Here is a 230686-nt window from a genome sequence, read left to right as displayed (position 1 = left end):
GCTTTAATACTTCTTACCTCCCCGTAAGAACAAGCATGAAAATGTACATCAGCTTTTTCTTGATGTAAATTTTTATAAAGAAAAAATCGAGATTTTAAACTAATTTTGTATTTGGATTTTAAAAAAGAAAGCAAAAGAATAAAGACGGCACAAAATAAAAATGCCGTCCAAGTTAAAAAATAATAAAAAAAGATCAATTTTGTTCTTCTTGCTCTTTATAAAGAATTCTTCCGCAATGAGGACAAGTTACAATCTCTTCACCTTTTACAACGGACAGATAAGTCTTATCGTAAATTTTCATAAAACATCCATAGCATGCTTGTTTTTTAACAGGAACTACAGCAGTATTCTTCGCCCATTTGCGAATTTTCTCATAAAAACTTAAAACTTTTTGATTCATCTCACTCACAAGTTTAGTTTTTTTATCATAAACACTCATTCTATCTTTTTCAAGAACTTCCATTTCAGATTTAATGCTTACTCTAATCTCGTTAATATTTTGCTCTTGTTTGATTTTTTCTTCTTCAAGTTCTTTTTTATAAGTTTCTTTATTCTCTAAAATTTTATCTAGTCTTACAATCTCATCATTTGCAGCGTCTAATTGTTCTTTTGCAATATCTTCTTCAATTTTTAAAGCATTAGCTTCTTTTTCTGTTTTTACCGCACCACTTTTTTTAGAAAGATCTTTAATTTTTGCTGAAAACTCGGAAATATGAGCATTATTTTGTATTTTTTGATTTTCTATATCTTTGATTTCTTCATCGATTTTTTCTAAATCTGCGTTGATTTTTTCTATTTTTAACTCAGCATCTTTTAAAGTCTTATTAATACTGTCTATTTTTGGTTCATAACTATCAATTTCTTGATCTATTTTTGATAAAAGCACTAATTGTTCGAGATATTTATTCATTTATTTTCCTTAAAAATATTGAAATGGATTTTTTGAAACTGTTATTATAACTTGTAGCGGCAAATTTTTCAAGTCTTTTGCTAAACATTGAGAAAAATATCTCTCACTTTCAAAATGACCCAAATCAATAAGACTGATTTGATTACTAAGCGCCTCTAAAGCTTGATGATATTTAAAATCTCCACTTAAAAAACAATCCGCATCTACTTTAGAAATTAAATCCCCGCCACTTCCAGTACATATAGCAATGCGCTTAATGTCTTTTTTGCCACAATCACTTACACGTAAAATTTGCAAATTTAACTTTTTTTTCACCCAGTCACACAAAGCTTCAAAAGACATAGAATTTTCCACATAAATTAAAAATTCATCTTTAAAAGAAATTTTAAAACCTAAAATTTCTTCCGTAAAATAAGTATTTAAATGACTTAAATCGTAATTTGTATGCATACTGATTAAAGAAATATTTTTATAAATCATTTCTTTGATAAAAGCCCTAGGATAAGTCTTGTCATATAAATCTTTTAAACCTTTAAATATCAAAGGATGGTGTGTGATAATTAAAGAATTTTCACTCGCTTCTTTAATGATATTTTCATCAATATCTAAGCTTAAATAAACAGTTGAAATTTCACTATCCCTATCTCCAAGCAAAATTCCACTATTATCCCATGATTCTTGGATATCAAAGGGACTTAATTGATCTAAAAAATTATAAATTTCACTCAGCTTCATTTAAATTTTTCTTATAAATTTCAGCACAATTTTTTGAAAGTTCACGAATTTTTAACATATAATCTTGTCTTTGTGCTACAGAAATTGCTCCTCTTGCATCTAAAAGATTAAAAGTATGTGCAGCAAGCATACAATAATCATAAGCAGGTAAAGCTAGTCCTTGTTCTAAAATATTTTTACATTCTTTGTAAGAATTTTCAAACTGCTCATTTAAGATTTTAACATCACTTACTTCAAAATTGTATTTACTAAATTCATATTCACTTTGCTTATGCACATCTGCGTATTTAATTTTTTCTCCATTAAATTCACTCCAAACTATATCATAAACATTATCAACATTTTGAAGATACATGGCTATTCTTTCAAGACCATAGGTAATTTCAACACTTACTAAATCTACTGCTATACCGCCAACTTGCTGAAAATAAGTAAATTGAGTAACTTCCATACCATCAAGCCATACTTCCCAGCCTAAACCCCAAGCACCCAAACTTGGACTCTCCCAATTATCTTCAACAAAACGAATATCATGACTTTTTAAATCAAAACCCAAATTTTCAAGACTTTTAAGATATAATTCTTGGATATTATCAGGACTAGGTTTAATCAAAACTTGAAATTGATAATAAGCACCTAAGCGATTAGGATTTTCACCATAACGTCCATCAGTAGGCCTTCTACTTGGAGCCACATAAGCAGCTGCCCAAGGTTTTTTTCCTAAACTTCTTAAAAAAGTTGCTGGATGAAAGGTTCCTGCACCTGCTGGCATATCATAAGGTTGCATAATCGCACAACCTTGCTCTTGCCAATAATTTTGTAAATTAAGTATCATTTGTGAAAAAGTCATTGTATCTCTCTTTATTGTTCCATATTTTCAATAGGTTTTTCTAAATTTTTATTCATTTCCAAATCAGGCTCTGTCTTAGCTCCAAAAATTTCTGCAGTTTTACTCCACATTAATTTATATTTACGCTTGAGAAATTCTATCTCTTCACGCGCATGTTTTAACTCATTGTTTAAGGTTTCTATAGTTTTTCTATCTTCATCATAAAGCTCTTGCATAGAATAAAGGGCATCTTTTAAAAATTTATTTTCATTTTTTAATGCTTCAAGTGTTTCATCTTTAGCATCTAAAACTTTTTCATGTAAATTTAAAATAGTTCCTATTGTTTTTTCAACAAAACTTTCTCCTGCTAAAGTCATTGAATTTACCATTGCAGTTTGAGATTTTGCAGAACTAGGCACTACACTAAAAGTACCTTGATGAGCTTCGATGTAAATTTTACCCTCTTCTTCTTTAAAATTTAAAGCCCCATTGGCCATCATACCCTTAACCACATCTTCATTTAAATGCACAAGTTTACAAAATTCTTCAAGTTCAAGATAGGTTTGCATTTTTATCCCTTATAATAAAACTTCTACTTCTTTTGAATCAGATACAAGTTTTTTTTCTTTTTCAAGACGATCTTCTTTAAGCTTTTGTGCTAAATCAACATCATAAATAGCTAAAATTTGCATAGCCAAATAAGCAGCATTGATTGCTCCAGCCTTACCAATAGCTAAAGTTCCTACAGGAATTCCACTAGGCATTTGCACCGTAGAAAACAAAGAATCCATACTTGCAAGATTACTTCCTGGCATAGGCACTCCTAAAACAGGTTTTGTTGTATAAGCTGCAACAGCTCCAGCTAAATGCGCTGCCATTCCAGCTGCTGCTATAAAAACCTTCACACCTTTTTCTTCAGCATTTGCAATATACTCTTTTGTTCTTTTTGGACTACGATGAGCTGATGAGATAATAAGTTCATACTTTACCCCAAAACTTTCTAAAGTTTTAGCAGCCTCTTTCATAGCCTCATAATCACTCTTGCTTCCCATTAAAATAGAAACAAAATTCATCTATATTTCCTTTCTTAAAAAACTTAATGCACTGATTTTATTTGGTAATTGGATTTCATGTTCATTGCCACTATGAATTTCGCTAAATTCCTTATTGTTTTTAGCAATGAGTTTTTTAAACTCTATAAAATATTTATCCTCTTTTTGATAAATTTTACCTAGTTCATTATCGCAAGTTTGAATCACATCGCCTAAAGGGGCTAAAATTTCATAAGGCGTGTTTAAAACGATTTTCCCTTTACATTTAAAAAAGCTTCCATCTTCGCTTATAGCATGCACTTGATGAGAACCTTCTTCTATGCTTGTATTATGATTTTGCGTGTCGGTTTTTTCCAAAGGACGCGAAACAAGATAGCCATCTGTAAAACCACGATTTTTAAGTGTAGCAATCTCTTTTTCATACTTACTTGACTCAAATTTACCCTCTAAAGCATCTTGTATGGCCATTTTATAAGTCCTTGTTGTAAGCGCAACATAATATTCGCTTTTAGTACGCCCTTCTATTTTAAAAGCACTGATACAATTTTCTTGCATGATTTTTTCTATATAAGAACAAAGATTTAAATCTTTAGAATTAAAAATATGAGTACCATTTTCATCTTCTTCTAAGCGAAATAAAGTGCCATTTTCTGGATTTTTAGCATAAAGCTCATAATTAAATCTACAATCATTTGCACAAGATCCACGATTGCTCATTCTTCCACTTTGCACAGAGCTTATTAAACAACGCCCTGAATAAGCAAAACACATCGAACCATGCACAAAAGCTTCAAGTTCAATATCGCAATTTTCCTTTAAAGCTTTAGCGTCTTTAAGCCCTAATTCTCTGGCAATTACAACCCTTTTAGCACCCATATCCTTATAAACTTGAGCATCTAAATAATTTAAAATATTTGCCTGAGTAGAAACATGTAAAGAAATTTCAGGTGCAAGTTCTTTAACAAGACGCATAGCTCCAACAGAAGCTACAATAAAAGCATCAGGTTTCATCTCACGCAATTTTAAAATATGTCTTTTTAAACCTTCAATTTGAGAACTCAAATGAAAACCATTTAAAGTAACATAAATTTTCTTACCACGCTCATGAGTATATTTGATAGCTTCTTCAAAACTTTCATAATTAAATTCTCTTGCAGTGCGTGATCTTAAAGAAAAATTATTCACACCCGCATAAACCGCATCTGCGCCATAAGCTAAAGCAATTTTTAATTTTGTGAAATTTCCTGCAGGAGTTACTATTTCAGGAATGATCATTTTTGCCCTAAACTTGCAATTAAAGCTTCTATATCATCATTACTTACAACATCAGCAGTACTATCACCTTCAATATGCACTGCAGAACTTACACGTTTTTTATCATCAATTTTACCTTCAAATAAGGAACTCATATAACGGCTTAAAGCACGCATTACATTAATAACACGTTCGATTTTTTGACGATGTATATCTTGATACTGCATTGCATCCATTGCCATCATCACTTCATCTTGTCCGCTTTGAAGATTTCCGACAATCTCCTTAGAACTTTTTTTAGCTTGATTGTTTAATTCTAAAGCTTCACTGAAACTTTCCACATTAGGAAATTTTTCATTAAGTTTAGAAAAAATATCAATATTTTTTTCTATTGCTTTATTTATCTCTTTGAGTAAACTTTCAGAATCCGCAAAAAAATTATTAATACTTTCAAGCTTATCCATCATTTCCGTTGCTTTAAGCTCGCTATCTTTTGTAACATCATCTAACTGATGTACAACTTTATGCTCCTGATTTGGTGGGGGTGGTGGCCATACCACGCTAGGATTAGGTTTGTAATCAGCTATTTTGACATCTTCTAACATCAAAGCATCTTCTTCGGTATTCGATTCTTCGGTTTTTACCTCTGCTTCTGTCTCTGAATCAAGATCAACATCACCATTCATCAAAGCATCAAGCTCTTCTTGAGTCATTTTTTTCCCTTTTTTAAATCTAGATTTTCAATAATTGCTCAAAATTATAATCAATTTTATCTAAAACAAAAATATAAATTTTTATTTTTTAATCTTTTTAAATTAAATTTTTAAATTTATTAAAAAAAATATATTAATTAAATCTTAATTAAAAATTTTATGATATAATTTTATAAATTTAATTACATAAAAGGAGTAAAAATATGGGAAAATTTGTTAATAATATAGATGATTTTTTCAAATTTTGCAAACAAAATGAAGTGCTTTTTGTTGATTTTCGTTTTACAGATATGATAGGAACTTGGCATCATATTACCTATAATCTTCATGCAATCAATGAAGAAACATTTCAAACTGGTATTCCATTTGATGGAAGCTCAATCCATGGATGGCAACCTATAGAAAAATCAGATATGATTTTAAAACCTGATGTACAAAGTGCTTTTTTAGATCCTTTTACGGCTGATCCTACTATCATAGTGTTTTGTGATGTATATGATATTTACAAAGGACAAATGTATGAAAAATGTCCAAGAAGCATAGCAAAAAAAGCAATGGAATACCTTAAAAATAGTGGCATAGCTGATACTGCTTACTTTGGACCAGAAAATGAATTCTTTGTTTTTGATAGTGTAAAAATAGTTGATACTACTCATTGTTCTAAGTATGAAGTTGATACCGAAGAAGGAGAGTGGAATGATGATAGAGAATTTACCGATAGCTACAATACTGGACACAGGCCAAGAAACAAAGGTGGATATTTTCCAGTTCAGCCAATTGATTCTTTAGTAGATATTCGTTCTGAAATGGTTCAAACCCTTGAAAAAGTAGGTCTTAAAACTTTTGTTCATCATCATGAAGTTGCACAAGGACAAGCTGAAATAGGAGTAAATTTTGGCACGCTTGTAGAAGCAGCTGACAATGTTCAAATTTATAAATATGTTGTAAAAATGGTAGCTCATTTAAATGGTAAAACTGCCACTTTTATGCCAAAACCTTTATACGGAGATAATGGCAATGGTATGCATGTTCATATGAGCTTATGGAAAGATGGGGTAAATTTATTTTACGATAAAGATGGATACAGTGGACTTAGTCAAACTGCTATAAATTATATAGGTGGAATTTTAAAAAATGCTAGAAGTGTCGCAGCTTTTACAAATCCAAGTTCCAACTCTTATAAAAGAATAGTTCCTGGCTTTGAAGCTCCTTGTATTTTAACTTATTCTTGTCAAAACAGATCAGCAAGTTGTCGCGTTCCTTATGGCATAGGTAAAAATTCAGCTCGTATAGAAATTCGCTTCCCTGATAGCACTGCTAATCCTTATTTAGCTTTTGTTAGTCTTTTAATGGCAGGTCTTGATGGAATCAAAAATAAAACCATTCCTGTGGGTCCTATGGATGAAAATTTATTTGATCTTACTTTGGATGAAATACGTGAAAAAGGGATAGAGCAATTACCACATACTCTAAGAGGAAGTTTGGAAGCTTTAATCCGACATAATTCTTATTTAAAACCTGTAATGAGCGATATTTTTATCGATGACTATCAGCATTTAAAATTTGAAACACAAGTTTGGCCAGTAGAAGCTCGTCCAACTGCTTATGAATTTAAAACTTGCTACTCTTGCTAAAAAATTTAATGGCGTTTAACACGCCATTAAACAAAAAAGAATTAAAAATTATTTATTTTATATCAACTATCGCTTAAGCTGATTTACAATTCCTAGCATATCATCACTTGTTGTAATGGCCTTAGAACCCGCTTCATAAGCTCTTTGTCCTGTGATAAGATCTGTCATTTCTTCAACAAGCTGAACATTACTAAGTTCTATAAATCCATGTCTTATTGTTCCAAGCCCATCTTGTCCTGCTATACCCGCAACAGGTGCACCACTTGCTCCTGTTTCAAGATAAAGATTATCACCCATAGAATGAAGACCCGCTGGATTTATAAACTGAACTAGCTCCACTTGGCCAATTTGAGTTTCTTGTTGCTCCCCTGGTAGCATTACAGAAACGGTTCCATCTGTAGCAACATTAATTGCTGTTGCGCCTTCAGGTATTGTCATTTCAGGTAAAAGTCTATAACCATCTGAATTTACAATATTACCTTCATTATCTTTTGTAAATTGCCCATTTCTAGTATATCCTATAGTGCCATCAGGAAGTTGTATTTGAAAAAACCCATTACCTGCAATAGCCATATCAAGACCATCAGTACTTGTTGATTTTAAATTTCCTTCAGTAAAAACTTTAGTTACCGCTGTTGGACGCACACCCACACCCACTTCTATACCCGAAGGAGAAAGAGTAGTAGCTGAAGTTGAAGTTCCTGCATACTTCATAACTTGATACATAAGATCAGCAAATTCTGCGCGACTTTTCTTAAAACCTGCTGTATTAACATTGGCGATGTTATTTGAAGTAACATCAATTTGTGTTTGCTGCGCTACCATTCCCGTAGCAGCAGTATGAAGTGATCTCATCATTTTTAATCCTTTTTTTTATTTTATTTTAAATTATTTAACAGCTGCAAGCTTATTGATAGCTTCTTGATTTAAGTCATCCATATGAGCTGTCATAACTTTTTGATACATTTCTACCATTCTGTTTGCTTCAATCAGTCCTACCATTTCAGTAACTGGATTAACATTTGATCCCTGAGAAAAACCTTGGCGAATAGCATTGGAGTTTTTCAAATCTCTAATACGGGTTAGATCATCTATTTTATAGACATTATCCCCATCTTTTTGCAAAGCTCTTATATCATCTACTTGTGCTACAAATAATCTTGCATTTTGAGCTCCATCAACTTCAATGCTTCCGTTTTTATCAACGCTAATTTGAACAGCACCATTAGGAATGCGTATGCCAGCATTCTGAGGATTATTAAAATAATCACTACTTAATACCTTGTATCCTTGCTTATTTACCAAATAACCCTCATCATCAAGTTGAAAATTTCCATCTTTGGCTAATCTTACTTCTCCATCTTTGGTTTGAACCAAATAAAAAGCATCTTCTCTAGTCATTGCCAAATCCAAAGGATTGTTTGTGGCCTTTAAAGAACCTAGGCTAAAATCCGTATATTCTTGAGAAACTTGTGGGATTCCATCTATTGTAGTATTTACAAAACGAGATGCATCTCTTGTGTGATTTTCTATAGGCAACTCATCCTGAGTTTCTTTAAAAATCCTTTTAAAATCTGCAATAACCACATCATCTCTTTTGTATCCACTTGTATTAATATTGGCAAGATTATTAGTAATCACATCAAGTTTATTAAACTGAGTTACCATTCCGCCAGTTGCTTGATAATATCCATTTTGCATATTTTCACCTATAAAATTAAGATTTTATAGCTATAAAAGCAAAGAGTGTTCCAACTTTTAAAAACAAAGAAAAATAAATATTTGAAAGATTATTAGGAGAGAATTTTAAACTATAAAAAGCAAGATTTGACCCAATCTTGCTTTAAAAATCAATTTTAATCCATTTGACGACGCAAGAAAGTTGGTGTTTCAATTTGCGCCATTATCTCTTCATCGTAACCACCGCTTACCTTTTTAAGACTTAAATAAGGATTTTTCTTAGAAGCTTGAGCTTCTTCGGTAGATTTTTTAGCTACTGTATCTTTATCTTCAAACCCTGTCGCAATAATAGTTACTTCAACTCTATCTTCCATGCTATCATCTGTGGTAGAACCAAAAATAATCTTAGCATTTTCATCAACAATTTCTTGTATACTATTTGCTGCTGCCGAAATTTCAAACAAAGAGCAATTAGAACTTGTTTTAAAATGCAAAATAACTCCCTTAGCACCTTTAATATCCATTCCATCAAGCAAAGGAGATTCTATAGCGTTTGAAAGAGCCTCTTCTATAGCATTTTCACCACTAGCACTACCAACACCCATAAGCGCGAGTCCGCGATGACTCATGATGGTTCTTACATCCGCAAAGTCAACATTAATATCTCCATTATCAAGCAAGATAGACACCATACCTTTTACAGCACGAGCTAAAATATCATCAACCAATCTAAAAGCATCTTTAATGCCTGCTTTTTTATCAATAATGCTCAATAATTTTTCATTTTGAATTACAAGAATAGAATCACTTTCTTTTTTAAGCTCAAGGAGACCGCTTTCAGCAAGTTTTTTTCTTTGTTTTCCTTCGAATGCAAAAGGCATAGTTACAACAGAAACAGTTAAAGCTCCAATCTCTTTAGCTGCTTGTGCAATAACTGGAGTGGCACCCGTTCCAGTACCTCCACCAAAACCTGAAGCAATAAATACAATATCACTTTGACTAAGACTTGCTTTTATTTCTTCAAAACTTTCTCTAGCACTTTCTGCACCTACTTCAGGAAGCATACCAGCGCCTAAACCTTTAGTTTTTTTCTCGCCAAGTTGAATTTTAGTTTTTGCTAATGAAATTGAAATAGCTTGTGCATCAGTATTTGCTGCAATTAAATCAAGATCATTTAATCCCATTTTAACCATATGGTTGATCATATTACCGCCACCGCCACCGCAGCCTATAACCTTAATTTTTGCACCTTTATTATGTTGCATTTCTTCTACTAAAAATTCACTCATAAAAATTTCTCCTTGTTAAAATTGATTCATAATTTTATGCCAGATATTTGAAAAAACGCTAGGTTTTTTTTCTTTTGGCTCTTTAAAATCTAATTGTTCTTGTATTGCAATTGTATCATTTTCTTGCAAATTTTCATCAAAAAAATCAAATTTTATTTCACTTTCTGCATCTTTTTGCAAAACAATATCTTGTTTAATTTGACGATTAAAATTTTCAATTTCCCCTTTATATCTTAATTTTTCATTAGAATCAAGTTCATAAGGCGTAAAATACCCCGCTCCATATAAACAAAGTCCTATAGCACAAGTATTTTCAGGATCATTAAAAATTTCACTAAAACCAGTAATCAAATCTTTTCTTGCAGTAGCCAGTCTAACTGAGCGATTATCAAATGTTGCAGGAGCTAGCTCATCAATACCTGCTAACTTAGTCATTCCACCTGTTAAAACAACTCCACCGCCTATAGCATTGGCATAACGATTATCACTTAAGATTTTTGCCAAAATCATCAAAGTTTCTTCTGCTCTTGCATAAATTACGTTTGAAATAATATCCAAAGAAACTTCATTAACCTTTCTTTCATCACCCATTGAAGGAATTTGTATAAGGGTATTAGGCTGTTGCGAAAGAGCTGCATAATTAAGCTTGATTTTTTCTGCTTCTTTTAAAGGTGTATGCAATGCCATTGATAAATCTTGGGTAATATTAATCGAGCCAATTTGCAAACAGTCATTATATCTAATTGAATTTCCAGTATGAACAACCATATCACAAATCGCTCCACCCATATCAATCAAAACAGCACCTAATTCCTTTTCACTATCATCTAAACAAGCTATAGCTGAAGCATATCCTGAAAGAACTATATTATCCACTCTTAAATCAGCTAATTCAACTGCTTTCTTAAGATTTTTAATATGAGATTCTTGTGAAATCACTATATGGGTTGAAACTTCCAAACGATTGCCACTCATTCCCAAAGGATCATCAACATGTTCAAGATCATTAACCTTAAAATTATAAGGCAAAACATGGATAATTTCATAACCACTTGGTAGATTGGCAGTATGCTTAGCTGTACTTACAGCACGATGAATTTCTTTAATGCCTATTTCATGATTTGGAATATTAACAACACCTATGCTATCAACGCTTTTAGTATAAGCACCTGATATAGACACCACAACCTTATCATAATGAACTCCACTCATCATCTCAGCACTTCTAACAGCCTCTTCAATAGATTTAGAAGCAAGCTCTATATTGGTAATGGCACCTTTTTTAACCCCGTTGGTTTTCGACTTGGAAAAACCAATAATTTTTAATCCATCTTCATCTTTTTGAGCAATAATGGCACAAGTCTGGGTTGAGCCTAAGTCAATTCCTAATATATTCAAAATCAATTCCCTTTATAATAAATTTTTATCGGATATATCTTTTTAAGTTCATCAACAAGTTCTTGCTTAAGCTCATTTGCTTTTAAATTTTGCAAATTTTGTTCAAGCATAGCTTTGTATTGTTCAAATTTATCGGAGTTCATATCTAATTTTTGTTTATTTATTTTATATAATATTGCTTTATTGTCATTAATGACCACATAAGAACTATTTTGATCAGTATTAAATACATTCATTAAAAAATAAGCAAATTCAGAATCGTTTAATATTTTATCGCTAACCTTTACACTCTCGCGAGAACTATCTCGACTTACAAAGCCTATATCATCGCCTTTAAAATTTACTAAACTATTTTTAGCTTTTTCTTCTAAATTTTTTCTAGCTTGTTCGCTTAAATACATAGGTAAAACTTCTTCTCTAGCTTCTTCAAAAGTTTTATTTCTTATAGGATCTACTTTATTTAGTTTAACTATGATATATCCGTTATTATAAGGTGCTGGCCGTAAAACATCTCCATTTTTAGCTTTATTCAAAAGATCAATTGGATAATAAACATCAGATTCACTAATATTTTGATCTTTTTGAAAATTATCTTTCCCATTTTTTAAATCTAAAAATTTAGCATTAGCCACATTCTTTAGTTGCATTAAGGCGTAATCTTTAGCAACTTCATTTTTAGCAGACTGAAAATCCATCACTTTACCTGCAAAATCTTTATATTTTAGTTTATTTTCATCTTGATTATAAAATTTTTCTAATTCTTTGTCGTCAATTTTCTCATTGCTAACTGGCAAAAAATAAGTTGAAATTTCATATATTTTTTTAGTTTTATAATCTTCTTTATGTTCATTCCAAAGCTTTTTTAAATCCTCTTCGTTAATCTTAATATTTTTTTTGTCATAATCAATTTTTACAATACTTAAAGCATCTTGCATGAAATAACTAGAAGCTAACATTTTTAATTCCTCATCTTTGCTAGGAATATTAAAAATTTGATTAAGTTTATCGGTAATTACTTCATTTGCAAGTTGTGTTTCATAATCTTTTGGAGCTAAATTATTGGCATTTAAAAGTTCATAATAAATTGTTTTGTTAAAATCCCCTGTAGGATCTTGAAATTCTCTAGTATTTGCAAGTTTTTGTAAAATTTCATTCTCGTTTGCGTCAATACCCAAATCTTTGGCAAAATTTAACAAAAGCTTATCTTCAACAAGAGAGCTTAAAGCTATATTTTTAATGCCTAGTTGCTCAGCATTTTCTGGAGTTAAAGCACCATTGCTAATTTGATTATAATAACTTAAAATTTGTCTATATCTAGTATCAAATTCACTAAAACCTATCTTTTCATTTCCTACAGTTGCAACACTCGAACTTCTATTGAGATTAAAATCATAAACACCCCAACCTAAAAAGCCAGCGCCAACAAAAGCTATAGTACTAACCCATATAGTAACAACAAGATATTTTTTGTGATGTTGCATCCAAGTAAGCATATCATTCCTTGATTAAATTTAAACTAGATATTGTATCGTAGAAGTGTTTAAGTGGAGTTTAATTATAAAATTTTTACCAAAAAATATTTGTTCTTTAAATTTTATGATTTTTACAATGAAATTTAGTTATAATTATAGTTTATAAAAATTTATTAGGATTGATTTTGGAAATTCCTCATATCCCAGTTTTGCTTAATGAAGTTCAAGAGATTTTTAAAAATCTTAAAACAGGTTATTTTTTAGACTGCACTTTAGGATTTGGCGGACATAGTGAAGCTTTGCTTAAAAATCATCCTGATCTTAAATTCATTGCTTGTGATCAAGATCAACAAGCTTTAGAATTTTCTAAAAAACGCCTTAAAGATTTTCGCAATAGGATAACTTTTATGCAAAGTAATTTTAGTGAAGTTTTAGAAAAAATTTCACATAAAGAAGAATTAAGAGGTATTTTAGCAGACATTGGAGTTTCTTCATTTCAGCTTGATAATAACGAAAGAGGTTTTAGTGTAAATTCTGACTTTTTGGATATGAGAATGAATCAAAACTCCAAAATATCGGCTTATGAGATTATTAATACTTATACAAAAGAGCAATTAACTTCCATTTTTAAAGATTATGGAGAATTATATGATGCACATTTTATTGCTAAAAAAATTTGCCTAGAAAGAAGTAAAAATCCAATCAAAGGTGCCAAAGAGCTTTATCAAATCATAGGAAAAGGTAAACAAAATCATAGAAAAATTTCCAAAGCTACTTTAGCATTTCAAGCCATTAGAATAGAAGTAAATCAAGAACTTAAAGTGCTTAAAGATTTTCTTGAACATTTAGAAAATTTAAAACCAAAAAATTGCATTTTAGCTATCATTAGCTTTCATTCTTTAGAAGATAGAATAGTAAAACAATTTTTCAAAAAATGGTCAAAAAACTGCATTTGTAATGAAAAAATAATGCGTTGCGAATGTGGAAATAACCATAGCCTAGGACAAATAATAACTAAAAAAGCTATAAGTGCGAGCAAGGAAGAACTTTTAAAAAATTCTCGCTCTAGTTGTGCTAAAATGCGGGCTTTTTATTTTAATAATTTGGATAATAAATAATGCTAGAAGATGATTTTATAAAAGAACGCCAAAACATACGCCAAAAAATGCTGAAATTTTCTCGCGCCATAAATCAAGGCAAACCGCTTGATGATGATTTAAGAGATGAAATTTCTAGCGATGATATTTTAAGACGTCGTTTTAAAAAAAAGACTCCTAATAAATTCTTAAAAGAACTCGATGAAGAGTATGAGTCAAAACATACTAAAAAATCAAATATATATTTAAAAGAAGATCTAATCAATGTTAAATTAGAAGAAAAGCAATCTCTTGCTAAAAAAATTTTTTCCAAAATGAAAGAAAGAAGAAAAGAAGAAAATAAAAAAACTAAAAAAAATTTTTTATTTAGCAGAAAAAAAGCAAACGAAATAAAAAATATCCAAACCAAAACACAAATTCAAACAAAAAGCAATCAAGCTACCACTCAAACAAAACAAGAAAAAAAGGGACTTACAAATTCTATAGAAAAAATTCAAAAAACAGAAAGTAAAATACAAAAACCTCTAATTATAGAAAAAAAACTAGATGTTAAAAATCAACCTAATATCAAGAAAAGTTTAGAAAATTTACAAAAAAAAATAACACCACAAGAAAATAAACAAGAACTTCCAAAACCATCTAATCAAGCTCAAGAAAAACAACAAAATGATGAAGATGCTCAAAAGGCAAAAAATATTTTACTAGAAGGCTTCTCTAATGCTACCAAAGAAGATAGAAACCTAAACTTCAATCATCTTCTTTTTGCAGCTTTACTTGTTAGTTTTGCATTATTTTTATTTGCCCCACAAATTTATATTAGAAATCAAATTTATTATCTTAGTAGAGAGATTGCTACATTAAGAACAGAAGAAAGTGTTTTAAACGAGGAAAATAAAGACTTAAAAAGAAGACTTGAAAATATGCGATTCCAAAATCAAATTTTAGATTATTTAGAATGAATAATCTTATCTAAAACATACTGCTCTAAATTTGCTTTTGGAATTTCTTCTTTTAAAGCTTCTTTATAAAATTCACCCGCCATTGTAGAGTACTTTTCATAAGCAAAATAAGGAAAGTGTAAAGCCCAGGCTTTTTGTATTATTTTTTTTGAGATTATTTTGCGAGTATAAACTTTAAAAATATCATATCCTATAAATACACAAGCAGTAACCATAACAGCGCTCACTATGCTTATATGAAAGTCAAGCTTTGTTAAAAAATAATGAGTAATCAAAAGCAATGGCAATAAAATCACAGCGCAAAAAACACCAAAATAAATATAAGAATTTAGAATTTTGAAATTAAAATTTAGCTTAGAAGGATCTACAAGCATTCCATCGTTAAAAAGTGCATTTGCCTCTAATAAATCTCTTATAAGAACAGGTTGCTCTGATACTTTAAATAAAAAACGAAGGCTAAATTCTTTAAATTTTTTCATAATCCACGCTTTATTTTTTAATTAAAATTTTATCCAAAGAAAATTAATTCCAACTAAAAAATCATTTTCATAAATAAGCACAAGTCTTTAAATTTTTTAGATATAATTTAAAATGTCAAATTTTTAAAAATACTTTAGAAAGAAAGCCATGAATTACTATCAAGAACTTAAAAAATACCTCAACAATAATCTTTTTACAAGCTATTCTTTAGAAATTGACTTTCCTAAGATTTATAATTTCAACGCAAATCAAAAAGCCTTTAGAGATATTTTAACTAAAATTACAAAAATTTACGACAAAAATAAATTTATAAAACAAAACGAACATCAATTTGAAGATGAATTTATATCAAAAGTATTAGAAATTTTAGGGTGGTGCTTTGTAAGACAAGATGAAAAAATCATACAAGGAAAATTGGAAAAACCTGATTTTCTACTTTTTAGCAATGACAAATTAAAATCAAAATACGAAAATTTAGACAAAGAAACAAAAAAATCAAGCAATGATTTCACAATCATTTTAGAGTCAAAAGCTTATAATATAGAAATAGACAATAAAAAAGTAAAAGACAACCCTCACTTTCAAATTCTAAGATATCTAGGCAATCTTAAGAAAAATTATGGTTTTTTAACCAATGGTAGATTTTGGCGTTTTTATGATAATTCTATACTGAATTCAAACAAAGTTTTTTACGAAATCAATCTAGAAAAAATCATTGAAGATCAAAATATTGAAGCTTTTGCGTATTTTTATAGTGTATTTAGCGCTTTTAATTTCACAGAAAAAGAAGATCATTTAGAAATAACTCTACAAAACAATAAACTTTCAAAAATCAAAATAGAAGATGATTTAAAATCTATCATTTACGGAACCAATGGAAATGAATCTTTATTTGAATTCATAGGCTCTAGAATTTACAATAAAACAAAGGCGGATTTAAAACTAATCTATGAAAATTCTTTATATTTTATCTTTAGGCTTTTATTTATTGCTTATTTTGAAGATAAATTTGAAATTATACTAGAAAAACATAAGTATTTTAAAAGTAAAATCAGTCTTAGAACCTTACTTGAAAATTTACAAGAAGATGAAAGCTCAAGTGGTGGCTTTGGAGAACTTGAAAATATTTTCAACATTTACAACAAAGGCAAAGGCAATTTTGACATGCCTGTTTTTAATGGCGGTTTGTTTGATGAGAGCAAAACCGCTCTTTTAAGCACGCCAAAAATCTTTAACGATAAAGATTTAAAATTCATTTTAAACCAATTATTAAATTTTAAAGATAAAAATCTAAGCTTTAAAAGAGATTACAAAACTTTAAGTGTAGAACATTTAGGCACGATTTATGAAGGCTTGCTTTCTTATTTTTTTGAAATAGCAAATGAAGATATTTACTATGTAAGCTATAAAGAAAAATCAAAAGAAATAGAATGTTATTTTGATAATTATGATTTCAAAATTTTAGAAAAATCAAAAAAAGTAGAAAAATACACCTTTTACAAAAAAGGACAAATTTACCTTAAAAATACTAGCAACTCAAGAAAAGCAAGCGCAAGCTTTTACACACCTCAATCCATAGCTAATTTTTTAATCCAAAGTGCTTTAAAAGACAAACTAAACAATGAAAATATTTTGAAATTTAAAATACTAGACAATGCTTGCGGTAGTGGACATTTTTTAGTTGGAGTTTTAAACGCTATTACACACATTGTTTTATCAGATTTTGATCATTTTACAAATTTAAAAGAACTTTACGAAGAAGAAAAAGAAAATATTTTAAATCATATAAAAGATTTTGTGCAAGACTATGAAGTAGATGAGAGTGATATTTTAAAACGACTTTTACTAAAACGCATTATTTATGGAGTGGATTTAAACCCTTTTAGCATAGAGCTTACTAAACTTAGCCTTTGGATAGATAGTTTTATCTTTACAACCCCACTTTCTTTTATAGAACACCACATAAAGTGCGGCAATGCTTTGATAAATTCTAACCTAAGTGATTTTAAAGATTTGATAAAACAAAACTCAAGCAACCTTTTTACAAATTCCATAACACAAGAATTTGAAATTTTACAAGAAGTATTTGAAAAACTTGACAATCTAAAAGATACCAACGAAGAACAAATCAAACAATCTAAACAAATCTATCAAAATGAAATCACACCAAAACTTAATAAACTAAATTTATATCTAAACTATATCAACACGCTTCATTTTGTCAACAAAGAAGAATTACAAATTCTAAAAGCCCTAAGTCAAGATGATATACAAAATTTAAGCCAAAATGAACAAGCAAAAGCTATCATTAGCAAATATCAAAAAGAATTTAATTTCTTTAACTATGAGTTAGAATTTCCTGAAATCGTAGAAAATCAAGTCTTTAAAGGCTTTGATATCATCATAGGTAATCCACCTTGGGATAAAACTAAATTTAGTGACGATGATTTCTTTCCGCAATATAAAAGCGATTATAGAAGCTTAATCGCTAGCAAGAAAAAAGAAATTCAAGACAATTTGCTAGCGAAAGATTATATAAAGCAAAATTATGAAAAACAAAAAGCATATATAAATGATTTAAGCGAGTATTATAAAAAAGCTTATCCTTTAAACAAAGGCAGTGGAGATGGAAATTTATTTCGTCTTTTTGTAGAAAAAAATCTTTCTCTTTTAAAACAAGATGGAAATTTAGCTTATGTACTTCCTAGTGCTTTGATGTTTGAAGATGGAAGCTTAACTTTAAGAAAAGAAATTTTAGAAAATAAAACTTTAGAATATTTTTATAGTTTTGAAAATAGACAAGCTATATTTGCTGATGTGCATAAAAGCTATAAATTTGCTCTTATGCAAGTAAAAAACACACAAGCAAATCACACTCACAAAATCAAAACGATGTTTTATAAAACAGATATGAACTCATTAAAAAACAAAGATGAAATTTTAACTCTAAGTTTAAAAGATATCAAAAAACTAAGCCCAACTCACCTAGCTTTAATGGAGTTAAAAGACAAACAGGCTTTAGAAATTCTAAGAAAATGCTACAATGCTTTTCAAAACTTGTCTTTTGATTATATAGATTTTGTAAATGAACTTCATATGACAAATGATAAAGATTTGTTTATAGAAGAGTTTAGGGAAGGACTTTTGCCTTTATTTGAAGGCAAAATGATACATCAGTTTGATACAAATTTTAGCCAAGCTACTTATTTTTTAGAAAAGGCTAAATTTGACGAGCGATTAAAAAGCAAAGAACTTTCAAGAGCTAAAAAAGCTACTGGGAAAGAATTAAATCCTAAATTGATAAAATACGATAGAGAATTTTTTAGACTTGGATATAGAACTATTGCAAGCGATACAAATGAAAGAACCTTGATAGCTTCTTTATTGCCAAAAAATTGCGGGTGCGGAAATAGTGTTTATTCTAATATTCCGAAACAATATATTGTAAAAGATGATGCAATTTGCATGGATATAGTGCCTTATGAAAGAATTTTATTTGTTTTGGCTTTGTTTAATTCTTTAGTGGTTGATTTTATCATAAGAAATATGGTGCAAATCAATGTAAGCAAAACCTATCTAGAAAGAATTCCTCTGCCTCAACCAAGTGATGAAGAAATTCAAAACAATGAAATTTATAAAACCCTCGCTAAAAATGCTTTGCTTTTACAGCTTTACAATGATAAAAATCATCATTTTGATGAGCTAAAACAAGAATTTAATATAAAAAATGAAGAAATTCCAAAAACTAAAAAAGCTTATGATATCTTAAGAGCAAAAAATGATTTATTGGTTAAAGAACTTTATGGTTTAAGTGATGATGAATTTTCTTACATGATAAGCACTTTTAAAGTTTTAAATGAAAAGCAAAGTGAATATACAACCTTGCTAAAAACTATATAAATGAAAGATTTATATAGTTTTTAAAATTTAATTTTTACCGATAAGTTCTTCTGTGATTCTAGCGATTTCTAATTCTTCATCTGTAGGAATAACAAGCACTTTAAGTTTAGAATTTGCATGATTTATCATTCTTTCGCCCGAAATCCTTTGTTTGTTAAGTTCAAAATCTAACTCGATACCAAGATGAGCTAATCTCTCGCATACTTTTTGTCGAACCAAACTATCATTTTCTCCTATACCACCTGTAAAAATAATAGCATCGGTTTTTGGTAATATAGCGAAATAAGCTCCTATGTATTTTACAAGACGATAACAAAACATATCAAGAGCCAAGCGTGCTTTATCATTACCTTGTTCTATCTCTCTTTCTATATCTCTAAAATCATTATAACCGCAAATTCCATATACTCCACTTTTTTTATTCATCAGTGTATCTATTTCTTCTATAGTTAAACCCTTAAGATGACTAACAAAAGGTAAAATAGCAGGGTCTAAATCTCCACAACGCGTTCCCATAATAAGTCCTTCAAGTGGAGTAAAGCCCATAGAAGTATCCATACTCTTACCTTTTTCTATAGCACATACACTTGCACCATTTCCAAGATGAGCAGAGATGACATTTAATTCATTTTGATCTTTTTGAAGAAATTTTGCCGCTCTAGAACTAACATAAGCATGAGAAGTCCCATGAAAACCATATCTTCTAATATTATGCTTATCATAAAAATCATAAGGCAAAGCATACATATAAGCAAAATCAGGCATAGTGCGATGAAAAGCTGTATCAAAAATAGCTGCATTAGCAACACTAGGTGCAGCTTTGATCATTGTTTTTATACCTGCTAAATGGGCAGGATTATGCAAAGGAGCAAAAATACTAACCCTATCTATCTCTTTAAGAACATAATCATCTACTAAACAATGCTCACTTAAATTTCTTCCCCCGTGAACTATACGATGACCACAGCCATCAAGAGCATTTAAATCTGCTAAAATTCCTGATTCTTTAAAAAGCTCGTTGACTATACTAAGTCCTTCTTCGTGATTATTTATTGTTAATTCTCTTTCAAAACTTTCGTTATTTAAAGTATTTTTTAATACAACCTTTGAATTTTGCTCTCCAATTTTTTCTACCAATCCACTGGCTTTAACGATTTTATTATCAAAAAATTTAAATTTAATCGATGAAGAACCTGAATTTAAAACTAAAATTTTCATTTATCATTCCTTTCTATTGAGCTTGTATTGCACTTAAAATTACGGTATCTACAATATCATCTACCAAACATCCACGACTTAAATCATTAACAGGTTTTTTAAGACCTTGCAAAATAGGACCGATTGCTAAAGCATTAGCAGTTCTTTGAACTGCTTTGTAACAAATATTTGCTGCGTTAAGATCAGGAAAAATATACACATTTGCATGACCTGCTATCTTAGAATTTGGCATTTTCTTTGCTGCAGTTTTTGGATCATAAGCGCAGTCAAACTGCATAGGACCATCTATATTCAACTCAGGATATTTTTCTTTAGCAATCTTTAATGCTTCTTTTACAAGATCTACGCTTTCTCCTTTACCGCTATCACCACTAGAATAAGAAAGCAAAGCTATTCTTGGTTCAAGTCCAAAAGATTTAGCAGTCATAGCACTTACATAAGCACTAGTTGCAAGCTGTTCGGCAGTTGGACTTGGATTTACAGCACAATCAGCAAAAGCTAAAACTTGATCTTCAAGCCCCATAAAGAAAATTCCTGAAACGGAACTAATACCTTCTTTGGTTTTAATAAGCTGTAATGCTGGGCGAATCGTTTCAGCTGTAGTAGTTGATGCTCCACTAACCATAGCATCAGCTTTTCCAGTATGTATAAGCAAAGTTCCAAAATAAGTTTTATCCTGAACTAGCATCTTAGCCTCTTCTAAACTCATGCCTTTAGATTTTCTTGCTTCATAAAGAATAGAAGTAAATTCTTGATTATATTCTGAATTAAGTGGATTCATAATTTGTATAGTACTTAAATCAAGACTTAATCTAGCGGCATCTTGTTTGATTTTTTCCTCATCACCTAATAAAATAAGATCAACAACTTTACTTTTTAATAAAATTTCAGCAGCTTTTAAAATTCTCTCATCATTACTTTCTGGCAAAACAACAGTTTTTTTATTTTTTACGCTTTGTTTAATCAATTCATATTTAAAACGATGCGGAGTTATAAAATCATACTCTTTAAGCTTTTGCACTTCTTCAAAATTAAATTTTTCATTAATCAAAACATAATTACGACCATCTAGGGCATGATCGAAATATTTTTGAGCTATAAGTTTATCTTCATCGTTAATAATAGCAGCGATAGGGGTATTAAGATTTTTAGCCAATTTTATACTAAGATCAAATCCATCAAGTATTCCAAATTCGCAAAAGCTATTTACAAGCACAAAATCGTATTTGCGTTTTAACTCTTCGTATTCTTCTAAAATAACATTAAAAAAATTATGAGGATCTTTGCTAAATTCCTCCATTGCCTCTCTAAAGGTAAAACCATAAGCGCTTTTTACAGTTTGATTGATATTAAATTCTTCCAACCAACCTTGCAAAACAGGGACGCGATGTATGTATATTACAGGGCAATAAATTGCGATATTTTTGTAAATTTTGCTATAATTTTTAAGCAAATTTGTACTAATAATAGTATTTAACTCATCACTTCTAGATCTCATCAAATAAAGATTTGCCATCATTTTCTCCTTGAATTTATAAATGTGGAACACTCTTTGCTTTTTCTAATTTTAACAAAGAAAAATAAAAATTCATATTTTAAAGGACGAAAATGAAAAAAGTTTTATTTTATGTGTTACCGTTTGCATTTTTTGGTTGTTCTGCAACGGTTGATCCGCAAATTTCAATGAAACCACCTGCTTATGTAGAAGAACTTGCACCAAAACAAAGTAATAATGTAGAAAGTGCACCAGGATCGCTTTTTGGCAAAGGGGATAATCCTTTATTTTCAGATAAAAAAGCTATGAATGTAAATGATTTAGTTACAGTTGTTATACAAGAAAGCACCACTCAAAGCACACAAGCTAATAAAGCAACAAGTAGAACTAATACCTCAAATTTAGGCGGAGGTGCTTTAACAGGAAGTTCAGGAGTGGTAGCTAATGCTCTTAATAAAGTCAATGCTTATTCTAATATAGGCTTTCAAACCAATAGTTCAAACAACTACACAGGAACAGGCTCACAAAGCAGAAATGAAAGTTTCAATACTACAATTTCAACGCGTGTAATTAAAATTTTATCAAATGGTAATTATTTTATCGAAGGTTCAAGAGAGCTTTTAATCAACGGGGAGAAGCAAATCATACAATTAAGCGGTGTTATTCGTCCTTATGACATCGGTCAAGACAATACTATAGATAGTAAATATATAGCAGATGCTAAAATTCTATATAAAACAGAAGGAGAAGTGGATAGAAGCACAAGAAAACCTTGGGGTAGTAAAGTTATAGAAGCGATATGGCCATTCTAAAAGCAAGGTTAAACCTTGCTTTTAGGCTTTTATTCTTTTACAGCCCTACTTTTAACCTCATCTTCAACTTCAGCTAAAAATCTATCTACAAGTTCACTTTCTTTTAATTTAGCTACAACTTCACCATGTCTTATGACAAGTCCTTGATTTTTCCCAAAGGCTATAGCCACATCAGCGCCCTTAGCTTCGCCTAAAGCATTTACCACACAACCCATGACACTGATGTTTAAAGGTTCTTTTATATGCTTGGTTTTTTCCTCTACGATTTTAATCGCACTTAACAAATCACTTTGAATCCTACCGCAAGTTGGACATGAAATAATATTTACTCCGCTTTTTTGTACTCCGCTATCTTGCAAAATTGCTCTCGCTACACGAATTTCTTCTTCAAGCTCACCCGTCATAGAAACACGCATAGTATCGCCTATACCTTTAAGAAGTAAATTTCCTAAAGCTATAGAACTTTTTACAGTGCTATGAAATTTAGTTCCTGCTTCAGTTACCCCTAAGTGAAAAGGATAATCACAAAGCGGTCTTAATCTCTCATAAGCTTCTATAGTTTTTTGAGCATCTGAAGTCTTCATGGAAATTTTAATATCAAAAAAGTCTAAATCCTCTAAAAGCTTGATATTATACATCGCACTTTCTAGCATGGCATCGACACCATAACCAAATTTATCACTAAATTGTTTTTCTATGGAGCCGTGATTTACACCGATGCGTATAGGGATACCCCGTTCTTTACATGCTTTTACCACTTCTTTAATATTTTCTTTAGAGCCTATATTGCCAGGATTTATACGCACGCCATCGATAAATTCAGCACAATATACAGCCAAATTATGATTAAAATGAATATCTACGATTAAAGGTAGAGGACTTTTAGCTTTAATCTCTTTTAAAGCCCTTGCATCAGCCATATCCAAGCACGCCAAACGCACTATGTTTGCTCCTGCAAAATAAAGACGATTGATTTGTTCTAAAGAACCTTCTATATCTCTTGTTTTAGTAAAAAGCATAGATTGAACTGAAATGGGTGCATCACCGCCTATTAAAACATTTCCTACTTTGATTTGTCTGGTTTTAAATCTTTTATACTCCATAACTTCACTCTTTGAAAAATTTTAATATCAAATTTTAACTTTTTATTGCTTTAATTAAAGTTTATTTTTGATAATATATTTAAATTTCATGACATTTAAATATTTATGAATTATATATAAATTAAATACAATTAAAAGAGGTTATATGCAAAATCTTTTACTCTATATAAAAAATAACCTAACTCCAACCCTAGCTCAAATTCTTTTACAAGCTTTAAAAAATTCGAATAATGAAAAATTTTTTACCTTTGTTTTGAAAAATATTGAAACAATTTGCACTTGGCTCAATTCTAACGAATTTAGGGATAGATATTTATCAACAAAACATCCTTATCCACCTTTAATCAATCCTAATTTTATAGAAATAGATTCTAGTCGACATTGCGCAGAATTAGCTTGGGATTTAAATTTACCCCTACCTAAACACTATAAATTTATCTATATTTCTCCACATGGCGTTGGAGCAGCAGCATTTTTAAGATACCTTAATCAATGTTGCGATGTAACTTGTTTTGCCTCCTGGGTTTTACCACCTGATAGCAAAGAGAGATATTGTATTAATTACATGTGTCTAAATGATAATACAATTGCTCAATATGCTATTAATATATCAGAAATTAATCTACCTTATTTTGATAAATATCTATCTTTATTAGATTTTAATTCTAAGATTATTTGCGGAGTTCGAGATCCAATAGGACTTTTAAAGCATAGCTGGGGAAGAGATTGGAGTAAAGTTTTAAGAAACTATCCCCCTGAATTTAATCTAACTTATGATTGGCGTTATTACATCAACTATCTTACTCATCAAAATCATAAAATTAAAATCGATATAAATGAACTACAACAAGGAGTTTTTATCATCTCTTATTTATTAAAATATTTTAACAAAGACAATGTATACTATCTTGATATGGAAGAAATCCGCCAATCAAAGGCCTTCGATACCATGAATTTACTTGCTATAAATTTTAATTTTACCCCCCCCATAAAGATAAATTAGATTTATTTAAAATTAAAGAATTTAGAGGTTATATTCGCTATCTTTTTCCTATTACACTTTATGCAAATTCTAAAGATATTAATAACACCTTTTATCTTAATACTCCTAAAAATAATAAAAATTTCAATATTGATAGAACTTCTAGCATTCCCATAATTTTAGACAGAAAACATATCAATCATGAAAAAATAGACATAATACAAGAAATTATAAAAAACGACCTATGTAATGATATGGGTGTATATATTGATAAAAATGATTTTAAGCAATTAGAACAAAACAATCTTTTATTTTCAACAATTAAACATTATTTGTATGATTTTTTATATCAAATTAAAATAACCATAGATGAAACAGAATCAAAAATGATGAAAGAAAAAGATGTAATAGATTATTTTATAAAAAATAAATCACTTATTTACACTTTTTTTAATATTTTTGAAAATGAACTAAATCATTTAAAACAAACACATCCTCATATTATTGATTCTTGGAAATATTATAAAGAATTTGAAAAAATATACAAAGATAAATAATCATATCACTTACACAAAATCAATAGGATCAATATCCGCACTTGCATTTTTAAATTGCAAAATATAATTTTCAATTGCCACTAAAGCTTTATGATTTTCACTTCTAAGCAACAAATAAAAACGATATTTTCCATACAGCATTTCAACTCCACAAATTCCATAGCCTACCAATTCTACCTGTTTGATATTTCTAAATTGAGAAGCAAATTTTTCACAAAGTTTTTGTGCACTTTTTTGATCTTTATCTTCTATAAGAACTCTTAAAAGGCGTTTAAATGGGGGGTAAAGATCTTTTCTATTTTCTAACTCATCTTTTAAAAAAGCATCATAATTCTCTATATACCTTTCAAAAAAAGCTCTATTTTTTGTTTGCAAAAGTACTCTTGCTTCGCCTTTACGCCCTGCCCTGCCTGCAACTTGCATAGCTAAAGCTAAAGTTTCTTCACTCGCTCTAAAACTAGGACGCAACAAATATTCATCAAGCCCTAAAATCACACTCAAATCCACACTATGATAATCATGTCCTTTAGCAAGCATAGAAGTGCCAATAAGTATATCGATCTTATTTTCATTAAAGTTTTTTAAAATAGTATTAAGCTTTTTAACGCTTGTGATTTCATCGCTATCAAATTTTGCTATTTTTGCTAAAGGCAAAGCATTTTGCAAAAGCTCTAAAAGTTCAGCAGTCCCAATTTTTCTAGCTTCTAACATTTCTCCTTTGCAACTTGGACAATTTTGCTCTATTAAAGAAGTATAATTACAATAATGACATTTTAAAATATTTTTCTTTTTATGCATACTCATAGCAATAGAACAAAAAGGACATTTTATCGTTTCTCCACAATCCTTGCAAATGATTTGCCTAAAATTAGCCCTTGTAGGTAAAAACACTATAGCTTGTTTTTGATGTTTTAAACTTTTTTCTAATTCGCTTAAAAGCATAGGTGTTATACCGAGCTCATTTTCATCATATAAAAAATGTTTTTTACTCTCAAAAAAAGTTCCTTTTAGTCTAAAACTTTTTTGTTTATAAAAGCTCGTTAAAGATGGGGTTGCAGAACCTAAAACCACTTTAATATTATTTTTTTGACCCAAAAAAAGTGCTAAATCTCTTGCATTGATAAAAGGCTGGTTAGAAGCCTTATAAGAATTATCGTGTTCTTCATCTACTACAATAAGTCCTAAATTTCTAAAAGGTAAAAACAAAGCCGATCTTGCACCCGCTACTAAAAGCACTTCTCCCTTGCAAAAACACTCTAAATATTCTTGCTTTTTTTTCTTTGAAATTTTAGAATGCCACAGGAAAAAATTATCCTTAAAATATACTTCTAAACGCTTTTGCATTTGTGGAGTAAGTGCGATTTCTGGCATCAAAAGTAAAGCTTGCTTACCCTGTTCTAAACACTCTTTTATTAAAGAAATATAAATTTCAGTCTTACCACTACCTGTATCAGCAAAAAGCAAAGAATTATTTTCTTTTTGAAGAAAACTTAAGGCATTTTGTTGTTGATTGCTTAGCTTAGGGGTATCTTTAAAAAACATTTTTTGACATTCATACTTAGGACTAGTTTCAAAAAAACCCAAAACAAAACCAAGTTTTGAAGCATAATAATAAACAATAAAATTTGCCAATTCAAGTTGCAAAGGAGTTAGAAAATACTTTGTAATTTCTTTAATTTCTATAGTTTTAAAATCAGGTTTTTGACATTCTTTAAGTACGATGGCTTTAAGATTTTTTTTAGATTTTAAATCCACTAATACTTGTGTTAAAGGTTTGATTTCATCAAAACTATGAAAAGTTAAATTATCCAAATACAAACCACAAATTGCAAGTTCATAATATCTTATATCAGATCTTTGCATCTAGAACTTCCTATACATTTTAACAAACCTTCTTTAGAATCATAAATAAATTCAACCATCTCTTTAGCATTTAATGCAAATCTATAGTGATTTTTACCTATTTTTATCCAAGATTTAAAATCAGAATAAATAGGTGTATCAAGCAAAGAATAATCACAATCATTTAAACAATAAAAGAGTTTTTCTTTGGCTTGATTGTTTTGCGCATTATCTAAAATTTCTGGAAAATTTAAATTTTTAAGTCTCATTTGACTACGCATTAAAGCAAGAGCTGAGCTTAGCATTTCATAGTCCATTTTTAATTTTAAAATTTTAACCTCATCTTTTGTAGTATTGATAAAAGATAAAGATAAGCTTGACAAAATTCCCAAAATCAAAATCACAAAAACAAGCTCAAGCAGAGTAAAAGCTTTGTTCATTTTGTCGGGAGTTCTTCATTGATTGCTTTTATTAGTTTCTTAAGTTCTCTTTCTAGAATATAATTTTCATAACTTTTTTTAACAAACGCATCTACAAAGCGTTTAAGTTCTATTTTTTTAGTACCCCCTGAAATCAAAGCGATATCATCTTCTAAAAAATTTGCAAATTCTTCACTGCACTTAACAATGAAATCTTTTGCATTAACATTAACAATGACTTGTTTTAGATTATCTGCCAAGAACAGCCTCTATTTTCTTATAAATATCTTCGCTTTCTATATTGCGAGATTTAAGTTCTTCTTCCAAACGCATAATTTGATTACTTTTTGCTTCATTTTGTGCTTTAACGCTTACAAGCTCATTTCTTAAAGCCTCATTGGCTTCGCAAACTTCGTTATACTTTTCAATTAATTCATTTACTTTATCTGTCATAGTATTGATTATTTTTTCATCAAACATATTTTTGCCTTCTTAAAAAATTTGTAATTTATGGAAAATATTATTTGATATTGTAGCAGAAAAAAATTTAAATTTAGGTTTTTATTGTCAATTAATTTTTAATTAAAGCATTTTCTTTTAAAATTTTTTCAAAAATAAAAATAAAGTAGAAAAATGTTAGAACTTACCAGCGAATTTAAACCTAGTCCTGATCAACAAGAAGCCATAAAAGGTATAGTAAAAAGTATAAAAAAAGGCAACAAATATCAAACCTTACTAGGCGTTACAGGAAGTGGAAAAACCTTTACCATGGCAAATGTCATTAAAGAACTTAATATGCCCACTCTTATCATGAGTCACAACAAAAGCCTTTGTGCACAACTTTATAGCGAATTTAAAGGCTTTTTTTCTAAAAATCATGTGGAATATTTTATATCTTATTATGATTATTATCAACCTGAAGCCTATATTCCACGCACTGATGTTTTCATAGAAAAAGACAGCTCCACTAATGAAGACTTAGAGCGTTTAAGACTGAGTGCTACTGCTTCTCTTTTAAGTTATGAAGATGTAGTTTGCATAGCTAGTGTTTCGGCAAATTATGGACTTGGTAATCCAAATGAATACATAGGCATGGTTTTAATCTTTGAACTAGGTATGCAAATTTCACAAAAAGAACTTTTAAAAAAACTTGTAGATATGGGTTATAAAAGAAATGATAATTTTTTTGATCGTGCAGATTTTAGAGTTCAAGGAGATATTATAGACATTTATCCAGCTTATTATGAAGATGAAGTAGTAAGACTTGAATTTTTTGGCGATGAGCTTGATGCTATGTATCATTACAATATTTTAGAAAATAAAAAAGGCAAAGATTTAAAACGCTTCATACTCTATCCTACAAGCCAGTTTAGTGTAGGTGAAACAAGGCTAAAACAAGCGATAAAAGACATAAAAGCAGAACTTAACGAACGCCTTGCTTATTTTGAACATGAAAATAAACTCGTAGAATATCAACGCCTTAAACAAAGGGTTGAATTTGATCTTGAAATGCTTACAAGCACAGGAATGTGTAAAGGCGTTGAAAATTATGCAAGACATTTAACAGGGCTTAAAGAAGGTGATATTCCTTATACGCTTTTTGATTATTTTGCGATTAAAGATAGAAAATTTCTTGTTATAGTCGATGAAAGCCATGTATCTTTACCACAATTTAGAGGTATGTTTGCAGGAGATAGAAGCAGAAAACAAACCTTGGTGGATTATGGTTTTCGTTTGCCTTCAGCCTTGGATAACCGTCCTTTAATGTTTGATGAATTTATCCATAAAAATTGTCAATTTCTTTTTGTTTCAGCCACACCTGCACCTTTAGAACTTGAACTGAGTAAAGAAAACATCTTTCATCAAATCATGCGTCCTACGGGACTGCTTGATCCTTTAATAGAGTTAAAAGATAGTGATAATCAGGTTGAAATTTTATTTGATGAGGCTAAAAAAGTCATACAAAGGAATGAACGTGTTTTAGTGACTGTGCTAACTAAAAAACTCGCTGAAGAACTTACAAGGTATTATTTAGAGCTTGGTATAAAAGTCAAATACATGCACTCAGACATCGATGCTATAGAACGTAATGAAATCATAAGAGGTTTAAGAAGCGGTGCTTTTGATATGCTAATTGGCATTAACTTACTTAGAGAAGGACTAGATCTACCTGAAGTTTCACTCATTGCCATTATGGATGCAGATAAGGAAGGATTTTTAAGAAGCACTACAAGTTTAATCCAAACCATGGGAAGAGCAGCTAGAAATGTCAATGGTAAGGTTTTGCTTTTTTGCAAAAAAATCACAAAATCCATGCAAGAAGCTATGGATACCACAAATGAACGCCGCAAACTTCAAATGGCTTATAATAAAAAATACAATATCACGCCAACTTCAGTTAAACGCCATATTGAAGAGAGTTTAAAAAATGAAGAGGATTTAGGCGAAATTTATCGCAAAGGTAAAAAACTAGAAAAAATGCCTGCTAGCGAAAGAGCTAAACTTGTCAAAGAGTTAAGAAAACAAATGCTTGAAGCAGCTAAAGCACTTGAGTTTGAAAAAGCTGCTGCTATTAGAGATGAGATTAATAAATTAAGGGATTTATAATAAAAATATATCCCTTGTTCTAACTCCTGCCTCATTAAGTAAAGCACTTAAAATTTCATACTGAAAGTCTTGCAAGGGACGTTTTTCTTTTAAAACTATACCTATAACCCCTTTAGTTTTTTCCCATCTTCTATAGGTAAATACATAGCATTAGCATTAGGCAGGGTATTTGTACAAACACCTGCTCTTTCTTTATTTGTTGCAACCCATTGAGCAATAGCAATCTCATCAGCACTAAAACAATTTTTTAACATTTGCTTATCATCGTTAAAAAACAACAAAGGTTTCGATAAAATATTGTTTTTATTTATAGGATAAATAATAATAGGCAAATTTAATAATTTTAAAGCTTGATTTCCAAGTTGTTCCCAAAGCTCTTGTTTGCTTTTCACTCTTGCTAAATTTTCACTATTTTCAAGCAAAATAGCTGTTCTATAAGCTCTTTTAGTGAGTTTTTAGATTGCAATTTTAATCTTCTAGTAAAAACAGCTGTTAAAAATCCAACTATAAACATGGTTGTAAAAGTAATAATATTTCCACTATCATGAACTTTAAGACTAAAAATAGGTTCTAAAAAAGAAAAAATTATAAATCAAAACACTTACCAAAGAAGAATAAAAGGCGAAAATTTTATTATCAGAAATAAAAGAAGAAGCAAAAACTGCTAAAATAAAAATCATAACCATATTACTTGGCTGAGTATTAAATTTATGAAATACAAAAGCTATAAAAGTTGCTAAAAGCAAAACTCCTGTGATTTTTAAAAAACCTAAAAAATCAAAACTTTTTTTACTTCGTATTTTAGGAGTAGAAATTTGATTTTCATTAACAATATATAAATCAATATTGGGTGCTTTTTTAGCAACAGCTTCAAAAATCTCTTCTTTAAACTTTTTTTATCTTTATTTTTACCTAAAACAATTTTAGAAACATTGCTAAGACTTGAATACTCTGCAATTTGTCTTGCTATATCATCATATACGCTAATGATTTCAGCATCAAAACTTTTAGCTAGTTCTATATTTTCTTCTAAGGCTTTTTCTTCTTTAATATTGGGATTTTTCATATAAAGCGCACTCAATTTAGCATGAAAAGCTAAAGCAAGTCTTGCAGCTGCACGAATAACCTTTGCATTTGAAGCATTAATACAAACTAAAATATGCTCTCCAGTATGATAAGCTAAATCATCATTAATAAGCCTTTGTTCACTTGCTCTTAAATTCACTCTTGAAGCAAGTCTTCTTAAGGCAATCTCACGCAAAGCTATAAGTCTTTCTTGGCGAAAGAAATTTTCAAGTGCTAGTTTAGCTTGTTTTTCCTTATAAATTTTACCATCTTGCATTCTTTTTAAAAGCTTATTAGGTTCAATATCAACAAGTTCAACCTGATCAGCCTCATCAAAAATACGATCAGGAATACGCTCTTTAACTTCTATCTTACTGATATTAGCGACTAAATCATTTAAGCTTTCTAAATGTTGTATATTTAAAGTAGTATAAACATCAATCCCTGCTTTTAGAAGTTCTTCTATATCTTGAAAACGCTTTTCATTACGCAAGCCTTTAGCATTAGTGTGCAAGCTCATCTACTAAAACCAAAGCAGGCTTTCTCTTAAGGGTAGCGTCTAAATCAAATTCTTTTAATACTATATTTTTATAAGGAATTTCAAGATTAGCTATACTTTCAAAACCTTGTGTTAAAGCCATTGTTTCAGGTCTATCGTGAGGCTCTATATAGCCTAAAACAACATCAACTCCATTATCCCTTAAAGTTCTGGCTTCACTTAACATAGCATAAGTTTTTCCAGAACCTGCAGCATAACCTAAGAAAATTTTTAATTTTGCAAGTTTGTTTTTTTCTTCTTCCTTAGCTTTAACCTCAAGTTTTTTAAGAATTTGTTCAGGACTTTGTCTTTGCATGTTTATTCTTTTTTCATGGCTTTAGCAATAGCTATATTAACAGCTAAAACATTAACCTTTTCTTCCCCAAAAATCCCTAAAAATTTAGACTCGGTATTTTCTTGAATGATTTTTTCTAGTTCTTCTTTGGTGATTTTTGAAGATTGACTTATCCTAGGAATTTGTACTAGGGCTGCTTGAAGACTGATATGAGGATCAAGACCTGATCCTGAAGCACTTAATAAATCCAAAGGAATTTGTTCTTTTGTAATTTGCGGATTTTCATCTAAAAATTTTTGCAAATCTTTTTGCACACGCTCTTTTAAAGAGGATAAAACACAAGCTTTAATCATTTCTTCTTTACTTATACCTTGAACTTCATAAAATTCATTTGCCAAACGGTTTCCAAAAGTAATCGTTCCTGTTTTATCTAAAATCATAGTATCAACATCACCACAACTTTCAACAGCCTTGCCTGAAAGTGCGATCACATTAAAACGCGTTACCCTGTCCATACCTGCTATTCCTATAGCTGATAAAAGCCCCCCCCCCTATAGTTGTAGGAATAAGACATACAAGCAATGCTACTAACCATGAAATAGGCAAACTCACGCCTAAAAATTGCATAAAAGGATATAAACTTACAACCACCACCAAAAAACTCAAACTAAGTACAATTAAAAGAGTATTAAGAGCAATTTCATTTGGAGTTTTTTGACGCGCAGCACCTTCTACAAGATTGATCATTTTATCTAAAAACTTTCCCCAGCTCCAACTAAAATTTTAATCTTTAAAAAATCAGTTAAAACCGTAGTCCCACCTGTAACAGAAGAAAAATCACCGCCCGCTTCACGCATAACAGGTGCACTTTCACCTGTAATAGCTGATTCATCAACACTTGCAGCACCTTCTATAATTTCTCCATCATTAGGTATAAGTTCACCTGCTTTAACTAAAACTATATCACCTATTTTTAACTCGCTAGAATTAAGCATTTCTTCACTGCCATCACTTTTTATGCGTCTAGCTTTAGAATCCTTTTTGCTTTGTCTTAAGGTAGCTGCTTGGGCTTTATCCCTTCCTTCTGCAATACTTTCTGCAAAACTTGCAAAAAGCAAGGTTACAAATAAAATAAAAGTGATTAAGATGTTATAAATTCTTTCATCAGAATTTCCATTAAACAAAGTAGGAAAAATACTTAAAATCAAAGTAAGAATCAATCCAACTTCCACCATAAACATAACAGGATTTTTTACCATAAAGCGTGGATCAAATTTTAAAAATGCTCCTTTTATGGCATTATTTAAAATTTTTTTATAATGAGTTTATTTTGTTTTTTAGACATTGACTCTCCTTAATGCCATAAAGATAAATATTCTGCAACGCTTGATAAAGTAAGCACTGGAAAAAAAGTAAGTGCAGCAAAAATATATATAATACAAACAAGCACAAACATAAAAGTTAAATTATCCGTTTTTAAAGAATTTGCAGTATTTTCTTGTGTATTTTTAGCCAAAAGCGATCCAGCTATAGCAAGCTGAGCTATTAAAACCAAATAACGCCCACAAAACATAGCAAAAGCTGTGCTTAAATTCCAAAATAAATTATCATCTTTTAAACCTTCAAGTCCTGAACCATTATTTGCTGCCGAAGAACTAAATTCATACAAAATTTGAGCCAAGCCATGAAAGCTAGGATTGCTTATACTATCTTTTGCAAAAACAAGAGCTAATGCACTTAAAACAAGGATTAATAAAGGATGGATAAGAATTACCAAAGCTATAAGCTTCATTTGTGCGCTTTCTATTTTTTTACCCAAGAATTCTGGAGTTCTACCTATCATTAATGCACAAATAAACACGGTTAAAAGCACATAAATAATCATATTCATAAGCCCTACTCCTTCGCCACCGAAAGCTACATTTAGCATCATATTTAGCAAAGTAGCACTGATACTTAATGGATTTAAACTATCGTGCATATTATTGACGCTTCCTGTAGTAAAAGCAGTAGTTACAGCACTAAATAAACTCGAACCATCTGTGCCAAATCTTATTTCTTTACCTTCCAAATTTCCCAAATTTGCATTTAAACCCAAAGAATCCAAATTTGGATTTGACATTTTTTCGCTAAAATAAATTAAAAGCAAAGAAATGATAAAAATAATCCCCATTGCACCAAAAATAACTCCCCTTCTTTTCCCATAAGAGCAAAACCTTGTCTTTCTTTTCTATGATAAACCATCAATCCAAAAGCTACAACACAGGCACTAGGAATAAGCATCATGGATAAAATTTGCAAAAAATTTGTAAGTAAAGCAGGATTTTCAAAAGGCATGCTTGAATTAGCACCAAAAAAACCACCCCCCCCATTTGTCCCTAAATGTTTTATAGACTCAAGAGCTGCAACAGGACCTGTGGCAATGCTTTGAAATTTATTTTCTAAAGTAAGCACGCTAAAATTTGCGTGATAATTTTACACCACGCCTTCAGAGATAAAAATTACAGCCAAAATAAAACTTAAAGGCAACATCAAACGCGTAATAATACGCGTAAAATCTTCATAAAAATTTCCCATTTGCATACTACATAAAGCACGACAAAAAGCCATACAAGCAGAATATCCACTCGCACTTGAAACAAACATAGCAAGTAAAATGCCTGTATTTTGCGAAAGCAAACTTAAAGCACTCTCTCCACTACAATGCTGAAGGTTTGTATTTGTAATAAAACTAATTACAGTATTTAAATTCAAATCCCCTTTCATAGAATTTATCGAATTAGGATTTAAAAAAGTTTATCTTGTAAATAAAAAATCACGAAAGAAAAAATAGCCACTAAGGCATTAAAAGCAATTAAATGCAAAGAATAATTTTTGCCAAGTCATATTTTTTCTATCAATTGCACAAATTTTATAAATTAAGTTATCAATTGGATTAAAAATAAAATCAAAAATAGTTTTTTTTACAGCTTGCAATTTTATAAAGATAATTTCCAAAAATTAAAGCCAATATAAAAGCTATAATCAGTGTTATTAAAATTTCTAGAATATTTTTCCTTTAAAATTTTTCAGGATATAATAGAGCATAAAATAAATAAAGAGCAAGTATTAAGCTTAAAACTAGTAAAAATATCATCCGCTTGTCCTAGTTTGAATTTCACAAAAACGGATAAACAACCATAAACTACCAAAAGCTAAAAGCAGAAGCAAAGCAAAGATAACATCCATAGGATAGCCCTTTCTCATTGATTCAAAATAGGATTTATCCTATCCTTGTTAAGCTTATATTTTGATTAATACTAATTTTATGATTTATTTATAATTTTTATCTATATTAAATAAAAAGACAAATGAAGAATTTAGCAGGAAAAATCCTACTAAAAATTTTTAAAGATAACCCGCTGCCATAGCGATAAAATATCCTGCTATACAAGAAGTGATTACACCTATAAGACCTGGTAAAATAAAACTATGATTGATAACAAATTTACCAATGTGAGTAGTACCTGATCTATCAAATTGTATAGTAGCCAAATCGCTTGGATAAGTTGGTAAAATATAATATCCATAACAAGCAGCCGCAAAGGCAACAATTACACCAGGTTCAACACCAATTCCTAAAGCCAAAGGAGCAAAAGCCGAAATAGCCGCTGCTTGAGAGTTTACAAATTTTGAAATTAAAAGAAGCATTACAGCATAAGTCCAAGGATGCTCTTTTACTATATCTCCAAGCGCTGCTTTCATCATAGGAGTGTGAACTGCAAACATAGTATCAGCCATCCAAGAAATTCCAAAAACTGCAACAAGAGCTATCATACCTGATTTAAAAATTTCATTAGAGCCGATTTTCTTTGCATCTGTTTTAGTAAAGATGATAATCAAAGAACCTGCTAAAAGCATAAACATCTGAATAACTGAAACCATGGATAAAACATCCATTTTAGGATTGCCTAAAGCGTCTACTTGAGGAATGCCATTTTTTACAACTTGTCCCCAGTTTGGACGCAAGAAATCAAATACACCTAATAAAGCCACTAAAGCAATAGCTCCTAAGAAAATCCACATTGCAACCCAATTGCTTTTTGGAAGTTTAACACCTAAAAGTGTTTTAGAATCCCCATAAACATATTTTTTAAATTCAGGATCTTTAAGTTTTTCTTGAAATACTTCATCTTTATCCAAATCTTTTCCTCTAAACCAAGAAAAAATTCCCACACATAAAACACCAAAAAGCGTACTAGGTATAGTAATTTGAAGAAGATTGATATAGCCATCAAAACCTGCTAATTTATGATTAGCATTTAAAAGCAAAGCAGTCAAACTCACAACAGCCACAGATACAGGAGATGCAATAATACCCATTTGTGATGATATAGAAGCTGCCGCCATTGGACGCTCAGGACGAATACCGTTTTTAATCGCTATATCATAAATAATAGGCATAATAGTATAAACCACATGTCCTGTTCCACAAAGTATAGTCAAAAAGCAGGTTACAAAAGGTGCTAATATTGTCAAAAACTTAGGATTGCGTCTTAAAATTCTTTCTGCTATTTGAAGCATAACATCCAAACCACCACTTGCTTGCAAAGTTGCACTCGCAACCACTACCGCTAAAATCGTAAGCATAACATCTATGGCTGGTTTTCCAGGCTTTATATGAAAAGCAAATACAAGCATTAAAATACCTATACCACCAAGTAAACCAAGCGCTATGCCGCCTTTTTTTGCACCGTAAAAAAGACAAATTAAAACGATAATGATTTGGATTGCAAATTGCCCTCCCTCACTAAGGCTTGTTAAAAAGTCCATTTTAACTCCTTTGAAAATTAATATTTAAAAACAGTTATTATTGTATCACATTTTTAAATTAAAGAATAATATTTCTAAAAATAAAACAATAATTTTTTATATTATTTAAATTAAATTTAAATATAAAACAAAAGTGTAATGGGTTTGATAGATTGATAGAATTTTATCCTTCAAGTTCATATAATTTTTTTCTATCTGTAGAGCTTGCTATATTAAGATGTTTGCGATATTTTGTAATAGTTCTTCGCCCTATATCGACTTTAAATTCTTCTTTGATTAATTCTAAAATTTTACTATCGCTTAAAGGTTTATTTCGATCTTCATTCTTTACTAAATTTGCCACAAATTCTTTAACACCTACATTTGAAGTCTCTCCCTCTTCATCAAGAGCAAAAGCAAAAAAATCACGCAAGGGAATAAGTCCTCTTTCACAACTTAAATATTTATTTGCCACAGCTCTTGATATAGTCGAAGCATTGCGTTCTAAATCAAGTGCTAAATCCTTAAAAGTCATAGGTTTTATCTCTTTTCCCATGAAAAAATCATATTGATATTCTACTATCATAAGCCCTATTTTATAAAGAGTAGCTTTTCTCATCGCTAAAGCATCAACTAAATTTTTTGCTTCTTTGATGTAATGACTTAAAAAATCATGCTCTAAACCATCAGTTTGGATTGAAATTTCAGGATAATAATCATCATTGATTTTTACTTTAATTTCACCATTTTCTTTATAAACAAAAATATCAGGAACAATTATACGAGAATCTTCAAAATATTCCAAAAAAGGGGGAGTGCTAAAGCGCTTAAGTACAGCTAATGCTTCTTTATATAAAGGCTCTTTGGTATAGTTTTGTATATTTTCAAAATCCATAATCAACATTCTACAAAACTCATCAATATCTTCATCTAACTCCATATTTTCAAGAGCAAATAAAAATGCTTCTTTATAATCTTTAGCTCCCACTCCTGTAGGATCTAAAAATTTAAATCTTGCTCTTACTCGCTCAATTTCTTCCAAAGAATACTCTTTTAAAAATTCTTCATCGTGTTCAAAATATCCTTCCTCATTTAAGCATTCTATAATTTTTTTTGCAAGTTCTTGAGATTTGCTTGTAGGAAACAAAGGAGGAAGAATCTGTTCATTTAAAAGCTCATAAACACTTTTTTTGGCAAGTCCTTTACTATCCACAAAAGCCGAATTTACATTATGTTTATAAAATGAATCAAAATAATTCTTACCCTTATCATGAGTTTGTATCGAATCTTGAACATTTAAGAAAGGATTATCCTCAGCAAATTTATCTAAATTTTCTTTTAAATCCTCTATATTTGCTTGTAAAATAGGCAACCAAGAGCGTAAAGTTTGAGAAATTTTAGTCTTGGGCGCTTGGGTGATTTTTTGCTTTAACATCAATCAAGGAGTTTAAACTCCGCTCCTAAATAATACTTTTTCACGTCTTTATTGGTTGCAATTTCATCAGCATTCCCACTAGCAAGTAAAGAACCTGATCTTATAACATAAGCTCTATCACAAATAGCCAAAGTCTCACGCACATTATGATCGGTAATTAAAACCCCAATTCCTAATCTTTTAAGCTCTTTAATTAAAGTTTGAATTTCAGCTACTGCTATAGGATCAACACCTGCAAAAGGCTCATCAAGAAGCAAAAACTTAGGTTCACACATCAAACTTCGAGCGATCTCACAACGCCTTCTTTCGCCTCCACTTAAACTTAAACCTTTCCTTAAACGAATAGGTTCTATACTTAAAAGTTCAAGCATTTGCTCAACTTTATCATGTAAAATTTTTTTATCTTTATAAAAAATCTGAGCCGCTAAAAGCAGGTTATCTTCTACACTTAAATCCTTAAAAATACTACTTTCTTGAGGTAAATAACCTATCCCTGATCGAGCTCTTTTATTTAAAGGATCTTTTGTCACATCTAAACCATCTAAAAGAACTTTTCCACTACTTGGAGAAATAAGTCCACATATCATATAAAAAGTTGTTGTTTTTCCTGCACCATTTGGCCCTAAAAGTCCTACAACTTCTCCGCTATTAACCTCCAAAGAAATTCCATGTATAATCTTAGTTTTTTTAATAATTTTTTCCAAATTTACAATTTCTAATTTACTCATAAATTTCATACTTTCTTTTGTCATCTTTAATGCTAATTTTAATCTGGATAGTAGAAATTCCAAATTTCATTAAAGTTTTTTTCAAATTTTCACCGCCCCATTCAACCAAATGCAAACCTTTTTCAAAAAAATTTTCAAATAAACCATTCGCTAAAAGTCCTTCTAAACCTTCTTGATAAATATCATAATGATAAATGCAAATATCATGATTTTCATATCTTTGCATAATGGAAAAAGTTGGAGAATCCACCCTTGCATCAAGACCAAGAAATTTAACCCAAGCTTGCACTAAGCTTGTTTTTCCGCTAGCCAAATCTCCTTGAAGCAAAACAACACCTTCTTTAGGCATTATTTGAAGCATCGTTTTGATCTCATTTTTTGCTAAAATAAATTCTTTCATAATTTTACCACATATTCATTTTGTGCGTTTTTAGGAATGCTTTTCGTACTAGGTAGAGCTAGCACTTTATATTTTTGAGTGTATTCAGTAAAATGTAAAGTGATAATATCACCTACCTTAACCTCTTTACTCGCCTTAACAATAACGCCATTAATCCCCACTACACCACTTTTACACATATCTTCAGAAATAGCTCTTCTTTTCGTGATATTAACTACATTTAAAAATTTATCTACTCTCATAAAAGCAATTTTAGCAAAAAAAATCAATTTTTGGAACAAAATTTGCTTACGCCTTTGCTTTATTTTTTTAAGAAAATAGCAAGTAAAAACTTTTCTTTAATGAAATTTGGATACAATTTTACAATTTTCAAATCTATTTTAACAAAGGATATCTTATGAAAAATGAAGTAAAAAAAGTAGTTTTAGCGTATTCTGGGGGGCTTGATACGAGCATTATTTTAAAATGGCTTCAAGATGAGTATAATTGTGAAGTTGTAACTTTTACAGCAGATATTGGTCAAGGTGAAGAACTCGAACCTGCAAGAAAAAAAGCCCTTTCTTTAGGCATAAAAGAAGAAAATATTTTCATTAAAGATTTAAGAGATGAATTTGTTAAAGATTATGTATTTCCTATGTTTAGAGCCAATGCGATTTATGAAGGAGAATATCTTTTAGGAACAAGTATAGCAAGACCACTTATAGCAAAAACTCAAGCACAAATCGCCCTGCAAACAGGTGCTGATGCAGTAAGTCATGGTGCCACAGGTAAAGGAAATGATCAAGTGCGTTTTGAACTTGGTTATCTTGCTTTTAATCCCGATTTAAAAATCATCGCTCCATGGCGTGAGTGGGATTTAAACAGTCGTGAAAAACTCCTTGCTTATGCACAAAAACACGGTATTGATATTTCTAAGAAAAAAGGAAAATCTCCTTATTCTATGGACGCAAATTTACTTCATATTTCTTACGAAGGACTTGTCTTAGAAGATCCTGCACACGCACCTGAAGAAGATATGTGGAGATGGAGTAAAAGCCCAAAAGATGCTCCAAATGAAAGTGAAATTATAGAACTTGATTTCCAAAAAGGAGATTTAGTAGCGATAAATGGAGAAAAACTAAGTCCTGCAGGACTTTTAACCAAACTTAACGAACTAGGCTGCAAACACGGTATAGGACGCCTTGATATAGTAGAAAATCGCTATGTAGGTATGAAAAGCCGTGGTTGTTACGAAACACCAGGTGGTACCATACTTTTAAAAGCACACAGAGCGCTTGAAAGCATCACGCTTGATAGAGAAGCAGCACACTTAAAAGATGAACTCATGCCAAAATACGCGAGTTTAATTTATAATGGCTATTGGTTCTCGCCTGAAAGAATGATGCTTCAAGCCTTAATCGATGAGTCTCAAATTCACGCCAATGGCAGAGTAAAACTCGAGCTTTATAAAGGCAATGTGATAGTTATAGGACGCGAAAGTTCGAACGATAGCTTGTTTAACGCAGCTTATTGTACTTTTGAAGAAGATGAAGTGTATAATCAAAAAGACGCAGCAGGCTTTATCAAGCTTAATGCTTTGCGTTTTATCATCGCAGGAAAAAATGGAAGAAAATTTTAATAAAGGAATAAAATGAAAGTATTATTAATCAAAGATGTAAAAGCACTTGGAAAAGCAGGAGAAATAAAAGAAGTAAAAGACGGCTACGGACAAAATTTCTTAATCGCTAAAGGCTTTGCTAAAGCAGCTACTAATGAAGTTTTAAGAAAATATGAAAGCGACAAGAAAAAAGAGGCTGAAAATTTACGCTTTGAAATCGCAAATTTAGAAAAACTCAAAGAAGAACTTAGCAAAATCACTCTTGAAATTTCAAAACCCGTAGGTGCAAATGGAAGTTTGTTTGGTGGCGTAACCAAAGATGAAATCGCTCACGCCCTAAAAGAACAAAGCCATATAGAAATCGATAAAAAAAGTTTAGAATGTGATACCTTAAAAAGCTTAGGAATCCACGAAGTAAGCGTAAAACTTGGACACGCAATCCATGCTAAATTTAACATAAATATAAAGGCAGAATAATGTTTCACGCAACAACGATTTTAGCTTACAAAGGTAAAAATAAATCCGTAATTGGCGGAGATGGACAAGTAAGCTTTGGAAATACGGTGCTAAAAGGCAATGCTGTAAAGATTAGAAAACTCAACAATGGCAAAGTTTTAGCAGGTTTTGCAGGATCAACAGCTGATGCTTTTAATCTTTTTGATATGTTTGAAAATCTCCTTCAAAGTTCTAAAGGCGATCTTTTAAAAGCAGCGATTGACTTTTCTAAAGAATGGAGAAAAGACAAATACCTAAGAAAACTTGAAGCCATGATGCTCGTACTTGATAGAAATCACATTTTTCTACTTTCTGGTACAGGCGATGTGGTCGAACCTGAAGATGGGCAAATCGCAGCTATAGGAAGTGGTGGAAACTATGCACTTTCAGCTGCTAGAGCCTTAGCAAAACATACCGATTTAGATGAAGAAGAACTTGTAAAATCAAGCCTTCAAATCGCAGGTGAAATTTGCATTTATACCAATACCAATATCAAAACTTATGTAATCGAGGATGAGAAATGAATCTAACTCCAAAAGAAATCGTTAAATTTTTAGATGATTATGTTATAGGACAAAAAAAAGCTAAAAAAATCATAGCTATAGCTTTAAGAAATCGCTACCGCAGAATGCAACTTAGCCCTGAGTTGCAAGATGATATAGTGCCAAAAAATATCTTGATGATAGGTTCTACAGGTGTAGGAAAAACAGAAATCGCTAGGCGTTTAGCTAAAATGATGGGCTTTCCTTTCATCAAAATCGAGGCGAGTAAATATACTGAAGTAGGTTTTGTAGGTCGTGATGTAGAAAGCATGGTAAGAGATCTTGCCAATGCAGCTTTAAATTTGGTAAAAAATGAGCAAAGAGAAAAAAACAAAGATAAAATCGATGAATTTATAGAAAATAAAATTTTAGAAAAACTTTTGCCACCTTTACCAAAGGGTATCAGCGATGAAAAACAAGAAGAATATAAAAACAGTCTTGAAAAAATGAGAACTAAACTAAGAAATGGCGATCTTGATGAAAGCACCATAGAGATAGAAATTTCACAAAATATGTTCGATACCAATCCTAACCTACCTCCTGAAATGGGTGCAATGCAAGATATAGTTAAGGTTATAGGCGTTGGCAGTAAAAAAGTCAAAAAAGAAATGAAAATCAAAGACGCTAAAAATGCTTTAAAAAATGAAGCAGGAGAAAAAATCCTAGACCAAGAAAGCATCAAAAGCGAAGCCTTAAAAAGAGCGGAAAATGAAGGTATTATTTTTATTGATGAAATCGATAAAATCGCTGTTTCAAGCGGAAATTCAAACCGCCAAGATCCAAGTAAAGAAGGGGTGCAAAGAGACTTACTTCCTATAGTCGAGGGATCAAATGTACAAACAAAAATAGGTACTTTAAAAACCGATCATATTCTTTTTATCGCTGCAGGGGCTTTTCATCTTAGCAAACCAAGTGATCTTATCCCTGAACTTCAGGGACGCTTTCCTTTAAGAGTGGAATTAGATAGTCTTGATGATAAAGCTCTTTATGAAATTTTAACACGCCCTAAAAATTCACTTTTAAAACAATACTCTCAGCTTTTAAAAACTGAAAATTTAGAACTTGAATTTAATGATGAAGCTATTAAAGAAATAGCAAAAATAGCTTCAAGAGCCAATGAAGAAATGCAAGATATAGGTGCTAGACGCTTACATACTGTAATAGAAAAATTACTTGAAGATCTAAGCTTTGAAGCTGATGAGTATGCGGGTAAAAAATTCGTAGTGGATAAAAAAATGGTAGAAGAAAAACTCGGAGATATCATAGAAAATAAAGATCTTGCAAGGTATATTTTGTGAAAAGTGGCTTTGTTAGTATCATAGGGCGTACTAATGCAGGAAAAAGTACTTTAATCAATTCCTTATTAGAAGAAAAAATCGCCCTAGTTTCTCACAAACAAAACGCCACAAGGCGTAAAATCAAAGCCATAGTGATGCATGAAAAAAATCAAATCATTTTCATCGATACCCCAGGACTTCACGAAAGCGGTGCTACGCTTAATCAACTGCTTGTCCAAAGTGCTATTAAATCCATGGGAGATTGTGATGTGATTTTATTTGTGGCAAGTGTTTTTGATAGTACAAAAGACTATGAAAATTTCCTTAGTCTAAACCCACAAGCATCACATATCATCGCTTTAAATAAAGTAGATTTAACCGACAATGCTACGCTTTTAAAAAAACTTAGCGAATATGCAAAATTTAGCCAACATTTTAAGGCTATCATTCCTTATTCTTCTAAGAAAAAAAGCTATAAAAAAGGCTTGTTAGATGAGATAGTAAAATACCTTGATGAACATGAGTATTTTTATGATCCTGAATTTTTAAGTGCGAGTAGCGAAAAAGAACTTTATAGAGATTTCATACTTGAAAGTATTTATGAAAATTTAAGCGATGAGCTTCCTTATAGTAGTGAAGTGCTTATCAATCGCACCAAAGACACACCTAATCTTTTAATCCTAGAAGCCAATATCATCACAGATACAAACTCTCACAAGGGTATGCTTATAGGAAAAGAAGGGGCAACTTTAAAAAGAATAGGCAAAGATGCACGCTTTAAAATTTCAAAACTTGCACAAAAAAAAGTACTTTTAAAGCTTTTCGTAACAGTGAAAAAAAACTGGCAAAAAGATGAAGAATTTTTAAAAAAACTTTTAAATGATGAAAATTAATTCATTAAATAAAATAAATTTTATAAAATCTACAGATTTGCTTTATGCTCAAAGAACAGGAATATCCAAAGAAGACGAACTTTTTAACAATTTAACCGCAGATTTTAAGCTAAGCAAACCCTTTGACTATCAAATAGCTTTTTTTAAACATAATGAAATTTATCATTGTTTTTTAGCGCCTGTTTACAAATTGAAAAAAAGTCGTTTTTGCTTTCCTGAGCCTTTAATTTTTCAAGCTTTGTTTGATGAAAGATTTATTGAGGAAAGTGATTATTGTGTTTTAAATTTATATGATCAAACTTTATATTTATATTTTTACCAAGAGGGAAAATTTATCAATCTTAAAAAAATCGAAAATTTCAACCCAAGCAATATGGATTTATTTTTTAAACAAAATCGATTTATAGAACTTTTAAAACACTATGAAAGCAAATTGCTACTTTATCAGGATTTGGATACAATCAAACATTACTTCTCATCTCAAATAAAATGTTTAAATCTAAATGATATTCTTGATAAAAATAGTTTATTGAAATTAAGTTCATATAGTATAAAAAATCTAGATCAAAATTGTAATTTTATCAAGCATAATAAAATAAAAATATCTATTTCTTTTAAAATTATATTAATATTTATTTTTAGCTTTAGTCTTAGCATGATGACTTTATTATTTAAAGATTTTATAGAGTACAAACAAAATAAGGAAATTCAAAATAAAAATTTTATCATACAAGAAGAAATTTCTAAACTAAAACAAGATAAGCAAAAATTATTAACAAACATACAAGATTTAAACTTTACTCTTTCCAATAAAATATCATCTACACAACAACAATTTCATATTTTATCCACCATAACAAAAGAAATCAATTTAGATAAAAATAAGGCAATCATTCTAAATCAAATCATATCATGGCTTAATTCCAATGAACTTAAAATCACAAATCTTGAATTTGAACAAACAAAAATCATTCTTTCTTTTATCGATGAAAACCACTTTAAAAGAGCATTAGAAAATCTAAATTCTACTTTTAAATTCCTTGATAAAAATGAAGAAACATTGAATATCATATTAGAAGTCATACATGAATAAAATAGAAGTATTTTTGCAAAATTTAAATCCTAGGGAAAAATTTCTTTTTATTTCTTTTATCTGCCTTTGTGCTTTGTTTTTAGCTTTTAAAATTCACGATCGCTTTTTGGAAGATATTTTTCAAAAAACATTAGTAGAACATAATTACCTTGCATTAAATGAAGCAAAAATAGAAAATTCACATCTTAAAGAAATAGAGACAAAGCTAACAAAACAGATAAAAACAGAGGAAGAAAAATTAAAATACTATAAAGAAAAATTGCATTTATTTTCTTATGATAAAGATTTTTTCAATAAAAAAATCAATAATTTATCCAAAAATTTAACCATTAATGAAATAAAATTTTCCCAAGAAAACAAAAATTTTATCCACTATAATTATGTTTCTCTAAGTTTAAATGGCAACTTTAAAGACTTACTCAATTTTATACAAAATTTAGAAAATCTTCCTATAGCTTTAAAAATTGATAAAATAAAACTATACAATACACAGGGTTTAAAATTAAAGCTTGATTTAATGTTTAAATTTGTTAATTTATAATAATATTAAAATATTATATTTTTAAATATTATTATAAAAAAAATATTTAAAAATATTGTAATTTAATTATTTTTCTATTACTATTAGTTCAAATATTTTAAGCATAAAAAAGAAAGGTATTGGGAAGTGACTAAACAAGAAATACAAAAACTCGATACAAATTTACTAGGTCATCCCAAGCCTTTATTCTCTCTATCAATGGTAGAACTTTGGGAAAGATTTGCTTTTTATGGCATACGATCTTTACTTGTGCTTTTCATGGCAACAACCATAAGCAAAGGTGGACTTGGAATAAGCACTGAATACGCCTCGGCAATTTATGGCATTTTTGCAGGATGCTTGTATTTAGCAGCACTTCCTGGAGGCTGGATTACTGATAATTATTTAGGGCAAAAAAAGGCTTTATTTTTAGGTTCTTTTATTATAGCTTTAGGACATATTAGCATAGCCTTATCTATTTTAAGCACACCTATATTTTTCCTAGGACTTCTTTTATCGTTATTGGTACTGGATTTTTTAAAACTAGCGCTTCTGTAACAGTTGGAATGTTGTATAAACAAAATGATACAAGATGTGATACTGGCTATACGATTTTTTATATAGGAATTAACATTGGAGCATTCATTGCTCCTCTTATATGTGGTTTTGTTCAAGCAAAATGGAATTATCATTTAGGATTTGGCTAGGAGGTTTAGGTATGCTAATCTCTTTGCTTATTTTATATTTTAAAGCTGCCCCTGAGCTTGAAGAATTTCATAAAAATTGCACCTTAAAGCAAAACTGGGAACAACCATTTAAAAAAGTAAAAAATTTAACTCTTATACTAAGTATAAGCTTGTTAAGTATTATTGGATTTTTTCTAATGTTTATTAATCTTGTAAATATTAATCCCATATAATACTATCAAAAAAACTTCTAATTGTAATTTTACTATGCTTGGTAATTTATTTCATATATCTTTTTGTTTTTAAAGCCTTAAATAAAAGAGAGAAACAACAATTAATAATTTTAATTGTTTTATTCTTTGCAGCCACTTTTTTTGGAGTACTTTTAAACAAAAACCCTACCGCTTATAATCTTTTTGCGCAAGATTTTACAAATAGAAATATTTTTGATTGGAAAATTCCAACAAACTGGTTTCAATCTTTTAATCCAATTTTTATCATCATACTTGCTCCTATAGCAAGTTATATTTGGATATTTTTAGAGAAAAAAATATATATTTTTCTTCCATTGGAAAATTTACTTTAGGAATATTATTTGCCGGTATTGGCTTTATGATGATGACCTTTGCTTCACAAAATCTAATAAACAACAATGGTTTACCAATATCCATGGCTTGGATTATCATAAGTATATTCTTTTTAACACTTGGGGAACTATGCGTGTCTCCTATTGGACTCTCTATAATGGCTAAGGTTGCCCCTGATTTAATCAAAAATCAAATCATAGGACTTTGGTTTGTAGCAAGTGCGCTTGGAAATTTTGTTGCAGGACTTATAAGAGGAAATGTCAATATTAAAAACATCGATCAACTTCCTAATATTTTTAGACAATGCATGTGGATGCTTTTTGTTGTAGCACTTTTGCTTTTTATTGCTAAAAAACCATCTTAACAAAAAAAATAAGCAATTATCTAACTAAACTTAAAATACAAAATACACCAAAGTTGAAAATTGATCTTAATATTTCTTTTTTTTATATTTGCAAAAAAGTAACATTATGATATAAATCATTTAAAAATATTACAAAGTTATACATATTTTTTAATTTCTTGTCTATAATTTATAAATAAAAATACACAAAGGATATAAATTGAGTAAAAATGTAAAAAATTTAGATACTTCATTTTTTGGACATCCAAAACCACTTTTATCTCTTTCACTTACTGAGCTTTGGGAAAGATTTTCTTTTTACGGAATTCGTCCCTTGCTTTACCTTTTTATGATAGCAAGTTTTGAAAAAAGTGGAATGAACTTAAAACCTGAAGAAGCAAGTGCAATTATGGGAATTTTTGCAAGTTGTTTATATCTTGCTGCTTTGCCAGGTGGATGGCTTGCGGACAATTACTTAGGACAAAAAAGAGCAATTTTACTAGGTGCTCTAACTATAGCATTTGGACATTTGTGCATAGCCTTTTCTTATTTTAACAATAAAATGATTTTTGTTGGTATGGTTTTTTTGGTTATAGGTACAGGACTTTTTAAAACTTGTGCTTCTGTAATGGTTGGAATGCTTTATAAAAAAAATGATGCAAGGCGTGACTCTGGTTTTACTCTTTTTTATATGTGCTTTAATTTTGGTGCTTTTGTAGCTCCTTTAATTTGCGGCTTTTTACAAAAAGAATACGGATGGCATTTTGGTTTTGGTGCAGGTGGGATTGGTATGCTTTTAGCGGTAATTATTTTCTACCTAAAAACTATGCCTGATTTAAAAGAATTTGATGAAAAAGTTGGCATAGACTCTACTTGGGATAGACCAAGCAAAAAAAGCAAAAACGCATTTTACATCATCATTGTATCAGGTATTGTTTTGCTTGGAGCAATATTTTTAATCCTTGGTGGTTTTATAAAATTAGATGCACAAGTTATTAATAAAAATATTATTCTAACTATCTTAGCTTGTGCTGGAATTTATTTTTTATATCTTTTCGCTTTTACTTCTTTAAAAATAGAAGAAAAAAGAAATTTAATTATTTTTATTGTTTTATTTTTAGCGGCTGCGTTATTTTGGTCAGTATATGAGCAACAATACACTTCTTTTAATTTTTTTGCAGAAAAATTAACAGATAAAACCATATTAAATTATGAAATTCCTACAATATGGTTTCAATCTCTTGGAGGTTTATTTGTTATACTTTTTGCACCTTTTAGTGCTTTTATATGGACTATATGTGCCAAAAATAATAAAGAAATTTCATCTATTATTAAATTTGCATTAGGACTTTTGGGTGCAGCTTTGGCATTTTTAATAATGGCTTTAGCTTCAAATCATGCAATTAGTTTAAATGGCGATGCTAATACATTAAGAGAAAATTTAGAAAATTCATCACAAATTATTTTAGTTTCACCTTGGTGGCTTGTCAGTAGCTTTTTGCTTATGGTTTTAGGAGAGCTTTGCCTTTCCCCTGTGGGACTTTCTATAATGACAAAAATTGCACCTAATTTAATTAAATCTCAAGTCATGGGACTTTGGTTTGTAGCAAGTGCATTAGGCAATGCTTTAGCTGGATTCATAGGTGGTAAAGCAAGTGAAGAAAATATAGCTTATTTGCCAAATTTATTTTACCAATGTATGTGGATATTACTTGGTGCTGTTATAATTTTACTTATACTCAAAAAACCTATCAATAAAATACTAAAAAATTAATATTAAGGAGAAAATATGAGTATTTACAAACAAAGAGTATTAGAACTTAGAAGATTAATGAAAGAAAATAATATTGACGCCTATCTCATCTTAAGCGCGGATCCGCATTTGAGCGAATATTTACCAGAATATTACAAAAACAGAGTCTTTATCAGTGGCTTTAAGGGTTCTGTTGGAACAGTTCTTATCACACAAGAAGAGGGCTTTTTGTGGGTAGATGGAAGATATTGGCTTCAAGCACAAAAGGAATTAGAAGGTAGTGGCATACTTTTACAAAAGCAAGATGCTAAAAATACTTTTACCAAATGGTTGGAAAAGAATTTAAGCGAAGATCAAATTTTAGGCATCGATTTTGCACTTTTACCTTTATCTTTGCAAAAAGATTTAAAGATTAATTGCAAGGCAAATTTAAAACATATAGATTTGATAAGTCCACTTTGGAAAGATCGTCCCACTTTACCACAAGAAAAAATTTATGAACACGAACTAGAATACTGCTCTTACTCAAGAAAAGAAAAATTAGCATTAGTGCGTCAAAAAATGAAAAATTTAAATGTTACCTCTCATTTAATCTCCAGCCTTGATGATATAGCTTGGCTTACAAATTTAAGAGGGAATGATGTAAATTATAATCCTGTATTTTTAAGTCATTTGCTAATCTTGGAAGACAAAGCCTTGCTTTTTGTTGATCAGAAAAAAGTAAATTCAGAACTTGAAAAAAAATTAAATTTAGATGGGTTTTGGCTTAAAAATTATGATGAAATCATCATGGAGCTTGAAAAACTTGCAAATACAAATTTGCTTATTGAACCTTCAAAAATGACCGCTTTACTCATAAATTCTTTAGATAAAAGCGTAAAAATCATTCAAGAAATTAATCCAAGCACTCACTTAAAAGCAGCTAAAAATACAAAAGAAATAGCGCATATACAAGATGCTATGATAGAAGATGGAGTGGCTTTATGTAAATTTTTTGCCTGGCTTGAAGAAGCGATAGAAAATAAAGAACTAATAAGCGAATTAGACATAGATGTTAAAGCAAGCGAATTTAGAGCACAAAGCAAGTACTACATAAGTGATAGTTTTACCACTATAGCAGGCTTTAACGAAAATGCAGCATATCCACATTATAAAGCCACAAAAGAGAGTTTTGCTTATCTTAAAAAAGATGGGCTTTTACTTATTGATTCTGGTGGACAATATAAAAACGGCACAACAGATATTACACGCGTTGTACCAATAGGAAAGGCTAATGCAGAACAAATTCATGACTATACCTTGGTTTTAAAAGCACATATTGCCATTTCCAGTGCAATTTTTCCAAAAGATATAGCTATGCCCTTACTTGATGCAATCACACGCGCACCTTTATGGAAAGAACAAATTGACTATATACACGGCACAGGACATGGCGTGGGATATTTTTTAAATGTCCATGAAGGTCCACAAGTTTTATCTTATCTATCCCCTGTGCTTGAAAAAACAAAAGCCAAAGAAGGTATGCTAACCTCCATAGAGCCAGGTATTTATAAAGTAGGTAAATGGGGCATAAGACTTGAAAATTTAGTTATTCATACCAAAGTAGAAAATCCTAAAAATAAAGATTTTGGAGAGTTTTTATACTTTAAACCTGTTACTCTTTGTCCTTTTGAAATATCTTGTATTGATACAAAAATGTTAGATGAAAAAGAAAAAGAATGGTTAAACAATTATCACAAAGAAGTATTTGAAAAACTTTCTCCTAAGCTAGGTGATTATCCAAAAGCTCTAGTTTGGCTTGAAAAAAGAACAAAAGCCATCTTTTAAGATACTTTTGTTAACATAGATAAATTTTCCTTGTATTAAACTTATAATTTGTTTAATACAAGATTTTTAAACCAATTGCTAAAAAAGTTTTTTTTGAAAAACTCAATTTACAACTAAAAATTATTTAAAATATCCAAGTTCAATCATTTTTTGATAAATTTTAGCTACAGTTGCCCCTGAAGTAATATTTCTCCCACCATGTTCCAAAAGAACGGTAACTACATATTTTGGCTTAGAATAAGGAGCATAAGAAGTAAGCCACGCATGAGATCTAGTATAATACTCAAATTGTTTTTCATCAACCCTATTTTTATCTGTTTGTGAAAATCCCACAACCTGAGCAGTTCCTGTTTTTGCTGCAACTTTCACATTAAGATTATGCAAATAACGATAAGAGGTTCCTCCTTGCTCATTAGCAACAGCATACATTGCATCTCTTATATAAGGCAATTGACTCTTTTCAAACAAAGTAAAAATTTCTTTTTTATTTTCATCCATTTGATTTTCTATAGTTGTATTATTATTTTCTATGCTTTTTAAAAAATGAGGTATAACCTCTCCACCTTTTGCGATTTGAGCCGTATATCTAGCAATTTGCATAGGTGTTGCAAGAAAATTACCTTGACCTATAGCTGTATTTAAAGTATCACCTTGAAACCAAGATTGTCTATATCTTTGCATCTTCCATTCTTTGCTTGGTAAAGTTCCTACAAATTCACTAGGTAAATCTACCCCTGTTTTCGCTCCAAAGCCAATGCGAGATAAAGTTTCACTTATTTGATCGATTCCAACTTGCAAACTGCCATTATAAAAATAAACATCACAACTATATTTTATCGCATGTTTTAAATCCACAGGTCCATGGCCTGATCGATTCCAACATCTAAAAAACCTGCCTCCAAGTTCAATGCTTCCATTGCAAACATATTGAGTCGACGGGCTAATATTTTTAGAATTTAAAAAAGAAAGCCCTACTCCCATTTTTACAACAGAACCTGGAGGATAATATCCATTTATAAGTTTATTTGTAAAAGGATGATCAAGACTATTTGAAAGCTCATCCCAATCCTTAAAAGAAATCCCTGTTACAAAAGGATTAAGATCATATTCAGGGAAACTCCCTGCAGCTAAAATAGATCCATCATTTACATTCATAATTATAGCAGCTCCAGCATTCCCTTCAAACAATGAAGTTAAATAAGACTGAAGCTCTATATCTATCGTAAGTTCTATATCATTAGACATAGCAGGAGTGTAAGAAAGCTGTTCTACTTCTTGATTTAAGGCATTAACCTTATAAACCCTAGTTCCTTTTTCTCCTTGTAAAATATCATTATAATAGCGTTCTATACCGCTTTTTCCCGTATAGTTAGAAAGTTTTGCTATTTCATTTTCTTGAACATCTTGCAAATTTGCCTTACCTACATACCCAATAATATGCGAAGCCAATTTTCCAAAAGGATATTTTCTTTTTACAACAGGATCTATTTTTATTGTTTTATTAAGATTTAACTCTGAATAATGCGGAATAATCTCATCGTAGGGTATAAAATCTACAACTTTAATAAAATCTTGATTATAGTAAGAATCATTTCTCTTATAAATTTCTGCTAATTTACTAGCATTTAAATCAGGAAATAAATTTGTAAGTTCAGATAATTCTTTATCTAAAATTCCTTTATTTGACTTTTTAATACTTAAATAAGGTTTAATAGAAATACTAAAACCCAAATCATTAATAGCCAATAAAGTTCCATTTCTATCTGTAATTTGACCCCTAACAGGTGGTAAAAATTCAGTTTTTATGGCATTTTGTTTAGCAAGCTCTTCATAATATACATTTGATTTTATACTCAAATAATACACACGACTTAATAAAAATATAAAAAACAATAGTATAAATCCAACAACTAGACGCATTCTCATTTAAATTTTACCTTTAAAAAACACATAAGCTAAACAACATTCTATAAAAACTGAAACAATATACGCCCATCCTAAAATTTTAATTTTTTCATCTCCAATATAAAACAATATCATATCCAAAAACAAAATAATGCCGTAAGCACAAAGCACAAAAACAACAGGGATAAATTTACCAATTTTTAAATTTGTCTTAATCCAATCTGCACAAAGATAATAAAAAATAAAAAATGCCAACCAAGATGAAAAAATAAAAAAATTATAAGTTATATCAGTAAAAAATAAAAAAAATAAAGAAAAATACCATCTAAAATCAAGCTTTGAAAAAGTTCTCTCTCTCTCTTCTAATAAGCAAAACATATAACAGAAAAAAATCCCATAAAGTAACGGGGTATATACAAAAGTCGAACCAAGAATCTGATAAATTAGAAAAAAAAATCCTAAAAAGACATAAGCTCCATTAAATTTTGCTTTATAAGCACTTAAATTTCTTCTCATTTATCAAGACCTAAAGTTTGATTGATAATAATATCTTCTAAAGAATCAAGGCCAAATTTATTCAAATTTGAAACTAAAATAGAGTCTTTAAATTCATTTTTTAACTTAGCTTTTTCACTTTGATTTAATTTATCGCATTTGGTAAAAACTTTTAAAATTTTTTGATCAGGTCGTAAAAATCTTTTCAAATAGTCATTTAAATTTACATCGATCTCTAAATGAGTATGTCTTGAGTCGATTAAATGTATAAATAACTTTATCGAGGTTCTTAATTTTAAAAATTCATCTAAGTTTTGATTCCATATTTCTTTTAAATTTTTAGAAACCTTTGCATAACCAAACCCTGGTAAATCGATAAAATTGATATTAAATTTTTCTTCATTTCTTTTGCAAGCTACTTCGAAAAAATTTATAAGCTGAGTTTTTCCAGGAGTTGCCGAACTTTTGGCTAAATTTTTTTGTTTACACAAAGAATTGATTAAAGAACTTTTTCCGACATTAGAACGCCCCAAAAATGCTACTTCACTAAAATTTGAGCTCAAATTCTCATCAAATTTCACTAAAGAAGTGATAAATTTAGCACTAATTATCATTTGTCTTTAAGATCAAACACAAAACGAGCAGGTTTTTGATCCTTACTCTCCACTCGATAAATATTAGCTTTTCTATCGACTATTATTTTATCACCAAAAAGTTTTTGATTGCTTCCAAGCTCATTTATATAAGCATGACCATTAATCTCGTAAGTATCTTTAATAACATTATAAATAAATTTATCTCCACTACCTTTATAAGTTTTACCTTTTAAAACAATCTTAAACCTAGCATTTTGCATTGCTTCATAACGAATAGGTTTGCGATTTTTATCCGTATAAATAATCAATTTTTCAGAATTTAAAATATCATCACCTCTAATTACTTCTACATTTCCACTAAGAATACTTTCACCCTTATTTTCATCTGAGTAAAAATTTAAAGCTTTTACTTCAATTTGAGTTGCCCAAGTTACACTTACACAAGCTAACAATAAAATTATTTGTCTTGCAACCACGCATTTACTCCTTGGATATTTAAAATTTTGTTTTTTACATCATAGTTTAAAGTATTTCCGTTAATAATACTTCCATTGATCAGAGCTTTAAAATTAGTATTTGTATGTAAAATTTTATCCTTAGGTTGGTATTCTACCTCTTGAGAAATAATTTTGACATTATTAGAACCTATATAAGTAACATTTCCTTCAAACAAAACCTTGCTCATATCTTTATTGAAAAACTCTAAACGATTCGCACTAAGATTAAAATCTAAATTTAAAGTAATAAAATCATTAAATTCATCTCTATCTGCATATCTCACCCAAGAATTTGCCTTATAATATGCCTTAATTGTACTAGCATTACTCTCATAAGCTTTCAAATTTTTAGCCTCAATATTTTTAAAATTTAAAGCATTAGTTTGCAAATTCAAAGAATATGGATCTTGCAAACTTAAAATCGTAAAAGTAATTGTAAAAAGAGCAATTAAAATTCCAAAAATTTTTATAGCCAAAGCTTATTCCATTCTTCCTCTAGATGATTTTTTTCTACTAAAATTTCTATCATCTGTGCTACAGCAGCCTTACCACCTTTTTTGCTAAGCATTATGTCTACATTTAAATCTTTATGACCATCTTTTGGCTTAAAACTAAGTCCTACACTTTCAAGCAAAGCCTTATCGTTAAAATAATCCCCAATAGCCGCACACTGAGAAAAATCTAAATTAAGTTTTTGTAAAATTTCTTTTGCGCAAGCTAACTTATCCTTAATACCTTGATATAAAATTTCTATTTTTAAATCTTTAGCTCTTTTTTCAACACAAGGACAATTTCTACCTGTAATAATAGCAATTTTTTTACCAAGCTTTAGCCAAGCCTCGATAGCCGCTCCATCTTTTACATCAAATTCTTTAATAAATTCTCCATTAGAAGTATAAATAATTTTTCCATCAGTTAAACAGCCATCTACATCCAAAAAAATCAATTCTGTCATAATTTCTACTCTCTTACAACAAATGCACCTACAAATGCACCACTTGCAGCAAAATCTCTTGCTTCATCTTCACTTCTAAAGCCTGTTAAGAAAACGCGATTTAAGCCATCTACTGAGCTTGTGCGTATAGTAGAGCTATAAGTTCTATAAGTTTTATATCTTGCTGCTATCGTTTGTGCTCCAGCTGGGTTTTTAAAGGCTCCAATTTGAACCATAAAATTTCCACCTTCATAAATTTGTCCATTATTTGCAATCTCTCCACTATTTCCATAGTTTACATTAGAATGCACAATATTATTACCCGAATTACTTGATCCAAACCCTATAACCTCAAGCCTTACTGGAGCTGTTCCTGAAGCAATCATATCAATTTGACTAGCAGCTCCTTTTGATAAATCTATAATACGATTATTTACAAAAGGACCTCTATCATTCACACGAACGGTAACTTGACGATTGTTATTTAGATTGGTTACTTTTAAGATGGTATTCATAGGTAAAGTTTTATGAGCCGCGGTTAAAGCATTTTGATTATAGGTTTCGCCATTAGAGGTTTTCTTGCCGTGAAAGCCTGGCCCGTACCAACTCGCAATACCATCAGCAGTTTCGCCTACTGCTACAACAGTAGGATAATAAGTTTTACCATTGATAGTATAAGGCTTCATCGTTCCTTTAGTCCCTGAAGAACTAGGACTGCTTTTAAAATCATTTGAAGGATAATACACTTGAGCATTATCCAAGCTAGAAAAAAAACTAGTGCCTAAACAACCACTAAAAAATAAAGCCCCTAGACTAACGGCTGACAACTTTAGTGTAATTGTTTTTATTTGCATTTTTATTCTCCTTGATTGGTATAATTAATTTTTGATTAATACTAAGATGATTTTTTGCTATTTTATTGAATTCTCGAATTTCATCAACACTTATATTATAATTTTTTGCTATTTTATATAAAGAGTCACCAGACTTAACGGTATAAGTTCTTGTCATAGGTATAGTTGTATCAACCTTCGCAAGTTTTTCTGCTTTAAAATTTTTATCAAAAAATGCTACTTTATTAAGTGGTATATACATATAATACCCTTTACCAGGAGGCGTAAAATTATGTTTAAATTGTGGATTATATTTCTTAAAAGTTGCAAGATCCATATTTAAATTTTTAGCTATTTCTTTTAAAGATGCAGAAGAAGGCACATCAACTTTTGCAAATTCATTGCTTAAAGCATAATTCATTAAAGACGCATCTTTATCTAGTAAAAAATCCCTATCATTAGCTAAAAAAGCAAGCGTTAAAATCTTTCTTATAAAATTTCTAGTTTCTAAAGAAAGATATTTCTTATCAGGGTTCAATAAAACACTTAAATCATCACTTCCTGCTTGCTTGATAGCTTGTCTTAGCTTGCCATTTCCGCAATTATAAGCTAAAAGTGCCAAATACCATTTGCCAAATTCTTCTTTTAACTCTTTTAAATAATTTGTAGCGGCATAAGTTGACTTGACTGGATCACGCCTTTCATCAACATAAGCATCGATTCTTAAACCCAAATTTCTAGCTGTTGGTTGCATAAATTGCCAAACCCCTACAGCCTTGGCATTAGAAACGCTATGAGTTTTCAAGCCTGATTCAACCATAGCTAGATACAAAATCTCATCAGGAACTTCCTGCTGGGCTAAAATTTTTCTTATCATAGGAGTAACTTTTGAAAAATTTTGCATGCTATCTATTAAAGTTTGAGCATGTTTTGATTTTATATCTTGTTGAGTTTGCACAAAAATCAAATCACTGATAAAACTTGGATTAATATCTAAATTTCTTAAAACATTCATTTGTCTTTCATAAAATTCAGGAGTATTAATTTGTGCAAAAAGAAAATTAAAACATATTAAAAAATACAATAAAATTTTTTTCATTAATAACCTTTAAAAAATAATTTTTCAGAATTGTTAAAACAAATTTCTAGAAGTTCTTTTCTTGATAAATTCAATACTTCACACATTTTGTTTGCTACAAATTGAGTTAACAAAGGTTCATTTCTTTTACCGCGATAAGGCTCTGGAGTAAGATATGGAGCATCAGTTTCAAGTAGTAGTCTATCTTTTGGAATTTTAGGTAAAATTTCAACTAATTTCTTAGCATTTTTAAAAGTTAAAACTCCCCCAATACCAAAATAAAATCCATCTTCAAAAAGAGTTAGTAAATGTTCGCTTGCATTAAAGCAGTGTAAAACTCCTCCTACAAGATCCTTAGAATACCCATGTAAAATCTCATAAGTATCATGATTTGCTTCTCTTGAGTGAATGATAACAGGTTTTTTAAATTCAATAGCAAGTTCAAGCTGTGCGATAAAAATCTTTTTTTGATTTTCTTTTTCTTTTTGAATTTCTTCAGCAAGATCACTTTTAAAACGGAAATAATCAAGCCCACATTCACCTACAGCTACACACTTTTCATCGCATAAATACTGCCTTAAAATTTTCTCATCATAATTATCAATTTCATAAGGATGCACCCCTGCTGCAAAAAAAATATTTTTATATTTATGAGCAATTGTAGCTGCATAAGGCAAGTCTTTTATATCAGCACCAGGTATGATGATTTTCTCTATACCATTTTTAAAAGCACGATTTAAAGTTTCATCTAAATCATCTTTAAATGCTTCACTGTCTAGATGGCAATGCGTATCAACAATCCTTAAACCATCTTGAAAATCAAGATTTAAGAACATACTTCAACTCTATCCTTGCCGTTATCTTTTGCTTGAGACAATATTTTACTTGCTTTATCAACCAAAGAATCAATCTTATCTCCACTTTTTCCAAAAACCACGCCTATAGAAGCTGTAAAAAAGACTTCATCTAAATTAACTAAAACACCAGCTTTTTTTATATTTACTCGTATACGAGAAAAGATTTTAATCGCTCTTTCTTGAGATATATTTTTAAGCAAAATACAAATTTTTTCTGCACTATATCTACCTACAAGATCTCTTCCTTTAGTTTCATTAACTATTTCATTGGCGCAGATTTTAATTACTTCATCACCAACTTCACGGCCGTATTCATCGTTAATCATTTGAAGATTATCTATATCTAAGAAAGCAAAAGCAAATTCCTCGTCTTTTGTTGCTATTTCGTTAAAATAATCATCTATTCCATCGATTAAAGCATTATAATTTTTAACCCCAGATACAAGATCTAAAACATTATAAGTGCTTAAAAATTTTTTATCATCCATGTAAGATAAACAACGATCTAAGCGACAATTAAAACTTTCTTTGCTTAAAGGCTTAAACAAATACTCATTAACTCCATTTTTAAAAGAATTCGCTTCAAATGAATCATTATGATCCCCCAAAAGAATCACACCTAATTCATCATCACTAAAACGTTCTCTTACTTGAGTCAAAAGCTCAAAACCGCTAATTACTGGCATATTGACATCTGCTATAATAAGCTTAACATCATTATTATCATTTAAATAACTCATTGCTTCTTCGCCATGAGCCGCAGCTAAAACATTAAATTGTCTTTGAGTAAGTATTTTTTTAATTTCATTACGTTCAGGTAGCTTGCTCATAGCTACAATCACTTTAGTTTTTGCATATTGATTAAGTTTTACAATAGAACTAATAATCTCATCAATGCAAGTTTCACTTTCTTTAAAAATATAATCTAATATATCTTTATCCATAAATTTTTCTTTAGTAGCCTTATCACCACTAGCCGTAAGAACAATAGCAGGAATTTTCTTTTCTATAACATAATCCACAACTTCACCATTTGGGGCATCTGGCAAGCATAAATCCACAAAAGCTAAAAAATAATCATTATTCATTAACTCCTTAGCTTCAGCAAAACCAAAAGCAATATCTACCTCATAATCTAAAGTCATTTGAATTTTTTTAGCCAAAAGTTTGCCGAGCATTTTATTGTCATCAATAATTAAAATTTTCTTATTCATAGTGTGTAAAATACCTTTATATCTAAAATTTTTTATTATATTTGTTTCAAAAGAAAGGAAATTTTTATAGTTATATATTTTAACATAGCAAAATAAAAAATCCGCTTAATTCTTAAATAAGGTCTTAGCAAATTCGATCGCTTCATCACTAACAAGCTCTCCACTTACCATCCTAGCAAGTTCTTTAATTCTTTCTTCTTGATCAAGCTTTTTTACCTTACTTTCTTCACCATTTTTTTCAACTAAAAAATGATTATGTGCCTTAGAGGAAAGTTGAGGCAAATGAGAAATAGCAAAAATTTGATAAAACTTAGAAAGTTCCTCTAAAACCTTAGCTATACTCATAGCCTCTTTTCCGCTTAAATTTGCATCAATTTCATCTAAAAATAATATCCCTTTGCCTGTATTTAAAATATTACATTCTGTGGCTATAAAAGCAAGTCTTAAGCGATTTAATTCACCCGAACTTAAATTTTTTAAATGAGCTAAATTAATATCTAGCATTATCTCATCTTTGCCTAAAATTGAAATTTTTTCATTTTCTTTAAGCGTCAAACTTGCATCTTTCATATAAAGATCTTTAAGATAATTATTTAAACATTTTTCTAATTTTTTAAGGTTTTTCTTTCTTGTTTGAGTTAAAATTTGTGCTTTTTCTTCTAATTTTTGTTTTAATTCTTGAAATTTTTTTTCAAGTTCTTTTTTTTCAAAACTTAAATTTTCATAATGCTCTAGCTCATATTTTTTTTGTTTTAAAACTTCTAAAGCATTTTCTATGCTTTCATAACGCTTGATAAGATAGGATAAATTTTCAATGCGATCTAAAAGCGCCTCCACATCAAAATCTAAATCTTCCATTTTTTGATTTTCGCAAATCACACGCAATTCATTTAAACATTCACTAAAAAAACTCGCATCAACTTCGCTTAAATTTAAAGCTTCAATAACAACTTTTTCAAGCTCAAAAATACGCTCTGCCTTACTCCAAGCTTCTTCTAATTTATCTTTTTTAGAAAGCTTTTTTTTAAGTATTAAAAGCTCTTCATACTCGCCTATTTGAGGATTAATGCTTGAAATTTTTTCAATTTGCGCTCTAGCTAGTTCTTTTAATTCTTCTACTTTTTTTTCTTCTTCTAAAATTGCATTAAGCTCATTAGAAATTTGACTATAAGCATTAAAATCTTTTTTAAAATCTTCTAAAAAGGAAACAAAATTTGTATTTTCTTGCATCTCCAAGGCATCTAAGAGATTTAAAAATTTTTCATTTCCAAATTCGTTATTTTCCTTTGTGCTTAAATACTTAATAAAAGTTTTACTTAAATTTTGCAAACTTTTTTTCGCTATGCTTTGATTGTTAATAAAATATTTTGTGTTTTTTTCTTTTAAGAGCTTAAAAACATTCTCCTCTTCACTTTCTATACCAAAACTTTCTAAATCCAACTTATCATCTACTTCTATTTCGACAATTTTAGCCTCACTTTCACTCAAAGAAAATGCGGATAAAATTCCTTTAAACAAGACCGATTTTCCAGCTCCACTTAGGCCTGTAAAAACGGTAAGCCCTTTAGAAATTTCAAGCTCAGCCTTTTTAAAACCAAGATTTTCTTTCATAAAAATTCTATTTATCATCAATTTCCCCAGTGTAATTTTTCTTTTAAAATTTGAAAATAATCCCTATTTTTTGGGTGAATTAAAGCCACATTTTTATCACTTAAACCCACTTTTATACTTTTAAAATCATTCATTTTATAATTTTCTTGCCCATCAATGCAAAGCATGCAATCCTTTGCCATAATCTCTATTTCAAAACCTTTTGGCAAGACAATAGGGCGTTGTGTTAAAGAATGAGAACAAACAGGAGTTAAGATAAAAGCTTGAGCTAAAGTATAAACTATGGGTCCATTTGCACTTAAATTATAAGCTGTTGAACCCGCAGGAGTTGCAACAATAAGCCCATCTCCAAAATATTCATTAAATTTCTTTTCTTTTCTAAAAACTTCTATATGAGCCATAGAAGCTTGATTGTTTTTACTGATAACCACATCGTTAAAAGCTAATTTTTCTAAAATTTTTCCTTGCTTATCTTCTAAAAAAACACTTAACAAATAAGGCTTTTCTATTCTAAATTCTCCTTGAAAAAAAGCTTGAAAAAAATTTTCAGCTTCATCAACTTTAAAATCTGTTAAAAAACCTAAATGTCCAGCATGAATTCCTAAAACTGCTTTATCATATTCACAAGCTTTACGACATAAAGAAATCAAAGTTCCATCTCCACCTAAAGAAATAACAAAATCAGATATTTTAAACAAATCATCCAATCCATACTTTGGCAAATCTAAAATTTCAGAACTTTCTTTAAACAATACAAGTTCAACTTTATATATAGATAAAATCGATTGAAGTTTTAAAATTTCCTTATCTAAACTCACATTGGGTCGCGTAACAAGTCCAATTTTTTTAATATTTTTATAATCTATTTTATTTTGCATAAAAAATTATATCAAATCTTAGCAAAGCAAAAGAATAAAAATACTATAATTTTGCTCATTATCTTAAAAAATCTTTTTCAAGGAATAAATTTGCGAAGTCATTATAATACAGACTTGGGAATTTCCCATGTTGGTCAAAGCGTTAAACTTTGCGGTTGGGTAAATAGCTACCGCGATCATGGTGGAGTTATTTTTATAGATTTAAGAGATAGAAGCGGTATTATCCAACTTGTTTGCGATCCAAATGATAGTAAAGAAGCTCATGAAATCGCTTCCAATGCAAGAAATGAATTTGTACTTATTACAGAAGGTACTATTCGTCCGCGTGGCGAAGGACTTGTAAATCCTAAGTTAAAAACAGGAGAAATCGAAGTAGTTGTTTCTAAACTTACCATAGAAAATGAAAGTGCCGTACCTCCTTTTGCTATCGCTGATGAAAGTGTAAATGAAGAATTACGCTTAAAATATCGCTTTTTAGATTTAAGAAATCCTAAACTTTATGAAAATTTTGCCTTGCGTTCTAAAGCTTGTATAGCAGCTAGAAATTCTTTGGCAAATATGGGATTTTTAGAAGTTGAAACCCCTATTCTTACCAAAGCTACTCCCGAAGGCGCAAGAGATTATCTCGTGCCTTCTCGTGTGCATCAGGGTGAATTTTATGCTCTTCCACAAAGCCCTCAGCTTTTCAAACAACTTTTAATGTGTAGCGGTTTTGATCGTTATTTTCAAATTGCAAAATGTTTTAGAGATGAAGATTTAAGAGCTGATCGCCAACCTGAATTCACACAAATTGATGTTGAAATGAGCTTTTGCGAACAAAAAGATGTGATCAAGGTAGCTGAAACTTTTTTAAAAGATATTTTCAAAGCTTGCGGCAAAGAAATTCAAACCCCTTTTAGACAAATGCAATACAAAGACGCTATGGAAAATTATGGCTCTGATAAGCCGGATTTAAGATTTGATCTTAAATTTATTGATGTGATTGATATTTTCACTAAGTCAAATAATGAAATTTTTGCAAATATTGCCAAAGATACAAAGAAAAATCGCATCAAAGCCATACGCGTTCCAAAAGGCGATACTATTTTTTCAAAAAGACAAATGCAAAGATTTGAAGAATTTGTGCGTAAATTTGGCGCCCAAGGCTTAGCTTTCATACAAGTTAAAAAAGATGGGCTTAAAGGTCCACTTTGTAAATTCTTTAGCGAAGAAGATTTAAATGAGCTAAGCAAACGCTGTGAGCTTGAAGTAGGAGATGTGGTATTTTTCGGTGCAGGAGCTAAAAAAACCGTGCTTGATTATATGGGAAGATTTAGAATTTTCTTAGCCAACGAGTTAAAACTTATAGATCCAAATACCTTGGAATTCTTATGGGTTGTTGATTTTCCTATGTTTGAGCAAAATGATGACGGAAGTTATTCTGCGATGCACCATCCTTTTACCATGCCAAAAAATATTAATGAGACTGATTTAGAAGAAATTTCATCTATTGCTTATGATGTAGTGTTAAATGGCGTTGAGCTAGGTGGAGGTAGTATAAGAATCCATAAAAATGATATTCAACAAAAAGTATTTAAACTTTTAAATATCGATGAAGAACAACAAAAAGAAAAATTTGGCTTCTTGCTTGATGCTTTAAGTTTTGGTGCTCCACCACATGGAGGTATCGCTATAGGACTTGATAGACTCATCATGCTAGTTACAGGAGCAAACAACATAAGAGAGGTTATAGCCTTTCCAAAAACCCAAAGAGCGCAATGCTTAATGACAGATGCACCATCGCCTGCTAGCAATGAAGCAATGAGAGAATTAGGAATCAAATTAAGGGAGAATATAAAATGAAAGAATTGTTTTTAATCATAGGTGCACCAGGTAGTGGAAAAACTACCGATGCTAGTTTAATCGCACAAGCAGATGCGACAAATATTACACACTATTCAACAGGAGATCTTTTAAGAGCTGAAGTAGCAAGTGGGAGCGAGCTTGGAAAAACTATAGATAGTTTTATCTCCAAAGGCAATCTTGTTCCTTTAGATGTTGTTATAAATACTATAGTTTGTGCTCTAAAAGCTGCTCCAACTAAAACTATCATCATCGATGGCTATCCAAGAAGCGTAGAGCAAATGATGGAATTTGATAAGGTTTTAAGTGAGCAAAATGAAATTTGTCTTAAAGGCGTCATAGAAGTAAGAGTAAGCGAAGAAGTTGCTAAAGAAAGAGTTTTAGGCAGAAATCGTGGCGCAGATGATAATGAAGAAGTGTTTTACAATAGAATGAAAGTTTATACAGAACCTTTAAATGAAATTTTAGATTTTTATCAAAAGAAAAAACTTCATTTTATTATCGATGGAGAGCGCGCTATCGAACCTATCGTTGCAGACATGAAAGAACTGATTAAAAAAATTCAAAGTATATAAGGAGAAAAAATGAATTTAAACAAAATCAAAATCGGAGATATTCCAAATAAAATCAATGCCGTAATTGAAATTCCATATGGCTCAAATATAAAATACGAAATCGATAAAGATAGCGGTGCTATCATGGTAGATCGCGTTATGGCTAGCGCGATGTTTTACCCAGCAAACTATGGTTTTATTGCTAATACTTTGGCTGATGATGGTGATCCTGTAGATATTTTAGTGCTTAATGAATATCCTATCCAAGCTGGAGCTGTGATTCCTTGCCGCTTAATCGGTGTTTTAATCATGGAAGATGAAAGTGGAATGGACGAAAAACTTCTTGCAGTTCCAAATTCAAAAATAGATGCGAGATATGATAATATAAAAACTTATACAGACTTACCACAGGCAACTTTGAATAAAATCAAAAACTTCTTTGAAACTTATAAAATTTTAGAACCAAATAAATGGGTTAAAGTGCAAGACTTCAAAGATGAAAAAGCCGCAATTGAAATTTTAGAAAAAGCAATCAAAAACTATAAATAAGCTTAGCCCTTTCAAAGGGCTAAGCTTAAGGAAAACTCGCAATGAAAAATATCATTTTAGGTGGTGGTTGTTTTTGGTGTATTGAAGCCGTATTTGAACGTCTAAAAGGTGTAATCAATACTGAAGTTGGATATAGCGGAGGAAAACCAAATCCTAGCTATGAAAGCGTGTGTAATGGTGATGGTAACATAGAAGTTGTCAAAATAAATTACGATGAAAAACAAATCTCTCTTCTTGAAATCCTAATACTCTTTTTTAAAATTCATGATCCAACAAGTATAGATAAACAAGGTGAAGATATTGGCATACAATATCGCTCAATAATATTTTACGAAAATGAAGAAGATAAAATTTTAGCTCAAAATTTCATTGAAGAACAGCAAAAAATATTTAGTAAAAAAATAGTTACTAAAATTTCAAGATTGCAAACTTACTATAAAGCTGAAAACTATCATCAACATTATTTTATAAATAATCCCGATCAAGGATATTGTCAAGCTGTAATAGCTCCAAAACTGCAAAAAATACAATCAGACTAATTTCATCTTTTTAAGGTTAAAAAAAATTCAACTTTATTCACAGCCTTTTCACGCTGTGATTTTCTTTTCAAAGTACTTAAAAATAGAACTTTAAGCTTTAAAATAAAGAAAAAATTATTTATTGTTTTTTAAGTTTTTTTATGAATTTGTATTTAAATGTGAATAATTTTATTAATTAACATAATTTCCTAAGTTTAGCTATGAAAAATCCATCATAGTCTAAGCTTGGTAAAATCCGTCTGCATTTTGAAATTTCAGCAAATTCTTCACTTTGCCCTGCTTTAGCCTCAACATTTTCCAAATCAATATCTAAAAGCTCTAATTTAAACTCACTTTTTAAAGCATTCTCTATCACTTCTTCATTTTCTTCTTTGGTAAAGGTGCAAGTACTATATACAAGCTCTCCACCTATTTTTAATGCCTTTAAAGCAGAATGTAGAAGTTTTTTTTGAGTTTTTGCAATATTTTTGATTTCTTTATAACTTTTTTCCAAATCAAAACCTATTTTAGCAAAAGTCGAACAAGGTGCATCAAGTAAGATTTTATCAAATTTTAAAGGACATAAATTGCCTATATTTTTACCATCTTTCATAAAAACTTTAGCATTCACGCCGTAATTTTTAAGATTTTTTTGCAAAATAAAAAATCTATCCCTACTCATCTCATTGCAAGCTAAATAACCTGTATTTTGCATAAAATTTGCAAGATTGATACTTTTACCACCCGGAGCTGCACACATATCAAGAACCCTTTGCCCTGCTTTGACTTCTAAATTTAAAGCACACAAATAAGAAGAATAATTTTGTATATAAAAGTGCGCCTCATTAAAAGCTTTCATAGAACTTAAGATAGCCTTATCTTTGGCATCAAACAAATAACAATAAGCATTGATCTTTTTAAATTTTAATTTTTGTTTTAAAAATTCTTTTTCTAATTCTTCAATGCTAATTTTTAAAGTATTTGCAAATACACAAACATTTTTTTCTTGAGTAAAAGAAGATAAAATATTTTGCATTTCATCTTTGGTATAAAGTTTTTCTATTCTAGAGAGCAAAATAATCCTTTATCATGATAAAAGCGGATAAGGAGTCTAATTTACCATCTTTTTTGCGTGTATTGGCTACGCCGTATCCTAAAGCTTCTTTGCTTGTTCCGCTTTCATCTACAAAGCAAATTTCTTTATCAAATTCAAGCAAAGAAACAAAATGCTTAATGCGTCTTGTCATTTCTTCTTCACTTGATCCACCCTTAGGAATGCCTACAATGAGTAAAGAAATCTCATGTATTTTAAGTAAATTTTTGATTTCATTAGCGGCTTGATTGCGATTTTTTCTTAAAACTGCATCTAAAGGCAAAGCGATCTTTTTATCTATGCAAAGCGCTACACCTATGCGTTTTAAACCTACATCTAAAGCCAAAGCTCTCATGCTAAAACCCTTATAAAAAGCCCTTCTATGGAAATTTTTCCCTCAAGTTCATATTCATAAACTTTTTGTCCATAAATTTTTAAAGCCTCATCAACACTCACACCTTTTTTACAAAACTCTAAAAACTCATCTTGATTTATATCTATACTTGCAAACTCACTTACAAATTCTTTAAAATCACAAATTAACTTTGCTTTATTTTCCTTTAAAAGAAAATTAGTTCCTGTGCTTTCTTCTAGTCTTTGTGGTAAAACATATAAAGGTTTATTGAGTTCTAAAGCAAGTTTTGCACTCTGCATAGAACCACTTTTTATATCTGCTTGTGCAACCACAACGGCCTTACTTAAAGCAATAACCAAACGATTTCTTAGTAAAAAATCATAATTTTTTGGCAAATAATCATCTTCGTATTCACTTAAAGCTAAAGCATTTTCATAAATTTGTTTAATGATTTTTTCATTAGTTCTTGGATAAATTTGATCTAAACCATTGGCAAAAATACCTATAGTATTTGGCATAGCTGCCATACTTGCGGTGATATCCACACCCAAAGCACCGCCACTTACCACGCAAAGATGAGCATTTTTAAGCATACTCGCTAAGGAAAAAACACAATTTTTCGTATAAACACTCATACGCCTTGAACCTATAATAGCGATTTTATCTTGTTTTAATAAAGATAAATTTCCTTTATAGTGTAATTTTTTAGGAGGCTTTTTTAAATCTTGAAAAAGCTCTAAAAATTCATCAGGCAAAATTTCACTTGCCATAAATTTCACTCAAATACACAAGATCAACGCTTTTTAACAAATCTTTACTTTGCTCTAAAGCTTTAAAAGTATTTTTTCTAGGATGTCCTATGGCTATAACAAAACCTTTTTTTTGTGTAAGTTTTACCGCACTTTCAAGTTGTTTTTTAACATAATTAACATCATCTTCATTATCCAAAAACACATCTCTTTGTATATAAGGAACATTTAACTCTTTGGCTATTTTATTTGCTTTAGAATTTCCTATAGTTTTAGAATCTACAAAAAATATATTTTGATTTTTTAAAACCTCATAAAGCTTTCTCATAGCTTCTTCATTGCTTGTAAATAAACTTCCCGTGTGATTATTGATGTATCTTAAATCCTTAAAATCTTTTTTAATTTGCTTGATTTTTTTAAAAATTCTTTCTTTGCTATCATTTGGATTTAAAGTATCAAGCTCAGGTTTATTGTAATTAATCGCTGCTAAAGGTAAATGCACCATATAAAAATCAAATTTTAAAGCAAGTTTTGGCGTTTCGCTATGGTTTTTATCTGGCGGAAAAAAAGAAGGATTTAACTTTAAATTTAAAGCTTTTAAACCTCTAACCTGACTTGCATTTGCCATATCATCGATAATAATAGCAAGTTTTGGTTTTTTAGAAATTTTATTTAAATGAATATCTTCATTAAAAGTTAAATTTTGATCTTGGGTTAAATTTGTATCTTTTAGAATAAAATTTTGTTCTAAACTCTGATTTTGCTCTAAACTTAAATTCTGCTCCACACTGCTTAAATTTTGCTCATTTAAACTTGTGTTTAAATCATCAATTTCTTGAATTTTTTGCTCTAAAATACTTACAGATTTATTATTATCAAACTCATTCTCTTGAAAAATACCAATTTCATAATGATCTTTATTTAATGAAATTAAATCTTCTTGCTTATCAATAAAATAATCCGGCTTAACAGAAGAAACATCTTGGGAATTTTGATATTTTACTAAAATTCCCAAAGCTAAAGCTATGCAAAGTAAAAAAAGTATAGCTATGATTAAATAACGCTGAATTTGAACTAATTTTTTCTTTGACAATGTTTAGTTCTTATCTTTATCTACTAATTTTTTAGCACTGATCCAAGGCATCATAGCACGCAAATTGCGTCCTGTTTTTTCTATCAAAGAATCATTCATATTTTTGCGTTCTGCATGCATTCTAGCAAAACCTGCACGGCGTTCTAAGATAAAATCTTTTGCAAAAACACCATTTTGTATATCTTTTAAAACACCTTTCATCGCTTTTTTAGTCTCTTCAGTGATAATCTTTGGCCCTGTGATGTAATCGCCGTATTCTGCAGTATTTGAAATAGAATAACGCATATCTGCAATACCACCTTGATAAATCAAATCCACAATGAGTTTCATTTCATGCAAACACTCAAAATAAGCCATTTCAGGTTCATAACCTGCTTCAACCAAAGTTTCAAAACCTGCTTGAATCAAAGCACTAAGTCCACCACAAAGCACAGCTTGCTCACCAAAAAGATCTGTTTCTGTTTCGGCTTTAAAGGTTGTTTCTATAATACCTGTACGTCCACCCCCAATCGCGCTTGCATAACTTAAAGCTAAATTTTTAGCATTTTTACTTTCATCTTGATGAATAGCTATCAAGCAAGGAGTTCCACCACCTAAAGTAAATTCATTTCTTACTGTATGTCCTGGTGCTTTAGGTGCTATCATGATAACATCTACACCTTTTGGAACAACAATTTGACCATAGTGGATATTAAAACCGTGTGCAAAAGCTATAGCCTTACCTTCACTTAAATTTGGTTTTATTTCGACATTAAAAATATCTGCTTGAATTTCATCAGGAGCTAAAATCATAATCACATCCGCTATCTTAGAAGCTTCACTTACACTCATTACTTCAAAACCAGCATTTTTTGCTTTAACAGCACTTACACTACCTTCGCGAAGTCCGATAGTTACATTTACGCCATTATCCCTTAAATTCATCGCATGAGCGTGTCCTTGAGAGCCAAAACCTATAATTGCTACTTTTTTTGATTTGATTAAATTTAAATCACAATCTTTATCATAATATACTGTAATAGCCATATTCACTCCTTAAAAATTCAAAAATTAAAGGTATTATTATAACAATTAAAGTATAAATTTCATATTTTTTTTATAAACTTTATGTAAGAATTTTACAAAAAATCATAAAGTATTAAAAGTGAAAGAATTTTTAAACAGTCTTAGTTATGGCATTAGCTCTCACGAAGTAAGCAATGAATTTAAACAAATTTTAAGAGAGCTTTTAGCCAATCATATCATTAAAGAACACAAAAACAAATACTATCTTAACAATGGTTTTGCCTTTGGGGTGCTTGATATTTCGAGCAAAGGTACAGGTTTTTTACAATGCTTTGATGAAAGTTTTAAAAAAGATCTTTTGATAGAAAACAAAAACCTAAAAGGTGCAAACTATAAAGATATAGTTGCAGTAAAACTTCTACCTTTAAAGAAAAAACGCCCCAGTGCAAAGGTGATTTTGGTTCTAAAAAGAGCCAATGAAACCTCTTTAGTGATCACCAAAAGGTATGGCGAAGCCGTACTTGGAATGAATATCAAAACAGGATTAAGCATCGCCTTAAAAGCTTCTCAAAAATCCTTAAAAGCACTACCTTTAGGAACAGTTTTAAAAATAGAAAATGAAAATAACAATATCATAGAAGTTTTAGGGCATATTGATGATGAAAGTATAGATGAAAAAATCTCTTTAGCCCTTTTCAATAAAAACAACGAATTTAGCGACGCTTGTATCAAAGAAGCCCTAGCAAACGGCGATAGTGTTGATGCGAGTATGTATGAAAATCGCATGGATTTAAGAGCCTTGCCTTTTTGCACTATAGATCCTATACATGCAAAAGATTTTGATGATGCGATTTATTTTGACACTCAAAAACGAGAAATTTATGTAGCTATTGCTGATGTTAGCGAATATGTTTATGCTTATAGTGCTATAGATAAAGAAGCAAGAAATCGTGGATTTTCTATTTATTTTCCGCACATTGCTATACCTATGTTACCGCATCCTTTAAGTGAAAATATCTGTTCTTTAAAACCTCATTTAGATCGCTTAGCGTATTGTTTTAAAATCACACTCGATCATGAAAATAAAGTCATCAAAGAAGAACTTTTTGAAGGTATTATCAACTCAAAACGCCGTTTTAATTACGATGAAGTTGATGAAATTTTGGTACAAAAACCTGATTTAAAAGAACTTTCATGGCTTTATGAGCTTTTTGAAATCACAAAAAATTTACGCAAAATGCGTCTTAAAAATGCCTTTGAATTTCGCACCGAAGAATTAAGAATGAATTTAGATGAAAATTTAAGTCTAAAAAGCACAGTTTTTGAAAAAGACACGCCTTCGCATAATTTGATCGAAGATTGTATGCTTTTAGCCAATAAAGCCGCAGCAAAACTCATAGATATAGGCGTTTTTAGAAATCACTTAAGTGCTGATACAAGAAAAATCGATAAGCTTTTAAATGAATTACGCGAACTCGGAATCGATGTAAATTTTAAACCCAATCTTCCTGAGCTCATACGCGACATACAAGCTTTAGCTGATGAATTAAATTTAAGAGCAGAAGTAGATAAACTCATCATCAAAGCACAAAAAAAAGCGGAATACTCTAGCGTAAATGCGGGGCATTTTGGCTTAGGTTTTGATAAATACTCACATTTTACAAGCCCTATAAGAAGGTATTCTGATCTTATTTTACACAGACTTTTAAAAGCCAAACAAAAAAACGATGAAAAACTTTTTAATTATCTACTTTTAAACATAGAAAGCACTTGCGAGAATCTTAGCACACTTGAAAGAGAGGCGGATAAGGTTGCTTTTGATTTTATGGATAGAAAATTTGCTAGATGGGCAGCTAAAAATATAGGCAAAAAATTTAAAGCTTTAGTTGTGCAAAATGACGGAGTTTGCATAGCTAAACTAGATGATGAAATCAAAGGAGCGGATATAATCCTTTATGATACGCATGCGAATTTACTAGAAAATGTTGAAGTGCAAATCATGGAAGCGGATATAGTTATGGCAAAAATTTATGCTAAAATCACCCAAAGACTTATAAAGGAAGAAAATGTATAGAAAAGAGCTCCAAACCCTGCTTTCTAAAGATTCAATACCTAATTTTTTCTTTCTTTATGGAGCAGATAATTTTCAAAGCGAACTTTATGCTGAATTTATAAAAGAAAAATATAAGCCCGATGAAACTTTAAAACTTTTTTTTGAAGAATACAACTTCACTCATGCAAGTGATTTTTTAAGCACAGGATCGCTTTTTAGCGAAAAAAAATTACTAGAAATTAAAACTTCTAAAAAAATTCCAATAAAAGATCTTAAAATTTTAGTCGAACTTTGTAAAAACAATGCGGACAATTTCTTTCTTTTAGAGCTTTATGATGAAAGTTCTAAACAAAGCGACATAGAAAAAATTTTCTCTCCTCATTTTGTAAGATTTTTTAAAGCTAACGGAGCTAAAGAAGGCGTGGAGCTTTTAAGCATAAAAGCAAAACAACTAAGGGTTGAAATCACTCAAAATGCTTTATTTACTCTTTTTACAAGTTTTGATGAAAACTTGTATCTTGCTGCGAGTGAGCTTAATAAATTTAGTGGTTTAAGAGTAGATGAAAAAACCATAGAACAATACTGCTATAGTTTAAATACAGGAAGTTTTGAAAGCTTTTTTGATAAAATTTTAAAAAAACAAGACTTTAAAAGCGAACTTGAAAAAATTTTAGATAATTTTAATGAAATTGCTTTAATCAACTCTTTATATAACTCTTTTTATCGTTTATTTAAAATTGCACTTTATGCTAAAATCAATGGTAAAATTGATTTTAAAGAGCTTTTAGGCTACACTCCACCCCCTCAAGTGGGACAAAATTTAAGCTCTCAAGCCTTTAGTTTAAAAATCGAACAATATAAAGAAATTTTCACTCTTTTGCTTAAAAGCGAATACGAACTTAAAACCAATCCTAAACTCGTAAAAAAAGAATTTTTGATTTCAAATTTACTTAAACTTGCAAGGATTTTAAAAAATTAATTTTTACTCTTCAATCCTCTTCACTTCTTTTTAATCGTATTAAAATAATTTAAAATGATTGTATTGTTATAATCTTTGTTGAGTTTTTAAAATACTTTAAAAGAATGATTGCAATCTAAAAAGAGTTTAATAACCTTAAAAACATCCATCCTAATAATTTTAAAATTATCAGGATGAAATTTTTAACAAGTAGGAGAGTAAACTAATTAAACTAAGTATTATCTTTTATAAGATTACCAAAGATAATTAAACTGAGCAAATCCTGTATGGGTATTGCCATCTTTATCAAACATTCCATTATAGTTTAAACTAAAATAGAAAGCTTCATTAACAGGAACGATAAAAGAAGTGCTTACAAATTTTTGTACTCTTGGTAAATCAAACTCATCACTTACTTTTATATTACCAAATCTAGCCTCAGCTTCTACTTTAGGATTGATATTAAACTTAGCTCCAAGTTCTACTGAAGTTTTTAAATTAGGCAACCAATCTCTAAACCAAGTAAGACTTGTTTTAGTAGAGAAAAGATTTAAATAGTTTGCATAGGTTCTTTCTCCACCTTTAACTGTTGCTTGTCCTATGGTGTCTTTCATAGAAAAAGCTTCAGTATAACCTCCTTCATAAGCAAGACCTATTTCAGGAGAGAATATATCTTTATTAGAAATAAAATTCATACCTAAGGCTGTATTGACTCCATAAGCATAAGAATTAGGTTCAGCTTTAGCTTCATTATTTCCTATTTTTTCAGTTAAATCATTTTTAATCAAAGCAGCTTTACCTTGAGCTTTGATATAAACTTCTTGACCTTTTTCTGTAGTAAATAAGGTATTAAAGTATTTTAAACCTGCATAATAGGTTCTATTATTAATATCAAAATAAGTTGAACCCATTTTTGTATCTTCATAACCTGCATACACACCATATATTCCACTGTCTTTTAAAGTAGAATAACCTATAATGGTTCCTTTAGTGTGTCCTTTACTTTCTTCATTTAAAGAAAGTTCAACATTCTGTGAAGAAGTATAAGGAAGGATGAATAAAGAATGTTCTTTATTAGAACCATAGCTTCCATTATTTAAATCACTCTTTATATAATCACTTGCATCTGCATATAAATTACCCTTTTCAGACATAGCGATGCTTTGAGATTTACTTGAAGAAGCTAAAGCAAAGCTTTGCATAGAATTACCCATAACATTATCTATAAAGGTTGATCTTCTTGAAGTAGTAGAGATTAAAGATCTAAAGGTTGCACCTGATATGGAAGCATTAAGATTAAAATCTGTAGTAAGCTTTCCTGTTATTGGATCATAGCTTAAAGATATTTCTCCACTTCCATTGGTTCCTATATTGCCAATATTGTTTTGATTAACACCTGAGATGATGTTGTTTATATCGTTTAGCTCTTCAAGATCAACATTGCTTTGATCTACGGTGATGTTTTCTACTTTTACATTAAAAGCTCTACTTCCACCTATAACCACAGTGTTTAATTTACCTGTGTTTTTATCTGTAGAAACAAGCCAATCTTTGATTCCAACACTACCACTACCATTGTTAGTTACTGTATTACCATTTTCATCTTTACCTACTGAGCCTTGATTGGAGATTTCAACTTGTGCTGATCCTGAAACAGTGATGCCGTTATTTATGGTTGAGCCTTGTGAATTGGAAATACTAGTGCTTCCACTTCCTGAAGAACTAATACCGCCACTAATAGTTCCACCATTACTATTGCTAATCACCATATCAGCACTACCTGTACTTTCAATCTTACCACCGATATTACCTGAATTAGAAATTTCAAGCTTATTATCACTATTGTTAGTAATAGAACCACTTATACCTGTAGATGATGTAGAAGTGTTAGTGATAGAATCAAGTTTACTATCTTTATCTACAGTAATTGAACCAGAAATAGCTCCATTACCCTCATTGGTAATGGAATCAATACTACTACCACCACTTACTTGAACACTTCCTGAGATACTTCCATTATCTTGATTAACAAGACCACCTTCTACCTTAGCTCCATCTTCTATCTTGATATCACTACCTATAGAAGCATTACCTATATTGATTATATTTCCTTGAAGTTTAGTGTTTTTCCCACTAACAGTAATACCACCTGTTATACTTCCTGAGCGAGAGTTAGCTATGGCTCGATTCGAAGTAGCCGTAACAGTTGCTCCATCTTTTATGGTTATAGAGCCTTCTATTTTTCCACTTCGATTCAATATACCAGCACCACTTCCACCTTCTACCCTAGAACCTTCGCCAGATAAAATCATTTCTCCACTTAAAGAGGCACCATTATCCAATCTTATACCATGGATCTTACCTTTTATAATGCCGCCATTTTTAAGTTCTATTTTTTGAGTTCGTGAGCCAGCATCTAATGAAATTCCACGTTGATCACTATAAATTCCACTTACTCTGCCATTATTTGAACTTCCATCTATATATAAATCTCCTAGAGTTTGCCATTGACCCACTCCTATTCCCACGTATTTGCCATAAACTATACCTCCATTTTTTATGGTAAGTGTTCCAAATTTACCATGAGTTACAGATATTCCAAAACCAGCAGAATTGACAGTTCCTGTGTTGATGATATTTTCTATGGTACCACCATTTTCGAGTTTTATACCAGCACCCCAACCTACCGAACTGTCTGTATGATTAATGGTACCTTTATTTATAAGAGTTTTAACACGACCTCCGCTCATGTAAATACCAGCACTTTTACCATCCATAATGCCTTCATTGGTCAATGTTTCTATAGTTCCACCTAATGATCTTATAGATGTAGCATGTCCTTTTATGGTTCCCTTATTTATTAATGTTTTTACATTAGCATTTATCTGTATTCCATCGTTCGTTGCAGCAATTAAACCGTTATTGACGAAGGTATTTATTGTTGAACGAACATTTACACCTATTCTCTTGCCTTCAATAGTTCCGGTATTGTTAAAATTCTCTATACTTGTTCCTTGAGATATATTTACTCCTGCATCTTGTTTACTCTTAATAGTCCCACTATTAACAAAACTTGATATATTGGCGTTACCAAAATAAATACTTTCACCAGCATTAGAGTGAATAGTTCCACTATTACTAAAATTATTGATTATAGATTTAGGGTTATCTTTACCCCCCCCCCAAACTGTTACTCCAAATTTAGAAGAACCATTGCCTATGATGCCTTGATTATTAAAGGTTTCTATGGTAACACCGTTATTTCCATTTGCTCCTAGTTGAACACTAGCAGTATTGTTTCCACCTATAAGAGTTCCTTGATTTAAAAAGGTAGAAGTTGAAGAATCTTGAGTGAAATTGACCGCTTGTTGCCCACCATTAGAAATAGTAATAGTTCCACCACTTTCTATAACTAGAGTATTGCCGGTGCTACTTATAGTTTTAGTTGAAGTTTGTAAATTATTTATAGTCTCATTAGTCGAACTTTTAGAACGAGAACCTGACCTAGCTTTAGCATGTCTATTTGCCTCTTCGTAAGTTTCTATTTCAGGAGTAAGTGTAGCATGAGTACAACTTGCCGAAAAAGAAATAGCAGCTAAAGATAAAACTATCTTTTTAGAATTTAAACAGGAATTTTGTATATCTTTTGTGTATGTTTTAGTTAATGCAGTTTTATTCATAAATATTCCCTTTCCTTTTATATTTATATTTTCTTGTTTATATTTAAAAATAATATAAAACTATAATAAGAAAATAGTGAAGACTATATAATAATTATACTTAAATTATTATTAAAATTTTGGTTTAAATTTTTAGTTTAAATTAAAATATCTTAAATAAGAATAAATTTGTATGAAATATTATCAATATTTTTATAATATTTTTAAATTTTATTTAAAATAAATTTAAAAATATATTTTTTTAGTTTTTGCATTTTTAGATAAAATTTCAAAATTTATGATTTTTTTAGCTTGGTTGTTAAATATTAAAATAATAATATCGATAAAATATTTACTATTGTAACAAAAACGCCAAATATATTATTTCATCACAAGTCGCATAAGATGTAAGTCCTCACCTTGTATGATTTTATATTCTATACTTTGACATTTAGGACACTTAAAAACATTTTCTTCTAAAATACTTGTTTGATCGCATTTTAAGCATAAAATTTCAAGCGGAGCAAGCTCTATAAAAAGTTTAGCATTTTTGCAAATATTTGAGTTTTCTTTAAAAGTTTCAAAACAACGCTTAAAAAGATCCACTTCTATACCGCTTAAACGCCCGATTTTTACATAAATTTCTTGCACATTACAAGCCTTATTGTTTAAGGCATTTTCTTCACAAAGTTCGATTAAAGATTCTACTATACTTAATTCGTGCATTAGCAAATTCTTGGTAAAAGTTCGCCTTTAGGGCTTTCTAAAAAGCGTTTTGCTCCATAAGCGTTTTGTAAGATCACGCGTGCTTTTTTCTCTTCTAAAACTTCTCCTATAATACTCGCATTTACATTGTATTTTTTTAGAATTTCCAAGGCTTTTAACCCATCTTCTTTTTCCACACAAAGTATAAAAGTGCCTTCATTTGCAAGCTCATAGGCTTCATAACCAAAAAGCTCGCAAAGTCCTAAAACCTCATCTTGAACGATGATTTTTTCTTCAAAGATCAAAAGATCATTTCCACTTTGCTTTGCCCACTCATTTAAAACCGCACTAAGCCCCCCGCGAGTAGCATCTCTCATTGCTACAACCTTTATATCTTTTTCTAAAAGCTCTAAAACCTCTTTATTCAAAGCCTTGCAATCACTTTTAATATCAGCTTCTAGCTCATTTCTTTTGATTAAAACACTAGCTCCATGCCTTCCTATATCGCCTGAAAGAAGTATGCTAAGCCCTGCTTTGATATTTTTACTTTCTTTTTTAGAAATAATTTCACCTAAGGCTGTAGTGTTGATATAAATTTCATCTGCTTTACCCTTAGGAACAACTTTAGTATCGCCACAAACTAACATAACTCCACATTTTTCACATTCTTCTTTAATGCTTTTTAAAATACGTTCTAATTTTTCTAGCTCAAAACCTTCTTCTAAGATAAGCCCTAAGCTTAGATATTTTGGCTTAGCACCCACCATCAAAACATCATTAATAGAACCACAAACACAAAGTTTACCTATATTAACCTCTTCATCTAAAAAAATCGGACTTAAAACAAAAGAATCCGTGCTTAAAGCCAAATTTCCCAAAATCGCTGCATCATTATTTGCGTTTAAAATTTCATTATCAAAGATCTTAAAAAGCTTAGTTAAAAGCTCATTCATCTCTTCTCCACCGCCTCCGTGGGCTAAGGAAATATTTTTCATGCATTCACCTTTGAGTATTTATAATACGCCGCACAAGCACCCTCGCCAGAAACCATACAACTTCCTATAGGACTTCTTGGCGTACAAGCCTTGCCAAAAACTTTACAATCATAAGGCTTGGCCAAACCTCTTAAAATTTGCCCACAAATACAGGCTTTGCTTTCATTTTTACTTTGCACCGTACAATCAAATTTTTTACTCGCATCGTAAGCGCTAAATTCTTCTTTTAACTCCAAGCCTCCATCTTTAATAAGTCCTAAGCCACGAAATTCAAAATCACACACCCTAAAGTATTTTTTTACTAAATTTTGTGCTTTAACATTGCCTTCTTTGCTTACGGCTCTTTTGTATTGATTATACACTTTAAAAGTGCCTTCATTGCTTTGTTTTATGATATTTAACACACTTTCTAAAATATCAACTGGCTCAAAACCACTCACCGCTATAGGGGTTTTAAATTTTGCTGCTAAAGGCTCATAAATACCATAACCTGTTATCACACTCACATGAGAAGGACCTAAAAAAGCATTGATTTTTACATTTTCATCATTCATGATCGCTTCTACAGGTGCTGGAACTGTGATATGATTGATATGAAAAAAGACATTATTTATTTTTTCTTCTATAACCTTTTGAAGAAGTAAAGCACTCATAGGCGTAGTAGTTTCAAAACCTATAGCAAAAAAGATGATATTTTTGTTTAAATTTTGCTTAGCAATTTCCAAAACCTCAAGCGGAGAATAAAGCGCTCTAACATCAGCCCCTTTAGCTCTTAAATCCAGTAAAGAAATTTCACTTCCAGGCACCCTTAAAAGATCCCCTAAAGTACAAAAAATCGTATCTTTCATGGAGGCTAACTTGATAGCTGTATCAATGCGAACTCTTGGCATAACACAAACAGGACATCCTGGCCCATGGATAAAGTTAATTTCCTTTGGCAAAATAGAAGGCAAAGCATATTTCATGATACTATGCGTATGCCCACCGCAAATTTCCATGATATTAATAGGATTTTTAAGTTCTTGTTCTATGAGTTTTTTTAAAGCTAAAATGCTTTCTTTATCTCTAAATTCATCGATGAAATTCATTTAAACCCAAATCTCCCTCATCACTTTTTATCTCTCCACTATTCATTTTTTCTACTATTTCTTGATAGGTTTTAATGCTTTCTAGTGCAGCTTCTTTGTCGATTTTTTCCATAGCAACGCCTACATGGATTAATACATAATCGCCTTGTTTTAAAGGTTCATCAATCAAATCCAAATTAACTTTTCTTTTCACGCCTAAAGTTTGTACTAAAGCATTGTTTAACTCATCGATTTCTAAAATTTCAGAAGGTATAGACAAACACATTAAAAAAGCTCCTTTTTAAGTTTAAGCACCTTATACCAAAGCTCCATATTGGTGCCATTTTTTGCATCAAGGGTGATAATATCTGCTCTAGGATTTAATTCTTTAATCAACCTAGTCGCCTCTTTAATATCGAAATCAAAATGATGGGCCAAATCTACCTTTGTGATTAAAACTATATCAGCCTTTTTAAACATCACAGGATATTTTTGCGGTTTATCGCTTCCTTCGGTAACAGAAAGCAAAACCACATTTAAATGCTCTCCTAAATCATAACTTGCAGGACAAACCAAATTTCCAACATTTTCTATAAAAAGCAAATCCACATCATCAATGGCTAAATGATGCAAAGCCTCATGCACCATAAAAGCGTCCAAATGACAGCTTTGTCCTGTAGTGATTTGATACGCCAAAGCTCCGGCATTTTTTACCCTTAGAGCGTCATTATTGGTTTCTAAATCCCCTTCAATCACAGCAATTTTAAGTTCATTTTTCAAAGCCTTAATCGTGCTTTCTAAAAGCGTGGTTTTTCCACTACCTGGAGAACTCATTAAATTAATACAAAGCGTGTTAGCTTCATTAAAATGCGCTCTATTGTGCTTAGCTTCTTCATCATTTTTGCTTAAAATTTTAGAAATCACTTCTATGGTTTTGCTTTCTTTTAAACTTGGATTTTCATGATGGTGGTCGTGATGATGACCATGCGTATGGCTTGAATTTATAGAGCAGCCGCAATCTTTACACATTTTCTTTCCTTCTATATTTTTTGTTTCATTTTAACCTTAAAAGCATTAAAAAATTATGAGTTTTTAGAATATTTGCTTTATTTTTCTAAATTTAAAAAATGCACCATTTGTCCTAAGGCTATGGAGCTATCATTACAAGGGTACTTTAAAGGTATAAAAAAATCAAAATTTTTAGCTTTTAAAATTTCAAGCAAGGTTTTGTTTTGAAAAACCCCTCCGCTTAAAAGCACTTTTAAATCATAATCTTTGCTAAAATCTATGATAAAATTTGCCAAGGCATTAAACATACCTGTAATCGCCTTAGTTTTTTCATCTTGCAAAGCCCCTAGGATTAAATTTTTAAAATTAACCTGCCCTTTTTCTACAAAAAGCTTATAAGAAAAATCAAGATTTTTATCATAAAAAGCTTCACACATTAAGCCAACTTGAGCTTCATAAGAACTTTTTTCTAAGTTAAAAACAATACTTCCAAAAGCATCGATAATGCGTCCTAAAGAACTTGTTTGTAAGTTAGAATGAGAATAAATTTTTTTAAGATTTTTAAGTTTAATTTTTGGAATTTTTGCTAAAAAATCCTTAGCCTTATCTTCTAAATCATAATGAAAAATAAGACTTAAGGCTAAATTTTGTATATTTTTAATATCACTATTTATAAGAGTGAAATTTTCAAAATGTGCAATTCTTTCATATTCTTTTAAATTTCCTACAAAAACTTCTCCACCCCAAATTTTACCATCTTCGCCATAACCTGTTCCATCACAAATAAAAGCTAAAGCCTTTTCATCTTTTGCAAAATTTTCTTCGTATTCAAAATAAGCCGCACAAAAATGCGCATAATGATGAGAAATTTTAATCCTTTCTTCAAATTCTTTTGCATAGCTAAAATGCGGGTGTTTATCGCACAAAATCGCATCAAATTTCAAATCATAATTTTGTTTAAAAAATTCTAAAAGTTTAAAAAATCTCTCATGCACATCAAGACTTTTCAAATCCCCTATATAAGGAGAAATTAAAAGTTTATTTTCATAAAAAATCACAAATTCATTTTTAAGTTCCGCACCCAAAGCTAAAAAAGTGCCTTTTTTGTTAAAATTTCTTTCCAAATAAAAAGGATTTAAACCCCTTGAAGTACGCAAAAACATAGTTTTGCCATTTACCACTTGAGCTATGCTGTCATCACTTGCATTGATAATTTCCCTATCATAATCCAAATAAAAATCAAAAACTTTATCAAGTTTTTTACACAAATTAAACTCATCTTTAATAATACTTTCTCCGCTTAAATTTGCACTCGTTGCTACAAGGCTTCCTTTAAAATACTCAAAAAGCAAAAGATGTAAAGGTGTATAAGCTAACATAATACCGATTTTATCAACATCAGGAGCGATTAAAGAAAAGGCTTTTTTTGCCTTTAAAATCACAATAGGAGCTAAAACCCCACCAAGCAAAGCTTCTTCTTTTTCATCTATAAAGGCAAGTTCTTTAGCACTTTGTAAATCTTTACACATCAAAGCAAAGGGTTTTTTGGGGCGATTTTTTCTAAGTCTTAGAGTTTTTAAAGCTTCTTCATTAAACGCATCACACATGAGATGAAAACCACCTATGCCTTTTATGGCTAAAATTTTACCTTCCTTTAAAAACTTCGCACTTTGTATAAAAGCTTCTTGATCTTTGGCTAAAATTTCACCCTTTGGATTTTTAAGAAAAACATTGATTTTACACTTAGGACAACTGATGGGCTGGGCATGAAAACGCCTATTTTTAGGATCTTCGTATTCGCTTTTACAAAACTCACACATCAATAATTCTTGCATGGAAGTATGGGCTCTATCATAAGGAAGACTTTTTATAATACTAAAGCGTGGCCCACAATGTGTGCAAGTGATAAAGGGATACAAAAAGCGTGGATTTTTTTCATCAAAAAATTCTTTTTTACACTCCTTACAAAGCGCAAAATCGCTTAACATAGGCGTGCTTTTTGTATTCTCTAAAGAAGGAGTAATGCTAAAATTTTCATAGTTTGAAATAGAAATTTGCGTGATTATAAGCTGATCTATTCTTGCTAAAGGCGGGAGATGATTTTTTAAATTTTCTATGAAATTTTCACATTCTTTTTGAGTGCAAGCAAGGATGATTTCTACCCCAAAACCATCATTTCTTACTTCTCCAAAAAGCTTTGATTTCAAAGCTAGTTCATAAACTAAGGGGCGAAAACCCACCCCTTGAACTAGACCTGAAATTTTGATCTTATATCCTAAGTGGCACATCGCTTAACTGACAATTTTTAAGATGTTTTAAAGTATTTTTAAGTAAAGATTTATGTTCAAACAAAGAGCCGCTTATAAGCGCTAAGTCGCTTTGCTTTTTCTCTCTTAATTCATCATAAGTATCACGCAAGAAATAAGCCAAACTCTCAACCGCTCCATAAGCGATATTAGCACTATCCACACCTGCTAACATAAAACTCATAGCAGATCTTAAAGTTCTTGTATAATCAAAACTTTTATCTTCTTTCAAACGATAATCAATCTTTACTCCACGAGGCATTTTTGACTCATCAGCGATTTTTAAAAGCTCGCTAACACTCTCTTGTAAATTTTTACCCAAATTTAGCACTCTTCCTACTAAGCCAAACAAGGAATAAAAATTGTTTTGAAGCTCAAAATTTTCATCTAAAAGAGGAAATTCCTTGCTAAAATTTTCTAAAAGCCTTGCACCAATTTCATCTTTTTTGATCTCTTCATAAAGCTCTTTGCTGTGTTTTGGTAAGCAAAGTTTAAGCAAATTAAGCTCTTTGTTGATAAGCAAAATATCTTCATCATCTTTACTTAGCTCTAAAATAAAAGCCTTTTCTTTATAACGGCTTACAAGATAAGAAATTCTTGCCATATTTTTATCTTCTTTAGAAAAAATAAGCTCTCTTGCCTTAGCATTGATAAATTCAAAGCCTTCCAAAACCACCACTTGCTCATCTAAAGCACTGATATAAAAATCTTTTTGATATTCTTCTATCTTTTTTACGCTTAAAAATTTATATTCATTTTCAAAAAGTTTTAAACCTAAAGCAAAACAAAACAAATCCCTAGCAAGTCTGATTTTAAAATCATTAAAATCAAGATTGTGATTTTTTCTAAATATGGCATTAAGCCTTAGCTTCATCAAAGGTTTTTCCAAACTTGCAAGAAGTTTTAAATTTTCATTTGAACAAACAAAAACTGAATTTATAGCTTTAATATCACAAGGAAGTAAAAAATCTCCTATAAATTCGTTCTTAAACAAAGAAAATTCATAAATGCCATTTTTATCTTTCAAATAAATCTTTTTTTCTTGACTTAACAAATCAAAAGCAAGATTTAAAAAAGTATTGAAATTTTCTTCATTGATTTTTTCAAATTCTGATAAATTGCTTGAAAATTCACACTCACAAAACACACCCCATTCATTTTTGTTTAAAAGTTTTTTTTCTTGATAAGCATTAGAATTTAAATAAGTAATATAAGAAAATTTCGAAAATTCTTTATCTTCTGGTATACAAGGGCTAAAACCCTGCCCCGCTTTTACATCAAATTTTTTCAAAAAAACGCTATGACTCATGAAATTCAAAGAATCACAAAAAGTCTTTAAATTTTCTTCATCTGCATCGATAGAAAAATGATAAGTATTTTCTTCTTTACTAAGGGTGTAGTTATAATTTTTCGCATAAAAACGCAATAAATATTCAAAAATATCATTATCTGCATTATAAATAAAATCAAAATCCAAAGTCATATTATGCCTTTTTTGAAAAATAAACTATAAATATAACATTTTTAACTTAAAAATTCTTTCTCTCTTTGCCTAAAATCACTCATAAAATGCTCTATAAAAGTATAAAATTCTTTGCTATGATTGGGAAATTTTAAATGGCTAATTTCATGCAAAATCACATATTCAATAGCTCTTAAACTCTTTTGAATGAGTTTTAAATTTAAATTAATATAAGCTTTATTGTGATTGCAAGAACCCCAACGTGTTTTCATATTTTTAATGCTTAAATGCGTGTAAAATAAGCCTGTTTTTTTACTCCATTTTTTAAGATAAAAAGTAAAAATCTTTTTAGCATTTTGTCTTAAAAATAAATCCAATTTTGCTTTATTTTGACAAATTATTTTATCTTTATCAAAATAAATTTTTTTGGCATTTTCATCAAAAATAATTTGATATTTTTTAGCTAAAAAGATTAACTCATCATCTTTTAAGGCTTTTTTTTCAAATCTTTTTTTTGCCTCATTCATCCAAGAACTTGATTTATCTAAAAACTCATAAATACTTTTAAAGGTGCAAAAATAAGGAATACTAAGAACAAATTCACCCTTTTCATTTAGCCTTAATCTTAAAGTTTTTATGCATTTTTTAGAATAAAAATAGCACTCATCTTTATAAATAAATGATTTTAAACTAGAGCTTTGCCTTGCCATTTTTTACTTTTCCATCTGTATGAATTTACCATTCCACGCAAAAATTCATCTGCACAAAATCCTATCCAAACCCCTAAAATTCCAAGATTAAAATGAAAACAAAGCACATAACCCACAGGCAAAGATACCCCCATCATAAAAACAAGTCCGCTAAAAAATGGAAACTTAGCATCGCCACTTGCGCGCAAGGAATTAACCATAACTATATTAAAAGTTCGTGAAATTTCAAGAAAGATTGAAAGAGCAAATAAAGGTATCATTAAATTTTTTAGCTCTTCTTTAAGCCCTAAAATTTGCATAGTAAAATCTTGACAAAGATAGTTTAAAAACGCCACTAAAGCACTCGCTATTACACTAAAATATAAAGCACGCCAAGCATGTTTGTAAGCGATATTTTCATACCTAGCACCGACTAATTTACCTACTATGATTTCATTAGCTATGCTTATAGCTTGTCCTATAAGCATGATAAGCATTGAAATTTGAAAATAAATCGTTTGCACACTCAAACTCGCCTCACCTAAGCTTGCTACAAAAGCAAAAGCTATAGTATATTGGACTATCCACAAAAGATTTTCCCCTGCTGAAAATCCTCCTATATTTAAAACCTTTTTTAAAACTTCTTTTTCAAGTTTTATCATTTCTTTGATTTTAAGATGAATTTTAAGTTTATAAAAAAGTATCGCAAACAAAGCAACTATAGCAACAATGCGAGCAAAAATATTACTAAGCCCTATTCCAAAAAGTTCTGACTTTGTATAATGCAAAACATAATAATTTCCACAAATCACCACTATATCCATCAAAAAACCTATAAACATGACCCAATAAGCCATATTATAAACCCTTACAATAGCAGCTAAAACAATACCTATGGCATCAAAAAACAAACAAATTGCAAGCATATGTAAGTAAATTTCGCTATCTTTGAGCAATTCTTGTGGAATTTTTAAAAGATAAAGCAAATACTCCCCATGCCATAAAATAAGCACACCGCATACAAAGCCTAAAAGTGCATTTAAGAACAAACTTTGATGAATCACTTTTCTTGCTAAAACATGATCTTTTGCACCAATTGCTTGTGCGATCACCACGCTACAACCCACACTTAAAAATGAAAAAATAGTGATAAAAAGATCTAAAATTTGATTTCCAGCCCCCATAGCACCGACAAGAAAATTAGAATAATGCGACACCATAGCGGTATTGATAATCACGGTTAAATACTTAGAAAGCAAATCCCAAAATATAGGAAAACTAAGTCTTGTTAAGGAGAGTTGTTTTTTTGCCATGATATTATCTTATCTCTTTTTTTAAATATTTCTTTTAAAAAACAATTCTACTTAAAAATTACTTTTTTAAATATAAATATTTAATATACTCAATTTGTTATATTTAAAATAATTTGATGATTTTCTTCTTTGAAAGTATACACTAGCTCATCACATTTATATGAGACTTCCTTCTTGCAAATTTTATCTTGCAAAGGTTCTTTTAATATTTGCAATAAATGTTTTTTAAAAAATAATTTTGTGCTCAATCCCATTCCATGATTTAAATTTTTAATAAACTTATTATCAACTTGTGAAATAGCAAAAAATTCTACTTTAAAATTTAATTCTTTTAAAATATGTACAAAATTTTCCTTATTTTTAAAAGGAGATCTTTCATCAAAAATACTATGATATAAAATATATTTTGGATTTGGGTATAAGCTTTGTATTATTAGATGTTCTTTGTTTAATGGTTCTCTTATGATTTTTCTAGCATTTGAAAAATAATTTTTTGAAAATTTATTATTATTCCAATAAGTTTTATCACTTAAATATAAAAATATATTTTTAAATAAAGTATCATCATATGTTCCATGATATCTAGTAAAATCGATTTCTTTTCCAAAGCCTATAAGTCTAAAAATATTTCCAAACAAATTAACAAAAGAAGAATTATCTAATATAAAATCAATACTCCAAGGAGCTATTTTTGCACATAAATTTGCTAAATATCCGCCATATGAATTTCCAAACAAAATCGTTCTAATACCCCCCCCCTCATTAGTTTAAATGGAGAATTTTCTTTTATATAAAAAATAGCATTTAAAATATCCATAGCTTGCATTATACCAAAATTTTGATATTCATTTTTAGATGGTAAAAAGCTTACATGCGTTCTTAATTTATAGTTTTGATGTAATTGTTGATTTAATTTTAATTTTTGAATTTCTTGATCTATTCTTATAAAAGCATTATTTAGATTTTCATAAGAATTTATACCATAAACATTTATACATTTTAAATTTATAGCCTTTAAACTAGTATCTAAAATGAATTTATCTATATCATCCAAATAAAAACTAGAACCCAAATGAGGTCTATTTCCTATACAATGATAGTTAATATTAATAACAGCAACTTTATAATTTCTAGTCAAATAATCATCAATATAAATATAACTATTCATATCTTCAGCACCACCTGGAATAATACAAACAATAGCTTCTATTTCTTTACTATCATCATAAGTCAATCTAAATTCTAATTTACTTCCCCTTTTGATATTTAATTCTACATCATCACAAGAATCTATAGAATAAATTTGGTTTATAATCATATTAAACCTTTTTTTGGAAATTTTTAATTAATTATATCATCAAATTTCCAAAAAATAAATCTCACCCAAAAGCACCGCTTAAATAAGCTTTGGTTTTTTCTTGCTTTGGATTTTCAAAAAATTCCTTGCTTTCTCCAAATTCTATAAGCTCACCTAGGTGAAAAAATGCTGTATAATCAGCTACGCGTTTGCCTTGTTGCATATTATGCGTAACCATGATCATAGAAAGATTATGGCTTAATTCTTTCAAAAGCTCTTCAATCACGCCTGAACTTATAGGATCAAGTGCAGAAGTTGGCTCATCTAAAAGCAAAAGTTTAGGTTTGATCGCTAAAGCTCTTGCGATACAAAGACGTTGTTGTTGTCCGCCTGAAAGAGCTAGGGCATTTTGCTTTAATTTATCTTTAACCTCTTCAAAAAGCCCCACTTTTTGCAAGCAATCCACCACCAAAGCTTCTTCTTCATCTTTGTTTTTAATCATACCATGAAGTTTTGGTGCATAAGAGATGTTTTCATAAATGCTTTTTACAAAAACATTAGGTTGTTGAAAAACCATGCCTACATTTTTACGCAAGGCTACTACATCTTGATTTTTAACATCTTTTCCTTCAATTTCCACTAAACCATCGATTTTTGCAATTTTATCATTCATTCTATTAAAACAGCGCAAAAAAGTGGATTTACCACATCCTGAAGCACCGATGAGTGCAGTAATTTTGTTTTGCTCTATTTGCATATTGATATCAAATAAAGCTTGTTTTTTTCCATAAAATAAATTTAAATTTGTTGTTTTTGCTATCACTTTAATTTTCCTTGAAAATATTTTCTTAATAATATTGCACTAAGATTTAATACGACTAAAAGTCCTAAAAGCACAATAATACCCGCTGCTGTTCTTTCTAAAAATGCACGCTCTGGCATAGCCGACCATGAGTAAATTTGAGCAGGTAAAACGCTAGTTGGATCAAAAATCGAACTAGCTACATCAGGGATAAATGCTATCATACCGATAATCATCAAAGGTGCAGTCTCGCCTATAGCCCCTGCTAAAGTCAAAATAGAACCTGTTAAAATCATAGGCATAGCCAAAGGTAACATAATACCTTTTACCATTTGAACCTTTGTCATACCTAAGGCATAAGCAGCATTTTTCATATTGATATCCACACTTTTTAAGGCCGCTTTGGTTGAAACAATGATAATAGGCAAACTCATGATCGCCAAAGTAAGCCCACCCACTAAAGCACTTGAACGAGGCATTCCAAAAAGATTGATAAACACTCCAAGTCCTAAAAGTCCAAACAAGATACTAGGAATACTTGCAAGGTTGTTAATACACACTTCTATAAAATGTGTAAGGATATTTTGTGGCGCAAATTCTTCTAAGTAAATTGCCGCTGCAACGCCTATAGGAACACTCACAACCATACAAACAAGCATAACAAGCAAAGTCCCTACAACTGAAGATAAAATTCCTGAATTTTCAGGAGATTTTGAGTCCCCATTTAAAAAGAAATTGCTATTAAATTTAAGCTCTATCTCGCCTTTTTGCATAAGATCATCGACTAAAGTTCTTTGTTTTTCACTAAGGCGATTATATTTTTGCTTCATATATTGATCTACTTCTGAATTTGCCAAAAGCCAAGATTTTTCAGTGATTTGCCCTGTTCTTATCTTTCTTTGCTCAGCACGAGATAAAAGATCATAAGCAGGAGAATTTCTATTAGCCTCTACAAAAATATAGGTTTGCTTAAAAGCAGGAAATCCAAGATAAGCCACACTTCCTAAAAAGATACAAAGAAAAATTAAATTAATATAAAGCCCCATTTTACAAAGTCTTTTAAAAGACTTTGAAGCTTTTTGTCTTTTTTTAAAAAGTTTTTTCATAAATTTTTCCTTTTGTGAAAGCGATTGATAAGATAAACGCTAAACATATTGATGATTAAAGTGATGACAAAAAGCACCAAACCTAAAGAAAAAGCACTTAAAGCCAAAGAACTATCAAAGGCTTGATCTCCACTTAAAGCTTCTACGATTTTTACCGTTACCGTTGTCATATCTTCTAAAAAATTTAAAGTTAAATTTGGACGCAAAGAAGCTGCCATCACCACTATCATAGTTTCGCCTAAGGCTCTTGAAAGTCCTAAAAGACAAGCTGCAACTATACCAGGAATAGCCTCAGGTAAAATCACGGCAAAAACCACTTCTTTTTTTGTCATACCTAAAGCATAAGCGCCATTAATCCTTTTCTCGCTTACTGCTTCAATGCAATCTTGAGATAAAGAAGCCACTATAGGTACTATCATGATCCCCATGATAAAACCTGCGCCTAAAGCACTTTGAAAGCTTGCTTGTATGCCAAATAAAGAAAAAAACCACACTATAAAAGGCGCTACAACTATAGCCGCAAAAAATCCAAAAACAACAGTAGGAATCCCTGCAATGATTTCTAAAATAGGTTTTAAGTAATTTTTAGATTTTTTGCCAGCAAAAACACCTAAATATATAGCACACATAACCCCTAAAGGTAAAGCCGTTAGCATAGCAATCAATGAAATATAAAAAGTTCCCCAAAAAAGCGATAGCGCTCCAAAAACACCTTGTTTACTCGTGCCATCTGCATTCATAAAAGCTGCATCAGCTGCCCACTGACTTGAGAATAAAAAGGTAATAACGCTTTCTTTTTGAAAGAATTTTAAAGCTTCAATTAAAATTGTAAGCATGATAGCAAAACTTACTATCACGCTTACAAAAGCACATAAAAAAAGTGCAAATTTGATTATTTTTTCTTTTAACAAAGTTTTTCCTTAAAAAACTTTTCCAGCTTTTACAAGCTCATCATTTAAAATTTTTCTATCTTCTACATGTTTTTGAGAAGCTTTTAATTTATCATCACTTAAAGGAACAAGTCCTATTTTTTCAAGCTCTCCACCACTTTTTGCCAAATCATCACTCATATAAATTTTTGCAAAATCAAAGGCTTCTTTTGGATTTTTCTTAGCATTGATATAAATAAACAAACTTCTTGCAAGTTCGTATTTTTCATCTGCGATACTTTCTTCGCTTGGCGTAACACCATCGATATTAGCAGCATTGATTTTGTCTGAATTGCTCACTAAAAAGCTATAACCAAAAATTCCAAAAGCATCCTTATCAATAGTAAGTTTGGAAACGATTAGATTATCATTTTCACCACTTGGGATATAAGCACCATCTTGGCGTATGGTTTTATACTCGCCTTTATACTCAGGAATTTTTTTAGACACATCGCTCATTACAAGCTCTTCTACAGTATCTCTTGTTCCTGAACTTGATGGTGGACCATAAACACTAATTTTACGATTTGGTAAATTTTTATTGATTTGATTCCAGTTTGTATAAGGATTTGGTATAAGTTTTCCATTTTGTGGAATTTCTTTTGCCAATGCTAAGAAAAGTTCTTTTTTTGTGATATTTAATGGAGCATTGGTTTTATTTTGAGCTAAAACTATACCATCATAACCTATCATCATCCCTACTATATCAGTTACCCCTGCTTTTTTGCAAGTTTCAAATTCGCTAAATTTCATCGCTCTTGAAGCATTAGAAATGTCAGTTATGCCCTCGCAAAATACCTTAAATCCACCCCCTGTTCCCAAGCTCTCTACTATAGGAGTTTTTGTATTGTGAATCGCTGCATACTCTTCAGCTACAAAAGAAGTAAAAGGATACACAGTCGATGAACCTGCGATTTTTAAATCTGCTGCATTTAAAGCACCACAAAGTGCAAGACTTGCCACACTTAAAGATAGAATTTTTTTCATTTTTTCTCCTTAACTTTAAAAAAGCAATGGAAGTTTAAAAAAACTTGGAAACATTTTGGAAACATTTTTTATTTTGTATTTTTCTTAAATATAATTTTTAACTATCAAAAAATTTAGCTTGTTTTTAAAAAAATAATATATCATTATAAAACATTTTAAATTTTAATAAGGAGATAAGAATGCTTTCTAAAGAAGTTGTAAAATTACTCAATGAACAAATAAACAAAGAAATGTATGCAGCAAACTTATATCTTAGTATGAGTTCTTGGTGCTATGAAAACAGTCTTGATGGAGCTGGAGCCTTCTTGTTTGCACATGCAAGCGAAGAAAGCGATCATGCTAAAAAGCTTATCACTTATCTTAATGAAACAGATTCTCATGTAGAGCTTCAAGAAGTAAAACAGCCTGAACAAAATTTCAAATCTTTACTTGATGTTTTTGAAAAAACCTATGAACATGAGCAATTTATCACAAAATCAATCAATACTTTAGTTGAACACATGCTAACACATAAAGACTATTCTACTTTTAATTTCTTACAATGGTATGTAAGCGAACAACACGAAGAAGAAGCACTTTTCCGCGGTATAGTTGACAAGATTAAGTTAATCGGAGAACACGGAAATGGACTTTATTTAGCTGATCAATACATCAAAAATATTGCATTAAGTAGAAAAAAATAATCTTTGCCCTATTATGGGCAAATCTCGCTTTGGATTGAAGGTATGACTTATTTTTCTCTAGAATTTAGTATTTTAATGATAGCTTTTTTTGCTATTTATTGGACTTTTAAAAATAATTATAAAATACAAAATATTTTAATTTTAATTTTCTCTTATATTATTTATATTTTAATCAATCCTTATTTCGCCTTAGTTTTATTTATATATACCTTTTTTATACACTATTTCGCCTTGCTAATTTTTGTGCGTCGCAAGCGTTATATTTTCGCTACTTGTATAGCTTTTATTATTTTAAATTTATGTTTTTTTAAATACTTTCCTAGCATCAAAGGAAGTGTTGATGAGATATTAAATTTTTTCGGTTTAGAATTTTTAAATATTGATTTAGTATTACCAATAGGAATTAGTTTTTATACCTTTACTTCTATCACTTATCTTGTGGAAGTTTATCAAAAACGCCGTTTAGAAAGTTTTTTAAATTTAGCAACCTTCTTATCATTTTTTCCAACACTACTTTCAGGGCCTATTATGCGAAGTTCTTTTTTCTTTGAGCAGGCCTATCAAAAACGCGAATTTAAACATGCAAATTTAATCATCATCTTGCTTGTTTTTGGTATAGTTAAAAAAGTTTTAATAGCCAATTACCTTGGAATTTATGCTAAAAGTATTTTAGACTTTCCACAATCTTATAATTTCATACAACTTTTAAGCGCAATTTACGCCTATGCGATTCAAATATACTGCGATTTTAGCGGATATGTTGATTTAGTTTGTGCTTTTGCTTTAATGTTAGGTTTTACCCTTCCATCTAACTTTAACATGCCTTATCTTGCAAAAAACCTAAAAGATTTTTGGGCTAGATGGCATATCAGTCTTTCAACCTTTATAAGAGATTATATCTATATACCTTTAGGGGGCAATAGAAAAGGAATGCCACGCACTATAGTTAACATACTCATCGCTTTTATACTTTCAGGTATGTGGCATGGCAATACACTTGCTTTTATTGTTTGGGGTTTATTGCATGGTATTGGCATAGTTTTTATACATTTGCTAGCTTTAAGCAAATTTAGTTTACAAAAAATTCCAGCTTTAGGAAGATTTTTAACCTTTCAATTTGTATGTTTTACTTGGATTTTCTTTTATTATAGCAAAAATCTAGAAGATGCAATAGAATATTTTAAAGCTTGTTATTATAATTTCTTCCAAATTCCATCTTATAACGATATCTATATGTTGGTTGCTTTTGGGGTTCTTTTTATGATCTATCCTTTATTTATTAATTTTAAAGAATATTGCATTAAGATTTTAAATCTTACTCCATTTTTACTAAAACCTTTTATCATAGCTTTTATTTTACTTTTGGTTTTTGCTTTTATGCCAGATGGAATTCCTGATTTTATTTATTCGAGTTTTTAGATGAGTGTGGTTAGATTTTTCTTTATTTTGATTATAGTGCTTGGCTTGGTTGTTGTAGTTATGAATCAGAGCATTAGCTCTTATATAGAACAAAAATATCACTTTGCATTCTATCCTCATAATGATCTTTTAAAAGAAGCCAATGGCTTCAAAATTAAATTAGAACAAATTCGCGCAATTTTAAGCAACGAACCCTTGCCTCAAACTAATGAAGAAACTACAAATCAAGAAAATAAATCAATAGATGAAAACTTAAGTAAAATAGATAAAGTTCTAAACACTTTAGAAAATGATGAAAACACTTCTCATAAAGAAACAAATCCAACCTTAATCCGAGATGCAAATATTAGTTTTATCGACAATACCAAATTAGAACTACAAAATGGAGATGAGTTTTTATTTATCGGAGATTCTTTAATGCAAGGTGTTGCAATAGCCTTAAATAGAGATTTAAGAAATTTAAATCTTAAGGTAACCGATCTTAGCAAACAAAATACAGGCCTTTCTTATAAATCCTATTTTGATTGGTCAAAAGCAACCAATGAAGCTTTTATTAAAAACTCAAATATTAAATATCTTGTTGTTCTTCTTGGCGCTAATGATCCTTGGGATATTAAAAAAGGAGGAAATTACCATCGTTTTGGCTCCCCTTCTTGGATAGATATTTACACAAGTCGTGTAGATGAAATCATTAAAATCGCTAAAAAACATAAAGCCAAAGTTTTTTGGTTTGAAATCCCTCCTGTAAAAAAAGAAGATTTGAACAAAAAAATACAAGTGCTCAATAAAATTTACAGCGATGAAATTCTTAAAAATAAAGAAATTTTTATCAACACTAAGCTATTTTTTAGTGTCAATGATGAATACTCAGCTTATATAAAAGATGAAAACAATAGAAGTATAAAAGTAAGAACAGATGATGGGGTTCATTTTACTCCAAGTGGGGCAAGAGAAATGTCTAAACTTTTATTAGAACACATAAAACTTAAGGAAGAAAATGCTAGTAAATAAATTTAAAATTATCTTATTGTTTTTTATTATTTTTACTAGCTCTTATGCACAAAATTTAAATACAAATGACACAATAGATTCCATACTCAATCAAAACAAAAATCACTCTGCTTTAACAAGTTATGTATTAAAAAAAGATCTTAAAAATCTAGAAAAAAAATTAGAAAAAAATCAAAACATAGGAATTAGAATTTATGGAGATTCTCATATGGCGGCTGATTTCTTTCCGCGTGTCATAAGAGGATATTTAATCCGCTCTAACTCTATAGGTTTTGCCTATCCTTTACAGCCCAAATATCAACAAAATCTTAATCTTGTTTATTCTTATAAAAACTTTGAAATTTTAAACTCAAGAAATCCTGCTAATGCTGGACATAATTTTCCACTAGGTGGGATAATAGCCAAAGCAAAAACTAAAGGCGCAAAAATCAACCTTGATACAACCCTAGATAAAAAAAATTTCAAAATAGGATTTTTATTTAAAGCCAAACAAAATACCAATGCTTTTAGCATCAAAGATGCAAAAAACCAAAGCTATGAGTTAAGAACTACACAAATTAACAAATGGTCTTATAAAGAACTAGAACTTGATCTTCCTTTGCAAATTTCAGCCTTACAAAAAGATGCTGAGCTAGGAGGATATTTCATCACAAATAAAGATAATAATGTTTTCTTAGATACCATTGCAATCAATGGTGCCAAAAGTGATTTATGGCTCTCTTGGAATCAAACAGTTGTAAAAAAAGAACTAGGACTTTTACACAATGATTTAATTATTCTTGCCTATGGTTCTAATGATGCACTCTTTAAAGGGTTTGAAAAACAAAAATTCAAAAATAATTTAAAAAAATGGATTAGTATTTTAAAAACTTACAATAAAAACGCTGTTATCATGCTAATCTCTCCACCAACTGTAGTTCAAAAACAAGGTAAAAACTACAAGCTTGCTCCTGATTTTTTTACCATACGCAAAGCATTATATGAAGTTGCTAAAGAAGAAAAAACTCTTATTTTTGATATGCATCAGTTTATGCAAGATAGTGGGGGAAAAAACAAATGGATAGAACAAAAGCTTTCGCTCAATGATGTACATCTTACTATAAAAGGCTATGAGCTGATGGCTAAAAAGTTACTCGAGGATTTAAAAAATATCATCGATTATTAAATTTAATACTTAGGAAATTCTAAGTTTTTATCATTAAAACTTAAAGCTGTGATTTGATAGTAAGAATTAATGGTTTTTAAAAGACTAAATCTAGCTCTTAAAAATTCTTGCTGGGTAGAATTTAAAGTATTGTTTGCATCCAAATAATCTTTTAATTCACTTTTTCCTAAAATATATTTTTCATAATACGCCTTAGTGATAAGCTCTTGTTTAATGTTAATATTTTGCAAATTTTGTAAAAGCAAGGTGTCGCTTTGATAATCTTTATAATTCAATGCAAATTCATTCATCGCACTTTGCAAGGCTTGCTCATAAGAAATTAAAAGTTGCTCATAAGCAAATTGTGAAATTTTGATATTTTGCTTTACCCTACCATAATCTAAGAAAGGTAAAGAAATCTTAACATTACCACTTAAAATTTCAAATTTAAAACTACCATCAATTTTTTTATCACTCCCACTTAATGCTCCACCTAAAGAAATACTAGGCAAAATAGATTTTTGCATAGAAGAATAATCCTTAAAGGCTGATTTTAAGCTATTGAGTTTAGATCTCACATCTGCACGGTACGCTAAAGCTTTTAAAGGTATATTAAAATCAGGACTTAAGGTTTTAAAATCATTTAAAGATAAAGTTTTAAAATACTCTATATAAGCAAAACCTTCTTGCCTTGCCAATAAATCTTGTAAATTTTTTATGAGTAAATTACGATTTTGATCATTGCCTAATAAATTTTGTTTAGCTCTTAATAAGCTTTGTTCTATGTTTAAAAGATCTAATTCTTCTATTTTTCCAAGCTTGTATTTATAGTTATAAAGCTCTTTCATTTGTTCTAAATTTGAAAGATAAGCTCGAAGCAATTTATCTACATCGTTAAAATAAGCCAGCTCAAACACATCATTTAAAGCTGTATTGATCATACTTATTTTTAAATTTTCAAGATCATAAGCACTTGCTTTTGCACTAAATTCACTCGCACTTGCACTATCTCTTAATTTGCCATAAATATCAAGCTCATAGCTTAAATTTAAAGAATTATTGAAATTTTTACTTTGTTTGCCTGAATTTAAATCTTTATCCGCACCAAAACCCAAATTTCCACTTAAAGTCGGATATAAATCATAATCAATCAAATCAGCTCTAGCCAAAGCCGAAAGCAAAGTTTTTCTAGCAATATTAATATCACTATTATTCAATAAAACAAAATTTAGAAATTCATTTAATTTTGCATTATCATAAGATCTATACCAATCATAAGTAAGATTTAAATCTTTCATTTGTTCTTGAGTTAAATCAACTTCTTTAGGCAAGCTAAGTTTTACACCACAAGCGCTCAAGAAAAATGCTAAAAAAATGCTAAGTATTATTTTCATTTTATTCCTTTGATAATGCACTAATAGGATTTAAATTTGCTGCATTTCTTGCAGGGAAAAAACCAAAAACCACACCGATAAACATAGAACTTAAAAGTCCCAAAAGCACAGAATAGGCATTTAAAATCATAGGAAAATCCGTACTTAAAGTATTAAAAGCAAAAATAACAAAAATCGATAAAATCACACCTAAAATCGCCCCTATAGTACAAATCATAACCGCTTCGATTAAAAACTGCATCATAATATCTTCTCTTCTAGCCCCTATAGCCATGCGTATGCCTATTTCTCTTGTTCTTTCACTTACAGAAACAAGCATGATATTCATCACTCCTATACCCCCAACAATCAAAGCAATCACAGCCACACAAGCGGTAAGTATGGTTGTAGTGCGTTTATTTGCTGTAATAGCTTGCTTAAAAGTGTCAGAATTAAAAGTAAAAAAATCCTTTTGTCCGCGTTTAATTTCTAAAATTCTTATAATAGCATTTTCAGCCAAAGTTGAACTCACATCATCTTTAACCTTAACTATGATTTCACGCAAATTTCTATCTCCTGTAAGCTTATTCATCAGTGTTGTATAGGGTATATAAAGACGTACTACATTATCTTCTATAGGCTTGTCTGTATCTTTTTGCAAAACTCCTATAATCTTAAAAGGTTGAGAATTAAAAAGCACCACACGACCTAAAATATTTTCACTTTTTTCATCAGGAAAAAGATTTTTTTTAGCATTAAAATCCAATACAGCAACATTGGTACTATTTTTTACATCATCATTATTTAAAATTCTTCCCGCATCTATCCTTAAACCTTCTATAGCAAAATTATTTACCCCTACTCCTTCAGCTCTTGCGCTTAAAGAAATATTGGTATAAGTTGCCACTCCTGAAGTATTTGAATGAGCATCAACTGCTTCTAAATATTCTAAAGATCTTAGCGTTTCTAAATCACTAAAATTAAGCCTTGTTTTACCCGAACGCAAATCCCCAAATCCTTTTCCAGGGCGAATTTCAATAGTATTTGTCCCAAGTCTTGCAATAGACTCAAGCACTTTAGCTTGAGAGCCTAATCCTAAAGCTACAACACAAACTACAGAAGCAATACCTATGATGATTCCAAGCATAGTTAAAATAGAACGAAGTTTGTGTGCAAGTATGGAAGAATAAGCTATCTTAAAACATTCAAAGGCTTGATTTTTAAGCAAAGTAAGTGTTTTTTTCTCTTTGGGCATTGTTTTTAAAATAAGTTTTTCTTGAGCTTTTTCCTTTTTAGTATCGCTTAAAATTTCTCCATCTTTAATCTCTACAACCCTTTTAGCTTGTGCTGCAATTTTTGGATCGTGAGTTACTAAGACTATAGTATGACCTTGTGTGTTAAGTTTTTGTAAAATTTCAAGCACCATAATACCGCTTTTACTATCCAAAGCTCCCGTTGGTTCATCAGCCAAAATAAGCTCTCCGCCATTGATTAAAGCTCTTGCTATAGAAACGCGTTGTTGCTGCCCTCCGCTTAATTCGTTTGGCTTAGAATCTAACTTGTGAGCTAATTCTAAATCATTTAAGAGTTTTTTAGCATTTTGACTTCTTTCTTGTAAATTTTTTCCCGCATAAACTGCAGGTAAAGAAACATTTTCTTTAGCACTAAGCAAGCTTAAAAGATTATATCTTTGAAATATAAAGCCTATTTTTTCACGCCTTAATCTTGCTTTTTCATCGTTATTAAGTTTAGTGACTTCATACTCATCAAAAACATAAGTTCCGCTACTTGGCGTATCTAATGTTCCTATGATATTTAAAAGTGAAGTTTTACCACTTCCACTTTGTCCTATAATAGCAACAAATTCACCTTTTTCTATACTTAAACTTACATTTTTTAAAATGGCATTTTCGCCTATATTTTTGCAAATATTTTTAAGAAAAATCATTAAAATCTCAACTTCATTTTAGGAGCTAAACCATCAGCACTTGAGCTTACTATCAATTCTTCATCTTCATTTACACCTTCTAAAATTTGAGTATTGATAGAATCTTTAATGCCAAGTTTGACATATTTTTTAACAGCTTTTTGATTTTCCAAAATTTCAACATAATAGCCTTTTGGATCGCTTTTAATTGCATAAGTTGGCACTGCTAAAACAGCCTTTGCACTTGCTACGACAATTTCATTTTGTATACTCATACCAATACGCAAAAAATCATCTTTATTGGCTACATAAAATTTTGCGTAATAATAAATAGCATTTGATGAGCTTGAGCTTGAAGAACTCGAACTTGATGAGCTTGAGCTTGTACTAGAATCACTCACTTCAGTATCAGCTGGATCTATACTTGCAATCTTAGCATGATAAGTTTTTTGAGGATCATTAAGCAAAGAAAAATCAAGCTCTGTTCCTACTTTTATCTTACTCACATCAGCCTCTGCTATTTCCATTCTTACTTCCATTTCGTCTAAATTAGCTATACGGACTATAGTAGGAGTGTTTTGATTAGCATTAACTGTTTGTCCTTCATCTACAGCTACATTAATCACAACACCATCCATAGGAGCAGTAATGGTTGTATAACCTAAATCTTTTTGTGCATTTTTAAGAGTGATTTCAAGCTGAACTACTTGAGCATTAAGCTCTGCAACATTGGCTTTTAAAGCATAATAATTATTTTTTTGAGTTTCTAAATTTTCAAGAGAACTTGCTTTAGCTGCATAAAGTTTTTGCTCTCTTTGATATTGCTTATTCGCAATCTCAAGGGCAACTTTTTTACTCTCTAAATTAGCCTTAGCACTTTCAAGCTGAGCTTTTGTAATATCTAAATCGTTTTGTTGTTTATCTTTATCAATTTGAGCGATCAAATCACCTTGCTTTACATGAGTTCCCACATCAACATAAAGTTTTATAATTTGTCCACTAACTTGAGCACCCACATCGACTTGATCTTTGGCATATACCTTTCCTACTGCCTCTATGGTTTGAGATATATCTTTTTTTTGTATTTTTTGAGTTAAATAGCTGATTTTTTCATCATTATTAAAAAAAATAAAATAAGCCCCAACACTTCCAAGTATTGCAATTAAAATGATTAAAACAATCTTCTTTTTCATAATAACAAATCCTAAAGAAAAATCAAGATTAAATTTTACTCATTTTTTGTGAATTTTTTGTGAATTTTTAATTCTATTTTATAAATTTAAAAATTCTAAAGCCATCATCACATCACCCTGCATTAAAACTTTTAAATTTTCATCATCCCAACAAAAAGTAGAACTATGATGCAAAGCTGGATGATTTAAATCCTTTGAAATTCCAACAAATACATAAGCCCCCATTCTTTCTCGTGTTAAAAAAGCAAAATCTTCAGCCCCCATGTCAGGTTTAGAAGAAACAATGATATTTTCTTCTCCTAAGACCTTTGCAAAAGCTTTTCTTGCTATTAAAACAGCTTTTTCATCATTAATCAATGGAGGAAATTCTTTAGTATATTTAAGCTTATAATCTCCGCCATTGGATTTTGCTGTAGCAGCAGCCACTTCTTCTAAAGAACTTTTTAAAATATCTTGCGTTTTATCATTTAAAAAGCGCACAGTTCCTTTTAAATAAGCATTTGTAGGAATAACATTATAAGTAGTTCCTGCACAAATTTGACCTACGGTAATCACCCCTGCTTCATAAGGGGCTAAACGTCTAGAAATAACACTTTGTATATTATTTACAAATTGCGTTGTCATAATTATAGGATCTATACAAGTGTGCGGATGAGCTCCATGCCCTCCTCTGCCAATAAATTCCAAATCAAAAATATCCGTTCCAGCCATCATTTCACCACTTACAATTTGAGCAGTATTTTCAAGCAAAGGCCCCCATAAATGACAACCAAAAACTGCATCAACATAAGGATTTTCCAATACACCTGATTCTATCATAGGTTTAGCTCCACCGCTTCCCTCTTCTGCGGGCTGAAACATAAATTTAATCGTGCCACAAAATTCATCTTTAAGCTCATTTAATATCAAAGCAGCTCCCAAAAGCCCTGCTGTATGTCCATCATGTCCACATGCATGCATCTTACCATCAATTTTTGAAGCATAGCTTAGATTAGTTTTTTCTTGCACAGGCAAAGCATCCATATCCGCTCTTAAAAGAACACATTTTGGTTTTTTCTGACTCTTCTTTTTTCCTTCTATAATAGCTAAAATTCCTGTTTTTGCAATATTTTTTTGATATTTAATGCCAAACTCATCTAAAATTTTACACACTAAATGGGCTGTATTTTCTTCTTCAAATTCAAGCTCAGGATGCATATGAATTTGATGTCTTAAATCAACTACTTTATCATAGTACTTTAGTGCTAAATTTTCAACCAGCTTTTGCATTCTTTTCCTTAATCTAAATCTTTTATTTTCTCATCTGCTTTTTTACTGTCAAGTTTTTCCAAATTCGCCTCCATTTTTCGTATTTCTTCTTCTCCACTACGCACTAATTTTGCATCAATTTTGGAAAAATCTCCAGTTTTTTTATTTGGATATTCTACCTTAGAAAGTATAAAACGCAATAAATTTAATCTTGCTTTTTTCTTATCATCAGAAGAAATAATAGTCCAAGGACAAGTTGGAGTATTAGATGCTAAAAGCATAGAGTATTTAGCTAAAGTATATTTATCCCATAATTCTTGCGATTTTTGATCCACAGGAGATAATTTATATTGTTTAAGTGGATCGCTTCGGCGTTTTTCAAAACGTTTTTTTTGCTCGTCTTTTGATACTGAAAAATAAAATTTAAAAAAAATAATATCACTATTTGAAATCATATTTTCAAACAAAGGCACTTCTCTTAAAAAATCTTTATGTTGTTGCGGTGTACAAAAACCCATAACCGGTTCTACTCCTGCACGATTATACCAAGATCTGTCAAAAATCACAATCTCACCGGCTGAGGGCAAATGTGCTATATAACGCTGAAAATACCACTGTGTTTTTTCCACATCACTAGGTTTTTCAAGAGCCACAACGCGGCAACCACGCGGATTTAAATGCTCAATCAAACGTTTAATCGCCCCACCTTTTCCAGCTGCATCACGCCCTTCTATAAGTATAAGAACCTTTAAACCCTTGGCTTTAACATGATTTTGAAATTTCAAAAGCTCAATTTGCAAATTCTTTAAATCTTTTTCATATTCTATTGTACTTTTCTTTCTTTTAACAGAAACATAAATTTCATTCTTTTTAACAACCGCTTGCGCTTTTGGAGAATTATTTTCTTGCATTTTCAAACCTTTATAAAGTATTTAAAGTAAATTTACCATAATAAATTATAATTGAAGTTAAAAATAAAGGAAAAAATAAGTTTTTAGGAAATTTATGCGTATTTTTGGTATTATTTTATTAAGTTTTTGTTTATGTTTTGCTTCTATATTATCTTTAAATGAAGCTTTTAATGTAAAATCAAACTCTTATAATAACTCTATCTCAATTGATATTGAACTTGGAAAAGATATTTATCTTTATTCTAATAAACTTAAATTATATATAAACGAAAAAGATATAAGTTCTTTGATTAATCTACCTCAAAGTTCTACAAGAGGTAATGAAAATGTTTATTATCAAAAATTAAATTTAGCTTTGCCAAATTTATTACTAGAGCGCTTTGCAAAAAATACCACAAATTTAATCAAACTCGAATTTCAAGGCTGTTCTGAACAAGGCTTGTGTTATAATCCTCAAACTTGGTACTTTGATCTCATTTCTAAAAAAGATGCTTTTGAAATTTCAAAACCTTACAAAGCTCAAAAAACAGATAAAAAAACTAAAATTGAATCTGAAGAAAGCTCTATAGCAAATTTTTTAGCAACAGATAACTTTTTTTGGATTTTGCTAAGTTTTTTTGGCTATGGACTTTTACTCTCCTTAACACCTTGTATTTTACCTATGATTCCGATTTTATCTTCTCTTATCGTAGCAAAAAGTAATGCTAAATTTTCAAAAAAATATAGTTTTTTTCTCTCTTTTATCTATGTTTTTTTCATGTCTTTAGCCTATGCTATTGCTGGAGTTATAGCAAGTTTTCTAGGAGCAAGTATTCAAGGAATTTTACAAAAACCTATTATTTTAATTCTTTTTGCTCTAATTTTCATAGCTTTTGCTTTTGCTATGTTTGGAGCTTTTCGTTTTGAATTGCCATTAAGATTTCAAACCTTTATACATAAAAAAAGCGAAAAAGGGAAGGGAGTTGTAGGTATAGCCATCATGGGATTTTTATCTGCTTTAATAGTAGGTCCTTGCGTAGCAGCTCCTTTAGCAGGTGCTTTAATTTATATAGCCAATACAGGCAATGCTTTATTAGGTGGTAGTGCACTTTTTATCATGAGTTTTGGCATGGGTATACCTTTGCTTTTCATAGGCTTAGGATTAGGTTTTATTAAACCTGGTTTTTGGATGGAAAAAGTAAAAATTTTCTTTGGTTTTGTTATGTTGGCTATGGCTATTTGGATACTTTCTAGAATTATTGAAGAAAATTACATTTTAATTGCCTATGGAATTTTAGGTGTATTTTTTAGTGTTTTTATGGGAATTTTTGAAAAAAGTTTTACAATAATTTCTAAAATTAAAAAAAGTATTTTAATTCTTATTTTAGCTTATTCTCTAAGTATTTTCCTAGGAGGACTTTTTGGGGCTAAAAATTTCTTAAATCCTTTAAATTTCAATACTATATCTGCCTCAAAACATGCTTTAAGCTATGATTATATCAACAATTTTGAACAATTAAAGCAAGAAATACAAACAAATACAAAGCCTATAATGCTTGATTTTACTGCATCTTGGTGTGAAAATTGCAAACTTTTAGATGAATTAACCTTTAGCGATGAAAGAATCATACAAAAAATGCAAAATTACAAACTTATCAAAGTTGATGTAAGCGAAAATAATAATGAACAAATTAAAACCATGAAAGAATTTAATGTTTTTGGCCCACCTGTTTTAATTTTCTTTGAAAATGGAAAAGAAAAATTAAAAATCACGGGTTTTATCAGTGCTGATGATTTATTAAAAAAAATAGAACCATGAAAATTCAAAGTTTGCAAATAGGGAAAATTAAAAACTATAAAAATTTCCAAAGCGCATTTATTAAAGATACTTACCTAGAAGAAACACAAATTGATTTTCTAGGTGTTTTAGATGATCAAATAGCTGATAAAATTCATCATGGAGGCTACCATAAGGCTATTTTTGCCAACTCTTGTCAAAACTATCCTATATGGGAAAGATTTCTTAATAAAAAGCTAAATTTTGGCTCAATGGGTGAAAATTTGAGCATCGATGGGCTTTGTGAACAAAATGTTTGCATAGGTGATATACATCAATTTTCAAATGCAATACTGCAAGTAAGCGAACCTAGAAAACCTTGTGTAAAAATTTCTAAAATTCACAATAATCCAAATTTTACACATGAAATTTTTAAAACGGGCTTGAGTGGATGGTATTATAAAGTTTTACAAGTTGGACAAATACGAAAGCATGAAAACATTAAAATTTTAGAAAAAAATTCTACTTCACTTAGTGTATTTGAACTCAATCAACTTTTTTACTCCCCGCATCAAATTCTTAAGCAAAATCCGAATTTATTAGATAAATTAGAAAAATTAAACTCTCTCATATCTCAAAATTGGCACGAAACGATACACAAACGCTTAAAAAATACTTACGATATAAGCTATATGGATAGCTTATAAGTTTTTAAAGTTATTTTTAGGTAAAATAATTCTTTTTCGAAAGGATAATCATGCAAAGACAAACATGGAGTAGCACACTAACTTATATTCTAACAGTTGCTGGAGCAACCATAGGATTTGGAGCAACTTGGCGTTTTCCCTATCTTGTAGGAGAAAATGGTGGCGGTGCTTATGTATTAGTTTTTTGTATAGCCATGATTATCATAGGCATTCCTGTTATTTTAGTTGAAAATGTCATAGGCAGAAAAGCGATGACAAATAGCGTAGATGCTTTCAAACAAAAATGGCAAAGTATTGGATATATGGGACTTTTAGGAAGCTTTGGCATAATGGCTTACTACATGGTACTTGGAGGATGGGTTTTAGTTTATATTTGGGAATTAACCCTAGGGAATTTTAGTCTTGCCAATGTAGTAAGCAAAGAATTTACTCATCAGTTTTTTAACGACAAAATAGCCTTCAATCCTTTAGGAGTTGGTATTTTTACCACTGTTTTTGTAATTATTAATTATATTATTTTAAAAAGAGGCATTATAGATGGTATAGAAAAATCCGTAAAATTTTTAATGCCTTTGTTATTTATCTGTCTTATTATTGTTGTAGGACGCAATTTAACCCTTGATGGAGCTATGGCTGGAGTTAAATTTTATCTTGAACCTGATTTTAGTAAAATTTTATCACCAAAACTTTTAATCGATGTTTTAGGACAAGTCTTTTTTGCTTTATCCCTAGGTTTTGGGGTAATGATAACACTTTCATCTCATCTTAATAAAAATGAAAATATGGCAAAAACCGCTATTTATACAGGGGTTTTAAATACTATCATAGCTGTTTTGGCTGGTTTTATGATTTTTCCAGCACTTTTCTCAGCGGGACTTGCTCCAGATAGCGGGCCTTCTTTGGTTTTTGAAACTTTACCTATAGCATTTTCTCATATCCATTTTGGCACCATTGTGTGTATTTTATTTTTTGTCTTACTCTTGATTGCAGCTTTAACCACAAGCTTGCCAATTTATCAAGTTATTATTAGCGTATTAGAAGAAAAATTTAAATATTCTAAAAATCTTTCTATTAACCTAACTCTAGGGTTTATCTTCATACTTGGCAATCTTCCTTGTATTCTAACTTATGGGCCTTGGCGTGATATTGTTATCATCAAAGGAAAAAACATTTTTGATAGTTTTGATTTCATTAGTGGAAATATTTTGTTTGTTTTAACTGCATTTTTTTGCTGCATTTATGTAGGTTGGATTTTAGGCAAACAAGAAAGTCTAAAAGAACTTAGCAATAATAATACGCTTAAAAGTTCATGGTTTGGAATTTGGTTTTATTATGTAAAATATATAGTACCTTTGATTATTTTAATCATTTTTATCTATGGAATTTTAAACTAATTTTTTAAATTTATATCTCTCTAACATAGTGGAATTTCCTAAAATTCCACCTTGATGTATATAAAGCAATGGTTTTTTCCACTCTTGTTTTAATGCTATACTTAATCCTAAAATATCATACAACAAGTCAAATTCTATATTGCACTTTAACTTTAAATCCATATAAAGCTCATAAAATTCTTTATACGGCTTAGCAAAGTGATATTTTTTATCACTTGTTAAAAATTCTAAATTTGAAAAATCATAGCTTGGATCTAATGTTAAAATTTGTTTTTTAAGATATTTAATATCACCTACACAAGCGCAAGTAAATACTTTAAATTTAGAATACTTTGCCAAAAAAGCTGCCGAAGTGCCTGTACCCGAAGGTAAAAAAATATCAAAATCAAGCTTTAAACTTTGACTTTGCATTTGAATTTCTTGAGCAAGTTCCATATAGCCATATTGAGCTTCTAAATTAGCTATGCCTTGTTCTATAAAAATATCATCTTTTTTACACAAAGACAAAGCAAATTGCTTTAAGGATAAAGAATGGATATTTTCTACAAAATCAACACCATTTTCTAAAGCTAAAGTATAGTTTCCACAAGGATTATTCTTAAGAAAAGTAGAAATTTTTTCACAAGCAAAAACAAGCTTATATGATCTTTGTTTAGCAAAAATACTTAATGCCGCCAAAGCATTACTTTGGCTTCCTCCATAACTTACAAAAGATTGATTTTTAGGATATCTTTGATGGATATAAAAAGCAAGTTTCCTAGCTTTATTTCCATTAATTTCCCCTAATAAATCATCTCTTTTAATATAAAATTCAAATCCGTTAAAATTGATTTTTTGTATAGGACTAATTGTTTTAATGAAATTCAAAGAATTTTTCTACATCCTTTAAAGCATTATCATTTTTAATGCTAAATTTTATTTCTATGCGACGACTCTTATCCTTATCTTCAACTCCGTTGACAAACACAGGATCTGAAAAAGAACGTCCACTTGCCATTAAAAGCTTTTGAAGCTTATCACTCTTATAAAAAGTATAGATAAAATTCATCACCTCATAAGCTCTTTTTTGCGACAAATCTAAATTATAAATATAAGATCCATCACTATCAGTATGTCCTTCAATAATGATATTTTCAATGTTAGAAAAAATTTTTGGATCTTCAAGAATAGCATCAAAATATTCGCTTAAGATTTTTCTCAAACTTGCCTTTGCCTCATTTTTTAACACATAAGAATCTTTATCAAAAAGTACTTCAGCAGGCAAAGAAATAGATCCTGTCTTTTCATCTATAGTGATATTATTATCAAGCTTACTTTGTAATTCCTTGCTTAAATTTTCACGAATCAAACCAAGATTTTGCACCTTTTCTTTAGCTTTTTGAAAATCTTCTTGTAAATTTTTAAGCTCTTCATCTTTTTTCTCTAGTTGACCTAGTAAAATCAAAATTTGCTTATCTTTATTATCTAAAGTTGAGTTTAAATCTTTACTTAACTGCTTGTAATTTGTAATATTAGCCTCTAATTCTGCTTTTTGAGAATTAGCAAGATTTAAAGCACTAGAAGCATTGTTTAAATCAGAACTTAGTTTAAACACTATGGCTTCTTTATTTCTAAGCTCTTCTTTACTCTCCTCTAAGCGTGCCTCTTGTTTATTGAGATTATCTTTGATTTCTTTTAAATCACTTTGAGTTAAAACATATTTTACAACAATAGCACCTATTAGCAAAATAAAAACAAACAGCAATCCTGCCATTAAATCAGCATAAGCTATCCAAAAATTGCTATCTTCTTTTGACTCATTTTTCATTTATTTTCTTTATCTTCATTTTTTAGCTCATCATTGCTTTCTTGCTTAGATATTTCTGCTTGAATTTCATCTTGATTTTCTTCAGTCTTAGACTCTGAAAAATCTTCTATTTGTTTGGTTTCATTTTCTTTATTCTGATTTTCATCCCCAGAAAGCTTGCTCATCATTTGACTTGTTTCTTCATCAAGTGCTTTCATTTCTTTTTTAAGCTCATCCATCATTTTGATTTTAGCATCAATACTTTTTTCTTCTTCATATACTTCTTTAAATTTATGCATACCTTCAAACAAGCTTGCTTTAAATCCCTCAAAAACCTTTTCTTGACTTTCCAACATTGCTTTTTCATAAAGTTCAAAATTTTTACCAAAACGCTCTATTTTTTCATCGAATGCACTTAGTGTCTTATCAAGATGATGAATTTTATCACTACTGATATCAAGCAAGCGATTATATTGTTCTGACATTCTTGTATTGATTTCTTTTAAATTTTGATTGAGCAAACCTATACCATTTAACATTTCACTATAAAGCTTTCCAAGATCGCGTTGATCTCTTTGTGCTTTACTAAGCTCACCCATGGTTTGTTTGATATGTTCACTACTTAATCTAATAGCCTTTTCTTCTACATTTAGCATATCTTGGAAAATACCAAATTTTCTATCAATAGCATGATCAAGCTCTGCAAAAAAATCATCATTACTAACTTGTTTAAAAATTGCTCCAATTTTTTCAAAATGTTGCAAACTTTCAGTTAAATATCTTTGATCAAGCTCTTCTTTTGTCCAAAAAAATCCACTTGTAGCGTTTTTTTGACGATTTAGCAAACGATCTATTTTGCTTTTACCATATTTTTCAAAAAACATCCACCATAATGCAAGAAAAATTCCATAAATTGAAACATAAAAAGCAGTTCCCACTCCACTTAACAAATCTGCAATTTCTTGTTCTAAAGCGGCTGTATCACTAGAACTAAAATTTGGCATTGAAAAAGCTATACTGATAAAAGTTCCTAAAATTCCCATCATTGGAAAAATTGCCGAACCTATACTAGCAAAATTCTCATTTCTTGCACCCTTAATATATGTATAAGCAAAGTCATCAAAATTGGCATTTGATTTCGTGTCTTTCCCTATGGCAAGAAAATGCCTCATAATATGTCTTTTTAAAGCCTGTTTAAATTCATCTTTTTGTTGTTCAAAAATACTATACGCATACTCAGCACTATGTCTAGCAAAAATCAATGCTGTAAAAAAAATCACACCTGTCATAATAACCGTATGTAATTCGACCTTAAAGTCAATTACATTAAAATAACCCAATAAAATCAAAATATAAAGAAAAGCTGGAATAAAAATAATTTTAAAATAAACCAAAGAACCTCTTGCATCTTTGCCTTCAGGCAAAACAAGTTCTGAAATTTCATCTGATTTAATATCCATGAAACCAATACCTCATTAAAAATTTTATTTTAAAGATTGCTACTTAATTTGATAAAAATTTTTAAAACAAAATAAAACTAAGCTTTTAAAATGCTTAGTTTTTGTTTATACAGTTTAAATCTTCAAAAGCGATTTCAAGACGTTTTATCATGCTTTCTTCACCGCTTCTTAACCAAACACGCGGATCATAGTATTTTTTATTTGGCTTGTCATCACCTTCTGGATTTCCAATTTGTCCTTGCAAATAAGCCCTATTTTTAAGTTCATATTCACGCACCCCATCCCAAAAAGCCCATTGAGTATCTGTGTCAATATTCATCTTAATTACGCCATAGCTTACTGCATTTTTAATATCTTTTAGCTCACTACCGCTACCGCCATGAAATACAAAATTTATAGGCTTATCGCTATTTAAAGCAAATTTATCTTTTACAAATTTTTGCGAATTTTTTAAAATTTCAGGTTGTAAGCTAACATTTCCTGGCTTGTAAACTCCATGTACATTTCCAAAGCTTGCTGCGATTGAAAATTTATCACTAATTTTTCCAAGTCTTTCATATGCAAGAGCTACATCTTCTGGTTGGGTATAAAGCTTGGAATTATCAATACCTGTATTATCCACTCCATCTTCTTCGCCACCTGTACAACCTAATTCTATTTCAAGCGCGACACCTAAAGCATCAAGTTTTTGAAGATAAACTTCACAAGTGCTAAGATTTTCTTCTAAACTTTCTTCGCTAAGATCAAGCATATGAGAACTAAATAAAGCTTGTCCATGGGTTTTTTTATATTGTGCATTTGCCTCAATAAGCCCATCAATCCAAGGCAAAAGTTTTCTTGCAGCATGATCAGTGTGTAAAATCACAGGTACACCATAAGCTTTAGCAAGTAAATGTACATGTTTAGCCCCACTAATTGCACCTAAAACTTCTCCATTAGGACAATTTTTCCCTGCATAAAATTTTGCCCCACCATTTGAAAACTGGATAATAACTGGAGAGTTAACTTTTTTTGCAGCTTCTAAAACTGCATTAATAGAATCAGTTCCTACAACATTAACAGCAGGGATAGCAAAACCCTCTGCTTTAGCATAGTCATAAATTTTATTAAGCTCATCTCCGCTAATCACCCCTGCTTTTACAATGTCTAAAACACCCATTATTTATATTCCACTTTAGCACTATTTAAGAGATCTTGGCCTTTTTGATTGATAACTTTTTTAAATTCTTCAAATTTAAGTCCGTTTTCAATACCTTGTTTTACTTCATCAAATTTGATTTGACCTTTAGCTTGCGAATTTTCTTTTAAGATTACATGATAACCAAAATTCGTTTTTACCGGAGTTGTAGTAATAGTACCATTTTTAAGCGCGAAAGCAGCATCTGTAAAAGGCTTTACCATAGTTGATTGATCAAACCAACCAAGCTCACCACCTTGGTTTTTTGAACCTGGATCAATTGATTTCTCTTTAGCAAGCTCGCTAAATTTAGCATCTAGTTCTTTACCTTTTAAACCTTTAAGTTCGTTAATAATATCCTTAGCTTCTTTTTCTGTCGCTACTAAGATATGTTTTGCTTGCACTCTTGCAGGTTTTACATATTTGTCTTTATTTTGATCATAAAAAGCTTTAACTTTAGCCGCATCAATTTTAATAGTATTTAAAATTTTCTCTTGATAAACATTAACAAGTATTGCATCTTTTGCACGATCAAGTTCTTTTGTGTATAAAGGGTCTTTTTCTAAATTTTGTTTTTTAGCATCTTGCAAAATTAAATCTTGCATAATATATTGCTGAATAAGAGCTTTTTTTTGATTATCTGGCAAAGTTTTAAAATCCTGTCCTCTAAGCATAGGGGCAAAAAATTCACTTACTTCTGTATCGCTAATGCTCTTGCCATTAACAGTAGCTACTGTAGCTGCATTTACATTTAAAACTACACCTGCAATCAAAGTTGCTGCGACTAAAGAAAATTTTTTCATTAGGTTTCCTTTTTAATAAAATGTATATAAAATCAATTATATCTAAACTTGGTTTAAAGCTAATTAACTAAAATTAAAAAATGAAAAGAAATTTAGAAATCAAAGAACTTTTTTTAAAACATTTTGACAAGCCTGTAACAGAGCTTAAATTTTCAAATTTATATGAGCTTTTAGTCTGCGTAATGCTTTCAGCCCAATGCACTGATAAAAGAGTTAATCTCATCACTCCTGATCTTTTTAAAGCTTATCCTGATATTAAATCCCTTGCAAATGCAAATTTATCAAGTCTTAAAACCTATATACAAACTTGTTCATTTTTTAATAATAAAGCACAAAATCTTATAAAAATGGCAAAAGCAGTTTGTGAAAATTTTGACGGAGAAATTCCCCTTGATGAACAAAATTTAAAATCCTTAGCAGGCGTAGGACAAAAAACCGCTCATGTAGTTTTAATAGAATGGTGCGGAGCAAATTTCATGGCTGTAGATACTCATGTTTTTAGAGTTTCTCACCGCTTAGGACTTAGCAAAGCAAAAACTCCAGAAGCTACAGAAGAAGATTTAACACGCACATTTAAAGATAATCTTAACTATCTTCATCAAGCCATGGTTCTTTTTGGACGTTACACCTGTAAAGCTAAAAAACCTTTATGTAAAGAATGCTTTTTAAATCATCTTTGCAAAAGTAAAGATAAGGAACTTAAATGAAAATTTTCATCTTTTTACTCACTATATCTCTTAATATTTTTGCCTTAGAACCTTACAAGCCTAGTGCTGATTTTTCTTCTTATTTTAACAATATAAATTGCTCGCAAATCTTAGATAAGTTTTTTTATCTAAATTGCTATGATTATAAACTCAAAGGCACAAAAGCTGTTGCTTATAAGGTAGAAGCTTCAAATTTGAAAGATAGACAAATCAAAAAACGCCCTCGCTTTGAAGATGATACAAATATTCCTAAAAAATACCGCACTACTTGGAGTAATTATAAAAACAGTGGTTACACACGAGGACACACTGCACCCAATGCTTCTTTTAGCTTTAGTAAAGCTGCTCAAAATTCAGTATTTTTAATGAGTAATATTACCCCACAAAATGCACAAATAAATAATAAAATTTGGAATGAAATCGAACAAAGAGAAAGAAATTTAGCTTTAGAATTTCAAAGTATCGAAGTTTTAAATTTAGTACTTTACGATAAAGAACCACAATACATTAAAAGCCGTATTGCTATACCAAGTTTTTATGTAAAAATTATTAAAACTCCGAAATTTAAAGAATGCTATCAAGTACCAAACCATGAAGTAAATGATGAAAATATTAAACAGTATCAAATAAATTGTGATAAATTTTAAGGTATAAATTATGGAGATAAATGCTCTTACGATAACCACTCTTTATATCATAGGTATTTCCGCAGAAGGAATGACAGGGGCTTTAGCTGCAGGACGCCATAAAATGGATCTTTTTGGAGTTATTTTTATTGCTCTCGTAACAGCAATTGGAGGCGGAAGCATAAGAGATGTGCTTTTAGGACATTATCCTTTAACTTGGGTTAAACATCCTGAATATATTATTTTAATCTGTTTTTGCGCCCTTGTAGCCACAAAAATTCCGCGCGTAGTAACCAAACTTGAAACTTTATTTCTAACTCTTGATGCTATAGGACTTGTTGTTTTTAGCATACTTGGAGCTCAAATAGCCATAGATCAAAACCGTGGCTTTATCATAGCCGTTGCTGCTGCTGTAATTACCGGTGTTTTTGGTGGAATTTTAAGAGATATTTTATGTATGAGAATCCCCTTGGTGTTTCAAAAAGAAATTTATGCAGGAATTGCCATAATTGCAGGAGCAATCTATTATTCTCTAATAATTTGGCTTGAGCTTAATGCCCTAGTTTGCACACTTTTAACTCTTTTTATAGGAGTTTTTGCAAGGCTTTTAGCTATCAAATATCAATGGTCTTTACCTATTTTTTCTTACAATGAAGAAAAATAATTTATCGTTGCTTTATACAAGTTTGCTAAGATATTAAAAATTTTAGGAGATTGATAAATGCGAAGACTAAGTATTTTACTTGCAATTTTAATAGTTATTAATATAACAGCTTGTGATAGTAAAACAGAAAATTACTACAAAAATCTTCCTAGCGAAGCAAAAGAAAAAGCGAAAGAATGCAAAAAAAGCGGAACTCTTAGCGAAGATTGTATTAATGCATTAAAAGTTGGTGTTAAACCAACAAATGAAGAGGGTAAATACAGTCCAAACACACCGAAAAAATCTGATAATCAAATATTAGAAGCTTTAAAACAAAATGATTTAAAAAAAGAAAAAACCACAAAAGATATTAACCAAAGTTCAGAAAATAATGAAAGTATTATAATACCACCTATAGCAGAAACACCTTCTGAAATTTATCCTTCCAAAACAACAGAAAACAATCAAAGTTCTATCTTTAGCGATGATGTTAATATGACACAGGAAAAATGACCATGAAAATAACTCTTTTTTTAAGCCTTATTGGTATATTTTTTGCAGCATGCGAACAAACCAAAAGTGTAGAATATTATCAAAATCACCCCGAGGAAGCAAAAAAAAGAAGTTTAGAATGCAGACACAAAGCTATCATTAGTCAAGATTGTGTTAATGCATATAAGATAGGTTTTCCAAAAGATGAATGGGAAGATGAAAATATTTCTAATCCTTAAAAGCTATGAAAGTTTCAAAATTTGCCCATTTAAAAATACTTTCTATTTTCTTAAAACCTGCCTTTTCTAGCATATTTAAATTTTCTTTTTGACTATAAGGAATTAAAACATTTTCCAAAGCTTCTCTTTTAGCTGCGATTTCAAACTTAGAATAGCCTTGTTTTTCTTTATAATCAGCATAAAGTTCTATGATATTTTTAGACAAAAAAGCATCTTCATAAAGGATTTTTTCACTCATAATCAAAATGCCTTTAGAGTTTAAATTTTTATAAATTTGATCAAGCAATTCTTGTCTTTTAGGAGGACGAATAAACTGCATGGTATAATTTGCTACAAAAACATCGCAAGTAAAAAAATCAAATTCGCATAAATTAGCTTCAAAAAAACTTATATCAAGCCCATAAGCTTTAGCTTTTGATTTTGCAACTTCAAGCATGGAAGCAGAATTATCCACGCCAAAAAGTTTAAAATCCTTTCTTAGATTTGCCAAAAAAATCAAAAAATTAGCACTTGAGCAGCCCAAATCGCAAACACTTGCATTTGTAGGTAAAATTTTAGCCAATAAATTGCCACAAAGTTCTAAATTTTCTCTATAAAATGGTACAGAACGATTGATCATATCATCAAAAACACTAGCCACGCTTTTATCAAATTCAAATTGTTTTTTAGGGCTTTGTTTAAAAAGTTCATCTTTCATCATTTTTCCTTAATAATTCTCTAGCCTGTTCTATATCTTTAGTAATTTGATTTTTAAGTTTTTTTAGATCTTGAAATTTTTGATTCTCTCTTAGAAAAGATATAAACTCGAGTTCAAAAAACTCTCCTTGCGTGAAATTTTCACCCAATTCTTCTAAAATATGACTTTCTATAGCAAAATTTTCATCGCTTGATCTTACACCTAAAAAACTCACACTTTTATAAGTTTTTCTTTGACTTTTTAACAAAGTAGCGTAAACACCATTTTGAGGCAAAAAATAACCTTCGCAATCTAAATTTATAGTTGCAAAAAGTTCTTTAGAACCTAAGCCTTGTCCTTTAATTACCTTTCCTTTGATGCTATAATTTCTCCCTAAAAATTCTTTTGCTTTTTGCAAATTTGCTCTTGATAAAAAATCCTTAATTAAACTTGCATGAACACCTATTCCACCTATGCTAAATTCATCAACTATTATAGTTTTTATCCCACTTAAAAACTCAATATCTTTAGCACTATAAGCCCTATTTTTCCCAAAAGAAAAATCATAACCCACGACTATAAATTTTAAACTGGTAAATTCTTTTTTCAAAAAGCTTAAAAAATCTTTACCATCTAAAGATTTTATACTTTCAAAATCCACTTCTATAACTTTTTTTCCTGAAATTTCTTCTTTTTGACGATTTGAACAAAGAAATTGACCTTTAAATTTATTAATAACTAGCAAAGCCCCATTCTCATCTAAATATTTTACAAGTTTTAGATGTCCTAAATGCATACCATCAAAACAACCTATGGCTAAAGAAGTAATATTAATTTTTGAAATAGTAGTAAAAATATTCAACATTACCTTCCTTTCCTTTAATGCTTGATTTTTGCGTATTTTTTAAAAGCCAACCTAACTTAGCACATTCTTTTTCAAAATCCATTCTTGCTTTTAAGATTGCCTTGTCATCTTTTAAAACACCTTTTTTATCTCTTTTGATATTTTTTCCCACTTCAAACTGAGGTTTAAAAAGTAAAATAATTTCCTTTAAAGCTAAATTATCGACATAATAAAGTAAATTAATAAGAGAAATAAAACTCACATCACAAGTAACAAGTTCAAATTTTTCTTCACTTTTAAAGGCTCTAAGATCTGTATTTTCATGCAAGATAATTTTTTCATTTGCTCTTAAACTTGGATGGAGTTGATTACTACCCACATCAAGAGCAGTGATTTTTAAAGCCTGATTTTCAAGTAAAATTTGAACAAAACCGCCCGTACTAGATCCTATATCAAGACAATTTTTATGTTTTATTTCAATATCATTTTCTTCTAAAAATTTTTTTAATTTCAAAGCTGCTCTTGAAACATAAATTTCACTTAAAAGATCCAATTTTAACTCATTGGCTAAAAGTATATCTTCAGGATTTAAATCTTGCGTTTTTTTTAAATTTTCTAAAAAATTTTTCACATCAAAAGAAGCTTTAAAACTCTTACCATTAAGTAAAATCTCTTCATTTTCTATAAGCTCTAAGGCTTTATTTCTACTGATATTTAAACGCTTTGAAACAAAAAAATCAAATCTCATTTTAAACTCTCATTTATTCTTTTTTCTAAGTCTTCTTTTTCTTTAGAAAACCACCAAATACCTATTTCAAAAGCATTTTTTTTAAAAATTTCTCTAAGATCTTTAAGATCTTTTTCAAAAAGATCTTTTTCTTTTTGAATTAAACTTAAGTTATTATCTTTTAAAAAATTAAAATTATTCATCCATAAAAGTATTTGCTCTTGTTCGGATTTTAAGGCATTATTTCTTTGCTCTTTTAAAAAATAATTTCCTAAAACCATGATAAAACATAAAAATAAAACAATTATTTTTATCTTTATTTTCAAAACAAAATTAAAAACAAAAGCCAAAAGAGAACAAAACATAAAAAAATTAAAAAAATCAAAAATAAAATTTAAAGCCCTAAACCCCAAATATCCAAAATAAGAAAAAATAAAAAATTTTAAATTTGAAACAAAATGTAAAAATTCAGATAAAAAATCAAAATAAACAAAAGAAGCACTCTTATAGGCAATGATTTTCCTAGAAAAAAGTTCTAAATTTAAAAGTTCATTGTAAGTAAAAAAAAGCCCATAAAATGCATAAAATAAAGCAGTAAAAAAACTAGCGATAACAACTATTCTAAAATCATTATAAGCATTATCTATAAATTGCAAATGCAATTCTTTTTTTAAAAATATCATCAATAAAGGTAAAATTATAAATATAAAAACAAAATCAATTTTTTCAAGATTTAAAAAATTTAAAAATAAAGAAACAAGTCCAAAAATCGCCAAAAAAAAGCTAAAAATATAAAGATAAAAATCCCCCATACTAATACGATAAAACAAACTTCCCTTAATCAAAGTAGCTTCTTTTATAATATTTTTTCTAAGCTTTAAAAATAAAAAGAATTCCCAAAAAAGTGTTAAAAAAATAGGAATTAAAAAAAATAAAGAAAAAGCACTCCTTTGCCAAGTTAGCAAAAAGCCAAAAAGGCTTAAAAGCGTTAAAATATAAGAACTATTCTTTAACAAGCTCATTAAAAGCACTTTCATTTATACATTTTACTTCAAGCTCTTTAGCCTTGCTAAGTTTAGAACCTGCCTCTTCTCCAAAAAGCACATAGTCAGTCTTTTTAGAAACAGAGCCGCTTACCTTACCCCCAAGCTTTTCTATCAAAGCCTTAAACTCATCTCTTGGACGTGAAAGAGTACCTGTAATCACAAAAGTTTTACCAAAAATCATACTATCACTTTTGATTTCAAGTTTTTCTATTTTCAAATTTAAAAGCTTGTAAAATTCATCAATTCTTGTATGATTAACACGCGTAAATTCGCAAAGACTTAAAGCCATTTGCTCTCCAAAACCTTCTAAATTGGCATAAGCTTCAAAGCTTTGCTTGTGCCACTCTTTACCAAAACTTAAACTTAATTTTTTAGCCGCAACCTCGCCAATATGCTCTATCCCTAAAGCCGTGATAAAACGAAAAAGCTCACATTCTCTGGCTTGCTCTATGGCATTTAAAAGATTGTTGATTTTCTTTTCTTTAAAGCCTTCCAAACCTTCAAAATCACTAAATTTTAAATGAAAAATGCTCTCAAGCGTAGTGATTTTTTTGTGCTTGTATAAAAGTTCTACTATATTTTCTCCAAGTCCGTCGATATTAAGACATTTTTTAGAAACAAAATGAATGATAGAATTTACAAGTCTATCTTCACAATCTATATTTTGACATTTTATTAAAGTTCCTTCATCCAAAAGCTCACTTTGGCAAGTAGGACAAAGTTTAGGGCGTGAAATTTCCATCTCTAAACCTTCTCTACGCTCTTTAAAAACCTTAGTGATCTTAGGAATAACATCACCACTTCTTATCACGCTTACAAAATCATTGATTTTAACATCAAGTCTTGCAATTTCATCAAAATTATGAAGGGTGGCTGATTTTACTACAACCCCATCTAAATTTACAGGTTCTAAAACCGCCACAGGAGTGATCACTCCACTTCTTCCTACTTGTAAATTTACCCCTATTAAACGCGTGGTTTTTTCAAGTGCAGGAAATTTAAAAGCTGCCATAAATTTTGGAAATTTTACCGTATAGCCTAATTCTTCACAAAGTGCAAGATCATCAACTCTTACCACCATTCCATCCATCATCATAGGTTTTTTTTCTCTTAGAGCTAAAAGCTCATCATAAGCTTTTAAAACTTCGTCTAAATTAGCGCAAAGTCTTACAAAATCATCTTTTAAAAAACCAAGCTCTCTGATAAATTGCATCACCTCGCTGTGTTTGGTGAAATTTAAGGTATTTTCCCCTACTCCCCAAGGATAAAATTTCAAATTTCTTTCTTTAGTGATGCTTGTATCAAGCTGCCTTAAACTCCCGCTTGCAGCATTGCGTGGATTAGCAAATAAACTTTGATTTAAAAGGGCTCTTTTTTCGTTGATTTTCTCAAAATCATCTTTTAAAATCACCACTTCTCCACGAATTTCTATCCTTTCTTTATAGGCTATATTTTTAGGTATATTTTCTATCTCAAAAACATTAAGCGTTATATCCTCACCCACTTCGCCATCGCCCCTAGTGGCACCGCTTACTAATTTACCATTTTCATAAAGTAAATTTAAACTCGCTCCATCAAATTTAGGCTCTATAAAAAAGTTTTTTTCACATTTTGCGCGTTTTGCCCAAGCCCTAAGCTCACTCTCATCAAACACATCTTCCATCGACCACATACGCCTTAAATGAGCTATTTTTTTAAACTCGCTTTGTATGATAGGAGCTATTTTTTGCGTTGGAGAGTCTTTTGAAATTTCATCTTTGTTTTGTTCTTCAAAAACACTTAATTCTCTGATTAAAGCATCGTATTCTTCATCGCTAGCCAAGGGTTCATCTTTTTCATAATATGCCCTCATCCACAAATTTGCTAAAGCAACTTTTTCTAAATACTCTTCTTTTTTCATCTAAACTCCTATATTATCCATTGCCTGCGCTAAAGCAAAAAGTTGTTTATGTTCATATAAATCATGCACTCTTATAATACTAGCACCATTTTCAAAAGCTTTTAAATGCAAATACAAAGTTCCTGCTAAACGATCTTTAATCTCGCTTTGAAAATACGCATTAATCACACTTTTGCGACTCGCACCTATAAGTAAAGGCTTATTAAATTGCAAAAAATGCTCTAAGTGTTTGATTAAAATCATATTATGCCCCGCACTCTTTCCAAAACCAATACCTACATCTAAAATACTTTCTTTTACTCCAAAACTTTCTAAAAGTTCAAGTTTTTCTTTAAAAAACAAAGTCATCTCATCAAGCAAATCTTCATAAGAAGGATTATCTTGCATGTTATTTGGATTGTTTTGCATGTGCATTAAGCAATATTTTGCCTCATATTTACTTGCAAGTTTAGCTAGATTAAGATTTCTTAAACTTGTAATATCATTAATGAGTTTAAAACCCTTATTTAAAGCATATTCTAGACAATATTCATCAAAACTATCTAAACTAAAAATTGCTTGTTCGTAATAATTTTTCTCATAAATTAAGTCAAGTACTTTTTTCAGTCTTTTAAATTCCTCTTCCTTGCCACAATACTCACTCCCAGGTCTTGAACTAACCGCACCTATATCGATATACGCAGGCTTTAAAGCAAGAAAGTCATTAAGCCTTTTTTCAAAGTCTTCTTCACTCACACGACTTTTTGCATTAAAACTGTCTTCATTGACATTAATCACTGCCATAAGCTCAGCTTTTTTTGGTTTTAAAAAATCTTTTTGTAAAAAAAGAGCCAAATTTTTAAGTCCAAAATCTTGAAGTTTTTCTTTAGCAATAAGCTTTTGAATTTGCTCTTTACTTGCCATTAAAAGTGCATTTGAATGAGTGATTTTTGCAGTAATTACTTCTTTATGAGTAATAAGTTCAGCTCCTATTCTTAAAGCATCTTGTTTTAAAATATTTGCTGCAGGAGTGGAAATATCTTTGATAAAAATAAAATGAATTTTTGTTTTTTCACTCATAATCTTTTGTCCCATTTTATGGGGATTTATGAAAGAACAAAGCAAATTAAAATCGGTATTTGGATTGATTTTAAAAAATTTCATTTTATTTCTTTGTATAGTAATTTAACAAAAGAGTAGCTAAAAGCACCCCGCTTTTAGAATTTAATTTTGCAAGCTCATAGCCTTCATAAAAAAACTCTAATTCTTCAGCATTAAAATCTTTATATTTCACACATTCTTTAGCAAGTAATGCGATTTGATCCATAAGTTCATTTTTATCCAAATTTTCATTTTTTTGCAAAAAATCAAAAAGCATTCTTAAATCCATTCTTTTAAGATCTAAATCAAGTTTTTTAACTTCCTTTTCAACTTTTCTTTTTTCGCAAATAAGACGCGATTTTATGGTAGGTAAAAGTAAATTTTTAGAAGGTACCACAATAAGAAATTTAATATTTTTTGGAGGCTCTTCAAGAAGTTTAAGTAAAAAATTTTGTGCTTCTATCCTATAAGAATCCGCCATTAAAACAATAATTTTTTCTTCAGTTTCTGCAATATAGCTTTCTTTTTCAACCGCTCTTGCATCATCAAGTAAAAATTCATTTTGTGGCATAAAAAATCTTAATTTTTTAATACCAAAATTATTAATCATTTCTTCTTTAATACCTAAAAAATCTTCGCTGATAATAATCTTACTAATAAACAAAATATTTATCCTAATTGCACCTTGGAAAATAATATTGCATCCAAACTTACATCAAAAAGTTGATATAAACTAATAAGCTTGATATCCAAGTCTTTATCTTTAGAATTTAAATAAAAACTATCTTGTAACTGCTCATCAAAAAGCCACAATAAACTATCATCTCTTGATTTAGCGATTAAAGATTTATTATCAGAAGCACTTCCTATATAAAAATACACATAACCATTAGGAAAAGAAATGTCAAGCAAGTCATTAAGTAAAGCTATATCTTCTGAACTTTGTACTTTCTTCTTGCATAAAGAATTTAACGACACAAAAGGAAGCATAGGACGAGCGGCTTTTGAATTTATATTTTTTAAAAAATACTCTTCATACCAAGATCTTTGTTCATCGCACATTAAGACAAAAGTGCGTCCCTCTAAAAGATATTTAAGTCTTGCAGCCATCAAAGGAGCCCATTCTAAACGACGCGACTCCAACCATGCCATAAAAGCTCCGCCATTGCGAATATTTTCAAGAGTAAAACTTAAAAAATCACTCATTTATTTATCAAGTCCGTAGCACTCATGTAGTGCTCTAACTGCAAGTTCTCCGTATTTTTCATGAACTATCATTGAAATTTTAATTTCACTAGTAGAAATCATACCGATATTAATCCCCTCATCAGCTAAAGCTTTAAAAGCTTTACTTGCCACTCCTGAATGTGATTTCATGCCTACGCCGACTATAGAAACTTTTACTACAGCACTATCACTTTCTATAGTTGTTTTTGAGCTTAAAATTTTTTGCATAGCATTTTTGGCTAATTCAAGTTCATTTTGAGGAACTGTAAAACCCAAATTTGTAGCGCCATCAACTCCAACATTTTGTATAATCATATCTACATTAATATTTTCATTTGCCAAAACAGAAAAAATTTCAGCTGCGATTCCAGGCTTATCTTCTACATTTCTTAAAGTCACTCTTGCTTGATTTTTATCCAAAGCAATACCACTTACTAAAGCTTGTTCCATTCCATCTTCCTTTGTTATCATTGTTCCTTCGTTATTGTTAAAACTACTTCTAGTTACTAAGTTAACATTTAATTTTTTTGCAAGCTCTACAGAGCGATTTTGCAAAACTTTTGCACCCAAACTTGCAAGTTCAAGCATTTCTTCATAAGAAATTTTATCCAATTTCTTTGCCTTTGGTTCAATTCTTGGATCTGTTGTATAAACCCCATCAACATCGGTATAAATTTCACACAAATCCGCATTTAAGGCACCTGCTACCGCCACAGCACTTAAGTCGCTTCCACCACGCCCTAAGGTAGTTACATTACCTTCCTCATCTACACCTTGAAAACCTGCTATAACGACTATTTTACCATTTTGAAGTTCTGATTTTATCGCTTTTGTATCAATATGATGAATTCTTGCCTTTGTAAAAACACTATCTGTAATAATTCCCGCTTTTCTCCCAGAAAATGATATAGCAGGATAACCCTTTTCATTTAAAGCAATAGAAAGTAAAGCACAGCTTACACGCTCTCCACTGCTTAAAAGCATATCCATATCTTTACCATTAGGAGTTTTACTAAAATATTCAGCTTGCTCGATAAGAGTATTTGTCACCCCACTCATTGCAGATACTACAACAACAAGTTGATCACCCTGTTGCACACTTTGGATAACCCTATTGGCTACTGCTTCGATACGCTCAAGTGTTCCAACGCTTGTTCCACCATATTTTTGAACTATAAGCATTTTAGATATAACCTTTCTCTTCAAAATATTTGATCACTTTAACATAAATATTTTTTTTGAAATGATTAATCATTTCAAAAATTTGTTTAACACTCACAAATTGATAATCATCAAATTCAGGATGCTTGGTATTGATATTGATTGTAGCACCGTGCTTTAAACGCACTAAAAAATATTTTTGAATCTGCCCATCATAAGGATACATTTTTTTAACAATTTTACTCGGAAAATCATAACTCAACCATTCTGGATACTCAGCAATGATTTCAACCTCATCAGTGCCTATTTCTTCTTTTAATTCTCTAAATAAAGCGTTTTTGACACTTTCACCTTTATCAATGCCTCCTTGTGGAAATTGCCAAATATTATCCATATCACTTCTTTTAGCTATAAAAATCTTACACTCGAAAGGATAAGAACTTGATAAAACAATAGCTGCAACATTTGGTCTATAATTTTTCTCGTTTTCCACAATATTTTTCCTTAAATCTCAAGGATATAATTTTAACCTAAATCAAATCAAATTTTTATTAAAATACATTAAAAATTTAATAAAATATTTTAGGGTTTTTATGCATTTTTATATCCATATTCCATTTTGTGAAAGCAAATGTAATTATTGCGCTTTTACAAGTTTGAAAAAAAATGATTATGAAAAAGCCTATTTTCAGGCTTTAAAAGAAGATATTGTTTTTCAATTAAAACAATTTAACATTCAATCAAATCAAATTAAAACCTTATTCATAGGCGGAGGAACACCAAGTTGTGTCGATGCGTATAATTATGAAGATATTTTTAAAATTTTATATCCCTTACTAGATAAAAATGTAGAAATTTCATGCGAAGCTAATCCCAACTCAGCAACATTAAATTGGCTTAAAAATATGAAAAATCTAGGAGTTAATCGCATTTCTTTTGGAGCTCAAAGTTTTCATCCTAAAAAACTTCACTTTCTTGGAAGAATTCACAATCAAGAAATGATTATCAAAGCATTAGAAAATGCAAATAAAGTAGGTTTTAAAAATATCAATTTAGATCTTATTTATGATACAAAATTAGACAATAAAAAAATGCTTGAATTTGAACTCTTACACTTAAAACAAATCAAGGCTTTAATCACACACCTTAGTGCTTATAATTTAACCATAGAATCAAACACAGCCTTTGCCAAAAAAGAACATTTCAAAAAAAATGCTCCTAATTTAATGAAATTTTTTATCAAACAACTTCTAGAGCTTGACTTTTTTCAATATGAAATCAGCAATTTTTCAAAAACCAAAGCCCAAATTTGCAAACATAATCTTGCTTATTGGCAAGGAAAAAACTACCTAGCTTGTGGATTAAGTGCGGTAGGATTTTATGAAAATAAGCGTTTTTATACAGCAAAAAATTTAAAAAATTACATAGAAAATCCCACTTTTAGATCTATAGAGCAACTAAGCTCTAAAGACTTGAATTTAGAACACCTATTTTTAGGACTTAGAAGTATAGTAGGGATTGATGAAACAAAACTCAATCAATGGCAAAAAGACAAAATAAATATATTATTAAAAGAAAAAAAACTCTTTTACAAAAATAAAAGATATTTTAATCCTAATTTTCTCATTAGCGACGAACTTGCTTTATATCTCTCATCTTAAATTTAAGTTTTTTAAGTAAAATATTTATTTAAAATATCAAATCAAAGAGTAACGATTAATGAGTTTTGGTGAAATTATAGTTATTTTAGTTGTAGCGATTTTAGTCTTAGGGCCTGATAAACTTCCAGAAGCTATAGTGCAAATAGCAAAAATTCTAAAGGCTGTAAAACGCAACATAGATGATGCAAAATCAAGCATAGAAAAAGAAATACGCATCAATGACTTAAAAGAAGAAGCTAAGAAATACAAAGATGAATTTTCAAGCACTAATGAAAATATACGCAAAAAACTCAGTTTTGAAGAATTTGATGACCTTAAAAGAGATATTTTAGATAAAACAAAGGTAGATTTAACCTTTGATAGCAGAGATGATAAAGTAAAAAATAACCTTAGCGGACAAAATTTAAATACAGAGGAAAAACCAAATCTTAGCAAATTAGAAACACAAGATAAAACGGAAAAATAAATGTTTGAAGAATTAAGACCTCATTTAATAGAACTTAGAAAACGCCTTTTTATAAGCGTTGCTTGCATTGTAGTTATGTTTATTGTATGTTTTGCTCTACGAAGCTATATCTTAGATATTTTAAAAGCTCCACTTATAGCTGTTTTACCCGAAGTAGCCAAACATGTGAATGTAATTGAAGTACAAGAAGCCTTATTTACCGCAATGAAGGTTAGTTTTTTTGCAGCCTTTATCTTTTCTCTACCTGTAATTTTTTGGCAATTTTGGAAATTTGTAGCTCCAGGACTTTATGATAATGAAAAACGCCTTGTGGTGCCTTTTGTTAGCTTTGCAAGCATTATGTTTGCCTTGGGGGCTTGTTTTTGCTATTTTGTTGTAGTGCCTTTGGCTTTTAAATTTTTAATTAATTTTGGTTTAAATGAAGATTTTAATCCTGTGATTACCATAGGAACTTATGTAGATTTTTTTACGAAAGTTGTTGTGGCTTTTGGCTTAGCTTTTGAAATGCCTGTAATTGCCTTTTTCTTTGCTAAAATCGGACTTATAGATGATAGTTTTTTAAAACGCCATTTTCGCATAGCTGTTTTAGTTATTTTTGTTTTTTCAGCCTTTATGACTCCACCTGATGTTTTATCTCAATTTTTAATGGCAGGACCACTTTGCGGACTTTATGGACTTTCTATTTTAATTGTTCAAAAGGTAAATCCTGCTCCAAAAGATAAAGAAAGTGATGAATAAAGACTTACTTCTTTCAAGCTATGATTACACTCTAGCTAATGAACTCATAGCCAACTATCCTACAAATCCAAAAGAAGATGCTAGGCTTTTGGTTTTTGATCGCAAAAACAAAGAAATTTTTCATACTACTTTTAAAAATTTACAAGACTTTTTACCCAACTGCGCGATTTTTTTCAATGATACCAAAGTTATTAAAGCAAGAATTTATGGCAATAAAGCAAGCGGAGGAAAAATAGAGCTTTTCTTGCATCAACCTTTTTTAAATTCTCACGATCCGCTTTTTCTAGCTCAAATTAAAGGGCGTGTTAAAAAAGATGAAATCTTATATTTTAAAGATGATTTAAAAGTACGCGTTGTAGAACTTTTAAATGATGGTCTTCGAAAAGTTCAATTTTTTCAAAATGATAAAACCTTAGACACCTCAAATCTTTACAACCTGCTTGACAAGATAGGACATATACCCTTGCCTCCTTATATTAAAAGGGAGGATGAAAAAAGTGATTTGAAAGATTATCAAAGTATCTTTGCAAAAAATTTAGGTGCAGTGGCTGCTCCGACTGCAAGTTTACATTTTAGTGAGACTATGCTTGAAAATTTAAGAAAAAAACACGAAATTTATCATTTAACCTTACATGTAGGAGCTGGAACCTTTAAAAGCGTGGAATGCGAAAATATACAAGAGCATAAAATGCATAGCGAATTTTTTAATATTCCGCAGCAAGCATGTGAAATTATAGATTCTAAACAAGCTATTTTAGGCGTAGGAACAACGGTAACAAGAACCATAGAATATTATGCAAGAACTAAAACAAAAAATGGTTTTTGTGATCTTTTTTTACACCCGCAAAATCCACCTATAAGACAAAATCATCTTTTAACCAATTTTCATTTACCAAAATCTACTCTTATCATGCTAGTTTCAGCTTTTATCGGTAGAGAACAGTGTTTAAAACTTTATGAACTCGCCATAAAAGAAAAATATCGCTTTTACTCTTATGGCGATGCGATGTTAATCTTGTGATTTTTCTTTAAAATTTATTGCTATTTTAGCTTGAAGTTTTAGCCAATCTTTTTGAAGCATGATAGGAAAACCTCCATAAACACGCCCGCCTTCTAAATTTTTACTCACACCGCCTCTTGCAGCTATAGTACTAAAATCGCCTATTTTTAAATGTCCACTCGTTGCACTTTGACCACCCATAATAACATTGCGTCCTAACTCACTTGAACCTGAAATTCCAGTTTGTGCCACAATGATACAATTTTGACCTATATTGCAATTATGTCCGATTTGAACTAGATTGTCTACCTTAGTACCTGCTTTGATAATAGTACTATCAAAAACTGCTCTATCTATAGTTGTACAAGCCCCCACTTCTACAAAATCTTCTAAAACCACATTGCCATTATGATAAATTTTATAATGTTCGCCGTTTTTATTGTGCGCATAACCAAAGCCATCGCTTCCTATTACACAATTGGCAAGCAAATGACATTTTTTACCGATTTTAGTATCATTATAAATCACTACATTAGGATGGATAATACTCTCATCACCAATGCTGACATTATCGCCTATATAAGCTCCCGCCATAATGATTACATTTTCACCGATATTTACATTATCACCTATATAAACATTAGGCATGATTCTTGCGCTTTTTGCGATATTTTGTACTTTTTCTTTAGCTGTGCTTATCAAAGGTTTAGCAAAAAGCTTGCTTAAAAAAGCAAAACTCAAATGTGGACTTTGAGTAATCAAAGCTTTAGTATCTTTAGGTACTAAATTTTCATATTCTTTAGATACTAAAATAGCAGCAGCTCCTGTGTGAGGTATATCTTTGGTATTTTTCTCACCATCACAATAAGTAAGCTCTGTAAAATTTGCTTTCAATAAAGAATTTAAAGCACTGATTTCTATATCCTCGCCTTTATATTCCAAGCTTAAAAATTCTGCTATTTCACTTAATTTCATTTAATCTCCATCAAAACAGATCCACTGCGAACTATATCACTAGGATTGTATTTTTTAATTGTTTTTAAAAAATTATCAATGCGATTTGCATCATCAGCAACCATTAAAAACAAAAAATTCTCATTGCTATTTGCAATAGTACCATTATAAGCTTTCAAAACGGCATCAAGTCCACCTAAATTTTCATTTAAAGGAATTTTCACTAAAGCCATTTCTTTGTCAATAAATTCTTCACTTTCTATCACTTTATAAGTAGGAATGAGCTTATGAAGTTGTTTGACTATCTGCTCAAAAGTTCTTTCATTTCCTGAGGTGACTATATTAATACGAGAAAATTCTTTATTTTCCAAAGGTGCTACTGTAAGCGAGTCAATATTATAACCTCTTCCTGAAAAAAGTCCTACTATACGAGATAAAACCCCATGCTCATTTAAAACAATTACCGATAAAACCCTTCTCATTGTCTATCCTTTGCCTTTGGTAAAATCATATTATAAATCGCACCTCCTGCAGGCACCATAGGTAAAACATCTTCAAAGCGATCAATTTTTACATTTAAAAGAGAGGTTTTATCACTTTTTAAAGCTTGGCTAAAAGCTTGAATGAATTCTTCTTTGCTTGAAATTTCATAACCTTCACAACCAAAACCTTGAGCAATTTTGATAAAATCAGGCTGAGTGCTTAAATCAGTTTGTGAAAAATGCTCTTTATAAAACATACTTTGCCATTGTCTTACCATACCTAAAAAGGCATTATTTAAAATAATATTTATAGTTTTTATACCATACTCATAAGCAGTCATAAGCTCTTGGATATTCATTAAAACCGATCCATCACCTACGAAATTAATCACCACTTCTTCACCCACGGCAAGCTTTGCACCCAAAGCAGCAGGTAAAGAATATCCCATAGTTCCTTGCCCTCCACTTGTTGCAAGTTGTCTTGGATAATTAAAAGGATAAAACTGTGCCACCCACATTTGATGCTGACCCACATCGGTAATAATCCTTGCATCTGGAGCCATTTTCGCACATTCTTCAATCACCCATTGCGGTTTTAAAATCTCATTGCTATCTTCATAAGAAAGCGGATAAAGTTCATTATAACGCTTTAAAGTTTCGTGCCATTCTTTAAAAGTTGTGTTGAAATTTTCCTTTTTAAGCTCTTCTAAAAGCTCTTTAAGAACTTCTTTAATATCTCCTACTATAGGATAATGCGCATTGATAATCTTTGAAATAGAACTAGGATCAATATCAACATGAACTATAGTCGCATGTTTAGCAAATTCACTTGTTTTTCCTGTAATCCTATCATCAAATCTCGCTCCTACACTCACAAGCAAATCACACTCACTTAAAGCCATATTAGCAGCATAGCTTCCATGCATACCTGCCATTTTAAGATTAAAAACATCATCACTTCTTAAAGTTCCAAGCGCCATCAAAGTTTCAACTGCTGGAATTTTTGTAAATTTTATAAGCTCTCTGATTTGCTCGCTTGCATTAGAACTGATGCAACCTCCACCTAAGTAAAACAAAGGTCTTTTTGCTTCTTTTAAAAGCTCTGCAAATTTTTTAATTTGCTTTGAGTTACCCTTATAAACGGGCTTATAAGTCTTCATGGAAATTTCTTTAGAGTATTCCCAAAGTCCCAAAGTTGCACTTACGTCTTTTGGCACATCTATATGCACAGGCCCAGGTCTACCACTTCTTGCTATATAAAAAGCCTCTTTTAAAATGCGTGGAAACTCTTCTATACAAGTAACTAAATAATTATGCTTTACACAAGGTCTTGAAATGCCTACTGCATCAATTTCTTGAAAAGCATCTGTACCAATAAGAGAATTTGCCACCTGCCCTGAAATCAACACCAAAGGGATAGAATCGCTATAAGCCGTAGCTAGACCTGTAATAGTATTTGTAAAACCTGGTCCGCTTGTAACTATAGCTACGCCCACTTCTCCGCTCATTCTTGCGTAAGCATCAGCAGCATGCAAAGCCGCTTGTTCATGACGCACTAAAATATGTTTAAAATACTTTTGATTGTAAATTTCATCATAAATATTAAGCGCAGCGCCTCCAGGATAACCAAAAACAATTTTAACATTTTCTTCTTTTAAAGCCTCGCAAATCATTGCCGAACCGCTTAACTCTTTCATAATAACACTCCAAAAAATTATTGTAAAAGCTCTTTAAGTGCTAAATTAAGTCTTTTGCCATCAACACTCGCACCTAATTTTATTTTAGCTTCTTTCATTACCAAACCTTGTTCTTTTAGTGAACTTACGCCCAATTCTTCTATAAGTTGTTTTAAGGCTAAAGTTAACTCCTCATCACTTAGTTGTTTAGGCAGATAAATTTCAAAAAGACTTATTTCATTTTGTTCTTTTTGTGCTAAATCTTCACGATTTGCCTTAAGATAAAGTTCGATTGCGTCTTTGCGTTTTTTGATTTCACTTGCAATGATTTTATAAATTCTTTCATTATCCAACTCTATTCTTTCATCCACTTCTATTTGCTTAAAAGCTGCATTTAGAGTTCTTAAACTATCTCTTTTAAAATCATCTTTTTGTTTCATTGCCTCTTTGATATCGTTTAAAATTTGTTCTTTTAAAGTCATTTTTTTCCTTTTTAGTTAAAATTACAAGCTTTAAGGTTTAAACCAAAACCTTCTAAGCCTATATAGTCTTTATCACAACTTTGAGATAAAAGTTTAATTTCTTCTATACCAAAATATCTTAAAATCTGTGCTCCTATACCATAGTTTTTGTATTGAGTGGTGCTGGATTTTTCTCCTTGCATGAAAACTATAACGCCACCATTTTCACTAAGAAATTTGATTTGCTCTAAAAGTTTTGAAAATTTATCTGAAGTTAAAAGCTCAAAATCACTACCACTGATATGAAATTTAACATTTTCACATTTTTTGATATCTTTAAAGCAAAAAGCTATGTGTTGGGTTTGATTATGATCACTAAAGATAAATTTTTCTGCTTTAAAGCCTGCTAAAACACTTTGACTTTTTTCTTCAAGCTTAATAAGACTTTCATGTTTTAGGCGATATTCTATAAGATCGCTTACGGCTATCATATTTAAATCATGTTTTTGGCAAAAAATTTCTAGATCTTCTCTTCTTGCCATATCTCCATTATCTTTTACAATTTCACAAATCACACAAGCACCTTTTAATCCTGCTAATTTACAAAGATCAACCGTGCCTTCTGTATGACCTGTGCGTTCTAAAACCCCACCTTTTTTTGCGATTAAAGGATTGATATGCCCTGGTCTTACAAAATCACTCGCCTTAGCATTATCATCGGCAAAAATTTGTATAGTCATATTTCTTTCATAGGCGCTAACTCCCGTTGTAGCATCTTTTGCATCTACGGTTATAGTAAAAGCAGTTTCGTGGTTTGAAGTATTTTTAGGCACCATTAAAGGAAGTTCAAATTTTTTTGCCAAAGTTTCATCTAAGGCTACACAAACCACACCACGAGCTTCTTTTATCATGAAATTTACTTTTTCTTGAGTACTAAATTGCGCAGGAAAGATTAAATCGCCTTCATTTTCTCTATCTTCTGCATCTACCATAACAAGCATTTTTCCTGCTTGTAAATCCTTAATCGCTTGTTCTACGCTAACAAATTTCATTTTTATTTCCTCAAAATTTTTAAAATTATAACTTAAATTGCTTGACAAATAAATTAAAATTCATTATAATCACACTTTTAAAAAATATTTATTGGGGTATCGCCAAGCGGTAAGGCAACAGGTTTTGGTCCTGTCATTCAGGGGTTCGAATCCCTTTACCCCATCCACTTCTTATTTTATATTTCAAAGATCTTATATGCCGCGAAGTAGAGCAGTGGTTAGCTCGTCGGGCTCATAACCCGAAGGTCGGGAGTTCAAATCTCCCCTTCGCAACCAGTTATGGATTTAAAATAAATTTTATTTAGATAGATTGTTTAAATAACTTTTTAAAATATTCTCCAGCCGTGTTTTCAGTTCTATAGGAGCTAGAATTTTTATATAGGGGATCCACTGTTTAACCAAATGTAAAATTTCATCTTCATAGGAAACTTGAGTGCTTAAAGTATAGTTTGTTTCATCTTCATCAATGATTTGACAATTGCTTAGTATTTCTTTTCTAAAAAAATATTCCTTAGCATTTTTATCAAGTTTTAAAATCACTTCTTTGCTTTCTCCAAGCCAGATATTAGGATCATTTTGGATTTGTTCCTCAAGTTTTTCATTGGGAATAAAATTTTCATTTTTAGTGCGAAGTTTTGAAATTTTATCTAAATTAAAATGTTTTAATTTATCGTTTTCATCCCCAAAAGATACCAAATTCCCTTGTAATTTACGAGTTTGTAAGGTTTGATTTGGCGTTCTTTTTCCTTATAGAAAAAATTTAACACATTGTGTTTGAGTATAGCCACACCAAGATCTTTAAAAAGCTCATAATCCACCTTTTGAAAACCTTCATTTTTTACCATCAAAACTTTATTTACCCTATGGCTTAAAAGATCAACTATAAAGCCTTGATCGAGTTTTGGATAAAGCTCAGCGCCACTTAAGGTGGCGAAATTTTGTATATCTTTAAAGCTTAATTTTCCCAAAGCAAAGCTTTCTAAAACATATCTTCCATTTTCTTTTTTAATAGGCATAAAAGCAAGTCTTTCGTTAAGATCCCTTTGTATGGTTCTTGTATCGACATTAAACTCTTGTGCAAGCTCTTGGGCGCTTAGACTTTCTCCATTGTTAAATTTTGATAAAATCTGCACCAAGCGTATACTTAATTTGTCGTATTCTTTCATGAAATTTCCTTGTGAGTTAAAATGCTTTTTAACAAACTTACGCCTTCTATGCCTAAAATTTCATTTCTAAGTTTTTTGACTTCATTTAAACTTGGGGCTTTCGCATGAACGGCTTCATTACGGATTTCTTGAATGATAGTAAGACTTTTTGAAAAAGGATAATTGATAAATTGAGTTAAACTTTTTCCTAAATGACATTGGATATTTTCATGTCTGAGTAGAAATTTAATACTTCCAAGATTGGGTTTTTGGGTAAAAAAATCTTTAAGTATAAAAGATTTGCCTTGGACATTATAAGCTAAATCATAAAGGCTAGGATCTTTCATACAAGCTTTTAAAAGAACTTTTTTGGCAAAAGCGTAAATTTCATATTCTAAGGTTTTAGAGTATTTGACTACAATGCTTGTAAAATCATTTAAAAGATCGTTTTCGCTTTGCAAAAGCTCTAATTCTGCATGAATGATATTGCTTATGCTATCAGAGTGTAAGAGATAAAAAATCCTTTTGCCAAAAACAAAGCGTATGAAATTTTCTTGCATGGCTAGGTATTCTTTGCTTTTATACACACTTAGATAATGCTTTTCATCTCCTAAAAAATAAGAACACTCTTCTTTTAATCTCACAGGCAAAGGATAGGTGTAATTATTGCCATAGATAGCATAGGTGTGATCGTTTGGTGTGATGAAATTGGCTAAAAATTTATCTCTTAAACGACTAAAATCTTCCCTGACCAATTCTCTTAAATCACTAATAATAAAAAAGTCTTCCACTTCTAAATTTTTTTCTTTATAACAACTAGGAATCAAACTTTCATCAACATTTTTAGAAATTTTTACCACCTTAGCGACAAATAAATTAACATAATCGCTTAAAAAGAGTTGCAAGAAATTTTCTTCATTTGTACTTTGGTAAATTTCTTCTAAGGAATTTTGCTTTTCTTGATCGTTGAGTTTTGATTTGATTTTGCCAAAGGCAACTTGGGATTTTTCTTGTAAAATGCTTAAATGTTGCTTGATGACATCTTCTTGATAGTAGGGATTATAAAGGATTAAAAGGTGGTTCATGTTTTGCCTTATTTTAGGATTTCTTTGAGATTTTGCTTGATTTCATTAGGATTTTGCTCGTATTCTTGTATGAGATCTTTTAAAATTTCAAACAACTCGTTAAAATCCTGCGGATGTTCTTTTTTAAAATTTACTATCAAATCCAAAGTTTTGCAAATACTACTTGCTTGATCTTTGCTGTCATTAAAAGCATTTTTTATATCCAAAACCATACTAATAATACGAGCACTTTGCATAGGGCTTGAAATGCGTTTAAATAAAAATCCTTTAAACGCATTTGCAAGGCTAAGAGATGAGAAAATCTTAGAAAACATCTGTCTTTATACTGTTTCTTTGCAATCTAGACAAATTTTTTGCCCGTTTTCGTCATATTTCCAATTGTGTCTTGTTTGTCCCAATCTTTCATGTCCGCATAAATTACATTTTTCGTGCATTCTGCATTTTGCATCTTTTTTGATTTCATAATAATTATGAAAATTATCAAACACTTGAATAGAACAAAGAGTACATCGTCTATATCCATAACAATTATCAGGATTTAATATTTCAGGAGCTTCAAAATCATGTTGATTTTTTGTAAGATATTTTCCGCAATCAGGGCAAATTTTGGAAAAAAACATTTTGGTTTATCTTTTTCATTTTGATATTCACCCGCGTGCCAACCAATCCCACATTTTACTTCCATTCCAATATCTTTAACAACTTCAGCAGTCTTAATAGTTTTGTCTTTAATTGCTTCTGAAGCATTTACCGCCTTATCTTTTAAAGAACTTAAAAAATTCATAAATTAACGCCCTATAAAATATAATACAATCGACGCAACAGAAACTATCAAAGCTAAAATTGAAATGCTACTTGTAAAAACATTTTTTCTTTTATTTAAAATATCTTTCAGTTCATTGATTTTACATTCTTGCTCTTGAACAATTTTGTCATTATAATTTTTATATTGTATAAATTCTTGATAATGTTTTTCTATGAGTTTATATTGCTCATCATCAATTTGATTTTTTTTATCTAATTCTACTTGGATATTATTTATCGTATCTTTGTGTTTTTCATGATCTTCTATAAAACTCAGTGTGAACTTTTGTATTTGTTGAAATTGTTCTTTAGCGGCTTTAGATAAACGAATTACCTTGCCATCGCTCTTTACAAAACCTTGCGCAATAATAAGAGATAAAGCTTGATTCATACGCGTAGCAATACAAAAACTGGAAGTAAAAAATATTACAACTTCTTTTAGAATTGTTGTCATTTGATTCATTGATTCATTCTGTAACTCTGCTACTTCAAGGATCATATTGGATTTAATTTCTTTTTTTCTTCTGATGTTTCTCCAAGCCAACGTCCAAAAATTGGTATATAAGTTTGCCAATCACTATCTGTATTAAGATTTTTGGCTTTTTGTGTTCTATCTTTTGCTTTATCAGCATTCTCTGCTGCTGTTTCAATAGCTATAGCTATTTCACTGATTTTTTTATTAATAAATTTTTGAATATATTCTTCATCAAGGTTTTCAATATTTTGCAAAAAATCTTGATCTTTTTGTGTGATAAGTTCTAGCATCAGTTCTCCTTAGTTTGATTAAGTTTTTTGTATAATTTTTTAGTGATATTACAATTTTCAAATTCTTCAATTGCTGTTTCTACTTCTTGAGAACTTTGCTCTCTCATTTGGTTATCTTTTTTGATTTGTTGTATAGTTGCTAAAGTTTCGTTTTTTACAATATGATAAGCATCATTCAATGCAAACCAAGTTTTGGCAATTTTGTATTGTACTATCAATTTTTTTTGAGTTACAATTTGTATTTGTAAATTGCCAATTTTGGAATTGCTTCTCCACTTATCCATATAAAAAATAGCTATAGTGCTCAATACAGCACCACCAGCCGCTGAAATACATAAAGAAAGGGCATCCCCTATTGTTTCATCGGTAAAAGGGATAGGTAGTGACAAAAATACATTAAATCCAGGTATTGACAGCAGAAACTTGTGGATCATTTCACTTCCTAACATTGAAATTGCAGAAATCATCCCGCTAACAAAAATTTTCGATGCTTCAAAGTAAATTTCATCTTTTGGTATATTTTTAGGTGGATTAATAATGATTTTTACAGCTTAATATAGAGAAGTAAAGCCTGCACGTATGATTTGCACTATTTTTTTTAAAGTTGTAAAAATAGTGTTAATAATAAAAACCAACAAATTAGAAAAAAATGCTTGAATTCCTGCTTCTAAAGAACCTTTGAATATATCCTTCCATTTTGCCTTTATCTTTTCCCAAACTTTTTCCATTCTGCGTGCAAATCGTTTAAAAATTTCTTTAATATTTTCTTTTCCAAACTCTCTAAAGGTGGTTTTTAATTCAATAACAACAGCTTCAATAAAATCTTTTAAGACAACTCCAAAGGCAGAATAAACAAAGATTTTCATTGAATCTTTAGCACCTGTACTTAAAACTTCATTAGAATATTTGACAATTTTTTCTTTTATAACTTTCTTTTTTAGGTTTGATTTGGCTGTATTGTAAATTTTTTCAGCTTTTTTTCATCGATTCCATATTTTTCAAAATTGGTTTTTCCTGTTTTTGGATCAATTTCTTTACCCCGCTCCATAAGATCTCTATCACCTTTAGAAGCATTAGCACTTGCATCAAGCCACTTAAGATTGTCAGGGTGATTTGCTATTTCTGCCCTAATTGCATCATCCAAAAATAAATGCATATTAGGATCTCTATCAATTTCCTTTAAAGAAATAACATGATCTAGTTGCGCTTTATTCTTTCCAGCACCCTTTTTCATTTCTTCACCTGTGTATTCACTACGTACAATTTTTGGAGAATTATCTCTTATATTATCTTTTATTTTATCATAGTTTGAATCTCGTTTATAGCCTTGTTGATACTTTGTAAGCTTTTGTAAATCTTCTTCTGTTGCTACAATACCTTTTTCAAAGTTATGTAGTGTTGTTACATTCCCACCATCTTTTGCATTTAAGATCGTTGAAGCGAGTCCAAAATGCCCTGTCACAGCATCCATAGCATTTTTAGTGCATTGTTCAAAAAGTGTTTGGGTTTGCTGTTCGGGTAATTTTTCCATTAAATCTTCAAGTTCTTTAAGTGAATTTTCCAAACCTTTATCAATTTCTATTCTTAGACATTCTTTTTTAGATAAATTTTCCAACTCTTTTTCTAAATCCGCATAATTGGCTTTTAAATCCAATTCTTCTAAATGTATATAATTATTCATATTTTAATAATTCCTTGTTTTTAATTTTTGTATTTTATCAAATCCCCCCCCCCAGTCAAGGGGGAAGTGAAGTTTTTAAGTTTTACGCCATAGCACTAGCACTAAAATTGTGGTTAAATATATAGCACAAAATATTATATTATAAGGATAAGGTTGCATAGAAAGAAAAATAAGTATCGCTATGCCAACAAAAACCATAAACACTATAAAATACAAACTACACATCAACACTATAGCAACAAAGCCGGCTATAAGACTTAAAATTCCAAGTATTATTCCCATTGTTTATTCCACATACGAGAACTCCACACAGAAGGAAAAATATACTGAGGAAAAGTTTGAAATTTTGTTTGCAGATAAAATCTCTGTGTTTTTCTCTCCATACTTTCGCTTATCATTTTTACAACCGCTAAGTCATTTTTTTCGCTTTGTGTTTCCAAAAAAGCACTCAAGCATTCAAATTTTTTAGCATAGTCGATCACTTTTATCATTTGATCTTTATAAGACGACAAAAGAAATTCTGTTTTATGATTATTTTTAGAGGTAAAATTTTGCTCAAATTCTAAAAATTCCTTAGAATTAAAATATTTTGAAAAGCCGCTATAACACTCCATACATTCGCAAAGAAATTCTTGAATTTGATTTTTCTTTTGTTCGATTTCAAGCTCTCTTTTGAGTTTGTATTCTTCGGTATTGATCATATCTTTACAGCTTGGAACAATAGCATGTGTATCAAATTTTCTTTCTGGCTTGGATAATTTTTCGTATAATTTTTTTATGCCATATCCTGTAGCTGTAAGAGCTATACTACCAAATGCGATTTGTTTTAACATTTTCTCTCCTTGTTTTAAAATAACAAAGAAAGTATAAAACACCCTTGCGACAGGTTGTGTCGTAAAAAATAACTTTAAAATATTAAAAACTTATTTTATTAAAGCTAGCCTGTAAATTCAGTAGTTTCATAGCCTATAGGTTTATCTACAAAACAAGATTTTTCTTTTAAAAATACAACTTCTATAGTTCCAACAGGTCCATTTCTATTTTTTCCAACAATAATTTCAGCATTTTCTTGCATAGGATTTGGTATAAAAAGCCTTTGATAAGCTTTGCCTTCGGCTTTAGCTTTATTCTCTCTTTCTTTTTCTTCTTGTTCTCTATAAACCTCATCGCGATATACAAACAAAATAGCATCCGCATCTTGCTCTATAGCTCCACTTTCTCGCAAATCACTCATCAAAGGACGCTTATTTGCCCTTTGCTCTAAGCCACGATTAAGTTGTGAAAGTGCGATAATAGGCATATCAAGTTCCCTAGCCAAAAGCTTAAGTCCTCTTGAAATTTCACTAACTTGCAAATGTCTATCATTAAAATTTGAATTACTCATCATAAGCCCTATATAGTCAATCACACAAAGTCCTATACTTTCATCTTGAGATTTTAAACGCCTTAAAATAGCCCTTACATCAGCAATAGTTGCATAACCACTATCGTAAATATATAATTTCTTTTGACTATAATCATTGCAAGCATCTCCTAAACGCTCCCATTCATCATCGTTTAAATCTGCAGTTAAAATTTTTTGCAAAGGAATAGAAGTTTTAGAAGATAGCATTCTTTGCATGATTTGAGTTGCAGGCATTTCAAGAGAAAATAAAGCCACGCCTTTTTTTTGTCTTAAAACCTTATCAATGAAATTTAAACAAAGAGTTGTCTTTCCCATACCTGGACGCGCGGCGATTATTATAAGTTCACCCCCTTTAAAGCCTTTTGTCATTTTATTTAGACCTTCAAAACCTGTATCAAGCCCTATAATACCTTTATTTTCTAAAGTTTTTTGCTTTTTAAATTCTTCAAAAAGTTCTGATATTACCATATCAACATCTTTAATATCTCTAGAATTCACACGATTTGTAATGCTAAAAATTTCTTTACCAATTTCATCTGCGATTTCACTTACAGCACGATCTTCATTGATACGAGTTGGCAAAAGATGTGCAAAACTCAAGAGTTGTCTTTTTACGGACTTTTCGTGAAGTTCATTTACATAAGCAGGCAAATCTATCATAGAAGGAGTGGCAAGAATTTCTGCTAAAATTTGCTCATCTATTTTTTTATGTTTTCTTAAAAAACTTACAGAAATGGGCTCTTTGTTATTACTACAAGCTATAACCGCTTTAAAAATATCTTGGTGAGCTTTAAGACTAAAATCTTTTGGGCTAATATCACCTGCTATACTAGCATAAGCTTCTTCACTCATGATACAACTGCTTAAAATAGCTCGTTCTAAATCCAAGTCATAATACTCTTGCTGCACTAAATTTCCTTATAAATATAAATTAATTCTAAAAATTCTATCTAAAAAAACTTAAATTATAAAACTTAATTTTTTTATAAATATTTAATGTAATATTAGTTACAATTATAAATGTAATTTAATTACAAACAACAAACATTTCAAGGAGAACATTTGAAAAAATATTTATTTTCCTGTGTTTTAGCCTCCATTTTAACCCAATCAGCTACGGCTGTAGAATTTCAAGAAGGTTTTAGTGGAAATTTAAGCATAGGTGTGGGTGCAAAGGATATTAAAAGTAATATTTCAACCTTGGCAAACAGCGATTATCTAAGCAGTCACAATGCTGATAATTCAGACTCCTCTTTCATTCCTTTTATCGGTGCAGAACTTTACTATGGTAATCTTATAGATAATGATAGAATTTTTATTAAAAACTACAATGGAAGAGATATCAGCGGTATAGCTTTAGGCTACGAAAGAGCTTATTTAGAGCGTTTTAGCACTTCTTTTTCTGTAATTTCCTCTTTAAGAGAAAAAGCTTATGCAAATCCTTATGTAATAGGAAATAGAGAAGAAACTGATGTTGATAGATATGGTTTTAAAATCTCTCAACTTTATGAAAGTGATTTTGGGAAATTTACCACTTCATATTTATTTAGCAAAAACAAATATGATAAAGACACTATCGCACAAAGCTCTTTAAAAAGGGAGGGATATTATCACGAAATTGAATTAAACTATAATTATAGCTTATTAAACCTAGGGTTAAATTATGATTACAATGATGCAGACGGAAAAGCTCAAAGCTATTCAAGATATGGTTTTAGTATAGGAACAAATTTGGCTTTTGCTAATGATTACATCTTCACTCCAAATTTAAATCTTAGCAAATATGAAGCAGTAGGAACTGATCCTATCTTTCACAAAAAACAAGATGGTAATATAGTTAAGCTTAATTTAAAAGTTGTTAAAAATCAATTTTTGGGTTATAACGGACTTTATGGTTTTGCAAATTATGGCATAGAAAAAAGAAATAGCGATATAGGATTTTATGATGAAACCTATCAAATTGTCCTAACTGGTATAGGATATAAATTCTAAAAATTATAAAAAAGCTCCTTTGATAAAATTTAAAAAAGATCTATCTCCTATAAAGATAGATCTTTAAAAATTCTTTTAAGAAAAATCCAAGCTAAAATCAAAACACAAAATTCAGCAAAAAATGGACTTAGCCATACTCCATTTAAACCCATAAAACAAGATAAAAACAAAAGAAAAAACAAAGGTATAAATAAATTTTGCGCCAAACTTAAAACCAAAGAAAAGCTTGCCTTATTAAAAGCTGTCAAAAAAGAACCACTTAGAACATTAAACCATGCAAAAAAATAATTAAAAGCAAAAAGCATCAAAGCTGTATAAGCAAAAGTTTTAAATTCTTGATTGTTTTCTTTTGTAAAAAGCGTGATTAAATTTTCTCCAAATATCAATATAAGCACTATAGAGAATAAAGATAAAAATCCCCCTGCAAAAAATACCACTTTTACAATAGCTTTGATTCTTGAAAAATCTTTTTTAGCATAGTTGTAACTAAGCGCAGGCTGCATTGCATCACCCATAGCAATAATAAGCATTATAATAAAACTATCAATATATAAAACTATAGAAAAGGCTGCCACGGCTTGAGTATCAGAAATTTTTAATAAAACAAAATTTGCAAAAATACTATATAAAGATCCTGAAATATTGCCAAAAAACTCACTGCTTCCGTTATAAAGAATATTTTTAAAAATTTTTAAATTCATGTATAGGCTTGAAATTTTAAGCTCTAAATTTTGAAACAAGAAAGGAAAAATTCCAAAAATACCACCTAAAACAAGTCCCAAACAAGTTGCAAGAGCAGCTGAAAATAAGCCCCAACCCAACTCGACTATAAAAATATAATCAAGCACTATATTGCTTAATGCTATAATCACATTCATTACCATACTATAAGCAGTTTTTCCGCAAATTCTTAAATAATTATCCAAAGCAAAAGAAAGCATAGTAAAGGGTGCAAACAAAGCAAAAACAAACATACATTCTTTAGCCATCGTTTTAATCTCATCGCTAACATTTAAACAATCAATCAAAACAGGTCCTAAAAAATACTCTAAAATTCCAATAAAACAAGAGATTATAAAAATAATCAACATACTTGAGCTAAATATCTTTCTAGCTAAATTCTTCTTGCCTAAACCTAAATGCATAGAAATTTGCACTGCTGATCCTATGGCTATCATATCAGCCAAAGCAAAAGACATCATGATAAAGGGAATAATCAAGGCTAGTGCCGCTAAAGCATCACTTCCTAGATATTTTCCAACAAAAATTCCATCAATAATAAAAAGAAATAAAAGCCATGCTTATAACATTTGGCACGGCACATTTTACAAAAAGCCTAAAAGGGCTTAAGGTGCTAAAAATACTTGACATAATAATCCTTAAAATATTTAAAATTAAAAATATTTTAAACCGCTAATAAAATGCCAAAAGTCCTAATATGTAAGAATTTAAATAAAGTAATTTCGCAATAAGTTTATTAATATTTATTTTATTTTGCATATGAATTTTCTAGATTAAACTAAAATAAAAATTTAGCCCAAAGGCTAAATTTTAAAGCACAGAAAGAATTTTCACAGCGTCATTTAACCCTGTAACTATACTTGCTCCATTTTTAGTAGCAATATCTCCTGCTACAAAGATGCCTTTAACATTGCTTTGTTTGTTTTTATCCATTAAAGGCACGCCTTTATCATCAACATTAATCCCACATTTTTGTAAAAAATCAAGTGGAGTAGAACCACCAATAGCATAAATGATTCTATCATAAATATCACTTGTACCATCGGTAAAATTTACTTTAGCTTTGCCATTATCATCTTCTACTTCATTAATGTCAATTCCTAATTTTAACTCTACCTTACCCGAATTTCCAGCTTCGTGAATATCTTTAAGATTTATATCATTTAATCTTGTAAATTCTTTTTTACGATAACAAAGGCTAACTTGATTTGAATTTGCCAAATCCACAGCGTATTCTGCTGCTGAATTTCCGCCACCTACAACAAGAATTTTTTCATTTCCCAAAACTGAATTGGCATTAAAATTAATGATTTTTGTTAAAGTCATAGGAAGTTTGTAATCAGGTTTATTAGGTTTACCCATTCTACCTATAGCAACAATAATGTTTTTACACTCATAAACACCTTTAGCTGTACTTACTAAAAAAACTCCATTTTCATTTTTAACGCTCTCAACTTCAGAACCAAATTCAACTTCTATATTGTGCTCTTTTAAAGCGTTTTGAAAAGTTTCTATAGTGCTTTCTTTGGTGCCATCTTCAAAAGGAACATGTCCGTGATTGGTTCCTTCGCATCCCTTATAAGCTTTATCTACTCTTTTGCCATCCTTATAAAATTGCATTAAAGTTTGACAAATGTTATTTGATTTTTCTAGTATCAAAACTTCTTTGTTTTTAAGCTTGGCTTCAACTGCACAGCCTATCCCTGTTGGACCTGCACCTACTACAATTAAATCTATTTTTTTCATTTATATTTACCTTTCAATTCTAAATTTTTTTGTATAATTTATCAAGTTTTTTGTAAATAAAGGATTAAAAATGCGAAATTTGCTTGAAAATATTAAGAAAAATTCTCAAAAACTACTTAACTTAACGCCCAAAGATAAAGAAAAAATTATTCTAAAATTAGCTCAAATTTTAAGAGAAAATTTCAAAATTATCCTAGAAGCAAATAAAAAAGATATGGCAAATTTCACAAAAAGCGGAGCAATGAAAGATAGGCTTTTGTTAGATGAAAAACGTATTTTAGCTCTTTGCGAAGGCCTAGAAAAAATCGCTTACATCGAAGATCCTATAGGCAAAATTTCTAAAGGCTGGAAAAATTATGCGGGTTTAAACATACAAAAAATAAGCATTCCTTTAGGACTCATTTGTGTTATTTACGAAGCAAGGCCTAGTCTTAGCGCTGAAATCGCAGCTTTAATGATAAAAAGTTCCAATGCTTGTGTATTTAAAGGCGGAAGTGAAGCAAAATTTACAAATGAGGCTATATTTACTCTTGTTAATAAAGTACTTAAGGAATTTGATTTGCAAGATTGTTTTGCTATGTTTACCCAAAGAGATGAAATCTTGCAAATTCTAGCCTTTGATGATTTAATCGATGTGATCATACCTCGCGGAAGTTCAAATATGATACAAGAAATTGCAAACAATACCAAAATTCCTCTCATTAAGCAAAATAAAGGCTTGTGTCATGCTTTTGTAGATCAAAGTGCTAACTTAGATATGGCTTTAAAAATAATCCTTAATGCAAAGTGTCAAAGAGTAAGTGTTTGTAACGCTTTAGAAACGCTTTTAATCCATGAAAAAATTGCTAAAAATTTTATAAGTCTTTTAATACCTGAATTTGAAAAATTTAAGGTAAAAATTCACGCCCATGAAAATACTTTGGCTTATTTTAACAACTCAAATTTAGAAATTTTTAAAGCAAATGAAAATACCTTTGATACAGAATGGCTTGATTTTGCTTTAAGTGTAAAATTAGTAAAAGATTGCGATGAAGCTATAGAGCATATCAATAAACACAGCTCCTTGCATTCTGAAACCATTATCTCAAATGATGCTTCAAATATCGCTAAATTTCAACGCCTTATAAACTCATCTTGTATTTATGCTAATGCTTCAACGCGTTTTAGCGATGGAGGAGAATTTGGCTTTGGTGGAGAAGTTGGAATTTCAACCAGCAAATTGCATGCAAGAGGTCCTATGGGGATTGAAGATATTTGCACTTATAAATATATAATCAATGGGGAAGGACAAATTCGAGAGTGAATAAAATAGAAATACTAAAGCAACACTTTAAAGAAATTGCTAAATTAAATTCAAGCGAACAAGTTTGGCAAATGCCTTTTTTTGCGGCTTTAGGCGTAGGTATAGTTTTAGGGCTTAGTGTATTTTTTGGAAAATTAAACTATGGACTCATTGCCATGATAGGAGCTTTGTCTTTTTTATATGTTCCAAACACTCCTTTATATCATAGAATGGCTGTTGTGATGTGCTGTTCTTTTGGCATAGTTTCTAGTTTTTTCTTAGGAATTTTAACTCATTTTTTGCCTGCAATTTTTGCCTTCATCCCTATAGGAATTATGGCCATGGGAAGTTCTATTTTAATTAGATACTATAACATTGGTGCACCTGGATATTTTTTCTTTGTATTTTCTTGTGTTTTAGGAGCCTATTCTCCTTTTGAAGCTAAGGATTTTATCTTTTTAGTAGGTCTTGTTTTTCTTGGAGCAATGGTAGCTAATTTAATGGCTTTGTTATATTCTATCGTTGTGATTTATGGATTTAAAAATGCTTTACCTAGCGAAATTCCACCTAGAGAATATATAGGTTTTGATGCAGTTTTTGTGGATTCTTTGATCATGGGTTCTTTTGTGGCTTTTTCTATATTTATAGGAACTTTTTTAGAACTTGAAAGAAGTTATTGGATAGCCATTTCTTGTACAGCTATTATGCAAGGTGTAACTTTAAATTCTATATGGATTAAACAAATTCAACGCATCATAGGAACGGCCTTAGGAGTATGTTTTGCATGGTGGCTTTTATCTAAACAATTTCACGATATAGAGCTTATTTTACTTATGATGTCTTTGTTTTTTATAGGACAATTTTTAGTCAATCGAAACTATGCTTTAGCTATGATTTTCTTTACTCCTTATGCTACTTATCTTTCGGAAGCAGCTAATTTTATGAGTGAAAATGCAGATAAATTAATACTCGCTCGTTTAATTGATGTTGTAATAGGAAGCATTTTAGGGCTTTTAGGTGGTTTTGTGATTTACAAACCTTATCTAAGAGTGCATTTTGAACGCATTGCAAAATACATCTTTAGGATAAAACAAAAAGCTTAAAAGCCAAATAAAGCACAAGCATTATCCCCTAAAATTTGCTCTTGTTCTTTTTTAGATACGACAACTTCATTAAAAGCTACTAGAGCCGATGAAAAATTAACATTTGATTCAAAATTTGTATGTGGCCAATCGCTTCCAAAAACAAAATTGCTAAGTGGAAAATGTTCTTTTAAAATTTCATATATTTTCTTTGCAAATTTTACAGCTTGTTCATTATTAGCATAATCTATTTTTGCTCTATAAAAACCGCTAATTTTAAAAAATATTCTAGAGTTTTTTAAGCAAATTAAATCCTCTAAATTTGTTAAGTTTGCATTAGCTCTTGCTAAATGATCGATAACAATATTACAACCATAAGGAATTAAATTTTCAACAATATCAACAAGATTATTATCTAAATCTCTTTGAATTTCTATTTGCATTTTAAGCTTACTTAAATTTTCAAAAAATTGAGTCCAAACCATACTTTTAAAATTTGGTAATTCTTTGCCAATTAAATTTAATCTAACTCCACAAGCTTTTCTTTCTTTTAGTTTTTTAAGCTCATCAAATTTAATATTTTCATCAACCACAACTATAGCTTTTATATTTTCATCTTTTTCTATACTCTGAAGCAAAAATTCATTATCAATACCTAAAAAACTTGGCTGAACTAAAGCCCCTTTATTAAAATCATAATGATCTAAATTTGCTTTATAATCTTTAAAACTAGCGTCATAATCAGGCTTATATCTTGCATTTGCAACCGTATTTAACTTTTTCAAAAATATATGTGCGTGAGTATCAATCTTCATTAAATTATCCTTATAAAATAAAACTCATTATAATAGTAGCTAAAATCGCCGCTATAAATCCTATAGGCACAGCCTTAATAAGCAAATCTTTAAATAATTTTTCCTTATATTTATCAGGGCAAGATCCTAAAATTAGACTTCCTCCAGAAGAAAAAGGAGAAATAGCAGAAGCTTGAGCCCCTACAACAATACAAGAAAAAAGCAATGCCTCGCTTAATCCACTGCTTGCAGCAATGCTTGGAACTATAGGAAAAAGCGCTGGAGTAACCACACCCAAAGTACTTGAAAAAAGCGACATAAAAGCTGCAATAGCACACATTATTAACGGAATAAAAATCACATTGATCTCATTTTCTACAAGATCTGAAAATAATTTTATAACCCCTGCTTCAACTGCTATGCTAATTAACATCCCTACTCCACAAATCATTATCAAGGTTCCCCAAGGAATTAAAGCAACAACTTGTTTCTCATCGGCTAATTTTAAAAATAAAGCAATAGCAACAAAAATCATGGCTATCATGGCTATATCTATTTTTTTATTAAAATAACTAATTGTCTCATTATGTGGAAAAATAATATTTAGCACAGGAAAGATTAAAACAACAACAATCATCATAAACATGAGAATTAAAGTAGTTTTTTGTTTATAATCAAATGGATCAGGTTTTGAAATAACACTAATTTTTATATTATTTTTAAAAGCATTAAACACAAAAAAAGATAATACCACAATAGGCAAGATTATAGTAAAAGCAAAAATAATACTAGAATTTGCAAAAGCTTCATTTGCTTCAATGCCTGAATTTTCCATCAATCCTCGAAAAATAATCCCGCTTTGAGAAGTCATAAAATTTGCTCCTCCCAAAGCACCATAATTTATAGCCATAGCTCCAGCAATTTTGCTTAAACCGATTTTATCGCAAAGTAAAAAAGTAAGTGGTGCCATAAAAGCTAAAACTGTATAAAAACCTGCTCCTAAAGCAGCTATAATAGCACTAACCACAAAAATAACAAAAGGAAGCAAATAAGGATGATTAGCAAAACGATACATCAAATGTCCAGCTAATTTTTCAAGAGTTCCATTTACGGTTGCAAAATTATAAAACAATGAGACAGCAAAAATAACAAAAAATATAGAAATAGGCCAAAAAGCTATGATTTTTTTAGGAGCTAAATCCATAAAAAAAGCTCCTATAATATAAGCAAAAATCATAGCAAAAATTCCAACATTATGTCTAGTAATATAGCCCAAAATAATAGCCACTATAATACTAGAGATGATTAAAAAAACCATTATCATCCTTTAAAATATTATAGGGCTTATAATATCAAAAAATATATTTTTCAAAGCATAAAAACAAAATCTAAATTTAAAAAATATCTATTTAGCAACAAATTTACTCATCTTATGAAATTTTTTATAAAATATCCACATCCAGAGCAAGCAAAGCAAAGCTTCCTAGCCAATGCGACCCAAGATAATCATCTTCTATATGAGCTATAGCTTTATCAAAATGCTCTGTAGCATTGTTTCTTAAAAGAATTTTTAAATTTTCATCGCAAAAATTTGAAAGTATTTTAAAACACCAAGCACGGCTTAAATTTAACCCATCTAAATGTGCTATTTTACCATCGCTCCTATCACTCACACTCACAGGGGTAAATAAAGTTGCAGGCTCTTTTGCTTCTAAATTTGGCAAATATGCTTTAAAAAATTTTACAAAATCATTTTTATGTAAAACAGCACTTAAAAGCACCGCTTCCATCAAAACAGGAGATAAAAACTCATCTCCACAAGGCTCTAAAGCTTGCATATTTTTATCATTTAAAAACCACTTTTTAGCACTTTGGATGATGCAATACTCCAATTCTTGATCTTTTTTAAATCTTGCATATTCTAAAGCAAAATACAAAGCAAAAGAGCTATTAAAATGGGTTCCAACTCGTATAGGATAATCCATCTTAGGTAAAAACTCCTTAAATTCTTTAACAAAGAAATCAGCTATGCCTTCTAAATTTTTAGCCCAAATTTCAGCTTTGTCATTTTCTTTAGCAAGTAAATTTATCTCCAAAGTCAGTTTTAAAAACCATCCCCATCCATAAGGTCTTTCAAAACCTTTGTGTGCAGGGTTTTGAAGATATTTAAGCTCTCCTTCTGCTTTTTCTTTGCTAAATTGAGAATCTAGAGCTTTGATGATTTCATCCTTTGGAGCAAAATGAGAAAAATCTTTTAAAATTTTCACCAAAAGCCAGTGAGAATGCACGCTAGAATGCCAATCATAAGAACCATAAAATATAGGATACATAAGTTTTGGCGGTTTAATATCATTGATATCATTAAAAGAATGTGTGATTTTATTTGGCAATTCTCTAAAAATATTTTCTAGTGCAATAAAGCTAAATTGTTTTATAAATTTTTCCATTGTTTCTCCTTAAAATCTAAAAGCTAAAAAATACATTAAAAAGATATTAGCTACAAGCAAAACAAGTCCTGACATAAACTGGGCTTTAATTACGCCATTTTTATCATCCAAATTTAAAAGTGCCGCAGGAACTATATTAAAATTTGCAGCCATAGGCGTCATTAAAGTTCCGCAAAATCCACTAAGCATTCCAATCGCACCTATAATAGCAGGATTTGCATGCATTTGTATGATTAAAATCGGCAAAGCAATAGCAGCAGTAATCACAGGAAAAGCTGCAAAAGCATTGCCCATTACTATAGTAAAAAGCGCCATAGCGATACAATACACAGCTACTGCAATAAAAGCATTATCCAAACTAATATAACTAGATAAAAGTTTAGATACTTGATCGCCCATTCCTGTAGAAACAAAAACTACCCCAAGTGTAGCCAAAATTTGCGGTAAAAGCGCCGCCCAACTAATGTGATCCATAGTATGTGCTGCATCTTTAACAGCTCTTTTAGGAGAAGCCTTAAACATAAAACAAGCAACTATTGAAGAAATAATTATACCTATAATCAAAGCCATCAATGTAGCATTTTTATTTTCAAAAAAACTCAAATGGGGAAATAAAAAAGTCCCAATAAGTGTAATCAAAGGAACCATTAAAGCAGGAATAAAAAGTTTATTTTTATAAATATTTGCATGTTTTATCTCGTATTCTTTTTCTTCTTTGCTAACTTCGATCTTTGCTGGTTTTAATAAATTAAACCCTGCTATAAGTGCTAGTAAAATCACTATACAACCCATCACAAAATGAGGCAAAACTCCTGCTAGTAAAAAAGTAAAACTATAACTTATCCAAAATACCCCGCCGCTTATTCTTGATTTTATATCTTTAGCTTGATTAGAAAAACTTAAAATTCCAAAAACTAAAAATAAAATTCCTACAATATAATAAAGTAAATCAAGACTTATCATCACTCAACCCTTTATAAGTTTTTTCCAATCTTTTATCAAATAAATAAAGTCTAGAGCAATGGATAATTAAAGCCAAAATTCCAGTTGGTATAGCCCAAACTGATAAATGCAATGGCTCAACAATAATACCATTGCTCTCATAAAAAGCTTTAATAAATAAAATAGAATGCACGGCTATAAAAATATCCTCTCCAAAAAATACAGCAACATTATCCGTTCCCGCAGAAAAAGCTTTGATTTTTTGACTATCTTTATGTGTTAAGTTTTTAAATTTAAGCTTAGCTGCAGCTTCTGCCATAGGGGCTATTAAAGGTCTTATCATCTGTGCATGTCCGCCTAAAGATAAAAGCCCTAAAGCTGCAGTAACTTGTCTAAAAACAAAATAACACATTAAAATTCGTCCTGTACTGGCAACTTTTATTTTGGATATTAAATTTTTAGCCTGCTCTCTTAAGCCTTTGCGTTCCAAAACAGCAAGTAAAGGTAAAATAAGCCAAATTATAGCAACATAGCGATTATCTACAAAAGATTTTCCTATATCACTAACAACCTTAACAAAATCAAAACCTGAAACAAGTCCAGCATAAATTCCAACTGAAGTTACCACTAAAAAGGGGTTAATCTTTAAAGCAAAACCTAAAACAATCAAAGGTATAGAAGCAAGAAGTAACCATTCCATCAACCATCTCCAATATGAATTAGAAATATTATAGAAATTTTAAATTGAAGAAAAGTTTAAAAAAATATTTTTAAGAATGGAATGAGAAATTAAGTAACAAAATAAATTTTATATAAATTTAAAAAAGCCTTGGAATAGTCCAAAAGCTTTTTTTGTATTATTTGTTCGCTCTTTCTATATACTCACCACGCACAGTATCAACGCGTATAACTTCACCTTCTAACACATGAAAAGGAATTTGCACTACTGCGCCTGTTTCCAATGTAGCCGGTTTTTTATTTGATCCTTGAGTATCACCCTTAAAATTTGGAGCTGTTTCGATGATTTTGAGTTCAACAACTTGTGGAACTTCTACGCCGATAGCTTTACCATTATGGAAAAGCACATCTACCATCATACCATCAAGCATCCATTTTTTCGCCTCACCTACATCATCATCACTAATAGCTACTTGTTCATATGTTTGCGTATCCATAAATTGGCAATTTTCACCATCATCATAAAGATACTGCATAGTTTTATCTTCTAAATTTGGAGCTTCACATTTATCACCTGCATGGAAAGTTTTTTCAAGTACTTTACCATCAATAAAAGATTTGATTTTAATACGCACAAAAGCAGGACCTTTGCCTGGTTTTACATGCTGATACTCAACTATTTTAAAAGGAATTCCATCGATTTCTATTTTAAGTCCCTTTTTTAAATCACCCATTGAATAAGATGCCATAAATTTCCTTTGTTAAAAAATAAAAAACAATTTTATCAAATTTTGATTGATATCACAATAAAATTATTTTATTTGATGAAAAAATAAGTAAAATTACGTTAAAATCCAAATTTAAAGCATAGTAAATGCTCGCTTCTTTTTAGGAGAGGAAAGTCCGAGCTGCTAAAGACAAACATTCCATCTAACAGATGGCTAGGGTAACCTAAGGGATAGTGCAACAGAAAGAAAACTACCACGTAAGTGGAAAAGGTGAAACGGCGGGGTAAAAGCCCACCAGCGATTTTGGTAACAATTTCGGCTATGTAAACCCAATGTGCAGCAAGAAGGGATGGTTAGCGTCTTTGTTTTAACCCTTCGCTTGATTTTGTTTGCAAAAACAAAACTAGATAAATGAGCATTCAAGACAGAACTCGGCTTATCGCTATGCTTTTTTAAGATTTAAAATATGTCAACGCTTTTTGAAATTTTTGAATTTCAACAGCTTTTGTTTTTTTCTTTTGTTCAATCAGTATAACAGCTTCTTGCAAAAGAGCTTGAACTTGATAAAATACATCATTTGCATTTTCTTTTAAAAAATCTTCTGAAGGCGATTCTTTGGCTAAATTTTTAATAAAAGCTTTCATATCAAGTTCATCAAGTAAATTTTCAAGTTTATTGACATCTTCTTGGATTAATGCAAGTTTAAAATCACTGAGCCACTGTTTCATTGTTATGCACTTCTCTCCAAGCTTCTAGCAAACCTTTGGTTACATTTATAACTTCATTGATTCTATCTTCGTTATTTTCTAAATTTGCCAAAGATAAAAGTTGAATTTCTCTTGTATAAAGCCCGCTTAAATAATGTGCCACTTCTCCGCCTTTTTCATAGTTTAAAGTATTAATAAGCTCTATAAAAATAGCCGTGGTTCTTTTTACAAAATACACTCTTTGTTCTATATCTTCATTTCTTATGGCTACTTTAGCTCTTGCACAAAAACGCAAAATTCCCTCATAAAGCATTTCAATAAGTTTTTGCGGGGACTCTATCCCCACTTGATTTTGAGAATAAGCATTATAGGCTAAATTATTTTGCATCTTTTTTATCCTTAATTATTAGAATTGTTTGCCGCATTAATCATATTAGTCACAGTATTTAGCTGTTGATTGAGTTTATTTAAAATACTCTCATATTGCAACCATTGATTCGCCATTGTATCATATCTTGTATCAATCATAGCCTGAGTCGAGTCTTTAGAGGTATTTAATGATTTAATATCATTTGTCAAACTCTCATCATATTTTGTAATTGAACCGTCTTTTCCAGTCATCTCTTGCAACGTGGCTTTTAATTTTGAAAAAATACCTTTACCTTCTATAGGCTTAGAGGTTATATTTACGTCAGACAAACCTAATTCCTTGAGAATGTTAGCATCTCCTTTGATTGAAAAATCCGAGCTACCATCTCCACTAAAATTCAACCTAAACCCTGTAACATTGTTTTGATTATAGGATTCAACCTTAACTTTTAAGCCTTCAATACCTTTACTGTTTATATGATTAGCTAAATTTTGAAGCAATTCTTCCTCTGTTTTCCCTGTTAATTTAAAATTAGTACCATCAGAATTTTTAGATAAATCATATGTTTGATTATTAAAAACTATAGTAAAATCTCCTGGTTTAAATTCTAAACCATTAGTATTACCTCCATTGGAATTAAGATATTTACTTAAACTTCCTGTCTTAATTACCTCTCCTGTGTGATTAATGTCTTCGTATTTAGTAATATTTGAAAAAAAACTTTCAGTAGAGTCTGGATCTTCTTTAACTTTTTGTTCAAATTTAGAAGAATCAAAACTCAAAGTGCCTGCATCATTTAAACTTAAGCCAAAATCCTGCATAGAAAGCATAACCTTAGTGTTCACTTTATTACCATTTGCATCTTCAGTAGTTCCATCAACAACTTGAGAATCAAACAAATCAGCAAGAATGCTTGAGCGTATTGAATTTACTTCACTGATGCCTTGTAAAGTTCCTTTTGTTCCAGTTTCACTATTATAGTCAGTTGCAGCATTAAGATTGGTTACTAAATCATTATAAGCATCCACCAAATCTTGCATGGCTTTTGTCACACCTTCAAAATCTTGCTGTACATCAAAATTAATTTCACCTGTTTTATTTAAAGTTAAAGTCATTCCTACACCAAGATCGGTAACAGTGTTACTTGATCTAAACATCTTAATACCATCAAGTGTAAATTCTGCATTTTGCGCAGTTTGGATATGCAAAGAAGCATCCTTGATGCCATAACCTTTTTTATCCTTAGCTGGATCAATAGAACTCGTTTTATCTAATTCCCATCCAAGATTTGAAAATATGTTTTCTGCCTCTGAATCACTTTGATACTGACCATTCGAATCTTTTTTTCCAGCATAGAAACTTATCGCACTGTCTTCGCCTGTTTCTTTACTGGTTAAAGTTAAGCGGTAAGGAGTGCCTTTCTCTCCTGTGTTTACAATCTTAGCAACAATCTCTCCTCCACTAACTTCATTAATTTTATCAGCTAAATCTCTATAGGTTGTGTTTTTATCTACTGTAACAGTATATTCTTTGCCATTTGAAAAAAAAGTAAGATCGGCAGTTCCATTTAATTGTGCATTAACAAAACCACCGTCATTTGCTAATCCTTTGCTTTGATACACATCTTTTTGTGCAAGTTGAGTAACATTGATATTCATGCTTTGTAAAGCAACACCCGAATTAACTGTAAGACTTGCTGGAGGATTATCACTAATACTTCCTACAACTTTTCTTTTCGCAAAAACCGTAGCATCGGCCAATGATGAAACAGCCGTCTGAAAACTTAGTAATTTAGTTTTGATTTCTGTTAAATCTTTTTGTTTGGTTGTATTTTCTTCAATTTTTTTAGTATAAGGATCAATGCGAGCTTTTTGCTCTGCTTCTTTTAATTTATCTATAGTATCTTGAGTTAAAACCCCAGAACCAAATCCTAAACTAGATAGACTACCAAATGCCATTTTTAACTCTCCTTATCAAATATCATTCCTATCACATCCCTAAAATACTCAGCTAATCTCATAGCTTCTTCGCTAGGAATTTGACGAATTTCCCTTCCAGTACTTTTTTCAGTCACGCTAATATACATAGAACCGATTTTATCGCTATAACCGAAACGAACATTGGTATCTAGAGAATCCATTTGCTCATTTAACTTTTTTGTAATATCAGCTAACTTTTCACTCACACCTTGTTGTTGTCCATCATCGCCTCCTTGACTTTGACTTCTATCGGTTTGAATGTTTGAACTAGCCTGTGTCTCACTTGTTCTTTGGCTAATGTTTGCCAAAGCTGTATCCATTTGCCCATTTGCCTTCGATATTTCCATTTTAAAATCCTTTTTAAAATTTCCTATTGCTAGTTAAAAGCTTATATCGACAAATTTATAAATTTATGAACACCTATAAAGAAAATTTTATTTTTCAATAATAAAAAATAATAAGCAAAAACTGTGCCAAAATTTTAAAATAAATCTCAATTATCTTAAAAAATTTCAAATTTATTAAAAAGATCTGGATTATTTTCTAAAATATTACGCAAGATCAAATCTTCTATCACGCTTTTAGTGCAATCTGTTTGCTTAGGCCAAGCTCTTAAATAACCCTCAGCTTCACCTTTAGCACTTGCATCTACTCCAAGTCTTTCTTCTTTGATAAAAATATCTCTTTTAGCATCTATATTATTTACCACACGCCAAACAAGCATATAAGAATTTTCAAGCTTATTTTCAGCATCTAAAAATACTAAAATCCTAAAATGTTTTTTAAATTCTAAAAGTTTGTCAAAACTTTGTTCAATTTTTTCTTTTTTATCAAGCAAAATACAAACTATAGGACTTTTACTTTCTTTATAAAATTGCTTTAAATTTAAAAGTTCTACCTTAGTTTTAAAAAGTTCTAGTAATTTTTCATCTTCTAAAATTTCAAGTTCTTCAACTTGTATTTCTTCGCAAGCATCAAGTCCTGCTTTACCCCCAAAACAAGAATTAGGTGAAGCATGATCTAATTGATCACAAATTCCTTCTGAAATTAAAATTTTCTTTGTATTAAAACGATCTAACATATAAGGAATTAAAGCATCATAATCTTTCAAAGAAGGTGCATTTTTATCCACAAAAATTGCATGCTTAACAAAACTCATTTGCCCTACTCCCCAAAATGCATGCATAATTTGTTGCGCATGAGCGGGATATTTTGCATCGATTTTTGCTAAGATAAGATTATGAAAGACCCCATTTTCAGGCATATTATAATCAATTAAATCAGGTACTGAAGTTTGAAGCAAGGGTAAAAAAATTCTTTCGGTACCAAGCCCCATGATCTTATCTTCTAAAGGAGGCTTTCCTACAACCGTTGCTTGATAGATCGCATCTTTTTTAGCATAAATTTTTTCTACTTTCATCACAGGAAAAAGTTCAGCAGGAGTATAAAAACCCGTATGATCTCCAAAAGGACCTTCGATTTTAAACTCTTCTAAATCCACATAACCTTCAATAACCACATCACTATCATAAGGTATAAAAATACCATTTTCACAAGGAGTAATTTTTGCAGGAGTTTTTTTAATAAAACCATAAAGTAAAAGTTCAAAAATTCCCTTAGGTAAAGGTGCTTGAGAACACCAAATATAAAGCGGATCTCCACCTATGGCTATACTTACAGGCATTTTTTTAAAACCAGCATTTTTGTATTCGTGATAAAAATTTGCCCCATCTTTATGAATTTGCCAATGCATTAAAAGTTCATTTTTATCACTCATTTGCAAACGATACATTCCAAGATTATTTTGAGTTTTATCTAAATTTTGCGTATAAACTTGCCCCATGGTAATAAATTTACCCGCATCATCTTCCCAAGTTTTTAGTATGGGAAGTTCTTCAAGTGAGTTTAAAATTTCATAATCATACAAGGCTTTATTTTTTTTCAGTCTTTTAGGAGGAATATTTTTAAAACTTAACAAATTCATAAAAAAATCCATTTTTGCTTTAAAACTCGTAGGAATATGAAGCTTGGTGAGTTTTGAAATTTCTTCAGCCACCTCTTCATAATCACGTCCAAAAGCTAAATTTAAAGCCTTTTCATTGCAAAAAGTATTCATCAAAACAGGAAATTTATATTGTTTATTTAATTTTTTATCTATAGGATTTTTAAATAATAAAGCCTTCCCTTTTTCTCCTTTTTTAGCTTCTATATAGGCTAAATGAGCGATTTCAAGATCTACATCTACAGGTTCTTCAATTACCCTTAAAAGATCATTTTCTTTTAAAATTTGAATAAATTCTTTCATATCATACTCTCAGCTTTTTTTAAAAGTTCTTTAGCACCTTTAGCAATAAACTCCTTAGCCAAACTCTCTCCAAAACCTTTAAAATCATTCTTTTTAATCATTCTCTTATCTTTTAAAATTTCACTTCCATCGGGTAGTCCAAGTACCGCACGCACACAAATTTCATCTCCCAAGAGCTCTGCGTTAATACCTATAGGAACTTGACAACCTCCTTCTAAAGTAGCAATAAATTCTCTTTCAATGCTTGTTTCAATCAAAGCATTTTCATCATTTAAACATTTTAAAAGTTCTAAAATTTTTTCATCATTTATGCTTTCTATACCTAAAGCTCCTTGAGAAGCCGCAGGAATAAGCTCATCTTTGCTAAATTCATAAACAAAATTCACTTGCTTATCTAAGTTTAAGCGTTTAATTCCCGCCATTGCCAAAATAATCGCATCAAAATCATTATTTTTTAATTTCTCTATACGAGAATTGACATTACCACGCAAAGAAATAATATCTAAATCAGGTCTTAATAATAAAAGCTGCATCTTGCGTCTAAGACTAGTAGTGCCTATTTTTGCACCTTTTGGTAAAGAAAGAAAATCTTTATAATTTTGACTTAGCATAGCATCATTGCTTTGCTCTCTTTTGCTTACCGCTGCCAAAACTAAACCTTGAGGAAAAAAACTAGGCACATCTTTTAAACTATGCACTGCTAAATGTGCTTCTTTTCTTAATATACTTTCTTCAAGTTCTTTTGTAAAAAGTCCTTTACCACCAATTTTTGCCAAAGGAGAATCCAGCAAAACATCGCCTTTTGTTTTAAAACCTTCTAAAAGCACTTCAATTTGATGTGTATTTTTTAAAATTTGGGCTACATGCTCACTTTGCCAAAGAGCCAATTGACTTTTTCTTGTTGCGATAATAAGCTTCATTTTCTATCCTCTATAATTTCAACATCAATAATTTCTTCATTAGAATTTTGATACTCTTGCTTGGTGTATTGATATTTTGATTTAGTTATTAATTTCAAAGCAATACCAAAGAAAAATACAAAAATTCCAAAAACACTTGTAATAATCCCTGGAAAAACAAGTAAAAACCCTGCGATAACAAAAGAAAATTGTGTTAACATATCCTTTAAGCCACCCATTTGAAATTCAAGCATATTTTTCCAAAAAATTCCCAATAAAACCGCACCAAAAATCATACTCAAAAGTATGAAAAATAAAAAATTACCAAAACCAAAAAACACTATAAAAAGTATACTTGCAATAATTTCAAGTACAAATAAAGGGCTTAAACTTAATTTATAATTCATAACACTTTCTTTTTAAGAATTTCCATAAGTTCATCAGTTTTTATAAGTTCTTTTATCAAACCTTCTCTTTGGATAAGCTCTATTTCATTCTTTTCTAATCCCTTGCCAACAACTAAAGCATAAGGAAAGCCCATAAGTTCAAAATCATTCATTTTAACCCCAAAACGCTCATTTCTATCATCAAGCAATACCTCTAATCCAAGATTAGTTAAATCCTCATAAAGCTTATTAGCAAATTCTAAAGCCTTTTCATCTTTGAGATTTGAAACAATAATTTCAAGCACAAAAGGAGCTAAAGTTTTATTCCAAATACATCCTTTTTCATCATGACTTGCTTCAATAGCTACAGCCAACAAGCGTGAAACACCTATGCCATAACATCCCATGTAAAAAGGCTGACTTTTGCCATTTTCATCTAAGAAATTTGCATTCATCGCTTTGGAATATTTTTGTCCTAGCTTAAAAATATGCCCTACTTCTATACCTTTACTTTGTTTTAATTTTGCTCCACATTTAACACAGCAATCCCCTTCTTTAACTTCAATCAAATCTTTAAAACGATCTTTATTTAAATTTACAACATCAATACCGATTAAATGATAATCCTTTTCATTCGCACCCATAATCATTTGCTTTTCGTTTTCAAGCTCAAAATCTATATAAAAATCTATATCTTTTAATCCCACAAAACCTATAAAACCAGCTACTAAGCCAGCTTTTTCCAATTCTTCTTCGCTCGCATCGACTAGTTCAAGGGCACTGCAAGCATTTTGAGCCTTGATTTCTTGCAAATCATCACTTCCTCTTATAAAAAACACAACTAATTTGCTTTCATTTTCATAAATAGCTTTTTTTACCACTGCTTTAATCGTATAAAAAGCATTAATTTTAAAAAATTGTGCTAAAGAATCTATAGTTTTAATATTTGGAGTGTGAAATTTACTTGCATAATTTGCTTCAGGACGCTCATCTTGACAAGTTTTTTTAGCTCTTTTTGCAGCTTCAACATTAGCCGCATAATCACAATTTTCACAAATTAAAATATCATCTTCCCCATTTTTTGCCAAAACCATAAATTCCTTAGAACCACTTCCACCAATAGCCCCACTATCAGCTTCAACTGCTCTAAAATCAAGCCCCATTCTTTGTAAAATTTGAGAATAAGTTTTATACATAAGCTCAAACTCACGCCCTAAATCTTCTTCATTAGCATGAAAACTATATCCATCTTTCATTAGAAATTCACGACATCTTAAAAGCCCAAATCTAGGCCTTGCTTCATCACGAAATTTAAGTCCAATTTGATATAAGTGCAAAGGAAGTTGTTTATAGCTTGTGATTTTGTTTTTTACCAAAGAAAGCATAGCTTCTTCATGTGTTGGACCTAAAACAAATTCATTTTCTTTTCTGTCTTTAAAACGCAAAAGTTCTTTTCCAAAAACATTATAACGCCCACTTTCTTGCCACAAACTTGCAGGAGTGATAAAACTAAGATTTACTTCTTGTGCTCCAGCCTTATCCATTTCTTCTTTAACTATATTTTTAATCTTGTCTAAAACTCTTTTTCCCAAAGGCAAGAAATTATAAAGTCCGCTACCAATTTGTTCTACAAAACCCGCACGCGTTAAAAAAATATGACTAGGTAAACTCGCATCTTTTGGCGCTTCTTTTAAACTTGGTGCATAAAATTTAGTAAATCTCATCATTATTCTCCATATCAAATTCACATTTATATTGATTTAAACCTTCAAGATTATTTTGCAAATCAAAAACATAACGCATAGCATTAATCACTGTATCGCTTTGCATTTTACCTTGTAAATGTTTCAAATTTACAGTAGGCGTGTGTAAAAAAGCCTTAAAAACTTGATGAATCAACTTTCTAGCCTCTTCTTTATCAGATTTTTTCAAATATCCTTTTTTTAACGCAATTTCAAGTTGTTTATCTGCATATTCTTTAGCTTGCAAGCGTATAGCTTTGATAATAGGCATCAAAGCCAAATCGTTTAAATACCTAAAAAATTCACTTGTTTCACGACCTATTATCCCATAAGCCATACGAGCTTCTTGTTCTCTTAGTGCTAAATTTTTTTGAACCACAATTTCAAGATCATCTACAGCAAAAACAGATATATTTTCATTTTCATTGATATCAATATCCCTTGGAACTGCAATATCAAAAAAATACCTTTTATAAGAAAGTTCTTCTATTAAAGAATTTGTAATAATAGCATTTGGTGCATTGGTAGCTGAGAAAAAAAACTCGTATTGATTTAAATATTTTTTTAAATTTTCTAAACTATCATATTCGCTTAAAACACCAAGTCTCTCACACAAATCTTTAGCTTTTTGTAAATCACGATTTAAAATAATCACCTTAGCACCCGCAGCAATTAAATGTTTTGCCGCAAGTTCTCCCATCTCTCCAGCTCCAATAACAACAGCTTTTTTTTGCGTTAAATCTGCAAGTTCTTTTGCTTTTGCCACGGCAACGCTAGCTACAGAAATAGAATTTTTAGAAATTTGAGTTTCATTGCGTACCTTAGCAGCACATTTAAAAGCACTATGTACTGCTCTTGAAAGGTGTACTCCACAAAAATTATTTTTTACAGCAAAAGCAAAGGCATCTTTTAATTGTCCTGCTATTTGAGTTTCTCCAACCACCAAACTATCCAAAGAACTTGCTACAGAAAAAAGATGGTGGATTGCTCCACTATCTTCAAAAATATCAGCTTTTTCAAGTAAAATATCTTTATCAACATCACAAAGTAAAGCCAAAGATTTAACAATAAACTCCGCACAGGCCATTTTTACAAAAGCAACAATTTCAACACGATTGCAAGTACTTATAACCAAACATTCTTCAATATTTTCATGAGTGCTAATGATTTTTAAAAACTCACTTTTTTTAGCTTCATTGGAAAAGCTTAACTTTTCCCTTAAGGCAATATCTGTATTTTTATGAGTAAAAGATATACAATAATACATTAAAATTCCCTATCTATCATAGCTTTAATAATATCATTAAGCTTGTTATTATCATATTTTTCAATTGCTTTTCTAGCCTTTTTTGCATAAGTTTTAGCTTCTAAAATAGCTTTTTCTAAAGCTTTTTGTTCTTCAAATTTAGTTTTTAGCCATTCTTTTTCATTTTCATTTAAATCTTTTTTAAATAAAGTCTGCAAATATATCCTATCTTGTTCTTGTAAATTTTCATAAAGATAAATATAAGGCAAGGTAGTTTTACCCTCTTTAAAATCATTCATAGCAGGTTTTCCAAGAATTTTTTCATCACTCTTAATATCTAAAATATCATCAATCATCTGAAAAGCAAGTCCTAAATTTTTACCATATTCTGCAAAATCTTTTTCATATAATCCAGCCAAAATAGCTCCGCATCTAGCACTTGCTTCAATCAAAACAGCTGTTTTATTATAGATCATTTTCAAATAAGCTTCTTTATTGATATTAAATTTCTCTCCCAAATCAACATCCATAAGTTCGCCTATAGCAAGCTTTACAACAGCATCTGAAATAATACTTGCAAATCTAGCATCCATTTTGCTTAATTCATAAAAGGCTTTTGAATACAAAATATCGCCCAACATAAGAGCATTTTTTGTACCAAATTCAGCATTAACAGATCTTGCTCCACGCCTTAATTCACTCTCATCGATAATATCATCATGTAATAAACTAGCAAGATGTATCAATTCTATAGCTGCGCAAATTTTAAAAGCAATCTCACTCTCATCTGCGATAGCTAATAATAATTTAGAGCGTAATTTCTTTCCTGGTTTTACATTTGAAAGCATATTTAAAATAGGTTCATAGCCAAGTTCTTCTAAAAACTGTTTTATTAATTCATCTATTTTTTGCACTATCTTTTCCTTGTTAATTGCTATTATTATTTTCTTTGCTTGTTAATGGTTTTACCTGAGGTTCGTTAAAATTAATCATAGGAACAACCTGATTATTTTGCGGTGGATTTTGTAAAGCTTTTTTTCTCGGATCTAAAAATTCTACCATTAAGCGAGATTCCTTATCTTCTATATAAACCGTAAAAGTTGCCAAACCTTTATTATAACCACTAAATTCTAAAATAAGTCTTGCTCTATCAATATGTGGATTAGTATAATCAGGTATTAAAGTTTGAGTTACCCAATCTAAATTTCTTCTTAAACTCATCACAAATTGACGCGGATATTTGCGAAATTTCGAATGTACGATGATATTAGTATTATCAAACAAAGTCCAATAAAAATCAAAATTTTGCACCTTATCTTCATAGCCTATTTCTTTAATCTGCACACTAGCTCTCTCATCTTTTTTAAGTATAAATTTATAAGTATAATCAAAAGTTGGTTCAGATGCTAAAACATTACTAAAAATAAAAAAAATACAAATTAAACAAGGGCTTATTTTAAACAATTTTAGCCTTCGTGTCCTAAAATTTTTGCGCCCAATTCTATATAAATATCATTTTGCCTTTCTTCTATAAAATCACCATTTTCTAATATGAAATTTTTTACATCCATTTCTGTTAAACCTTGTTTTTCCAAAAGTTCCACCATGGCAATATGATCAGCAAAAAATTCCTCAAAAACTTTTTCTAAGGCTCCTAAATTTCCATTTTGTATAATTTCTATAAATTTTTCTTTTGGAGTTTTATTAAACATTTCATCAAAAAAATCCATTAATTTTCCTTGAAAATATAAGTTTTTGATTATAAAATTTTAATCGTTAAAAGTAGCTAAATTAAAATAATTAAAATTTAAATTTTATTTGCAATGTGTAAAATTTTAGAAGTTAAATTCCGCATGATGCGGAATTTATTATGAATATGGTTTTGCTTGAGTGGCGTATTTTACACCCAGATCAAAAGCTTTAGCATTTGCATCACGAGTTTTTGCAGGAACCATATGAAGCATAGTTTCTTTTAAAACATCTAAATCTATACATTTGCTCATATAAGCAGCAATTGCAAGTGCAACAACTGATTGAGTAGCCACATTTCCTACCTCATCTTTAGCTATGGTAATAATAGGGATTTCAAAAATTTGCCATTTTTTATAATCTTCACTTTCAGGATGTACTAAATTTGGCTCTACAACTATAATACCTCCTTCTTTTACACCCCCACGAAAACCTTTATAACCCTTATCTGCAGTCGAAAGCATAAAATCTACTTCCCCTTCTACAGCATAAGGAAATAAAATTTCTTTATCATCAATGATAATATCCACCTTAGTAGGACCGCCACGCACTTGTGAAGTATAAGTAGAAGCCTTAAAAGCTTGACGACCTTCTTTAATGGCTGCTTCTGCTAAAATTTCTCCTGCGGTGATAACACCTTGTCCGCCTTCACCGCCAAATCTTAATTGATATTTCATTTTAAAGCTCCTAAATCCACCATTCTTTTTTCTTTGGCTGCACGACGTACTTCTTCATAAGCGTGGCAGTATTCTGGCTGAGAATTATCTTCATGTAAAATTCCTGTTGGAAATTTATCTTTTCTTTCTTCAAAATCCATGCTTTCAAATTTAGCTTTATCCACAACGCGATTTTTAATCCAATCAAGCATAGCTACAGCTTCGCCCATTTTGTTTTTTCTGCCTAGATTGATATGACAATTTGAAAAAACATCTACAAAACTATAACCCTTATGCGCTAAAGCCTTATAAATTAAATTTTCAAGCTTATTAGCTTCGATCACATTACCCCTTGCCACAAAAGAAGCTCCTGCAGCTTTAGTTAATTCACACGCATCAAAATTAGGGTCAATATTTCCAAATTGAGCTGTTACTGTATAAAAACCTTTTGGAGTGGTTGGGCTTGTTTGGGAATTCGTAAGTCCATAGATAAAGTTATTGATCACAATGTGGGTTAAATCAATATTTCTGCGACAACCATGTATAGTATGATTTCCACCAATTGCCAAAGTATCCCCATCTCCGCTTACTACAATAACATGTTTACTAGGATTGGCTAGTTTAATGCCTGTTGCATAAGCTATTGCTCTACCATGAGTTGTATGAACTGTATTGCAATTTACATAAGAACTCATTCTGCCACTACAACCTATACCCGAAACAAGACAAACATCATCCATATTCCAACCAAGTTTTTCTATCGCGCGGATAATACATTTTAAAACAACACCATCGCCACATCCCCAACACCATTGAGTAGGCATTTTATCTACTCTTAGATATTCATCATAATTAAAAGCCATTTATATATTCTCCTTTACCTTAGCAATAATTTCACTTGGAGTGATAGGACGACCATTTGCACGGTGCAAACTAATAAAATCGCGACGCGAAGTTACTCTTTCAATCTCTTCAAGATATTGTCCCATATTAAGCTCGCTTACCATTACTTTTTTAAATTTGCTTACAACTTCAGCGATTTTTTTCTCAGCCACTGGATAAAGAGTAATCGGACGGAAAAGCCCCACTTTAATCCCTTGCTCTCTTAATCTTTGTATAGCTTCTTTTGCTGAACGACTCACGCTTCCATAAGCAATGATTAAAAATTCAGCATCATCAAGCATATACTCTTCATAAGTACAAATATCTTCTTGATTGTTTTTTATTTTACCTATGAGTCTTTCCATATTTTTTTTCACTATAACTCCATCTTCAGTTGGAAAACCTATATCTCCATGATGAAGTCCTGTAACATGATAACGATAACCTGTAAAGAAAGGATTTAAAGTTGCAGGCTCATTTTCTCCTGCTGCATAAGGTTTATAATCCTTTTTATCGCCTTCAAATTTTTTACGGTTATATACTTTAATATCTTTTAAATCAGGTAAAACCGCTTTACCATTCATGTGCCCTACAGTTTCATCCATAAGTAAAAATACTGGAGTCATATATTTTTCAGCTAAATTAAACGCTCTAATGGTTTCTGTATAAGCTTCTTCAAGACTTGCAGGAGCAATAGCAATACTTGCAAAATCCCCATGAGTTGGTGCTTTAGCTTGAAACAAATCTCCTTGTGCTACACGAGTTGGAAGACCTGTTGAAGGACCACCTCTCATAACATTCACAATCACAAGTGGAATTTCAGCAATAAATGCAAGTCCTATTTGCTCTGCTTTTAAAGAAATTCCTGGACCGCTACTTGCAGTCATGGATTTTACTCCACTCATTGCCGCACCAATAGCCACGCTAATACCTGAAATTTCATCTTCCATTTGTATAAAAGTTCCATCATTTGCAGGAAGCATATGGCTTAATTCATGAGCTATCTCACTACTAGGAGTAATAGGATAACCTCCAAAAAATTTACATCCACAATCAATCGCAGCTTTGGCGATTAAAACATTACCTGTTGCTATAACTTCTCTCATTATTTTTCCTATGCTAATTTTTTGTATTTGTTATTTTTTACGGCTACAGCTCTATCTTTAGCCTCAGCAGTAAGTTTGGCAAATTTAAATTCATCTCTTTTTGCCACCATAATAGCAAAATCAGGGCAATGTGTCTCACACTCGGTACAGCCTATACAGGATTCAGGGTGTACCACCTCTATCATTTGTCCTAAAACCGCATGCACATCATCGCGCATAGCTAAAACCCCAGCGGGGCAATAGCTAACACAAATATTGCATGCTTTACATCTATGCTCATCTACCCAAACAGGGGTATCTTTTGGAGCTGTCATACTCATGTTTTTTCCTTTATTAACCTAATATTTTTTGAATTTCTTCACCAATCAAAGCCGGAGAATCCACCACATGAATTCCATAGCTTTTTAAAGCTTCTTTTTTAGCTGCAGCGCTTTCATCAGCACTTCCTACTATGGCACCTGCATGCCCCATTCTTTTGCCTTTAGGAGCAGTTGCACCTGCAATGAATGCTACCACAGGTTTGCTAATATTTTCTTTAATAAATTTAGCCGCTTCCACTTCCAAACTACCACCAATTTCACCTATCATTACAATAGCTTTAGTTTCATCATCTTTTTGGAATTCACTTAAAAGTTCTTTATAAGCAAGACCTATGATAGGATCACCACCAATTCCTACTGCAGTAGAAATTCCATAACCACCTTGAACTACCTGATTAGCAGCTTCATAAGTTAAAGTTCCACTTTTTGAAATAAGCCCCACGCAACCTTTTTTAAAAATAAAACCTGGCATAATACCTAACTTACATTCTTCAGAAGTGATAATACCTGGACAATTTGGTCCAATGATTTTCATACCCTTTTTATTAGCATATTGCTTAGCAAACATCATATCCTTTACAGGCGTATGCTCGGTGATTACAACTGCAAGCTTAATACCCGCATCAGCTGCTTCAATCACGCTATCACCCACAGCAAAAGCAGGGACAAAGATCAAGCTCACATCAGCCTTTGTTGCTTTAACCGCATCTGCAACGGTATCAAAAACTGGTTTACCTAAATGAGTTTGTCCGCCTTTATGAGGGGTGACACCTCCAACTATATTTGTACCATAAGCCATGCATTGCTCAGCGTGAAAAGTTGCTTCTTTACCTGTAAAACCTTGAACTATTACTTTTGTATTTTTATTAACCAATATACTCATTTTCCATCCTTATCCTACTAAACTTTTTACAAGCTCTGCACCGTTTTTAAGATTGGTTGCTGCTTTGATATTTTTAAGATTTGAATTATCTAAAATTGTCTTTGCTTCTGCTGCGTTAGTGCCATCAAGACGCACTACAATTGGAATATTTACCTCAACATTCTTAGTAGCTTCTAAAATTCCATTTGCTATCCTATCACAACGAACAATACCACCAAAGATATTGATAAATATAACTTTTACATTTTTATCTCTTAAAATAATTTCAAAAGCCTTTGCAACAGTTTCTGGAGAAGCTCCCCCACCTACATCTAAGAAATTTGCAGGTTTTGCACCACTATAATTAATAATATCCATAGTTGCCATTGCTAGACCCGCACCATTTACCATACAAGCTACATCTCCATCTAATTTCACATAGCTTAAGCCAAATTCAGCCGCTTCTCTTTCAGCAGGATTTTCTTCAGTAGTATCTCTAAGTTCAGCAATTTCAGGATGACGATAAAGCGCACTATCATCAAAACTGCATTTTGCATCAAGGGCATAAAAATCCCCTTCTGCAGTTTTAATTAAAGGATTAATTTCAAGCATATTCATATCTTTATCCATGTAAAGCTTATAAAGTTTAGCTATCATAGAAATGAGTTTTTTGCCTTCATCTTTATCAAGTCCCAAAACTCTCGCTACTTCAAGTCCATGAAACATTTTAAATCCAATTTGTGGATCAATACCTACTTTTGCAATTTTTTCAGGACTTTCTTTGGCTACTTTTTCTATATCCATCCCTCCTTCACTTGAAGCGATAATGGTAATTTGCTCTGCCATTCTATTAAACAAAATAGCCAAATAATACTCTTTTACTATATTAGCACCACTTTCTATATAAAGTTTTTGCACAAGTTTGCCTTCAGGTCCTGTTTGATGAGTTACTAAATTCATTCCTAAAATTTTACTTGCATAATCTTTTACCTCATCTAAATTCTTAGCGATTTTAACACCACCACCAAGACCACGGCCTCCTGCATGAATTTGAGCTTTAACTGCCCAAACACTACCGCCTAATTCTTTAGCATTAGCCACAGCTTCATCTACGCTAAATGCAACTTTTCCCTTTAAGGTAGGGATGCCATTGTCTACAAAAATTGCTTTTGCTTGATACTCATGTATGTTCATTTATTCTCCTTTATATTGATATTTGATTAAAGATTTTTCTAATTTGTCTTTTTCTTGCAAACTAAGATCCATTTTCATGATTTCAATCACACCTTCAAGTCCTAATCTTGCCATAACTCCCAAGGCTTTGTTTTGCACTCCAAATTCTCCATGTAAAATCACACTCATAGGTAAAAACTCGCCACTTCTTATAGACTCAAGCATTCTTATACAAGCACTAGCAGGGGCTAAATAAGCTGAAGTTTTAAGATGTTTGATTACTTTAGCTCCACCTGTTTTAACTTCATTTTCTAAATCCTCAAATTCTTCTTCATTTAAAAATTCGCTTATATTTTTATTTTTAACACTTGCGTAAGATTTTACCAAAACCATATCATCATTATGAAAACCAATAAGTCTTGTATCCACTCTTGACATTTTGACATTAAGTTTTTTGGCAAGTTCATACTTAAATCTTGCATTGTCTAAAACACCCGCCATGGCTATAATTTTCTTTGATGAAAAAATCCCGCTTTCATAAAGAGTATTAAGTAGAAAATCCACAGGATTAGTTAAAATAATAAAAAGCGGATCTTCTGTAAAATCTTTAATTTTTTTAGCACAATCAAGCATAATGCTTGTATTTAACTGAAGCAATTCTTCTCTACTTTGCCCATCTTTTCTAGCAAAACCTGCACTAAAAAGCACTATATCTGAATTTTTGGTATGAGTATAATCTTTAGTGCAAAGTAAATCTATATTTAAATTTAAAGCAGCTATGCTTTGAGTAAGCTCTAGTTCTTTTGCGTAAAGCAAATCCTCGTTAATATCTACTAAAACAATTTCATTTGCTATTTCTCTTAAAATCAAAGCATAAGCTACGCTTGAACCTACATTGCCAGCCCCTATAACAGTGATTTTCATCTTTGTCCTATTTTTTCTAAAATAGCGTTAAAAGTTGCACTTGGACGCATAATTTTATTTGCTTTTTCATCATCAAATTTATAATACCCACCCAAATCCACTTTCACACCTTGTGCATCGTTAAATTCGGCTCTAATTTTTTCTTCATTAGAAGAAAGCTCTAGGGCAATATCTTTAAAAAAGCTTTGAAGCTCCATATCACTTGCCTGTCTTGCTAAATGATTTGCAAAATACATTGCTAAATAAAAATGACTTGTTCTATTATCATCTTCTTTGACTTTTCTTGATGGAGCTTTATTATTTTCAAGCCATTCGCCTATAGCCTCATCAAGACATTCTGCTAAAACCTTAGCTTTATGATTGCCACACTTATTTGCATAAAATTCCAAACTTGCTTGCAAAGCCAAAAATTCACCCAAACTATCCCAACGCAGATGATTTTCTTCGACTAATTGTTCTACTTGTTTAGGTGCTGAACCCCCTGCTCCTGTTTCAAACATAGCTCCACCATTTAACATAGGCACAACAGAAAGCATTTTTGCACTTGTTCCAAGCTCTAAAATAGGAAAAAGATCGGTTAAATAATCCCTTAAAACATTACCCGTGATAGAAATAACATCTTTACCTTCTCGGATTAACTCTAAACTTCTTAAACAAGCTTCTTTTGGAGTTAAAATGGCTACATTTTTACCCTTTTCTTTTAAACGATTTTGTACCAAAGTTATCATGATTTTATTACTAGCTCTTTTGCTATCTAACCAAAAAATAGCTTCGGCTCCACTAAGTTCTGATCTTTCTATACCTAAATCAATCCAATTTAACACTGCATCAAATTTAGCCTGATTAGCTCTATAAATATCACCTTTTCTAACCTTATGTTCTAATAAAACTTTACCGTTAGAAACTATTTTAAAAGTTCCTTCTTCTTTAGCCACAAAGGTTTTATCGTGCGATCCATATTCTTGAGCTTTTTTAGCCATTAAACCTACATTAGATACACTGCCAAGTTTTGAAGGATTTAAAGTACCATTTTTATGCAAATCTTCAATAACTGCCTCATAAATAGTTGCGTAAGTTTGATCAGGAATTACAGCATTTGTGTCCTTTTCCTTACCTTCCTTATCCCACAATCTTGCGCCATTTTTAAGCATTGCAGGCATAGAAGCATCAACGATAACATCGCTTGGAACATGAAGATTTGTAATGCCTTTATCTGAATTTACCATAGAAATATCTGCAGATTTAGCTAAAATTTCATTGTATTTTTTTAAAATTTCATCTTTTTTGCTTGAATTTTCGATCTTACTTAAAAGCTCACTTAAACCATTATTTGGATTAATGCCTAATTTTTCAAATTCATCTTGAAATTCGATAAATAATTCTTTAAAAAATACTTTTACCGCATAACCAAAAAGTATAGGATCACTTACTTTCATCATTGTAGCTTTTAAATGCAAAGAAAAAAGCACATCATCATCTTTGCTTGCTTTAATTTCTTTTGCATAAAATTCCTGAAGTTTTTGCACATCCATAAAAGTAGCGTCTAAAATTTCATTTTTTTCAAGTTTTAAGCCCTCTTTTAAAATTTCTTTTTTACCATCAACGCTTGTAAATTCTATATTAGCCACACAATCTTGATCGATTAAAACCGCTTTTTCATTAGAGAAAAAATCCCCTTCTTTCATATAAGAAACACGAGTTTTTGAGTTTGGATTAAACTCAACCACACGATAAGGATTGTTTTTTGCATAATCTTTTACCGCTTTTGTTGAACGACGATCTGAATTTCCTTGTCTTAATACAGGATTAACCGCTGAACCTAAAACTTTTTGATATTTTGTTTTAATTTGCAATTCTTCATCATTTTTTGGCTCATCTGGGTAATTTGGTAACATGTAACCCTTATCTTGCAATTCTTTAATCGCCGCCTTAAGCTGAGGAATAGAAGCTGAAATATTTGGGGTTTTAATAAGATTTGCATCCGATCTTTTGACAAGCTCACCTAAAAGTTCTAAAGCATCTTCACATCTTTGTTCCTCTTTTAAATACTCACTAAAAGTAGCTAAAATCCTTCCAGACAAAGAAATATCCGAGGTTTTTACTCCTATATGTGCCCTACTTAAAAAAGCTTTCACTATAGGCAAAAACGAATAAGTCGCAAGAGCTGGAGACTCATCTGTTAAGGTATAAGTAATTTGCATTTTTAGTCCTTTAAAATACTTATTTTTATTTTCATTTTTAAGTATATTACAAATAAAAAAAAATGCAAGAGTAAGTTTAAAGTTTGTTTTAGTTTTCAAACAAACTTTAAATATTTTTAATTAAGTAAATTAGCAGGAAGTTGTATGATATTTTTAATAAGATTAAAAGGGGTTTTTAGAGTATCTGTTAAAATTTCGGTATGAAATTTAGGGTCATCTATACTTCCATCTATTTTTAAGTTTGTGCTAATTTCTTGATTTTTACCTAAAATTACATAATTTAAAATTGGAACCTTGGATATAGCTTCTGAAGCTGATTTTAAAGTTTTAAGCTCTAAACTAAAATCCACTGTATTTAATCTTAAATTTGCTGATCCTAAACCATATATATCTACACTATCACCATTTAAATTAATAGCCGAAACACTTAAAAGATCTTTTTTTCTATTAAAAATAATCTTTCCATCATGTAAGCTTAAACCTTTTTGATTAAAAGTTGGAGATTTAAACATCAATAAACTTGGTACAGTATCGATAAAGGAAATAAGCTGATTTATACCTTTTAAATCCTTCACATAAGTATTTTTAAAATCGATCTGTCCATCAAAATACTCCAATCCACTTCCTTTTATACTTAAGTTAAACACTCCATCTTGAACAGCTTGTTTTTGTAAAAACTCATTTAAATAATTATCATCAATATTGCTAACGTTTAAATTTAAATCATTAGAAGAATAATAAAGATCAAATTTTGCATTTCCTCTAGAACCTTTAAGATCTAAAGCATTGCCTTTTAAATCAGCTTCTACTCTATCAAAAGCCAAAGTTTTATTAGAATCTGCCAAAATTAAAGCTACATTTGCTCCACCAAAACTAATATTTTGGGTATTAGTAGCAATATCAAATGTTGAATTTGAAGAGTTGGAATGTTTTCTATAAATATAACTTAAATTTTTTAAATGAATTTCTTTATTATCAGAACTTATTTTAGCACTTGCTGTATCACTTTGAGTATGAATTTCCATAATGCCCTTATTTTTTACAATATCAAAGCTATCATTTTCATAAGGAGTTTGACCGTTGATAAGTAAATTATTTTTAAAATAAGCATCATTAACACTTGCATTAAAATCTTCAAAATTTAAAGTTTTATAATAAACATTTTTAGCATCGATAAACCCAAGCTTTTTAAGTAATGGAGAAAATGAAAATAAAATCTTAGGATTATTAAGATTAGCCTCAAGTCCATCTTTAAAATTTAAAATCAAATTCCACTGAGGAATGCTAATGTTAACATTTTGCGAATAATCTAATTTTACTTCTACATTTTGATTTTTTAAATCTAAAAGCTCTCCATTGTCAAAATAAAGCCTTGAAATCTGAGTATTGAAATTTCCTTGCTGTTTTTGTAAGTCAAATTTAGCATTAAAATCAGCTTCTAAAAAGCCATTTTTAACACTGGCATTTTCTATATTTAAATCATTTTGATTTAATTTTACAAATGCTTTTATAATATTAAAATCAGCCAAAGAAATACTAGCATTCTCTAAAGCTAAAATACCACTATAAGAAATTTCACCCTTATCATGAAAATCAATTTTAAGCTCCAAATCACTTTTAATTTTTCCGCTTTTTTGATAAAAAGGTAGTGAAAAATGATAATCCTCTAAAGCTTTAGCAAGTTTTTCGTCAAATTTTAGATTATCAGACTTAATGCGCAAATAAATCCCAACTTTTTTTTCATCAAACAAATCATATAGATAAACCTTACTAGAACTTAAATCAGCACCATTATAGAAAGCTTTATTAAAGACAAAATCAAGCTTTTGTTTGTTTAAATTTAAATCGAGTTTTGGAATTTCAATAGCATTCATTTTATCATCCAAACGAACTTTGACATTATTAACATAACCTGATGCGCTAATATTGTCTAAATAATAATTATCTTTAGTAAAATCTATAAAGCCCTGCAAATAATCTAAATGATAAAATTCTCCCTTAGCCCTATATGCTACCCAAAGATTTAAACTCTGCGGAAGTTCTATTCTTTTATTAACTCTTTTAAAAATTTCCGTAATATTTCTAATGTTTAAATCTTCTATTTTATAAGCTAAATTTTTATCTTTGTAAGAGATGCTTGCGTTAAAGTCAAGCAATTCTCCACTTGCTCTACCTTGAAAATAATAAAACTCGCTCTTAGTATTGATACTTAAATTTCCATCAATACTTAAATCATAATCTTTTAATAAAAGTTTTTTAATATCAGCTATAAGTTCTTTATTTTGACGCTGTAATGTTAATTTTAAAAACAATAAATCATTATCTATAAAAAATTCATTATCTTTAAATAAAATACGCACATGATTATCTTTTATATTTAAATTTTGTATATCAATCTCTTTAACAAAAGTATATAGATATTTTAAATTTTTTGTTATTTTTAAAATCTCTGTTGAAGCATTATCAGAAGAGTGGGTTTGTGATGAAATTTCGGAATTTTGAGTCTCATTTATAGTGATATTTTTTGCTCGTACAATTAATTTTTTATCTAATTTAATATATAATTGTTCCAATTTTAAAAAATCAAATTGGATACTAGAGATGACAATTCCATTTTTAAGCACTATAAACAAAGCTAATATAAGCACAACAAAAAATACAACAATATATAAAATTTTCTTTTTCATACGCAACTTCTTTTTGATATTTATTTTGGGGATTTTTTATTATCTAACTCAGCCTTTAAAAAGCAATTCTGTGGTATTTATTCCCCAAGGTTCAATTTCTCAAATTATAACATATTTAAAGCAAAATAAATATCAGATGAGTAATATTGATAAATATATTTTATTTTTTTTAGGACACCCTCAATCAGGCTGGATCAACATAGGTACAAAAGATTTAAATAGAGCTGAATTTCTACATAAACTCACTATTGCTAAAGCAGCACTTCAAACCATTACTCTTATCCCAGGAGAAACAAGCGTAATCTTTCTAGAACAAGCAGCCAAACAACTTGGACTTGATAAAGATATACTTTTAAAAGAATTTCAAGCTCAAGCTCCTTATGATGAAGGAGTTTTTTTACCAGAAACTTATAAAATCCCGAAAGGCATTACAGAAAATCTACTCATTCAAATGCTTTTAAACCATGCTGAAATTTCCAATAAAAAAACTTCTGAGAAAATTTTTGGTGATTATAATCCAAAAAAATGGCACCAATATATCATCATCGCTTCTGTAATACAAAAAGAAGCTGCTAATGACAATGAAATGCCTATAGTTGCAAGCGTAATTTACAATCGACTTAAAAAAGGTATGAAACTTCAAATGGATGGAACTTTAAATTATGGAATTTATTCCCATGTAAAAGTTACCCCACAAAGAATAAGACAAGATAATAGCTCTTATAATACCTATAAATTTACAGGATTGCCTAAAGAAGCGGTTTGTAATGTTTCTTTAGCTGCTATTCGTGCAGCTATTTTTCCTTTAAAGACAGATTATTTATATTTTGTGCGTGATAAAAATACTGGAGTTCATATTTTTAGCACAAATATAGATGATCACAATAAAGCCATAAATTTACAAAAAGGAAAATAATTTTTGATATTTTTATACAAAATAGTTAAATTGGAACAGTATTTGCTTGTTAATATTAAAAATTATAAAAAGGATAAAAAATGATTAACCCATTTAAATCAAAAGAACTAGTCACTGGTGCTTTAGCGGGTAGAAATCTAAGAAATCAACTCATCAATGCCAATCTTGCAAATGTTGATACTCCTTTTTATAAAGCAAGAGATATTGAATTTGAAACAGCTTTGGTAAATCGTGCAAATGAAATTTTCAAAAAAAATGACAAAAAAGAATTAGAATTGGCAGTAACCGAAGAAGGGCATCAAAAACCTTGGAAATTTCCTGATCCTAGTAAATCTACTATTTACTTAAGAGATGGTCATTTGGCAAGAAATGATGCAAATACTGTTGATCTAGATGTAGAAACTACAGAAATGAGTAAAAATACAGTTATGATAACAGCTCTTGATGGAGTTTTAAGAAGACAAAGCAATATCTTTAGTTCTATACTTGATGCAAGCTCTAAATTAAGTTAAAGGTAAATTATGGCATACTTAAGTGATTTTGATATTAGTGGTTATGGTTTAAGTGCTCAACGTTTTAGAATGAATGTTATTAGCTCTAATATAGCTAATGCAAACACTACAAGAACAGCTGAAGGTGGGCCTTATAGAAGACGCGAAGTGATCTTTAAAGCAACAGATTTTGATAAGCTTTTAAATGAGCAAATTAACAAAGATAATAATTTTTTAAAATATGAAAATCCTTTAAATGATCCAAGTTCGCCAGAAGAAGCTAAACCTGCTATTCAAAGTGTTGTAGTGGATAAAGTGGTCAGAGATGACAAAGATTTTCGTATGAAGTATGATCCAAGCCATCCTGATGCAAATGCTGAAGGTTATGTAGCGTATCCAAATGTAAACCCTGTTATTGAAATGGCAGATTTGATTGAAGCTACAAGAGCTTATCAAGCCAATGTAAGTGCTTTTACAAGTGCAAAAACTATAGCTCAAAGTGCGATTGATTTATTAAGAGGATAATAAAAAATGAACAATATTAATGATTTAAGATTAAATAATAATATTTCAAATACCAACAAAAGTCAAAATTCCACAGGAATTGGTGATGAATTTGCCAAGATGCTTAAAAATGAAATCGATGATTTAAATAAAGCACAAGAAAGTGGAGAAGCTGCAATGACAGACATTGCCACAGGACAAGTAAAAGATTTACATCAAGCAGCTATAGCTATCACTAAAGCTGAAAGCAGCATGAAATTTATGCTAGAAGTAAGAAATAAAGCAATCAGTGCTTATAAAGAAATCACAAGAACTCAAATTTAAACCCTAATGCAAGAATATAAAAAAAATAGGGTTTCAAAAGTTGCCTTTGCCTACTGCATGGCACTTTTGTTTATGATTATTTTTATCAGCTCTACTTTTTTTCTTACATCAAAACGTCATATACCTAACACTGAAAAAGATCAATACGCTCTTGCTCTAAGAGGATCGATTATAACCAAAGATAATTTTACTATCACAAGTTCTAAACAAATTTATCGTGCTGAAATTGATCTTAGAAGCATTAACAAAGATAAATTTGATCTATTTTTAAAGCTTTTTCAAATTTATAGTGGGATAAGTAACGATCAAGTAGCAGATATTAAAAAAAGAATGCAAAATCAAAAAAAACGCTCTTATAATTTTGTTCTTTTACAAAACTTAGACTCCAAGCAAGCAAGCTACCTTAAAGATCTTGCTAAAAAACTTTATATACAAGGTTTTTTCAAAGCTTTTACAAATAACTCAGGAAGAGTTGAAACAAGAGGATTAAATATCATCGAACATGAAGAAGATAGAATTTACATGTCAAAAGATTCTTTTACTCCTATTATCGGTTATACTAAAATGATATTAGATCCAGAAAGTGGAATTTTAAAAAATATAGGAGTTAAAGGTTTAGAAAAATACTACGATGCATGTCTAAGCCCTGTTCAAAATGAAAAAATTCAAGGACTTAAAGATATAGGTGGAAATATTATTTTAAATCTAAATTCACTACAACAAAAAAAGATCAATGGTTGTGATTTATATTTAAATCTTTCTTTAAAACTGCAAAAAAGTATAGAGAAAGCTATAGATCAAAGAAATGAGGATTTAAAAGCCAATGAAATCATCGTTGGGGTAATGGAAAGTAAAACAGGAAGAATTTTAGCTCTAGCAAGCTCAAGGCGTTATGACCCACAAAATCGCGGAAAGGATCTATCAGTTCTTAATGCAAGCGCTATAGAATACGGCTATGAAGCAGGTTCTGTTATCAAACCTTTTATCTTTACAACAGCCTTAAGACTTGGTAAAATAAAAATGGATGAAGTGATTAATACTTATGGCGGTTCTTACAAGCTAGGACGTTTCACCATCAAAGACGATCACAAAATGGACAAAATGACTATGGAGGAAGTTATAAGATATTCTTCAAATATAGGCATGATACAAATTGCTAAAAGGCTTAACAATATAGAAATCGTATCAGGACTTAAAATATTTAAATTTGGCGAAAAAAGTGGTATTGATCTACCCTATGAACAAAAAGGAGAAATTCCAAATCCTAAGCGCTTAAGAGATATAGAAAAATCTGTTTTAAGTTATGGTTATGGACTTAAAACAACCTTTATACAACTCCTTGCAGCTTATAATGTTTTCAACAATGATGGGTTTTATATCACACCACGTTTAGCTGAAAAATTCTATCAAAATGGACGCTTTACAAATCTTGATGATGATGTAAAAAAAGAAAAAATTCTTTCTAGCGAAGCCGCTAAAACGATGCAAAATGTTCTTATAAATGTTATAGAAAAAGGAACAGGAAAAAAGGCAATTACACAAGGTATTATTGCAGGAGGTAAAACAGGAACGGCAAGAATAGCCGAAAGACAAGGTTACACCTCAAATCGCTACAATGCATCCTTTTTTGGTTTTGCAAATGATTTAAATCACGCCTATACCATAGGAGTTCTCGTAAGACATCCTACTAAACCTTATAGTTATTATGCTGCACAAAGTGCTTTGCCTATGTTTAAAGATGTTGTTGATATTTTAATCAATGAAGAATTTCTAACGCCTATACAAGACAATAACCAAACTAGCACAAACAACTAGTTTGATATATCTTTAGAAAATATCACCTCAACAGCACCTATAAGTTCTTCAGCAATCTTAGCAGCAAAAGTTGTATCATTAAGTATTGAAATTCCTTCAGCTGTTGTGATTTTTCTTACTGAAATAAGATGTTCAACATTGCTCAAGGTTAAAGTATCGATTTCTTTTAAAATTTCTTTTCCTTTTTGAAGATTTTTAATAATCAAATAAAGCTTTTCACGATCTTCAACAACTCTAAGCTCTTCGATACTTCTTAAAAGCTCTCCTAAATTCGATCTAATTTTATTGTACTCTAAAGCCAAAAATTCATTAGAAGAACTAGAATATTTCTTAATATTTGCTTGGATAATTTTTAAATTTTTAGTTGTTTCGGCTAAATTTTTAGCTGCCATCTTAAAGGTAAAAATTTTATGATTCTTTGTTTCATCGTTAATATAAACTTGTGCTTTAGTTGAAAAATCGATAATAGCTTCAAAAAGAACCTTTATCCTAGTTTGATACAAATAGTCCAAATCCACATTTTTACTAAACCACTTTTTATTTTCTAAAATTTCTTTAAAACTTTTATCACTTTGTATATCTTTACGACTAAAACCTATAGCATGAGCAACAATTGCATAGGTATTGTTATAAAGATGCTCGCTTTCTTTCCTTAAAGCTTCGATGGCTGTGTCACTAAACTTAACCAAACTACTATCAAGATATAAAGGCTTGTCTTTATTCTTATCTTTAGGAGCTTTTACTATCTTATTTAAAAAAAGAACAATTTGAGGAGTAAAGAATGAAAAAAGCACAACACCAATTAAATTAAACAAAGTGTGAAATAATGCTACTTTCAAAGCTATATCTTCTATGTTTAATACAATGGATAAAAAATTAAGAAAATGTATAAAATAAGGAAAAATAAGCACTATTAAAAAAGCTATACCAAAATTAAAAATACAACTTGCAAACGCTAATTTCTTTCCTTCAATATTGGTACTTAAAGAAGCTAAAACAGCCGTTACAACTCCTCCAACACTAGTACCTAAAGTTGCTGCTAAGGAATTTTCAAACTGATTTGTCCTGCAAGTAAAGCAGCGACAATAATAGCCATTGTAGCTGTGCTTGATTGTATAACTCCTGTAAGCAAAGCACCTAATCCTAAAAAAACAAAAACTCCTTTAAAACCAGCAAAATCAAAACGAGAAAGATCAATTATATGTTTAAAATTTTCAAAACCACTTTTAATATAATCCACACCCAAAAAGAAAAATCCTATACCAATAAAAATATTACCCAAACCTTTTAAAACACTATCTTTTTGAAAGAAAAATAATACTCCAATAATCAAAAGTGGGATAGCTAGCATTGAAATTTTAATATTTGTCAAACCAACAATCAGCCAAGAACTTGCCGTATTTCCTAAATTTGCTCCAAAAATAATCCCTATGCCCGCACCCAAAGAAATAAGCCCTGCACTCAAAAAAGAAATCGTAATAATAGAAACTAAAGTTGAAGATTGCATAATTAAAGTACTTAAAGTACCAAAAAGTATACTTTTTATCTTTGTATCGGTTGACTTCGCTAAAATTTTTTCAAGCAAACCACCACTAAAAGCTTTAAAACCTATACCTAAATTAGTCATTCCAATAAGAAGTATTGCCACTCCTGCTAAAAGATTGGCAAGCTCGTCATAACGAATTAAAATAAAAATCAGAACTAAAGTAAAAATACTCCATGAAATAAATTTAAAATATTTTAAAGAATTTCTTTCCTCTTGCAATGCCTAACCTTTTAGTTTTTCAAATTCATTCATCAGAAATTCTCTTAAATTTTCGGCTTCTTCTTCGCCTTTTTCTAGATACTCAAGCAATAAATTTTCTAATTCCTTTAAAAAAGAAAAAAGTTCATTTTGCCAGATACTATCGTTTTTATTGCTTAAATTCATGGTTTGTATGAAAGTCAACTCTCTGCTTAAATCCCCAAGTTTTTCTAAAAATTCATCTTTTTGATCAGAATTTTTTAATGCTAAATTAGTATTTTGGACATTTTCTTTAAATTGTCTGATTTTTTCATCGATTAAATCGCAAAATTTCGGATAAACATCCATTTTAATAGGCTCTAAAAGGGTTTGCTCGTCTATATTTAAAGTAAGCTTTTTAACAGCAAAATAAAGAGCTAAAAAAGACAAAGCTGCTATGAGTAAATAAATTCCTAGCATTAATAACTCTTAAGGGCTAGCATTCCGCCATCTAAATTGATGCTTTCAAGTCCCAATTTTTCAGCTATAAATTCAGCTGCAACCATGCTTCTATGGCCACTACGACAAATAAAAGCAAGTTTTTTACTTTCATCTCTTTTGCTTTGAAATTCATCTAAAAATTTAGCATTTAAAAGCCCTTGATTATCATATAAAGCCACACATTGCGCATTAGGTAAAATACCTTCTTCCCATTCTAAAGGAGTACGCACATCAAAAATTTGATATGCGTTTAAATCTTGCTTTGTCCAAAGACTTGCAGGGATATTTTCTATCATGAAAAAGCCTTATTGATAATTTTTGCAAGGCTTGCATTAAATTCAGCAGGATTATCCACTCCCATACCTTCGCTTAGTTTTGCCATATTTAAAACTAGGGTTGCTATATCTGCACTAAAACTTTCGTTGTTTTTAAGACCTGTAAAAATAGCGTGCTTTGGATTGATTTCTAAAATAGGTTTGAAATTTTGTTCTTGACCCATTTGTTTTAAGAGTTGTTGCATAGCAAAATCAGGTTTATTTTTATCGTAAACTATACAACTTGGGCTATCTTTCAAGCGACTGGTTAGTCTTACATCTTCAACTTGATCTTTTAGAAGTTCTTTAAATTTAGCTACAAGTGGAGCAAAAGTATTTTTTTCTTCATCGCTTAGTTCATTTTTATCTTCTACTTGATTAATGGCTACAAATTTCAAACCTTCAAATTCTAGCATAGGAGTTACTAAAGAATCAATCTCATCATCCATGAGTAAAACTTCTATATTTTTTTGCTTATATTCTTCAAGTAAAGGAGAGGTTCTTAATAAACTTTCATTATTTCCTGCTATATAAAAAATTTCCTTTTGCTCGCCTTGAAGGTCATTTTTATACTCTTCTAAAGAGCGTAAATTTTCACCTTTGGTGCTTTTATAAAGCATGAGTTTTAAAAGACTGTCTTTTTCTCCGCCAAAACCATAAAGTCCTTCTTTTAATACCTTACCAAAGGTTTTAAAGAAAGATAAGTATTTTTCTTTATCATTGTTTTTAAGTTTTTCAAGTTCACCTAAAATCTTTTTAACGCTAGCTTCTTTAACACCTTTTAAAATTTGATTTTCTTGTAAAATTTCACGGCTTACATTAAGTGGTAAATCTTCTACATCGATAATCCCACGCACAAAACGCAAATAAGTTGGTAAAAGTTCTTTATCATCATCGCTGATAAATACACGTTTTACATAAAGTTTTAAGCCGCTTTGATAATCCACACGGAATAAATCAAAAGGTGCATTTTGTGGTATGAAAAATAAGGAATTGTATTCTAATTTTCCTTCGCTTTTAGTGTGAAGATAAAGTAAAGGTTTGTTTGAATCATGAAAATTTTGCTCATAAAATCTTTCATAATCTTCTGCTTTAAGGCTTGATTTTTGCATTCTCCATAAAGCGTTGGCTTTATTGATTTGAGAAATTTTAAGTTCAGTTTTTCCTTCTTCTTCGCCCTCTTTAGCAGGAGTAAATTCTTCTTTTTCCATGAAAATTGGAAATTGAATATGATTAGAATATTTTTCTATAATGCTTTCGATTTTATAAGTATTAGCAAACTCATCATCTTTTAAATATAAAGTAATGCTTGTTCCTTGTTCTTCTTTGCTTGCGTCATTAATCTCATAACCATTTGCATCGGAACTCCAAAGATAAGCTTTATCATCTAAAGCTTTTTTACTTAAAACTTCGATTTTGCTAGCCACCATAAAAGCAGAATAAAAACCTACTCCAAATTGTCCTATGAGTTGAGAATCTTTTTTAGCATCACCGCTCAAATTTTCTAAAAAGCTTTTAGTGCCGCTTTTTGCTATGGTTCCAAGATTGTTGATAAGATCATCTTTATCCATACCTATACCATTATCACTAATACTTAAAGTTTTTTTATCTTTATCAATTTTGATTTCAATTTTAGGTTCAAATTTTAAGCTTTTATATTTATCATCACTTACGCTTAAAAAATTAAGCTTATCTAAAGCATCGCTTGCATTTGAAATAAGTTCTCTTAAAAAAATTTCTTTATTAGAATATAAAGAATGTATCATAAGCTGTAAAAGCTGATTGACTTCGGTTTGAAATTGCATTTTAACTTCCTTTGTAATTTTTTAAAGTGGTATTTTAGCAAAAAATACAAATTCTAAAGTAAATTTAAAGATTTATTTGAAAATTATAAAACCAAGCCATGCGGCAAATAAGCAAAGAAAGACATTTAAGATAATATTTAACGCAAAATGAGGATAATTTCCACTTTGCAAAAGAAGTAAATTTTGATAAGAAAAAGTAGAAAAAGTTGTAAAAGCTCCTAAAAAACCTGTACTTATAAAGCTTTTAAGTAAAGGAGATAAACATTTATTTTGTGCATAAGAAAACAAAAGTCCTATGATAAAAGAACCCAAAACATTAACAAAAAGAGTTCCAAGGCTGATAGAATAAGGAAAAAATTTATTCACTAAATTAATAGAAAACATTCTTAAGATTGCTCCTATAAATCCCCCAAAACCAACAACTAAAAGGGTATTTAGCAAAGCTTAGCTCTTTCTTGATCGAGTAATTCTTGCATTTTTTTTCTAGTGTTTTCAAGCCATTTTTCATCATTTGTATCGACTAAATCCATACAAATGATTTTAAGCACTCCGCTGCTTGCACTAAAACTTTTTGTGTCTAAAATTTTTGCAGAATCCACAATTAAAATGGGTTGAACTTTAAGATTTAATTTTTCACTTAAAATTTTTGCTCCACTTTGAAATTTAAGCATTTTTTCATTTTTAGATCTAGTTCCTTCTGGAAAAATAGCCAAAACCCTATCTTCACTAATTCTTTCTTTTGCTTCTTTTAAAACTCGTACCAAATCACGCGGATTTTTTCTATCTATACAAAGAAGTTTTGGTTTTTTCATAGCAACTTTGAAAATAGGAATTTCTCCTAATTCTTTTTTGGCAATCCAGCATAAATTTTTAGGATATAATTCTTCTAAAGCGATGATATCTAAAGCACTTTGATGATTCATTAAAATCATCTGAGCTTGCGGATTAAAAGTGCCAATGATTTCTTGTTTATAAGAGATAGTATATCTTTGAAATTTAGCCCAAATTTTGCGGATTTTCCAAAGTGTGTTTTGAGATTTTGTAAAGCAAAAACAAAAAATCACCAAAGCAACACTTAAAACAAAAAAAATCCAAAAATAAAGAGCTTTAATTTTTTTGTAAATCATCTTTATTAACCCAACCTATTTTTCCATCAGAAAACAGTACTTTAATATAATTTTGTCTTTTGCCCAAAACTTCTACTTTTTCATCTGCATTTGCCGTATAAAAATAAGTTGAAGGCTCTGTAGGTAAGATTTTAGCCCTAGAACCAGCCTTGATAATTGCATTTTGAGTATTGGTATCTACAAGAAAACTAAGTACAAAACAAACAACTGCCAAAGCCAGAATAATGTAATTTTTTCTCCATACAAATAAAGCTCCAAATAAAACCGCTAAAAACCATAAGGTATATTGTTTATAAATATTTAAGTCTTTATTTACAGGATTTAAATCACTCTGAGTGCTGATCTCATCGTCACTAATTTTTAGTTTTAAATTTATATTTTCAAGCTTTTTACTGTCCTTATTGAAATACGAAAATTCAAAATTTGTTTTACTTAATGGCAAAATAGCATAATAAAAAGCACTAGAAGCATTAAAGTCCCCTTTTAAATTTTCAATACCTTGCTTTTGAATTCCTTCTATAAAAAAGCTTTTAAGATTTGTATTGGTTGCGTTTAGTTCTACCATCATAATGATATTAGCATCATCAAAATAACTCGCTTTAACTTTTTTAATTTCCAAAGAACTTGCCACAAGGTGTGAAAAATCTTTATTGGATAAAGTATTTTCAAATTTGATAGGATTAAGATTGATATCAGCCTCTTGAAAAGCTTCATTATTTCTAAGAAGTTTGATAGAAATTTTACTCAAACTAGCATTTGAATTTTTGGCTTCAAACCATAAAGTTGTTTTATATTCGTTATTGATAAATTCCCATTTTGCATCTGGATTTAAAAAAGATAAGTTAGTTTTTTCTACGCTTATGTTAAAATCAAATTTTGTATTTTCCGTAGTGCGAGCATAGATCGTAATAGGAAAAACTTCTCCAACATATACCCTACTTGGATATTCATTATTTGTAAGAACCAAACTCCCTTTAGCTACAAAAGGATCATCTACATTGCTTTCAAAGTCATTGTTTTCATCACTTGGCGGAATATTTTGATAAATTTTTTGTTCTTCTTGGGGTAATTTTTGTAATTCTTTTTGCATATTTTCATCTTGGCCGCTAAATACAGAAATTTCACCCCTGCCAAACAATACAACAACACTAAAAATTAAAGTTAATAAAATTTTCAAAATAAAAAGCCTTTAAGCATTTTCAAACCTATATCATTACCTAGGACTTTTTCACAAGCACGCTCAGGATGTGGCATGAGTCCAAAGATTTTTTTGTTTTCATCACAAATTCCTGCGATATCAAATACAGAACCATTTGGATTTGGCTCGTATTTTAAAGTAATAAGATCTTTATCTTGCAATTCTTTTAAAATAGCCTCATCAGCGTAATAATTTCCCTCTCCATGGGCAATTGGTAAATTAATAATTTCATCTTTTTTGAAATTTTTCAAAAAGGCATTACCATTAGAAACTACTCTTAAATTTTGGTTTTTTGAGATAAAACTAAGATTGTTATTATGCTTCATTGCACCTTTTAAAAGACCGCTTTCAAGTAAAATTTGAAAACCATTACAAATACCTAAGATATATCCTCCCTTTTTTGCATGATTAAAAACACCTTGCATAGCAGGAGCAAGTTTTGCAATAGCTGCACATCTTAGATAATCTCCATAAGAAAATCCGCCTGGCAAAACAACTAAATCTGCATCAAATTCTTTTTCTTCATGCCAAATAATCTGCGTTTTTACTCCAAGTTTTTCAAAGGCATAAGCTGTATCAAATTCACAATTTGTCCCTAGAAATCTAATAATAGCAACTTTCATTTTACTCTTTCTCAATTATAAGCTCATAATCTTCAATGACGCTATTTACCAACAACTCTTCACACATTTTTTTTACTTGTTCTTTGGCTAATTTTTCATCTTTCTCATCAAGAGAAATTTTGATTTGTTTTGCTATTTTTACTTCTTTAACACTATTAAAATTTAAAGAATGCAAAGCTTTTTCCACCGCTTTGCCTTGTGGATCTAAAACCCCATTTTTTAAAGAAATATTTACAATAACTTCCATATTTTTCCTTAATTTAATATTCTTTTTAAAACTTCTTCATAAGCCATTTTTACATTACCTAGATCTTGACGAAATCTATCTTTGTCCAATTTTTCATTACTAAATTTATCCCAAAATCTACAACTATCAGGGCTTATTTCATCGGCTAAAACAAGTTCATTATCTTTAGTTAAACCCAGTTCGATTTTAAAGTCAATCAGCCTTAAATTTTTATTGTCAAAAAATGGAGTTAAAATAGAGTTAATCTTTCTAGCCATATTTTTAATTTCACTAATTTGAGCTTCATTTTGCACTAAATTTAAAATCAAACAATGCTCATCATTGATAAAAGGATCGCCTAAGGCATCATCTTTAAGACAAAATTCCACCAAAGCAAAAGGTAGCACAGTGCCATCTTTAATGCCCAGTCTTTTTGTAAGAGAACCTGTTGCAACATTGCGTACTATAACTTCAATAGGAACAATTTTACATTTTTTAACCACTTGTTCTGTATCGCTTATAGTTTCTACCAAATGGGTTTTAATCCCATTTTTTTCGAGCAAATGAAAAATTTCAGTACTGATTTTACAGTTTAATGCACCTTTTCCACTTTCATTGCCTCTTTTTTCTGCATTAAAAGCAGTTAAATCATCTTTAAACTCACTAATTAGTAAATTTTCATCATCAGTTTTGAAAAGTTTTTTACCTTTTCCTTCGTAAAGCATTTCTTTTTTTGTCATTTTATTGTCCTTGTTTGATATTTAAAATTTTAATAGTATCAATAGCTGATTTTAACTGCGCGTCATCATTGATTTGTTTTTGACTGATTAGATTTTTATTGTCTTTATTTTCTTGTTTATCTTCTTTTTTATTTTTATCTATTTTTTCAAGCTCGCTTTCTAAATGTTGTTTTAAGTCGCTTTCTTTTATAGAAAAACCATCTTCTTGAGTATTTACTTTACCTGGAAAAACTTCAATATCAGGTTTTACACCCACTGCTTGAATAGTACGCCCGCTTGGAAGATAATATCTTGCGATAGTAAGCCTTAAAGCTTCAGTTTTATTAATAGGTATGATTTGCTGAACACTACCTTTTCCAAAAGTATTTTCACCCACAATAACACCGCGTTTAAGATCTTGTAAAGCTCCACTTACGATTTCACTTGCACTAGCACTTCCACCATTTACAAGCACAACCAAAGAAGCATTAGAAATTTTGTTTTTAGGATCGGCTTTATATTCTTGATTTTCACTTGCGATGCGTCCTTTTTGAGAAACAATAACACCTTTATCTACAAATAAATTTACAAGTCCTATGGCTTGATTTAAAAGTCCACCAGGATTATTTCTAAGATCTAAAATAACTCCTTTAACATTAGGATATTTTTTAAGTTCTTTACTTGCCACATCTACAACATTTTTATCAAAATTTGTAACCCTAAGATAAAGAATGTTTTCATTTTCTATCATTTTTGCATAAACACTTTCTATCTTAATAATTTCTCTTGTAAGTGTAACATCAAAAGGTTTTGTTGTACCTTTTCTAAAAATGGTTAAAGTGATTTGAGTTTTTGGCTTACCACGCATTTTATCTACAGCATCATTGAGATTAATTCCTAAAGTGGCCTTATCATTAATTTTTAAAATAATATCTCCTGATTTTATCCCTGCTTTATCTGCTGGTGTTCCTTCTATAGGAGAAACAACTGTTAAAGCGCCATCTTTCATACCTACGGTTATACCAAGGCCACCAAATTCACCATTGGTTTGAATTTTCATATCATTAAAATCTTTTTCATTTAAAAAAGAAGAATGCGCATCAAGATTGCTTAAAAGTCCTGATAAAGATTTATCCACCAAATTGCTGATATTTTGATCATCCACATAGTATTGCTCTACTATAGCAAGAGTTTTTGTAAGCTTATCTAAAGCTTCTAGGCGTTTTTGAACCTGCTCTTCTTTTTGATCAACTTTAGCTTGTAAATGACTTGTTAAAAATAGACATAAAATAAAAGTAGTGGCAAAGCCTGCAAGACCCGCAAAAAATCGTTTTGTTTTCAAAATAAGCTCCATCATTGAGTTTTAGTTTAATTAGTTTAAAGAGTAAATTTTAATAAAAATTGCTTAAAACTTCGTAAATAAATTTAAATTCTTAAAAATATGTTAAAATAGACTAAAAATTCCAAAAAGAAAGTTAATACAATGTGCCAAGAAAAACATACTCATACACATTCTCAAAAACATCTTAAAGCAGTTTGCAATCGTCTAAGTAGAACCATAGGGCATTTAAGCGCTATTAAAAGAATGGTTGAAAATGACAAAGACTGTAGTGAAATTTTAATCCAGCTTGCTGCCGTAAAAGCCGAAGTTAACAATACTGCAAAAGTAGTTTTAAAAGAACATTTAGCTCATTGTATGGTACATGCTATAGAAGAAAATGATATTCAAAGTATAAAAGAACTAAACAAGGCTATAGATATGTTTATGAAATAATCTAAAATTAGTCATTTGTCCTATTATTTAAAAAATTTTACTCAATTAACTTGACATTATATGACTAAAGTTATATAATAGCAAGTATATAAACTAAATAAAGGATAAAACATGGCAAATATACAAGATTTTTTAACTGATAATATGCTTTCAAACCTTGAAAGTGCAGCATCTTTAGCTATACATTCTAAAAATAATGAAGTTGTACCTTTACATCTTTTATGGGCTTTAAGCGTAGATAATGCAAGTATTTTAAATCAAATTTTAAATAAATTAAATATTTCTAAAGAAGCCTTAGAGCTTGAAATTAAAAGCAGAATTTCAAAACTTGCAACGAGTTCAAATGTAAACCGTGAAAATATACGCTTTTCCAATGAACTTATAAATTCATTAGAAAATGCTAAAGGATTAATGAGTGCTAATGGAGATAGTTATTTAAGTGTGGATACTTGGCTTATAAGTGAAAGTCAAAAAAGTCCTATTAAAGAAATTTTGGCGCAATTTTTAGATTTAAGAGAATTTCAAAAAGAGCTTGAAAGTCTAAGAGCGGGACGAAAAATGGATAGCAAAACAAGCGATGAAACTTTAGATAGCTTAAATAAATTTGGTATAGATTTAACCTTAAAGGCAAGCGAGGGTAAACTTGATCCTGTTATAGGCAGAGAAGAAGAAATCGAACGTTTAATGCAAATTTTAATACGCAAAACCAAAAACAACCCTATACTTTTAGGTGAACCAGGCGTAGGAAAAACAGCTATAGTAGAAGCTTTAGCACAAAGAATTATTAAAAAAGATGTTCCAAAATCTTTGCAAAATAAAAAAGTCATCGCTCTTGATATGAGTGCTTTAATTGCAGGTGCAAAATACAGAGGAGAATTTGAAGATAGATTAAAAGCTGTGGTTAATGAAGTGATAAAAAGTGAAAATATCATTCTTTTTATCGATGAAATTCACACTATAGTAGGAGCTGGAGCGAGTGAAGGCAGCATGGATGCGGCAAATATTTTAAAACCTGCTCTTGCAAGAGGTGAACTCCATACCATAGGTGCAACTACTTTAAAAGAATATCGTAAATATTTTGAAAAAGATGCAGCCTTGCAACGCCGTTTTCAACCTGTAAATGTAGGTGAGCCAAGTGTTAATGAGGCTTTGGCTATGTTAAGGGGTATAAAAGAAAAGCTTGAAATTCATCATAATGTAACCATAAATGATAGTGCTTTAGTAGCCGCAGCTAAACTTTCAAAGCGTTATATAACAGATCGTTTTTTACCTGATAAGGCCATTGATTTAATCGATGAAGCTGCAGCTGAACTAAAAATGCAAATTGAAAGCGAACCAAGTTCTTTAAGAAAAGTACGCAAAGATATAGAAACTTTAGAAGTTGAAAATGAAGCTTTAAAAATGGAAAATGATGAAAAAAATCAAAAAAGACTCGATGAAATCGCAAAAGAACTAGCTAATTTAAAAGAAAAACAAAATGCCCTAAATTCACAGTTTGAAAATGAAAAAAGTGTTTTTGATGGCATAAGTGCTAAGAAAAAAGAAATTGATCTGCTTAAAAATGAAGCTTCTTTGGCTAAAGCTAGAGGTGAATTTCAAAAAGCAGCCGAGCTAGAGTATGGAAAAATTCCAAGTCTTGAAAAAGAAGTAGAAATCTTAGAAGATAAATGGAAAAAAATGAGTGAAAATGGAGTTTTACTTAAAAATCAAGTGGATGAGGATTTGGTTGCTGGAATTTTAAGCAAATGGACGGGTATTAGCGTGCAAAAAATGTTAACTTCTGAAAAACAAAAATTCTTAGAAGTGGAAAAACATTTAAAAGAAAGTGTCATAGGACAAGATAAGGCCTTAAGTGCTTTAGCTAGAGCCATTAAACGTAACAAAGCAGGGCTTAATGCGGACAATAAACCTATAGGAAGCTTTTTATTTTTAGGGCCAACAGGGGTAGGAAAAACACAATCGGCTAAAGCTTTGGCAAAATTTTTATTTGATGATGAAAAAGCAATGATTCGCTTTGATATGAGTGAATTTATGGAAAAACATAGTGTTTCAAGACTCTTAGGTGCGCCTCCAGGATATATAGGACATGAAGAAGGTGGAGAGCTTACTGAAGCCGTACGAAGAAAACCTTATAGCGTACTTTTGTTTGATGAAGTTGAAAAAGCACATAAAGATGTATTTAATGTGCTTTTAGGGATTTTAGATGATGGTAGAGCAACCGATAGCAAAGGTGTAACAGTGGATTTTAAAAATACCATTATCATTCTAACTTCTAATATCGCCTCAAGTGCCATTATGAATTTAAGTGGAAAAGAACAAGAAGATGCGGTAAAAAATGAGTTAAAAAATTTCTTTAAACCTGAGTTTTTAAACCGTTTAGATGATATTATCACCTTTAATCCACTTGGAAAAGATGAAGCTTATGAAATAGTCAAGCTTTTATTTAAAGATTTACAAATGAGCTTAGAAAACAAGGGAATAAAAGCAAGTTTAAGCGAAAATGCAGCCCTTTTAATCGCTAAAGATGGTTTTGACCCTGATTTTGGTGCTAGACCTTTAAGAAGAGCTATTTATGATCTTATAGAAGATAAATTAAGCGATATGATACTTGCTGATGAACTTCATGAAAATGATAGCATTATCATTGATGCAAAAGATGATGAAATAATCATCAAAAAAGCTTAATCATTTTGAAAGTAGATCTTTCTACTTTCAAAATATAATCTCGCTTTCATTAAATTTCATATTTGCTTTTGGTAATGGTGATTTGGTGGTATAATAAGCACTTTCTCCTTTATAATTTCCACGATAAACTCCATTAGGAATGCTAAATTTTCTAGTTGTATCAGGGAATTTTTCTATATATTGAGTTAAAAATTCTCTAAACACAGGAGCAGCTGTTCTAGCCCCACCTTCTGTATAACGCATAGGCTTGTTGTTATCATTTCCATACCAAATGATTGCTTCTATTTCAGGCGTAAGTCCACAAAACCAAGCATCAACACTTTTATTCGTTGTTCCTGTTTTTCCTGCTATTTCTATATCTTTTACTCTTGCATTACGCCCTGTGCCTTTTTCAACAACATTTCTCATCATATCTAAAACCAGAAAACTTTGCGCTTCATCGCTGACTTTACGCTCATTTGAGTTAAATTCCATGATGGTTTTACCGGTTTTATCCTGAACTTGTCTGATAATTTGAGGATCTTTAATCGTACCATAGTTCCCAAACATGGTATAAAATTTCGAATACTCCAAAGGAGAAATACCAAAACTTCCCAATACGATTGATAAATTAGGCGGTATATCTTTAAATCCAAATTCCATTAGCTTAGAGTAAAGAACATCCAGCCCCATATCAAGTGCGAGATTAATGGTAGCTAAATTTCTTGATCTTGTTAAAGCTTCTTTTAAGGTAATTAAACCTAAAAATTTACCCCCTTCATTTTTAGGTTTCCAATCCTCATTATTACCCGCTCCACCTTCAAAAATTCTAGAAATATCAGCAATTTCACTCATAGGCGAATATCCTAAATTAATCGCCACTTGATACACAAAAGGTTTAAAAGAGCTTCCAGGTTGACGCATACTTTGAGTAGCACGGTTATAATTACTTTTTTCATAATCAACCCCGCCTACCAAAGCTAAAACATCACCACTTTGATGATTTACCACGACCATAGCTCCGTTTAAAGTGCTTAAATTTGCATCTTTATCGCGTTTTACTATCTCATCATAACCAAATTTTAAAGCATTTTGCGCCATATTTTGAACATCTAAGTCTATATTTAAAATGATTTTATATCCACCTGTTTTTAAGTCTTTGATATTAGGGCTTAATTGTTTAATCACTTCATCTACAACATAAGGAGCAGCATTTTGAGTAAGCGTATCATCATAAACTTGCGGAATTTCTTTAATGGCTGTATCATAATCTGCTTTTGAAATCCAACCTAGATTATACATTCTTGAAATAACATTATTTGCTCTTGAGATGGAAAGATCTAAATGCTTTGTAGGATCATAACTGCTAGGTGCTTTTGGCATACCTACTAGCATAGCAATCTCTTTAAGGCTTAGTTCATTTAAATTTTTATGAAAATACCCCAAAGCTGCGGTTTTTACTCCATAATACCCATGTCCAAAAAAGATAAAATTTAAATACCTTTCTAAAATTTGTTCCTTGGTTAAAATGGTTTCCATTTTATAAGCAAGCAAAGCTTCTCGAATTTTACGCGTAATAGTTTTTTCTGGAGTTAATTCCGTGTTTTTAATAAATTGCTGAGTAAGAGTGGAAGCTCCTTCCATGGTTTTTCCACCACTTTTTATAATTTTTACGGCAGCTCTAAAAATGGCGTCGATATTAACTCCATTATGTTCAAAAAAGCTTGTATCTTCTATAGCAACCAAAGCTTCTATAAGGCGTGGAGGAAGCTCTTCATAAGGAGCATAAAAACGATGTTGTTCAAAAATATTAGCCACAAGCTTACCATTTCTATCATAAATTTGTGTTGTAAGAGGAGGTTTGTATTCTTTAAAAGTATAACCCTCAGTATCAACACTTGTGAAAAGATAAGCCGCATAAATAAATCCAGCTATAAACAAAAGAGTAAAAAATGAAAAAATATATTTTAATATTTTCATAAATAAGCCTTTAAAGTTTGGATATCAAGCCCTAAAGCAGTGCTTAGATTTCCTACTTGTTGGGTGATGAAATTTTGATGAAAACCCTCACACATAATACAACCCGCCTTGCCTTTATAAAGATCATTTTCTACATAATCTCTTAAAGCATTTTCATCAAAATTTTTAAAATAAAGCGTAGTTTTTGAAAGAGAAAAAACTCTTTTTTCAGGTTTTACAAGCAAAAAAGCCGATAAAATACTTGCATACTTTCCATTTTGCAAGGCAAGCATTTCATAAGCTTCTTTTTTATCCTTTGTTTTGGTAAGAATTTTTTCATCTATACAAACTATACTATCTGCAAAAAGCAAATTTTGGTTTTGAAAATCTTTGCCTAAAGTACTTAAAAATTGTCTTTCTTTTTCAAGAACTATTTTTTGAACATATAAAAAAGGTGAAATATTTTTATTTAAATTTTCATCATAATCAAAACTAACTTGCTTAAAATCAATCTTTGCGGTTTTAAGCAAGTTAGCCCTTGAAATGGAATTTGAAGCAAGAATTAACATTAAAGTGCTTTTTCTATCGTTTCTAAGCTTTGTTTTAAAGCTTCATCAATTTTGCTTAAATCTTTTCCACCTGCAGTAGCAAAATCATCTCTTCCACCGCCATTTCCGCCTAAAATTTGCGCCGCTTCTTTAACCAAAGCTCCTGCTTTTAAAGGTGCATCTTTAACACCAGCTGCTAAAGTGATTTTTTCATCTTTCACTTGGATAAGTAAAATCACCGCTTTAGCAAATTTGTTTTTAAAATCATCAATCATAGCTTTAATATCGCCATTATCTATACGCTTTACGCAAATTTCAACACCTTGGATATTTTTAGAATCAAGCTCTGTTTTACTTGAGTTTTTAAGCTCATTTTTTAAACTTAAAATTTCATTTTTAATTTTTTTAACCCCGCTTAAAATATCATTATTTTTAAGTTCATCTTTTACTTTAGAAAGTTCTTCGAGTTGATTTTTTACAAATTCTAAAGCCGCTTTAGAAACTACAGCTTCAATGCGTCTCACCCCAGCACTCACACCACTTTCTTTAACTATGTAAAAACTTCCTATTTGAGCAGTATTTTTAACATGAGTTCCCCCGCAAAGTTCTTTGCTTTCACCTAAAGTTAAAACACGCACATTGCCTTGGTATTTTTCATTAAACAATGCTATAGCACCGCTTTTTTTAGCTTCTTCTAAAGGCATATTTTCTAAGATAGCTTCGCTTGAGTTTATAATCATTTCATTGACTCTTTTTTCAATGCTTTCTAGCTCTTCTTTGCTTAAAGCTTTATGATGAGTAAAATCAAATCTTAGTTTATTGCTTTCAACCAAAGATCCTGCTTGGCTTACATGAGAACCTAAAATTTCTCTTAAAGCATGGTGTAAAAGATGAGTGGCTGAGTGGTGGCGTGCGATTTGCTCTCTTTTTTCTGTATCGATTCTTGCATGAACTATATCGCCAACTTTTAGTTCTTCGCCTGCTTTTATAAAGCTAAGATTGAGATTAAAAAACTTTTGCGTATCTAAAACTTCACGCTTAGTTATAAACCCACTATCAGCACTTTGTCCCCCACTTGTTGCATAAAAAGGTGTGTTTTCAAGCATCACCCAACCCGCATCTTTAAGGGTGGAAACTTCTTTAAAATCTTCATCTAAAAGGGCTAAAATTTTACTTTCGCATTCTGCTTTTTCATAACCTACGAAATGATTTTCTCCAAATTTTTCAAGTAAGTTTTTAAAATCTCCGCTTGCAGTTTTATCTCCACTTCCTTTCCAAGAAGCCTTAGCGCGTGCTTTTTGCTCATTCATGAAAAGTTCAAATTTTTCTTCATCAACTTTAAGATTTTTTTCTCTTAGCATATCAGCCGTTAAATCAAGCGGAAAACCATAAGTATCATAAAGCTTAAAGGCTACTTCTCCGCTAAAAATTTCTTTAGTGTTTTTAAGCTCTTCATTAAAAATTTCAATCCCATTTTCTATAGTGCTTAAAAATCTTTCTTCTTCAAGGCGAATTTGTTCTTTTATAAAGTCTTTTTTCTCATTAAGATAGGTATAATGTCCGCCCATTAAATCGCACACAATATCAACTAGTTTATACATAAAAGCTTGTTTAAAACCTAGCAAATATCCATGTCTTAAAGCACGACGCAAAATACGACGCAAAACATAACCTCTACCTTCTTTATCAAAACTTACCCCTTGTGCAAGCAAAAATACACTTGATCTTATATGATCAGCTATGACTCTAAAACTTGCTCCGCTTTCATAAACATAAGTTTTATTACAAAGTTTTGAAATTTCATTGATGATTGGCATAAAAAGCGAGCTATCAAAATTGCTAAATTTACCTTCTTTAATTGCAGTTACTCTTTCAAGCCCCATTCCTGTATCAATGCTTGGCTTTGGCAGTGGGCTAAGCACTCCATCAGCACTTCTTTCGTATTGCATGAAAACAAGATTCCAGATTTCTAAAAATCTATCTCCATCTCCGCCCATATAATCTTCGCTTGAGTTAAAATGCTCTTGTCCTTGGTCATAAAAAATCTCACTACAAGGACCACAAGGACCAGTATCGCCCATTTGCCAGAAGTTATCTTTATCGCCAAATTTGTAAATTCTTTCTTTTTGAATGTGTTTTTGCCATAGATTAAAAGCTTCATCATCGTTTTCATGCACGGTTACATAAAGTCTATCTTTAGGTAGTTTTAAAACTTCAGTTACAAATTCCCAAGCATAAGCTATGGCTTGTTCTTTAAAATAATCCCCAAAGCTAAAATTCCCAAGCATTTCAAAAAAAGTATGATGGCGTGCGGTATATCCTACATTATCTAAGTCATTGTGCTTTCCACCCGCTCTTATACAAGTTTGACAGCTTGTTTTGCGTGGAGGGTTTGGGCGTGGAATTTCTCCTGTAAATATACTTTTAAAAGGCACCATACCCGCATTAGTAAAAAGTAAAGTTGCATCATCAGGAACTAAAGGACTTGACGGGGTTATCTCATGTCCTTTTGATGCAAAAAAATCCAAATAAGCTTTTCTAATATCCATGAATTTTCCTAAAGAAATTTTTATAAAAACATATCATACCAAAATTACTTTAAATTAAGTAAAACTAAAATACAATAAACATTTTTATTTAATTTTATTTCTCTAAGGTTTTTTATGAATTTTATCAATCTTCAAGCCCAATATCTCGCATACAAAGATGAAATCAATGCTAAAATTGAAAGCGTTTTATCAAGCTCTTCTTTTATAGGCGGTACAAAGCTTAACGAATTTGAGCAAAATTTAGCTCATTTTTTAGGTGTTAAACACGCTATAGGTTGTTCAAGTGGAACCAGTGCTTTATATCTTGCCTTAAGAGCCTTAGATATTGGCAAAGATGATGAAGTTATAGTGCCTAGTTTCACTTTCATAGCAACAGCTGAAGTTGTGGCCTTAGTAGGCGCAAAACCTGTTTTTGTAGATATAAATTTATCAAATTACAATCTTGATTTTGAAGCAGTACAAAAAGCAATAACCCCAAAAACTAAAGCTGTTATAGCAGTGAGTATGTTTGGACAAATGAGTGATTTAAGGGCTTTAGAAGAAATTTTAAAAGATAAAAATATCACTTTGATCGAAGATGGTGCACAAAGTTTTGGTGCAAGTTTCAAAGGAGAAAAATCCTGCTCTATAGCTAAAATTTCATGCACAAGCTTTTTTCCTTCGAAGCCTTTGGGAGCTTATGGCGATGGTGGGGCTATTTTTTGCCATGATGATGAAATTTCTAAAAAAATAAGAATTTTACTCAATCACGGACAAACACAGCGTTATAAACATGAATTTATAGGTATAAACGGACGCCTTGATACCTTGCAAGCGGCGATTTTAAATGTTAAGTTAAAATACCTAGAAAAAGAATTAGACAAAAGACAAAAATTAGCACAAATTTATAATGCAAATTTAAAAAACTGCCAAATTCCGCAAATTGATCCAAATGCTTTTAGCGCTTATGCACAATACAGCGTTTTAGTTGAAGATAGAGCTAGTGTATTGCAAAAATTTGAAAAAGCTAATATACCTTATGCTATACACTATCCAACCCCTTTGCATAAACAACCTTGCTTTAGTGAGTTTTCAAATTTAGAACTTAAAAATTCAGAATACGCAAGCGAACACATCTTATCTTTGCCTTTTTCACCTTTTTTAAGTGAAGAAGAGCAAGAGCAAGTTATTTGTATTTTTAAAGATTGATTCCATGAAAATAGGTATCATAGGCCTTGGAAAAATGGGGCAAAACCACTTAAATGAACTTAGTAAAAATTCTCATTTTAAACTTAATGCACTTTTTGATCTTTGCAAAAATCCAAACCTAAATATTTTTGATGATATTTTTTATGATGATCTGGATAAATTTTTAAATCAAAATAATGATATTATCATCATAGCAACACCTACAAATTCACATTTAACAATAGCAAAAAAAGTTTTTAAACAATGCAAATGCGTTTTAATCGAAAAGCCTTTAGCTCTAAATTTAAAAGAAATAGACGAAATTTCAAATTTAGCTAAAGAATACAGCATAAAAGTAGGTGTAGGTTTTTGCGAAAGATTTAATCCTGCGGTTTTAGCCCTAAAAAAAGAGCTTGAAAATGAAGAAATTATCAGCATTAACATACAAAGATTTTCACCCTACCCACAAAGAATCAGCGATGTAGGGATTTTGCAAGATTTGGCTGTGCATGATCTTGATTTGCTTTGTTTTTTAAGCAAACAAGAAATAACAAAAACCAATTTGCTTAAAAAATACACCCAAGATCAAACAAGAGAAAGTGAAAGCATTATTCTATGTGAGCTTGAAAAATGTATTGCTAGCATACATCAAAGTTGGAATAGCACACAAAAACTAAGAAAAATTCATCTTATTACTAAAAATCATTTTTATGAAGCCAATTTAAATGACTTTTCTTTATTAAAAGATGGAAATTTTATAGAACTTACTCAACAAAGTCCACTTTTTTCAGAACACGAAGCTTTGTTAAAACTTATCGATAATCAACCCAATCATTTAGCCAGCACGAGCGATGCTTACAAAGTTCAAGAAATTTTAGAAAGGTTTGCGTGAAATTAGTTTTATTTTTAAATATGGGCGGAGCTACGAATTTACAAGATTGTGAAGTTTTTTTAAAAAATATGTTTAATGATCCTTATATTTTAGGAATCAAAAATCGATTTTTAAGAAAATTTGTAGCATGGATCATAACAAAGGCTCGCGTTAAAGCCATGCAAGAAAACTATAAAAAAATGGGCGGAAAATCCCCTTTAAACGAACTTACTCAAAGCCTGTGTGACAAGCTTAATTTAAAACAAGATGAATTTAAATTTGATTTTGTAAATCTTTATGTTCCTCCTTTTGCCACAGAAATTTTGCAAAAATACACTTTAAATGCAAGTGATGAAATCATTCTTTTTCCACTTTATCCGCACCATTCTTGCACCACAGTAACTTCATCTTTAGAAGTTCTGCAAAATGAAATTTCAAAGCAAAAAATTCAAGCAAAAGTAAAAACTATAGATATTTTTTACAAAAATGAGCTTTATAACGAGATGATAGTTTCGCACATTTTGGCTAAAAAAAGTAAATTTGATGCCAAAATTTTGATTTTTTCAGCGCATTCTTTACCACAAAGCATTATTGATAAAGGTGATTTATATGAAAAGCATGTAAATGATCATGTAGAAATTTTAAAAGAAAAGCTAAAAGATCATTTTGATGAATTTATTTTAGCTTATCAGTCTAAACTAGGCCCTGTAAAATGGCTTGAGCCAAATACGAGCGATATTTTGGCAAATTTAGATAACAAAGCTTTGATTTATCCTATTTCTTTTTGCATAGATTGTTCTGAAACGATTTTTGAGCTAGGTATGGAGTATAAACATTTAGCAAAGTGCGATTATGATTTAATCACTTGCCCAAATGATAGTGATGAATTTATCCACTTTATTTTAAAGTATTTATCTGATTTTAATTAAGAATGATTTTGAAGTCCTTGTTTATGATTACAAGGACTTTTTAGTAAAAATTTAGCCAACTAAGCTAAAGTATAAGCTTTTTCTCCGTGCAAACTCACATCTAAGCCTTTTTGCTCTACTTCTTCTTTTACTCTTAAGTCTGTAAAACAAGAGATAATCTTAAAAATAACAAAGCTTATAAGAGCTGACAAAACCACACAAATCACAATAGCAAAAATTTGCTCTTTTAAAAGTTCCAAACTTCCGCTGATAAAAAATCCCTCGCCAAGTGCATTTTGGGCAATCACATTAGGATTTACTTTAGCACTTGCAAAAAGCCCTGTGGCAATTCCTCCCCAAATACCTCCGATTCCATGTAAAGAAAAGGCATCTAAAGAATCATCCCATTTGAGTTTGTATTTGATAAAACTTAAACCAAAATAACAAAACACAGAAGACAAAGTCCCTATAACAAGAGAAGCATAAATATCTACATAACCGCAAGCTGGAGTAATTCCCACAAGCCCTGCTACAAGCCCACTAAGTCCACCTAAAATAGTCGGTTTTTTATGGATGAGCCACTCAAGTACCACCCAAGATAAAAAGCCACAAGCTGCTGATATAATACTTACTATAAAAGCATTGATAGCAATATCATTCATTTCGCCAGCACTTCCAGCATTAAAACCTAACCATCCTATAAAAAGCAAAATCGCACCCAAGAAAGCATAAGGAATAGAATGCGCGTTTTTATCCTCATCATCACTTTTTCTAGCGCCTACCATCAAAGCTCCTACAAGTCCGGCAACCCCAGAGCTGATATGCACAACACCGCCCCCAGCAAAATCAAGACTTCCTCTTTTAAGCAAAAATCCCTCACTGCTCCAAATCATATGCGCTAACACATCATAAACTAAAGTACTCCAAAAAAGTAGAAATATCACCAAAACACCCAGTTTGATTCTTCCCACCAAAGAGCCTGTTATAATAGCAGATGCAATAAGTGCAAACATCATTTGAAAAATCACAAAAAGAATATTTGGAACGCCTGAAGCGTTGTATCCGCTAATACCCTCTAAGAGGAAATTCTCGAAATTTCCTACAAGCCCAAGTCCTTCATCTTTACCAAAAGAAAGACTAAATCCAAGCACTACCCATTGTAAAGTAATAACACCAAAAACAATAAAGCAATTCATTATGGTATTGAGAGTATTTTTACTTCTTACCATACCTGAATAAAACATTGCCAAAGCTGGAGTCATAAGCAAAACTAGCAAAGTACACAACACAATAAAACTTGAATTTATCGCATTCATTTACCTGTCCTTTCTTACAAAATTTAATTGCGAGATAATTATATTTAAAATGGTTTAAAAAAATATAAATTTAAGAAATATTTTATATATTTTTTTTATCAAAATTTATTTTTTTATCTTAAATTACTATAAATAGGTATTTTAAAAAATATTTTACTTCTCTATAATTCAAATTTACTAGCATTAAAATAAAAATTTGGGGCTAAACCAAAACAATAAAAAAGAATTCTTGCAAGATAATAAAGAAAATTTTGATGATTTGGTAAAAGTTTTTTTTAAATTAAAAGTAGAAATTATCTAGTATTAAAAAAGCAATTGCGTTTTAAAATAGCCTAAAAGCTCTTCTTTGGCTTTGAAGATATCATCAGTGTTTAGCTCAAAATCTATTTTTTGTGGCTTTTTATAACTCTTATCATAATAAGCCAAAAGCAAAGCAATAAGCCTTTGCCATTCTCTTTGCTCATAACTTTTTAGCAAATCCTGACGAAAATTTACACTGATATAAGGACTGATCTTAGCAAGACATTCTTTAAATTTTAAAGGAGTCATTTTTTCTTGATAGATCTTTTGTATCCTGTCTATGCGCTTTTCTAAAGAACAAAAACAATGAATTTTAAATGCTTTTTGCATTTTTTCATAAAGCTTTAAAGGTAAAACTATTTCACCTATTTTACGACTTTCGCTCTCTATAAAGATAAAATCTTTTAAAGAGTTTAAAGTATAAAAAAGGTTTGCTTCAAAAGCTTTTTGCGTAGGTTGTTTTCCTAAAATATCACCAAAAGATGATCCTAGATGATTTGCCATTTTTTCTAAATTTAAATGATGGGGCAAAAGCTCCAAAAGTTCTGTTTTTCCACAGCCTGTATTACCACAAAGAGCAAAAAAATCTAAATTTATTTCATTATCAAAATAATGCGCCAAAAAACTTCTATAAGCTTTAAAGCCACCCTTTAAACGCACCACTCTATAGCCCAATTCGCTCAAAATCACTGCAATAGATTTTGAACGCAAATCCCCACGAGAGCAGTAAATTCCGATCTTATCTCCTATACGGAATTTGTGGGCAAGCTCTAAGATATGCTTTGACATATTTTGACAAATATAACTCGCACCCCTAGCCTTAGCCAAAGCTTGATTTTTTTTATAAATTGTTCCTATTTCTTGATATTCTTCATCATTTAAAGCATAAAAATTTAAAGCTCCTATCAAATGAGAATGCAAAAATTCTCTAGGGCTTCTTGCATCGATTAAAAGAGAGAAATTTTCTTTTTGAAATTCTGCAAAATCTACTTCATTTAACATTTTTAAACGCCAAAACAAGTTTTTGATAAACTTGTTCTATATTGGTACCACAAACCCTAGTCTCTCCTATAGTGGTGATAAAATTAGTATCCCCTACCCAACGCGGCACTAGGTGATAATGACAATGAGGAGCTATCCCAGCACCCGCATCTTTACTTAAATTCATACCGATATTTACCCCACCTGCATGGAGTTCACTTTTTAAAATTCTTACTCCTAGACGCACAAATTGACTTATCTCTTGCCAAGCTTCATCACTTAAATTTTCTATATGCTCTTCATGCAAATAAGGTATTATCATAAAATGCCCTGCAGAATAAGGATAGCGGTTCATCACGCCAAAACAATACTTAGCTCTAAAAATCACTCCTAATTCTTCGTCGCTTTTGATTTTATTAGCACAATCACAAAAAGGGCACTCGCTCTTTTCTTTTTCAAAATACTCACTTCGCCATGGTGCATACAAATACTGCATTTTTATCCTTTTAAAGCAAGGCTTTCAAAGCCTCTCCTTCATCGTTTTGACGCATAAAATATTCTCCGATTAAAAAAGCATCAACGCCTAAATTTTGCAAATGCCTTAAAAAATCTTTATCCTCTAAACCGCTTTCTGCGATAATAATTTTTGAATTTGGAATTTGTGGGATGAGTTTTTCGCATAAATTCATATCCATAGAAAAATCATCCAAATTGCGATGATTTATGCCTATAATATCAGCTCCTGAAAAAATCGCTTTGCTCAAATCTTCTTTATCGTGAATTTCAACCAAAGCCTCAAGACCTAAATGTCTTGCAAACTCAAGCAGTTTTTTAAGCTCTTTCATGCTTAGCATTTTAGCGATTAATAATACAAAATCCGCCCCATAAACCAAAGCTTCTAAAATTTGATACTCATCAAAAATAAAATCCTTTCGCAACAAAGGAGTGTGCGTATAACGGCGTATCATGCTAAGGTATTCTAAACTCCCTTGAAAAAAATGCGGTTCTGTTAAAACTGAAATAGCAGCAGCTCCATTTTTTTCGTATTTTAAAGCTATATCTAAAGGATCAAAATTTTCCCTTATAACCCCTTTACTTGGACTAGCTTTTTTAACCTCTGCGATAATTCTTACTTCATTTTCTATTCTTTTTAAAGCAGCTTTAACATCTTTAGGAAAAAAAGGATTCGACGCTAAAGATCGTCCCAACATATCATAAGGCAGTTGCGCCTTACGCTCTTTTAAATCTTCTTTAGTTTTTTCAAAAATTTTATCTAAAATCATGGTTTAATACACGCCTTTATTGCTTTTGCATGAGCCTTGCTCTCATCAGAATTTGCAAATTCTTTATCCTCTAAAGTTTGCTTCAAAATTTCCCAAGCCTTTTTACAATCACCTTGTTTATAATACCCCCACGCTAAAGAATCCAAATAGTATAAATTTTGAGGCTCTTTTTTTAAGGCAAGTTTCACAAGCTCTATACCTTTTTTAACATCTAAATCATAATCTATAAGCAAATATCCATAGTAGTTTAAATACAAAGCATTGCTATCTTTATCGATAGCCTGTTCGAATTTTTCTTTTACAGAATCAATTACTTTTGGAGTGATTTTTTTAGCTTCATTTGCAGCTTCAAATTCAAAAACTGCCGCTCGTAGAAGATATTCTTTATTTTTTGTTTTATGATAAAGAGCTAAACTCATTTTTTTAGCATCATCAAAGCGTTTTAAATTCTGATACAAAGCGAGTTTAATGTCATCATCTAAATCATACTGCAAAGAAATTTTTAAAGCTTCTTCTGTTTTGCCTTGAGAATTTAAAAGCTCAACTAAAGCCAATACAAAACTTTTATTTTTGGTAAGTTGATAAAGCTCTTTATATATACTTTTTAAAGCTTCGATATTTTTTTCATCAAAATAAATTTTAGCAAGCAAGACGCAAGTTTTGAGAGTGCAACCATTGGTTTTTCTTGAAAATTCTAAAACATTTTTAATATTTAAAGTATCATTCAAAATCGCATAAATTCCTATGAGTTTAAATAAAATTTCTTCATTTTGCACTTGATTATAAGCAGATCTATAGTATTTTGTAGCATTTTTTAAATCATTTTTTTTAACCAAAATATCACCATAAAGCTCTAAATTTCTAGGATCACTATCCTTTTTTGTTAAAAGCTCTTTCATAAGTTTTTGAGCATTGTTGATATCATTTGAATTTAAAGCATAAAGAGCACTAAGTCGCTTAAGATTGTCATTTTGATTTAAATAAGGCTTTGCTAGATTATCTAACTCTGCTTGCTTGTCAAGATTGTTTGCTAAAGTAAGTAAAAATGCATTTTCTAAAAAATTAGTATTATTATAATCTTGATAAAGACTTAAAAATTCATCTCTGGCTTCTTTGTATTGTTTATAATACTCATAATTATAAGCCTTCATAACCCTTAAATCAAAATCATTGCTTTTATATTTTGTATAATCAGGATAAACAACATTGATTTTTGAACTTCCACAAGCTGCCAAAAAAAAGGCTACTAAGACAAATAACAAATACCTATACATTCTTTTTCTAATTCCTTTTGATGTGTTTTAAAATATTCCCAAAATGGAAAAGTTCTGCATTGTTTTGGACGAAAATCGTAGATACTACAATTTCTTTTTTGAGTATCAAAAAAAATGCAAGCAAAACCATCTTCACATTCGACTTCCTTAAAACTCATTTTAAAGCCCACTTTTCTCAAGTATTTTTCAGCAAATTCTTTGCTTTCTAAATTTAAATGCTTTCTTAATGCTTCTAATTCTTCCTTGCTCGCAAAAATATTGCCACTTTCTCCAGTGCAACACTTTCCACCGCATTTCTCACAAGCATTTTCATCAAAAGCATAAGAAAAATTTTTATCAAATATCATAACTTTTTAACCTAAATCTTAAGTGAATTTCTTGCATTTGTTTGCTTAAAATTTCATTTTCATATACAAAAAAAGGAGGTAAAATCTCACAAGGCGATTTTGAACCTTTTTTTACCTGTATCAAAACAAGTCTTGCTTTTTTGTTTTGATGTGTATGTACAAAGCAAAGCTTTGTTATTTTCATTTTCATATCTTTTAAAATAAAACAAATTTCATCTAAAGCTAAAGCTTCATAGCAAAAATACAAAGCACCATTTGGCTTAAGCATAGAATTTGTTTTAGCTAAAAAGCTATGCAAGGGTAAAAATTCCTGAAATTTACTTATAGCTTTATGCTGATCTTCACTCTTGTAAGCTCCTTGTCTATAAAATGGAGGATTGCAGACTATGAAGTCAAATTTTTTTATGATTTGAAATTGATTAAAATCATCATGAAAAATATCGCCTTGTATTTTGTTGGATTTTAAATTTTTTTCAATCAATTTTATATTTTCTTTTTGAATATCAATCAAAGATAAACTTAAATTTGCAATATTTTTTTTAAGTAAAATACCTATGATACCACAGCCCGCACCTACATCAAAAACAGCGCCTTTAATTCCTTGTTTTAAAATAAAATCAGCTAAAATTAAAGAATCACTATTGTAACGATACCCTTGTGATAATTGTGCTAGCGTAATCAGATCTGACATATATTTTAATGCGTTGGAATTTTAATGCGTTTTGGAGATTGTTCTTTAAATATATTTCGTTCTTTTGTTATATTATTATCTTCTTTAAAATTTACTGGGCTTTGTGCTGCCAAAAAAGAAATTACAAAAGTTATAAAAAAAGCAATTTTTATCATAATAACACCCCATAAAATGGTGTCCACGGCGAGATTCGAACTCACGGCCTCAAAATTAGGAATTTTGCGCTCTATCCTGCTGAGCTACGAGGACAGAAAGCGGGAAAAATCCCGCTAAAAATTTAACCGTTTCTTTTTTTGATGATTTCATCCGCAACATTTTTAGGAACTTCATCATAGTGATCAAATTCCATAGAATAAGTCGCACGACCTTGAGTTTGACTTCTAAGATCAGTAGAATAACCAAACATTTCAGCCAAAGGACAAAATGCTGTGATGATTTTATTTCCACCACGCTCATCCATGCTATTTACTTGACCACGGCGTTTGTTAAGATCTCCAATAACATCACCCATGTAATCTTCAGGAGTTTCTACTTCAACTTTCATCATAGGCTCTAAGATCACAGCACCTGCTTTTCTAGCACCTTCTTTAAAGCCCATAGAAGCAGCAAGTTTAAACGCCATCTCAGATGAATCCACCTCGTGATAACTTCCATCATAAACAGTTACTTTAACATCTTCCACAGGATAACCTGCTAAAACACCATTTTGTAATGCTTCTTGAACACCTTTATCAACTGCAGGAATGTATTCTTTTGGAATTACTCCACCTTTGATATCATTAACAAATTCATATCCACTACCTGGCTCAAGTGGTTCAAGGCGTAAGAATACATGTCCATACTGACCACGACCACCTGATTGTTTAGCATATTTGTATTCTTGTTCAACAGTTTTTCTAATAGTTTCGCGATAAGCAACTTGTGGTTGACCTACTTCAGCTTCAACTTTAAATTCACGAAGCATTCTATCAACGATAATTTCAAGGTGTAACTCACCCATACCTGAAATGATAGTTTGGCCACTTTCTTCATCAGTTGAAACTCTAAAACTTGGATCTTCTTGTGCTAATTTATTTAAAGCAATAGACATTTTTTCTTGATCAGCTTTAGTTTTTGGCTCAACTGCAACAGAAATAACGGGATCTGGAAAATCCATTCTTTCAAGGATTACCTTATCTTTTTCACTTGCAAGAGTATCCCCTGTTAAAGTATCTTTAAGTCCTACAACAGCACCAATTTCGCCTGCGTAAAGCACTTTAATCTCTTCTCTTTTATTAGAGTGCATTTTTAACAAACGACCAATTCTTTCTTTTTTATCTTTAGTTGAGTTATAAGCATAAGAGCCACTTTCCAAACAACCACGATAAACACGCACGAAAGTAAGTTGTCCTACAAATGGATCTGTCATGATTTTAAATGCAAGCCCTGCAAACTCGCCATCATCAGTTGATTTTACAGAAACTTCTGTACCATCTTCATATTCACCCTTGATATTTGCCACTTCATCAGGAGCTGGCAAATAAGCCACAACAGCATCAAGTAAAGGTTGAACCCCTTTATTTTTAAACGCTGTACCGCAAAGCATAGGAACGATAGAAAGACTTAAACATCCTGCTTTAATCCCTGTTTTAATCTCTTCAAGACTTAATTCTTCTCCGCCTAAATATTTTTCCATCAACTCATCTGAAGTTTCAGAAACTGCTTCTATCATTTTTGTGCGATATTCTTCTGCCTTTTCTTTAAGTTCAGCTGGAATTTCTTTTTCTACATAATCCGTTGGCTTAGTATCATCTTCCCAAACTAAAGCTTTCATAGTTACAAGATCGATTACGCCTTTAAAATTATCCTCAGCACCGATTGGAATTTGAAGTGGAACTGGATTAGCTTTTAAACGGTTGCGAATTTGATCTTCTACATTATAAAAATTTGCACCGATTCTATCCATTTTGTTTACAAATACTATTCTTGGAACACCATATTTATTTGCTTGTCTCCAAACTGTTTCACTTTGAGGCTGCACCCCACCCACTGAACAAAATACCGCAACAGCACCATCAAGAACACGCATAGATCTTTCAACTTCGATTGTAAAATCCACGTGGCCTGGAGTGTCAATAAGATTGATTTGATGATCTTTCCAAAAACAAGTTGTAGCCGCAGAAGTGATAGTAATCCCACGCTCTTTCTCTTGCTCCATCCAGTCCATAGTTGCAGCACCATCATGAACTTCACCGATTTTATGACTCATACCAGTAAAGAAAAGAATTCTTTCAGATGTAGTCGTTTTACCCGCATCAATGTGAGCAGCAATACCGATATTTCTAACTTTTTTTAAAGGAGTATTTCTTGACATACACACTCCTTCCTTACCAACGATAGTGAGCAAATGCTTTATTTGCTTCAGCCATTTTATAAGTATCTTCTTTCTTCTTAAATGAAGCACCTTTGCTATTAGCAGCATCCAAAAGCTCAGCTGCAAGTTTATCAATCATAGTTCTTTCGCTTCTTTTTCTTGCAAAAGAAATAATCCAACGAATCGCCAAAGCTTGTTGTCTAGCAGGGCGTACTTCAACTGGAACTTGATAGGTCGCACCACCTACACGACGAGATTTTACCTCTAATAAAGGCTTAATATTTTCAATCGCATCATTAAAAATATCAATACCTTTTTTCTCGCCACCTTTTTTATCGATAGCTTCTAAAGCACCATACATAATTGTTGTAGCTGTGCTTTTTTTGCCATCATACATTAAAGAATTAATAAATTTTGTGATTACTTTATTACCATAAATCGGATCAGGTAAAACTTCTCTTACCGGAGCTTTTCTTCTTCTCATTATTTTTCCTTCAAATTTTAAATTTTACTCAAACAAAATCAAATCTAACGGATTTGTCTGTATGAAGATTATTTTGCAGCGCCTGCTTTAGGGCGTTTAGCACCATATTTAGAACGAGAAACTGTTCTTTTTGCAACACCTGCTGTATCAAGAGCACCACGAACGATGTGATATTTAACCCCTGGTAAGTCTTTTACCCTACCACCACGCACTAAAACAATGCTGTGTTCTTGTAAGTTATGACCTTCACCGCCAATATAGCTGATCACTTCAAAGCCACTAGTAAGTCTTACTTTGGCAACTTTTCTTAACGCTGAGTTTGGTTTTTTAGGTGTTGTAGTATAAACCCTAGTGCAAACTCCCCTTCTTTGTGGACAATTTTTAAGCGCTGGAGATTTAGATTTTTCTAAAACTTTTTTGCGCTCTTTTCTAACCAATTGATTTATGGTAGGCACAATAATTCCTTTCTTTAAAAATGTAATAAACTTTGGATGATATCTAATTTTTGCTTATATTTTAGTTAAAAAGATTGAAAATGAGGAAATATAGCCCCGAAGGGCTATAAAATAGAGTTTTATTCTTGTTCTTTAAGTTTTAAATTTTGTTCGCCATAAAGCCCTGTTCCAACAGGAATCATTCTACCTAGAATAACATTTTCTTTTAAATCTTCTAAGTAGTCAAATTTACCTGCTATACTTGCTTCAGTTAAAACTTTGGTAGTTTCTTGGAATGAAGCCGCAGAAATCACACTATCACTTCCAATCGCTGCTCTTGTTACACCTAAAAGCACAGGCTCGGCAATAGCTGGTTCTCCACCCATTCTAATGATTCTTTCATTTTCTTCACGGAATTTACGTCTTGAAACCAAATCACCTTCAATAAATTTCGTATGTCCACTATCTACAACTTTTACTTGTCTTAGCATTTGAGAAACGATAACTTCTATATGTTTATCAGAAATCACAACACCTTGTCCGCGATAAACTTGCTGAATTTCAGAAATCAAATAATAATGCAAGGCTTTTTCACCTAAAATTTTAAGCACATCATGACTCGAAACAACTCCATCTGTAAGTTTTTCACCTGCATGAATAAACTCTCCATCTCTTACTTGAATATGTTTTGATTTGTCGATTAAATACTCAGCACTTGTTCCATCTTCTGCTTGGATAATAATTCTTTCTTTAGAACGCAAAGGCTTATCAAAACGAACAACACCATCAATTTCTGCAATCACAGCCGCATTTTTTGGTTTTCTTGCTTCAAAAAGTTCAGAAACTCTTGGAAGACCTCCTGTAATATCCTTTGATTTAGCTGCTGCTTTTGGAGTTTTTGCTAAAATATCTGCTTGAGCAATTTTATCGCCATCATGAACAAAAATAACGGTTTTTGGTTCAAGGTGATAACGCACAGCTTTATCACCTTTTCCTGCAATTACCAAAGTTGGTCTAACTCCGCTAGGTAAATACTCATTAATTACTAAAGAACGCTTACCTGTAGCTTCATCAATTTGCTCATCAGCACTATAACCTGCTTCAATATCCTCAAAGCTTACAACACCATCAATTTCTGCAATGATAGTATTATTATAAGCATCCCATTCTGCAATCACTTTTCTTTCTTTTTTAGGAGCACTTGCAATGATAGTATTTGCGTCATCGATTTTTTCACTATCGTTAAATTCTATCTTAGATTCTCTTGGGATATAGTGTCTTTTTGCTTCTCTATCATTTTCATCAGCAATCACTACAAAGAATCCTTTTTCTTTAACAATATCACCTTTTTTAACATTTTTTACTCTATCTAAACCATCGCCTTTAAGGATGTAAAATTTGAGCGTTCCTTTTTCGCCTGCTTTGATATTTTGAACTATAGGCTCGCCATCTTCTACTAAAATTTCACTCGCAAAAGGAATACGATTTGGTACATTCCAACCCTCTTTAATCACTTCTACGATACTTTCATTTTCTTCTACTTGCATGCCGCTTTGATATGGCAAATAAAGTTTTCCATCTATACTGCCACTTACACCTGCTAATTCATTTGGTTTAGCAAGATCGTATTTTCTTAGTATGTATTTTACTTCTTGTTTTTTATCTTTAATAGAAACAATCACATCTTCATGAATATTTTCTATATTAATCACACCTTTAAATGGAGTTTTGATTTTTGGCTCCACAAGTAAAACCGCCGCATTTCTACGATTTGCTACGATATTTTTACCTTGTTTGTTTTTATAAGTTTTAAGATTATAAAATCTTATAAAACCTTCTTTTTGTGCGCTTACTTGTCTATCTTGTAAATCCGTACTTGCAGTTCCCCCGCTATGGAAAGTTCTTAGAGTTAGCTGCGTTCCTGGTTCACCGATAGATTGAGCGGAAATAATTCCCACTGCTTCGCCTGGTTTTACTAATTTACCTTCACCAAGATTGATACCATAACATTTTGCACAAATTCCTTTTTTAGCTTTGCAGGTGATAGGAGTGCGGATATTGACACTTTTTATACCGCTTTCGCCAAGAATTTTTGCTTTTTCCTCATCCATTAAAGTACCTTCTGCAAAAAGCACAGAATTTGTAATAGGATCAATCACATCCTCAGCTAAAACCCTGCCTAAAATTCTTTCTTCTAAAGTTTCTATAATAGAACTATCTGCGGTAATTTCATTGATTTCAACACCCTCATGTGTTCCACAATCTTCAATGGTAATTTTTACATTTTGTGCAACATCGATGAGTTTTCTTGTCAAATAACCCGCATTTGCTGTTTTAAGAGCGGTATCTGCAAGACCTTTTCTAGCACCGTGAGTTGAAATAAAGTATTCAAGAACATTTAGCCCTTCACGGAAATTTGAAATAATAGGCGTTTCGATAATAGAACCATCAGGTTTGGTCATAAGTCCTCTCATCGCAGCAAGCTGAGAAATTTGAGCTGCACTACCCCTAGCACCAGAATCTGCCATCATATAAATAGAGTTAAAACCTTCTTTATCTTTTTCTACAAGCTTCATCATTTCTTTTGAAAGAACATTGTTTGTACTTTTCCAAATATCAATGATTTTATTGTATCTTTCCCCTGAAGTAATCAAACCGAGATTATAAGAATTTTGAATTTCTCTTACTTGTTTTTTTGCTTCATCGATAGCTTTTTGTTTATCATTAGGAACAATAATATCTGCAATCGAAATTGAAATACCTGCTTTAGTTGCATATTCAAAACCTAAATTTTTAAGTCTATCCAAGAAACTTGCTGTAATCTCTAAACCACCTTGTTTATAAACATAATCCACAAGCGCAGCAATGTCTTTTTTCTTTAAGACTTTATTCCAGCTATTTTCAGGCACAAAATCAGGTAAAATGGATTTAATAATCAATCTTCCTGCTGTAGTGGTAATCTTTCTACCATCTACCATAGTTTGTATGCTCGCATGAATATCCAAACACTTGCTTTCAAGTGCCATCATCACTTCATCAATGCCTGTACAAATTTTATGCGAACCTTTAGCACCTGCTTTTTCCAACGAAAGATAATAAATTCCTAAAACCATATCTTGCGATGGAACGGTTACAGACTTACCGCTTGCTGGTAAAAGAATATTCATTGATGAAAGCATAAGCACTTTACATTCTGCAATAGCCTCTTGAGAAAGCGGTACATGCACTGCCATTTGATCCCCATCAAAGTCTGCGTTAAATGCTGCACAAACCAAAGGATGAAGTTGTATAGCCTTACCTTCCACTAAAACAGGATGAAAAGCTTGGATAGAAAGCTTATGCAAAGTAGGTGCACGGTTTAGCATAACAGGATGTCCCTTTACTACCTCTTCTAAACATTCCCAAACTTCATTGGTTTTGTTTTCTATCATTTTTTTAGCTTGTTTTACTGTGGTTGCATAACCTTTTTCTTCAAGCTTAGCTAAAAGATGTGGCTTAAAGAGCTCTAAAGCCATTTTTTTAGGTAAACCACATTGATCCATTCTAAGTTTTGGACCTACAACAATAACGCTACGACCTGAGAAATCCACCCTTTTACCTAGTAGATTTTGTCTAAAACGTCCTTGTTTCCCTTTGATGATTTCACTTAAAGATTTTAATGGGCGTTTATTTGCTCCTTTTACAGCATTAGCACGACGACCGTTGTCAAAAAGTGCATCAACAGCCTCTTGAAGCATTCTTTTTTCATTTCTGATAATGATTTCAGGTGCATCAAGTTCCATAAGTTTTTTAAGACGTGTATTTCTATTGATAACACGACGATATAAGTCATTCACATCAGAAACTGCAAATTTTCCACCATCTAAAGCCACTAAAGGACGCAAATCTGGCGGTAAAACTGGAAGATTTGTAATCATCATCCATTCAGGACGATTTGGTACGGCTTCATCACTATCGGTATTGGCGTTTAAATTTGAATTTAAGAAATTTTCTACTACTTTTAAGCGTTTAATGATGGTTTTTTTCTTAGCCTCTGAATTTGTAGCCGCCATTTCTTCTTTAAGCTGATTTAAAAGTGCCACAAGATCTAAATTTGCAAGTAAATCACGAACAACTTCTCCACCCATTCTTGCTTTAAAGCCACTATTTTCATAGCGTTGCATTAAATTTTGATATTGCTCTTCGTTTAAAACATCACAATATTCTACTTTTTTGGTGCTTTCATTATCATAGAAAGCATCGCCTGGATTTTCAACGATATAAGCTTCATAATAAAGCACACGCTCAAGATCTTTCATCTTAACACCCAAAAGCGTTCCTATACGGCTTGGAAGAGAATTAACATACCAAATATGAGCCACAGGAGTTACAAGCTCGATATGCCCCATTCTAGAACGACGCACTTTTGAATTTGCTACTTCAACACCACATTTTTCACACTTAACGCCTTTAAAACGCATTTTTTTGTATTTACCACAAAGACACTCATAATCTCTTATAGGTCCAAAAATCTTTGCACAAAAAAGCCCATCTCTTTCAGGCTTTAAGGTTCTATAATTAATAGTTTCTGGTTTTTTTACTTCTCCATAAGACCATGATTTGATTTTTTCAGGACTTGCAAGTCTCAGTTGAAATGCTTCAAAATCTCTAGGTCTTGCATCTTCTTTAATTTCTATTACTTTAAATTTACTCATTATCTTCATCCTTATCAAAAATCTCAACATCTAAAGCAAGAGATTTAAGCTCATTGGTTAATACAAAAAATGTTTCAGGAATTCCTGTTGCTGGAACATTTTCACCTTTTGTCAATGCTTTATAAGCACTAAATCTACCTTCTACATCATCTGATTTTATGGTTAACATTTCTCTTAAAGTGTGAGCCGCTCCATAAGCTTCAAGTGCCCAAACTTCCATTTCTCCAAATCTTTGTCCCCCAAAGAGTGCTTTACCACCCACAGGTTGTTGGGTAACCAAGCTATAAGGTCCTGTACTTCTTGCATGAACTTTTTCATCAACCAAGTGATGGAGTTTTAGCATATACATACATCCTACATGAACACGCTCTGCAATTTTTTCCCCCGTGCGTCCATCATAAAGTTCTGTTTTGCCATCCATATCTATCTTAGCCATTTTAAAAAGCTTGCTAAATTCTTCTATATTTACACCTTCAAAAACAGGAGTAGAAAATTTAACTCCTTTACTCCAGTCTCTAGCATAGTTTAAAAGCTCTTCATCGCTTAAGCTTTTAATAAATTCTTTTTCGTTTGCAAGTCTTGGAATAGAACAAATTTCAAGCATTTTCGCTCTTAATTCTTTAAGAAAATCTTTTTGCTTTCTATCAAAAATTTCTTGAATTTGATCCCCAAGTCTAAGTCCAACTAAACCTAAATGACTTTCTAAAATTTGACCTATATTCATACGACTTGGAACGCCAAGTGGATTAAGCGCAATATCCACACTCTTACCATTTGGCAAATAAGGCATATCTACTTCAGGAACTATAGTTGAAACTATACCTTTATTTCCATGACGTCCTGCCATTTTATCACCGACTTTAAGCTTTCTTTTTGTAGCAATATAAACTTTAACAAGCTTAATTACCCCACTTGGTAAAATATCATCTTTTTCTAAAATTTCAAGCTTTTCATCGTGTTCTGCTTTTAATTTTTTCTTCTCATTTTGGAAATGATTTTTTAAATCATCGTATTCTTTTTGAATCTCTTTAGAATAAGCTTTAATCAAAGTTGTTAAAGTAAAACGATTGATTTTTTCAAGTTCGCTAATATCTGCAGTTTGTCCTTTTTTATAATTTTTATCTCCAATTTTTTGATCGCTATTTAAAGAAGCTTTGGAAAGAAGAGCACAAACACGAAGCATTTCTTCTCTATCCATCATCAAAAGTCTATCATGATGCTCTTTTTCTAAAGCCATTTTTTCTTTATCATAAGATTTTATTGCGCGATCATCTTTTTCATAGCCTTTTTTAGTGAAAATTTTAACATCCACAACAACACCCTCTAAAGAAGCGGTTGCATAAAGGGATTTATTCACAACATGTCCTGCTTTTTCTCCAAAAATCGCTCTTAAAAGTCTTTCTTCAGGAGTTGGTTTAACCTCACCTTTTGGAGAAACCTTACCCACCAAAATCATACCTGGTTTGATATGGGTACCAATTTTTGCAATACCGCTCTCATCAAGATGCGCAACATCTTCTTCTTTTACATTTGGAATATCTTTGGTAATTTCTTCTATACCGTCTTTTAGTTCTCTTGCTTCAATTTCTTTTTCATAAATGTGCACGCTTGTAAAAGTATCTTCACGAATAATTCTCTCACTTACAACTATAGCATCCTCATAGTTATAACCATTCCAAGGCATAAAAGCGATTAAAGCATTTTTACCTATAGCAAGTTCGCCTTGATCCATAGAAGGACCATCTGCGATAATTTGTCCTGCTTTTACTATATCACCTTTTTTAACAATAGGGTGTTGAATATAATTTGTATTTTGATTGGTTCTTAAATTTTTCTCCATAGTGTAATGGTCAATAAATGGACCTTTATCATCTTCACCTAAAATGAAAATGCTTTTATTATCCACTTTCTCAACCACACCGCCACGCTTTGCTTTAACAGCTTCCCAAGCATCACGCGCAATAATTTGTTCCATACCTGTTCCTACTATCGGAGCTGAAGCAGTAAGAAGTGGCACAGCTTGACGTTGCATGTTTGAACCCATTAGCGCTCTGTTTGCATCATCGTGCTCTAAAAACGGAATCAAAGAAGCTGCAACTCCAACAACCATACCTGAGCAAAGATCGATTAATTGCACTTCTTCGCGTCTTGCAAGTATAGTTTCACCATCTTGCCTAGCCTCAACAAATTCTTCTACTATATTGCCTTTAGCATCAACCTTAGTTGAAGCTGGTGCGATAAACAAGCCTTCTTCTTGTGTCGCTGTAAGATAAACAACTTCATTAGTCACTTTACCATTTACAACTTTTCTATATGGCGCTTCAACAAAGCCAAGTTCATTTACTTTTGCATAAGTAGAAAGAGTGTTAATCAAACCAATATTTTGACCTTCGGGTGTTTCAACTGGACAAATTCTACCATAATGTGTCGCGTGAACATCACGCACTTCAAAACCTGCTCTTTCTTTTACAAGTCCACCTTCACCAAGCGCTGACAAACGACGCTTATGAGTAACCTCGCTTAAAGGGTTGGTTTGATCCATAAATTGCGAAAGTTGACCTCCTGTAAAAAATTCAATGATAGTTGTAGTAATCATTTTAGGATTGATTAAATCATAAGGCATTACTTTATCAAGATCCGCATTTAAAGAAGTAAATTTATCTCTGATCGCCTTTTGCATTTTTGCAAGACCTAAATGAAGTTCATTGGCTAAAAGTTCACCTATAGAACGGATACGACGATTTCCTAAATGATCTCTATCATCAATATGTCCTTTACCATTTTTTACTTTAATTAAATATTTTGCAGTTTTAATAATATCTTCATTAGTCAAAACAGTAACATACTCAGGTACTTCAAGACCTAATTTATGGTTCATTTTCATACGACCCACCTTGGTAAGATCGTATCTTTCAGGATTGAAGAATAAATCATTTACAAAAGCCTTCGCTGCATCTTTTACCACAGGTTCACCTGGGCGCATAACTTTGTAAATTCTAATCGCAGCTAAATCATTTTCATCATCGATATTTTCACTTTGTTTAAGAAGTTTTAGAGTTTCTCCATCTTGAGCAAAGGAGTTAATAATCGCTGCATCAACGCCATTAGCCAAGTCATTTGCTATATCAAAACTTTTTTGCTCTTTAATCTTAGCAAGCTTACTCTCATCTAACAAAGTTAAAGAATCAAATAAAACCTCTCCACTTTCTTTATCAATAATAGGATTTGCTAAATAACGATTAAGTAAAATTTCTACAGGATATTCTATCCATTTTAAACCGTCTTTAATAAGCTGTTCTGCTTTTTTCTTTGTAAGTCTTTTTCCAGCTTGATGAACGATTTTTCCTTTTTCATCTTTAATATCATATTCTATTCTATCCATAAAATCATTTGGATTAAATTCTGTTAAAAATTTATCTTTTTTCACATGTATAGTCTGAATAGGATAAAACAACTTAATAATATCTTGTTTTTTATACCCTAAAGCTCTAAAAAGCATAGTTACAGGAACTTTTCTACGCTTATTGATTCTTACATACAAAACATCTTTGGCATCGTATTCAAAATAAAGCCACGAACCACGATCAGGAATAATTTGTGCTGTATAAACAAGCTTATTTGCAACCGTTGAACTTTCTTCTTCTTTAAAAATAACACCAGGGCTTCTATGTAATTGATTTACAACCACCCTCTCAACCCCATTAATGATAAAAGATACACGATCTGTCATTAAAGGAATTTCGCGGATATAAATTTCTTGTTCTTTAATATCTTTTACGCCAACTTTTTCCCCTGTTTTTTCATCTTTTTCATGCAGAGTAAGACGGATTTTCATTTTTAAATTTACAGAATAAGTCAAACCTCTTTCCATGCATTCGCGAATGGTATATTTTGGCTTGCCTATTTCACTACTAACATATTCAAGACTCAATCTATTTTGCGGATCATGAATAGGAAAAATTGATTTAAAAACTTTTTCTATACCACTTTCACCATTATCAAGATTTAAAAAATAATCAAAACTCTTTTTTTGTAATTGTAGAAGATTTGGGATTTCTATTTGTTTTGAAATGTTTGAGAAGTCTACTCTTAAACGATTTCCTAATTTATTATCTAACATATCGCACATACCTCATGGTAAATTTTGTAAATTTAAAAAAGAAGACCTAAAAATTAGGTAAAAATAAAAAAAGAAGACTTGCCTTGGCAAATCTTCTTCTAACTTTAAAGCTTAAAATTACTTAAGTTCTACTTTAGCACCAGCTTCTTCAAGTTGTTTTTTAGCTTCCTCAGCTTCAGCTTTAGCCACACCCTCTTTTAGAGTTGAAGGAGTTTGCTCAACTGCATCTTTTGCTTCTTTAAGACCAAGGCCTGTAAGAGCACGAACGATTTTAATAACTTCAATCTTTTTAGCACCGCCATCAGTTAAAACGATATCAAATTCAGTTTTTTCTTCAGCAGCAGCTGCAGCACCACCAGCTGCAGCACCACCAGCTATCATTACAGGAGCAGCAGACACACCAAATTTTTCTTCAAACTCTTTTACAAGTTCTGATAACTCAAGAACACTTAAATTTGAAATATATTCTAATACATCTTCTTTAGAGATTGCCATTTTTTATCCTTTTATTTAATTTATTCAGATTCTTTTTTATTTTTAAGCGCATTTAAACCTATTGTGAAATTGGTAATTGGCGCATTCCAAACTTGCAAAAGCATAGCAAGCAACTCATTGCGTGAAGGCATTTTAGCAAGAGCTTTAACCTTAGCAACATCTGCAACTTCGCCTTCAATATGAGCTGTTTTGATTTCAAATTTATCGTTATTTTCTTCAAATTTAGCAGCTACTTTTGAAACACCTAGCTGATCTTCGCCCCAAAGATAAATATTTGTATCTTTAAGAACTAGACCTGTTTTACCGGAATTGTTAAGAGCAATGTTAGCCAAAGTATTTTTAACAATTTGAACTTTTACATTGTTTTCTCTTGCATTATTTCTAAGCTCTTCTAGTTTTTTTGTGCTAAGACCTCTGTAATTACAAACTACAATAGCTTCACTAGCTTTAAAACCTTCTTCAAGTTTAGCAATAATCTCAACTTTTTCGCTTCTAGTCACATTTTCTCCTTTCCGATTGAGATTTCAAGTAGAGTGGAAATCCAATTAAGCTTACGCCTCGACTATCTTCAATCTAAAATAAACATCTCAAAAAATCAAAAATTTTTTCAAATGTTTATTTTAAAACAAAAGAGTTGCAAAAAAGCAACTCTTATTTCATATCAAGCAATTCTTGTGTTTCAAGCTTTACAGAAGGGCTCATTGTCAAAGATAAAGCCGCATTTTTAATATATCTACCTTTAGCTGCAGCAGGTTTATGTTTGTTAATTGCCTTTACAAAAGTGCTAACATTGTCCCATAATTGTTCTTTGGAAAAACTTACTTTACCAAGACCTGCATGGATATTTCCTTGCTTATCAACACGGAAATTTACCTGACCACTTTTTGCATTATTAACTGCTTGAGCAACATCCATAGTCACTGTTCCAGTTTTAGGATTTGGCATTAAACCTTTTGGCCCTAAAATTCTACCAACTTTACCAACAAGTCCCATTAAATTTGGAGTAGCAATCAAAACATCAAAATTCATATTACCTTTTTGAATTTCTTCTACTAAATCATCGCTACCCACAATATCTGCACCAGCATTTTTCGCTTCATCAGCTTTTGCGTCTTTTGCAATTACAGCAACACGAACTTTTTTACCCGTTCCAGCAGGTAAAACAACAGATCCTCTTACCATTTGATCTGCATGTCTTGGATCAACATTGAGTTTTAAAGCAATTTCTACAGTCTCATCAAATTTAGCAGACTTTAAAGTCTTTATTGTATCAATTGCATCGCTTAAAGCATACTCTTTATTTGAATCAATTTTTTGTGATAATTCTTTTAATCTTTTTGCTATCTTAGCCATTTATTTTCTCCGCATTTTAAAGTGCTACCGCCTTTTACCTTGGCGGTGAAAGGATTAATCTACGATTTCAACACCCATAGAACGAGCTGAACCTGCAATAATTTTAGCAGCTTGATCTCTATCTTTAGTATTTAAATCTGCAATTTTCTTATCTACTATTTCTAAAACTTGAGCACGAGTTAACTTACCCACCTTATTTTTAAGTGGATTATCCGTACCTTTAGAAATTCCAGCTGCTTTTTTGATCAAATCCGTAGCTGGCGGTTGTTTTGTAATAAAAGTAAAACTTTTATCTGCATAAACAGTGATAACAACAGGGATATTAAAACCTGCCATATCTTTTGTTCTTTCATTAAAAGCCTTACAAAACTCCATAATATTAACACCTTGCTGACCCAAAGCAGGACCAACAGGTGGTGATGGGTTTGCTTTTGTGGCAGCAATTTGCAATTTAATTTCGCCTACGACTTTTTTAGCCATAACAAATCTCCTTACTTGATATAAATTAAATTATTTTCTCAACTTGAGAATATAAGATCTCCACTGGAGTTGAACGTCCAAAAATAGAAACATTTAATTTTAATAAACCACGAACCATATCATACTCTTCTACAATTGCAGTAAAGTTTGCAAATGGCCCTTCTGTGATTCTCACATTTTCCCCTTCTTCAAAAGAAATCTTTGGTTTAGGCGCTGCACGATTGTGAACTTTTTCCAAAATCAAATTAATATCTTTTTCTGTTAAAGGGGTTGGCTTTTTGGATTCTCCAATAAAACGACCAACCTTTGGAAGAGATTGAATGCGATGCCAAAGCTCTGTATTTAAATCAAGAAGTGCAAAAACGTATCCTGAATACAAACTTCTTTCGCTAATCTTCTCCTTTCCATTCTTAAATTCAATAACATCTTCAGTTGGAACAACAATTTCTTTAAGTTGTTCTTCAATTCCGTTATCTTTTACTAAATTTTCAATGGCTCTTTTAACTGCCATTTCACTGCCAGCATAAGTTTGAATTGCATACCATTTATGAGTACTCATTTACTCTCCTTATACGATCGCAGAAACAATAGAGGACATAAGCCAATCCACTAACGCCAAAAACAAAGAAATCACCACAACAACCACAAAAACTGTAATATAGGCATTTCTTACCTGTTCTTTTAAAGGAAAAATTACTTTCCTTAATTCGGCTTTTGATAATTTAAAATAAGTTATTAATTTTTCCATTTATTTAAACCTTAATTATGGCAGGGCAAGAGGGATTCGAACCCCCAACCATCGGATTTGGAATCCGGCGCTCTACCGTTGGAGCTATTGCCCTAAGGGCGCAAGCTTAACTTTTTAACTTAACTTCTTTGTGAAGTGTATGTTTTTTTAATCTTGGGCAATATTTTTTTAATTCTAATTTTTCAGTAGTATTTTTACTATTTTTATAGGTGCTATAATTAATATCACCACATTCTTCACACTTTAAACCAACTTTAATTCTCATTTCAATTTTCCTTAAAAAATTAAAGCCAAGCTTTTAACTTGGCTTTATTAAATTATTTAATAATTTTAGAAACAACACCTGAACCAACAGTTTTACCACCTTCACGAATAGCAAAACGAGTTCCTTCTTCAAGTGCTACTGGAGCGATCAAGCTTACAGTAATTCTCACATTTTCACCTGGCATAACCATTTCAACACCATCAGCTAATTTAATCGAACCTGTAACATCAGTTGTTCTTACATAAAACTGTGGTCTATAGTTGTTAAAGAATGGAGTATGTCTACCACCTTCATCTTTATTTAAGATATAAACTTCAGCTTCGAAGTCAGTGTGTGGAGTAATTGATTTTGGTTTAGCAAGAACCATACCACGGATAACTTCTTCTTTTTTAGTACCACGAAGAAGAACACCTACATTATCTCCTGCTTCGCCTTGATCCATTTCTTTTCTGAACATTTCAACACCTGTTACAGTTGTTGTTTGAGTATCTTTAATACCAACGATTTCGATAGTATCACCTACTTTTACAACACCTTTTTCAATTCTACCTGTAACAACAGTACCACGACCTGAAATTGAGAAAACGTCTTCAATTGGCATCAAGAAGTCTTTTTCAGTATCACGAGTTGGAGTTGGAATATAGCTATCAACTGCAGCCATAAGATCCATAATTTTTGCTGACCATTCACCATCTTGTCCAGCTTTAGCTTCTTCAAGAGCTTTTAAAGCAGAACCAGAAATAATAGGTGTATCATCGCCTGGGAAATCATAAGAGCTTAATAATTCTCTAATTTCCATTTCAACTAACTCTAAAAGTTCAGCATCATCAACCATATCTGCTTTATTCATAAAAACAACAATATATGGAACGCCTACTTGACGAGAAAGAAGAATGTGCTCTCTAGTTTGTGGCATAGGGCCATCTGCAGCAGAAACAACCAAGATCGCTCCATCCATTTGTGCAGCACCTGTAATCATGTTTTTAACATAATCTGCGTGACCTGGGCAGTCAACGTGTGCATAGTGACGATTGTCTGTTTCATATTCAATATGAGAAGTAGCAATAGTAATACCACGCTCTTTTTCTTCTGGAGCATTATCGATATTATCATAATCTTTAAGCTCTGCTAAACCTCTTCTAGAAAGAACAGCAGAAATAGCAGCTGTTAAAGTAGTTTTACCATGGTCAACGTGACCAATAGTACCAATATTTACGTGTGGCTTATTACGTGAAAATTTTTCTTTAGCCATTTTTTTCCTCCGTATAAAAAATAAATTGAGCAAAGCAAGTCTTATATCTATATAATTTTTTCAATTCATGGAGCTCATAGCGGGAATTGAACCCGCGACCTCTCCCTTACCAAGGGAGTGCTCTACCTCTGAGCCATACGAGCGCTCAGAAAAATTATACACAATAACAGACAACAAAAACTCTTAAATGGGATATATACTGTAAGTTAAAGGTTTTAAAATACAGCTCCCAGTTCTTTTAAATTATTGGAGCGGGAAACGGGACTCGAACCCGCGACCCTCAGCTTGGAAGGCTGATGCTCTAGCCAACTGAGCTACTCCCGCAAAGCATGGTGGTGAGTCGTGGATTCGAACCACGGAAGGCGAAAGCCAGCAGATTTACAGTCTGCCCTCGTTGGCCACTTGAGTAACTCACCATAAAAATATTGCTTTTTCAATATTCTGGTCAAACACTGCTAAAATAAATGGAGCTGGTTAAGGGACTTGAACCCCCGACCTGCTGCTTACAAGGCAGCTGCTCTACCAACTGAGCTAAACCAGCAAAAATAAAAGTAAGATTATAACTCAAAAAAAAAATTTTGTCAAGACTTTTTTAGTTTTTCTATAAAATTTTAGTCTTGTAAATTTTATTATCATAAACCAATATTATTTTTATCTATTTATGATAATCAAATAAATTTAAAAATTTCTTTGCTCTTTCGCTTTTTGGATTTTTAAAAAAACTTTTAGGATCATTTTCTTCGATGATTTTTCCTTTATCCATAAAAATAATTTTATCTGCTACAGCTTTAGCAAAACCCATTTCATGAGTAACAATAAGCATAGTCATACCCTCTTTTGCAAGATTTAACATCACTTCTAAAACTTCTCTGACAATCTCAGGATCCAGCGCTGCTGTAACCTCATCAAAAAGCATTAACTCAGGATTCATGCATAAACTTCTTACTATGGCAATTCTTTGCTTTTGTCCTCCGCTAAGTTCTCTTGGATAAGCATGAATTTTATGCAAAAGCCCCACCTTTTCAAGCCAAATTTTAGCCTCTTTTAAAACCTCATCTTTCTTTCTTTTTTGCACTTTCATAGGCCCTAGAAGTATATTTTCTTCAACACTTAAATGCTCAAAAAGCTCATAAGATTGAAAAACCATACCAACTTTTTGACGCATTCTTGGCCATTCTTTAAAATCTTTATCTATTTTCTCATTATCAATATAAATATTACCACTTGCAATCTCTTCAAGCCCATTAATACAACGCAAAAGCGTAGATTTTCCACATCCGCTAGGACCTAAAATCACCACAACTTCTTTAGCCTTAACTTCTAAATTAATATCTTTTAAGGCGTGATGCGAACCATAATACTTTTGTAAATTTTCTATTTTTAGTATACTCATTTTAGCTCCATTTTTTCTCTAATTTTCTTGAATATAAAGTGATAGGATAACAAAGTATAAAAAAGATAAAAAAAATCAAACCATAAATAATAAAAGGTGCAAAATCATTTCTATTATGAAATTCTATAATTTGTTGCCCTACTTTTACAAGCTCTACCGCGCCGATTAAATAAGCAAAGGTTGTACTTTTAATCATACGAGTAAGTAAATTCATGCTCATAGGAGTTAAACGACGCATAGCTTGTGGAATAATAACATAAGCAAAACTTTGCACCGTATTTAAACCTAAAGATGATGCACTTTCATACTGATGTTTTGGAATACTCTGCAAGGAAACACGCACCAAATCCATCATCTCAAAACAACCCCAAATGCTAAAAACAATAATAGCTGCACTTACAGAACTCAAATCCCACCCAAACCATCTAGGAAAACCAAAATACACCACAAAAAGCCATACTAAAAGTGGCATAACACGCACAAATTCTAAACCCAAACGACAAAAAGCATAGATATAGGTATTTTTAAAACTCATTAAAATTCCTAAAAATAACCCACCTATCGAAGTAATAATAATGCTGATAAATGAAATTTCAAGAGTGACAAAAAGCCCTTGCCAGAGTCTTAAAAGCGTATCGGTATTTAAAAGTTCAAGCATGAAGCAACCTTTTTTCAAACTTTAGCAAAATAAAAGACAAAGGTAAAATAATGCATAAATATCCCATAAACAACAAAAACAATAGCTCATCTGTCTTATAGGTTAAGGAATTTAAACTCTTCATTAAATTCACCAAATCTGGCAAGGCAATAATACTAACGACTGAAGTTTCTTTGATTAAAAATATAATATTAGCACTAATACTTGGCATAGAAATAGCCAAAGCTTGCGGCAAAATCACATAACGCAAATTTCCAAATTTTGAAAAACCCAAAGAAAGTCCCGCTTCAAACTGCTGTTTTCTTATGGCTTCAAATCCCGCTCTTAAACTTTCAGCCATATAAGAACCTCCTAAAAAACTAAGTCCTACTATAACACAAGCAAAAGAAGGCCTTAAAGTTTCTTCTACGCTTAAGCAAATCAAATCAAGCGGTGGAATTTGCTCTAAATGTATATTAAATTTAGGTAAAGCATAATATAAGAAAAAAAGTTGAATTAATAAAGGCGTATTTCTTGAAAACTCTATATAAAGCTTGCAAATATTTTCTAAAATTTTTATTTTAAAATAACTCATTAAAATACAAAACAAACCTATTATCAAAGAAAAAATAATTCCAAAAAAGCTTAGTTTTATCGTAAGCCAAGCAGCCGTTAAAAAAGCAGGAGCTTGAGCTAATATAAAATCAAAATCCATTCTCTACCTTAAATTTTACCAAAGTTCTTTCATGATCATATCTTTATTTAAAATTTCAATTCTACCTTTTTTTGTATCAATAAGTTCTGAAATTTTAAGTTCTTTTAACACTCGAGATAAAGATTGTGCTCTAACATTTAAATCAATTGCAATTTGTTTTTGTGAAATTGTATCTAAATTTTTTTCATTTTCCAAAAGATACTTTAATAATCTCGTCCTTAAATCTAATGCATTTTGAGATAATTTCTTTTCTAAAATTTTAATTTTATCAAAAAGTGAACTGATAAGTAAAAAATTGAATTCTTTATTTTCACTGCATAAATTTTGAAAATTAATAAAATCAATTTCCAAAATTTCTCCATCCTCTTCAAAAACAGCATTAGCAGGATAATTTAATTTTTTAAAAGCAGGCATTTCTGCTATAAAATTTGGAGGATTAAAATAATGCAAAGTAATTTCTTTATCACTTGCTGTACTTTTATAAATGCGTATTTTTCCCTTGAGTAAAATAAAAAATTTTTTAGCCTCTTCGCCTTCATAAAATAAAATACTATTTTTTTGAAATTTTTTTAATTTTCCTACACTAGATAAAAGTTCTAAATAATCTTTCATTATATAATATTTCCATTCTTAACTTATGTTAAATTTAATTTATCTTATTTTTGCTATATTAACGCCATAAAATTAACATTTAAGAAAGGCTTATATGAAATTTGAAACAATTAATCAAGAAAGCATAGCAAAACTCATGGAAATATTTTATGAAAAAGTTAGAAAAGATAAGGATTTAGGTCCTATTTTTAACAATGCTATTGGAACAAGCGATGAAGAATGGAAAGAACATAAAGCAAAAATAGGAAATTTTTGGGCAGGCATGCTTTTAGGCGAAGGTGATTATAATGGGCAACCCTTAAAAAAGCACTTAGATCTACCTCCTTTTCCTCAAGAGTTTTTTGAAATTTGGCTAAAACTTTTTGAAGAAAGTTTAAATATAGTTTATAATGAAGAAATGAAAAATGTCATTTTACAGCGTGCACAAATGATAGCTTCACATTTTCAAAATATGCTTTACAAGTACGGCGGACATTAATTTGGCAATTTTTTTGCCAAATCTTTTTTTGCCTTTTCTAAAATCTCCTCATCCTTGGAAAAATCAAAAAATTTAAACTCATTTCCATGTTGCATAAAACCATCAAGCAAATCTCCACTCAAACGATTTTTAAGATCAAGCTCTGCTATTTTAAACCCATCTAAAGTGCTAGCAAATTCTTTTAAACGACTCGGAATTTCTTTAAGCTTAGTATAAAGATAGCAAGTACTTTTAAGCCCTACACGACCTACACGGCCACGAAGTTGATGTAAAGTAGCAAGTCCTAAACGTTCCGCTCCTACAATCACTATCATACTCAATCTTGGCAAAGAAATGCCCACTTCCACCACTGTAGTGCTTAGTAAAATATTTCCCTCATCTCTAAAACGCTCTAAAATTTCATCTTTTTGTTTATCTTTCCCATGAGTTACAAAAACTTTTTCATAGTGACTCTGCCAATATTCTTTAGCCTGCTCTAAAGAAAGATAAGGAATATTATCACTAGCACTCACTAAGGGATAAATAATGATAATTTGATGATTTTTAGCGATTTCTTCTTTGATCTTCTCGCTAAGCTTAGAAAAGCCTTCATTTTGTATACAATAAGTTGTGATATCTTTTTTAAAAGGCATTTGTTTAATGAAACTAAAATTTAAAAGTTCAGATTGTATCATGCTTAAAGTTCTTGGAATAGGCGTAGCCGAAAACTGTATAAAATGAGGGGCAAATTCTTGTTTACTTAAAGAATGAATTTTCTCACGCTGAGCTGATCCAAAACGATGTTGTTCGTCTATCATTACAAGTACGGCATTATGGCTTTCTAAATGAATTAAAGCATGAGTGCCTATAACAAGATTTGCTTTTTGGATATTTTGTTCTAAATCTTTTTCTTTTTTACCCCCTTTAATAAACAAAATATTCATAAAATCAGGTAAAAATTTCTTAGCCTCTTCATAAAGCTGATACGCTAAAATACTAGTAGGTGCCATTAAAATAGCTTGCTTAGGATAAACCATCAAAGCCGCACCAAGTAAAACCAAGGTTTTACCACACCCTACATCACCCATAATCACACGCCTTTTGGCTTCTTTTGAGTGTAAATCTTTTTCTATGTCTTTTAAGGCATTAAGCTGATCTTTAGTAAGAGAAAAAGGCAAATCTTTAAGCCAATTGGCTATATTAAAAACATTGATTTGATGAGCTTTAAAATGCGTTTTTTTAGCTTTTAAACGCTTTAAAAAATTATATATTTCTATATATTTTAAATCTTTGCTAAAATTTTGCAAATTTTCAAACATAAAAAAACTTTTTTCATCATAAGCATGCAAATTTAAAAGAAAATGTATATATTTATCCTCTATGCCACTTTCTTTTAAATTTTCATAATTAAGATATTTATGTATAAAAGCAGCAATTTTTGTATCTTTTAAACCTAAAATTTGATACTTTGGACTAAAACCCTCAAAAGAAGTTAAAATTTTAGGATTGTTAAATTGCCAAGTGTGATTAAAATGCGAGAGTTTAGCATTAAAAATAAGCTCTTTTTCTACCTTACAAATACCAAAATGCCAAGCTCTAGGATGAAAAAACACAAAAGAAATATTTTCTTGCCATTCCTCACAAAAACCTAAACCAAAAAGTTGATTTTTTCTTGAACTAACGCTTTTTATAGTGATTTTTTGGGTGCAAATTTCATTTTCTTTAGGATTTTTACTTGGATTTAAATTTTCAATTTTTTTAGGTAAAAGAAGCGCTAAATCAATAGCACTTCTAATTTTTAATTTTTTAAAAAATTCAAAATCACTTTCTTTAATTTTCATTTTGTATGCTTGCAAAACTTATATTTAAAAGCTCTTGATGTTTTTTAATATAAGCATTCATGGTTTCAAGTTTAACCTTTTCCATAAGTTTTAACTCTTCTTTATAATATCCCAAATTTAAACCTTGATAAAATTCGTTAAAAGACATAGATAAACGCTTGCTTAAGCTTTCATAACGCAAAGGAGTTGATCCTATGAGAAAATTTTTAGCTTGATCAAGTTCATTTTGAGTCATGCCATTTTTTATAAAATCTTCAAAAAGCTCTTTTACGATTTTTTTAGCTTCTTTAGCGCTTTCATTTTTAGTTTGTAAATATCCAAAAACTCTAGAAAAAGACATATTCATATCAAGCATAGCATAAGCTGAGTATGCAAGACCTCTTTTAACACGAATTTCTTCCATAATCCTTGAACCAAATCCTCCTTGCCCTAGAACAAATAATGCAATTTTTGCAAGATATAAATCCTTATCTTTAAAATCAGCAAAAAAAGGTGTAGCAAAATAAATATAAGCTTGTTCACTTTCTGGGCGTAGCAAAATTTCATCTTTGATGTTTTTGCTTAACTCATATTTTTTTGGAGTATTTTTTTTGCCTATTTGAAGTTTTGATAAGAGTTTTAAAAGATCTTCCTTGGCTTGTTTTTCTTCTAAATCTCCTCCTAAAATCACAACCAAATCACTAAGATGAATAAAATTTTTATAAAAATTTTGTAAATCTTTTAAAGACAAAGTTTCTATACTTTTTTCATCTCCATCGTTTGGACTTTGAAATTCTTTACATTTAAAAATTTGAGCATTGAGTAAATTTTTTGCTAAATAATCAAAATCACTATTTTTACTCGCAAGTTCACCTAAGGCATTGATTTTTAATTTTTGCAAAATTTTTTCTTCTATTCTTGGTTTTAAAAGCAATTTTTCTAAACTCTTTAAAGCAAAATCAAAATTTTCTTTCAAGCAAGAAAGATTGATTTCCAAACTTTCAAAACCACTACTTGCCTCTAAATTTATCGCTCTAAATTCTAAATCCTTAAAAAATTTATCATCCACGCCTTCATTTAAAATACGTGAAAACATCTTAGCTAAGCCTGCTATTTCATCATAACTTCTAGCACAATTTCTAAAAACAAGCTTTAAAACAACAATAGGAAAATCAGAATTTTTTTCAAAAATAAAAGGGATTTTAATACCCCTACTCTCTAAATACTGCATTAAAACCTTTCTAAAATTTCATAAGCGGTATTGCGTTTAGCTGGATTTTCGCCTAAACTTCTAATCAGCCTTATCATCTCATCTTGATTCATTCTATAACTTGCTCCTGCGGCACTTACTACATTTTCTTCCATCATGGTTGAGCCTAAATCATTGGCCCCAAATTTTAAAGCAAGTTGACCTATAAGCGAGCCTTGAGTTACCCAAGAACTTTGCAAATTTTTAAAATTATCTAAATAAAGTCTTGCTAAAGCTAAAAGTCTTAAATACTTGTTAGAACTTTGTTTCATAATCTCTGGATGTTTTTGGATTAAAGCAGTATTATCACTTTGAAAGCTCCATAAAATAAAAGCTCTAAATCCGCCTGTTTCATCTTGCAATTTTCTCAAATACTCAAAATGATCGATGATTTCTTTATCATTTTCAACCGTTCCAAACATCATAGTAGCTGTACTTTTCATACCGATTTTATGAGCTTGGCGATGTACTTCTAACCAAGTAGCTGTATCACATTTATTTGGTGCGATAATATCACGCACCCTATCGCTTAGCACCTCAGCACCTGCTCCTGGTATAGAAAATAAACCTTTAGCTTGTAGTCTTTGAAGTACTTCAGTAATTGAAATTTTAGATGCCTTTGCGATATAAGCGATCTCAACCGCTGAAAAACCATGTACAGTGATATTTGGATAATGTTCTTTTATCCAAGAAACTAATTCTTCATACCATTCTATTTTTAATTTTGGGTGCACCCCGCCTTGAAAAAGAATTTGCGTACCCCCGATAGCTTCAAGCTCTTCTATCTTTTTGCCTATCTCTTCAAAGCTTAAAATATAAGCATCATCTTCTTTATGATGGCGATAAAAAGCGCAAAAAGAACAATCAATACAACAAACATTGGTATAATTAATATTTCTATCTACAACAAAAGTGGTGATTTTTTCAGGATGAAGTTCTAATTTTCTTTTATAAGCCATTTCTCCAAGTTCTGTTAAACTTGCATGGTGTAATAAATCTAAAGCTTCTTTTTTATCCAGTCTTTTCAAAATTTTTCCTTGTTTTTTACATAATTAAAATAATTATAGCATTTAAAATATAAATTATGCTATAGTTTCGCTTATGAATTACATTGAACTATTAAAAAATAATAAAAATATCAGAATATTAGCTTCGGTTCAGTTTATAGTATATTTTGGAGCATGGTTTTCTCAAACAGGAGTTTTTACCCTTTTGGTTGAGCTTAATGCTCCTACTTGGGCAACAGCTACAAGTGCTATGCTTGCTTTTTTACCTGGAGTTTTACTTGCTCCTATTAATGGCGTCATAGTAGAGAAAAATAAACCTAAAAAACTTTTACTCAGCATGATTAGCATAGAATTAATTTCTATTTTTTGTCTTATTTTTGTCACAAGTCTTAGTATGCTTTGGCTTTTATTTATTTTAATTTTCATAAGACTTTGTGTTGCTTCGATTTATTTTCAAGCTGAAATGAGTTTATTGGCCAAAATTTTAACTCCTCAAGAACTTAAACTCGCTAATGAAATGCACAGTGTCATTTGGGCGATTTCTTATACAGCAGGTATGGCAAGTGCGGGAATTTTTATTTATTTTCTAGGAGTTAAAACCGCTTTTCTATTTGACTGTATACTTATACTCATAGGCATTTCTTTTTTAGCAAGATTAAGCATTCCTGATTTTCATCAAAAAACACAAAGTCGCTTTTTTACCATGATAAAAGAAGGATTTTTCTATGTTTTAAACAATAAGATAATTTTTCATCTTATCTTGCTTCACGCTTTTATAGGTTTAACTGCTTATGAAACCTTGGTTACGCTTTTAGCGCAACATCAATATAAAGAAGTTTTATCTGCTGCTTTAGTAATAGGGTTTTTAAATGCGGTACGTGCTTGTTCTTTAGCTATAGGACCTATGGTTTTAAGTAAATTTATTAATAATAAAAATTTATTTTACATGTATCTTGGCCAAGGTTTTGGTATTATACTTTGGGCTTTAACTCAATTTAATTTTTATATTTCTTTTTTAGGTTTAATCGGTGCAGGTTTTTTTACCTCAGCACTTTGGGCTTACACCTACACTATGATACAAAAAAATGCTGACAAAGCATATCATGGTAGAGTGATCGCTTATACAGATATGATTTATCTTAGTTTTAGCGCTATTATTTCAATGCTTATGGGCTTTTTATTTGAAATAGGCTTGAGTTTAGAACTAATTACAGGCTTATTGGGTATGATTTTTATCTTTGCGGCATTTTATTGGAAGTGGTTTTATAAAAAATATTTGTGAAAATTCACAAATATTTTAAATTTTAAACAAATCTTGAAGATTTTTCATTGCTTCTTCATTGCTGATGGCATTATTTAGCTGCGATGAGCTTAATTCATTGAGCTCTATTTCATAACCACTTAACATAGAAGCAAGGCGAATATTAATACCATTTTTTCCTATGGCTTTGCTTTTTTGTTCGCTATTTAAACTTACAATAGCTTTTTTATCTTCAATTTTTACAGAATTTACAATAGCGGGAGCCAAGGCACGAGAAATTAAAATTTCACTCTCATTTGTAAATTCTATACAATCAATATTTTCATTATGAAGCTCTTTGCTTACTGCATTAATTCTTACACCTTTAACACCTACTGTAGCACCTACAGGATCGATATTTGCTCCATTGGCCTGAAGAATGATTTTTGCTCTTTCACCTGGAATTCTAGCACATCCTATAATATTGACATAACCATCTTTGATTTCTGGAACCTCAGCTTCAAGTAAACATTCTAAAAATTTAGGACTTGTACGACTAAGCTCGATTTTAATACCTTTATCTGTATAAACACGGCGTATCACAGCTTTTACCACATCACCTATTTTAAATTTTTCCCCTTTAATGCGATTTTTTCTCGGTAAAAAAGCTCTTAATTCATCTATTTCAATAAAAGTATTTTCTTCATTATCCACTCTAACAACTGTACCAAAAACCATTTGCCCTACTTTGTTTTTATATTTTTCAAAAATAGTTTGTTCTAATAATTTTTGTATATGATATTCAAGTTCTTTATGCAAGGTATTTACCGCAGTTCTTCCTAAATTTTCCAAAGAACATTCATAGGTTAATTCATCTCCTATTTCAACATCTGGAGCTTCTGATTTTGCCTTACTTAACGCGATAAAACTCTCACTTTTATTTTGCAATCTCTCGTCATTATCTGCTACTATGGTAATTTTTTGATAAAGATTTAAATTTTTAGGATCCACAAAAAACTCATATTCTTGTCCATAAATTCTTTTTGCAGTATTGATTAAAGCGGTAGCTACCTTTTCTCTTACATTCTCTAAGTTTAAATTTTTTTCATTAGCAATAGATTCGATAATATCTGCTATCTTTTCCATATTTTATAAAACCTTTTTTGTGGGAAATTTAAAAATGTAGATAAAAATTATATCCTTAATAAGTTTAATTAAAAGTAAAATTTGCTAAAATTATAGATTAAAATGAAAATTCTTAAGGATTTAGCTATGGAATTAAAATTGGCAAGAACTTTGATTAAT

The 230686-nt window shown here is 30.7% G+C and carries 226 protein-coding genes, 8 tRNA genes, 1 other RNA gene and 11 pseudogenes (2 of these 246 running past the window's edge); 62 read left to right on the top strand and 184 right to left on the bottom strand.

Annotation, left to right across the window (positions count from 1 at the left end):
• The 8 genes in view from waaA to FBF21_RS03615 are tightly spaced (at most 11 nt apart) and all read right to left on the bottom strand, a layout consistent with a single transcriptional unit that may run on beyond the window.
• A protein-coding gene (waaA, locus tag FBF21_RS03650; RefSeq protein ID WP_002876292.1) for a lipid IV(A) 3-deoxy-D-manno-octulosonic acid transferase crosses the window boundary here: on the bottom strand, positions 1 to 197 show its 5' end (the start). It extends 961 nt beyond the left edge of the window; 197 of the gene's 1158 nt are visible here — the first part of the coding sequence; its start codon is at positions 195 to 197; the stop codon falls past the left edge of the window.
• The gene (locus FBF21_RS03645) at positions 194 to 910 is read right to left on the bottom strand and encodes a zinc ribbon domain-containing protein (protein WP_002860025.1); all 717 of its coding nucleotides are present in this window, start codon (positions 908 to 910) and stop codon (positions 194 to 196) included. The genes waaA and FBF21_RS03645 overlap by 4 nt, the downstream gene beginning before the upstream one ends.
• Before the next feature lie 9 nt (positions 911 to 919).
• Positions 920 to 1645 (bottom strand): Nif3-like dinuclear metal center hexameric protein, encoded by a 726-nt coding sequence (locus FBF21_RS03640; protein WP_002860024.1) that lies wholly within the window; start codon positions 1643 to 1645, stop codon positions 920 to 922.
• The gene (gene glyQ, locus FBF21_RS03635) at positions 1632 to 2495 is read right to left on the bottom strand and encodes a glycine--tRNA ligase subunit alpha (RefSeq protein WP_002860023.1); all 864 of its coding nucleotides are present in this window, start codon (positions 2493 to 2495) and stop codon (positions 1632 to 1634) included. Before glyQ ends, FBF21_RS03640 begins: the two co-directional genes overlap by 14 nt.
• Before the next feature lie 11 nt (positions 2496 to 2506).
• Entirely contained in the window at positions 2507 to 3043 is a 537-nt protein-coding gene (locus FBF21_RS03630; protein ID WP_002852251.1) for a DUF3972 domain-containing protein, read from the bottom strand.
• A gap of 9 nt (positions 3044 to 3052) precedes the next feature.
• The gene (purE, locus tag FBF21_RS03625) at positions 3053 to 3547 is read right to left on the bottom strand and encodes a 5-(carboxyamino)imidazole ribonucleotide mutase (RefSeq protein WP_002886339.1); all 495 of its coding nucleotides are present in this window, start codon (positions 3545 to 3547) and stop codon (positions 3053 to 3055) included.
• The gene (locus FBF21_RS03620) at positions 3548 to 4801 is read right to left on the bottom strand and encodes a peptidase U32 family protein (RefSeq protein ID WP_002886337.1); all 1254 of its coding nucleotides are present in this window, start codon (positions 4799 to 4801) and stop codon (positions 3548 to 3550) included.
• On the bottom strand, positions 4798 to 5493 hold the full coding sequence (locus FBF21_RS03615; RefSeq protein WP_002852254.1) for a chemotaxis protein: 696 nt from the start codon (positions 5491 to 5493) through the stop codon (positions 4798 to 4800). The genes FBF21_RS03620 and FBF21_RS03615 overlap by 4 nt, the downstream gene beginning before the upstream one ends.
• A 203-nt stretch (positions 5494 to 5696) precedes the next feature.
• Between FBF21_RS03615 and glnA the strand changes: the two genes are divergently transcribed.
• Entirely contained in the window at positions 5697 to 7127 is a 1431-nt protein-coding gene (glnA, locus tag FBF21_RS03610) for a type I glutamate--ammonia ligase (RefSeq protein WP_002852312.1), read from the top strand.
• A gap of 66 nt (positions 7128 to 7193) precedes the next feature.
• Here the strand turns inward: glnA and flgG are convergent, their stop codons facing one another.
• From flgG to FBF21_RS03585, 5 genes are all read right to left on the bottom strand, one after another.
• Positions 7194 to 7985, bottom strand: a complete 792-nt coding sequence (gene flgG / locus FBF21_RS03605; protein ID WP_002852142.1) for a flagellar basal-body rod protein FlgG — start codon at positions 7983 to 7985, stop codon at positions 7194 to 7196.
• Between the two features lie 30 nt (positions 7986 to 8015).
• Positions 8016 to 8828 carry a flagellar hook-basal body protein gene (locus FBF21_RS03600; RefSeq protein WP_002869823.1) on the bottom strand — a complete coding sequence of 271 codons (813 nt, stop codon included), beginning with the start codon at positions 8826 to 8828 and terminating at the stop codon, positions 8016 to 8018.
• A 155-nt stretch (positions 8829 to 8983) separates the two neighbouring features.
• A complete protein-coding gene (ftsZ, locus tag FBF21_RS03595; protein WP_002852071.1) occupies positions 8984 to 10096 on the bottom strand; it encodes a cell division protein FtsZ in 1113 nt (370 codons plus the stop codon).
• A 15-nt stretch (positions 10097 to 10111) separates the two neighbouring features.
• Complete coding sequence (gene ftsA / locus FBF21_RS03590) at positions 10112 to 11500, bottom strand: cell division protein FtsA (protein ID WP_074484732.1); 1389 nt, start codon at positions 11498 to 11500, stop codon at positions 10112 to 10114.
• Complete coding sequence (locus tag FBF21_RS03585; protein WP_002918158.1) at positions 11497 to 12987, bottom strand: peptidylprolyl isomerase; 1491 nt, start codon at positions 12985 to 12987, stop codon at positions 11497 to 11499. The genes ftsA and FBF21_RS03585 overlap by 4 nt, the downstream gene beginning before the upstream one ends.
• 158 nt (positions 12988 to 13145) lie before the next feature.
• Between FBF21_RS03585 and rsmH the strand changes: the two genes are divergently transcribed.
• Together rsmH and FBF21_RS03575 are read left to right on the top strand one after the other, a co-directional pair.
• Positions 13146 to 14084: a 16S rRNA (cytosine(1402)-N(4))-methyltransferase RsmH gene (gene rsmH, locus FBF21_RS03580; RefSeq protein ID WP_079351421.1), complete on the top strand. Its 939-nt coding sequence runs from the start codon at positions 13146 to 13148 to the stop codon at positions 14082 to 14084.
• Positions 14084 to 15022 carry a hypothetical protein gene (locus FBF21_RS03575; RefSeq protein WP_032582058.1) on the top strand — a complete coding sequence of 313 codons (939 nt, stop codon included), beginning with the start codon at positions 14084 to 14086 and terminating at the stop codon, positions 15020 to 15022. Before rsmH ends, FBF21_RS03575 begins: the two co-directional genes overlap by 1 nt.
• Here FBF21_RS03575 and FBF21_RS03570 read toward each other — a convergent pair.
• Positions 15010 to 15501, bottom strand: a complete 492-nt coding sequence (locus tag FBF21_RS03570; RefSeq protein ID WP_002852223.1) for a hypothetical protein — start codon at positions 15499 to 15501, stop codon at positions 15010 to 15012. The genes FBF21_RS03575 and FBF21_RS03570 overlap by 13 nt on opposite strands.
• A 148-nt stretch (positions 15502 to 15649) precedes the next feature.
• Between FBF21_RS03570 and FBF21_RS03565 the strand changes: the two genes are divergently transcribed.
• Complete coding sequence (locus tag FBF21_RS03565) at positions 15650 to 19402, top strand: Eco57I restriction-modification methylase domain-containing protein (RefSeq protein ID WP_165433006.1); 3753 nt, start codon at positions 15650 to 15652, stop codon at positions 19400 to 19402.
• A 27-nt stretch (positions 19403 to 19429) separates the two neighbouring features.
• On the opposite strand, the gene FBF21_RS03560 is transcribed toward FBF21_RS03565, so the two are convergent.
• Complete coding sequence (locus FBF21_RS03560; protein ID WP_165433005.1) at positions 19430 to 20620, bottom strand: acetate kinase; 1191 nt, start codon at positions 20618 to 20620, stop codon at positions 19430 to 19432.
• Positions 20621 to 20633: 13 nt separating this feature from the next.
• Positions 20634 to 22139, bottom strand: a complete 1506-nt coding sequence (gene pta / locus FBF21_RS03555; protein WP_010790824.1) for a phosphate acetyltransferase — start codon at positions 22137 to 22139, stop codon at positions 20634 to 20636.
• An 89-nt stretch (positions 22140 to 22228) separates the two neighbouring features.
• On the opposite strand from pta, the gene flgH reads away from it, so the two are divergent.
• The gene (flgH, locus tag FBF21_RS03550) at positions 22229 to 22927 is read left to right on the top strand and encodes a flagellar basal body L-ring protein FlgH (protein ID WP_002864738.1); all 699 of its coding nucleotides are present in this window, start codon (positions 22229 to 22231) and stop codon (positions 22925 to 22927) included.
• Between the two features lie 29 nt (positions 22928 to 22956).
• Here flgH and ispG read toward each other — a convergent pair whose 3' ends face one another.
• Positions 22957 to 24030 (bottom strand): flavodoxin-dependent (E)-4-hydroxy-3-methylbut-2-enyl-diphosphate synthase, encoded by a 1074-nt coding sequence (ispG, locus tag FBF21_RS03545; protein ID WP_002854766.1) that lies wholly within the window; start codon positions 24028 to 24030, stop codon positions 22957 to 22959.
• 145 nt (positions 24031 to 24175) lie between these two features.
• Between ispG and FBF21_RS03540 the strand changes: the two are divergent.
• Positions 24176 to 25569, top strand: a pseudogene (locus FBF21_RS03540) (DUF2972 domain-containing protein).
• Between the two features lie 9 nt (positions 25570 to 25578).
• Here the strand turns inward: FBF21_RS03540 and FBF21_RS03535 are convergent.
• Genes FBF21_RS03535 through FBF21_RS03520 form a run of 4 tightly spaced genes read right to left on the bottom strand, consistent with a single transcriptional unit; the run spans position 25579 to position 28310 of the window.
• Positions 25579 to 27432: a primosomal protein N' gene (locus FBF21_RS03535; RefSeq protein WP_002860009.1), complete on the bottom strand. Its 1854-nt coding sequence runs from the start codon at positions 27430 to 27432 to the stop codon at positions 25579 to 25581.
• Positions 27414 to 27851 carry a prepilin-type N-terminal cleavage/methylation domain-containing protein gene (locus FBF21_RS03530; RefSeq protein WP_002852324.1) on the bottom strand — a complete coding sequence of 146 codons (438 nt, stop codon included), beginning with the start codon at positions 27849 to 27851 and terminating at the stop codon, positions 27414 to 27416. The genes FBF21_RS03535 and FBF21_RS03530 overlap by 19 nt, the downstream gene beginning before the upstream one ends.
• Positions 27848 to 28090: a hypothetical protein gene (locus FBF21_RS03525; RefSeq protein WP_002854947.1), complete on the bottom strand. Its 243-nt coding sequence runs from the start codon at positions 28088 to 28090 to the stop codon at positions 27848 to 27850. The genes FBF21_RS03530 and FBF21_RS03525 overlap by 4 nt, the downstream gene beginning before the upstream one ends.
• On the bottom strand, positions 28080 to 28310 hold the full coding sequence (locus tag FBF21_RS03520) for a hypothetical protein (protein WP_002852327.1): 231 nt from the start codon (positions 28308 to 28310) through the stop codon (positions 28080 to 28082). The genes FBF21_RS03525 and FBF21_RS03520 overlap by 11 nt, the downstream gene beginning before the upstream one ends.
• Positions 28311 to 28463: 153 nt before the next feature.
• Between FBF21_RS03520 and uvrB the strand changes: the two genes are divergently transcribed.
• On the top strand, positions 28464 to 30437 hold the full coding sequence (gene uvrB, locus FBF21_RS03515; RefSeq protein WP_002869815.1) for an excinuclease ABC subunit UvrB: 1974 nt from the start codon (positions 28464 to 28466) through the stop codon (positions 30435 to 30437).
• 101 nt (positions 30438 to 30538) lie between these two features.
• On the opposite strand, the gene FBF21_RS09160 is transcribed toward uvrB, so the two are convergent.
• The 14 genes and pseudogenes from FBF21_RS09160 to FBF21_RS03470 all read right to left on the bottom strand — a co-directional run bounded on the left by FBF21_RS09160 (position 30539) and on the right by FBF21_RS03470 (position 39931).
• A complete protein-coding gene (locus tag FBF21_RS09160) occupies positions 30539 to 30859 on the bottom strand; it encodes a hypothetical protein (RefSeq protein WP_230099896.1) in 321 nt (106 codons plus the stop codon).
• Positions 30835 to 30966 carry a hypothetical protein gene (locus tag FBF21_RS09370; protein ID WP_230099906.1) on the bottom strand — a complete coding sequence of 44 codons (132 nt, stop codon included), beginning with the start codon at positions 30964 to 30966 and terminating at the stop codon, positions 30835 to 30837. The genes FBF21_RS09160 and FBF21_RS09370 overlap by 25 nt, the downstream gene beginning before the upstream one ends.
• 28 nt (positions 30967 to 30994) lie before the next feature.
• Positions 30995 to 31183, bottom strand: a complete 189-nt coding sequence (locus FBF21_RS09365) for a DUF4118 domain-containing protein (protein WP_230099897.1) — start codon at positions 31181 to 31183, stop codon at positions 30995 to 30997.
• Between the two features lie 23 nt (positions 31184 to 31206).
• Positions 31207 to 32227 (bottom strand): annotated as a pseudogene (locus tag FBF21_RS09150) (sensor histidine kinase KdpD).
• Positions 32228 to 32358: 131 nt separating this feature from the next.
• A pseudogene (locus tag FBF21_RS09070) lies at positions 32359 to 32664 on the bottom strand (potassium-transporting ATPase subunit C); the annotation flags it as partial.
• Positions 32653 to 33680: pseudogene (locus FBF21_RS03505) on the bottom strand (HAD-IC family P-type ATPase); the annotation flags it as partial. The pseudogenes FBF21_RS03505 and FBF21_RS09070, both read right to left, overlap by 12 nt.
• Before the next feature lie 9 nt (positions 33681 to 33689).
• Complete coding sequence (locus tag FBF21_RS09360) at positions 33690 to 34508, bottom strand: potassium-transporting ATPase subunit KdpA (RefSeq protein WP_032587381.1); 819 nt, start codon at positions 34506 to 34508, stop codon at positions 33690 to 33692.
• Positions 34475 to 35089, bottom strand: a pseudogene (locus FBF21_RS09355) (potassium-transporting ATPase subunit KdpA). Before FBF21_RS09355 ends, FBF21_RS09360 begins: the two are co-directional and overlap by 34 nt.
• A gap of 304 nt (positions 35090 to 35393) precedes the next feature.
• A pseudogene (kdpF, locus tag FBF21_RS03495) lies at positions 35394 to 35581 on the bottom strand (K(+)-transporting ATPase subunit F).
• Between the two features lie 141 nt (positions 35582 to 35722).
• A complete protein-coding gene (locus FBF21_RS03490) occupies positions 35723 to 37147 on the bottom strand; it encodes an anaerobic C4-dicarboxylate transporter (RefSeq protein ID WP_002869813.1) in 1425 nt (474 codons plus the stop codon).
• A 163-nt stretch (positions 37148 to 37310) separates the two neighbouring features.
• Positions 37311 to 38561 (bottom strand): RNA polymerase factor sigma-54, encoded by a 1251-nt coding sequence (locus FBF21_RS03485; protein WP_002869812.1) that lies wholly within the window; start codon positions 38559 to 38561, stop codon positions 37311 to 37313.
• Positions 38561 to 39289, bottom strand: a complete 729-nt coding sequence (lptB, locus tag FBF21_RS03480; RefSeq protein WP_002855252.1) for an LPS export ABC transporter ATP-binding protein — start codon at positions 39287 to 39289, stop codon at positions 38561 to 38563. The genes FBF21_RS03485 and lptB overlap by 1 nt, the downstream gene beginning before the upstream one ends.
• Entirely contained in the window at positions 39282 to 39689 is a 408-nt protein-coding gene (tsaE, locus tag FBF21_RS03475) for a tRNA (adenosine(37)-N6)-threonylcarbamoyltransferase complex ATPase subunit type 1 TsaE (protein WP_002867644.1), read from the bottom strand. The genes lptB and tsaE overlap by 8 nt, the downstream gene beginning before the upstream one ends.
• The gene (locus FBF21_RS03470; RefSeq protein WP_002864726.1) at positions 39686 to 39931 is read right to left on the bottom strand and encodes an RNA-binding S4 domain-containing protein; all 246 of its coding nucleotides are present in this window, start codon (positions 39929 to 39931) and stop codon (positions 39686 to 39688) included. Before FBF21_RS03470 ends, tsaE begins: the two co-directional genes overlap by 4 nt.
• Positions 39932 to 40086: 155 nt before the next feature.
• On the opposite strand from FBF21_RS03470, the gene FBF21_RS03465 reads away from it, so the two are divergent.
• The 14 genes from FBF21_RS03465 (at position 40087) to FBF21_RS03420 (ending at position 51302) form a co-directional block, all read left to right on the top strand.
• Positions 40087 to 41307, top strand: coding sequence for an argininosuccinate synthase (locus FBF21_RS03465; protein WP_002867646.1), 1221 nt, complete (start codon positions 40087 to 40089; stop codon positions 41305 to 41307).
• Positions 41308 to 41319: 12 nt separating this feature from the next.
• A complete protein-coding gene (rplI, locus tag FBF21_RS03460; RefSeq protein ID WP_002781628.1) occupies positions 41320 to 41763 on the top strand; it encodes a 50S ribosomal protein L9 in 444 nt (147 codons plus the stop codon).
• Positions 41763 to 42305, top strand: coding sequence for an ATP-dependent protease subunit HslV (hslV, locus tag FBF21_RS03455; RefSeq protein ID WP_002781630.1), 543 nt, complete (start codon positions 41763 to 41765; stop codon positions 42303 to 42305). The genes rplI and hslV overlap by 1 nt, the downstream gene beginning before the upstream one ends.
• Positions 42302 to 43621 carry an ATP-dependent protease ATPase subunit HslU gene (gene hslU, locus FBF21_RS03450; protein WP_002869809.1) on the top strand — a complete coding sequence of 440 codons (1320 nt, stop codon included), beginning with the start codon at positions 42302 to 42304 and terminating at the stop codon, positions 43619 to 43621. Before hslV ends, hslU begins: the two co-directional genes overlap by 4 nt.
• Complete coding sequence (era, locus tag FBF21_RS03445) at positions 43618 to 44493, top strand: GTPase Era (RefSeq protein ID WP_002869808.1); 876 nt, start codon at positions 43618 to 43620, stop codon at positions 44491 to 44493. Before hslU ends, era begins: the two co-directional genes overlap by 4 nt.
• Complete coding sequence (locus tag FBF21_RS03440) at positions 44480 to 45586, top strand: hypothetical protein (protein WP_079263615.1); 1107 nt, start codon at positions 44480 to 44482, stop codon at positions 45584 to 45586. Before era ends, FBF21_RS03440 begins: the two co-directional genes overlap by 14 nt.
• Positions 45579 to 46127 (top strand): hypothetical protein, encoded by a 549-nt coding sequence (locus FBF21_RS03435; RefSeq protein ID WP_002869806.1) that lies wholly within the window; start codon positions 45579 to 45581, stop codon positions 46125 to 46127. The genes FBF21_RS03440 and FBF21_RS03435 overlap by 8 nt, the downstream gene beginning before the upstream one ends.
• A gap of 126 nt (positions 46128 to 46253) precedes the next feature.
• Complete coding sequence (locus tag FBF21_RS09145) at positions 46254 to 46664, top strand: amino acid transporter (RefSeq protein WP_032584675.1); 411 nt, start codon at positions 46254 to 46256, stop codon at positions 46662 to 46664.
• A gap of 8 nt (positions 46665 to 46672) precedes the next feature.
• A complete protein-coding gene (locus tag FBF21_RS09140; protein WP_014517210.1) occupies positions 46673 to 46813 on the top strand; it encodes a Di-/tripeptide transporter in 141 nt (46 codons plus the stop codon).
• 11 nt (positions 46814 to 46824) lie between these two features.
• Complete coding sequence (locus FBF21_RS09135) at positions 46825 to 47025, top strand: hypothetical protein (RefSeq protein ID WP_032596815.1); 201 nt, start codon at positions 46825 to 46827, stop codon at positions 47023 to 47025.
• A 38-nt stretch (positions 47026 to 47063) separates the two neighbouring features.
• Positions 47064 to 47378 (top strand): amino acid transporter, encoded by a 315-nt coding sequence (locus tag FBF21_RS09130; RefSeq protein ID WP_002859995.1) that lies wholly within the window; start codon positions 47064 to 47066, stop codon positions 47376 to 47378.
• Positions 47321 to 47743: a hypothetical protein gene (locus tag FBF21_RS09125; RefSeq protein ID WP_032600601.1), complete on the top strand. Its 423-nt coding sequence runs from the start codon at positions 47321 to 47323 to the stop codon at positions 47741 to 47743. Before FBF21_RS09130 ends, FBF21_RS09125 begins: the two co-directional genes overlap by 58 nt.
• Positions 47744 to 47942: 199 nt before the next feature.
• Entirely contained in the window at positions 47943 to 49496 is a 1554-nt protein-coding gene (locus FBF21_RS03425; RefSeq protein WP_002867729.1) for a peptide MFS transporter, read from the top strand.
• Between the two features lie 15 nt (positions 49497 to 49511).
• The gene (locus tag FBF21_RS03420; protein WP_002865668.1) at positions 49512 to 51302 is read left to right on the top strand and encodes an aminopeptidase P family N-terminal domain-containing protein; all 1791 of its coding nucleotides are present in this window, start codon (positions 49512 to 49514) and stop codon (positions 51300 to 51302) included.
• Between the two features lie 120 nt (positions 51303 to 51422).
• On the opposite strand, the gene mrdA is transcribed toward FBF21_RS03420, so the two are convergent.
• The 12 genes from mrdA to FBF21_RS03360 form a co-directional block, all read right to left on the bottom strand.
• Entirely contained in the window at positions 51423 to 53228 is a 1806-nt protein-coding gene (gene mrdA / locus FBF21_RS03415) for a penicillin-binding protein 2 (protein ID WP_002870097.1), read from the bottom strand.
• Positions 53229 to 53723, bottom strand: coding sequence for a hypothetical protein (locus tag FBF21_RS03410; protein ID WP_002859588.1), 495 nt, complete (start codon positions 53721 to 53723; stop codon positions 53229 to 53231).
• Complete coding sequence (gene yihA / locus FBF21_RS03405; protein WP_002859990.1) at positions 53720 to 54316, bottom strand: ribosome biogenesis GTP-binding protein YihA/YsxC; 597 nt, start codon at positions 54314 to 54316, stop codon at positions 53720 to 53722. The genes FBF21_RS03410 and yihA overlap by 4 nt, the downstream gene beginning before the upstream one ends.
• Entirely contained in the window at positions 54313 to 54774 is a 462-nt protein-coding gene (locus tag FBF21_RS03400; protein ID WP_002859586.1) for an LptA/OstA family protein, read from the bottom strand. The genes yihA and FBF21_RS03400 overlap by 4 nt, the downstream gene beginning before the upstream one ends.
• Positions 54756 to 55271 carry a hypothetical protein gene (locus FBF21_RS03395; RefSeq protein WP_002859585.1) on the bottom strand — a complete coding sequence of 172 codons (516 nt, stop codon included), beginning with the start codon at positions 55269 to 55271 and terminating at the stop codon, positions 54756 to 54758. The genes FBF21_RS03400 and FBF21_RS03395 overlap by 19 nt, the downstream gene beginning before the upstream one ends.
• Positions 55262 to 55750, bottom strand: coding sequence for an HAD-IIIA family hydrolase (locus tag FBF21_RS03390; RefSeq protein ID WP_002859584.1), 489 nt, complete (start codon positions 55748 to 55750; stop codon positions 55262 to 55264). The genes FBF21_RS03395 and FBF21_RS03390 overlap by 10 nt, the downstream gene beginning before the upstream one ends.
• 5 nt (positions 55751 to 55755) lie before the next feature.
• Positions 55756 to 56583 (bottom strand): septal ring lytic transglycosylase RlpA family protein, encoded by an 828-nt coding sequence (locus FBF21_RS03385; RefSeq protein WP_002859583.1) that lies wholly within the window; start codon positions 56581 to 56583, stop codon positions 55756 to 55758.
• The gene (locus FBF21_RS03380; protein WP_002870096.1) at positions 56543 to 57661 is read right to left on the bottom strand and encodes a lytic transglycosylase domain-containing protein; all 1119 of its coding nucleotides are present in this window, start codon (positions 57659 to 57661) and stop codon (positions 56543 to 56545) included. The genes FBF21_RS03385 and FBF21_RS03380 overlap by 41 nt, the downstream gene beginning before the upstream one ends.
• Entirely contained in the window at positions 57661 to 58476 is an 816-nt protein-coding gene (locus FBF21_RS03375) for a TatD family hydrolase (RefSeq protein ID WP_002852210.1), read from the bottom strand. Before FBF21_RS03375 ends, FBF21_RS03380 begins: the two co-directional genes overlap by 1 nt.
• Entirely contained in the window at positions 58467 to 59711 is a 1245-nt protein-coding gene (gene cbrR, locus FBF21_RS03370) for a bile resistance response regulator CbrR (RefSeq protein ID WP_002870095.1), read from the bottom strand. Before cbrR ends, FBF21_RS03375 begins: the two co-directional genes overlap by 10 nt.
• Before the next feature lie 105 nt (positions 59712 to 59816).
• Positions 59817 to 61340, bottom strand: a complete 1524-nt coding sequence (locus FBF21_RS03365; RefSeq protein ID WP_002870093.1) for a DNA repair protein RecN — start codon at positions 61338 to 61340, stop codon at positions 59817 to 59819.
• On the bottom strand, positions 61340 to 62200 hold the full coding sequence (locus FBF21_RS03360) for an NAD(+) kinase (RefSeq protein ID WP_002908825.1): 861 nt from the start codon (positions 62198 to 62200) through the stop codon (positions 61340 to 61342). Before FBF21_RS03360 ends, FBF21_RS03365 begins: the two co-directional genes overlap by 1 nt.
• A gap of 90 nt (positions 62201 to 62290) precedes the next feature.
• Here FBF21_RS03360 and aspS point away from each other — a divergent pair, with 90 nt between their 5' ends.
• The 4 genes from aspS to msrA are packed head-to-tail and all read left to right on the top strand — an operon-like array spanning position 62291 to position 65684.
• Complete coding sequence (gene aspS / locus FBF21_RS03355) at positions 62291 to 64042, top strand: aspartate--tRNA ligase (RefSeq protein WP_002908827.1); 1752 nt, start codon at positions 62291 to 62293, stop codon at positions 64040 to 64042.
• A complete protein-coding gene (locus tag FBF21_RS03350) occupies positions 64039 to 64617 on the top strand; it encodes an adenylate kinase (RefSeq protein WP_002859580.1) in 579 nt (192 codons plus the stop codon). The genes aspS and FBF21_RS03350 overlap by 4 nt, the downstream gene beginning before the upstream one ends.
• A 9-nt stretch (positions 64618 to 64626) precedes the next feature.
• A complete protein-coding gene (ppa, locus tag FBF21_RS03345; protein WP_002867724.1) occupies positions 64627 to 65145 on the top strand; it encodes an inorganic diphosphatase in 519 nt (172 codons plus the stop codon).
• Positions 65146 to 65186: 41 nt separating this feature from the next.
• The gene (gene msrA / locus FBF21_RS03340; RefSeq protein WP_002852283.1) at positions 65187 to 65684 is read left to right on the top strand and encodes a peptide-methionine (S)-S-oxide reductase MsrA; all 498 of its coding nucleotides are present in this window, start codon (positions 65187 to 65189) and stop codon (positions 65682 to 65684) included.
• 175 nt (positions 65685 to 65859) lie between these two features.
• On the opposite strand, the gene FBF21_RS03335 is transcribed toward msrA, so the two are convergent.
• The 5 genes from FBF21_RS03335 to ilvC are packed head-to-tail and all read right to left on the bottom strand — an operon-like array spanning position 65860 to position 69979.
• The gene (locus tag FBF21_RS03335) at positions 65860 to 66699 is read right to left on the bottom strand and encodes an RsmB/NOP family class I SAM-dependent RNA methyltransferase (protein ID WP_002866496.1); all 840 of its coding nucleotides are present in this window, start codon (positions 66697 to 66699) and stop codon (positions 65860 to 65862) included.
• 28 nt (positions 66700 to 66727) lie between these two features.
• Positions 66728 to 67111: a Holliday junction resolvase RuvX gene (ruvX, locus tag FBF21_RS03330; RefSeq protein ID WP_002852281.1), complete on the bottom strand. Its 384-nt coding sequence runs from the start codon at positions 67109 to 67111 to the stop codon at positions 66728 to 66730.
• Positions 67108 to 67881 carry a DNA-processing protein DprA gene (locus FBF21_RS03325; protein ID WP_002859984.1) on the bottom strand — a complete coding sequence of 258 codons (774 nt, stop codon included), beginning with the start codon at positions 67879 to 67881 and terminating at the stop codon, positions 67108 to 67110. Before FBF21_RS03325 ends, ruvX begins: the two co-directional genes overlap by 4 nt.
• Positions 67871 to 68953: a divergent polysaccharide deacetylase family protein gene (locus tag FBF21_RS03320; RefSeq protein WP_002859983.1), complete on the bottom strand. Its 1083-nt coding sequence runs from the start codon at positions 68951 to 68953 to the stop codon at positions 67871 to 67873. Before FBF21_RS03320 ends, FBF21_RS03325 begins: the two co-directional genes overlap by 11 nt.
• A gap of 3 nt (positions 68954 to 68956) precedes the next feature.
• Positions 68957 to 69979, bottom strand: a complete 1023-nt coding sequence (ilvC, locus tag FBF21_RS03315) for a ketol-acid reductoisomerase (RefSeq protein ID WP_002852218.1) — start codon at positions 69977 to 69979, stop codon at positions 68957 to 68959.
• A 118-nt stretch (positions 69980 to 70097) separates the two neighbouring features.
• Here ilvC and FBF21_RS03310 point away from each other — a divergent pair, with 118 nt between their 5' ends.
• Together FBF21_RS03310 and holA are read left to right on the top strand one after the other, a co-directional pair.
• Positions 70098 to 72032 carry a ribonuclease R family protein gene (locus tag FBF21_RS03310; protein WP_165433003.1) on the top strand — a complete coding sequence of 645 codons (1935 nt, stop codon included), beginning with the start codon at positions 70098 to 70100 and terminating at the stop codon, positions 72030 to 72032.
• The gene (holA, locus tag FBF21_RS03305) at positions 72025 to 72990 is read left to right on the top strand and encodes a DNA polymerase III subunit delta (protein ID WP_002852363.1); all 966 of its coding nucleotides are present in this window, start codon (positions 72025 to 72027) and stop codon (positions 72988 to 72990) included. The genes FBF21_RS03310 and holA overlap by 8 nt, the downstream gene beginning before the upstream one ends.
• A 233-nt stretch (positions 72991 to 73223) precedes the next feature.
• Here holA and FBF21_RS03300 read toward each other — a convergent pair whose 3' ends face one another.
• From FBF21_RS03300 to FBF21_RS03225, 16 genes are all read right to left on the bottom strand, one after another.
• Entirely contained in the window at positions 73224 to 76649 is a 3426-nt protein-coding gene (locus FBF21_RS03300; RefSeq protein ID WP_168985440.1) for an autotransporter outer membrane beta-barrel domain-containing protein, read from the bottom strand.
• Positions 76650 to 77009: 360 nt separating this feature from the next.
• Positions 77010 to 77354 carry a hydrogenase maturation nickel metallochaperone HypA gene (gene hypA / locus FBF21_RS03295; protein WP_002826529.1) on the bottom strand — a complete coding sequence of 115 codons (345 nt, stop codon included), beginning with the start codon at positions 77352 to 77354 and terminating at the stop codon, positions 77010 to 77012.
• Positions 77354 to 78328, bottom strand: coding sequence for a hydrogenase expression/formation protein HypE (gene hypE, locus FBF21_RS03290; RefSeq protein WP_072227162.1), 975 nt, complete (start codon positions 78326 to 78328; stop codon positions 77354 to 77356). Before hypE ends, hypA begins: the two co-directional genes overlap by 1 nt.
• Entirely contained in the window at positions 78325 to 79416 is a 1092-nt protein-coding gene (gene hypD, locus FBF21_RS03285) for a hydrogenase formation protein HypD (RefSeq protein WP_002776343.1), read from the bottom strand. The genes hypE and hypD overlap by 4 nt, the downstream gene beginning before the upstream one ends.
• Positions 79400 to 79681: a HypC/HybG/HupF family hydrogenase formation chaperone gene (locus tag FBF21_RS03280; protein ID WP_002776342.1), complete on the bottom strand. Its 282-nt coding sequence runs from the start codon at positions 79679 to 79681 to the stop codon at positions 79400 to 79402. The genes hypD and FBF21_RS03280 overlap by 17 nt, the downstream gene beginning before the upstream one ends.
• Positions 79681 to 80424 carry a hydrogenase nickel incorporation protein HypB gene (hypB, locus tag FBF21_RS03275; protein WP_002871811.1) on the bottom strand — a complete coding sequence of 248 codons (744 nt, stop codon included), beginning with the start codon at positions 80422 to 80424 and terminating at the stop codon, positions 79681 to 79683. The genes FBF21_RS03280 and hypB overlap by 1 nt, the downstream gene beginning before the upstream one ends.
• A 77-nt stretch (positions 80425 to 80501) precedes the next feature.
• Positions 80502 to 82691: a carbamoyltransferase HypF gene (gene hypF / locus FBF21_RS03270; protein ID WP_002918135.1), complete on the bottom strand. Its 2190-nt coding sequence runs from the start codon at positions 82689 to 82691 to the stop codon at positions 80502 to 80504.
• The gene (locus FBF21_RS03265; RefSeq protein ID WP_002898531.1) at positions 82672 to 84192 is read right to left on the bottom strand and encodes a hypothetical protein; all 1521 of its coding nucleotides are present in this window, start codon (positions 84190 to 84192) and stop codon (positions 82672 to 82674) included. Before FBF21_RS03265 ends, hypF begins: the two co-directional genes overlap by 20 nt.
• A gap of 41 nt (positions 84193 to 84233) precedes the next feature.
• A complete protein-coding gene (locus FBF21_RS03260) occupies positions 84234 to 84881 on the bottom strand; it encodes a M48 family metallopeptidase (RefSeq protein WP_070311336.1) in 648 nt (215 codons plus the stop codon).
• Positions 84857 to 86173 carry an MATE family efflux transporter gene (locus FBF21_RS03255; protein WP_032584688.1) on the bottom strand — a complete coding sequence of 439 codons (1317 nt, stop codon included), beginning with the start codon at positions 86171 to 86173 and terminating at the stop codon, positions 84857 to 84859. Before FBF21_RS03255 ends, FBF21_RS03260 begins: the two co-directional genes overlap by 25 nt.
• Before the next feature lie 89 nt (positions 86174 to 86262).
• On the bottom strand, positions 86263 to 86910 hold the full coding sequence (locus tag FBF21_RS09350; protein ID WP_002858554.1) for a DUF2920 family protein: 648 nt from the start codon (positions 86908 to 86910) through the stop codon (positions 86263 to 86265).
• Positions 86880 to 87491, bottom strand: a complete 612-nt coding sequence (locus FBF21_RS09345; RefSeq protein WP_168985439.1) for a DUF2920 family protein — start codon at positions 87489 to 87491, stop codon at positions 86880 to 86882. The genes FBF21_RS09350 and FBF21_RS09345 overlap by 31 nt, the downstream gene beginning before the upstream one ends.
• A gap of 61 nt (positions 87492 to 87552) precedes the next feature.
• Positions 87553 to 88293 carry a phosphate ABC transporter ATP-binding protein PstB gene (pstB, locus tag FBF21_RS03240; RefSeq protein WP_002776307.1) on the bottom strand — a complete coding sequence of 247 codons (741 nt, stop codon included), beginning with the start codon at positions 88291 to 88293 and terminating at the stop codon, positions 87553 to 87555.
• Positions 88290 to 89378, bottom strand: a complete 1089-nt coding sequence (gene pstA / locus FBF21_RS03235) for a phosphate ABC transporter permease PstA (RefSeq protein WP_002784288.1) — start codon at positions 89376 to 89378, stop codon at positions 88290 to 88292. The genes pstB and pstA overlap by 4 nt, the downstream gene beginning before the upstream one ends.
• Positions 89375 to 90289: a phosphate ABC transporter permease subunit PstC gene (pstC, locus tag FBF21_RS03230; protein ID WP_002798972.1), complete on the bottom strand. Its 915-nt coding sequence runs from the start codon at positions 90287 to 90289 to the stop codon at positions 89375 to 89377. Before pstC ends, pstA begins: the two co-directional genes overlap by 4 nt.
• A 9-nt stretch (positions 90290 to 90298) precedes the next feature.
• Positions 90299 to 91294: a substrate-binding domain-containing protein gene (locus FBF21_RS03225; protein ID WP_070311332.1), complete on the bottom strand. Its 996-nt coding sequence runs from the start codon at positions 91292 to 91294 to the stop codon at positions 90299 to 90301.
• A 179-nt stretch (positions 91295 to 91473) separates the two neighbouring features.
• On the opposite strand from FBF21_RS03225, the gene ctf reads away from it, so the two are divergent.
• Genes ctf through FBF21_RS03205 form a run of 4 tightly spaced genes read left to right on the top strand, consistent with a single transcriptional unit; the run spans position 91474 to position 95572 of the window.
• Positions 91474 to 91977, top strand: a complete 504-nt coding sequence (gene ctf, locus FBF21_RS03220; RefSeq protein WP_002852256.1) for a non-heme ferritin — start codon at positions 91474 to 91476, stop codon at positions 91975 to 91977.
• A gap of 42 nt (positions 91978 to 92019) precedes the next feature.
• The gene (locus FBF21_RS03215; protein WP_002869992.1) at positions 92020 to 93396 is read left to right on the top strand and encodes an MBOAT family protein; all 1377 of its coding nucleotides are present in this window, start codon (positions 92020 to 92022) and stop codon (positions 93394 to 93396) included.
• The gene (locus FBF21_RS03210; RefSeq protein WP_002859968.1) at positions 93397 to 94407 is read left to right on the top strand and encodes a GDSL-type esterase/lipase family protein; all 1011 of its coding nucleotides are present in this window, start codon (positions 93397 to 93399) and stop codon (positions 94405 to 94407) included.
• Complete coding sequence (locus FBF21_RS03205) at positions 94394 to 95572, top strand: SGNH/GDSL hydrolase family protein (protein WP_002859110.1); 1179 nt, start codon at positions 94394 to 94396, stop codon at positions 95570 to 95572. The genes FBF21_RS03210 and FBF21_RS03205 overlap by 14 nt, the downstream gene beginning before the upstream one ends.
• A gap of 2 nt (positions 95573 to 95574) precedes the next feature.
• On the opposite strand, the gene FBF21_RS03200 is transcribed toward FBF21_RS03205, so the two are convergent.
• The 5 genes from FBF21_RS03200 to ppk2 form a co-directional block, all read right to left on the bottom strand.
• Positions 95575 to 96945, bottom strand: coding sequence for a TolC family protein (locus tag FBF21_RS03200; protein WP_057044093.1), 1371 nt, complete (start codon positions 96943 to 96945; stop codon positions 95575 to 95577).
• Between the two features lies 1 nt (position 96946).
• Complete coding sequence (locus FBF21_RS03195; protein ID WP_057044092.1) at positions 96947 to 98872, bottom strand: ABC transporter permease; 1926 nt, start codon at positions 98870 to 98872, stop codon at positions 96947 to 96949.
• Complete coding sequence (locus FBF21_RS03190; RefSeq protein ID WP_002918554.1) at positions 98872 to 100044, bottom strand: efflux RND transporter periplasmic adaptor subunit; 1173 nt, start codon at positions 100042 to 100044, stop codon at positions 98872 to 98874. The genes FBF21_RS03195 and FBF21_RS03190 overlap by 1 nt, the downstream gene beginning before the upstream one ends.
• A 78-nt stretch (positions 100045 to 100122) precedes the next feature.
• Complete coding sequence (locus FBF21_RS03185; protein ID WP_002852326.1) at positions 100123 to 101313, bottom strand: M20 family metallopeptidase; 1191 nt, start codon at positions 101311 to 101313, stop codon at positions 100123 to 100125.
• Between the two features lie 8 nt (positions 101314 to 101321).
• Entirely contained in the window at positions 101322 to 102203 is an 882-nt protein-coding gene (ppk2, locus tag FBF21_RS03180; RefSeq protein ID WP_002852184.1) for a polyphosphate kinase 2, read from the bottom strand.
• A gap of 94 nt (positions 102204 to 102297) precedes the next feature.
• On the opposite strand from ppk2, the gene FBF21_RS03175 reads away from it, so the two are divergent.
• The 3 genes from FBF21_RS03175 to FBF21_RS03165 are packed head-to-tail and all read left to right on the top strand — an operon-like array spanning position 102298 to position 106060.
• Positions 102298 to 104001: a protein-disulfide reductase DsbD gene (locus tag FBF21_RS03175; protein ID WP_002852245.1), complete on the top strand. Its 1704-nt coding sequence runs from the start codon at positions 102298 to 102300 to the stop codon at positions 103999 to 104001.
• The gene (locus FBF21_RS03170; RefSeq protein ID WP_002852293.1) at positions 103998 to 104666 is read left to right on the top strand and encodes an MOSC domain-containing protein; all 669 of its coding nucleotides are present in this window, start codon (positions 103998 to 104000) and stop codon (positions 104664 to 104666) included. Before FBF21_RS03175 ends, FBF21_RS03170 begins: the two co-directional genes overlap by 4 nt.
• Positions 104667 to 104716: 50 nt before the next feature.
• Positions 104717 to 106060, top strand: a complete 1344-nt coding sequence (locus FBF21_RS03165) for a sodium-dependent transporter (RefSeq protein ID WP_002852070.1) — start codon at positions 104717 to 104719, stop codon at positions 106058 to 106060.
• Here FBF21_RS03165 and FBF21_RS03160 read toward each other — a convergent pair.
• From FBF21_RS03160 to peb4, 5 genes are all read right to left on the bottom strand, one after another.
• Complete coding sequence (locus FBF21_RS03160) at positions 106052 to 106927, bottom strand: 1-aminocyclopropane-1-carboxylate deaminase/D-cysteine desulfhydrase (RefSeq protein ID WP_002869995.1); 876 nt, start codon at positions 106925 to 106927, stop codon at positions 106052 to 106054. The two genes, FBF21_RS03165 and FBF21_RS03160, sit on opposite strands and share 9 nt — an antisense overlap.
• Positions 106914 to 107867, bottom strand: coding sequence for an OmpA family protein (locus FBF21_RS03155; protein ID WP_002852313.1), 954 nt, complete (start codon positions 107865 to 107867; stop codon positions 106914 to 106916). The genes FBF21_RS03160 and FBF21_RS03155 overlap by 14 nt, the downstream gene beginning before the upstream one ends.
• Entirely contained in the window at positions 107864 to 109306 is a 1443-nt protein-coding gene (locus FBF21_RS03150) for a MotA/TolQ/ExbB proton channel family protein (RefSeq protein ID WP_002852205.1), read from the bottom strand. Before FBF21_RS03150 ends, FBF21_RS03155 begins: the two co-directional genes overlap by 4 nt.
• Positions 109307 to 109400: 94 nt before the next feature.
• Positions 109401 to 110465 (bottom strand): class II fructose-bisphosphate aldolase, encoded by a 1065-nt coding sequence (gene fbaA / locus FBF21_RS03145; protein ID WP_002852272.1) that lies wholly within the window; start codon positions 110463 to 110465, stop codon positions 109401 to 109403.
• Positions 110465 to 111286, bottom strand: coding sequence for a peptidylprolyl isomerase PEB4 (gene peb4, locus FBF21_RS03140; protein ID WP_002852119.1), 822 nt, complete (start codon positions 111284 to 111286; stop codon positions 110465 to 110467). The genes fbaA and peb4 overlap by 1 nt, the downstream gene beginning before the upstream one ends.
• Positions 111287 to 111366: 80 nt before the next feature.
• Between peb4 and nth the strand changes: the two genes are divergently transcribed.
• Genes nth through FBF21_RS03115 form a run of 5 tightly spaced genes read left to right on the top strand, consistent with a single transcriptional unit; the run spans position 111367 to position 113993 of the window.
• On the top strand, positions 111367 to 111993 hold the full coding sequence (gene nth / locus FBF21_RS03135) for an endonuclease III (protein WP_002852225.1): 627 nt from the start codon (positions 111367 to 111369) through the stop codon (positions 111991 to 111993).
• Positions 111990 to 112640 (top strand): DNA/RNA non-specific endonuclease, encoded by a 651-nt coding sequence (locus tag FBF21_RS03130; protein ID WP_002886738.1) that lies wholly within the window; start codon positions 111990 to 111992, stop codon positions 112638 to 112640. Before nth ends, FBF21_RS03130 begins: the two co-directional genes overlap by 4 nt.
• Positions 112641 to 112650: 10 nt before the next feature.
• The gene (locus tag FBF21_RS03125; RefSeq protein ID WP_002870070.1) at positions 112651 to 113283 is read left to right on the top strand and encodes a trimeric intracellular cation channel family protein; all 633 of its coding nucleotides are present in this window, start codon (positions 112651 to 112653) and stop codon (positions 113281 to 113283) included.
• A 57-nt stretch (positions 113284 to 113340) separates the two neighbouring features.
• A complete protein-coding gene (locus FBF21_RS03120; protein ID WP_002870071.1) occupies positions 113341 to 113775 on the top strand; it encodes an EexN family lipoprotein in 435 nt (144 codons plus the stop codon).
• Positions 113772 to 113993: an EexN family lipoprotein gene (locus FBF21_RS03115; protein WP_002859102.1), complete on the top strand. Its 222-nt coding sequence runs from the start codon at positions 113772 to 113774 to the stop codon at positions 113991 to 113993. Before FBF21_RS03120 ends, FBF21_RS03115 begins: the two co-directional genes overlap by 4 nt.
• Here the strand turns inward: FBF21_RS03115 and cmoA are convergent.
• From cmoA to FBF21_RS03065, 10 genes are read right to left on the bottom strand one after another with little or no spacing between them, the layout of a single operon-like run.
• Entirely contained in the window at positions 113983 to 114693 is a 711-nt protein-coding gene (gene cmoA / locus FBF21_RS03110; RefSeq protein ID WP_002859101.1) for a carboxy-S-adenosyl-L-methionine synthase CmoA, read from the bottom strand. The genes FBF21_RS03115 and cmoA overlap by 11 nt on opposite strands.
• Entirely contained in the window at positions 114680 to 115534 is an 855-nt protein-coding gene (locus FBF21_RS03105) for a bifunctional riboflavin kinase/FAD synthetase (RefSeq protein WP_002854793.1), read from the bottom strand. Before FBF21_RS03105 ends, cmoA begins: the two co-directional genes overlap by 14 nt.
• Entirely contained in the window at positions 115500 to 116261 is a 762-nt protein-coding gene (locus tag FBF21_RS03100; RefSeq protein WP_002870073.1) for a TlyA family RNA methyltransferase, read from the bottom strand. Before FBF21_RS03100 ends, FBF21_RS03105 begins: the two co-directional genes overlap by 35 nt.
• Positions 116258 to 117262: a membrane protein gene (locus FBF21_RS03095; RefSeq protein WP_011049741.1), complete on the bottom strand. Its 1005-nt coding sequence runs from the start codon at positions 117260 to 117262 to the stop codon at positions 116258 to 116260. Before FBF21_RS03095 ends, FBF21_RS03100 begins: the two co-directional genes overlap by 4 nt.
• Positions 117243 to 119186 carry an NAD-dependent DNA ligase LigA gene (gene ligA, locus FBF21_RS03090; protein ID WP_002859099.1) on the bottom strand — a complete coding sequence of 648 codons (1944 nt, stop codon included), beginning with the start codon at positions 119184 to 119186 and terminating at the stop codon, positions 117243 to 117245. The genes FBF21_RS03095 and ligA overlap by 20 nt, the downstream gene beginning before the upstream one ends.
• A complete protein-coding gene (gene folP, locus FBF21_RS03085; RefSeq protein WP_002870074.1) occupies positions 119187 to 120329 on the bottom strand; it encodes a dihydropteroate synthase in 1143 nt (380 codons plus the stop codon).
• A gap of 1 nt (position 120330) precedes the next feature.
• Positions 120331 to 120930: a DNA polymerase III subunit delta' gene (locus tag FBF21_RS03080; RefSeq protein ID WP_002867699.1), complete on the bottom strand. Its 600-nt coding sequence runs from the start codon at positions 120928 to 120930 to the stop codon at positions 120331 to 120333.
• Positions 120931 to 120935: 5 nt separating this feature from the next.
• The gene (locus FBF21_RS03075) at positions 120936 to 121472 is read right to left on the bottom strand and encodes a HobA family DNA replication regulator (RefSeq protein WP_002861289.1); all 537 of its coding nucleotides are present in this window, start codon (positions 121470 to 121472) and stop codon (positions 120936 to 120938) included.
• Positions 121473 to 122675: an aspartate kinase gene (locus FBF21_RS03070; protein WP_002867698.1), complete on the bottom strand. Its 1203-nt coding sequence runs from the start codon at positions 122673 to 122675 to the stop codon at positions 121473 to 121475.
• 1 nt (position 122676) lies between these two features.
• A complete protein-coding gene (locus FBF21_RS03065; RefSeq protein ID WP_002854797.1) occupies positions 122677 to 123147 on the bottom strand; it encodes an RNA pyrophosphohydrolase in 471 nt (156 codons plus the stop codon).
• 100 nt (positions 123148 to 123247) lie between these two features.
• Between FBF21_RS03065 and hemW the strand changes: the two genes are divergently transcribed.
• The 4 genes from hemW to queA are packed head-to-tail and all read left to right on the top strand — an operon-like array spanning position 123248 to position 126540.
• Complete coding sequence (gene hemW, locus FBF21_RS03060; RefSeq protein WP_002870118.1) at positions 123248 to 124315, top strand: radical SAM family heme chaperone HemW; 1068 nt, start codon at positions 123248 to 123250, stop codon at positions 124313 to 124315.
• A gap of 58 nt (positions 124316 to 124373) precedes the next feature.
• On the top strand, positions 124374 to 124781 hold the full coding sequence (gene tatB / locus FBF21_RS03055) for a Sec-independent protein translocase protein TatB (RefSeq protein ID WP_002870117.1): 408 nt from the start codon (positions 124374 to 124376) through the stop codon (positions 124779 to 124781).
• Positions 124782 to 125519, top strand: a complete 738-nt coding sequence (tatC, locus tag FBF21_RS03050; RefSeq protein ID WP_002856930.1) for a twin-arginine translocase subunit TatC — start codon at positions 124782 to 124784, stop codon at positions 125517 to 125519. It begins immediately after the preceding gene.
• Positions 125512 to 126540 (top strand): tRNA preQ1(34) S-adenosylmethionine ribosyltransferase-isomerase QueA, encoded by a 1029-nt coding sequence (gene queA / locus FBF21_RS03045; RefSeq protein ID WP_002870115.1) that lies wholly within the window; start codon positions 125512 to 125514, stop codon positions 126538 to 126540. Before tatC ends, queA begins: the two co-directional genes overlap by 8 nt.
• On the opposite strand, the gene lpxD is transcribed toward queA, so the two are convergent.
• From lpxD to FBF21_RS03020, 5 genes are read right to left on the bottom strand one after another with little or no spacing between them, the layout of a single operon-like run.
• Positions 126529 to 127494: a UDP-3-O-(3-hydroxymyristoyl)glucosamine N-acyltransferase gene (lpxD, locus tag FBF21_RS03040; RefSeq protein WP_002852180.1), complete on the bottom strand. Its 966-nt coding sequence runs from the start codon at positions 127492 to 127494 to the stop codon at positions 126529 to 126531. The genes queA and lpxD overlap by 12 nt on opposite strands.
• Positions 127491 to 127955 (bottom strand): acetolactate synthase small subunit, encoded by a 465-nt coding sequence (ilvN, locus tag FBF21_RS03035; RefSeq protein ID WP_002852211.1) that lies wholly within the window; start codon positions 127953 to 127955, stop codon positions 127491 to 127493. The genes lpxD and ilvN overlap by 4 nt, the downstream gene beginning before the upstream one ends.
• Positions 127952 to 129652 (bottom strand): acetolactate synthase large subunit, encoded by a 1701-nt coding sequence (locus tag FBF21_RS03030; protein WP_002867695.1) that lies wholly within the window; start codon positions 129650 to 129652, stop codon positions 127952 to 127954. Before FBF21_RS03030 ends, ilvN begins: the two co-directional genes overlap by 4 nt.
• Before the next feature lie 17 nt (positions 129653 to 129669).
• Positions 129670 to 130113, bottom strand: coding sequence for a GatB/YqeY domain-containing protein (locus FBF21_RS03025; protein ID WP_002852081.1), 444 nt, complete (start codon positions 130111 to 130113; stop codon positions 129670 to 129672).
• An 11-nt stretch (positions 130114 to 130124) separates the two neighbouring features.
• Positions 130125 to 131144, bottom strand: coding sequence for a bifunctional 3,4-dihydroxy-2-butanone 4-phosphate synthase/GTP cyclohydrolase II (locus FBF21_RS03020; RefSeq protein ID WP_002852104.1), 1020 nt, complete (start codon positions 131142 to 131144; stop codon positions 130125 to 130127).
• Positions 131145 to 131236: 92 nt separating this feature from the next.
• Here FBF21_RS03020 and FBF21_RS03015 point away from each other — a divergent pair.
• Together FBF21_RS03015 and FBF21_RS03010 are read left to right on the top strand one after the other, a co-directional pair.
• Positions 131237 to 131311: transfer RNA gene (locus tag FBF21_RS03015), tRNA-Gln, on the top strand.
• A 33-nt stretch (positions 131312 to 131344) separates the two neighbouring features.
• A tRNA-Met gene (locus FBF21_RS03010) sits at positions 131345 to 131420 on the top strand.
• A gap of 21 nt (positions 131421 to 131441) precedes the next feature.
• On the opposite strand, the pseudogene FBF21_RS03005 reads toward FBF21_RS03010, so the two are convergent.
• The 13 genes and pseudogenes from FBF21_RS03005 to FBF21_RS02950 form a co-directional block, all read right to left on the bottom strand.
• Positions 131442 to 132310: pseudogene (locus tag FBF21_RS03005) on the bottom strand (YafY family protein).
• Positions 132307 to 133374: an HP0729 family protein gene (locus FBF21_RS03000; RefSeq protein ID WP_168985438.1), complete on the bottom strand. Its 1068-nt coding sequence runs from the start codon at positions 133372 to 133374 to the stop codon at positions 132307 to 132309. The pseudogene FBF21_RS03005 and the gene FBF21_RS03000 overlap by 4 nt, the downstream one beginning before the upstream one ends.
• An 8-nt stretch (positions 133375 to 133382) precedes the next feature.
• On the bottom strand, positions 133383 to 133688 hold the full coding sequence (locus tag FBF21_RS02995; protein ID WP_002866447.1) for a hypothetical protein: 306 nt from the start codon (positions 133686 to 133688) through the stop codon (positions 133383 to 133385).
• A gap of 6 nt (positions 133689 to 133694) precedes the next feature.
• Positions 133695 to 133994 carry a hypothetical protein gene (locus tag FBF21_RS09115; RefSeq protein WP_227944559.1) on the bottom strand — a complete coding sequence of 100 codons (300 nt, stop codon included), beginning with the start codon at positions 133992 to 133994 and terminating at the stop codon, positions 133695 to 133697.
• Positions 133913 to 134158 carry a hypothetical protein gene (locus tag FBF21_RS09110; protein ID WP_002886185.1) on the bottom strand — a complete coding sequence of 82 codons (246 nt, stop codon included), beginning with the start codon at positions 134156 to 134158 and terminating at the stop codon, positions 133913 to 133915. The genes FBF21_RS09115 and FBF21_RS09110 overlap by 82 nt, the downstream gene beginning before the upstream one ends.
• Positions 134159 to 134161: 3 nt before the next feature.
• Positions 134162 to 134632, bottom strand: a complete 471-nt coding sequence (locus FBF21_RS02985; protein WP_168985437.1) for a hypothetical protein — start codon at positions 134630 to 134632, stop codon at positions 134162 to 134164.
• A 41-nt stretch (positions 134633 to 134673) separates the two neighbouring features.
• Entirely contained in the window at positions 134674 to 134943 is a 270-nt protein-coding gene (locus FBF21_RS02980; RefSeq protein WP_024088188.1) for a hypothetical protein, read from the bottom strand.
• Positions 134943 to 135377, bottom strand: coding sequence for a hypothetical protein (locus FBF21_RS02975; protein WP_168985436.1), 435 nt, complete (start codon positions 135375 to 135377; stop codon positions 134943 to 134945). The genes FBF21_RS02980 and FBF21_RS02975 overlap by 1 nt, the downstream gene beginning before the upstream one ends.
• A 117-nt stretch (positions 135378 to 135494) precedes the next feature.
• Entirely contained in the window at positions 135495 to 135809 is a 315-nt protein-coding gene (locus tag FBF21_RS02970) for a hypothetical protein (protein ID WP_168985435.1), read from the bottom strand.
• Positions 135810 to 135880: 71 nt separating this feature from the next.
• Positions 135881 to 136624 (bottom strand): hypothetical protein, encoded by a 744-nt coding sequence (locus tag FBF21_RS02965; RefSeq protein ID WP_165433000.1) that lies wholly within the window; start codon positions 136622 to 136624, stop codon positions 135881 to 135883.
• Between the two features lie 75 nt (positions 136625 to 136699).
• Positions 136700 to 136906 (bottom strand): hypothetical protein, encoded by a 207-nt coding sequence (locus tag FBF21_RS02960; protein ID WP_168985434.1) that lies wholly within the window; start codon positions 136904 to 136906, stop codon positions 136700 to 136702.
• Positions 136897 to 137499 carry a hypothetical protein gene (locus tag FBF21_RS02955; protein ID WP_079264523.1) on the bottom strand — a complete coding sequence of 201 codons (603 nt, stop codon included), beginning with the start codon at positions 137497 to 137499 and terminating at the stop codon, positions 136897 to 136899. The genes FBF21_RS02960 and FBF21_RS02955 overlap by 10 nt, the downstream gene beginning before the upstream one ends.
• 62 nt (positions 137500 to 137561) lie before the next feature.
• Positions 137562 to 138938 (bottom strand): replicative DNA helicase, encoded by a 1377-nt coding sequence (locus FBF21_RS02950; protein ID WP_002858532.1) that lies wholly within the window; start codon positions 138936 to 138938, stop codon positions 137562 to 137564.
• A gap of 153 nt (positions 138939 to 139091) precedes the next feature.
• On the opposite strand from FBF21_RS02950, the gene FBF21_RS02945 reads away from it, so the two are divergent.
• Positions 139092 to 140021, top strand: a complete 930-nt coding sequence (locus FBF21_RS02945; RefSeq protein WP_168985433.1) for a DUF2860 family protein — start codon at positions 139092 to 139094, stop codon at positions 140019 to 140021.
• A 47-nt stretch (positions 140022 to 140068) separates the two neighbouring features.
• On the opposite strand, the pseudogene FBF21_RS02940 reads toward FBF21_RS02945, so the two are convergent.
• Positions 140069 to 141392, bottom strand: a pseudogene (locus FBF21_RS02940) (MATE family efflux transporter).
• A gap of 180 nt (positions 141393 to 141572) precedes the next feature.
• A complete protein-coding gene (locus tag FBF21_RS02935) occupies positions 141573 to 142508 on the bottom strand; it encodes an NAD(P)-binding domain-containing protein (protein ID WP_002859083.1) in 936 nt (311 codons plus the stop codon).
• A gap of 70 nt (positions 142509 to 142578) precedes the next feature.
• On the opposite strand from FBF21_RS02935, the gene FBF21_RS02930 reads away from it, so the two are divergent.
• Positions 142579 to 143811: a glutamate-5-semialdehyde dehydrogenase gene (locus FBF21_RS02930; RefSeq protein WP_002867688.1), complete on the top strand. Its 1233-nt coding sequence runs from the start codon at positions 142579 to 142581 to the stop codon at positions 143809 to 143811.
• Positions 143808 to 144893 carry an FUSC family protein gene (locus tag FBF21_RS02925; RefSeq protein WP_002859081.1) on the top strand — a complete coding sequence of 362 codons (1086 nt, stop codon included), beginning with the start codon at positions 143808 to 143810 and terminating at the stop codon, positions 144891 to 144893. Before FBF21_RS02930 ends, FBF21_RS02925 begins: the two co-directional genes overlap by 4 nt.
• Here the strand turns inward: FBF21_RS02925 and FBF21_RS02920 are convergent.
• From FBF21_RS02920 to efp, 6 genes are all read right to left on the bottom strand, one after another.
• Complete coding sequence (locus tag FBF21_RS02920) at positions 144890 to 145687, bottom strand: amidohydrolase (RefSeq protein WP_002869958.1); 798 nt, start codon at positions 145685 to 145687, stop codon at positions 144890 to 144892. The genes FBF21_RS02925 and FBF21_RS02920 overlap by 4 nt on opposite strands.
• Positions 145688 to 145697: 10 nt before the next feature.
• Positions 145698 to 146990, bottom strand: a complete 1293-nt coding sequence (locus tag FBF21_RS02915) for an SLC13 family permease (protein ID WP_079263821.1) — start codon at positions 146988 to 146990, stop codon at positions 145698 to 145700.
• A 118-nt stretch (positions 146991 to 147108) separates the two neighbouring features.
• Entirely contained in the window at positions 147109 to 148113 is a 1005-nt protein-coding gene (locus tag FBF21_RS02910; protein ID WP_002858603.1) for a DUF2891 domain-containing protein, read from the bottom strand.
• A gap of 9 nt (positions 148114 to 148122) precedes the next feature.
• Positions 148123 to 149076 (bottom strand): DUF979 domain-containing protein, encoded by a 954-nt coding sequence (locus FBF21_RS02905; RefSeq protein ID WP_002859936.1) that lies wholly within the window; start codon positions 149074 to 149076, stop codon positions 148123 to 148125.
• Positions 149063 to 149755 carry a DUF969 domain-containing protein gene (locus FBF21_RS02900; protein WP_002856730.1) on the bottom strand — a complete coding sequence of 231 codons (693 nt, stop codon included), beginning with the start codon at positions 149753 to 149755 and terminating at the stop codon, positions 149063 to 149065. Before FBF21_RS02900 ends, FBF21_RS02905 begins: the two co-directional genes overlap by 14 nt.
• Positions 149756 to 149912: 157 nt before the next feature.
• The gene (efp, locus tag FBF21_RS02895) at positions 149913 to 150482 is read right to left on the bottom strand and encodes an elongation factor P (RefSeq protein ID WP_002855210.1); all 570 of its coding nucleotides are present in this window, start codon (positions 150480 to 150482) and stop codon (positions 149913 to 149915) included.
• A 113-nt stretch (positions 150483 to 150595) separates the two neighbouring features.
• Here efp and rnpB point away from each other — a divergent pair.
• An RNA gene (gene rnpB / locus FBF21_RS02890) (RNase P RNA component class A) lies at positions 150596 to 150916 on the top strand.
• Here the strand turns inward: rnpB and FBF21_RS02885 are convergent.
• From FBF21_RS02885 to FBF21_RS02785, 21 genes are all read right to left on the bottom strand, one after another.
• A complete protein-coding gene (locus tag FBF21_RS02885; RefSeq protein ID WP_002776186.1) occupies positions 150914 to 151189 on the bottom strand; it encodes a hypothetical protein in 276 nt (91 codons plus the stop codon). The genes rnpB and FBF21_RS02885 overlap by 3 nt on opposite strands.
• The gene (gene fliS, locus FBF21_RS02880) at positions 151170 to 151556 is read right to left on the bottom strand and encodes a flagellar export chaperone FliS (RefSeq protein WP_002776169.1); all 387 of its coding nucleotides are present in this window, start codon (positions 151554 to 151556) and stop codon (positions 151170 to 151172) included. Before fliS ends, FBF21_RS02885 begins: the two co-directional genes overlap by 20 nt.
• 11 nt (positions 151557 to 151567) lie before the next feature.
• Positions 151568 to 153496, bottom strand: coding sequence for a flagellar filament capping protein FliD (gene fliD / locus FBF21_RS02875; RefSeq protein ID WP_168985432.1), 1929 nt, complete (start codon positions 153494 to 153496; stop codon positions 151568 to 151570).
• A gap of 2 nt (positions 153497 to 153498) precedes the next feature.
• A complete protein-coding gene (locus FBF21_RS02870; RefSeq protein ID WP_002822714.1) occupies positions 153499 to 153864 on the bottom strand; it encodes a FlaG family protein in 366 nt (121 codons plus the stop codon).
• 155 nt (positions 153865 to 154019) lie between these two features.
• On the bottom strand, positions 154020 to 155822 hold the full coding sequence (locus FBF21_RS02865) for a menaquinone biosynthesis decarboxylase (RefSeq protein WP_002867682.1): 1803 nt from the start codon (positions 155820 to 155822) through the stop codon (positions 154020 to 154022).
• Positions 155819 to 156742 carry a hydroxymethylbilane synthase gene (gene hemC / locus FBF21_RS02860; RefSeq protein ID WP_002869872.1) on the bottom strand — a complete coding sequence of 308 codons (924 nt, stop codon included), beginning with the start codon at positions 156740 to 156742 and terminating at the stop codon, positions 155819 to 155821. Before hemC ends, FBF21_RS02865 begins: the two co-directional genes overlap by 4 nt.
• The gene (fxsA, locus tag FBF21_RS02855) at positions 156739 to 157128 is read right to left on the bottom strand and encodes an FxsA family membrane protein (RefSeq protein ID WP_002854991.1); all 390 of its coding nucleotides are present in this window, start codon (positions 157126 to 157128) and stop codon (positions 156739 to 156741) included. Before fxsA ends, hemC begins: the two co-directional genes overlap by 4 nt.
• A complete protein-coding gene (locus FBF21_RS02850) occupies positions 157125 to 158834 on the bottom strand; it encodes a proline--tRNA ligase (protein ID WP_074484741.1) in 1710 nt (569 codons plus the stop codon). Before FBF21_RS02850 ends, fxsA begins: the two co-directional genes overlap by 4 nt.
• Positions 158818 to 160116 carry a glutamyl-tRNA reductase gene (gene hemA / locus FBF21_RS02845; RefSeq protein ID WP_002854989.1) on the bottom strand — a complete coding sequence of 433 codons (1299 nt, stop codon included), beginning with the start codon at positions 160114 to 160116 and terminating at the stop codon, positions 158818 to 158820. The genes FBF21_RS02850 and hemA overlap by 17 nt, the downstream gene beginning before the upstream one ends.
• Positions 160116 to 161009 (bottom strand): hexaprenyl-diphosphate synthase, encoded by an 894-nt coding sequence (locus tag FBF21_RS02840; protein ID WP_002869870.1) that lies wholly within the window; start codon positions 161007 to 161009, stop codon positions 160116 to 160118. The genes hemA and FBF21_RS02840 overlap by 1 nt, the downstream gene beginning before the upstream one ends.
• Positions 161010 to 161022: 13 nt before the next feature.
• Positions 161023 to 161559 carry a hypothetical protein gene (locus tag FBF21_RS02835; RefSeq protein WP_002858491.1) on the bottom strand — a complete coding sequence of 179 codons (537 nt, stop codon included), beginning with the start codon at positions 161557 to 161559 and terminating at the stop codon, positions 161023 to 161025.
• A 2-nt stretch (positions 161560 to 161561) separates the two neighbouring features.
• On the bottom strand, positions 161562 to 161825 hold the full coding sequence (locus tag FBF21_RS02830) for a DUF2018 family protein (RefSeq protein WP_002854834.1): 264 nt from the start codon (positions 161823 to 161825) through the stop codon (positions 161562 to 161564).
• A gap of 138 nt (positions 161826 to 161963) precedes the next feature.
• The gene (locus FBF21_RS02825) at positions 161964 to 162521 is read right to left on the bottom strand and encodes a 2-oxoacid:acceptor oxidoreductase family protein (protein WP_002812564.1); all 558 of its coding nucleotides are present in this window, start codon (positions 162519 to 162521) and stop codon (positions 161964 to 161966) included.
• Positions 162518 to 163363 (bottom strand): 2-oxoglutarate ferredoxin oxidoreductase subunit beta, encoded by an 846-nt coding sequence (locus FBF21_RS02820; RefSeq protein ID WP_002854895.1) that lies wholly within the window; start codon positions 163361 to 163363, stop codon positions 162518 to 162520. The genes FBF21_RS02825 and FBF21_RS02820 overlap by 4 nt, the downstream gene beginning before the upstream one ends.
• Positions 163364 to 164488 carry a 2-oxoglutarate synthase subunit alpha gene (locus tag FBF21_RS02815; RefSeq protein ID WP_002858560.1) on the bottom strand — a complete coding sequence of 375 codons (1125 nt, stop codon included), beginning with the start codon at positions 164486 to 164488 and terminating at the stop codon, positions 163364 to 163366.
• Positions 164489 to 164496: 8 nt separating this feature from the next.
• Positions 164497 to 164808 carry a 4Fe-4S binding protein gene (locus tag FBF21_RS02810; protein WP_002854819.1) on the bottom strand — a complete coding sequence of 104 codons (312 nt, stop codon included), beginning with the start codon at positions 164806 to 164808 and terminating at the stop codon, positions 164497 to 164499.
• Positions 164809 to 164821: 13 nt separating this feature from the next.
• Complete coding sequence (gene sucD, locus FBF21_RS02805) at positions 164822 to 165691, bottom strand: succinate--CoA ligase subunit alpha (protein WP_002855278.1); 870 nt, start codon at positions 165689 to 165691, stop codon at positions 164822 to 164824.
• Positions 165692 to 165700: 9 nt separating this feature from the next.
• Positions 165701 to 166864 (bottom strand): ADP-forming succinate--CoA ligase subunit beta, encoded by a 1164-nt coding sequence (sucC, locus tag FBF21_RS02800; protein WP_002858590.1) that lies wholly within the window; start codon positions 166862 to 166864, stop codon positions 165701 to 165703.
• On the bottom strand, positions 166865 to 167767 hold the full coding sequence (locus FBF21_RS02795) for a malate dehydrogenase (protein ID WP_002858544.1): 903 nt from the start codon (positions 167765 to 167767) through the stop codon (positions 166865 to 166867).
• Complete coding sequence (locus FBF21_RS02790; RefSeq protein WP_002867678.1) at positions 167764 to 169968, bottom strand: NADP-dependent isocitrate dehydrogenase; 2205 nt, start codon at positions 169966 to 169968, stop codon at positions 167764 to 167766. Before FBF21_RS02790 ends, FBF21_RS02795 begins: the two co-directional genes overlap by 4 nt.
• Positions 169969 to 170084: 116 nt before the next feature.
• Positions 170085 to 172655, bottom strand: a complete 2571-nt coding sequence (locus tag FBF21_RS02785; protein WP_002869869.1) for a DUF3971 domain-containing protein — start codon at positions 172653 to 172655, stop codon at positions 170085 to 170087.
• Between FBF21_RS02785 and mltG the strand changes: the two genes are divergently transcribed.
• The 5 genes from mltG to FBF21_RS02760 all read left to right on the top strand — a co-directional run bounded on the left by mltG (position 172570) and on the right by FBF21_RS02760 (position 176705).
• Positions 172570 to 173571, top strand: coding sequence for an endolytic transglycosylase MltG (mltG, locus tag FBF21_RS02780; RefSeq protein ID WP_002859067.1), 1002 nt, complete (start codon positions 172570 to 172572; stop codon positions 173569 to 173571). The two genes, FBF21_RS02785 and mltG, sit on opposite strands and share 86 nt — an antisense overlap.
• An 80-nt stretch (positions 173572 to 173651) precedes the next feature.
• Entirely contained in the window at positions 173652 to 174083 is a 432-nt protein-coding gene (gene flgB / locus FBF21_RS02775) for a flagellar basal body rod protein FlgB (protein WP_002859066.1), read from the top strand.
• Positions 174084 to 174092: 9 nt separating this feature from the next.
• Entirely contained in the window at positions 174093 to 174587 is a 495-nt protein-coding gene (gene flgC / locus FBF21_RS02770) for a flagellar basal body rod protein FlgC (protein WP_002855235.1), read from the top strand.
• A gap of 6 nt (positions 174588 to 174593) precedes the next feature.
• Positions 174594 to 174890, top strand: a complete 297-nt coding sequence (gene fliE / locus FBF21_RS02765) for a flagellar hook-basal body complex protein FliE (protein WP_002856884.1) — start codon at positions 174594 to 174596, stop codon at positions 174888 to 174890.
• A gap of 6 nt (positions 174891 to 174896) precedes the next feature.
• Entirely contained in the window at positions 174897 to 176705 is a 1809-nt protein-coding gene (locus FBF21_RS02760; protein WP_002858598.1) for a penicillin-binding protein 2, read from the top strand.
• Here the strand turns inward: FBF21_RS02760 and FBF21_RS02755 are convergent.
• The 11 genes and pseudogenes from FBF21_RS02755 to FBF21_RS02705 form a co-directional block, all read right to left on the bottom strand.
• Positions 176702 to 178470 (bottom strand): annotated as a pseudogene (locus FBF21_RS02755) (Na/Pi cotransporter family protein). The gene FBF21_RS02760 and the pseudogene FBF21_RS02755 sit on opposite strands and share 4 nt — an antisense overlap.
• 3 nt (positions 178471 to 178473) lie before the next feature.
• Complete coding sequence (locus FBF21_RS02750; protein ID WP_002869868.1) at positions 178474 to 178908, bottom strand: hypothetical protein; 435 nt, start codon at positions 178906 to 178908, stop codon at positions 178474 to 178476.
• Positions 178908 to 179225, bottom strand: coding sequence for a rhodanese-like domain-containing protein (locus FBF21_RS02745; protein WP_002859921.1), 318 nt, complete (start codon positions 179223 to 179225; stop codon positions 178908 to 178910). The genes FBF21_RS02750 and FBF21_RS02745 overlap by 1 nt, the downstream gene beginning before the upstream one ends.
• The gene (htpG, locus tag FBF21_RS02740) at positions 179222 to 181048 is read right to left on the bottom strand and encodes a molecular chaperone HtpG (RefSeq protein ID WP_002859920.1); all 1827 of its coding nucleotides are present in this window, start codon (positions 181046 to 181048) and stop codon (positions 179222 to 179224) included. The genes FBF21_RS02745 and htpG overlap by 4 nt, the downstream gene beginning before the upstream one ends.
• 72 nt (positions 181049 to 181120) lie before the next feature.
• Positions 181121 to 181489, bottom strand: coding sequence for a fluoride efflux transporter CrcB (gene crcB, locus FBF21_RS02735; RefSeq protein ID WP_002869867.1), 369 nt, complete (start codon positions 181487 to 181489; stop codon positions 181121 to 181123).
• Positions 181483 to 182175 carry a lysophospholipid acyltransferase family protein gene (locus tag FBF21_RS02730; RefSeq protein ID WP_002858620.1) on the bottom strand — a complete coding sequence of 231 codons (693 nt, stop codon included), beginning with the start codon at positions 182173 to 182175 and terminating at the stop codon, positions 181483 to 181485. The genes crcB and FBF21_RS02730 overlap by 7 nt, the downstream gene beginning before the upstream one ends.
• Positions 182156 to 183352, bottom strand: coding sequence for an SH3 domain-containing protein (locus FBF21_RS02725; RefSeq protein WP_002869866.1), 1197 nt, complete (start codon positions 183350 to 183352; stop codon positions 182156 to 182158). Before FBF21_RS02725 ends, FBF21_RS02730 begins: the two co-directional genes overlap by 20 nt.
• Positions 183324 to 183996, bottom strand: a pseudogene (gene purQ / locus FBF21_RS02720) (phosphoribosylformylglycinamidine synthase I). Before purQ ends, FBF21_RS02725 begins: the two are co-directional and overlap by 29 nt.
• Before the next feature lies 1 nt (position 183997).
• Positions 183998 to 184243 (bottom strand): phosphoribosylformylglycinamidine synthase subunit PurS, encoded by a 246-nt coding sequence (gene purS, locus FBF21_RS02715; RefSeq protein WP_002858611.1) that lies wholly within the window; start codon positions 184241 to 184243, stop codon positions 183998 to 184000.
• Positions 184244 to 184251: 8 nt separating this feature from the next.
• Entirely contained in the window at positions 184252 to 184962 is a 711-nt protein-coding gene (purC, locus tag FBF21_RS02710) for a phosphoribosylaminoimidazolesuccinocarboxamide synthase (protein ID WP_002854922.1), read from the bottom strand.
• A gap of 1 nt (position 184963) precedes the next feature.
• Positions 184964 to 186298 carry a S41 family peptidase gene (locus FBF21_RS02705; RefSeq protein WP_002859915.1) on the bottom strand — a complete coding sequence of 445 codons (1335 nt, stop codon included), beginning with the start codon at positions 186296 to 186298 and terminating at the stop codon, positions 184964 to 184966.
• A 126-nt stretch (positions 186299 to 186424) separates the two neighbouring features.
• Between FBF21_RS02705 and FBF21_RS02700 the strand changes: the two genes are divergently transcribed.
• Together FBF21_RS02700 and FBF21_RS02695 are read left to right on the top strand one after the other, a co-directional pair.
• On the top strand, positions 186425 to 186715 hold the full coding sequence (locus tag FBF21_RS02700) for a metal-sensing transcriptional repressor (protein WP_002869864.1): 291 nt from the start codon (positions 186425 to 186427) through the stop codon (positions 186713 to 186715).
• A 111-nt stretch (positions 186716 to 186826) separates the two neighbouring features.
• Positions 186827 to 189400 carry an AAA family ATPase gene (locus FBF21_RS02695; RefSeq protein WP_032590777.1) on the top strand — a complete coding sequence of 858 codons (2574 nt, stop codon included), beginning with the start codon at positions 186827 to 186829 and terminating at the stop codon, positions 189398 to 189400.
• A 27-nt stretch (positions 189401 to 189427) separates the two neighbouring features.
• On the opposite strand, the gene FBF21_RS02690 is transcribed toward FBF21_RS02695, so the two are convergent.
• Genes FBF21_RS02690 through alaS form a run of 3 tightly spaced genes read right to left on the bottom strand, consistent with a single transcriptional unit; the run spans position 189428 to position 194435 of the window.
• On the bottom strand, positions 189428 to 191359 hold the full coding sequence (locus FBF21_RS02690) for a penicillin-binding protein 1A (RefSeq protein ID WP_032584039.1): 1932 nt from the start codon (positions 191357 to 191359) through the stop codon (positions 189428 to 189430).
• Positions 191356 to 191907: a septum formation inhibitor Maf gene (maf, locus tag FBF21_RS02685; RefSeq protein ID WP_002886141.1), complete on the bottom strand. Its 552-nt coding sequence runs from the start codon at positions 191905 to 191907 to the stop codon at positions 191356 to 191358. Before maf ends, FBF21_RS02690 begins: the two co-directional genes overlap by 4 nt.
• Positions 191907 to 194435, bottom strand: a complete 2529-nt coding sequence (alaS, locus tag FBF21_RS02680) for an alanine--tRNA ligase (RefSeq protein WP_002886142.1) — start codon at positions 194433 to 194435, stop codon at positions 191907 to 191909. The genes maf and alaS overlap by 1 nt, the downstream gene beginning before the upstream one ends.
• A gap of 114 nt (positions 194436 to 194549) precedes the next feature.
• On the opposite strand from alaS, the gene FBF21_RS02675 reads away from it, so the two are divergent.
• Genes FBF21_RS02675 through hemH form a run of 3 tightly spaced genes read left to right on the top strand, consistent with a single transcriptional unit; the run spans position 194550 to position 197402 of the window.
• On the top strand, positions 194550 to 195623 hold the full coding sequence (locus tag FBF21_RS02675) for a DegT/DnrJ/EryC1/StrS aminotransferase family protein (RefSeq protein ID WP_002869537.1): 1074 nt from the start codon (positions 194550 to 194552) through the stop codon (positions 195621 to 195623).
• Between the two features lie 4 nt (positions 195624 to 195627).
• Complete coding sequence (locus tag FBF21_RS02670; RefSeq protein WP_002859910.1) at positions 195628 to 196494, top strand: Gfo/Idh/MocA family oxidoreductase; 867 nt, start codon at positions 195628 to 195630, stop codon at positions 196492 to 196494.
• On the top strand, positions 196491 to 197402 hold the full coding sequence (gene hemH / locus FBF21_RS02665) for a ferrochelatase (RefSeq protein WP_002869536.1): 912 nt from the start codon (positions 196491 to 196493) through the stop codon (positions 197400 to 197402). The genes FBF21_RS02670 and hemH overlap by 4 nt, the downstream gene beginning before the upstream one ends.
• Before the next feature lie 59 nt (positions 197403 to 197461).
• Here hemH and FBF21_RS02660 read toward each other — a convergent pair whose 3' ends face one another.
• The 31 genes and pseudogenes from FBF21_RS02660 to nssR all read right to left on the bottom strand — a co-directional run bounded on the left by FBF21_RS02660 (position 197462) and on the right by nssR (position 223608).
• Positions 197462 to 198697: an ammonium transporter gene (locus FBF21_RS02660; RefSeq protein ID WP_002780812.1), complete on the bottom strand. Its 1236-nt coding sequence runs from the start codon at positions 198695 to 198697 to the stop codon at positions 197462 to 197464.
• A gap of 303 nt (positions 198698 to 199000) precedes the next feature.
• The gene (gene mnmH / locus FBF21_RS02655) at positions 199001 to 199999 is read right to left on the bottom strand and encodes a tRNA 2-selenouridine(34) synthase MnmH (protein WP_168985431.1); all 999 of its coding nucleotides are present in this window, start codon (positions 199997 to 199999) and stop codon (positions 199001 to 199003) included.
• Entirely contained in the window at positions 199989 to 200474 is a 486-nt protein-coding gene (locus FBF21_RS02650; protein WP_002869533.1) for an HIT domain-containing protein, read from the bottom strand. Before FBF21_RS02650 ends, mnmH begins: the two co-directional genes overlap by 11 nt.
• A gap of 10 nt (positions 200475 to 200484) precedes the next feature.
• Complete coding sequence (gene trpC, locus FBF21_RS02645) at positions 200485 to 201261, bottom strand: indole-3-glycerol phosphate synthase TrpC (protein ID WP_002869532.1); 777 nt, start codon at positions 201259 to 201261, stop codon at positions 200485 to 200487.
• Complete coding sequence (locus FBF21_RS02640) at positions 201258 to 202535, bottom strand: hypothetical protein (protein WP_002869531.1); 1278 nt, start codon at positions 202533 to 202535, stop codon at positions 201258 to 201260. The genes trpC and FBF21_RS02640 overlap by 4 nt, the downstream gene beginning before the upstream one ends.
• Positions 202508 to 202882, bottom strand: coding sequence for a YkgJ family cysteine cluster protein (locus FBF21_RS02635; protein ID WP_002855009.1), 375 nt, complete (start codon positions 202880 to 202882; stop codon positions 202508 to 202510). The genes FBF21_RS02640 and FBF21_RS02635 overlap by 28 nt, the downstream gene beginning before the upstream one ends.
• Positions 202872 to 203573 (bottom strand): tRNA1(Val) (adenine(37)-N6)-methyltransferase, encoded by a 702-nt coding sequence (locus FBF21_RS02630; RefSeq protein WP_002854777.1) that lies wholly within the window; start codon positions 203571 to 203573, stop codon positions 202872 to 202874. The genes FBF21_RS02635 and FBF21_RS02630 overlap by 11 nt, the downstream gene beginning before the upstream one ends.
• 5 nt (positions 203574 to 203578) lie before the next feature.
• A complete protein-coding gene (locus tag FBF21_RS02625; RefSeq protein ID WP_002854981.1) occupies positions 203579 to 203728 on the bottom strand; it encodes a hypothetical protein in 150 nt (49 codons plus the stop codon).
• 17 nt (positions 203729 to 203745) lie between these two features.
• Positions 203746 to 203822: transfer RNA gene (locus FBF21_RS02620), tRNA-Arg, on the bottom strand.
• Positions 203823 to 203850: 28 nt separating this feature from the next.
• Positions 203851 to 205926: an elongation factor G gene (gene fusA / locus FBF21_RS02615; protein WP_002788669.1), complete on the bottom strand. Its 2076-nt coding sequence runs from the start codon at positions 205924 to 205926 to the stop codon at positions 203851 to 203853.
• 13 nt (positions 205927 to 205939) lie between these two features.
• Complete coding sequence (rpsG, locus tag FBF21_RS02610; protein WP_002779471.1) at positions 205940 to 206410, bottom strand: 30S ribosomal protein S7; 471 nt, start codon at positions 206408 to 206410, stop codon at positions 205940 to 205942.
• Between the two features lie 68 nt (positions 206411 to 206478).
• Entirely contained in the window at positions 206479 to 206865 is a 387-nt protein-coding gene (gene rpsL / locus FBF21_RS02605; RefSeq protein WP_002782934.1) for a 30S ribosomal protein S12, read from the bottom strand.
• 119 nt (positions 206866 to 206984) lie between these two features.
• Positions 206985 to 211538, bottom strand: a complete 4554-nt coding sequence (rpoC, locus tag FBF21_RS02600; protein ID WP_002869530.1) for a DNA-directed RNA polymerase subunit beta' — start codon at positions 211536 to 211538, stop codon at positions 206985 to 206987.
• Entirely contained in the window at positions 211531 to 215667 is a 4137-nt protein-coding gene (rpoB, locus tag FBF21_RS02595) for a DNA-directed RNA polymerase subunit beta (protein ID WP_002859036.1), read from the bottom strand. The genes rpoC and rpoB overlap by 8 nt, the downstream gene beginning before the upstream one ends.
• A gap of 108 nt (positions 215668 to 215775) precedes the next feature.
• Positions 215776 to 216153 carry a 50S ribosomal protein L7/L12 gene (gene rplL / locus FBF21_RS02590; protein ID WP_002859903.1) on the bottom strand — a complete coding sequence of 126 codons (378 nt, stop codon included), beginning with the start codon at positions 216151 to 216153 and terminating at the stop codon, positions 215776 to 215778.
• A gap of 20 nt (positions 216154 to 216173) precedes the next feature.
• Positions 216174 to 216653, bottom strand: a complete 480-nt coding sequence (gene rplJ / locus FBF21_RS02585) for a 50S ribosomal protein L10 (protein WP_002857585.1) — start codon at positions 216651 to 216653, stop codon at positions 216174 to 216176.
• Between the two features lie 151 nt (positions 216654 to 216804).
• Positions 216805 to 217506, bottom strand: a complete 702-nt coding sequence (gene rplA, locus FBF21_RS02580; RefSeq protein WP_002854928.1) for a 50S ribosomal protein L1 — start codon at positions 217504 to 217506, stop codon at positions 216805 to 216807.
• 54 nt (positions 217507 to 217560) lie between these two features.
• Entirely contained in the window at positions 217561 to 217986 is a 426-nt protein-coding gene (gene rplK / locus FBF21_RS02575; protein WP_002779452.1) for a 50S ribosomal protein L11, read from the bottom strand.
• Between the two features lie 25 nt (positions 217987 to 218011).
• Complete coding sequence (gene nusG, locus FBF21_RS02570) at positions 218012 to 218545, bottom strand: transcription termination/antitermination protein NusG (RefSeq protein WP_002851098.1); 534 nt, start codon at positions 218543 to 218545, stop codon at positions 218012 to 218014.
• A 9-nt stretch (positions 218546 to 218554) separates the two neighbouring features.
• Positions 218555 to 218734 carry a preprotein translocase subunit SecE gene (secE, locus tag FBF21_RS02565; RefSeq protein ID WP_002869529.1) on the bottom strand — a complete coding sequence of 60 codons (180 nt, stop codon included), beginning with the start codon at positions 218732 to 218734 and terminating at the stop codon, positions 218555 to 218557.
• 18 nt (positions 218735 to 218752) lie between these two features.
• Positions 218753 to 218828 (bottom strand) — tRNA-Trp (locus FBF21_RS02560).
• A gap of 12 nt (positions 218829 to 218840) precedes the next feature.
• The gene (rpmG, locus tag FBF21_RS02555; protein WP_002793551.1) at positions 218841 to 218999 is read right to left on the bottom strand and encodes a 50S ribosomal protein L33; all 159 of its coding nucleotides are present in this window, start codon (positions 218997 to 218999) and stop codon (positions 218841 to 218843) included.
• A gap of 52 nt (positions 219000 to 219051) precedes the next feature.
• Positions 219052 to 220251 carry an elongation factor Tu gene (gene tuf, locus FBF21_RS02550; RefSeq protein WP_002855271.1) on the bottom strand — a complete coding sequence of 400 codons (1200 nt, stop codon included), beginning with the start codon at positions 220249 to 220251 and terminating at the stop codon, positions 219052 to 219054.
• Positions 220252 to 220319: 68 nt separating this feature from the next.
• A tRNA-Thr gene (locus FBF21_RS02545) sits at positions 220320 to 220394 on the bottom strand.
• A 104-nt stretch (positions 220395 to 220498) separates the two neighbouring features.
• Positions 220499 to 220575, bottom strand: a tRNA-Gly gene (locus FBF21_RS02540).
• Between the two features lie 6 nt (positions 220576 to 220581).
• A tRNA-Tyr gene (locus tag FBF21_RS02535) sits at positions 220582 to 220667 on the bottom strand.
• A gap of 49 nt (positions 220668 to 220716) precedes the next feature.
• Positions 220717 to 220792, bottom strand: a tRNA-Thr gene (locus FBF21_RS02530).
• Positions 220793 to 220883: 91 nt separating this feature from the next.
• Positions 220884 to 221644 (bottom strand): annotated as a pseudogene (locus FBF21_RS02525) (amino acid ABC transporter ATP-binding protein).
• Position 221645: 1 nt separating this feature from the next.
• Positions 221646 to 222302 (bottom strand): amino acid ABC transporter permease, encoded by a 657-nt coding sequence (locus tag FBF21_RS02520; RefSeq protein WP_002864176.1) that lies wholly within the window; start codon positions 222300 to 222302, stop codon positions 221646 to 221648.
• On the bottom strand, positions 222295 to 222996 hold the full coding sequence (locus tag FBF21_RS02515) for an amino acid ABC transporter permease (RefSeq protein WP_002859029.1): 702 nt from the start codon (positions 222994 to 222996) through the stop codon (positions 222295 to 222297). The genes FBF21_RS02520 and FBF21_RS02515 overlap by 8 nt, the downstream gene beginning before the upstream one ends.
• Positions 222997 to 223011: 15 nt before the next feature.
• Positions 223012 to 223608 carry a nitrosative stress-sensitive transcriptional regulator NssR gene (gene nssR, locus FBF21_RS02510; RefSeq protein WP_002859028.1) on the bottom strand — a complete coding sequence of 199 codons (597 nt, stop codon included), beginning with the start codon at positions 223606 to 223608 and terminating at the stop codon, positions 223012 to 223014.
• Between the two features lie 94 nt (positions 223609 to 223702).
• On the opposite strand from nssR, the gene ctb reads away from it, so the two are divergent.
• A complete protein-coding gene (gene ctb, locus FBF21_RS02505; RefSeq protein ID WP_002858471.1) occupies positions 223703 to 224086 on the top strand; it encodes a truncated hemoglobin Ctb in 384 nt (127 codons plus the stop codon).
• On the opposite strand, the gene recG is transcribed toward ctb, so the two are convergent.
• The 3 genes from recG to FBF21_RS02490 are packed head-to-tail and all read right to left on the bottom strand — an operon-like array spanning position 224083 to position 228162.
• Positions 224083 to 225906, bottom strand: coding sequence for an ATP-dependent DNA helicase RecG (gene recG / locus FBF21_RS02500; protein WP_002869528.1), 1824 nt, complete (start codon positions 225904 to 225906; stop codon positions 224083 to 224085). The genes ctb and recG overlap by 4 nt on opposite strands.
• Positions 225896 to 227116, bottom strand: coding sequence for a pitrilysin family protein (locus FBF21_RS02495; RefSeq protein ID WP_002869527.1), 1221 nt, complete (start codon positions 227114 to 227116; stop codon positions 225896 to 225898). The genes recG and FBF21_RS02495 overlap by 11 nt, the downstream gene beginning before the upstream one ends.
• On the bottom strand, positions 227116 to 228162 hold the full coding sequence (locus FBF21_RS02490; protein ID WP_002869526.1) for a dehypoxanthine futalosine cyclase: 1047 nt from the start codon (positions 228160 to 228162) through the stop codon (positions 227116 to 227118). Before FBF21_RS02490 ends, FBF21_RS02495 begins: the two co-directional genes overlap by 1 nt.
• Positions 228163 to 228235: 73 nt before the next feature.
• On the opposite strand from FBF21_RS02490, the gene FBF21_RS02485 reads away from it, so the two are divergent.
• Positions 228236 to 229423, top strand: coding sequence for an MFS transporter (locus FBF21_RS02485; RefSeq protein ID WP_002869525.1), 1188 nt, complete (start codon positions 228236 to 228238; stop codon positions 229421 to 229423).
• Positions 229424 to 229438: 15 nt separating this feature from the next.
• Here FBF21_RS02485 and nusA read toward each other — a convergent pair whose 3' ends face one another.
• Positions 229439 to 230527: a transcription termination factor NusA gene (gene nusA / locus FBF21_RS02480; RefSeq protein WP_002859895.1), complete on the bottom strand. Its 1089-nt coding sequence runs from the start codon at positions 230525 to 230527 to the stop codon at positions 229439 to 229441.
• A gap of 126 nt (positions 230528 to 230653) precedes the next feature.
• Between nusA and FBF21_RS02475 the strand changes: the two genes are divergently transcribed.
• Positions 230654 to 230686, top strand: partial view of an HP0268 family nuclease gene (locus tag FBF21_RS02475; RefSeq protein ID WP_002851103.1) — the start only. Its footprint extends 210 nt past the window's final position; the window shows 33 of its 243 coding nt (coding positions 1-33); its start codon is at positions 230654 to 230656; its stop codon lies off the right edge, out of view.

This window comes from Campylobacter sp. CFSAN093238 (genome assembly GCF_012898015.1).
Classification (GTDB): Bacteria; Campylobacterota; Campylobacteria; order Campylobacterales; family Campylobacteraceae; genus Campylobacter_D; species Campylobacter_D jejuni.
Note: the sequence above shows the minus strand (reverse complement) of the source record. Positions and strands in the feature narration are given on the sequence as shown.

Bases quoted from the DNA above. Each gene is read 5' to 3' on its own strand.
- hypD (WP_002776343.1), bottom strand. From the start codon at position 79,416: ATGAATTTCATCGATGAATTTAGAGATAAAGAAAGCATTTTAGCTTTA.
- hemC (WP_002869872.1), bottom strand. From the start codon at position 156,742: ATGAAGCTTATTATCGCAACAAGAAAAAGTCAATTGGCTCTTTGGCAA.
- flgC (WP_002855235.1), top strand. From the start codon at position 174,093: ATGGCATACTTAAGTGATTTTGATATTAGTGGTTATGGTTTAAGTGCT.
- rpoC (WP_002869530.1), bottom strand. From the start codon at position 211,538: ATGAGTAAATTTAAAGTAATAGAAATTAAAGAAGATGCAAGACCTAGA.
- FBF21_RS02815 (WP_002858560.1), bottom strand. From the start codon at position 164,488: ATGAGAGAAGTTATAGCAACAGGTAATGTTTTAATCGCCAAAGCTGCG.
- FBF21_RS02885 (WP_002776186.1), bottom strand. From the start codon at position 151,189: ATGAAACAGTGGCTCAGTGATTTTAAACTTGCATTAATCCAAGAAGAT.
- FBF21_RS03585 (WP_002918158.1), bottom strand. From the start codon at position 12,987: ATGCTTACTTGGATGCAACATCACAAAAAATATCTTGTTGTTACTATA.
- FBF21_RS03390 (WP_002859584.1), bottom strand. From the start codon at position 55,750: ATGACAGAATTGATTTTTTTGGATGTAGATGGCTGTTTAACTGATGGA.
- pta (WP_010790824.1), bottom strand. From the start codon at position 22,139: ATGATGGCAAATCTTTATTTGATGAGATCTAGAAGTGATGAGTTAAAT.
- hemA (WP_002854989.1), bottom strand. From the start codon at position 160,116: ATGTATTATTGTATATCTTTTACTCATAAAAATACAGATATTGCCTTA.
- nssR (WP_002859028.1), bottom strand. From the start codon at position 223,608: ATGAAAGATTATTTAGAACTTTTATCTAGTGTAGGAAAATTAAAAAAA.
- ppa (WP_002867724.1), top strand. From the start codon at position 64,627: ATGAATTTAAACAAAATCAAAATCGGAGATATTCCAAATAAAATCAAT.
- lpxD (WP_002852180.1), bottom strand. From the start codon at position 127,494: ATGAAATTAAGTGAAATAGCAGAATTTTTAAGCTTGGAATATAAAGGC.
- FBF21_RS03115 (WP_002859102.1), top strand. From the start codon at position 113,772: ATGACCATGAAAATAACTCTTTTTTTAAGCCTTATTGGTATATTTTTT.
- hemW (WP_002870118.1), top strand. From the start codon at position 123,248: ATGCATTTTTATATCCATATTCCATTTTGTGAAAGCAAATGTAATTAT.
- sucD (WP_002855278.1), bottom strand. From the start codon at position 165,691: ATGAGTATATTGGTTAATAAAAATACAAAAGTAATAGTTCAAGGTTTT.
- FBF21_RS03105 (WP_002854793.1), bottom strand. From the start codon at position 115,534: ATGTTGAATATTTTTACTACTATTTCAAAAATTAATATTACTTCTTTA.
- FBF21_RS02635 (WP_002855009.1), bottom strand. From the start codon at position 202,882: ATGATATTTGATAAAAATTTTTCTTATGCTTTTGATGAAAATGCTTGT.
- FBF21_RS02905 (WP_002859936.1), bottom strand. From the start codon at position 149,076: ATGATAAGTCTTGATTTACTTTATTATATTGTAGGAATTTTATTTTTA.
- FBF21_RS02700 (WP_002869864.1), top strand. From the start codon at position 186,425: ATGTGCCAAGAAAAACATACTCATACACATTCTCAAAAACATCTTAAA.
- FBF21_RS03530 (WP_002852324.1), bottom strand. From the start codon at position 27,851: ATGAACAAAGCTTTTACTCTGCTTGAGCTTGTTTTTGTGATTTTGATT.
- peb4 (WP_002852119.1), bottom strand. From the start codon at position 111,286: ATGAAAAAATTTTCTTTAGTCGCAGCAACTTTGATTGCAGGTGTAGTT.
- FBF21_RS03375 (WP_002852210.1), bottom strand. From the start codon at position 58,476: ATGTTCTTAAATCTTGATTTTCAAGATGGTTTAAGGATTGTTGATACG.
- efp (WP_002855210.1), bottom strand. From the start codon at position 150,482: ATGGCATCTTATTCAATGGGTGATTTAAAAAAGGGACTTAAAATAGAA.
- FBF21_RS03070 (WP_002867698.1), bottom strand. From the start codon at position 122,675: ATGCTTATAGTTCAAAAATATGGTGGAACAAGCGTTGGAACACTTGAG.
- secE (WP_002869529.1), bottom strand. From the start codon at position 218,734: ATGGAAAAATTAATAACTTATTTTAAATTATCAAAAGCCGAATTAAGG.
- FBF21_RS02745 (WP_002859921.1), bottom strand. From the start codon at position 179,225: ATGATAGAAAATATCCCTGCAAGTCTTTGGACAAAGCAAGATTTAAAC.
- FBF21_RS09345 (WP_168985439.1), bottom strand. From the start codon at position 87,491: ATGATTATAAACCAAATTTATTCTATAGATTCTTGTGATGATGTAGAA.
- FBF21_RS02520 (WP_002864176.1), bottom strand. From the start codon at position 222,302: ATGCTTGAACTTTTAAATACCGATACGCTTTTAAGACTCTGGCAAGGG.
- rplA (WP_002854928.1), bottom strand. From the start codon at position 217,506: ATGGCTAAGATAGCAAAAAGATTAAAAGAATTATCACAAAAAATTGAT.
- FBF21_RS03300 (WP_168985440.1), bottom strand. From the start codon at position 76,649: ATGAATAAAACTGCATTAACTAAAACATACACAAAAGATATACAAAAT.
- FBF21_RS03130 (WP_002886738.1), top strand. From the start codon at position 111,990: ATGAAAATTTTCATCTTTTTACTCACTATATCTCTTAATATTTTTGCC.
- FBF21_RS02515 (WP_002859029.1), bottom strand. From the start codon at position 222,996: ATGGATTTTGATTTTATATTAGCTCAAGCTCCTGCTTTTTTAACGGCT.
- mnmH (WP_168985431.1), bottom strand. From the start codon at position 199,999: ATGTTAAATGAAGTAGATTTTGCAGAATTTCAAAAAGAAAATTTCTCT.
- rplL (WP_002859903.1), bottom strand. From the start codon at position 216,153: ATGGCAATCTCTAAAGAAGATGTATTAGAATATATTTCAAATTTAAGT.
- FBF21_RS02965 (WP_165433000.1), bottom strand. From the start codon at position 136,624: ATGAATAATTATATACATTTAGAAGAATTGGATTTAAAAGCCAATTAT.
- flgB (WP_002859066.1), top strand. From the start codon at position 173,652: ATGATTAACCCATTTAAATCAAAAGAACTAGTCACTGGTGCTTTAGCG.
- FBF21_RS02760 (WP_002858598.1), top strand. From the start codon at position 174,897: ATGCAAGAATATAAAAAAAATAGGGTTTCAAAAGTTGCCTTTGCCTAC.
- FBF21_RS02900 (WP_002856730.1), bottom strand. From the start codon at position 149,755: ATGGAATGGTTACTTCTTGCTTCTATACCTTTGATTGTTTTAGGTTTT.
- FBF21_RS03420 (WP_002865668.1), top strand. From the start codon at position 49,512: ATGAGTATTTACAAACAAAGAGTATTAGAACTTAGAAGATTAATGAAA.
- FBF21_RS03615 (WP_002852254.1), bottom strand. From the start codon at position 5,493: ATGACTCAAGAAGAGCTTGATGCTTTGATGAATGGTGATGTTGATCTT.
- FBF21_RS03205 (WP_002859110.1), top strand. From the start codon at position 94,394: ATGCTAGTAAATAAATTTAAAATTATCTTATTGTTTTTTATTATTTTT.
- FBF21_RS02850 (WP_074484741.1), bottom strand. From the start codon at position 158,834: ATGATGAGATTTACTAAATTTTATGCACCAAGTTTAAAAGAAGCGCCA.
- fliE (WP_002856884.1), top strand. From the start codon at position 174,594: ATGAACAATATTAATGATTTAAGATTAAATAATAATATTTCAAATACC.
- flgG (WP_002852142.1), bottom strand. From the start codon at position 7,985: ATGATGAGATCACTTCATACTGCTGCTACGGGAATGGTAGCGCAGCAA.
- folP (WP_002870074.1), bottom strand. From the start codon at position 120,329: ATGAAATTTTTTAAAATCAATCCAAATACCGATTTTAATTTGCTTTGT.
- flgH (WP_002864738.1), top strand. From the start codon at position 22,229: ATGAAAAAAGTTTTATTTTATGTGTTACCGTTTGCATTTTTTGGTTGT.
- ruvX (WP_002852281.1), bottom strand. From the start codon at position 67,111: ATGAGAGCTTTGGCTTTAGATGTAGGTTTAAAACGCATAGGTGTAGCG.
- FBF21_RS09135 (WP_032596815.1), top strand. From the start codon at position 46,825: ATGCTAATCTCTTTGCTTATTTTATATTTTAAAGCTGCCCCTGAGCTT.
- glnA (WP_002852312.1), top strand. From the start codon at position 5,697: ATGGGAAAATTTGTTAATAATATAGATGATTTTTTCAAATTTTGCAAA.
- purE (WP_002886339.1), bottom strand. From the start codon at position 3,547: ATGAATTTTGTTTCTATTTTAATGGGAAGCAAGAGTGATTATGAGGCT.
- FBF21_RS03260 (WP_070311336.1), bottom strand. From the start codon at position 84,881: ATGGCAAGGCAAAGCTCTAGTTTAAAATCATTTATTTATAAAGATGAG.
- FBF21_RS02670 (WP_002859910.1), top strand. From the start codon at position 195,628: ATGAAAATAGGTATCATAGGCCTTGGAAAAATGGGGCAAAACCACTTA.
- purC (WP_002854922.1), bottom strand. From the start codon at position 184,962: ATGACAAAAAAAGAAATGCTTTACGAAGGAAAAGGTAAAAAACTTTTC.
- FBF21_RS02825 (WP_002812564.1), bottom strand. From the start codon at position 162,521: ATGAAATATCAATTAAGATTTGGCGGTGAAGGCGGACAAGGTGTTATC.
- FBF21_RS02695 (WP_032590777.1), top strand. From the start codon at position 186,827: ATGGCAAATATACAAGATTTTTTAACTGATAATATGCTTTCAAACCTT.
- FBF21_RS03565 (WP_165433006.1), top strand. From the start codon at position 15,650: ATGAATTACTATCAAGAACTTAAAAAATACCTCAACAATAATCTTTTT.
- FBF21_RS03380 (WP_002870096.1), bottom strand. From the start codon at position 57,661: ATGAAAAAAATTTTATTGTATTTTTTAATATGTTTTAATTTTCTTTTT.
- FBF21_RS03095 (WP_011049741.1), bottom strand. From the start codon at position 117,262: ATGAGCTTGTTAAAGAATAGTTCTTATATTTTAACGCTTTTAAGCCTT.
- FBF21_RS02750 (WP_002869868.1), bottom strand. From the start codon at position 178,908: ATGCTAGGAATTTATTTACTCATAGCAGCTTTGTCTTTTTTAGCTCTT.
- tuf (WP_002855271.1), bottom strand. From the start codon at position 220,251: ATGGCTAAAGAAAAATTTTCACGTAATAAGCCACACGTAAATATTGGT.
- FBF21_RS02915 (WP_079263821.1), bottom strand. From the start codon at position 146,990: ATGATAATGGTTTTTTTAATCATCTCTAGTATTATAGTGGCTATTATT.
- nusG (WP_002851098.1), bottom strand. From the start codon at position 218,545: ATGAGTACTCATAAATGGTATGCAATTCAAACTTATGCTGGCAGTGAA.
- rpoB (WP_002859036.1), bottom strand. From the start codon at position 215,667: ATGTGCGATATGTTAGATAATAAATTAGGAAATCGTTTAAGAGTAGAC.
- FBF21_RS03175 (WP_002852245.1), top strand. From the start codon at position 102,298: ATGCGTATTTTTGGTATTATTTTATTAAGTTTTTGTTTATGTTTTGCT.
- FBF21_RS03485 (WP_002869812.1), bottom strand. From the start codon at position 38,561: ATGTTAAAGCAAAAAATCACCCAAGCGCCCAAGACTAAAATTTCTCAA.
- hypA (WP_002826529.1), bottom strand. From the start codon at position 77,354: ATGCACGAATTAAGTATAGTAGAATCTTTAATCGAACTTTGTGAAGAA.
- FBF21_RS03535 (WP_002860009.1), bottom strand. From the start codon at position 27,432: ATGCAAAGATCTGATATAAGATATTATGAACTTGCAATTTGTGGTTTG.
- FBF21_RS03385 (WP_002859583.1), bottom strand. From the start codon at position 56,583: ATGCAAATAAAAACAATTACACTAAAGTTGTCAGCCGTTAGTCTAGGG.
- FBF21_RS03265 (WP_002898531.1), bottom strand. From the start codon at position 84,192: ATGACTTTGGATTTTGATTTTATTTATAATGCAGATAATGATATTTTT.
- FBF21_RS03360 (WP_002908825.1), bottom strand. From the start codon at position 62,200: ATGCAAAATAAAATAGATTATAAAAATATTAAAAAAATTGGACTTGTT.
- FBF21_RS02795 (WP_002858544.1), bottom strand. From the start codon at position 167,767: ATGAAAATCACTGTTATAGGGGCTGGCAATGTAGGTTCAAGCGTAGCT.
- FBF21_RS02810 (WP_002854819.1), bottom strand. From the start codon at position 164,808: ATGAGTATGACAGCTCCAAAAGATACCCCTGTTTGGGTAGATGAGCAT.
- pstA (WP_002784288.1), bottom strand. From the start codon at position 89,378: ATGAAAAAACTTTTTAAAAAAAGACAAAAAGCTTCAAAGTCTTTTAAA.
- htpG (WP_002859920.1), bottom strand. From the start codon at position 181,048: ATGCAATTTCAAACCGAAGTCAATCAGCTTTTACAGCTTATGATACAT.
- yihA (WP_002859990.1), bottom strand. From the start codon at position 54,316: ATGATAATTAGTGCTAAATTTATCACTTCTTTAGTGAAATTTGATGAG.
- ftsZ (WP_002852071.1), bottom strand. From the start codon at position 10,096: ATGAGTGAATTTTTAGTAGAAGAAATGCAACATAATAAAGGTGCAAAA.
- FBF21_RS03190 (WP_002918554.1), bottom strand. From the start codon at position 100,044: ATGAAAAAGAAGATTGTTTTAATCATTTTAATTGCAATACTTGGAAGT.
- FBF21_RS02650 (WP_002869533.1), bottom strand. From the start codon at position 200,474: ATGCAGTATTTGTATGCACCATGGCGAAGTGAGTATTTTGAAAAAGAA.
- mltG (WP_002859067.1), top strand. From the start codon at position 172,570: ATGACAATTCCATTTTTAAGCACTATAAACAAAGCTAATATAAGCACA.
- FBF21_RS03365 (WP_002870093.1), bottom strand. From the start codon at position 61,340: ATGATAAATAGAATTTTTATGAAAGAAAATCTTGGTTTTAAAAAGGCT.
- FBF21_RS02920 (WP_002869958.1), bottom strand. From the start codon at position 145,687: ATGAAGATTGATACTCACGCACATATATTTTTGAAAAAGTTAAATACG.
- fliS (WP_002776169.1), bottom strand. From the start codon at position 151,556: ATGCAAAATAATTTAGCCTATAATGCTTATTCTCAAAATCAAGTGGGG.
- FBF21_RS03165 (WP_002852070.1), top strand. From the start codon at position 104,717: ATGCAAAGACAAACATGGAGTAGCACACTAACTTATATTCTAACAGTT.
- FBF21_RS09360 (WP_032587381.1), bottom strand. From the start codon at position 34,508: ATGGGGATTATTTTTATCATTTCTTTGCTTTTAATTTATTTTAGCGAA.
- FBF21_RS03025 (WP_002852081.1), bottom strand. From the start codon at position 130,113: ATGACTTTAAAAGAACAAATTTTAAACGATATCAAAGAGGCAATGAAA.
- FBF21_RS03125 (WP_002870070.1), top strand. From the start codon at position 112,651: ATGGAGATAAATGCTCTTACGATAACCACTCTTTATATCATAGGTATT.
- FBF21_RS02980 (WP_024088188.1), bottom strand. From the start codon at position 134,943: ATGCTAGAACTTATCACACAAAAAGATCAAGATTTTTTGCAAAATATT.
- FBF21_RS02935 (WP_002859083.1), bottom strand. From the start codon at position 142,508: ATGAAAAAAATAGATTTAATTGTAGTAGGTGCAGGTCCAACAGGGATA.
- FBF21_RS02970 (WP_168985435.1), bottom strand. From the start codon at position 135,809: ATGAAAATCTTTGTTTATTCTGCCTTTGGAGTTGTCTTAAAAGATTTT.
- FBF21_RS02910 (WP_002858603.1), bottom strand. From the start codon at position 148,113: ATGGAAAAATTTATAAAACAATTTAGCTTTATTGCACTAGAAAATATT.
- FBF21_RS03215 (WP_002869992.1), top strand. From the start codon at position 92,020: ATGACTTATTTTTCTCTAGAATTTAGTATTTTAATGATAGCTTTTTTT.
- sucC (WP_002858590.1), bottom strand. From the start codon at position 166,864: ATGAACATACATGAGTATCAAGCAAAAGCAATTTTTGTAGACAATGGC.
- FBF21_RS03120 (WP_002870071.1), top strand. From the start codon at position 113,341: ATGCGAAGACTAAGTATTTTACTTGCAATTTTAATAGTTATTAATATA.
- cbrR (WP_002870095.1), bottom strand. From the start codon at position 59,711: ATGAATAAGAAAATTTTAATTATTGATGACAATAAAATGCTCGGCAAA.
- FBF21_RS03350 (WP_002859580.1), top strand. From the start codon at position 64,039: ATGAAAGAATTGTTTTTAATCATAGGTGCACCAGGTAGTGGAAAAACT.
- FBF21_RS02865 (WP_002867682.1), bottom strand. From the start codon at position 155,822: ATGAAAGAATTTATTCAAATTTTAAAAGAAAATGATCTTTTAAGGGTA.
- hslV (WP_002781630.1), top strand. From the start codon at position 41,763: ATGTTTCACGCAACAACGATTTTAGCTTACAAAGGTAAAAATAAATCC.
- FBF21_RS03435 (WP_002869806.1), top strand. From the start codon at position 45,579: ATGAATAAAATAGAAGTATTTTTGCAAAATTTAAATCCTAGGGAAAAA.
- rplI (WP_002781628.1), top strand. From the start codon at position 41,320: ATGAAAGTATTATTAATCAAAGATGTAAAAGCACTTGGAAAAGCAGGA.
- rpsG (WP_002779471.1), bottom strand. From the start codon at position 206,410: ATGAGAAGAAGAAAAGCTCCGGTAAGAGAAGTTTTACCTGATCCGATT.
- FBF21_RS02675 (WP_002869537.1), top strand. From the start codon at position 194,550: ATGAATTTTATCAATCTTCAAGCCCAATATCTCGCATACAAAGATGAA.
- FBF21_RS02975 (WP_168985436.1), bottom strand. From the start codon at position 135,377: ATGATCCACAAGTTTCTGCTGTCAATACCTGGATTTAATGTATTTTTG.
- ctf (WP_002852256.1), top strand. From the start codon at position 91,474: ATGCTTTCTAAAGAAGTTGTAAAATTACTCAATGAACAAATAAACAAA.
- FBF21_RS03465 (WP_002867646.1), top strand. From the start codon at position 40,087: ATGAAAAATGAAGTAAAAAAAGTAGTTTTAGCGTATTCTGGGGGGCTT.
- tsaE (WP_002867644.1), bottom strand. From the start codon at position 39,689: ATGAAAGAATTTATTTTAGCAAAAAATGAGATCAAAACGATGCTTCAA.
- FBF21_RS03030 (WP_002867695.1), bottom strand. From the start codon at position 129,652: ATGAAAGAGTTAAGCGGTTCGGCAATGATTTGCGAGGCTTTAAAAGAA.
- FBF21_RS02960 (WP_168985434.1), bottom strand. From the start codon at position 136,906: ATGGGAATAATACTTGGAATTTTAAGTCTTATAGCCGGCTTTGTTGCT.
- FBF21_RS02820 (WP_002854895.1), bottom strand. From the start codon at position 163,363: ATGGCTTTTAATTATGATGAATATCTAAGAGTAGATAAAATGCCTACT.
- trpC (WP_002869532.1), bottom strand. From the start codon at position 201,261: ATGATTTTAGATAAAATTTTTGAAAAAACTAAAGAAGATTTAAAAGAG.
- FBF21_RS03020 (WP_002852104.1), bottom strand. From the start codon at position 131,144: ATGAAATTTGTTAGCGTAGAACAAGCGATTAAGGATTTACAAGCAGGA.
- FBF21_RS03640 (WP_002860024.1), bottom strand. From the start codon at position 1,645: ATGAAGCTGAGTGAAATTTATAATTTTTTAGATCAATTAAGTCCCTTT.
- FBF21_RS03520 (WP_002852327.1), bottom strand. From the start codon at position 28,310: ATGTTTGATGAAAAAATAATCAATACTATGACAGATAAAGTAAATGAA.
- FBF21_RS02630 (WP_002854777.1), bottom strand. From the start codon at position 203,573: ATGTCAGATCTGATTACGCTAGCACAATTATCACAAGGGTATCGTTAC.
- fusA (WP_002788669.1), bottom strand. From the start codon at position 205,926: ATGTCAAGAAATACTCCTTTAAAAAAAGTTAGAAATATCGGTATTGCT.
- glyQ (WP_002860023.1), bottom strand. From the start codon at position 2,495: ATGACTTTTTCACAAATGATACTTAATTTACAAAATTATTGGCAAGAG.
- FBF21_RS02870 (WP_002822714.1), bottom strand. From the start codon at position 153,864: ATGGAAATATCGAAGGCAAATGGGCAAATGGATACAGCTTTGGCAAAC.
- FBF21_RS03470 (WP_002864726.1), bottom strand. From the start codon at position 39,931: ATGAGAGTAGATAAATTTTTAAATGTAGTTAATATCACGAAAAGAAGA.
- ilvC (WP_002852218.1), bottom strand. From the start codon at position 69,979: ATGGCTATTACAGTATATTATGATAAAGATTGTGATTTAAATTTAATC.
- FBF21_RS02930 (WP_002867688.1), top strand. From the start codon at position 142,579: ATGCGAAATTTGCTTGAAAATATTAAGAAAAATTCTCAAAAACTACTT.
- FBF21_RS03620 (WP_002886337.1), bottom strand. From the start codon at position 4,801: ATGATCATTCCTGAAATAGTAACTCCTGCAGGAAATTTCACAAAATTA.
- FBF21_RS03100 (WP_002870073.1), bottom strand. From the start codon at position 116,261: ATGAGATTTGATTTTTTTGTTTCAAAGCGTTTAAATATCAGTAGAAAT.
- FBF21_RS03280 (WP_002776342.1), bottom strand. From the start codon at position 79,681: ATGTGTTTGTCTATACCTTCTGAAATTTTAGAAATCGATGAGTTAAAC.
- nusA (WP_002859895.1), bottom strand. From the start codon at position 230,527: ATGGAAAAGATAGCAGATATTATCGAATCTATTGCTAATGAAAAAAAT.
- FBF21_RS02660 (WP_002780812.1), bottom strand. From the start codon at position 198,697: ATGAATGCGATAAATTCAAGTTTTATTGTGTTGTGTACTTTGCTAGTT.
- hypF (WP_002918135.1), bottom strand. From the start codon at position 82,691: ATGTGCCACTTAGGATATAAGATCAAAATTTCAGGTCTAGTTCAAGGG.
- hypE (WP_072227162.1), bottom strand. From the start codon at position 78,328: ATGAAAAATATTTCCTTAGCCCACGGAGGCGGTGGAGAAGAGATGAAT.
- FBF21_RS02790 (WP_002867678.1), bottom strand. From the start codon at position 169,968: ATGCAAATTACTTATACCTTAACAGATGAGTCTCCAGCTCTTGCGACT.
- FBF21_RS02995 (WP_002866447.1), bottom strand. From the start codon at position 133,688: ATGTTTTCTAAGATTTTCTCATCTCTTAGCCTTGCAAATGCGTTTAAA.
- maf (WP_002886141.1), bottom strand. From the start codon at position 191,907: ATGTTAATTCTTGCTTCAAATTCCATTTCAAGGGCTAACTTGCTTAAA.
- FBF21_RS03410 (WP_002859588.1), bottom strand. From the start codon at position 53,723: ATGAGAAGAAATTTAAGTGCTTATAAAGCAAAATTTAATGGAGCTTAT.
- lptB (WP_002855252.1), bottom strand. From the start codon at position 39,289: ATGAGTAAATTAGAAATTGTAAATTTGGAAAAAATTATTAAAAAAACT.
- FBF21_RS03150 (WP_002852205.1), bottom strand. From the start codon at position 109,306: ATGGATATTAAATCAGATGAAATTTCAGAACTTGTTTTGCCTGAAGGC.
- FBF21_RS02625 (WP_002854981.1), bottom strand. From the start codon at position 203,728: ATGATAAAAATTGCTTTTTTTATAACTTTTGTAATTTCTTTTTTGGCA.
- FBF21_RS02495 (WP_002869527.1), bottom strand. From the start codon at position 227,116: ATGCAGTATTTAGAGAGTAGGGGTATTAAAATCCCTTTTATTTTTGAA.
- FBF21_RS03200 (WP_057044093.1), bottom strand. From the start codon at position 96,945: ATGAAAATAATACTTAGCATTTTTTTAGCATTTTTCTTGAGCGCTTGT.
- FBF21_RS09115 (WP_227944559.1), bottom strand. From the start codon at position 133,994: ATGTTTTTTTCCAAAATTTGCCCTGATTGCGGAAAATATCTTACAAAA.
- fbaA (WP_002852272.1), bottom strand. From the start codon at position 110,465: ATGGGTGTTTTAGACATTGTAAAAGCAGGGGTGATTAGCGGAGATGAG.
- FBF21_RS03560 (WP_165433005.1), bottom strand. From the start codon at position 20,620: ATGAAAATTTTAGTTTTAAATTCAGGTTCTTCATCGATTAAATTTAAA.
- hypB (WP_002871811.1), bottom strand. From the start codon at position 80,424: ATGTGTAAAGATTGCGGCTGCTCTATAAATTCAAGCCATACGCATGGT.
- uvrB (WP_002869815.1), top strand. From the start codon at position 28,464: ATGTTAGAACTTACCAGCGAATTTAAACCTAGTCCTGATCAACAAGAA.
- FBF21_RS03630 (WP_002852251.1), bottom strand. From the start codon at position 3,043: ATGCAAACCTATCTTGAACTTGAAGAATTTTGTAAACTTGTGCATTTA.
- tatB (WP_002870117.1), top strand. From the start codon at position 124,374: ATGAGTTTTGGTGAAATTATAGTTATTTTAGTTGTAGCGATTTTAGTC.
- rplK (WP_002779452.1), bottom strand. From the start codon at position 217,986: ATGGCTAAAAAAGTCGTAGGCGAAATTAAATTGCAAATTGCTGCCACA.
- FBF21_RS03335 (WP_002866496.1), bottom strand. From the start codon at position 66,699: ATGCAAAATATTTTATCTTCTTTTACTCAAGAAAAAAATGTTTGTGTA.
- tatC (WP_002856930.1), top strand. From the start codon at position 124,782: ATGTTTGAAGAATTAAGACCTCATTTAATAGAACTTAGAAAACGCCTT.
- FBF21_RS03155 (WP_002852313.1), bottom strand. From the start codon at position 107,867: ATGAAAAATGAGTCAAAAGAAGATAGCAATTTTTGGATAGCTTATGCT.
- hslU (WP_002869809.1), top strand. From the start codon at position 42,302: ATGAATCTAACTCCAAAAGAAATCGTTAAATTTTTAGATGATTATGTT.
- purS (WP_002858611.1), bottom strand. From the start codon at position 184,243: ATGGAAGTTATTGTAAATATTTCTTTAAAAAATGGGGTTTTAGATCCA.
- FBF21_RS03195 (WP_057044092.1), bottom strand. From the start codon at position 98,872: ATGATTTTTCTTAAAAATATTTGCAAAAATATAGGCGAAAATGCCATT.
- FBF21_RS02730 (WP_002858620.1), bottom strand. From the start codon at position 182,175: ATGATTTACAAAAAAATTAAAGCTCTTTATTTTTGGATTTTTTTTGTT.
- FBF21_RS09140 (WP_014517210.1), top strand. From the start codon at position 46,673: ATGTTGTATAAACAAAATGATACAAGATGTGATACTGGCTATACGATT.
- ligA (WP_002859099.1), bottom strand. From the start codon at position 119,186: ATGAAAAAAGAAGAGTATTTAGAAAAAGTTGCTTTAGCAAATTTGTGG.
- FBF21_RS03225 (WP_070311332.1), bottom strand. From the start codon at position 91,294: ATGAAAAAAATTCTATCTTTAAGTGTGGCAAGTCTTGCACTTTGTGGT.
- mrdA (WP_002870097.1), bottom strand. From the start codon at position 53,228: ATGAGAATGCGTCTAGTTGTTGGATTTATACTATTGTTTTTTATATTT.
- FBF21_RS03170 (WP_002852293.1), top strand. From the start codon at position 103,998: ATGAAAATTCAAAGTTTGCAAATAGGGAAAATTAAAAACTATAAAAAT.
- FBF21_RS09110 (WP_002886185.1), bottom strand. From the start codon at position 134,158: ATGAATTTTTTAAGTTCTTTAAAAGATAAGGCGGTAAATGCTTCAGAA.
- FBF21_RS02830 (WP_002854834.1), bottom strand. From the start codon at position 161,825: ATGGATTTTTTTGATGAAATGTTTAATAAAACTCCAAAAGAAAAATTT.
- FBF21_RS03645 (WP_002860025.1), bottom strand. From the start codon at position 910: ATGAATAAATATCTCGAACAATTAGTGCTTTTATCAAAAATAGATCAA.
- queA (WP_002870115.1), top strand. From the start codon at position 125,512: ATGAATAAAGACTTACTTCTTTCAAGCTATGATTACACTCTAGCTAAT.
- FBF21_RS02985 (WP_168985437.1), bottom strand. From the start codon at position 134,632: ATGACAACAATTCTAAAAGAAGTTGTAATATTTTTTACTTCCAGTTTT.
- FBF21_RS02785 (WP_002869869.1), bottom strand. From the start codon at position 172,655: ATGAAAAAGAAAATTTTATATATTGTTGTATTTTTTGTTGTGCTTATA.
- rpmG (WP_002793551.1), bottom strand. From the start codon at position 218,999: ATGAGAATTAAAGTTGGTTTAAAGTGTGAAGAATGTGGTGATATTAAT.
- ispG (WP_002854766.1), bottom strand. From the start codon at position 24,030: ATGGAGTATAAAAGATTTAAAACCAGACAAATCAAAGTAGGAAATGTT.
- FBF21_RS02485 (WP_002869525.1), top strand. From the start codon at position 228,236: ATGAATTACATTGAACTATTAAAAAATAATAAAAATATCAGAATATTA.
- FBF21_RS03255 (WP_032584688.1), bottom strand. From the start codon at position 86,173: ATGGCAAAAAAACAACTCTCCTTAACAAGACTTAGTTTTCCTATATTT.
- nth (WP_002852225.1), top strand. From the start codon at position 111,367: ATGAAAAGAAATTTAGAAATCAAAGAACTTTTTTTAAAACATTTTGAC.
- holA (WP_002852363.1), top strand. From the start codon at position 72,025: ATGTATAGAAAAGAGCTCCAAACCCTGCTTTCTAAAGATTCAATACCT.
- FBF21_RS02690 (WP_032584039.1), bottom strand. From the start codon at position 191,359: ATGAAAATATTAAAATATATTTTTTCATTTTTTACTCTTTTGTTTATA.
- FBF21_RS03075 (WP_002861289.1), bottom strand. From the start codon at position 121,472: ATGAGTGATTTTTTAAGTTTTACTCTTGAAAATATTCGCAATGGCGGA.
- FBF21_RS03570 (WP_002852223.1), bottom strand. From the start codon at position 15,501: ATGAAAAAATTTAAAGAATTTAGCCTTCGTTTTTTATTTAAAGTATCA.
- FBF21_RS03440 (WP_079263615.1), top strand. From the start codon at position 44,480: ATGATGAAAATTAATTCATTAAATAAAATAAATTTTATAAAATCTACA.
- FBF21_RS02705 (WP_002859915.1), bottom strand. From the start codon at position 186,298: ATGATGGAGCTTATTTTGAAAACAAAACGATTTTTTGCGGGTCTTGCA.
- ctb (WP_002858471.1), top strand. From the start codon at position 223,703: ATGAAATTTGAAACAATTAATCAAGAAAGCATAGCAAAACTCATGGAA.
- FBF21_RS03000 (WP_168985438.1), bottom strand. From the start codon at position 133,374: ATGAACCACCTTTTAATCCTTTATAATCCCTACTATCAAGAAGATGTC.
- FBF21_RS03600 (WP_002869823.1), bottom strand. From the start codon at position 8,828: ATGCAAAATGGATATTATCAAGCAACTGGCGGAATGGTAACTCAGTTT.
- FBF21_RS03490 (WP_002869813.1), bottom strand. From the start codon at position 37,147: ATGGACTTTTTAACAAGCCTTAGTGAGGGAGGGCAATTTGCAATCCAA.
- ilvN (WP_002852211.1), bottom strand. From the start codon at position 127,955: ATGAGAAGGGTTTTATCGGTAATTGTTTTAAATGAGCATGGGGTTTTA.
- msrA (WP_002852283.1), top strand. From the start codon at position 65,187: ATGAAAAATATCATTTTAGGTGGTGGTTGTTTTTGGTGTATTGAAGCC.
- fxsA (WP_002854991.1), bottom strand. From the start codon at position 157,128: ATGAATTATAAATTAAGTTTAAGCCCTTTATTTGTACTTGAAATTATT.
- ppk2 (WP_002852184.1), bottom strand. From the start codon at position 102,203: ATGCAAGAAAATAATTCTCCAAAAGCGCAAGCGGTTGTTAAAAAGAAT.
- FBF21_RS03325 (WP_002859984.1), bottom strand. From the start codon at position 67,881: ATGGCAAGTGAAATTTTGCCTGATGAATTTTTAGAGCTTTTTCAAGAT.
- alaS (WP_002886142.1), bottom strand. From the start codon at position 194,435: ATGGATATTAGAAAAGCTTATTTGGATTTTTTTGCATCAAAAGGACAT.
- FBF21_RS03575 (WP_032582058.1), top strand. From the start codon at position 14,084: ATGCTAGAAGATGATTTTATAAAAGAACGCCAAAACATACGCCAAAAA.
- recG (WP_002869528.1), bottom strand. From the start codon at position 225,906: ATGAAAATTAAAGAAAGTGATTTTGAATTTTTTAAAAAATTAAAAATT.
- FBF21_RS03210 (WP_002859968.1), top strand. From the start codon at position 93,397: ATGAGTGTGGTTAGATTTTTCTTTATTTTGATTATAGTGCTTGGCTTG.
- cmoA (WP_002859101.1), bottom strand. From the start codon at position 114,693: ATGATGAAAGATGAACTTTTTAAACAAAGCCCTAAAAAACAATTTGAA.
- fliD (WP_168985432.1), bottom strand. From the start codon at position 153,496: ATGGCATTTGGTAGTCTATCTAGTTTAGGATTTGGTTCTGGGGTTTTA.
- FBF21_RS03185 (WP_002852326.1), bottom strand. From the start codon at position 101,313: ATGCAAAAGCTGGTTGAAAATTTAGCACTAAAGTACTATGATAAAGTA.
- FBF21_RS02640 (WP_002869531.1), bottom strand. From the start codon at position 202,535: ATGTATAGGTATTTGTTATTTGTCTTAGTAGCCTTTTTTTTGGCAGCT.